The sequence below is a fragment of the Vogesella indigofera genome (genome assembly GCF_003633895.1).
Lineage (GTDB): Bacteria > Pseudomonadota > Gammaproteobacteria > Burkholderiales > Chromobacteriaceae > Vogesella > Vogesella indigofera.
Map to the genome: position 1 here is coordinate 614,188 of NZ_RBID01000011.1, position 185,568 is coordinate 799,755.

Below are 185,568 nucleotides of genomic sequence, written 5' to 3' on the forward strand. Positions count from 1 at the left end.
GGTCACCCAGCCGCAGCTGGCGGTGCTGATGCTGACCGTGTCCGAGGACGGCGAAGACCTCGCCGAGTGCATGAAGAGCGGTGCGCGCGGCTACCTGCTGAAGAACATCAATGCCGACTTCCTGCTCAGCAGCATCCGCCGCGCGGTGGACGGTGACAGCGTGCTGTCGCCGGAGATGACCGCCAAGCTGGTGGCGCGCCTGCGCGCACCGGTCGCCGAGCCGCGCAACCAGGAGCTGGACAGCCTGACGCCGCGCGAACGCGAAACGCTCAGCTACCTCGCCTCCGGCGCCAGCAACAAGGAAATCGCCCGCGCGCTGGATCTGGCGGAAAGTACCATCAAGGTGCACGTGCAGAACATCCTGCGCAAGCTGAGCCTGAGCAGCCGGGTGCAAGCGGCGGTGTACGCGGTGGAGCACGGCCTGGACAAGGCCTGAGACGGCGCGTCATGACAAGGGGCTTGCGTGGCCCCTTGTTTCGCGTTAACGTTATCCCGTTTTTGAATAGCGAAAGAATAGCGATGAGTGAATTGCTGCACCCCTTCGCCGGCAAGGGCACCGGCCAGCGCATCGCGCTGCTGCGCGCCATCCGCGAGCACGGTTCGATCAGCGCCGCCGCGCGCCAGTGCCAGCTCAGCTACAAGGCGGCGTGGCAGCACATCGACAACATCAACAACCTCAGTCCGCAACCGCTGGTGGCACGGCTGACCGGCGGCAAGGGCGGCGGCGGCACACGGCTGACCGCGCTGGGCGAACAGCTGCTGGACGCGTGGGAGAAAACCGGCGTCGCGCTGCAGGCCGGATCCATGCAGGAGCGGCAGACGCTGGCGCTGCTGGGCCGGCTGGCGGTGCGCACCTCGGCGCGCAACCAGCTGGCTGGCGAAATCAGCCACATCCAGCGCGGTGCGGTCAACGACACCATCACCCTGCGCCTGCCCGGCGGCAGCCAGCTGCAGGCACAGATCACCCGCGAAAGCTGCGACGAGCTGGCGCTGCACGAAGGCGGCCACGCCATCGCGCTGATCAAGGCGTCGTGGATCACCCTGGCGCTGCCGCAGGCGGCGGCGCAGGTCGCCATCGCCAACCGCCTGCCGGGCAAGGTTGGCCGCATCACCGCCGGCCTAGTCAACAGCGAGGTGATCGTCACCCTGCCCGGCGGCTACAGCCTGTGCGCGATGGTGGACAACGACAGCCTGGCCAGCCTCGCCATCGCGGTGGACGACGCAGTGTGCGCACTCTTCTCGTCCCAGAGCGTGATCCTGGGCATTCTCGACTGAACGGAAACCTGATGAAACCTACCCTGCTGTGCAGTCTGCTGGCGCTGTGCGTCGCCTCTTTCGCCAACGCCGCGCCGGTACAGGTGGCGGTTGCGGCCAACGTGCAGTATGCGTTTGCCGACATCGCCGCCAGCTTCAGCCGCGATACCGGCATCGCGGTGCAACCGTCGTTCGCCTCCTCCGGCAAGTTCGCCACCCAGATCATGAACGGCGCGCCGTTCGAGCTGTTCCTGTCCGCCGACAACGAGTTCCCGCAAAAGCTGGCGCAGGCCGGCTTTACGCTGCAGACGCCAAAAAGCTACGCGCTGGGCGCGCTGGTGCTGTGGTCGAAAGACCCGCAATTCAAGCCACAACAGTGGCAGCAGTGGCTGGCGGCCAGCCGCGGCAAGATCGCCATCGCCAATCCGCGCACCGCGCCCTACGGCAGCGAGGCGCTGCGGGTGCTGGACTACTACCGGCTGAGCGCTAGCGTCACGCCGCGGCTGGTCAGCGGCGACAACATCGCGCAGGCGGCGCAGTTCGTCGACAGCGGTGCGGCCCAGGCCGGCTTTGTCGCCAAGGCGTTGGTGCTGGCGCCGCAGATGAAGGACGTGGGTCGCTGGGTCGACATCCCCGCCGCCAGCCACCAGCCCATCGTGCAGGACATGGTGCTGCTGAAGCCGGCGGCGGCCAATCCGGACGCCCGCAAGCTGTTCGACTACCTGTCCGGCCCGGCCGCGCGGCAGATCCTGCAACGCTACGGCTACCGCCTGCCATGAACCGGCTGCCGGCCACCATCCACGCGCGGCACAGCGCCGACGGCCTGCACCTGCTGGAGCTGACGCTGTGCGGCCAACCTTGCACCGCGTTTGCCAGTGCCGCGCTGCCGCCGTGGCAGGCCGGGCAAACGGTGGAGGTGCTGTTCCGCGAGCTGGACGTGGCGCTGTCCACCGCGGCCTGCCCGACGCTGAGCATCCGCAACAGCCTGCCGTGCCGCATCGTGGCCATCCGCCACGGCGCGCTGTTCAGCGATGTCACGCTGCACAGTGCCGGCGCCACACTGCACGCGGTGATTACCCGCCGCTCCTGCGACTCGCTGGCGCTGCATGAGGGCATGGCGGTGTACGCGCTGATCAAGTCCAATGCGCTGCAACTGCTGGAGCCGGCACCATGAGCGGACTCGACCTCGCCCCGCTGTGGCTGACCTTCCGCCTGGCCGCAACCACCACGCTGCTCCTGCTGCTGCTCGGTCTGCCGCTGGCGGCGTGGCTGGCGCACAGCCGCTCGCGGCTGCGGCCGCTGGTGGACACGCTGGTGGCGATGCCGCTGGTGCTGCCGCCGTCGGTGCTCGGCTTCTACCTGTTGCTGGCACTGTCACCGGCCAATGCGCCCGGTGCCTGGCTGCGCGAGCTGTTCGGCGTCAACCTGGTGTTTTCCTTTGCCGGGCTGGTGATCGGCTCGGTGCTGTTCAGCCTGCCGTTCATGGTGCAGCCGGTGGCGGCGGCACTGAGCGGCTTGCCGCCCAGCCTGCGCGAGGCCGCCTGGACCATGGGCAAATCGCGGCTCTCCACCCTGCTGCGCGTCGAGCTGCCGTGCGTGCGGCCGGCGCTGGTGGCCGGCGTGGTGATGAGCTTTGCCCACACCGTTGGCGAATTCGGCCTGGTGCTGATGATAGGTGGCAACATCCCCGGCGTGACGCGGGTGGCGTCGATCGCGGTCTACAACGAGGTCGAGGCGCTGAACTACCCGGCCGCCCACGCCTACGCCGCCATCCTGTGCGCGTTCTCCTTTGCCGTGGTGTTGCTGGTCAACCTGTTGCGCCGCCGCGCGGAGCGTATCGCATGATCGAATTTTCGCTGCAAAAAACCCGCCACGGTGCCAACGGCCAGTTGCAGCTGGATGTCGCCGCCACGCTGGCCGCCGGCAGTTTTACCGTGCTCAGCGGCGCGTCCGGCGCCGGCAAGACCACGCTGCTGCGGCTGCTGGCCGGGCTGGAAGCGGCAGACAGCGGCTGGCTGCAGGTGAACGGCGCCGACTGGCTGCGCGGCGGCCACAGCCTGCCCGTGCAGCAGCGCCGCATCGGCATGGTGTTCCAGGATTACGCGCTGTTCCCGCACCTCAGCGTGGCCGACAACATCGCCTTTGGCGCCGCGCGCGGCGAGCGCGCCCTGGTGCAGGAGCTGCTGGAACTGTGCGGGCTGGCGGCGCTGGCGCGGCAGTACCCGGCGCAGTTGTCCGGCGGCCAGAAGCAGCGCGTGGCACTGGCGCGGGCGCTGGCGATGCGGCCAACCTTGCTGTTGCTGGACGAGCCGCTGTCGGCGCTGGATCACGGCCTGCGCCGCGAGCTGCAGCGGATGTTGCGTGACATGCACCAGCGCTTTGCGCTGACCACGGTGATGGTCAGCCACGATCTGGGCGAGATCTTCGCGGTGGCCGACCAGGTGCTGCAGCTGGAGCACGGCCGCATCAGCGCGCAGGGCACGCCGGCGCAGGTGTTTCTGCAGACGCCGCGTGACAGCAGCCGCATCGCGCTGCACGGCGAGGTACTGGCCTGCCAGCCGGCCGACGTGATGTGGCGGGTGACGGTGCTGGTCGCCGGCGAGCTGGTGGAAGTACTGCTCAGCGCACAGGACGCCGCCACGCTGAGCGCGGGGCAACGCATCCGGCTGTCGGCCGGCGCGCTGCAACCGGGCTAGCACGGGGCCGTTGATATCGCCAAACGCGATTAGCAATACAGATTTTCTTGGTTTGTTTGCATAAGGGCGCCCGCTACAGTGGTGCCATCACTGCACGCACACAAGGAAACCATCATGTCGTTCTCGTCCCGCCAGATCATCGCCGCCCTGCTGCTGGGCAGCGCCAGCTTCGCCTACGCCGACGTCAGCCTGCTGAATGTGTCCTACGACCCGACGCGCGAGCTGTACCAGGATTTCAACACCGCCTTTGCCAAGCACTGGAAGGCCAAGACCGGCGAAACCGTCACCATCAAGCAGTCGCACGGCGGCTCCGGCAAGCAGGCGCGCGGCGTGATCGACGGCCTGGAAGCCGACGTGGTGACACTGGCACTGGCCTATGACGTCGACGCGCTGCACACCGAGGCCAAGCTGATCCCGGCCAACTGGCAGAAACGCCTGCCGAACAACGCCGCGCCGTACACCTCCACCATCGTGTTCCTGGTGCGCAAGGGCAATCCGAAAGCGATCAAGGACTGGAACGACCTGACCCGCCCTGGCGTAGAAGTGGTGACGCCGAACCCGAAAACCTCCGGCGGCGCGCGCTGGAACTACCTGGCGGCCTGGGGCTACGCGCTGAAACAGCCGGGCGGCAACAACGCCAAGGCGCAGGACTTCGTGAAGAAGGTGTTCCAGAACGTGAAGGTGCTGGATTCCGGCGCCCGCGGCTCGCTGGTCAGCTTCACCCAGCGCGGCATCGGTGACGTGCTGCTGTCGTGGGAGAACGAAGCCTACCTCGCCACCAAGGAACTGGGCCCGGACAAGTTCGACATCGTGACCCCGTCGCTGTCCATCCTGGCCGAACCGCCGGTCAGCGTGGTGGACAAGGTGGTCGACAAGCGCGGCACGCGCAAGGTGGCCGAAGCCTATCTGCAATACCTGTACAGCCCGCAAGGCCAGGAACTGGCGGCGGCCAACTACTACCGTCCGCGTGACGCCAAGGTGGCCGCCAAGTACGCCGACAAGTTCAGCAAGGTGAAGCTGTTCACCATCGATCAGGTGTTCGGCGGCTGGACCCGCGCGCAGAAGACCCACTTCGCCGATGGAGCGATCTTTGACCAGATCATTGCCCGTTGAGCCTGCTGCCACGCTGAGCACGCTGCTGGTGCTGGCCGACGCCCACGAGGCGGATGGCCACACCCTGCTGCGGCTCGGGCACCAGCAGAACGCGCTGTTGCTGGCGCGCGCAGCCGAGCTGGACGAGTGGCTGCACAGCCACGGCAAAAGCGTACTGCTGCTGGCCGCCGGCGAGCTGTGCCTGCCGGCGCTGGCGGTGCTGGCGCGCCATCCACAGCGCGCCCTCGGCGCCCTGCTGCTGTCCCCCAGCGGCGATCTGGCCGCCGCCGTGCCGCTGCCCTTCCCCAGCCTCACCGTCTGCCACCCGCCGCAGCCTCACTGGCCGCGGCTGACCAGCACCGTCGCCTTTGCCAGCCGCTGGGGCAGCCGACTGCACACCCTGCGTGGCGAAGGCGATGCCGCGCTCGGCGAATTGCGTCTGCTGCTGCAACAGCTGCGCCAGCAGGTGGAAGGTTGGCCGCAAGGCAACCTGTAGTCCGCGCGCCGCCTGGCACCCGGCCGCTGGCGCGACCGTTTCGACTCTCCCCGATCTGCTTTTCCTGACGGCACGCGTACTGCGGCCGTTGTCCGGCTGGCCGCGGCCGCCGCTCGCCGGCTGAGGATTTACCCGCCCGCGCCCATCCCGTTCCCCCTGCCGGCTTTTTCGCTTATTGAATAAGCAACGAAGAATTCCTTATTTTCGGAATAAGGCCGCCGGCAATATCCTGTTTGCAGTTATATAAAAACAGGATGCCGCGATGCCTACTACCCATGACGGAGGTGCACCATGACCAAAGCGCCGACCCTACCCCGCGTGTTACCCGGCTTCGGCCTGTCGCTGGGCTTCACCCTGACCTATCTGTCGCTGGTGGTGCTGATTCCGCTGGCGGCGGTGTTCATCCGCGCCAGCAGCCTGAGCCTGGAAGCGTTCTGGGACGCGGTGACCGCACCGCGGGTGCTGGCTTCCTACCAGCTCAGTTTCGGCATGGCGCTGCTGGCCGCCGCCATCAATACCGTGTTCGGCCTGCTGCTGGCTTGGTCGCTGGTGCGTTACCGCTTTCCCGGCAAGAAGCTGGTCGACGCGCTGGTGGACCTGCCATTTGCGCTGCCCACCGCGGTGGCCGGCATCGCGCTGACCGCGCTGTACGCCGGCAACGGCTGGCTGGGGCAATACCTGGAGCCGCTGGGCATCAAGGTGGCGTTCGGCCCGCTGGGCGTGCTGGTGGCACTGGTATTCATCGGTCTGCCCTTCGTGGTACGCACGGTGCAGCCGGTGCTGGAAGACCTGGAAACCGAGCTGGAAGAAGCCGCCACCAGCCTTGGCGCGCATCGCTGGCAGACCTTCCGCCACGTGATCCTGCCGGTGCTGCAGCCGGCGCTGATGACCGGCTTCGCGCTGGCGTTTGCCCGTGCCGTCGGCGAGTACGGCTCGGTGATCTTCATCGCCGGCAATATCCCGATGGTGTCGGAAATCACCCCGCTGATGATCATCAGCAAGCTGGAGCAGTACGACTACGCCGGCGCCACCGCCATTGCCAGCGTGATGCTGGTGGCGTCGTTCCTGTTGCTGCTGGCGATTAACGGTTTGCAGGCGTGGCAGGCACGCCGTAACGGGAGAAGCGAATAATGGCCGCCATTACTGCCAATCTGTATGCCCAGCACGACCGCGCCGCGCTGCTGGAAAGCCGTCAGGCCACGCGCGAGGCGCGCTGGGTGAAGTACACCATCCTCGGCGTGGCGCTGACTTTCTTCGCCATCTTCCTGCTGCTACCGCTGGCGGTGGTGTTTGCCGAGGCGCTGGCCAAGGGCTGGCACACCTATCTCGATGCGCTGGTGGAGCCGGACGCATTGTCGGCGGTGAAACTGACCCTGCTGGCGGCCGTGATCTCGGTGCCGCTGAACCTGGTGTTCGGCGTGGCGGCGGCGTGGGCGATCACCCGCTTCGATTTTCGCGGCAAGCAGCTGCTGATCACGCTGATCGACCTGCCGTTTTCGGTGTCGCCGGTGGTGGCCGGCCTGATCTACGTGCTGGTCTTCAGCAGCCACGGCTGGATCGGCCCCTGGCTGCTGGAGCACGACATCAAGGTGATCTTCGCGGTGCCGGGCATCGTGCTGGCCACCGTGTTCGTCACCGTGCCCTTCGTGGCGCGCGAGCTGATTCCGCTGTTGCAGGCACAGGGCCGCGAGGAAGAAGAAGCCGCGGTGGTGCTGGGCGCACGCGGCTGGCAGGTGTTCTGGCACGTGACGCTACCCAATGTGCGCTGGGCGCTGCTGTACGGCGTGATCCTCAGCAATGCGCGAGCGATGGGCGAATTCGGCGCGGTGTCGGTGGTGTCCGGCCATATCCGCGGCGAAACCAACACCCTGCCGCTGCACGTGGAGATTCTCTACAACGAGTACCAGTTCGCCGCCGCCTTCGCCGTGGCCTCCCTGCTGGCGCTGCTGGCGCTGGTGACGCTGGCGGTGAAGAGCTGGATCGAATGGCGCGCCGCGCAGGCGCATGACTGATCGCGACAGGCTGGCCGTTGCGGCCAACCTTGCCCCAATTTGAACGGGCCGCGCATGACGCGGCCACGGAGAAAAAGATGAGCATCCAGGTACAGAACATCCACAAGGCTTTCGGCGACTTTATCGCCCTCGACAACCTGACGCTGGACTTCCCCAGCGGCGAGCTGGTGGCGCTGCTCGGCCCGTCCGGCTGCGGCAAGACCACACTGCTGCGCGTGATCGCCGGGCTGGAGCAGGCCGACAGCGGCCGCGTGCTGCTGGACGGTGACGACGCCTCCGACACCCACGTGCGCGAGCGCCAGGTCGGCTTCGTGTTCCAGCACTACGCGCTGTTCCGCCACATGACGGTGTTCGACAACGTCGCCTTCGGCCTGCGCATGAAGCCGCGCAGCATCCGCCCGTCCGAGGCCGAGATCAAGCGCAAGGTACACGAGCTGCTGCAACTGGTGCAGCTGGACTGGCTGGCCGACCGCTTCCCGGCGCAGCTGTCCGGCGGCCAGCGCCAGCGTATCGCGCTGGCGCGGGCGCTGGCGGTGGAGCCGCGCGTGCTGCTGCTGGACGAGCCATTCGGAGCGCTGGACGCCAAGGTGCGCAAGGAACTACGCCGCTGGCTGCGCCGCCTGCACGACGAGCTGCACATCACCTCCATCTTCGTCACCCACGACCAGGAAGAAGCGCTGGAAGTGGCCGACCGCGTGGTGCTGATGAACCACGGCCGCGTCGAGCAGATCGGCAGCCCGGCCGAGGTCTACCAGCAGCCGGCGACGCCGTTCGTGTACGGTTTCCTCGGTGCGGCCAACCGCTTCGAGGGCCACAGCAGCGCCGGCGGCATCGCCATCGGCAACGCCACCCTCACCGCCGAGCAGAACGGCCAGCACGGCGAGGTGATCGCCTTTGTGCGCCCGCACGAGCTGGACATCGTGCGCCACGAATTCGGCCACGGCATTCCGGCGCGCATCAGCCGCGTGCTGACGCTGGGCGCGCTGACCCGGGTGGAACTGGAGGGCCGCGACGACGTGGCCGGCCAGCATTTTGATGTCGAACTGCCCGCCAGCCACCCGCTGGCCGGCAGCCTGATCGCCGGCGAGCCGGTACGCCTGCAACCGCGCAGCGTGCGCGTGTTTGCCAACCCCGAAACGGCAGGTGCCGCATGAACTTCCAGCAACTACGCATCATCCGCGAAACCGTGCGGCAGAACTTCAACCTGACCGAGGTCGCCAACGCGCTGTTCACCTCGCAGTCCGGCGTGTCCAAGCACATCAAGGACCTGGAGGACGAGCTAGGCGTGGAGCTGTTCGTGCGCAAGGGCAAGCGCTTTCTCGGCCTGACCGACCCCGGCAAGGAGCTGCTGACCATCGTCGAGCGCATGCTGCTGGACGCCGGCAACATCAAGCGGCTGGCCGAGCAGTTCAGCCAGCGTGACGAAGGCCAGCTGACCATCGCCACCACCCACACCCAGGCGCGCTACGCGCTGCCCAAGGTGGTGACCGCGTTCAAGAAATCCTTCCCCAAGGTGCACCTGGTGCTGCATCAGGCCAGCCCGGACGAGCTGGTACGGTTGCTGCTGGCCGGCGAAGCCGACATCGGCATCGCCACCGAGGCGGTGGCCGAGGTGCCGGAACTGGTGTCCTTCCCCTACTACAGCTGGCACCACGCGGTGATCGCGCCGCCGGCGCACCCGCTGCACCAGCAGCCGCTGACGCTGGAAACGCTGGCCGATTACCCGATCGTCACCTACCACCACGGCTTTACCGGCCGCGCGCAGATCGACCGCGCCTTTGCCGATGCCGCGCTGGCGCCGGACATCGTGATGGCGGCCCTGGACGCCGACGTGATCAAGACCTACGTCGAGCTGGAACTGGGCGTCGGCATCATCGCCTCGATGGCGGTGGACCCGCAGCGCGATACGCAGGTGCGGGTGGTGGAAGGCGCACCGCTGTTCGGCCACCAGACCACCCGCGTCGCCATCCGCCGCGGCCACTACCTGCGCAGCTACGCCTACCGTTTCATCGAGCTGTGCTCGGCGGCGCTGGACGAGGACACCGTGCGCCGGGCACTGTCACCGGTGGCGCAGGACTAGGAACCTGTTCAATGTCTGCTGCGACGGATACCAACGGGGCGATACGGCGTTGAAAACGCCTTCGGCATGCTGGCTTGTATCAAGATAAACACCGCTTCCTCAGTCGTTTTCGCCTTGTCTCGCGTGAGCGCACGAGACCTTGAACAGGTTCCAAGGGCCGCCCGTTACCCCCCGCCCAAAACAATGCGGCCAACCTTTTTCAAGGTTGGCCGCATTGTCATTGCCTGGCGAGAAGTGCGACTCAGGCTTGCGAGGTGTGCTTGAAGCGGTCGACCTGCGCCACCAGTTCGGTCGCGGTCTGGTTCAGCTGCGCGGACAGCGCCGCCGCTTCGTCGACGATCAGCGCATTGTCTTCGGCCAGCGAGGCGATGCGGCTGATGTTGACGGCGACTTCGTTGCTGGCCGCGGCCTGCTGCTGCATCGCGGCGGCGGTGTCCTGGCTCTTGGCCGCGGTCTGGTTGGCCTCATCGTGAATCCCGTTGAGATCCTGCAGGGTGGCCTGCACCAGGTCGAGACCGCTTTCCATCCGCGTGCGCGCAGTGCGCATCTGGCCGGCGGCGTTGGCGGTCTCGTTGGTGATCACCTCGATCAGCTGGGTGATTTCCACGGTTTCCTTGCCGGTGCGTTCCGCCAGCTTGCGCACCTCATCGGCGACCACGGCAAAGCCGCGGCCCATTTCCCCGGCGCGGGCGGCTTCGATCGCCGCGTTCAGCGCCAGCAGGTTGGTCTGGTCGGCGATGTCGCGGATCGCGGTGATGATCTGGCGGATGCTCTGCGACTTGTCGGCCAGGCTGACGATCACCTCACCGGCGCTGTCCAGCGAGCCGGCGGTGTGCTGCATCGCCTGGGTGGTTTCCTGCATCCGCTCGCGGCCGGCGTTGACGCCCTGCTGCATCTGTTGCGCCACGGCCAGGTTGTCGTGGGTGTTGTCGCGTACCGAGGCAATGCCAACGGTCATTTCCTCGACCGCCGCCGCGATCTGGGTCGACGATTCGCTTTGCGCTTCCGCGGCGGAGGCGGCACGGGCCGAGACCGTCTGCAGCGCTTCGGCGGCGCTCATCAGGCTGTGGGCATTGCTCTTCACCACTTTCAGGGTGCCGGCAAAGGCATCGACCAGCTCGTCGAAGGCACGACCCATGCGCGCGATCTCGTCGTCGCCTTCCAGCTTCGCGCGTGGCGCCAGATCCAGGTTGTGGCTCATGCTGGTCATCAGCTGCTCCAGGCGCATCACCGGCTTGCGGATGCTGCGGTACACCGCCAGGCCGCCGATCAGCAGCAACAGCGACAGCAGCAGGGTGCCGCCGAGGGTGATCATCAGGCTCTGCCACGCTTCGTCGATATTCTGCGCCACCACGTCATCCAGTTGCTGCAGCAGTTTTTCCTGCGCGGTTTTCAGCTGGCCGATCTGCGCCGAGGTGGCGGCAAACCATTGTTCCGGCGTCACGCTCGGCGGCGTGCCCGGCTCGGCGCCGTAGATATTGCTGCGCAGCTGTTTCAGGGTGGCGGCGGCATCGGACTGCAGGAAGGGCTGCAGCGATTGCGCCAGTTCCGGCGGTGCCAGCAGCAGCAGCTGTCCGGCACAGGCATCCTGGCGTGCCTGCAGGCCGATGGCCTGGCCGAGGCTGGCCTGGGTCAGGCCGCCGCCGGCCAGTGCGCCGTTGACGAAGCCGCGCTCGCGGCCGGCGTATTCCTTGGTGCACAGCAGGTTGGACAAGGCGGTGCTGAAGCGGATGACATCACCCTCGTCAGAAGCGGTACCGAGGCTGGCGACCAGTGCGATTTGCGCCTCGATCTGCTGGCTGTAGGCGGCAAAGGCCGCCGGTGCCGCCAGGCTGCGGCCGTCAATGGCGCCACGCTGGCCCAGCAGGCCGCGCACACCGCCGGCCACGGTATTGACGCGCTGTTTGACCTCGCCCTCCGGCAGTGCCGTTGCGGTGCTTTCCAGTGCCTTCAGTGCGGCGTCGGCCTTGCTGCGTGCCTCGCTCAGGTTAGGCGGCAATGCGCCCTGCCCGTTCAGATAGCCGTTGCTCAGACCGCGCTCGGCCTGCAGCGTGTCCACCAGCGTCGAGGCCAGTGTCGAAACCGATACCAGATGCCGGGCTTGCTGCATGTCGCCTAGGAAGCTGTAGCGCTGCAGTGACAGCGTGGAGGCCAGAAAAAAGGTCATCAGACCAAACGGCAGGACAAGCAGGATCAGCTTGTGACCAATACTGAGGCGGGAAAGCATGGCATTGACTCCGGTGGGTAGAGAAATCTTGTCAGGCACGTTCTAAAACCGTTGCGGCCCGGTCATGTTTTATTTTGTATAGGCATCAAGCATAGTGTATTGCCGGCTGATTGTGCGGCCAACATATTGCACTGCAATCACGGGATCGGCTCGATTCGCCGTCAGTATTGCAGTGCGCCGCAACATTCGCGTTGATTAAGCACAAAAAAGGCCTGATTGCGAAATCAGGCCTTTTTTCAACAACCATGCATGTTAATGACGCGGCCGTACCAGCTGCCAGGTGCGACCGAGGTAGGTCACGGCACCAAAACCGCTCCACACGTGCACCAAACGGGTGAACGGGAAGATCACGAACAGGGTCATGCCCATGAACAGGTGCGCCTTGAACATCGGCGACACGCCGGCGACAAAGGTGGCGGCATCGCCACGGAAGGTGATGATGTGCTGTGCCCAGCTCATCAGCAACACCATTTCGTGACCATCCAGATGACCGGCCGATACCGCGATGGTGGACAGGCCGAGCAGCAGGGTGGCCAGGATCCACAGCAGCACCAACTTGTCACGCCAGGTGGTGTTGGCCGTCAGGCGATCGTTGGAGAAACGGCGATGCAACAGCAGCAGCACGCCGATCAGGCACAGGGTCCCCATGATGCCGCCGGCGGTCATCGCGAATACCTGCTTGAAGCTGTGCGTCACGCCCAGCGCATCCCACACCGCCACCGGCGTCAGCAGGCCGACGGCATGGCCGAAGAACAGGCCGATGATGCCGAGGTGGAACAGGATGTTGCCCAGGCGCAGGCTACCGCGATGCAATAACTGGCTGGATTCACTCTTCCAGCTGTATTGCTCGCGCTCGAAGCGCATCAGGCTGCCAAGCAGGAAAATGGCCAGCGCGATGTAGGGATAGATCCCGAAAATGAATTGATGCAAGTAGTCCATGTCTTTCTCCTTGCGGCCAACGGGTGCGCGCCAGCGCTCACCCGGACCGTCAGCGGATTAATGGCAGGCGGCCGGGCCGCTACCCTTGGGATAGAAATTGACCGGGGCGATCTGCGGCAGCGTCGGCTTCAGCAGCGGCTCGACACCATCGGCACCGGGGCCGAAGGTTTCCAGCGCCTCGTCCATGTCGCGGATCGGCGGCACCGACAGCGGCTCTGGCGCCACCGGCGACAGCGAGACCAGCGCCTGCAGCACGCCGGCGTAGTCGCTACCGCTCTCCACCAGCCGGCCGGCGACGTGGGCAAGTACGTGCACCGCATCACCCAGCAGGCGATTGGCTTCGTCGGCCTCGCACAGCGACAGGAATTCCAGGAACAGCGGCACGTAGTCGGGCAGCTCTTCGCTGACCGGCTCAAAGCCGTGCGCCTTGTACTCCTCGATCAGGTCCACCATCGCCTGGCCGCGGGCGCGGTCCTCGCCGTGGATATGCTCGAACAGGTGCAGCGAGTGCGACGGGTTGCGGTCGAAGATCTGCACGTAGTCCTGCTGCACCTCGATCAGCTCGCCTGCGGCCAACCTTTGCAGCAGCGGCTCGACCGCGGCCACCAGGGTGGCGTCGTCGGCCAGCACCGCGCGGATTTCCGGCAGCGCGGCGATCAGGTCGGGCTGCGGGTAACCCAGCAGCGCCGCCAGCGCACGATAAATCATCGGGTTGTGCATGCTCATTCTCCGGCGTTGGCCTTGCGGTCGCGACGCATGTCGTGGAACACGATGGGGGATGCCTTCTTCTTGCCGAACAGGCTAGGTTCGGACGTGCCGCTGGAGCAGCCGTTACCGAAGGTGAAGCCGCAGCTGGCCTTGTCGTCAAAGGTGTTTTCCACCATTTCCTTGTGGCTGGACGGAATTACGAAGCGGTCTTCGTAGTTGGCAATCGCCATCACCTGGTACATCTCTTCCACTTGCGCGGCCTTGAGATGGGTGCCCTTCAGCGTGCTTTCGTCGATGACCTTCTCCACGCTCTTCTTGCGCATGTAGCGGCGCATGGCGACCATGGTTTCCAGCGCTTTCACCACCGGTTCTTCCTTGCCGGCAGTCAGCAGGTTGGCCAGGTACTGGATCGGGATGCGCAGGTCTTTCACGTCCGGGATGATGCCGTTCTCGCCGATCAGGCCGTTCTCCAGTGCGGACTGGATCGGCGACAGTGGCGGGATGTACCACACCATCGGCAGCGTGCGGTATTCCGGATGCAGCGGGAACGCTACCTTCCACTCCATCGCCATCTTGTAGACCGGCGAGTTCTGTGCGGCCAGCAACCAGCTGTCGGCGATGCCCTGCTTCTTGGCCTCGGCGATCACTTCCGGTGCGTTCGGGTCGAGGAACACGCCCAGTTGCGCTTCGTACAGGCTCTTCGGATCTTCGACGCTGGCAGCGGCTTCGATCTTGTCGGCGTCGTACAGCAGCACGCCCAGATAGCGGATGCGGCCAACGCAGGTCTCGGAGCACACCGTCGGCTGACCGGCTTCGATACGCGGGTAGCAGAAGATGCACTTCTCGGCCTTGCCGGTGGTCCAGTTGTAGTAAATCTTCTTGTACGGGCAACCCGACACGCACATGCGCCAGCCGCGGCACTTGTCCTGGTCGATCAGCACGATGCCGTCGTCTTCACGCTTGTAGATGGAGCCGGACGGGCAGCTGGCGACACAGGCCGGGTTCAGGCAGTGTTCGCACAGGCGCGGCAGGTACATCATGAAGGTGTTCTCGAAGGCCGAGTACATCTCCTTCTGGATACCTTCGAACAGCGCGTCCTTGGAACGCTTGCTGAATTCGCCGCCGAGGTCGTCTTCCCAGTTCGGGCCCCACTCGATCTTGTCCATCTTCTTGCCGGTCAGTACCGAGACCGGGCGTGCGGTCGGCGGCGTGATCATTTCCGGCGCGTTCTGCAGATGTTCGTAGTCGTAGGTGAACGGCTCGTAGTACTCGTCGATTGCCGGCAGGTTCGGGTTGGCGAACACGTTGGCGAGGATCTTCAGACGGCCGCCCTGGCGTGGTTCCAGCTTGCCGTTGGGCTTGCGCACCCAGCCGCCCTGCCATTTGTCCTGGTTCTCCCAGTCCTTGGGATAGCCGATGCCGGGCTTGGTCTCGACGTTGTTGAACCACGCGTATTCGACACCGTCGCGACTGGTCCACACGTTCTTGCAGGTTACCGAACAGGTATGGCAACCGATGCACTTGTCGAGGTTGAGCACCATACCGATTTGGGCACGGATTTTCATTGTGATACTCCTGTTTTTTGCGACAAACCCCGCGCACGACACCTTACAGCGTCACTGCATGCCGGCGCGGGCTTCGCGGCCAAAAGGGTTTAGGCGTTATCAGCCAGCGGCTTGTCCAGCCAGTCCACGTTCTTCATCTTGCGTACGATCACGAATTCGTCGCGGTTGGAGCCGACGGTGCCGTAGTAGTTGAAGCCCCACGACAGCTGGGCATAGCCGCCGATCATGTGCGTCGGCTTGGTGACCGCCCGCGTTACCGAGTTGTGGATACCGCCGCGCTTGCCGCTGGTTTCCGCGCCCGGCACGTTCACGATCTTCTCCTGGGCGTGGTACATCAGGGTCATGCCTTCCGGTACCCGCTGCGACACCACCGCACGGGCAGTCAGCGTACCGTTGACGTTGAACACCTCGATCCAGTCGTTGTCGACGATGCCGGCCTTCTTGGCGTCAATCTCGGACACCCAGACGTGCGGGCCGCCACGCGACAGCGTCAGCATGCGCAGGTTGTCGGAGTAGGTACTGTGGATACCCCACTTCTGGTGCGGCGTAATGAAGTTGAGGACGATCTCGGCGTTGCCGTTCGACTTCTTGCCCAGTACCGCCGCGGTGGTCTTCAGATCGACCGCCGGTTTGTACACACACAGCCCTTCGCCAAACGAACGCATCCACAGGTGATCCTGGTAGAACTGCTGGCGGCCGGTGATGGTGCGCCATGGAATCAGCTCGTGCACGTTGGTGTAGCCGGCGTTGTAGCTGACTTCTTCGCTTTCCAGGCCCGACCAGGTCGGCGAGGAAATGATCTTGCGCGGCTGCGCCTGCACGTCGCGGAAGCGGATGGAGTCATGCTCGCGCGGCAGGGCCAGATGGGTGTGGTCGCGACCGGTAATCTTGGACAGCGCGCCCCAAGCCTTCACTGCCACGTGGCCGTTGGTTTCCGGTGCCAGCGTCAGGATCATCTCGGCGGCGTCGATGGCGGTGTTCAACTTCGGCTGGCCGGCGGCAACCCCTTCTGCCACGGTCTGGTTCAGGCCGCGCAGCACGTCGACTTCGTGGCCGGTCTTCCAGGCGATGCCCTTGCCGCCGTTGCCCACTTTCTCCAGCAGCGGGCCGATGGAGGTGAACTTGTCGTAGATCTTGGTGTAATCGCGCTCCACCACCGTCATCTTCGGCATGGTCTTGCCCGGAATCGGCTCGCACTCGCCTTTTTTCCAGTCGCGCGGGTCGAATGGCTGGCCCAGCTCTTCCGGGGTGTCGTGCATCAGCGGGGTCAGGACCAGATCCTTCTGCACGCCGAGGTAGTCGCCGCCCACTTCCGAGATCGCCTTGGCGAAGCCCTTGTAGATTTCCCAGTCACTCTTCGCCTGCCACAGCGGCTGCACCGCTTCCGACAACGGGTGGATGAACGGGTGCATGTCGGAGGTGTTGAGATCGTCCTTCTCGTACCAGGTCGCGGTCGGCAGCACGATGTCGCCGTACAGGCAGGTGGTGGACATGCGGAAGTCCAGCACCACCAGCAGGTCCAGCTTGCCTTCCACCGCCGGACGCACGGTGATTTCGCTCGGCTTGATGCAGCCTTCTTCGCTGTTCATCACCGCGTTCTGGGTGCCGAGCAGGTACTTCAGGAAGTACTCGTGGCCCTTGCCGGAGGAACCCAGGATGTTGGAACGCCACACGAACATGTTGCGCGGGAAGTTCTTCGGGTTGTCCGGGTCGTTGCAGGCCATGTCCAGCTTGCCGGACTTCAGACCTTCCACAGTGTAGGCGATCGGGTCCTTGCCTTCGGCCGCAGCAAGACGGGTGATGTCCAGCGGGTTGGTGGTCAGCTGCGGTGCCGACGGCAACCAGCCCATGCGCTCGGCCTTGGCGTTGTAATCGATCAGCGCCATGTTGGCCATGCTGCCGTTGGCAGTCGGGCACAGGATCTCGTTGACGCCCAGTTTCTCGTGGCGCCACTGGCTGGTGTGCGCGTAGAAGAAGCTGGTGCCGTTCATCTGGCGGGCCGGACGGTTCCAGTCGGCGGCGAAGGCCAATGGTGCCCAACCGGTTTGCGGACGCAGTTTTTCCTGGCCGACGTAGTGGCACCAGCCACCGCCGCTCTGGCCGATACAACCGCACATCATCAGCATGTTGATGATGCCGCGGTAGGTCATGTCCATGTGGTACCAGTGGTTCAGCGCCGCGCCGACGATCACCATCGACTTGCCGCGGGTCTGGTCGGCGTTCTGCGCGAATTCGCGCGCCACCTGGATCACCATCTCCGGCTTCACGCCGGTGTGTTTCTGCTGCCAGGCCGGGGTGTACGGTACGTCGTCGAAGTAGTCCTTCGCCACGTTGCCGCCGCCGAGGCCACGGTCGATACCGTAGTTGGCCGCCATCAGGTCGAACACGGTGGCCACCAGCGCCTGCTTGCCATCGGCGAGGGTGATGCGCTTGACCGGCACGTTGCGGGTCAGCAGTTCGTCGTGTTCGGCCGCGAAGTACGGGAAGGCCACGCCGACCACATCGTCACGCTGTTCGATCAGCGACAGGCGACCCTTGACTTCGTTGCCGTTGCCGCCGTCCTTCTCTTCCAGGTTCCACTTGCCGGCTTCGCCTTCCGGCTGTGTCCAGCGGAAACCGATGGAGCCGTTCGGCGCCACGATCTTGCCGCTGAGCTCGTCGATGATCAGCGTTTTCCATTCCGGATTGGTGTTCTCGCCCAGATTGGCTTCCAGGTGCGAGGCACGCAGGAAGTAGTCCGGCACGTAACGGCCGCCATCCTGGCGCAGCGTCACCAGCATCGGCATGTCGGTGTACTGACGGATGTAATCGGTGAAGTAGGCCGACGGATTGTCGAGGTGGAATTCCTTGAAGATCACATGGCCCATCGCCATCGCCAGCGCGGCGTCGGTACCCTGCTTCGGCGCCAGCCAGATGTCGCCGAACTTGGCCATTTCGCCGAAGTCGGACGATACCGCCACCGTCTTGGTGCCCTTGTAGCGCACTTCGGTATAGAAGTGGGCATCCGGGGTACGCGTCATCGGGACGTTGGAACCCCACACCATCAGGTAGGTGGAGTTGTACCAGTCGGCCGATTCAGCCACGTCGGTCTGCTCGCCCCATACCTGCGGCGAGGCCGGCGGCAAGTCGCAGTACCAGTCGTAGAACGACAGCGGTACGCCACCGATCAGCGACAGGTAGCGGCTACCGGCGGCGTAGGACACCATCGACATCGCCGGAATCGGCGAGAAGCCGACTACGCGGTCAGGGCCGTAGTTCTTGATGGTGTAGGCATTGGATGCCGCGATGATTTCATTCACTTCATCCCAGCTGGCGCGCACGAAACCGCCCTGGCCACGCTTGGATTTGTACTGCTTGGCTGTTTCCGGGTTCTGGCTGATCTGTTCCCAGGCGTCAATGGCGCCCATGGTCTTGCGGGCTTCGCGCCACAGCTTCATCAGGCGGCCGCGCACCATCGGGTATTTCACGCGCTGGGCGGAATACACGTACCAGCTGTACGACGCACCACGCGGGCAGCCGCGCGGTTCGTGGTTAGGCAGGTCGGGACGGGTACGCGGGTAGTCGGTCTGCTGGGTTTCCCAGGTGATCAGGCCGTTTTTGACATACACCTTCCAGCTACAGGAGCCGGTGCAGTTCACGCCGTGGGTGGAACGCACGATCTTGTCGTGCTGCCAGCGTTGACGGTAGCCGTCTTCCCACTTGCGGTCTTCTTTTACCACCGCACCGTGGCCATCGGCGAAGGTGGATTTCACCTTGCCCAGAAAATTCAGTCTGTCGAGAAAGTGGCTCATTTTGCCTCCGTATTTTTGCCGCCATCGCGGCCCGCAAAGGTTGGCCGCAAGCGAATGCGGATACCTGTGGTCACGGTTGACAGAATAGGAAAACGGGGCAATGGCGCCCATTCGCCACAGGTGGCAGCGATGCGGCGCAGAGGGAGGAAGGCGACTAGTTCGAAAGTGGTAGGCGCCCCCGGCGTTGGGAGGTATCCGCCCCGTGATGCGGCGGCGCGACGACCATGAAAAAGCCGCTCCCAAGGGAGCGGCTTCAGCGCGGCCAAACGGCCATCAGCGTGGTTTGTGGCCGGCAATACCGTAGTAGAAGATGAACAGGTAGCACAGCAGCGGCACCACGAACGACAGCAGCAGTCCGAGACTGTCCGCCAGCGACGCCTGCAGCAGCGGCATCAGCGCCCCGCCGACAATCGCCATGCACAGCACGCCGGAGCCGGCACTGGTGAAGCGCCCCAGGCCGTTCAGCGCCAGCGAGAAGATGGTCGGGAACATGATCGAGTTGCACAGCCCGACCGCCAGCAGGCTCCACATCGCCAGCTTGCCGCCACACAGCACCGCCACGGCGATCAGCAGCACGCTGAGCAGCGCGTTGCAGGCCAGCACCTTGCTGGCGGCGACGTGGCGCATCACCACGCTGCCCAGGAAGCGGCCAACCATGGCGCAGCCCCAGTACACCGCCAGCAGACGGCCGGCCGCGGCCTGGTTCAGGCCACCGATGTCCGGCTGCTCCATCAGGCTGACCAGGAAGCTGCCGATGCTGACCTCGGCACCGACGTAGACGAAGATCGCCACCGCACCCAGTAGCAGATGGCGGTACTGCCACACGCTGTGGCGCACCACCTCACCGGCGGTGGCCGCCTGCTGCGGATGCTCGTCCTTGATTGCCGGCAGGCGCAGCAGTGCGAACACCACCGCGATGGCGAACAGCAGACCGGCCAGCACCAGATACGGCAGTTGCACCGCGCTGGCCTCGGCCACCGCGCCGTCGTGGCTGTCGACCAGGATCAGCATCGCACCCAGCAGCGGCGCCACGGTGGTGCCCAGCGCATTGAATGCCTGGGTCAGGTTGAGGCGGCTGGATGCCGTCTTCGCCGGCCCCAGTCGCGTTACGTAAGGGTTGGCCGCAACCTGCAGCACGGTGATGCCCGCCGCCAGCACGAACAGCGCGCCGAGAAAGGCCGGATACGACAGGCTGGCCGCCGCCGGGTAGAACAGCAGGCAGCCGATGCCGGCGGTGCACAGCCCGGCGACAATGCCGCGCTGGTAGCCACAGGCCTGCACCAGCCGCCCAGCCGGCAGCGACACGACGAAATAGGCGGTAAAGAAGCTGAACTGCACCAGTGCCGCCTGCACATAACTCAGCGCGAACACGCCCTTGAGATGCGGCACCAGGATGTCGTTGAGCGAGGTGATCAGACCCCACATGAAAAACAGGGAAGTCAGCACCGCCAGCGGCTTCCCGTATTGTGGTGTGTGGACATGCTGTGGCATGTGACTAGGGCTCCGTGTGTTGTTATGCATGGGAGCGGTAGTCTAATGACAATGCGGCTTGTACTCGATTACTTTCACCATTCTTACAACAATTAAGCGGCAGTCATTGCAGTGACCGTATTTTTTCCTGTTGATTTTCATGGTCTTGAAAAAATACGGCGTTGCCGACACCACGGCAACGCCCATACACGCCACGCATTAAATGTAAGTTTCATGTAAGAAAATTACCATCATGCCCACGGCGGCGACCACCCTGCCCGCTGCCGGCTCTCGCCCGCAGCGGCCCGGCTCAAGTGGTGTAACAGGCCACGTCGCGACGCATGTTCTGCGCCAGCTCGTGCAGGCGCAGCGCATTGAGCGCAGTGCTTTGCGCCGCGGCGCTGCTCTCCTCGGCTATCTGGGCGATACCTTCCACCTTCTGCGAGATACGGCCGCTGGCTTCGCTCTGCTCGTGGATGGCGGCAGCGATATCCGCCACCTGCTGCCCGACCTGCCCGGCCAGGGTGCGCAGCTCGCCGATGGCGACACCGGCCTCGCGCACCCGCGCCACGCCCTGCTCGACGCGGCCAACCACGTCGCCGATCAGGTGCACGGTGGCGGTCGAGCCTTCGCGGATGCTGGACACGGTGGCGTGAATCTGCCCGGTGGACGCGGTGGTGCGCTCGGCCAGCTTGCGTACCTCGTCGGCAACCACGGCAAAGCCGCGGCCGGATTCGCCGGCACGGGCGGCCTCGATCGCCGCGTTCAGCGCCAGCAGGTTGATCTGGTCGGCAATCTCGCCGATCACGTTGACCACCGAACCGATCGACTCGCTGCGGCTTTGCAGCTCCTGCACATAGCGCGCGGTGTCGTTCACCGCACTGGCGATGCTCTCGATCTCGGTCACCGTGTCACGGATCATCCGTTCGCTGTGCACCACCTGCTGCCCGGAGGCCGTCGCCAGCCGGTCGGCATCGCGGGTGCGCTCGGCAATGTGGCCGATGCTGATGGTAACCGCCTCCACCGCCGCCGCCATCTCCGTGGCCGACACGCTGGCGTGGTGGGCGCCGCTCTTCACCTGCTCGGACGCCACGCTGAGGTCTTCCGCCGCCACCGTCACCGCGTGCGAGTGATGGCCGATCTGGTGGATGGAATCGCGCATCTTGCCCAGCAGGTGGTTGAACGCCTTCAGCAGGCCGCCGATCTCGTCATTCTTGTGCACCACCACGCGCTGCGACAGGTCCTGGCGGTCGGAAATGCCGCGCACCGCCAGCACCGCCGACTGCACCGGGCGGTTGATGCTGCGCAGGATCAGCCAGCCACAGCCGAACAGCAACACCATGGACAGCAGCAGTGACACCGCAAACGCCAGCTTGGCGGAAGCCATTTCCGCCTCGGCCTGCGCCCGGTTGTGGCGGCCCTCGTCCAGCACATCGTTGACGATGGCCGTCACCGAGCTGCCCAGCTCGGTGCCCACCTGGCGCCACGGCTCCATCGCCGCCGACAGTTGCGGCGGCGTCATTCCCGGCGTCACCCGCACCGCGTGCACCCGGTCCAGCAGCAGCAGGTATTGCTCGAACAGCGTGTCAAAGCGTTGCAGGTTGGCCAGGTCCTCGGGATGACGCAGTTGCGACTTCAGCTGCCGCAGCAGCTGGCGCAGCTTGTGCGAGGTTTCGCGGGTACGCAGCCGCGCCTGCAGCTGGAAACTGCTGTCCTGCTCGTACACCTGCAGGATGTCGTCGATACGCAGATCCTTGAACGTGCTGCGGATATTCGCCACCAGCCCCAGCCGCGGGATGATGGTCTCATTGACCACGTCCAGCTTGGCATCGGCCGCCCGCAAGGCGTTCAGGCCCACCATGCTGGGCACCAGCGCCGCCAGCAGGGCCAGAACGGTAAAACACAACAACTTCAGTTTGATGGTCATCGTCACACTCCAGAAGAGGGGTCAAGTCGGTTAACGTCGTGGGCATTACGCTTGCTGGATTTCCTGTCATTGCGTGCGGGTGGCCGCCTGCGGGCGGCTCGTATGGTGATGCGGCAAGGTGTGCGTTATCCCGCCACCGTTGCTGGCGCGCATGACGTATAGCCGGCGGCGCCCTGTGTCAGCCTTGATCCACATCTAGCAATTCACGATGGCGCGCGGTTCGGCGGGATCATCACCGCCGCCGCGGCGCAAAAAAAAAAGCGCCCCGAGGGGCGCCGAAGAAGATTGCAGAAAAAGTCCGCAAACTTGGAGAAGTCGTCAGCAAGGCACTTCCGCGTTCTTGCGGGCGTAGTACCAGCCGTTGATCAGCAGGCAGCTGACGTAGAAGGCGATGAAGGCGTACAGCGCGGCATCGACACCACCGGTCAGCGCGATCGAGGTGCCGTAGCTTTTCGGGATGAAGAAACCACCGTAGGCACCGATGGCACCGGAGAAGCCCAGTACCGCCGCGGCTTCCTTGGTGGCGTCGGCGACCGCTTTTTTCTGTGCTGCATCGCCCTTGCCAGCCATGCGCTGGTGCAGGGTCAGGAAGATGGCCGGTACCTGCATGAAGGTGGAGCCGTTACCGATACCGGTCAGCGCGAACAGGCACAGGAACATGGCGAAGAAGCCCTGGAAGTTGCCACCCTGGCCGCCGTGCGGCAGGAAGTTGAGCACGCCGAACACCGCGGCAATCATCAGTGCGAACACCACCTGCGTCACCTTGGCGCCGCCCATCTTGTCCGACAGCCAGCCACCAACCGGACGCGCCAGCGCGCCGACCAGCGGGCCGAAGAACACGTACTTGCTCGGGTCAACATCCGGGAACTGGCCTTTCATCAGCAGCGGGAAGCCGGCAGCAAAACCGATGAAGGAACCGAAGGTGCCGATGTACAGCCAGCACATCAGCCAGTTGTGCTTGCGCTTGAAGATCACGGCCTGGTCGGCAAACGAGGCCTTGGCCGAAGCGATGTCGTTCATGCCGAACCATGCGGCCAACGTCGACAGCACGATGAACGGCACCCACACGAAGCCGGCGTTCTGCAGCCACATCTGCTTGGTGGCCTCGCCCTTGACCCAGGTTTGCGGTTCGCCGCCGAAGCTGCCGAACAGGCCCATGGTGATCACGATCGGCACCACGAACTGCACCACCGACACGCCGAGGTTACCCAGGCCGGCGTTCAGCCCCAGCGCGGTCCCCTTCTCTGCCTTCGGGTAGAAGAAGCTGATGTTGGACATCGAGGAGCTGAAGTTGCCGCCGCCGAAGCCGCACAGTAGCGCCAGGATCAGCATGGTCACGTAACTGGTGTTCGGGTCCTGCACCGCGAAGCCGATGCCGATCGCCGGGATCAGCAGGCTGGCGGTGGAGATTGCCGTCCAGCGACGACCACCGAAGATCGGCACCATGAAGGAGTAGAAAATGCGCAGCGTGGCGCCGGACAGCGCCGGCAAGGCCGCCAGCCAGAACAGCTGGTTCTGCGTGTAGCTGAAGCCGATATTCGGCATGTTCAGCACTGCCACGCTCCACACCTGCCAGATGATGAAGGCCAGCGTCAGCGCCGGGATGGACAGCCACAGATTGCGGCGGGCGACGGCTTTGCCGTCTTGCTGCCAGAAGCTGGGGCTTTCCGGCTCCCAGCGGGTCAGAACATGAGACGAACTTTGTGACATTTTGTCATCCTCCCTGAAGGGTGGCCCCTGCCACCCCTTAAAATTCATTACGACACATCACACCCGGTGTCAGCCAGGCATCAACGTTCCGCCATGGTCAGCTTTGCGCTCTTGGCAAACGATGCCTCGGCCGCTTCCTCTTTCTGGCGCACGGCGCGGAAGGAGAAGTGCATCCAGATCAGCGACACGCAGACGGTGCCGTACAGCAGCATGAAGGAGCTGGAACGCACCCCGGTCAGGTCGACCAGTGCGCCGAACATGATCGGCAACAGGAAGCCACCCAGGCCGCCGGCAAGGCCGACCACGCCGGATACTGCACCGATGTTGTCGGGGAACTCGTCGGCAATGAACTTGAATACCGAGGCCTTGCCGATTGCCATCGCCACGCCGACGGCGAACAGGATCACCGTGAACATCGTGGTGCCGAGGCCGAGGTGGAAGCTTTGCGGGCCGTTGATGGTCTGGATCACGAACGCGGTCTGCGGGTAGGACAGGATGAAGAAGGCCACCCAGCACACCCACATCACCCCCCAGGTCACCTTGTAGGCGCCGTACTTGTCCGACAGCCAGCCACCGACCGCGCGCAGCACACCGCCGGGCAACGAGAAACAGGCGGCCAGGAAGGCGGCGTGCTTGATATCGAAGCCGTATTCACCGACGTAGTACTTGGTCATCCACAGCGCCAGCGCGACATAGCCGCCGAACACCACCGAGTAGTACTGGCAGTAGCGCAGCACCGCCGGGTCTTTCATCAGCGCCCACTGCTGCGCCAGCGAGGTCTTGCTGGTCACCAGATGCTTGGGATCGTGGAAGGAGAAGAACCAGAACAGGATGGCGGTAATCAGCATGATCACCGCATAGACGGTCGGTACCATCTGCCAGCCGGCAGCAGCGATGATGCCGGGCGCGATCAGCTTGGTCAGCGAAGAACCGGCGTTACCGGCGCCGAACACGCCCATCGCCATGCCCTGCTGCTCCTTGCGGAACCAGCGCGCCACGTAGGGGGTGCCCACCGAGAACGAGCCGCCGGCGAGACCGACACAGAGGCCGATGGCGAGGAAGTGCCAGTACTTGGTGGCAAACTGCATCGCGTAGATCGGGATCACGCAGGTCAGCATCAGCAGGAACAGGACGATGCGGCCGCCGAAGCGGTCGGTCCAGATGCCCAGCGGCACCCGCACCAGCGAACCGGTCAGCACCGGCGTTGCCGCCAGGATGCCGAACTGGGTTTCCGACAGGCCGAGCTGTTCCTTGATCGGAATGCCCAATACCGCAAACATCATCCAGATCATGAAGCACACGGTAAACGCCACCGTGCTGGAGGCCAGCACAGCGTATTGCTTGTAAGTATTCGAAGCCATGGTGAGCTACCCGCGCGATTAGTACAGCTCACACCTTACGCCGCCGCGCATGCGGCCAACATTCGCCACAGGGTTAAACCCTACAACGATTAAGGGTTAGCCGTACAAGGCCAATTGGCGGGGGAAACTAGTTCGAAAGGAGGAGTTGGCCGCCCGCGGACAAACGGCGGCGGGCTGCCCGCCATTGCGCGAATCGGCTATGATGCAGACATCGTGATGCTGCCTGCCGCCGCATCACGTTTTGCATTATGCGGGAGCCTCCCGCCAGACCCATTGAAGGAGCGACCATGAGCAGCCTGCCGGCGATCACCCTGTCCAGCCTGGACCACTTGCGTCTGACCAACCTGATCGAACGGGTTTCGGTCAAGGATTTCCCGGGGGTGACCGCACTGGAAGCAGAGCTCGACCGCGCCGAGGTGGTCGAACCTCGGGACATGCCGGCCGATGTGATCAGCATGAACAGCTGCGCCCGCATCCGCCTGCACAACAGCGGCGAGGCGCGCGAGATCACGTTATGCTATCCGGCCGACGCCGATGCCGACAACGGCCGCATTTCCATCCTGGCGCCGATCGGCAGCGCGCTGCTGGGGCTGGCCGTCGGCCAGCAGATCGACTGGCCGCTGCCGGACGGCAGCCACACCCGCATCGAGGTGCTGGCGGTCAGCTACCAGCCGGAAGCCGACGGCGACTACCTGCGCTGACACCAACGCAGGCGAAAAACAAAAACGTTGGCCGCAATCGCGAGATTGCGGCCAACGTTTTGTCTTGCGGCAAACCGCCAGCGCTTACCAGCAGCGCTTGATCAGCCCCGCCAGCTGCACCAGCCGGCCGTGGAAGAAGTGACCGGCCTCCGGCAGCACGATCACCGGCAGATGTTGCGGCCGCGCCCATACCATCACGTTTTCCAGCGGTACCACCTCGTCCGCCTCGCCGTGGATCACCAGCGTATCGGCCGGCACCTCCGGCGTCGGAATCTCGTACTTGCCCACCGCCGGCCCCATCAGCAACAGCTTGTCGGCGTCGATACGGGCACGGGTGCGTGCCGCGACGAAGCCGCCGAAGGAGAAGCCGGCCAGTGCCAGCGGCAGCGTGCCGTGCTGCTGCCGTGCGTAATCGACCACCGCGATCACGTCGTCGACCTCGCCGATGCCGTGATCGTGGTTGCCGCCACTGCTGCCGACGCCGCGCAGGTTGGGCAGGTAGCAGGTATAGCCCAGCTGCGACAGCGCCTTGGCCGCGGTCTGGATCACCTTGTTGGTATTGGTGCCGCCCTGCGTCGGATTGGGGTGGCACACCACGGCGATACCGGTCTGCTCGCCCGCCGCGGGGATGACGATGGTTTCGAGCACGCCGACCGGGCCGGCGATGTCGATCTTCTGCATCGCTTTCAGCATCAGATTTTCAGCCTTTCCACGATACGGCCATGGACCATGTGCTCTTCGACGATCTCGTCGATGTCGGCCTTGTCGATGAAGGTGTACCAGGTCTCCTGCGGGTACACCACCAGCACCGGGCCTTCGTCGCAGCGGCCGAGACAGCCGGCCTTGTTGACGCGGATCTGGCCGCTGCCGTTGAGGCCGCGCGCCTTGATCTGGTCTTTCATATAGCCCAGCAGCTCGCTGGAGCCGAAGTTGTTGCAGCACATTTCGCCTTCGGCGCGCTGGTTACAGCAGACAAAAACATGTTTGTCGAAAAAGCTCATCGGGATTCCCTGTCTAGACCTGCGGCCAACCCTGCAAGGTTGGCCGCAACAAATTGCTTAACCGTCGGCGTCGGCCCAGCCGGTGACGCCGTGTATCGCCGCGTTGTCGAATTTGGCGTGCATGCCCAGCCACGCCAGCCGCACCTTGCCGGTGGGGCCGTTACGGTGCTTGCCGATAATGGCTTCCGCCAGACCCTTGTCCGGCGAATCGGGGTTGTAGTACTCGTCGCGGTACATGAAGATGATGATGTCGGCGTCCTGCTCGATGGCGCCGGATTCGCGCAAGTCGGACATCATTGGCCGCTTGTCGGTACGCTGTTCCACGCTACGCGACAGCTGCGACAGCGCGATCACCGGCACCTGCAGCTCCTTGGCCAGGCCCTTCAGGCCACGCGAGATCTCGCCCAGCTCGGAGGCGCGGTTGTCGCTGCGGCCGGAGCCCGACATCAGCTGCATGTAGTCGATCACGATCAGGCCGAGCTTGCCGCCGTGCTGGCGCGCCAGTCGCCGTGCCCGGGCGCGCAGCTCCAGCGCGGTCAGCGCCGGGGTTTCGTCGATGTACATCGGCGCATCGGACAGCTTGCCGATGGCGTAGGTCAGCTTCTGCCAGTCCTCGTCGCCGAGCTTGCCGGTACGCAGGATGTGCTGGTCCAGCCGACCGACCGAACCCAGCATCCGCATCACCAGCTGGGTGCCACCCATTTCCATCGAGAACACCGCCACCGGCAGGCCGGCCTCGATCGCCACGTGTTCGGCGATGTTCATCGAGAACGCGGTCTTGCCCATCGACGGACGGCCGGCGACGATCACGAGGTCCCCCGGTTGCAGGCCGGAGGTCTTGGCGTCGAGATCGGTAAAGCCGGTCGGCACGCCGGTGACCTCGTCCGGATTGTCGCGGCTGTAGAGCATGTCGATGCGCTCGACCACCTCTTTCAGCAACGCCGGCATTTCCAGAAAGCCCTGCTTGGACTTGGCGGTGGACTCCGCGATCTGGAACACCTTGCCCTCGGCCTCGTCCAAGAGCTGCGCCGCGTCGCGGCCCAGCGGGTTGTAGGCCGATTCGGCGATCTCGGTGCCGACCAGCGCCAGCGAGCGCATCACCGATCGCTCGCGCACGATCTCGGCGTAGCGGCGGATGTTGGCCGCCGACGGCGTGTTCTGCGCCAGCATCGCGAGGTAAGCCAGGCCGCCGACGCTGCCCAGCTCGGCATTCTTGTCCAGGCTTTCGGAGACGGTCACCACGTCCGCCGGACGCGCGATGTCGACCAGTCGGGCGATGTGCTTGAAGATCACGCGGTGATCGTGGCGGTAGAAATCGGCCTCGGTCAGCAGATCGGCAATCTTTTCCCAGGCGCTGTTGTCCAGCAGCAGGCCGCCGAGTACCGATTGTTCGGCCTCGATCGAGTGTGGCGGCGTGCGGATGGCCGCCACCGAGGAGTCGTTGAAATCGTAATCGCTCATAAAGCTTGGGGTATCCGGTGATGCCATTTAGCCGTGGCGCGGCCGACCACGGGTGCGCGCGAGCGCACACCACAAGGTTGGCCGCAGCCAGGCAGGAGAGAGCGTGATTCTAACAGTTTTTGCCGGCGACAACGCCGGAAGACCACGCCCACTGGAAGTTATAACCGCCCAGCCAGCCGGTGATGTCGACCACCTCGCCGATGAAGAACAGCCCTGGCACGTCGTTCGCCATCATCGTCTTGGACGACAGTGCCTTGGTGGACACCCCGCCGCGGGTGACCTCGGCCTTCTTGTAGCCCTGGGTGCCGTTGGGCAGCACACGCCAGTTATGCAGCGTTTCCGCCAGCTGGCGGCGCTTTTTCGGCGACAGGTCGCGGCCGCGCACATTGGCGCCCTGCCCGTCCAGCCACGCCTCGGCAAAACGCTTCGGCCAGCCCAGCTCGCCCATGGCGTTGGCCAGCAGCTGTTCGCTGCCGGCGCGTTCTTCCAGCCACGCCTCGGCATCAAGATCCGGCAGCAAGTCGATGACGATCTCCTGCCCCGGCTGCCAGTAGCTGGAAATCTGCAGGATAGCCGGCCCGGACAGGCCCTTGTGGGTGAACAGCACGTTTTCGCGGAAGCGCACCTTGCCGATGCGCACCTCGGTATCCAGCGATACCCCGGCCAGCGGCGCAAAGCGGGCCGCATCCTCGACGTGGAAGGTCAGCGGCACCAGCGCCGGATCGAGCTTTGTTACCGGCAGGCCGAACTGCTCGGCGATCTGGTAGCCGAAGGCGGTGGCCCCGATCTGCGGGATCGACAGCCCGCCGGTGGCGATCACCAGCGATTCGCAACTGAAGCTGCCGGCGCTGGTTGCAAGCTGGAACGCCTCGTTGCGGCCAACCTGGTGCACGCTCACGCCCATGCGGCGGTCGACGTTGGCCGCACGGCACTCGGCATCGAGCATGTCGATCAGTTGCTGGCTACTGTCGTCGCAGAACAGCTGTCCCAGCTTTTTCTCGTGATAGGCGATACCGTAGCACTCCATCAGCGCGATGAAATGCTGCGGCGTGTACTGTGCCAGTGCCGAGCGGCAAAAATTCGGATTCTCCGACACATAGCAGTCATGACGGGCGTGCACATTGGTGAAGTTGCTGCGCCCGCCACCGGAAATGCGGATCTTCTCCGCCAGCTTGGCGGCGTGATCCAGCAGCAGCACGCGGCGGCCGCGCTGGCCGGCGGTGGCGGCACACATCATGCCGGCGGCGCCGGCGCCGATCACAATTACGTCGAAATGCACAAAGCGAACCTTTAGTGTAGTGATTTAGTCAAGAATTGGCGCATTCGCACAATTACAGTAAACTTCATTGGTCGAACAGCGCATGCTGTTTTACTTTTTAACTCTGGAGAGCACGATGGAACACAAACTGCCCGAACTGCCGTACGCGCTGGACGCCCTGGCACCGATCATTTCCAAGGAAACCCTGGAATTCCACTACGGCAAGCATCACCAGACCTACATCACCAACCTGAACAACCTGATCAAGGGTACCGAGTTCGAGAACGCCTCGCTGGAAGAAATCGTCAAGAAATCCTCCGGTGGCATCTTCAACAACGCCGCCCAGGTTTGGAACCACACTTTCTACTGGTTCGGTCTGGCACCGAACGCCGGTGGCGAGCCGACCGGCGCGCTGGCTGACGCCATCAACGCCAAGTGGGGTTCGTTCGACGAATTCAAGAAAGCCTTTGCTGCCTGTGCCGTTGGCACCTTCGGCTCCGGCTGGGCCTGGCTGGTGAAAAACACCGACGGCAGCCTGGATCTGGTGTCCACCAGCAACGCCGCTACCCCGCTGACCACCGACAAGCAGCCACTTCTGACTTGCGACGTGTGGGAACACGCTTACTACATCGACTACCGCAACAGCCGTCCGAACTACCTGGAAGGCTTCTGGAAGCTGGTGAACTGGGACTTCGTGGCGAAAAACTTCGCTGCCTGATCCCTGCCCTGAGGGCAAAACCAGAAAAGGCCCCTTGCGGGGCCTTTTTGCTTGCTGCCGGTTTACTGATCCGCCGGCTGCTGGCTGATCATCACCTTGTCGCGATTGCGCAGCTCGTCCAGGTAGGAGATCAGCACCGTATTGGCCGACATCTCGCCCAGCACACCCTTCAGCTGCGCCAGTTCCGGCGCCGAAGCGGTCGGTGCCTTGTCGACGCTGTCGATGCGATAGATCACGTAGTCGCCGTTGTCGCGGCGGGCACCGGCAAACGCCGGCAGCTTGCCAACGTTGGCCGCAAACACCGCACGCAGCTCCGGTACGGCCATGCCGTTGGCGGCACGACGCGACACCTTGCGCAACGCGCCCCAGCTCTGGCCATCCAGCCCCTTGCCGGCCTTGAAGTCGGCCACCAGTTGCAGGCCGCGTTTCTCGGCACGGTTGGCCGCCTCACGCGCGGTCAGCTCGGCGCGCACTTGCGCCTGCACCTCGGCCAGCGGTTTCTGACGCTGTGGCTGGTACTGCTTGACGCGTAGCACCACCGCATTGCTGGCCGACAGTTCCACCGGTTCGCTGTTGTGCTTCTTCTTCAGCACATCGTCGCCGTAGACCGCCTCCAGCACCTTGGCATTACCCAGCACCGCGTCACCGGCGATACCGCTGCGGCTCATCGCCGGCCCGGTTTTCACTGTCAGCTTCAGTTGCTCGGCCAGTCCCTGCAGCGAGTCCGGCTGCTGGTAGGCAAGATCACCCATCTTCTCCAGCTGTGCACGATAGCTGGCACCGGCCTTGTCACGCTTCAGCTTCTCGATCACCGCCGCCTTCTGGCCGGCGAAATCGACCGCCTTCACTTCATCCAGTTTCAGGATGTGGAAGCCGAACTCGGTTTCCACCACGGCACTGATCTGGCCCGGCTGCAGCGCAAAGGCTGCTTCCTCGAATGGCTTGACCATCGCGCCACGGCCGAAGAAGCCGAGGTCGCCGCCCTGTTCGGCGGAACCTGGGTCCTGCGAACGGGCCTTGGCCAGCGCGGCAAAGCCGGCCGGATTGGCCTTGAGCTGCTGCAGCAACGCTTCCGCCTGCGCCTTCACCGCCGCCTTGGCTTCCGGCTTCGCCGCCGCATCCACGGTCAACAGGATATGCGACACGCGGCGCTCTTCGCTGCCGAATTCCGTCTTGTGCTTGTCGAAGTACGCCTGCGCCTCGGCATCGCTGACCACCTGCGTCGCCGCCACCTCATCCAGCGACAGCGACACGTACTCGATCACCGCCGATTCCGGCTCCAGATAGCGCGTCTTGTTGCTGTCGTAGTAGGCCTTGACCGCAGCGTCATCAATCTTGACGTCGGCGGCAAAGCCGGCCGGCGTGATCAGCACTTCGCGCACTTCGCGCGATTCGCCGAACAGCGCGCCCATGCGGGCGAGCACGCTGGACGACACGAAATGGGTATTCAGGTACGGCGTGATCTGCGTCTGCAGCATCAGATCGCGGCGGACGTCAGCTTCGAAATCCTCTGCCGAGCGGTAGCGGCTCTTGATGAATTCGGCGTAACGGGCCTGACTGAACTTGCCGTTTTCCTGGAACGTCGGAATGGTGGCAATCGCCTGGCGCAGCTGCTCCACGCTCGGCGTGATGCCGTTGCGCTCAGCCGCAGCAATCAGCAGTTGCTGGCGAATCAGGTTCTCCAGCACCGCCTGGCGGGTCGCGGCGTTGGCCGGCTGGCCTTCCAGCTGGCGCTCGACATCGCGGGCAAAAATCTTGTTGTCGCCGACTTTGGCCAGGAAAGGCTCGTCAACGGCAGCGGTATAGCTACCAACGCCAAAGCCGACAAAGGTCAGCGCTACCGCGCCAAGAATGACTTTGATCGCCGTTTGATTGTTCTGGACAAAATTGAACATGGATTCGGTTTGTTACCAAAAAAACAAGGTGAACGGTTTTGCCGTTCACCTTGTTGTTTGTCTGGCGGAGTCTGCGGCCGGGGCCGCGACACTTGCTGCCTCAAGCCTTCAAGTGCACTCCCCTCACAATACGACAGGACGGGAACCAACCTGTCTCCCGGTTACCCGGGAATGTGCACTCTTACAGCGCGTCTTTCAGTGCCTTGCCGGCACGGAATTTCGGAGACTTGGCAGCAGCGATAGTGATGGTTTCGCCCGTTTTCGGGTTGCGGCCACTACGCTCTGCGCGTTCACCAACATAGAAAGTACCAAAGCCTACAACAGTAACGGTATCGCCAGCCTTCAGCGCGTCAGTTACGGCATCGATCATGCCATCCAGCGCTTTGCCAGCAGCTGCTTTAGAAATGTCTGCTTTGGCGGCAATCGCGTCAATCAGTTCAGACTTGTTCACGTTAAGTCCCCTTTCGTCGTTCTCGGTGTACGTAGTACTGAAATAAACCGCTAGCTTTATAACAAGGCCAAAAACCTTGTGTCAAGCGGCTTCCAGCTGGGGTCAAGCCTGAATCAACCCCTTCTGGAAGCCGATGCTAGCGCGCTTTTCCAGCTAAATCAAAACAAAGCGTCATCAGTGCGTTACAACAGGGGCATTTTGCACATCATCCGCCGCCGGATTTGCAACAGTCGGTGCGGCATCGGCCAGTGGCTCCGGCGCATGCTCCAGCGCCAGCGCCAGCACCTCGTCAAACCACTTCACCGGATGGATTTCCAGCTTGCTCTTGATGTTGGCCGGAATTTCGGCCAGATCCTTGACGTTGTTCTTCGGAATCAGCACGTGCTTGATGCCGCCACGCTGCGCCGCCAGCAGCTTTTCCTTGAGACCGCCGATGGGCAGCACCTCGCCACGCAGGGTGATCTCGCCGGTCATCGCCACGTCGGCACGCACCGGGATACCGGTCAGCACCGAAACCAGCGCGGTGGCCATGGCAGCGCCCGCAGAAGGGCCATCCTTGGGGGTCGCCCCTTCCGGCACGTGAATGTGCATGTCGTGCTTCTCGTAGAAGTCAGGACGGATACCCAGTTGTGCGGCACGGCTGCGCACCACGGTCAGCGCCGCGGTAATCGACTCCTGCATCACCTCGCCCAGCTGACCGGTACGGATGATGTTGCCCTTGCCCGGCAACGCCGCCGCCTCGATGGTCAGCAATTCGCCGCCGACTTCGGTCCACGCCAGACCGGTAACCTGGCCGATGCGGTTCTGCTCTTCGGCGACGCCGTATTCGAAGCGCTGCACCCCCAGATACTTGTCGAGGTTCTTCGGCGTGACCATCACCTTGCTGGTCTTGCCATCTTTCTTCAGCGACTGCTGGGTCACCACCTTGCGGCAGATCTTGGCAATCTCGCGGTCGAGACTGCGCACCCCGGCCTCTCGGGTGTAGTAACGCACGATGTCACGGATCGCGGCCTCCTGGATCACCAGTTCGCCTTCGGCAACGCCGTTGGCCTTCACCTGCTTGTCGACCAGATACTTGACGGCGATGCTGACCTTCTCGTCCTCGGTGTAGCCGGAAAGACGGATGATCTCCATGCGGTCCAGTAGCGCCGGCGGAATGTTCAGCGAGTTGGCGGTTGCCACGAACATCACGTCGGACAGGTCAAAGTCGACCTCGGCGTAATGATCGACGAAAGCGTGATTCTGTTCCGGATCCAGCACTTCCAGCAGTGCCGACGACGGATCGCCACGGAAATCGGCGCCCATCTTGTCCACTTCATCCAGCAGGAACAGCGGGTTCTTCACGCCGGCCTTGCTCATGTTCTGCAGCACCTTGCCCGGCATCGAGCCGATATAGGTACGACGGTGACCACGAATCTCGGACTCGTCACGCACGCCGCCCAGCGCCATGCGCACGAACTTGCGGTTGGTGGCGCGGGCAATCGACTGCCCCAGCGAGGTCTTGCCTACACCGGGCGGCCCGACCAGGCACAGGATCGGCGCCTTGAGCTTGTCGACACGCTTCTGCACCGCGAGGTATTCCAGGATGCGCTCCTTGACCTTTTCCAGGCCAAAGTGGTCTTCGTCGAGGATGGCTTCGGCGGCATCGATTTCCTTGCTGACCTTGGTTTTCTTTTTCCACGGCAGATCAAGCAGGGTTTCGATGTAGTTGCGCACCACGGTGGCTTCGGCGGACATCGGCGACATCATCTTGAGCTTTTTCAGCTCGGCCATCACCTTGTCCTTGGCCTCTTTCGTCATGCCGGCCAGCTTGATTTTCTTCTCAAGCTCATCGATCTCGCTGGCTTCGTCGTCTTCGCCCAGCTCTTTCTGGATTGCCTTGACCTGCTCGTTCAGGTAGTACTCGCGCTGGCTCTTTTCCATCTGGCGCTTGACGCGGCCTCGGATGCGCTTCTCCACCTGCAGGATGTCGATCTCGCTTTCCATCAGCCCCAGCAGGTGCTCGATGCGGACCTGGATGTCGAACATCTCCAGGATTTCCTGCTTCTGCTCCAGCTTCAACGGCAGGTGCGCGACGATGGTGTCGGCCAGGCGGCCGGCACGGTCGATGCCATTCAGCGAGGACAGGATCTCGCTCGGGATCTTCTTGTTCAGTTTGACGAACTGCTCGAACTGGGCCAGCAGCGCACGGCGCAGCGCTTCCACTTCGGCGGTGTCGGCGCCGTCCAGAGCAACCGGAGTGATGTCGGCGGTGAAATACTCGTCGGCATCGCCATGCACCAGATCGACCTTGGCACGCTGCCGGCCCTCGACCAGCACCTTGACCGTGCCGTCGGGCAGCTTGAGCATTTGCAGAATGGTCGCCACGGTGCCGATGGCATGCAGATCCTCGGCAGACGGTTCATCCTTGGAGGCCGAGCGCTGGGCTACCAGCAGGATTTGCTTGCCATCATCCATCGCCTTTTCCAGCGCACGGATGGACTTGGCACGCCCGACAAACAGCGGAATGACCATGTGGGGGAAGACAACGACATCGCGCAGCGGCAGCAGTGGCAGCGTGGCTTTATCAATGAGTTCGGTGGTTTGGGGCATATCACCTAACCTTAACAGGGAGGAATTCAGTTGCGATTACAGATAAGGGCATGTTGACACTTATCAAGCATGCTAATGCAGATCGCTGCACTTTTAAAATAAAAAACCGCCGGCAACGGCGGTTTTCGGGGAGCGCAGAGCAATCAGGCGGACTGTGCCGTCTGGTCGTCAGTGTCCTGATAGATGAACAGCGGCTTGTCGCCCTTCTCGATCACCTTTTCGTCAACCACCACGCGGGTCACGCCATCCAGCGACGGCAGCTCGTACATGGTGTCCAGCAGCGCACGCTCCAGAATAGAACGCAGACCACGGGCGCCGGTCTTGCGGATCAGCGCCTGCTTGGCGATCAGGCGCAGTGCGGAAGGACGCACTTCAAGATCAACCTTCTCCATCGAGAACAGGCGCTGGTACTGCTTGATCAGCGCATTCTTCGGTTGGGTCAGGATATTGACCAGTGCCTCTTCGTCCAGCTCTTCCAGCGTCGCGACCACCGGCAGACGGCCGATCAGCTCCGGAATCAGGCCGAAACGGATCAGGTCTTCCGGCTCGACATCCTGGAACAGCGCCGACAGCGATTTGCCGCCATCCTTGGAGGTCACTTCAGCACCGAAACCGATACCTCCCTTTTCCGAGCGGCGACGGATGATCTTTTCCAGACCATCGAACGCGCCACCGCAAATGAACAGGATATTGGTGGTGTCGACCTGAATGAACTCCTGATTCGGATGCTTGCGGCCACCCTGCGGCGGCACCGAGGCAACCGTGCCTTCGATCAGTTTCAGCAAGGCCTGCTGCACACCCTCGCCCGATACGTCACGGGTGATGGACGGGTTTTCGGACTTGCGCGAAATTTTGTCGATTTCATCCAGATACACAATGCCGCGCTGCGCCTTTTCCGGATCGTAGTCGCACTTCTGCAGCAGCTTCTGGATGATGTGCTCGACATCCTCGCCGACATAACCCGCTTCGGTCAGGGTGGTGGCATCGGCAATCACGAATGGTACATCCAGCAGCCGCGCCAGTGTTTGCGCCAGCAGCGTCTTGCCGGAACCGGTCGGGCCAATCAGCAGGATGTTGCTCTTCGCCAGTTCGACGTCGTCCTTGCTGCTCGCCGTGTACAAACGCTTGTAGTGGTTGTACACCGCAACCGACAGGGTTTTCTTCGCCTGTTCCTGGCCGATGATGTGCTGGTCCAGGCTGGCACGGATTTCCTGCGGCGTCGGCAACTTGGCCGCCACCTCTTCCGGCGTGGCCGCATCGCCCAGCTTGGCTTCCAGCTCTTCGTGAATGATGTCGGTACACAGGTCGACACATTCATTGCAAATGTAGACCTGTGGCCCGGCGATCAGACGCTGCACTTCGTGCTGGCTCTTGCCGCAGAAAGAGCAGTAAAGCAGTTTTTCGCTGTTTTTGTCAGCCATTCACACCATTCCCGAATTAGGCAGCCACTTCGGCACGCGAAGTCAGCACTTTGTCGATCAGACCGTAAGCCAGCGCCTGCTCCGCGGACATGAAATTGTCGCGCTCGGTATCGGCCTGGATCTGTTCCAGCGCCTGACCAGTATGCTTGGCCAGCAATTCATTCATCAGCAACTTGGTTTTCACCAGCTCGCGCGCATGAATCTCGATATCGGTCACCTGACCGCTCAGACCGCCGCCGTACAGCAACGGTTGGTGAATCATCACCCGGCTATGCGGCAGCGTGAAACGCTTGCCCTTGGCGCCGGCGGACAGCAGGAATGCACCCATGCTGGCGGCCTGGCCAATGCAGAGGGTCGAAATGTCCGGCTTGATGAAGTTCATCGTGTCGTAAATCGACATGCCGGCGGTAATCGACCCACCCGGGGAATTGATGTACAGATAGATGTCCTTGTCCGGGTTCTCCGACTCCAGGAACAGCATCTGTGCCACGACCAGATTGGCCGACTCATCGGTGACAGGCCCGACCAGGAAAATGATACGTTCCTTGAGCAGGCGGGAGAAGATGTCATAGGCACGTTCGCCACGACCGCTCTGCTCCACCACCATGGGCACCAGCCCCAAACCTTGCGGTTCAATCATCGATTTCATCGACCTCTCCGGATTACAGTTGATTATTGGCCGTTGTTGCCCATCAAGGCATCAAACGACAGTTCCTTCTCGACAACATTGGCACGGGACAGCACAAATTCAACCACGTTGTCTTCCAGAACCATCGAAGTCGGGCCTTCCAGGCGGTCCGGGCTGGCGTAGTACCAGCTCAGCACGTCTTCCGGCTGCTCGTAGCTGTCGGCGAACTCTTCGATCATAGCCTTGACTTGCTCAGGCTTGGCTTCCAGCTTGTTGGCTTCCACCACTTCCGCCAGGATCAGACCCAGAGCCACGCGGCGTTCGGCTTGCTGGGTGAACAGGTCGGCCGGCAGCGGCATGTCTTTCATTGCCATGCCGCGCTGCTCCAGGTCCTTGCGGGCCTGTTCCATCAGGCGGCCAACTTCCAGCTCAACCAGCGACTTCGGCAACTCGATGGTGGTCGCATCCAGCAGCACCTGCATTACCGCTTCCTTGTTGCGGGCAGTCAGGCGACGCTTGACTTCACGCTCGACGTTCTTGCGAATTTCGGCGCGCATTTTTTCCACGTCACCATCGGCAATACCCAGCTGCTTGGCCAGCTCTTCGTTGACTTCCGGCAGTTGTGCTTCGGCAACGCTCTTCAGGGTGATGTCGAAGACTGCAGTTTTACCGGCAACATCCTTGCCATGGTAATCCTCAGGGAAGTTCACGGTCACGCTGACAGTTTCGCCTTCCTTCAGGCCTTTCACGCCGTTTTCGAAGTCAGCCAGCATCTGGCCCTGGCCGATCATGAACGGGAAGTTTTCAGCGGAGCCGCCTTCGAAGGCCACGCCGTCGATGCTGCCCTTGAAGTCGATGATCACGCGATCGCCTTCGGCCGCAGCGCGCTCAACGTGGTTGAAGCGGGTGCGTTGCTTGCGCAGGATGTCGATGGTCTTATCGATTTCGGCGTCGGTCACTGGCGTGTTCGCCTTTTCAACGTCCTTGCCAGCCAGTTCACCCACCACAACTTCCGGATAAACCTCGAAAGTAGCGGCAAACTTGAAGCTCTCGGCGTCGCCAGCGGCATCAACCGATTCAAAACGCGGGTAGCCGGCTACGCGCAGCTTTTGCTCGACGGCAGCCTTGTAGAAACCTTGTTGCACTTGCTCGCCCAGCACTTCTTCACGAACCTGCGCGCCATAGTTCATTTCAACGATCTTGGCCGGGGCTTTGCCTGGACGGAAACCCTGAATCTTGGCCGTGCGTGCCACGCGCTTCAGGCGCTCGGCAACTTGTGCGTCGATTGCCGCCATTGGCAAAGCAATGCTCATGCGACGCTCAAGGCCGCTCAACGTTTCCAATTGTACTTGCATGTCCAATCCTTAGATTTAAAGGTGTGGGAGATTAAAGCCAGAGACAAAAAGCAAGATGGCGGAACATTTTACAAGAACCGGCTGAATCTGCTTTTTGCACCAATTCAGAGGTATTGCCGAAGGCGGAACAGTCAGGGCGCCGCCCCGCTCGCCCGCATTCTGGCGACAAAAGCAAGGGATGAGTATAGCACGCAGCCACCAAATGAACAGTGCATCGCGCTTGCGGCCAAGTGCGCACCAATCCAGGTGCGTAAAAACAAAAAACCGCCGAAACCTTTGCTGTGCTTGGGTTTGAGCGGTTTAGTGTTTTCCATGAAGCAATGTAGTGGTGCGAAAGGAGGGACTCGCGAACCCGCTTGACACAAGGCAACCGGCTGATTTTGGGACACTTATGGGACACTGGCTCACAGCCAGCCACTCCTCGGGCACCCCATCATCACTGCTCAAACTCAGGCATCAAGACAAGACCCGGCAGCCTTGTAAATATTCCTTTATATACATCCCGGGACGGGACAAATAACCTGGGACGAATTGTACCGCCTATCACCCCACGATCCAAGGCTTCGCTTCGGCTTGATGCAGGCAAGACAGGTGACTCTCACCCGGGCGCCCTGTCGATGTGAAGCACTCCCTCCTCTGCTTCCAGCATTTTCTGGAACAGCCATTCCTTCAAGGCATTAAGCGAGGTTCGCTCCCTGGTCCGCGCTGTCGACATCAAGAAGAACCCATAACCCGTTTTGACCTGCAGTGGATAAGGAATCACCAGGCGACCAGCATCCAGATCTGGTTGCACGAAGGTAGGGTCGCTATACGTGACACCGACACCTTGCAAAGTAGCAGCGATGGCCATGTAGTCGGTATCGAACACCTGCTCTCTGGCCGCAGGTTGCGGCGAATAGCCAGCCGCCTTCCACCATAGCGACCAGCCCATACGGTCACCGGTTGGGTGGATGGGCGTGACTTGCGCCAAGGCTTCCAGCTCCAACCCTCCATTCAGGCACAGCTCGGGGGCACATAATGGCACCACGACTTCCTCATGCAAAAGTTCTACACCTTCACCAGCCAGCACTAGTGGCCCGTACTGGATCACATAGTCGTACTCATCCCAATGGACTGAGGGAGAAGCCTCCCACACCGTGGTCAAACTCACCTCGATATCCGGGTGTTCCTGATAAAACTCCCGGAGCAGCGGCATCAACCACAGGTAAGCAATCGAAGGGCGTGACTTGAGCCGAACCTGGTTGCCATGTCCATCGCGCAATCGCGAGACCGAGCTACCAATCAACTGCAACGCCATCTGGGTCGTCTTGAACAGGTCTTGCCCTGCCTCTGTCGGCACCGGCATCCGGTTACGTTTTTCCAGCAACGGGAAGCCGAAATAGCTCTCCAGGTTCTTGATCTGGTGGCTAATTGCACTCTGAGTCAGACACAGCTCATTAGCTGCAGCCGTGAAGCTGCTGAGGCGCGCAACCGACTCGAATACACGCAATGCATGCAATGGGGGGAGTTGACTCATCGCTTACTGACTCCAGTCGCAAGGATGCCGATTACATCGGCAGGCACCACGACTGTCAACCAGCGATCGGCCTCGCCATGCCTTGCGCACGCAGTTTTGAATCAGATGAATAGGGGCATCGATATGTTTCACCGCCCCCTTGTAACGCCTATGCAATACTTTTTTCACCTGCTTCAGACAGAAAAACTTCGGGTAATCCACGGGTTATCGGGGCTTTATTCATACCAGCAGCCAATCGCAGATCGCATTCAATCTCAAGATGCACATAGAGGAGTCAACATGAAAAAAAGCGTGACCGGAATCACCCTCGCCTTCTGTGCCCTGGCAAGCATGGGCAGCCATGCCAGCGAGACACAGCTCATTCGCTTCGGTGTCGAGCCTAACTACCCACCGTTCGAAAGCAAGATGCCGGATGGCTCGCTCGTCGGTTTTGACATCGATCTGGGCAATGCCATGTGTGCCGAACTCAAGGCCAAATGCGTCTGGGTAGAACAGGGGTTCGACGGCATGATTCCTGGCCTGATGGCCAAAAAATTCGATGCCATTCTCTCTGGCATGTTGATCACGGAAAAGCGCAAGCAAGTGATCAACTTCACCAACCGTCTGTACCTGTCCACCGCCAGCCTGATGGTACGCAAAGGCTCCGGTCTGCTGCCTACCGCCGAATCGTTGCGCGGCAAGCGCATCGGCGTGCAAAAAGGCACCTCCCAGGAAACCTTCATTCGTACCTACTGGGCACCCAAGGGCGTGCAGGTGGTTGGCTACCAGTCTCAAGACCAGGTATACGCAGACGTGCGAGCCGAACGTCTGGATGGCGCGGTGCAATCTACCGTACAAGCCAAGCTGCTATTCCTGGGAAGGCCGGAAGGAAAAAATTTCGAACTAGCCGGCGAGCCGCTGCGTGACGACAAAATCTTTGGCCCCGGCGTGGGCATCGGCATTCGAAAAGACAGCCCTGCGCTTGAAAAAGACTTGAATATGGCTCTGGCCAAAATCAAGGCAAACGGCACTTACCACAAGCTGATGAAGAAATACTTCGACTTCGATATTTCTGGCGGCTGATCACCACCTTTGCTGACAGGCAGGCCGGTTTTCCCATCACACCGGCCTGCACCCACCACTCATAGCTGAAAATCGCCCAACAATGTCCACTCCACTGATCTACGACATCGTGCTGCGCAACGGCACCGTGATCGACGGCACCGGTGCACCGCGCTACATGGCCGACGTCGCCATCAATGGCGATCGCATCGCCGCCATCCGCAGCCCAGGCACCTTGAAAGGCAGGCAAACCATCAATATTGAAGGACTGGTGGTTAGCCCCGGCTTTATCGACGTCCACACACACGACGACCGCCTGGTGCTGATCGACCCGTCAATGCAACCCAAAGTGAGCCAAGGCATAGCCACTGTAGTCGTTGGCAACTGCGGCATCAGCTTGTCACCACTCAAGCTCACCACGTCCGACCCGGTGCCGCCACTCAACCTGCTGGGCAGCAAGCAAGACTTTGTCTTCGACTCAATGCGCGACTACATCAAGGCCGTCAACCAGGCCGTGCCGGCAGTGAACGTTGTGGCGCTAGTCGGGCATTCCACCCTGCGCGTAGCCGTCATGGACGAGCTGGATCGCCCAGCAAGCGCAGAAGAAACACAGCAAATGCGCTCGATACTGCGCAAGGCGCTGGCAGAAGGCGCCGCGGGCCTGTCCTCTGGCTTGTACTACCAGCCTGCCAACGCGGCCGAAATGGACGAACTCGTCGAACTGGCAAAGGAAGCCAGCCACGCCGGCGGGATATACACCACCCACATGCGTGACGAAGACGACTTCGTCATGGAATCGTTGCAGGAAACCTTCGAAACCGGGCGCCGTGCCGAAGTGCCGGTCGTCATCTCGCACCACAAGTGCGCGGGGCGGAAAAACTGGGGTCGGAGCGTAGACACGCTGCGCGTGATCGAACAGGCGGCGGCCAACCAAGAAATTCACGTTGACGCCTACCCTTACTCCGCGTGCTCGACCGTGCTGCGCGCCGATGCCATCGACGAAAGCATCCGCATCATTATCACCTGGTCCACCCCATGCCCGGAGGTAGCCGGCCGAGACCTGGCTGACATCGCAGCAGAATGGCAGATCAGCCAGCACGAAGCCTGCGAGCGCCTGTCGCCAGCCGGTGCCGTGTACTTCGACATGAGCGAAGACGACGTGCAGCGCATCCTGGCACACCCACTGGTAATGATCGGGTCGGATGGCATCCCGCACGATAGCCACCCTCATCCGCGACTATGGGGCACCTTCCCGCGCGTGCTGGGCCACTACTCGCGAGACATCGGGCTGTTTAGCCTGGAAGAAGCCGTGCGCAAAATGACCTCCCTGCCGGCACAGCGCTTTGGGCTGACCAACCGCGGCACGATAGCTACCGACCATTTTGCCGATCTCGTTGTATTTGACCCGACAACCATCAGCGACGCAGCCACCTTCGAACAGCCAATCGCACCAGCTGTCGGCGTGACGCTATTACTGGTCAACGGGCAAGTGGCCTACTCCACGAGACCCGACTTGGCCAGCCAGCGGAACGGCCGCTTCCTGACTCGCTCCGGCATGGCCGTACCACTCCCAGCCTGATCGACACAACGCATCAGGCGTATCCGGTTACGGTGCGAACCCCTACGCCATAAAAAAGGCGCCACCCACCGGTGGCGCCTTTTCTTTCTACCCCCGCCGCGCCAGCCTGGCCATGGCGGCGGCGCCGATGGCGTGCAGATCGTCGCGGGTCCACATCACATCCGGCGCGGCGAGCTGCTTGGCCAGCTCCGCCGCTGTCGCCACAAACGCCTCGGTCGGTACCGGCTCAGCTTGCAGCACGCCGCGATGGTTCATGCTCAGCAACACCCGCCCGCCCCTCGCCAGATCAGCCGGCGACACCGGCCAAGGCATAGACGCCCCTGGCGCCGGCATAGCCGCGGCGGCAGACACTGGCGCGATAGCCGATGGTGCGGCCTCGCCCCGCAAGTATGCCTCCACCGCGGCCAACCCTGCCTTACCCTGTGCCGGCGCAAAGCACGCCGCGTGCATCTGCGCGCCCGCCTCTGTCCACACGATCATGCTGCGGCCGAAGTTGCGCGACACCTCGCCAGTGTGCAGATTGGCCAGCCCGAAGCGGCGCAGCGCGTCACCCTCCAGCCGGAACCAGTGCACACCGTGGACAAACCGCTCCGGGAACAGCTCGCGGTTGCGCCGGATCGGATCGATGCTCATGCCGAAGCATGCGGCCAACCTTTGCATGGTCAGCACCGGCAGATCGTCCAGCATCGCCACGCCAGGCGCCGCAACGTTGGCCGCAGCCGACGGCAAGGCGTAGCTGCCGGACTTGCGCAGCGACGGCAGCACCTCGTGCGTCACCCAGCGCTTGAAGCGCTTCGCTTCCGGTTTGCGGCTTTTCAGGATCGCGGAGTACAGGCCGGATTCGTTGATGATGACCAACGCCTGTTCTCCACCAAGGGTACGCACAATGTGCGTACCCTTTTCGTCTTCATCCAGAGAGCGCGTCATATCGGGCGCATTGCGGTAATCCAGCGCAGCAGCAACGTCAGACGCAACAAACCACACCTCACCTTCACGATCGAAGGTGCGGACATCAAAGGAACCAAAAGAGAAAACAGCAGGTGCGGACGCGCCAAGGGATTGAATGTGAGCAGTCATTTCTAACTCCTGTGATAGCGGTTTTTTCCCGCCACCCCCGCGGCCAAGCAAGGGTGGCAGACCAAGGTGGGGTTGGCCGACCGGCTCACAGGACACCGGCACACCCGAAGGTGTCCCCACCCGGCCCGCCATAAACTGCGCGCACGAGTGCATTCAAACAAAAAGCCGCAATGATGGCGGCTATTCTGTTCGCCTGTGATTACACGGGCGGCCAAGCCCGTTCACGCTATTGAGCGTGATACACATAGCATAGTAGACGAGGCAAAGGCACGTCAAGCCCTATAAGAAGCCGCGCAACCCTTCTGCCAAATGAGCAATAGGAACATTATGCATCTGCATTAGATTGCTCCAAAAATCACCCCATTAAAGTTTGACCTCAGGCGTCTACCACATCAATAGACGCATCATCTTTAGCCAAGCTTGTATATTGATAATTAGTAAGTTCAGACATAAGAAAGTTGTCCATCAACAAATGAACAAACAAGTCTTTTGATTTTCTAGTATCCAACAAGATTTTTGACTCATCCGCATTAAATCTTATTTTGTCTTTTAAGCTCGGAAATGATTTGCAAAAATCTATAATTTTGTCATTTGGTATGCCAGCCTTTATTACGGGCGACGATTTCGCAATCCTTGTTAACTTGCGTGCAAATGATACATCATCAATAAGCTCCCGGAGGGTCTCTGGATTTTCAACTAGAGCTGAATTCTCAATGGTCTCCACCCCAAGGCTAGCCTCATTTTTAATTACATCATGAAAGCCAAAGAATCTCTCTATCGTGGGCAGATCCAAAACAATAAGAGAGCCATCCACCTGTAACAAATGAAAGTTCGGGCTAATCCTAAAAAACTCTTCACTAATTTTTTCAAACCGTTCTGGTGATTTTTTCATGAAAAAACTAGTGCGACCATAAATATTTACACGAGCCATTGTTTTGTACAACACGAGTTGCTTTTCGTTGTTTCCAATCTCAATCAGCAAAGCAACAACATCTTCAATACTATTATCCGATAAATTAAAAATCTCATGATTACCAATTGAGCTTATTTTATCGAGTGCACTTAGTTCAGCCGGCCTGTCAATATCATACTCATATATGGCATTGGCACGCTCATCGGAAGATGATAAATTCATCAAAGTGAGTTTTCCATTATTTACAACCCCCTCAAGCACCGAACTTAAGAACATCTCCTTAAGGTCTGGCAATGCCTTACCCTCAATATCAAGCTTCTTAGGCTTTTCTTCACCTTTCATGATTGCATAAACAACAACCCCAACATCACTCTTGTTGTTAATGAAGTAATTCAGCGCCAAATCCAAATCTTGCTTATTCATTTAGTTAACCTTTGCAACGTAGAATATACGATCATCCAGCTTTATATAAGAAACCTTCTCGTTATTGGAAAGCCTTCTAAGGGATATCAATATCAAACCTGCCTTCTCCTCTCCGCCCTTAAAACTGCCATCTGCTTTGTATATATGAAACCCAAGAAGCGCCAACGACGGGTTTGCATAAAATAAATCTGTCTTCACATAAATTACACCCATAATGACCAAAAGAACGCCGAGCACAATTAAGTATCTTGCGTCATCAAAATCAAAACTAACCAATGGGATAACATACGTAGCAAGAAAAGTTAAGTGCTCATAATTTAAACCCTCAACATTTTTTGCTTGAAAAGGAATCTCGGTGGCGCCACTCAAGTCAAATTTAAATTTTTGATATGAAAACAAAGCCAAAAGCAACAAAACAAAACAAATTATTGGTATAATATTTGCCTTTAATATGGATGTTGTACTTAAAAAAACACAGTCAAATCCGATGCACAAAGGAATATCAATCTTTAGTATTATCACAAAAACAAATAATAACGATATTGATATCAAATACAAACCTACTTTGCGAAAAACCATATACACAACCCTCCTCTAAGAGCAGGCATTTTCATGCGCACATAACTGGAATCAATTTATTAAAAATATCATCCAAAAAAACATTATTGTTAAATTGCGCATTTAAAATAAATCAACTTCACGCATATTTTACAGTGAGCTACAAGTGATTTAATTACCACCACGGCCAAGGCAAGCCTGTCGGCTCAACCCAAGGCGCCCAGGAGAAGGCATAGGCCGGCAGTAGCAGCGTGAACCAGCCGAGTGCGGAGCTGGCCAGCACGCCGGCAGCAACAAGCCGTAGTGCAATGTGACGGCCATAACGTGCAAGCAGCCCGCCAAGCAGCGCACTCCCCGTCAGCAACGCGAGCACGCCCCACCCACCCGCCCAGTCGTACAGGCTCAGCAGCACAAAGGGAATCCACATGATTTCGTTGGAGGCCATGGCAGCGCCTTGCGTGTGGTTGACGTTGTATTCTGGTCTGGCTGATTTTTTATTTCAATGACATTGCGCAGATTTGTGCTTGCCGTTTGGCTGGTGGCTGCTACATCTAGGGAATGGCAGGCCCTGGCGTTTGCCGGCGCTGCGCCTGTCGTTGTTTCCGGTAGGTGAAGGAGTGCGTAATGGCTAAAGGTGGCGGTGGTTCAGGAGCAGGTAAAGGCGGCGGGACATCCGGCGGGAGAGGCACCAGCGGCGGGCGTGGCCAGTCCAGCCACCCCGGACCGGGTGGCAACTGGCCGAGCACGACTGGCGCCCCGTCCGGTACCGGCCGCGGCAATGCGCCGCCCGGCAGCGGGACGCCGAGATGAGGTGTGAGGGTGGTTCGTGACAAGGGCAAGCCGCGTGGCTTGCCCTTTTGCTTTGCGGCCAACGTTGGGGCTGGCCAGGTGCGGCGGTTTATTTTGCAAAGACGCCCATGCGGTTGGCCGCGACCAATGCTCTTGGCGCTGGATGCTTAGACCGGCTGGCCATAATCATTGCGGTGTGGATCGCCCTTGCTGCACATCCAGATCAGGAGCGGGATAAGGCCAATGACAGTGATGGCCAGCAGCTGCCACCAGCCACTGCGGTTGCCATCGTGTAGTCGGCGTGTGGCCGCGGCCAGAGACGGCAGGAAAAAGACCAGCGACAGTACGTTTGCGAGCACTTCGGAAGGGTCAATGATGATGGCGACGACCGACACCAGGCAGGTAAACAGGACAAACCACCAGTATTCCGCCCGTGCTGCACGTCCTTTGAAGTCGGCGTACTTGGACAGGCAGGTGGAGATTGCCTTGCCAAAAGTCATCTGCTCCGGCGCTGGGCCTGCGCTGAAGCGCATATCACTTGGTGCCGCCACACTGCCAAGGCTGGTGCCACAGCGGCTGCAGAATTTGGCCAGGTCTTGATTGTTCTGGCCACATTTTTGACAAAACATGCTCACATCCCCCTTTGACCGGAAACCATTATCCAGTTGCAATGACATGGGATTATTGCGCATTTCTCGGGCGCTTTACCATGCCATCAAGATGTTTTGTCACACTTGGCATAAAATTCGGACGTACTGGTGAGCGCACCAGCCGCGGACATCGACCGGGCTGGCTTTGCCAGAATTGCTATGGTTCTGGCATGATCCGCCCATGAAACTGTTATCTATCCTCTCTTTTGTCTTTGCGGCCAACGTGATGGCTGCGGATATCTCGTGCAAGGTGGTGGGTGTGTCGGATGGCGATACGCTGACTTGCCTGGCTGCCGGCAATCAATCCATCAAGGTGCGCCTGGCGCAGATCGATGCGCCGGAGAAAAACCAGCCGTTCGGCGAAAAGTCGAAACAGGCTTTGTCGGCAATGGTGTATGGCAAGCAGGTGGTGCTGCAGCCGGAGACGCGCGACCGCTATGGCCGGACGGTGGCGAAGGTGTTTGTGGGGGATCTGGATGTGAACCGCCAGCAGCTGCGCAAGGGCATGGCGTGGGTGTACCGGCAGTATTCGCGTGACAGCGGTTATGACGGCGCGGAGGCTTTCGCGAAGAGCTACGGCACGGGGCTGTGGGCGGACCCGAATCCGGTAGCACCGTGGGTGTGGCGCCACGAGAAACGGCAGATGCCGGCGGCGTCTGCGCCTTCCCGCCCGATTGCCCTACCCGCACCAAGCGCCCCTGCTTCATCGGTACCCGATCCAATCCTGAAGCCGCGCCGTTCTGCCGCGGGTTTCAGCTGCTCGGGGAAGGAGCACTGCAGCCAGATGGTGAGCTGCGAGGAGGCAAAGTATTACCTGCGGTATTGCCCGAACGTGAAGATCGACGGGGATCACGATGGCGTGCCGTGCGAGAAGATGTGCCGGTAGCACATGACACCTAAAGGAAGATGCTTGATGAATTTCAAAACATGGTTCGCGATTGCAGCGCTTAGCACCTTCGTAACTTCTGCATTTGCACAAGCCGACCTCATTCGATCAATGCAATTCGCGCAATACAAAGGCAATCGCTGGCCAATTGAACTTGAGTTCATTTTGCTAGATGTTTGTTTAAACGGCGACGAAACACAAATGACCGAAGCGACATACAACAAAAAGCGAAGCACTTGTGCATGTGCCGTTTCAAAATTGGAAGAGAAATTTAGCTTTGCCGATTTGATCCGGTCGCAACCAAAAGACGAGCAGATTTTTGATGCTGTTTTTCAGGCGGCCATGCAGGGATCCTGCACAAAGCGTTGAACAGGATCCCTTGTTTTTACTTCTTGCCTGGTACTTTGCCCGTATTGACGTTTTTGTCGCCGGCACTGGTTGCCCGCGTGCTGAATGAATCTTTTGGTACAACGCCACCATTTACTTTGGCGACGCCACTCTGGATGCGGCGAGCCGCTTCAGGGGTCATTGGCTTGGCTGGTTTCGACATGATGTTCTCCTAGGTTTGAATGGTACGCCCCGAGGACGCAACATGACATTAACAAGCTCCTTGGGGACATTTGGGGACAATGCACAAATGCTCTGCACGATAGAAAAACAGGCTGAGATCAAGGGGCTATTGCAAGAACTAGGCTGGAGTCAGGCCAAGTTTTGCGGTGAGTATTTTGATCTGTCGGATGAGTTTGGTGATGGCTTCAGTGGCCATGAGGATGAAGAGCTAACGCGCCTGCAGCATCGTTTCAAGAAGGAACTGACTCGCCAGACAACCAAACCTGAGCGCCTGCAAACCTACATTGACTTCATCTTGGCACATGATGAGTATCGTGGAAGCCTGATCAAGCCACGCATGGTTTATAAGCCTTATGACAAACAGACTATGGCGACGATCCAGAAAATGTCCCAAGCGCTGACAAAGCTGATTGAACAAGGAGAAGATTGATGCGAGATGGCAAGGATCTGGCCGCACGCGACGCGAAGCGTGATCTGGGCGCCGAGTTGCTGGCATCGGTCAAGGCCATGAAGGCCAATGAGGCCGCGCGGGTGACGGAGGTGGCTCCAACGCTGGCCGCAGAAGCACGTACCAAGACGGAGCTGTAGCAAAAGCCTTCGCAGCCATTTTGCAGATAAGCGCCCGCATGTTGCAGGAGTGGGGGCAAGGGTGACGCGGGCCGATCTATGCTGTGCAAACGTTGCTATGAGCGGCGCTGACGCTTCCGGAGGCGTTACAGGATGTGGAAGTGGCCTGATGGCCAAGACAAAGCCCGGCGACTGCCGGGCTTTTTTAATGCGCGCGGCTTAAAAGCCTCGCAGATACCATCTTGCACTATCGTTTCGGTGGATGGTGTATCGCTCCAGTGCTGATTCACCGCTGCTGTCAGACACGTAGGTCACTGTGAACTTCAAGACGTTCTTCGCCGGTTGCTCCCAGTTTCCGACACGATCAACGCCCAAGCAGCGGGACTGGTTGTACCTCATTGATAATTTAGGGTCGGCATAAGCAATACCGTAGCCAGAACCATCATAGAAGCGAGCCAGGTAACGTGCAGCCGCACCAGCGGTCTTCGTCGGCAAACAAGCGGATGTCGTGACCAGGTCTTTTACCATTGGCGTTGCTGAAGTCACGTCTTGGGCCAAGGCTTTCGGGGGTGTCGCGAGTGCGGCGTCAACATTGACACTTGCGGCGCCACTCAAGGTGTTATTCACGGCAGTCAAGGCTGCATTGGTCTGCTGCAATGCCGTGTTCACACCGGCACAACCCACTGCAGCAAAAGCAAAAGGCACAGCGACAAGCAACGATTTCGGGAGAGCGCGCATAGGAAGGCTTCAGTATTTGATCCGGATATCAGGTTATCAATGCCGCTGTACTTTATCAATGCAATATTAACGAAACCGTTTGTACTAACTGCCCTCCTCTTTTATTAATAGCCGTTCGTAAATATCTACCCGATCCGCGCAGCGGTTCAGTTCTACTGCGACGGCGTCAGACTCGGCGGCGAGGCCGACAAGAAACTCTGCAGCCTCGTGAGAAAGTTCGGCGCGTGGCGCTGGATCGGCGCCGTCGCCGGCAGGGTTGGCCGCAGCGCTTGCAGTTGTGCCGCTGGCAGCTTTGACGGGGACTGACATGCGCTGACGGCCAGCAACATGGTCAGCAAGAATGCGGTTCTTTTCAGCTTGTACATTGAGCAATCCTTCACGGTAACGGGTTTCGGCGGCCAGCAGCTGGCCGGCTGCGGCGGACTCGGCGCGGCGCAGTTGCTGCTGCAAATCATTGATGGCGGCGTTGTCGTCACGCTCGCGAGTGACCGCGGCGAGCTGCTGGTCTTGTCGCTCGGCAGACTGGCCAGACCAGTACGCGAGGCCGTGCGACAGCCCGAGCAGCGCCACCACAACGATGATGGGAACGAGTTTGCTATTGATCATGCCAAGCGACCTCCTGCCATCTCATACACGGCCAGCAGCGTTTGGGCGTTGTGCTCGTTCTGGCCATAGCCAGCCCCCGGCAGCGATGCCCAGCGGCTGCGGCACTTGCTGATGGCGGTGGCGATGTTGCCACGCTGGATGTCGTCCAGAGCGCGGCACTCGCGGATCAGCTGCAGCGCGATGCGGTCCTGATTGATGGCGCCGAAGTTGCTGAGGCCCAGCTGCTTGCGGTAGGCGTCGTAATAGCGCGCCAGGATCTGGTAACGGCCGGCGGCGCTGGACTTGATGCCCAGCTTCGGCAAATCAATGACACGCCGCGGGTGATCGCTATAGCTGCTGAACAGCAACGGTGCCTTTACGGTGCTCCCGACGATGACGTTGTAACCGTCATCGCTGGCGGCGATCAGGCCACGCCCCAGCTCGGACACGGCGATCATGTCGAGAAAGGCAAGGACATTGCGGCCACCGGCCTCTTGCTCCGAGATGCGAGCCATGTGACTCCTTCCATAAAAAAACCCGCCTCATGGGCGGGTGTGGTCGTCGGTGGTAATGGTCAGGCAGAAATCTTGTCTGCGCGGCGCTTGAGCCAGGCTTCCAGGTACTGGGCACCAACAATGCCCAGACCGGCGCCAATCCCCACCAGCGCCGGTAGCGGTAGTGCGGGAAACTGCATCAACGCTACGCCTGCAATGGTGGAGGTACCGGCACCCAGAATGGCGCGGCCAAAGATCAGGCGCGTGGTGATGGCTTCATCGCTGGACAGCAGCTTGCCCAGCCCGATCAGCGACCCTACGCACAGCAACCACAACAGTCCTTTTTCATGTTCCTGCATTACAACCCCCTAAAAAGTGAACCCCGCGAAATCGCGGGGCTGGAGTGAAACAAGTCACGGCGCCAATGCCACCAGCGCCTTGGGTTTTTTCTGTCCTGCTTTCTTCTTCCCCTTCTTCGCCGGCTCGGCTTTCTTATTCAGGATCAGTTCCAGGCTGGTTTCCCAGCCGCCACTACTGAATTCGTGCGTCACGCTGTCGATGGTCCAGAGGTGGTCGACGCCGTCCTTGATTCCCTGCGTGCGCAGTTTGCGCTCGGCAACGATGTCGGCGCGGCCGGCCATGGTGATACTCATGGTGATTTCCGACCGTGCCGCGCGGTTGCTGGCTGCCTTGGCTGCCGCCGCCGCCGTACCTTTGCTACTCGCCGTGTGACGGATCACCCGCGGCGGCGCACTCGGGTTGTCCGGATTGGGCACCAGCACCGATTGCGTCTTGCCGGTGGCTTTGTCGTGGTGGCGAACGATGGCGCCACCAGAGGCGTTGCGATCACTGGACTTGAAATGCCAGCCCTTGATGTCCTTGCGATGGAGCACCAGCGTGGGCAGCGTCTTGCCGGTGACGCTGGCAGCCTGGCCGCCACGCGGCAGCACCAGGATCTGCCCGCCCTTCACTGTCGCGGTGGCGTCGTACTGGCCAGCCAAGCGGGTGATGAAGTGAAGATCGGATTCGTTCATCTGATCAGCCCGGGCAACAGTGGCCTTGACCTTGCACACCGCCTTGAGCTTGTTGCGGGCGGCAATGTCCTTCACGACCTGCTCCAGTGTGGCGCCCTCCCACGAGTGGCGCCGGGGCTGCTTGATCTTGCCGGACATGTCCGCCGGCCGACCACGAAACACGACAATCTGCGGCGGGCCGCTGGACTCGACTTCGTCCACCCGATATTGCCCGATGCGGGTCAGCCCGGTTTCGACATAACCCAGGCTGACATCGAGCATAGCGCCGCGCGGCGGCAGGCCGACTGCGCCGTTTCGGTCGTCCAGGGTAACGGTCAGCTCGTCGGAATCCAGCCCGGCCTTGTCGGTAATGCTGATCGAGATCAGGCGGTCTTGCAGGGTCGCGGTAATGTCCTGACCATTGGCCAGGATACGAAAGGTCGGCCGCATGGTTTACTCCCACAGCGTGACGGTTTCAGTTGTGGCGCTGGCAATGTCCGGCATGGCGATATAGATGCCCTGAGGATACGGCTGTGCCTGCCCGGCCAGATCCACGTTGGCGGCCAGCACCGCCTCAACAGTACCGTTGAGGTGGCCATAGTGCGCGTGGCAGAGACTGTCCAGGCAGTCTCCGTCAGACGTTCTGATAATCTTCGCCATAGCGAGACAGCTCCAGCGTGAAGGCCTGCTTGCGCGGTGCACCGTCGACAAACAGATACGCCTGTTCTTCGTTCAATTGCGCCAGGTACCAGCGCCCCAGGTGCTCACCGTAACCAGTGGTCAGTGTCAGCGGCTGCAGCGCATCACCCAGCTCGCGCAGGCGGTCGATGTGTCCGGCGCCATGCTGCGCCAGGAAGATCGCCCCCTTCAGCGTGATGCGGTCACCGCCCTTGCTCACCGCCTGCTCTGCCGCGCGCCGCGTCAGCCGTTCCTGGCTGGCGATGTTGAACTGGGTGGCACGGGACAGGGTGTCAAACGCGGCCTGCCCCAGGGCAAAGCGGAACGGCACGCCCAGCTCCGGCGCCAGCTCCAGCAGGTAACCCCGTGCCGGTGCGCCACTCATGTTCAGCCCTACCGCCAATGCCCCGCCGAATGACTGCACCAGCGAGGCGACACTGCCGCCGCCCATACGCATGGCGAGGGCGCGCGCATCTTTCGGCAGTCGCGCGTAGGCGGTAAGCGAGTAACCCAGCGCCTGTTTCAGCTTGCTGTTGCTGGCCGCCAGCGCCCTACCCGCCGCCTGCAGCAAGTTATTGCTGGAGCTGGTCAAGTCCTTGGCAGCCAACGTCAGCAGCCCGGCCGCACGCTGCACCGTTCTGCTGCTGGCGCCGGTCAACGGTGCACCGGCCGACAGCAGCGCGGCGGCCTTTTCTACCTGCACCGCCGCGCCGGTGGCACTCTTCACCGCCGACGTGACATCGGCCACCGCCCGCGGCAAATTGGCGACGCCGGCGGCGCGGCTGGCGCCATCAACGGCCAACCGCAATACTGTTTCAAGCTCCATGTCACCCTCCTACCGGGTCGTACAGACCGCCGCCGCTTGACTTGGCTTTGGCGGACCATTGGTCAAACAACCGCTTCAGGTGCGGCGCCAGCTGCGCGGCGATCTCTGCCGGGTTCTTGGCATCGCCCAGCACCTTGACGTCGATTTTTGGTGAGAAGGTAAAGTGCTGTACGACGGGTGGCGGTGGCGCCTTTGCCGGCGCCGGCTTGGCCGCGGGTACGGCAGCCTGTGCTTTGGCTGCCGCTTCCGGCTTCGCTGTCGCCCCAACCGCAACAGGCCGCTTGATGACTGTCGGCGCCAGCAGCTTGGCATCCTCATCACCATGCAGCTTGTCGTACAACCAGCCGCCCAAGGTCTGCTTGCGGCCACCGTTGGCCGCCGTCAGCCCTGCCGTAATGCCGGCATTGATCGCGGTACCGACTCCGTAACCGGCCACGCCCGCTGCGGCAACCATGCCGGTAGCGGCAGCCGCTGTTGCGGCACCGCCTGTTGCCACAGCACCCAGCGTCGGAGCGGCCATCACGGCACGACCTGCCGTCACCGTCCCGCCCAGCGCACTACGCACCGCGGCACCGACACGCGTCAGCTTGCCTGATGGTTTGCCTTTGTTGTCCGGTGCCCCCGGCAAGTCCGGCAGGCCGCCACGTGGCATGTTGGTGACGAACACCTGCTGCACGCCGGCGCCAGGCTTGCCACCGCCCAGCACATCAGGCAGTACACCAGGTAAACCGCCTTTACCGGCTGCCGCCGCCCCGGCCTTGCCGCCCAGCGTGGTCAGCACCTTGCCGGCGCCCCACTGCACGGCGCCACCGACAATGCGCTTGGCCGCAATACCCAACGTCACCACACCGGCAGCCAGCCCCAGCGTTGATGCCTCCGGATGATTCTGCGCAAAGCCGGTACCGAGCTGCAGCAGCGATGACGCCAGATCGGCCGCACCGTTAGTCACGGGCCGGATGGCATCCCCGACGGCGATCATGCTGGCGTTAAAGTCCGCCGCCACCGCCTCCCAGCGGCTGTTCGATGTGTCGTCGCGAGCGGCTTTGTCCCCTTCCAGTTTCTTGCCACCATCCGTGCTCTGGATCTTGGTCAGGTCGCTCTTGATCTGGCCACCGTACTTGATCTGTGCCAGCGCGCCGGAGCGCGCCTGCTGGTCGGTCAGGATGTCGGCCAGGCCGGCCATTTTCAGGTAGGCATCCAGCGCCTCGTTCTCTTGCTGCTTGTTGCCGCCGCTGTTCTTGATCCTGGCTTTCAGATCCGCCAGCTTCTTCGCCTGCGCCGGGTCCTGCTTGGCGGTGAGCTTTTCCGTCAGCGCGATGAAGGCCTCGACGGGGTTGTAACCAGCCTTCATGTACGCCTTCATCGACTCCTGCAGTGACACGCCAGCATCGGCAAACTTCTTGTCGGTGTCCGGCGCGGTGATCTTGGCCAGCAGGTTCTTGAAGTTGTTGGCAGCGCTGTCCGGGTCACCCGTCAGCTTGACCTGCGCCTGCAGGCTGGCGGCGATGTAGCGCACCGCGTCCGAACCCTGAAAACCCAACGCGCCGGTGGTGGCCAGCAGCTCCGGCATGAAGCGGGCCATCTTGTCCGACTCGAACGCGCCCAGATCGCCGGCGACGGCCACCTCGCCCATGGTCTTGCGCATGTCTTTCTGCGACACGCCGTTCTGGCCGAAGGAGTAGATCAGCTTGGAGGCGTCTTCCGGCGCCATTTTCTGGCCTTTGATCAGCTCGGCCAGCAGGCTGCCGTGGCCAATGGCTTCCTGCCACCCCATACCTTGTGTCACCAGGCCATTGATGGCCTGAGCCAGTGCGGTACGGTCCATCTTCTGGTCGGCGGCAATCTGCATGATGCCGCTAACCAGCTCCTTCTCGCCGGCCTTGTTGGCGATACCAGACTTGATCGCGATGTCGCGGGTCTCTGCCTGGAAATCACCGCTGATCTTGGTGGGCACGGCAGCGGCACCGATGGTGGTCACCCCGGCGGTTTTGCCCAGCTCAATGCCGGACTGAATCTGGCCGATGCCGTGCTGCTGCCACTGCATGCCTTTCTCGGTCTGCTGCAGCTTGCGCATGGCCTTGTCGAGGTTGCCGACCTCGACACCCATATCGCGCAGCTTGGCGGTGTTCGCCGCCAGCTTGTCGCGCAACGGCACGTTGGCCAGCTGCTGCTGCCCCTGGGCGGCCTGTTTGGCCGCCTCCCCTAGTTTGACGGTCTGGCGGGTTGTATCTCCGACTGCGGTACCGGTATTGCGCAGCTCGCTGCGGGTGGCCTGCAGCGTGGCACGCTTGCCCTCGAACGCCGCTTTGGCCGCAGCGGCAGCGCGCTGTGCCTTGCCCAGCTCGCTGGTCAGACGAGCTTCTTCCGATGTGGCCGCCTTGGCCGCATCGATCTGGGCTTTCTTGGCAACGGCCAGCGCCTTGGCCTGCTGAGAGGCACCGCGGGCGGCATCGGCCTCCTCCTTCAGCGCCAGCACCTGCTGGCGAGTCAAAGCAGTGCTGTTCTTGCCGTCCTGCCACGCCGCACGCTTGATGTCGGCATGTGCCGCGGCCAACCTTGCTGCCTCCGACAGCGCCCGGTGTTCGGCTTCCAGCGCCGGCACCGCCGCGGCTTGGCCGGCGGCGGCCTGCTTGGCGGTGTTCAGCGCCCGGGCCAGCTCGCCGACACGGGCGGTGGACGCCTGCCAATCTTTCTCCAGCCCGCCCAGCTCGCCCCGCAATTGGCGTACGCTTTCCAGCCCGATCCGGCGCCCGGCCTTGTCTGCCTCGGCCAGTTCGCGCTGCAGGCGTTGGGTCTCACCAATCAGGCTCTTGATGCCCTTGGTGTCCGCCATGCCCTTTTGCAGGCCTTCCACCGATTTCTGCGTCTTGCCGACGGCGGCGCCCAGCGTTGCGGATACGGCGCCACCGATTACAATACCAATGGCAACATCTTTAGACATACGGGCCCTTCAATGCACGCAGGCAAATGGTTTGATCTGATCGGAACGGCAGTGGTCTTGCTGATGGCCGCCGGTGGCGCGCTATACGGCATCAGCCAGCACGGGCTATCCACCGTGACCGTGCTGTACGGCGCGCTGGCCGGGGTGCTGGTGGGCTGCACCCCGATCGTGGCCATCGCCTTGCTGCTGTACTGGCTGTCCCGCCGCTAATCCGACGACTCATCCACTGCCAGCCATTGCGCCAGCTCGGACACCGGTACCGCGCGGATCTCGTCCCGGCCCCAGCCGTAGCGCTCAGCCAGCCGGCGTGACCACACCCACCACAGCGGACTGTTTCCCGTCGGCAGCTGGTTCTTCCGCAGACAGCCGAAGATAGGCTTTCTGCAACTTGCCGTAATCGCGCAGCGTCACCTGGCGCAGATCGTCCGGCGCGCAACCGGCCATATTCGCCAGCATGGTCATTTCAAACTTCGCGTCATCATTGCCCGCCAACTGGCGGGCATCGAGCTGATCGCCGACCGTCGGTTCGCGCAGCACGACTTGATTGGTTGGCAAGCCATTGATGGTGACCGGGGTAGACAGCTTGATGGTTTCGTTCATGGGGTTGTCCTGAAATGACAACGCCCCGCACAAGGCGGGGCGTCAAAGGTTGGCCGCGAGGGTTACAGGCCCAGCGCGGCACGTTCGGCAGCGAGTTCGTCCACACCATCAATGATGCGGATCAGGCCAACCGGATCGATCTCGTACACCACGGCGCCATCGACTTCCAGCTTGTAGTAGTCCGGCGTGAGGGTGTACTTGGTTTCGTTCTTTTTGCCGGCCTCCCAGTTGCCCATGTCGACTTCGGTGAGCAGGCCGCGCAGGGTGCAGACGGCACCGACGACCTTCCCCTTCCTGTCAGTAAATGCACCGCGGAAAGTACCATTGAAGGCACTGCCATCGGCCAGGCCGAACATCGCCAGCGACGCCTTGTCGATACCGGTCAGCGTAAAGCCGGCCTCCATTTTTTCCAGCCCGATGGCAAAGTCGATTTCGGCATCCATGCCGCCGCCGCGCCAGGCCTCGGTCTTGCGCTTGAGCTTGGGCAGCTGCACCTGCGAGGCCTTGCCGGCGTAGCTGGTGCCCCCCAGGGCCAGGGTAAAGTTGGTGAGTGTTTGCGGAACCATGATTTTTCCTTGTTAAGCAGCCAGCACTTCGGTGATCCACTGGTTCGTCACTTCCACACGGAAGATCGGGTTCTCAGCCGGTGGCACGTCGGTAAAGCGGATGTTCCAGTACACCTTGCCCTCTTCCAGCTGCGAGGCGGTATTCAGCACCGGGTCCGGGTAGACCTCGAAATTGATGATGGCGCCGGCATTGCGCAGGTCGCCCATGAACGCATCCAGCCCTACGGTCACATCATGCACATAGGTCTTGGTGATGCCCTTGTCGACCGCCCACTGGTGGCCGCGCAGGATGGCATCCATCACCATGTCGGTGGTACGCACGCGGGTGACGAAAGACCATTTCGGATCGGCCGACAGCGTGCGGTTACCCCACAGCCGGAATCCACCCTCACGGATGATGGTGGACACATACGCCTGGTTCAGCAGGTTGGCGCGGCAGGTCGGATCGCCGTACAGGTATTCCACCGGCCGGCCAGTACCCAGCACCTCGGCAAACTCGGTGTTGGATGGCGAGGCCCAGAAACCGACCTCGGCATCCTTGGCTGCAAACAAGCCAGCAACGGCACCCGACGACGGCAGCAGGATTTCGCTGCTGCTGGTGGTATCCCACACCTTGTTGCCGCCGGCATCGACCAGGTACAGCCGCTTGCTGCCGAAGTTGGCCGCGTAGGCAATGGCGGCATCATCGGTGGTGTTGGGGCCGTCGATGATGCCGATCGCGCGCAGCTTGCCGGCCAGGCTATCGATGGCGCTGGCTACCGCCTGCGTCGACGAGTGGCCCGGCGCCACCAACAGCCGCGGCTGCAAATTGACTGCCGACTTACCATCCAGCAGCGCCTGCAAGCCAGTACGCACCCCGCTGGCAGTCACACCGCCGATGATGGCGCTGGTCTGCAGCGCGGGATCGGCATTGGCACCAACACCGACAGCGACGATGGCCGCGCGGGTCTTGCTATAGATGGCCTTGAGCTGGCGGAACATCGGGCTATTCTCGCCAAATGCTGCCGCCGCCTCGCGATCATTGGTGATCTTCACCGGCTGGTTTGGCGTCGCCAGACCAGCCCCCGGCGTGAAGGTGTCGACGATACCGATAACCGATGACGACGGCAGCGAGATAGTGCGCGGCCCGCTGTCGACCAGTACAACTTCGGCGCCGTGGAACAACGACTCGTTAGGCATATTTCCTCCCAAATGGGCGTAAAAAAACCCGCCAGTGGCGGGTACATGTGATTGGTTGGTGTTTAGCTGGGTCAGCCTGTTTCTATTCAGCGATTCGTCGCTATCGCGTCACCTTCATCGGCTTCGATGCATTTCTGCCAGCAACGCGGCCAACGTTTCAGTCGCTGATTGCCGCCTTGATTGCATCTGCGGTGGTGGCAGTTTCGATCGAGCCTTGGATCTGAGCGTAACGATCACGTATCTCCTGCCGCTGGGTTTCTAATGCGGCCACATCCGTGCCGGGAATTTGCCTAGCGATCTGCTCATCCAGCGGTTGGAATTCCTGGGCTCGACGTGCACGGCGAACGTCGTGGGCAATCACTTTGGCCTTGTCGATGTTCACGGTGATCATGCTTGGCCTCCAAAGCCATGTGGGCTGCTGAAGTCAGCCTCCCAGGCTGCACGGAAGGTACGGTCTGCCGGGATGTCGGCCACGTCCACGATCAGGTATGGCAGACCCGCAGGCACGTCTTTCGCGGTGATCTCCTCCAGTGCAAGCTCGCACTCCAGTGCCGGTATGAGTACGGCAATACCGCCGCCTTCGTTCGGAAAAATAATGCGTTTGTCCATGTTGGTACCTCAGCAAAAAACTGCCAGCTCGACGTTGGTAAAGTCTGTCCGACCAGTTGTCGAGTTAGTTGTAGATATCCGGACGGATGTGGTGGTCTTGGCGCCAGATGACAAACAGTTGACACCAGTAATCGGGTCGGCTGAACCATTACCCCCCGGAGAAACGGCGAAGTTCGCAGCCGGCATGGCCGTGGTGAAGTTGACGGTGTAATCGCCTGTGCCGTTGTCTGTGATGCTGGACACATTGCCGCTGGCCCGGATGGCAACCGTGCCCGTGCCGTTGAAGTTCACCCAGGCACGTGCGGCGTAAAGTGGCGCACCACCTGTTGCATTCAGCTTTGCCAGGATGGCTGCTTGGACGAATTCTGTGGTGGCCAGCGAGGAGTCGTTGTCGCCGCTGGCAGGTGTCGGTGCTGTCGGGTTGCCGGTCAGTGCCGGGCTGGCCAGCGGCGCCTTGGCCGCCAGTGCGTTGGTCACGGTGGTGGCAAAGTTTGGGTCGCTCCCCAGCGCTGTGGCCAGCTCGGCCAGTGTGTCCAGCGCCGCTGGCGAAGCGGCGACCAGTGCAGCCACTGCCTCCGCGACTTTGGCATCGCCTTCTGCGCTGGTCAGATACTGGGGGTGTGGGTCGGCGGCTGCAGCATGTGCAGCAAGGTCTGCATCGGTGGCGTACTGCGGGTGCGGGTCTATCGCTGCGGTGTGTGCGGTCATCACCTGGTCGACGTAGCCGCGCGGCGCAAGCACCACGCTCGGGTCGACCTTTAGCTCTACCGAAGATGTGTTGGCGACGATCAGCACCATGCGCAGTATCTGGGTGCGTCCGCTGCCGCTGGCCAGTACCGGCTTGTAGGTGTCCGGGCAGTTGGCCACTGCACACAGGTCGCCGGCGGCGTCGTACAGGCCGATCTCACGAATCCACCAGCCGCCGATGTCCTCCGGAATGATCTGCTCCACCACGACCTGGCCACCATTGGCCGGGTCAACGAACAGCGCGTTGAGCGGGGCGCGGCGGTTTTCGTGCACCAGGGCGGTCTGGTTGCGGTCCGGAATGGGTGTGGCGCCGTTGCCATCGCCCACCGCCATTTTGGTGAGCTGCAGCGTGGTGCCGAGCGCAGTGGCGTTGGCCAGCTTGGCCTCACCGATCGCTGTGAGAATGGCGAAGTAGGTCTGTGCCATAGGTTAGTTGCTCCCCCAAATGGTGAGTGTGTCGATGGTATGGGTGCCACCGCCGAGCGCGGCGATGCCGGTGACGACAATCTCGCTCGGGGTGTATGGGTAGACGGTCAGCTCGTCGCCGAGGTAGGCGGCGGCGCCGACGTAGATCTTGCCCTTGCCAGCCAACGCGATGCGCAAGGCCGCTACGAAGCTGCGTACGTTCTTGTACTCGGCGATCAGGGCCTCGATTCGTTGCGGCGTCGATTCGTCAATCCCCCGGTCGTGCAAGTCGATGTCAATCTCGAACGCGTGCGGCGTGCCACCGGCCACGCGGCTGTCGCTAATGCGCGCATCCAGCCCGATCGACGCCAGCGCGGCGATTACCGCGCCTGGTGTGCCCTTGCGGCGGTGGGTGGGGACCGCACCGCGGATCAGCTGACGCTGCTGCTCTTCGGTGATCGCCGATTCCCAGCCCTCGACCGACAGCGACCAAGCCAGCCAAGGCAGCAAGGCGGTGTGGCAACGGTCGGCATCCCAGATCGTGGCGAGCGGCGACGGGTCGGATGCCGGCGTGATGCTGTCGGCGAGCGCCGCCTCGAGCGGCGTTCGGTTCGGAGGCAGCAGGTATCGACTCATAACGCCCTCGAAATCTCTATGCCGTCGCACAACGGAAATTGGTTGATGCCACACATCACGTCGCCCACCGGTTCATCCAGCAGCACACGGGCGACTCCCGGGCCGTGCAACGCGGCAAAAATCGCTGAGCGCGGCATGTCGGCGCCAAGCTTGTGGCGAGCGGCGATCAGTGCATCGAACCGCAGGCGCGCTGCGGCCTCTGCCACAGCCGGATCGGGGCCGGGATCGAACTCGAGTGTGCCGCGTATCCGGTAGTGCACCGCTTCCGCTTGGAGTACATGCGGGTGGTCGGTCAGTGGTCGGATGCTGTCTGCCGACAGGTTCGACTCTACGACGGGCAGCAGTTCGGCATAGTTGTCTTCGTTGTGTTGGACGGCGAGCACATTGACCGCCACATCACCTGGCATCGGCTCGACCAATCCGGCACTGTGCGTGACCTGCAGGACTATCGCGCCAGGCGGTAACATCGCGGCGACTTCGGGCGACACGACAATGCGTGCAAAGCGGGGCGCATCGACCGAGACGTCAGCCACGCCTGCCGATGCCGACAGTGCGTGAAAAACATAGGCGCCGACACTACCGGCCACCGATGTTCCCTCAAGCGCCATCTGCGCGCGAAAGCGCAGCCGCTCGTCGTCTTCGTAAACCGGATCGCGCGGCGGGTTCGCCCCCGGGTCGCCCGGATCGACCAGAAGACGCGCGACATTCAACAGCGCGGACACATGGTCGAGGTCGGCACCGGTGGCGTAGGCCAGCATGGTGGCCTTGGCGGCATCGTTGATGCGGGCTCGCAGCATCATTTCGTCGTACGCCGCAAGCTCCAGCAGTTTCACGACCGGGTCGGACTCCAGCGCCGCACTGTAGTCGGGGTATAGCGGCTGAAACCGCGCCAGCTTGTTGGCATAGATGGTTTCAAAATCGAGTTCCTCGATCACCGCAGGTGCGGGCAGTTGGGTCAGGTCAATCATGCTGTCACGTCCAGTATCTGGGTTTCACCGATGTAGTCGCCTTCGATGCGGAACACCGGGCGCCCATCGATCAGGGAGATCAGCGACACGCGCTTGAGCTTGATCCGCGGCTCCCAGCGGGCAAGCGCCCGGGCCGCCTCGCTCTGCACTGCAGCGATCCAACCGGGATTGACCGGCTGGTCGACCATGCGCGGGATGTTGCTGCCGTACTCTGGCCGCATCCGCCTGCTGCCGATCGGGGTGCTCAGGATGTCAGCCAGCGACTGCCGCAGGTGCTCGATGCCGCTCACCGGCTGGCCGGTGTCCCGGTTCATGCCGGTGAGGCTCATCGGGTTTACTCCGCAGCGCTGTCAGCCGTTGCCGGCTGACGGGCAAAGTCGGCGTGGCTATCCAGAAACGCAATCACGTCCTTGTCGGACGTGGTCACGGTGTAGTTTTCTACCGGTACCGCGCGGCCATCTTTCAGGATCAGGGTGCGCGACTTGAATGCCTTGTCGCGGAAGACTTGTGCGGCAGCGGTGACTGCCGGGGTTGGTTTACTCATGACGGCTCCAGGAATGAAAAACCCGCCAGCGGCGGGTGGGTAGTTCAATTGCAAACGGGTAAATCATGTCGGCGGGCCAACTGGTGCGCCATCGCCCTGCTCTACGTGGCTATGCCCACCCAAACTGATGTCACCAGCGGTGACGTCAGCATCGGAGTGGATATCGCCCTTGGCCTCAATCGCGCCGCCAAAGCTGGCCTTGGCGCCACCATTGGCCAAGTGGTTGATGGCAGCGCCGACGGTCAGGTTGTTGGTCACCATGACGTCCTGCGCATCCAGCGTGATGGTGGTGGTCTTCACCGTCACGCTGTCGGCCGCATTCACGTTGACGGTTTTGACGCCGTCCACCAGCAGTGCGCCGGCGGCGTGGTCATACTCGATGACTGCTCCATCCGGCATCAGCCAGCCGACCAAGTCGGGACGGCCATCACCATCAAATTCACCGGTGTAGAAGCCGATGATGGCGACCCCCTGTGCCGGATCACCGGACGGGCTCAGCAGCACGGCTTGTTCACCGATGCTGGGCGGCCGCCAGTGACGGGCGCGCCCTGCCGCCATCGCGTTCCACATCACCCAGTCCGATGTCCAGCCGTCGGACTCGATGCGCACCCGCGGCGGCTTCATCTGCACCGCCGCTACATTGCCGAGCATGATCAGGCTGGAGAGCTGCCGATCCATTTCCGACTGTTCATAGCTCATGGCGTCACTACCGACTCTGTATCGCCGTCGACGGACCACTGCACCTCGCGCGGCACGAACGACGGCAATGCGATGTCGGAGGGTTCGCCGACTTCCAGCTCGTGCACCCACTCCACCAGCCACACCAGGTAGCCATCCAGCTCTGCATGGTGAAAACCGTCCGGCCCGATCTGCCTCAGTTTGGCGGGTGTCACGGGTTGGTCGAAAGTCGTGGCCGCGTGTACCTGCGCCGCAACGCGCGTGGCCAGCTGGCGCACAGCCAGCTCGGCCTTGGCCGCGGTCGGATCGCACACCACCCGGGCCTGCATGATGGCGACCAGTGCCAGCTCTCCGGTGCCGGGGTCGGTGCCTGGCTCAAATTCGGCCAGTTCCAGCACCAGCAACGGCAGGCTGACGCGCTCGCCCAGCTCCGGATAAAACTGAACATCCACGTCTGGCAGGGCTGCAGCCAACCTTTGTTCGATGGCGTCGTGTAGTGCTTCAATCATCAGGGTGTCCTATTTCGTCAGCTTGCTGACTTCCCAACGCAGCTCCTGCGCCAGGATCTCGAACAAGCGCTCCTGCGCCTGGGCAGCGACGGCGCGGAAGGCACGCTCGCCGACCTCGTCCCACTCAAATCGCACCTGCTCGTACGGCGTGCGTGCGCGGCCAACCCGGCGGAACACACCGCCATCGTTCGGGCTGCCGCGTTTGCTGCGATACAGCCACGCGCCGTCAAAGCGGTGCCGGCCGACCGTGACGCCACGCCGGGTCTGGCGCGCCTTGCCCAGGCGGGCGGCCTCGATCGCGTTGATACCCAGCCAGACCTTGCCCTCCTTCGCCGAGCGCAAGAAGAAGTACAGCCGCTGCTTGAGCACCTTCTGCGGCACTTTGATCTCACTGGAAAGCGAACGGGCGACATGGGTTTTAATCCAGTCGCCCGTCTTGCGTAGTGCCCGCCGCCAGGCATTGCTGACCGCCACTTGAGACAGCCCGTTGACCAGCTGCAGCACGGGGCGGATGTCAATTTCGGCCTTGATCGCAACTGGCATGCTCTCTCCTGCTATTTGGCCCGCAGCACAAGCGTGCTGCGGCCGGTACCGTCCGGCTCGACGCTGACGACGACGTAGTCGCCCTGCCCTGTCACCTGCACCTCGGCGCTCTTGCCCACCCCGACGGCATCGGCATCCTGCACCACCAGGTGAGGTTCGCGGATGCTGGTATTGAGCTTGCCCAGTGCCGGCTGCAACCACGGTGCGTAGAACATGCCGGAGACCGGCTTGCCCTGCACCGTGGCGGCATCGCCCAGAACGTCGAACACCGTAGCGTCGATGTCGGCCATCAGGTCACGGAACATGTCAGGCTGCTTTCAGTTTCAGGCGGATTACGGCTGCCGGGCGGGTGTTCAGGTTCAGTACGTTGGACTGGGACAGCATGTCCACGCCCTTGCCGTGCTTCAGCAGCTCCAGCGAGGTGTAATACGGCAGGCCCATGGTGCCGACGGCATCGACATGATCAGCCGGCGCGAAACGAGTAATGAACATGTCCGGCACACCCTCCGGTACCACGTAGGCCAGATCCGGATCAATGAAGGCGATGGTGCCGACCTTGCCGGTATAACGCTCCCACACCATGCCACCGAACTCAATGGTGTCGCGTGGATCGCCGCGCAAGGCGGCTGCCTGCGGCCCGTACTTGAAGGTTTCTTCCAGGTACTTGTTGGCCACCAGCGCAGCCCAGATGTTCTTGCCGCAGAACACGCGCACACCGGTGCTGGAAGCCGAGCCCAGCGCCGCTTCGACGGCTTCCACCACGGCCAGGCACTGGCCACGCAGGTTCGGCCCCATCGCACTCAGGTTGATTTCGATCTCGGTCTGAACGATCTGGAAGTGCTGGTAGGTATCCAACAGTACACGCTGGCCATCGGCATCCATCACCAGCCCCTTGATGGCACCAATGCGGTGGTACTCGGTAGTGGCATCCAGCTGGCGCTTGTGCTTGTTCTGGCGCTTCGACACCACTGCCTGCACCGTTTCGACCTCGGTTTCACTGCCGAAGGCACGCAGGTTGGTCACTTCGTCGGCGCGGATGACGCTCTGTTGCGGCAGGTGGATGGTGCCAAAGTGCAGCAGGCTGCGCTTGTCACCACCGACCTGCTGGCCGGGACCGCCGCGTTCGCCAGCCGCCACCAGCGACAGGGTATTACCCTCTTTCTCGATCTCCACCGTGGTAGTGGTAATCCCTTCTTCTTCGAACAGCCCCAGCGCGGCCAGGCGGCCCGGGGTCTGGGGGCCTTCGTTGATCGCGGCAGTCAGCGTCGACAGCGAAAAGGCGTCATCTTCAAAAATGGCAAGGGTAGGCATGGTTCAGCTCCTGAAATGCAAAAGGCGCCGACCTTGCGGGCAGCGCCTTGAATGATGGGTGGCGGATGGTTTAGCGGACGACGATGAACAGACTGCCAAAGTCGAAACGGGCATTCGCATCCAAGCCGGTGAGCAGGTCGCCCTGCACCTCTGCCAGACGGCCGGTGACGACCACGCGGGTGGACTCAGTGCGGGCTGGCGCCGGCGCATACAGCACGGCAGCCGCGACACCGGCAGTTGCGCTGGCGTTGTCGTAGGGCACATACAGTTGCTGCACCGAGTCGTAAGCCAGCACCTGGCCGGCGGGCAACGCGGCACCGGCAGCCAGGTCGACGATGTCATTGCTGATCTGGCCAACGGTGGAAATCAGGTGTTCGCCGGTCCGGCCTGCTTGATGAAGGGTGCTCATACATTACCTCGCTGTGGGTTGGCCGCACGGGCACGGCGGCTTGCATAAATGTCGCGGGCCGATGGGCCCTTGTTTTTCGGGGTGGACGGATCGTCTGCCGGTGGCAGGTTGTCCAGCTCTTCGCCGGCTCCGGCCACCATCTTGTCAAACAGCCGCGCTCGGGCAGATTCCACATCCAGCCCACTGGCGATCAGGCTGTTGGCCAGATCCGGCAGCTTGGCGGTCTTGCACAGGTCGCGGATCTCGGTGGCCTGGGCCACTGCGCTGCGGATGGCACTGTCACTTGCCAGGGCGCTGACGGTGATCACACTGTCAACGGCAACGGCCGGCAGCGAGGCCTCGTTGCACAGTCTCGCCGCCAGCTTCGCCATCGCCACCGGGTCTGCCGCGGCGAGTGGCGCCGGATCGGGCGCCGGGGCTGGAGCCGGATCAGCGGGCGGTGTAGCGGGCTCGTCCAGCGCCTGCAACAGGGCCGGTGGCGCGTTCTTCAGCCGTCCCAGACCGGCGCGCAGGTTGGCGCTGGCTTTTAGTGGCACGAGGTCGGTGACTTCGTCCACCAGCCCCAGCGCCAGCGCTTCTTGCGCGGTCAACCAGGTGGTGTCATCCAGCATCTTGACCAGTTCGTCGGCACTCAGCGCCGGCGCCTTGGCGCGATAGCAGCCAACCAGGTTGTCGCGCACCTTGTCCATCATGTCGGCGGTGGCCCGCAGATCCTCGGCCTCGCCCATCGCAAACGTCCACGGGTTGTGGATCATCATCATGCTGTTGGCCGGCATCACCACACGGTGGGCGCCAACGGCGATGATGCTGGCGATACTGGCCGCCACGCTGTCGATACGTGCGGTAACGCGATTGCCCAGTCGGCGCAAGGTGTTGTGGATGGCAAGGCCGTCGAACACGTCGCCACCAAGGCTGCTGATGGCGATCACGATTGGGCGCTGGCCATCGTCGGCGGCCTTCAGGTCACGGATGAAGTCGGCAGCACGAATACCCCAGACGCCGATGTCGTCGTACAGCTCGACTTCCAGTGACTGATCAGCAGCAAGGTTGGCCGCATTGCTGATGCGGTACCAGTTGCCGCTGGCTGCCGGCTCGGGTGCCGGGCCGTTGAAAATGCGGGGTGTTGCAGGGTTCATGGTTATTCCTTTTTTGCGTCGTCATCACGATCATCGACGATGATTTCGCCCTGGTCGTCACGCTGGCGCGGGTCGGAGTCATAGGCCAGCCCCAGCCCGTCAGCGCGGGCGTTGTCAGCCGCGTTTTCGGTGTCGATCGTCTCCGCATCGGCCCCGCGTTTGAGCGCCACTTCGCTGCGGCTGGTGAAGCCGCTGCGCACGGCCAAGCGATCCGCCTGCACGTCCTGCACCGGATGGATATACGCCCAGCCCTGCGGAACCCAGCGCGCGCGCTGGAACGGCCGAGGGTTGGCCGCATAGCCTGGCAGGCTGATGGCACCGGACAGCACCGCCATATTCAGCACCGCACGCCATACCGGCTTGCACAGCTGATGCACAAAGATGGCGTGCTGGCGCTGCTCTACGCGGCGGCGGAATTCATTCAGAATGACGCGGATCACGCGGTCGCTGATGTTGCGCAGGTCACCGGTCAGCAGCTCGTACGGCAGACCCATACCGGCTGCGATGGCCGCCAGCTGCTGCCGCATGAAGTCCTGATAGTTGTTGCCGGCGTCGGGCGGGTCGCTGAACTCGACTTCCTCGCCCGGTGCCAGCTCCTGCATGGTTCCCGGCTCCAGCCCGACCAGCGGTGCAAAATCGGCGTCAACCTGCTGGCCCGGCTCGCCGGGGAATGCTGACTCGGCGCTTGGCTTGCGGATGAAGCCGGCAAACAGGTTGGCGACTTCTTGCCGGAACAGCACCGCGTCGTCGAACTCGTCCAGCGTCTTGAGGCGTAGCAGCACGGTGGCCAGCATCGGCACGCCGCGCAGCTGGCCGGGGCGGGTCGGCTCGTACACATGCAGCACCTGCTCAGCCGGTACCCGCACCAGGCTGTTGAAGCTGCCTTCGCCAGCACGTTCACCGGGGTGGCTCTTGTACATCCAGTAGGCGACACGCTTGCCGATGGCGTCGAACTCGATGCCCTGCCGGATGCGGTTGCCGTTCGGCGCGGTACCGGTCTTGTCGTGTGGCACGAACTCCGGCTCCAGCAGCTGGATCTGCAGCGGCACGGCCAGGCCGTCTTCCAGTCGCCGCGGACGCAGCCGGACGAAACACTCGCCGCTTTCAAACAAGCCTTGTGCAGCCAGCGCCTGCTGGCCGTAGAAATCCAGCACGCCATCTGCATCGGACTCCTCGCACCAGTCGTCCCACACCTCCTGCAACATTTGCCGGATGTCTGCATCCGGGTGCCGCGGCTTGGGTGCGACGCCGGTACCGATATGGTTGGAGACCTGCGTGTCCAGCGCCTTGAAGGCATACGGGTCATTGCGTGCAGCGTGGCGGCTACGGTTGCGCAGGGTTTGCAGGCCGCTGCCGGTGGTGCTGACCGGCCCACTACTGCCGGGTTGCCAGTTGTTGGCACGCCGCCCCTGCCCCGCACCTTCGTAACTGTTCTTCAGCCGGGTCGGCATCAGAAAGCCGCGGCCACGCAGTGTCGGGAAACCGCTCATCTGATCCCCTTTCCTGCGTGGTACAGCCGATGGCTGCGGCTACGTGACTGGCCGTTCTGCTGCGACAGATCGCGTTTGATGGTGTTACGCAGCTCGATCAGCTCCGCAACGCTGCGGTACTCGACGCGCCGGTCAGCGTATTGCACGACACGTTCGCCCCGTGCCAGGGCTTTTTCGATCGCATCCAGCTGGGTTTGAGTGAATGCCATGTCATCGCCGTTTCAGGTAGCCCGACTGCGCCCGGCGGCGCTGTGGGGCGGGTAAAGCAGAAGACCCCGCTTTGGGGGCGGGGTCTTTTGCGGTTGCAGGGTTGGTCACAGTGGGCGGCGCCTGATCAAACAGGCCGGTCTGCGCGTACTTGATCTTGAGCCGTTCCCAGTCTGCCGCCTGATAGCGATGCAGGCCCAGGTAGTGCGCCATGGCCAGGTTGTACACGTTCAGGTCCAGTACCTCGTTGCGCTCGGACTTTGGCTTGACCCAGTCGGTCACGGCACGGCCTTTGACGTAGCGGATCAGCTTGCGCTCGGCGGTGAGCTGGTCGAAGTGCTCGGCCGGCAGGTCTTTGCTGAAGTGCTGCGCTCCCGGGCCTTCCAGCAGCTTGAAGCGGTTGTAGAGCCAGTCCTTGGCGGTATCGGTGCCGATCAGCCACAGTTCGCAACCGCCCTTCTCGGTAGTGCCGCGCCATGTGACATCGACCTTGCTCGGCCGCTGAGGCAGCACCGGCTTGCCGCGCTTGGATTCCCCCTTGATCGCCAGGATGTGGCGCCAGCGACGCAGACGACAGAACTGGTAGACCTCTTGCGTATGGTTACCGCCCGAGTCCACTGCGCCGGCTGCGATGGTCATGCGGCGGCCCGACGGGTGGATGAACTCGGCCTTCAGCTCTTCATCCAGCGTGTCCCAGGTGCGCTGCTCGGCTGGGTCGCCCATGATCACGCGGTGGTCGATGGTCCAGCTTTCCAGCCCTTCGCCCCAGCCCTTTATCAGCAGCTCCAGACGGTTGGCCTGGGTATCGACCGCTGCCGTCAGCATCAGCACGCCCGCCGGGATCGTACGCAGGGCGTAATCCTCAACGCGTGCGAGCAGATCGGCACCGCGAGTGCGTTCCTGGGCGTTGTCCCACACCTTGGACAACCGGGTGTTGTAGAACACCTGCATCGGTTCCGGATCACCCTTCTGCAGGGCGATTTCGGCCTTCTCATACTGCTTCAGCAGCGCAGCCCACGATACCCAGCCCAGCGGCATGTACAGCGCCGAAATGTGGTACGACTCGGTTTCGCCATCGCCCTCGGCCGTTGCACGCCAGTCATCGCTGCCCAGCATGGTGCTCTTGTGGTGCTCCTCGATGCAGCAGCCGTTCTCGATGCAGACATAGTGTGCGGCAGTACGATCCGCATTCCATTTTAGCTGCTCGAACTCCAGCGTCTGGCTTTCGCCGCAATGCGGGCATGGCACGTAGTAACGCTGCTGGTTGCCTTCCTTGTACAGTTCGGCAATCCGGCTGGCACCGTCGACCGTCGGCGAGCTGGAGTAGTAAATCTTGGCGTTGCGGCCAAAGGTGGAGGTTCGCGCCTCGGCCAGCACAACCGGATCGCCCTCGTTATTGACGTTGCGATCCCATCGATCGATCTCGTCGCCGTACAGGTAGCGTGCGGACACCTCAGCCAGGTTGGCCGCAGCACCAGCCGTGGTGATCATCAGCGTACCGCCGGTGAATTCCTTGGTGTCAATCGTGTTGCGGCTATCACGGCTGCGCGCTGCCGCAACGCGGTCGCGTAACGCAGGGATAGCATCCAGATTTTTACCAATGCGTCCGGACAGTCGTTTGGCCAGATTAAGCGAAGGCTCCAGCGCCAGGATGTTACTCGGCGCCATATGAATCAACGCACAGATCCAGTTCAAGAATACTTGCGTCTTCAGCATCTGCGAGGCCCCCATCACCACCACGCGGCGGCAGGGGTGCTCCGGCGACAATGCCCGCATCACGCCGCGTGCATAGGGCGTGCGGTCAGTTTGGTATTTGCCTGGTTCTGCTGCACCTGCGTCGGCAGGAATGCGCTGATGCTCATCGGCCCACTGATCAATCCAAAGCGCAGGATCAGGACGCAAACCAGAAACAAAACCCTTCACATACGCGACAAAGCCGCTTGCATATTTCATTCTGTCATCGCCTTGTTCAGGTCATCTTCGCCCAGCTTGGTGACATCCTCCAGCATCTTGCGCAGGCGGTCGCTCAGCTCGCGTTCCAGCTTCCATGGATCGGAGATCGCAGCCAGGTCGGACGATATCTGCTTGGGCAAACCCATCACCGAATCACGCAACAACCTGGCGTAGCGGTATGTGGCCTCTTCGACGACCTGCCGCTCCACCGTGTTGCCGCAGACCTTGTCATATTCAGCCTGTGCCAGAAGCGCTAGGTATTTCTCGCGACTAGCCTTGTGCGTGTAGTAGTCGGAACTGCCGCCCTGCGACTCGGCTGTGTCCGGTGCATCCGCAGTCACCTGGCTGCGGACATCACGCTGCGTGCGGGTGTCGACATGCCGCTGGCGAACACCTTCTTTTGATGGGTCGGCGGTCTTGCCGAGTTTGGCCAGCGTTGCGTCAACATCGACTGACTTGCCATCCGGCGACATGATCAGCCGCCCCTGTGATCCCAGCTTGGTCACATAGCTGGGCGACCAACCCTGCGAATCCGCAAAGGCCTTTCTGCTCAAATATGTGCGCATGGTTTCACCATCATTTCACTAGATTTCACCGTGGGTGAATTTCACTAACTTCACAGCGCAGCCACTAAAAAAGAATCGCGAGTCTCCAGCCTCGTACCGGGCGCAGAATCGCTAGGGTCCCCGTCTCTCCCAGATCGGCAGTACAAAAAGACAGCGCCCCGATCAACAGACCGGGGCGCCGAAAGCACAACACAGAGGAGAAACGACCACGCAAACACCACAGAAACGCAAAAAGCCCGCTTTCGCGGGCTCTTGACGGAATTTTCAGCTGTATCTGAAAACGGATATTAGTCCGGTCAAACCGGACAGTCAACACACAGCTTCAACTTCCTGGCAATGATCGATATAACCCGACGCGATCAACCGGTCAGAAATCTTTGCCTGCGCCGCGTGCTCCACCGCCCGCAAAGCCGCGGCCACCTTGTTGTTGATTTTGCGGACCTGATCAGCCGAGCAACCATACCGGCCACCAAGCATCTCGAACGTCAAACGTTTATCGCCAAAATGCCGCATCGTCAGATCAAGCGCCAGCTTCTCATGGCATGAACTGGCTGCCCCCATCGCCACACCAGACAACAACACGCAGCACCCCAGCCACTCGGCAGCCGGCGCATCCGCCATGCAGCAAGGACACGCCGCCACCCGTTCACTGAACCGTGCCTGCAATGCTGCCGCCTGCACCTTCGGCAGATCCCCGATCAGCCGTTTGATATTGCCGGCCTCGCCCGCACCATCCAGCCCGACCAACCCCCGGCCAGACCCGATAGACACCGTCCCTGGCACAGAAGCCCCCTTCACAGACGCCTTGAACAAAAAAGCAAACCGCAGCGCCTGACCTACCGAATCAAACAAAACATCACCAGCAACAGACATAAATTTCCCGATCACCCCTGACCGGATACCACACCAAAGCGAGGCGGCCTCTGCGGGCCTGCTCAGCGCACCACAACCAACACCTACGCGAAATCCACCACCCCGCGGCGATACTCCGCCTCAGACAAACCAGCCAGCGAAAACACCTCCTGCTTCCACAGCCCAAGAGGCACCCCCGGAGGCGGCGCAAAGCCCAGCTCCATCGCCTTCAGCTCGATCCCCTTCGCTGTCAAAAACCAAGGCCGGCCATTTGACACCCCTGCAGACCGCGCCGCAGGCGCCAAACCCTTCGCCGGCGCACGGCTGCCAGAAGCCGCACGGAACTGCACCGCATTAACCAACCACTTGCGGAACCTCGCCTGCCAATCCGGCGACAACACCGGCCTGCTGCAGCCCAGGTAATACGACACAAAGCCCACCTGCTCCGTCGCCACATCCAGCCCATAGCCCTTAGCCAGCGCCACCGCCTGCTCATCGGCCACAAAATCCACCGGCACGCGAGAGGCACGCGCCGCAGGCCGCGACACAGCACCAGCCTTGCCGCCAACACACTCACGCTTTTTACGGATAACCGGAGAAGCGGAAGTGTGCCCCTCATCAGCACCACCACCGTCAACCATCACCCCGGCACCACCCTCAACCGCAACGTTGGCCGCAACCTCCAAAACCTTACCAGCACTGGCTTTCCAGCCATTCGAAACCGGCCGCTGAACACCACCGCCAGCCGTACGCTCATTGGCCCCTGATTGGCCCCTCATGTTTTGGACAAGCTTATCCGTCAACGCGCAAGGCAACTCGAAAACGAAGTTCCCGCAGTCCACCAGCAAGCCCAGCGAACACAAGCGCGCAATCGCAGCCCGCCAACGCTTGCGCGTCACCGGTGGCGGCGTATGCCGGCCACGCACCGCATCCACCGTCAGCAAGTCACGGAACACCTGCTCCTTCAGACGCGTCACCAAGCCCACCACACCGGACGCAAAATCCATCCGGCGGCGCAGCCCCACATACAGCTTAAGCAGATCCCCCGGCTCACCCGCCAGGCAATCCCACTCAGCATCCGTCAACACAATAGAAGGCATCACCCACCCCGAACAAAAGGCCGCGTCGCCACCCGGCGAACAGCCAAATCCAATCCTAACGCCTGCAAACGCAGCCCCAGCGCCGCCATATACTCATCCCCATACAGCGACCTCAACCGACGCTCCTCGCGGCGCTGCAACTCCAGCCAACCAGCAGCGGACAACGCCGCCAAAAACGCTGCATCACTTGGCAAACGGCCGCTCTCCTGCAGCCACTCCAGCACCACCAGAGTCATTGCGGCCAACCTTGCTATCCAGCAAACGGATCAACGTCTTTAACAAAGCAGCGCCGGCCGCATGCCGATCATCCGGATGCGCACAACGCACCCGATAAGCCTTGCGCTGCAACACCTGCAACACCGGATCAGGCCGGCGCATGGCAAACACCCCGGCGACGCGCCGCACGCAGCGCACCCGCCAGCACATGCAAACGCGTAACGTTGGCCGCAATCGCATCCTCGATCGCATCCATCTCCGACGCACTGATCCGGCCATCCGACAGCGCAGACGCCACCTGGACGCCCACATCACCATGCGCCTCCATCAAAGACGACAAGCCCATCAGCGGCGACACCTCCGAAATAGCCCCATCGCAAGGCATGCACACAAAACCGCACTCGCTCGCAAACGAAAACAACATCCGGAAATCACCCGACAACTGGCTGATCCGCACCGCAGACAACAACCCCAACACATGCGTCGGGATATTCGGATTCACCTGGCTGCGCAACGTCGAAGCCGCCATGCCCAGCCGGACAGCCAATGCCTCCGCACCGCCCGGATAGTCATGCACCACAGAATGAGCAACATCCAAAACAGACATGATCGACTCCCGCCAAAACGACCGTGGACGACGCAGCAACCCCGCACCTAGACTCACAGCCAGATCAAACAAATAAAAAACGCCCGGCTCAGCCGGGCAAACCCAAGCCATCAGGGGCATTGGCTTGAAAACTTGAAAGAGACAGCTGCTCGGGAAACCGGGCAGCCCTCACCCGCACCAGATCGGGCAAGGCTTCAACACCACCAGCATGGCCACACACCAGAACAGCAGCGGACTGCCAAGGGAAATCCGGCGACAACACCTCGCAGGAAATCCCCGAATGCAGCTCAATTAGCACCGCAAGCGCCGGCGACACCCGGCACTTGCCACGAAGAATCTTGCAAAGCGCAGGCTGAGAAATGCCGATCAGCCGGGCGGCAGCAGATTGGCCACCAACCGACTTCACCCATGCCGTGATAACTGAACGAGTATCCATGGCCGCGATTATACCTAAAGTTATTTAAACGGCAATGCCTAATGTTGTTTGACGATAAATAACCTCAGGAATAAGCTGCAGAAATGACACGACTTGGCGAACACATCAAACTGGCGCGCGAACTGCGCGGCATGACACAAGCAGAGCTGGCGGCCAAAGTGCCGATCAGCCAGCCCGGCCTGCAAAAAATCGAGGCCGGCGGTACCACACGCAAAATCCTCGAAATCGCCAAGGCACTCGGCCTGACCGCCGAACAGCTCAGCAACGGCGACGTCCACCTGCAAAAAGACCCCGCCAGCCAGCCACTCACCGGCAGCCAGGGCAATGCCGGCATACGGCACATCACCGTCTGGGACAACGAAGACCAGCTGCCGCACGACGAATACATCTTCCTGCCCGCCATCGACATCAAACTCTCCGCCGGCGGCGGCTCGCTGGTCTGGCACGTCGATGAAAAAGGCCAGCGCCAGGCCTATACCCGCCGCTGGGCCGATCGCATGAACATCAACCCCGACACCGCCGCCACCATGGTCGTCAGTGGCGACAGCATGGAACCGCGCCTGCTCGACGGCGACAGCATCGTTGTCGACTACAGCCAGAACGGCCACATCATCGACGGTAAGGTCTACGCCATCGCCCTGGAAGAACAACTCTTCATCAAGCGCCTGTTCAAGGAAGTCGGCGGCGGCATCCGCATCGTCAGCGACAACGACAACAAGCGCATCTACCCCGACAAGGTGGTACCGCCAGAGCACCTGCACCTGCTACGCATCATTGGCCGTGTGGTGGCCGTCAGCGGCGGCGTGTAAGCCGATGGCCAGACGCAAAAAAGCCCACTCGGTTGAGTGGGCTTTTTTACATCATATAATTCAACATCACTACTGAATCATATACTCGCCGTCATTGAAAATAGTAAGGCAACTTTCATCCAAACCTAAAACAGCCATATCAGCAACCGGAATACTAGTAGCAATAATAACCTGTCCTTTTTCTGAAAATTTTTCTTTTGATTTTTTCAGCAGCGCGATGAAACTTTCATGACTTGCTTCATGCTGTCTAGGCTCGTCAAAAACGACAAACCCCCCATGCTTAACCGCATCAAACTCCACACCAAGCTCCATCAATGCCAACGTATATGCCCAAATAATTCTAATAGAGTCACTTGCAGAAATATCAGCCACAATATCAAAACCATCCAACTCAGGACGAAAAGTTTGACTGGAGATATCTAGGGCATGAATGTTCATATTTTTATATGAAAAATCTTGCAGGTTGGCTATTAAGCGCGACTTCAATGCGTCAAAAATTTCTTTTGAGACCCCACCCAAATCAGACTTCATTGCAATTTCAAGCGATTCAGCTTTTAAAGAATGCTCTTTAAAAATCACCTCAGCACTGGCATTTAACTTGTCTCGTTGTGAAATTATTTTCTGAAACTCTCTTTCCAAGAATCTTAATTCAGCAACCTCTTTGATTTCATTTCCAAAAGCATCTAAATACTTTCTCTCTTCATCTTTAAACGAACCAATTAAAACCTCCACTCTCTCCAATTCACTTTGCATTGACCGCCCTTGAACAATGCCAGCCCTCAACTCTTCATTATTCCGACTATTGATAGCATCATAGAATTTCTTCTGGTCTTCCAAGTATGCAATATTTTGATCTATGGTCATCGGTTCATAACCATCTTCAACTGGTGTAAAGCTCTCTTGCAACTTGGTGTCACACACTGGACAGTTTTTCGTCTCAATATTAATGCCATTTTTAGCGCCAACACTAATCAATCGACGAAGCTGCTTATATCGATCAAGATCATTTTCGAGAGAAACAAGTTTCCTATTTATTTTTTTACTCGTAGCTTCGATGTTGTTGTTTTTTTTCTGAGAGTGCAAATATTTTTTCTGATATTAGCTGACGCTCTGATATGGCGGCTTCCAATTCATGCCCAAAACTCCAGCCTTGCAAATCTTGATCAATCTTCCTGATTCTTCTCTGCAAGTTTGATAAATAATCTCCGACCGTAACCCTATCTCCATTGCTAACATGATATAAAACACCTAGACGAACATAATTTTCAGAATCTATATCGCAATCAAAATTCACCAACAGGCCATTTAACTCACTCAATGTCTCAAATGATGACTTAATGCCTTCCCACTGAATTTCAAGTTGCCTTATTGCAACTTTGTATTTTTCAACATCGCCGCGACGACTAAAATCAGAAACACCAAGACAAAACTCAAGTGCAGTTTTTTTAAGATTTTTTATCTTATAGTAAAGTGGCGCATTGGCTTGTATTTCAGACCACCCCCTTTTTTGCTCGATAAAAAACAATGGAAAAATGCATTCCAAATACAAAGGTGCAAGACTGCCATCGAACCTTGGGACCATTGGCAAATTCCAACCAATAAATTTTGCCAACCAGTTATGAAAACCCAGCTCACTAATAGCAGAACCAACTGACCCTGCCGACTTCAAGAAAAAATCTTGAGCCTCACCTTTAGAAACAACCGTTATTTTATCCGGATTACCCTTCACCTCTCGTCGCAAACAAACAATATCACCGTTTTTATTGGATACTTCCAAGTCAACAAATGACCCAACAACAAAAAAACCTTGTTCATTATTGTTATTCTTGTTCTTATTCAAAAAAATCGCATTTGTAATTGCAGCAGGGAACGGCGCTCGTCTGCCAGGCCCTAATATAGACTCCAACCCTAGCGCATACGCAATCGAATTAACAAAGGTAGACTTACCAGAGGAGTTCTCAGCACGAATAACATTCAACCCATCATTAAACGGAATGCTTACAGAAAAATTCTTATCTTTCGTAATCACGTTTATTGAAAGCTTCAGCAATTTCAACCCCAGCATATCACCCCCAGATAATAAATTTAACCACTTTATCGGTTAGTTTAGATTTTATGTCTTGCAAAAACTCTCGCTCAGCCGATGCCACATCAGCTTGTTCAGCCAATTCGACCAAGGACTGCCCCATTGACATCAACTCAACACGCCCACTATTGGACATAGAAAAGTAGCCTTTTGCGATACCAATCTGAATAGCCCTATCAACATTACTATCAGGCATCACTTTAGGTGATTCGTCAGAATACCCAAAAAGAAAATCCTTATATTCATGCCATCTAGCTGGTCTTAAAACCATCCAACTGCCCGCTCTTATTTTTGCTGTTGGCAGGCCGACACCATCCGAACTTAATAACTTCATACACAAACATAACATCAACAATCGCCATAGTGGCCGATTCTCAATTGGCACCTCATAACCAGCATCACTGATTACAATTCGAACACTACCATTCATATCATTCATGACAATATAAAATCCATTTTACATTCAGCAATCCATTTTGAAACAAAGCCAATTGAGAATTTCTCGGAATTCTGCATGGATATTTTTTGTCTCAAACTACTGACATTAGCCCTATTCTTTTTTAGCAAATCCATTACAAGCTCTGCAGGGTCTTCTTTGGAAAACAACGCATTTGTTTTTAATATATTCAAATTAGCAGCAACCATATCTGAGATCTCCTTATGCAACTCTGGAAACTCTTCTCGGTATGCCACAATCAAATCCTCTAACACCAGATAGTCACCGATCAAGCTATCAACCATAGCACCAGGGGATGGTGCAATTTTCCCACACTTTCTAATTAAATTGTTATGAAAATTAGTATTTATAGACTTCCACTGATCTTTTTCTTCTTGGGTGATCTCGCGTACAGGGAAGTCAATTGCACTTTCGATAAGCATTCTAGCCTTATGCTTCTCCAAAGGATAAGCATCGTCACTTTCAATTCTAACTTTAAAATTACCTTTATTTATAAATGATGGTGCTTTTTTTAAGAATGTCTTTGTTTTTGTGTTGCAATAACTTATCAAGTCCTTACTGCGCACATTAGGAACCAACAATAACCACTGTGTAATAACCAAGCCATCAAGCAACAAGCTTATTCCACTTTCATTTTTAATTAATTTATTAAGATCTTCATTGATTTTATTTTTCACCCTCTGCTTGTGATCTTCCATGCTACACGAAGGATCTGGAAAGTAGCATTGGAATAATGTCCCATCATCCGCAAAAAACTCTAGCCCATGATCACCACTATCAGCATGAGGAACAGAAGTAAAGGATCTAACACCATAGTGTATCCTTAATATTTTCTCGCAATAATTTTCCCAAGCAGTCCCATCCATTGCGTCCTTAAAAGAAGAACTCATATCCAACCCTCGCAAACAATTCAAATATTATCAATTAATTATTTTTATCAACAGAGGTAGGCTTGACAATATTTTTTGCATCCAATTTATTAACTATTGCCATTGCTAACTCTTGCATATTAATTGGAAACGAATCTTTTGAAACCATTGAAAAATCACGTTGTGCAAATATCCTATCTGCCATTTCTATTTTAATCTTATGCTGCTGCTCTTCTGGCAATGTCGCCAAATATGGACTCAGCGCTTTTAAACTTAGTGATGTTTGCAGATGGCTATACTGCTGTTCTCGATGTTTTGCAGACTCCCTAGCCAAATATCCGGCGGGCACTGATAGTAACAATGCCAATGTCACTCGAAATAGCGAGTTCTCCCATTTGAAATCATTGCTAGTCGTTTCAAAAAAAGCAACTGCAACAATTACTACCACTGCCAGCATCAAAGCGACAGACCCATTTCTCATGGCATCTGCGGTTTTTTTCTCTTCCGCGGCACTATTCTCATAGCTGCCAGCTATCGCCCTTTGCGACAAAACATCAAGCATTTCGTTAACTTGATCTTCCTTTTCTTTGAACTTTTGGACTGCTGCTTGATAGATGCCCTCACCCCTAGCCTCGGCATTTATCACGGACAAGTTCAAGCTTTCAATTTTATCATTCAAGGATGATAAGTTTTTTTGCAACTCATTTTTTTCGCTATTCAATCTATCAGAAAACGAGTTGAGATCACTACTCACAGCAAAAATTTTTGACTTCAAACCACTTAACTCATCAATCCTTTCATTGTAAAAATCATTTAGCACAGTTTTCTTTTTTGATAAATTAATTATTTTCCCCGCTTCAGTAGCCAGCGATTCCAAATACACAAAATCAAAAACTCTTAAATGGCTTGCACTGTTATTATTATTGTGATTTTTTCTTAAAAGCTTTAAAAGCTTTATTACGGAGTAATAATTTTTTCTGGCAATATCAAATATAACGTCATCAGTTGCGTTAGCATCAAGTGAATGAAAATAGTCTTGATGGTTTTTCGCGTATAACTCAAATCCACCTTTTACATCCGCAGGATAATTATTAATAAAATCTTCAATTTCGCAAATTTTTTCATGAATGCTTTTAAATATCTCTCCAAGCTTTTCCAAATGAAAATCATAAAATTCAGACATGTCACACCGCCCCTCTAGCAGCAAACCTTGACGCAAACCGTTTCACAATTTAAGATAATTTCATCCCGTTCAATCACGGGTCACAGGTTTGGCGACCTGAAATTCCATGGCGAACAAAAGCTGCCCATGCGGCTGTTTTTGTTCCTGCGCTTGTGCGCGCCTTCTATGGCGGGCCGGCGGGGAGACCTTTGGGTCTGCCGGTGTCCGTGGAGCCGGTTCGCCAACCCCGTTCGGTCTGCCACCCCCGTTTGGCGACGAGGGTGGCGGTAAATATACCGTTATCCCGGAGGCCATCATGGCTGCTCAATCCCTTGTTTTTCAGAACATCACATTCGATATCACAGACCATTGCGGCCAACCTTGGTTAAGGGGCTTCCAAATTGGAAGTGCCTTGGGCTACAAAAATCCATCCGCTGACATTCCAAAACTTTTCGAACGAAATGCAGATGAGTTCAGTGACGACATGACCGCATTGGTTGAGCTGGATACAGCCGGCGGCAAGCAGTCGGTACGGATCTTCTCGCTGCGCGGCGCTCACCTTCTTGGCATGCTGGCCAAAACCGATCAGGCAAAGGCATTCCGTCGCTGGGTACTCGATGTGCTAACGCAAAAGCATAATTCCACCGATTATATTGTGTCGTCATCGCAACTGTCTTCGGATGTAACGAAATTTAACGGCCAAGCGGTACTGACTGTGCGAAGGTTGGCCGCATGCTTTGGCCTGACTACCAGCACCATCCAGAACTACAGTCGCCAACACGCCTCTCACCTGCTCGAAAACACCCATTACTTCCTGCTGACCGGCGAGGCACAGCGCCATTTCCGCCTAGACAACCGCAGTTCACCCGATACGCCATGCCGCAAGCTGCCCGTGCTCACCCTCTGGACCGAGGCCGGTGCGCAGCAACTGGCGCAATGCATCTCGCCCACCTTCGCCACCCAGGCCATGCCAGCCGTCCGTCGCTTTCTGTACGCCGCAGCCCCTGCCCCGGCACAGCCCGACTCCGCGCGGCCAACCTTGGCCACGCCCCCTGATGGCAGTCGCCTGCTGCTAAGCACCGATCGCCACGGCAACATCCAGTCCGAGCTGGTACCACTGGATGCCTTCGTCGTCCGCCGCGAAGAACTGGCCGCCCGCATCGCGGCACGCGACGAAATCTGGACACGAGCCGAACTGGCCGCCATCCTCACCGCCGCGGCAAATCGCCTGGCCGGCTGAAGCTCCGCGCCAGATGCAAAAAAGCCGGACAGCGAGGGCTGTTCGGCTTTTTCGATCAAACATCGGCAGAAAGATCGGCAATATTTCGTCGCCACCTTCAATACTTCGCCAGTAAACCATTGTTGATACTGGTTTATACTCGTCAAAACATCGGCAGAAAGATCGGCAAATGACCGAAGGAAAACTGGAATTTTACGACCATCCATCACAAATGGAACCCATGGTGATAGAAGACTCGCGCCCGCTATTCGGTGAGCTGGTGGGGTTGGCTCATGACCTGTGCCTGGAGTCGGCACGGCTTGATGCCAAGATCCACAAGCAGACCGCGCGCGGACTGGCGGAGTTGGTTTCAGGGATGAACTGCTATTACAGCAACTTGATCGAAGGCCACAAGACTTTGCCGATTGATATCGACAAGGCAATACAGGACACGGCGCGCTTTGGCGCAGACAAAGACCACCAGAGCCTGGCACGTGCGCATATCGTGGCGGATCGCTGGGCGAGAAGCTGGCAGCTGACACAACACAATCTGCCTTTCTTCCTGCAGGAGACTCACCGGCTATTTTGTGATCACCTGCCCACCATAATGCTCATCCTGGAAGATGGCTCGGTGATGACGCCGGGCGAATTCCGTCAGCGCGAAGTGCGAGTCGGGCGCCACGTGCCACCAAAGAGCGAACACCTCGGCGTGTTCCTGAGCCGCTACACCGAGGTGTACGGCCGGCGGCTGGCATGGGCAGACAAGGGCGGCATTTCCCGGCTGACCAGCATTGTTGCCACATTAGCCGCTCACCACCGCCTGGTGTGGATTCACCCGTTTGCGGATGGCAATGGCCGCGTTGCGCGCATCACACTGGATGCCATGCTCAGAGCCTGTGGTGTAAACGGCACTTCGCTATGGTCAATGTCTCGCGGTCTGGCCAAGCAGGCCGACACCTACAAATCACTGCTGGCTCAGGCAGATGAGCCACGTCATGGCGATCTGGATGGCCGCGGCAACCTGACCGAACGCGGGCTGGCGGAGTTCTGCCGCTTTGGCCTGCAGGTTGGCGTTGATCAGGCCAGGTTCATGGCCAGCATGTTCGATCTGGATAGCTTCGGCGCCAGAGTAGACACGTACTTCCGACAAATTCGCAGCACCATGCTGCGGCCGGAATCAGCCTACCTGTACATGCATGCCTTCACCATGGGCGAGTTTGAGCGTGGAGAAGCCGCACGGCTAACCGGCTTGAGCGAGCGCACAGCACGTACCGTACTAGGCCAGCTGGTCACCGAAGGCTTTCTGGCTTCAGACACCCCCAAGGGCAAGGTTCGGGTCGGCTTTCCAGTCCACGCCATGTCTTTCCTGCTGCCAAACCTTTACCCGCATGGCGACATCGACGTCACAGAGCAGACCTTACGGGCGCTGCATGCCAAAAAAGGCTGACAACATCCTGCTGGCCACCGGGAGGATGCAAACGGAACCTTCACTGCCGGCAGCATGACAGCGGCCAACCTGGACGGCTGGCCTGCTGCTCCAGACGCAAAAAAGCCGGACAGCGAGGGCCGTCCAGCTTTGTCTATTTCACGTCGGGCTTTGTGCCCTTGCTGGGGCTGGTACGCTCGTGCAGCAAATACCAGTCATTCTTGCGCGGCATAACCTTTGCGCCCTGTGCCGTGTACAGAACGATATTTTTATCAGTACTGCCAACCAAAACCCCCTCATACAGTACCTTGTCCTTCGCGTCCGTAATCTTGACGCAATTTCCCCAGCCATCGCTGGTTTGGCGATGACACCCTAACGCATTGAAATCCGATATTTTTTCCTGAGCATCGTCACGACCTTGCTTCGATGCAGACAGGGGGATTTGCCACCAAAACAGAGCCATGGTACCGACTGCGGTTAAAAGCAACACAGCCGCATAGGAAATCGCCACCGTCATGATTGATACAAGCGTTACATCGTTCTTACTCGGGTGAAGCCATCGCACGAATCGGTTCAGTAGATGATGGCTGGGCAAGTTTGCCAACCAGCGGATCAGTCGTAGTAGCCCGTAGAGCCCCACCCATCCCGCCGCCACATATACAAGCATCAACAGCGGTCGCTGCCAGTCAACAAAGCTCACCAATGCCTCTGCCACCTTGAGCAGAAAGATGCCAACCAGTTTGTATGCATGCACATAGAGGACAGATGTGCTGACCGGCAAGTCCTCTACCCGAACGCCAAAGGCCTCCACATAGCCTTCGTAGTAGTACGTCCCGATAAGAAAGGCACCAGGCGCGATGATGGCAGTCAGCACGGCCCACAGCTTGACCTGATAGAGAAAGCTGGATGGCTGCTGGATGCTGCTTGCACTGGAAGAACGCCTCCGCCTTCGACGGTAAGTTGGCTTGCCCACGTTATTGCCCTATCGCTTGAGTAGTTAATTGGCATGTTAATCGATAAGTCACACCTCAACCCACAAGCCTGACCCACGAATAGCAGTCCGACTACCAGCCCCCTCAACGCCGGCGTGACACTTTTGCCACATCGCACCACCACAAAAATAACAACGGTTATTTACAAAATAATCCTCATGGCTATAATGACACCAAATTAACCAAAGTTATTAACCAGCCGACTAACACCCCTTCAGCCTGGGCAAACGCTGCGCCTCACTGCGCCGCGCGGTGGTGGACTAGCCAACCCCACCCGCCCTCGCCCATGCCGTGCACGCTTCACCGCACCGCGCCGAAGGGGACACCAACAAGGAGGCCGCCATGTCCCGAATTTGTCTGCTGTTACTGCTGTGCCACCTGCCCGGCCTTAGCCATGCAGAGTGGAACAAGCGCGCCGTGCTCATCAAGGCGCCCACAGCGCAGAACCTGACGAATGAGCAGCCTGCTCGCGGTGAATATCGCCAGATCGTGGCGGCGCGCCGGCCTGCTGCCTCATGCCTGGAAATTTTGACGCCAAGTGCGGGCAGCACGCCTGTCTGGGCATGTCCTTGAAGCAAGGAAAACAGGGAGAGCAATGATGCAACCGTCTTTCAAAGAAACCCTGATCGGCCATGTGCCGGAGGCGCTGGCGGAGCAGTTCCGCGAGCGAGGTTACAGCCTTCGCTTCATCGGCTGGGGCATGCTTGGCCTGCCGGTACACGAGGTGCGCAAGCTCCAGCGGCCACAGCCGGCCGGAAAGGTGGCGTGATGCGCGCGGAACTTAAGCAGGATCTGCTGGCCATGGGAAAAGCCTTTGCACGCGACATAGGCGCCTGTGCGGCATTCATCGCCCTGTTGACCCTAGCTGACTGGATTGCGAGATGAGCACGCTACATGTCGACACCCTGATCCGGCTGGGCGAGCAGTTCGCCCACGCTGTAGCCACGCTAGCAGCCCACAGGAAGGACTTTGACCGCGCAGACCAGCTAGTAGACCACCTGTCGCTCTGTGGCGTGCCAGCCGTTGCTGTGCCGCCCAGCTGGCCACTAACAGCCTACGCACCGCTGATTGTCGTCAACAGCATCGAGCATGCCGTGCCGGCGATAGAGGCCACCGGCCACATCGTCATCAACAACCAGGGCAAATACCTGATCAACCCGCCGGAGGGTGTCGCGATCGACGCATTCACCTTCCGGTTGGAACAACGCACCTAACAACAGGAGAACACCATGAACTTTGCCACCATCGCCGACCCTCGCGAGATCCGTCACAACCTTGGCCTGAACCAGAGCGAATTCTGGAGCCGCGTCGGCGTTACCCAGTCCGGCGGCTCTCGCTACGAATCCGGCCGCAACATGCCAAAAGCCGTCCGCGAGCTGGTACGCCTGGTGCACGTCGAGCAGATCGATCTGGCCAAAGTGAACAACACCGACCTAGCCGTGATGGAGTACCTGAAGAAAAGCCACGCCGATCTGTACCAGAGCCTGAAAAAAGCCGTCCAGGCACAGCAATCAACGGCGGGCAGCGTGGCATGAGCCGCGACCCGCGCAAGCAACCACAGCCGGGAGACGTGCTGCGCCGCTTCGGTGTAACGCGACACGTCACCGGCGTACTGCAGAACCAGCGCGGCACGCTGACCCACGTGCAATTCAATCAGGATCAGCAAACCACGATCAGCGCCTGGCGCAGCTGGGCAAATCAGGATTGCGAAGTGTTGGGTTAACGGCCGGCACGCCCCGCAACCACCTTGGAAAGGAAAGCAGAATGAATTCGACGATCGACACGGCCGAGCTGGTGCAGAGCATCAAGCAGCTCATCTACACGCTGGCCACACCGCGGCCGGTGATTCCGGCAGACAAGCAGCTTTGGGATGCCGCCGCTTGCGCCGAATACCTGGGCGTCAGCTCGCAGCACTTCATGCAGCGGATCGCCGTCAGCCCCGACTTTCCGCGAGCGATCAACATCGCCACCGGCACCAGCCGCAACCGTCGCTGGAAGGTCGCCGAAATCATGCGCTGGGCGGATGCCCGCCAGGAAAAGAAGCGCGCCTAATCCAGCAGCGCCACCACGTCGGCCATGTCCGGCGCGTAGTAAGTGTTCTGCAGTATCCGCAAGTCACGATGACCACTGATTTTCGCCAGGGTCATCACATCCACTTTCTTGGCCAGCCGGGTCAGTGCCTCACGCCGGCTGTCATGAAAGTGCAGATCCTCGATCAGCGCCTGCGCCTTCGCCTTCCGGAACAGCGAATCCAGCAACGAAGGCCGCAGGCCGAACACCGGCCCATCCGGTACCGCCTCCATCACCTGCCGCAGCAAGCGCACCGCCTCGACAGATAGCGGCACATCCCTGGCATGGCCGTTCTTCGTCATCGCCAGGTGCGCCAGACGCCGATCAAAATCGATCGACTCCCGCGTCAGGCCGCAGATCTCGGAAGCCCGCATACCCGTCTCGATCGCAAACAGCCACGCAGCGCCAACCCGGGCAGTCATCAGAAACGGGGGCATCTCGTGGTGATAGCCGGTGGCCAGCAAAATTGCCTCCGACTCCAGATCAGTCGGCCGGCGAGTGCGCGCCTTCGCCGCCGCCGGCTTGGTCAGGGAATCAAGCGGGCTCGATTTGATCCAGCCCCACTCCTTCACCGCAATATTCAGCGCGTGCTGCAGCAGCGCCCACTCGCGACGAACACTGGCCGCACTGACCATCTTCAGTCGCTGATCGCGCCAATCGGAAAAGTGATGATTGCTGAGGCTGGCCAGCTTCACCGCCATCAACACCGGGAACTCGCGCTGGTAGAGCGCGATGCGCATCTGCTCCGCCCGCTCGCCCCGCTTGCGCGGTGATACCTCCTCAGCGTAGCGCGCCAGCAACTCGCCAAAGGTTTTGTCCGGGATCAGACCCGCGGCCTGTGCAGAGATTTCGGCTTCTTTCTTCACCGCCCAGGCTTTCGCCTCGCGCTTGGTGCGGAAACCTGATTCAGACAGGCTTACCCCGCCCTTGCGAATCTTGACGCGCCACGCGTCACCACGTTTCTCATACGTCGCCATGGGACAAACCTCGGGACAAATATGGGACACATGGTAGCGTTAAATTGTATTTTCTTGGGGGATTTTGCATTTTGAGTAGACAACAAAAAACCGCCGAAACCTTTGCTGTGCTTGGGTTTGAGCGGTTTAGTGTTTTCCATGAAGCAATGTAGTGGTGCGAAAGGAGAGACTCGAACTCTCACGCCTCGCGGCGCTGGAACCTAAATCCAGTGCGTCTACCAATTCCGCCACTTTCGCGACTCACTGCCTTGCTTCAGCAGAGTGCGCATAATAGTAGACAAGCCCACGCTAGGCAAGATCCAGCTCCAAATATTTTTTGATGGCGAAACTATCCTACAGGTATATTGTCCATGACCTGCATTACCCAAACAACAACAGCAAGGAGTCTCTTCGCCATGCAACCCAATTTGCACACCGCCTACCAAAGCACTGCACTGAGTGGCAGCCGTCACAAGGTGCTGCGCAATACTTACGCCCTGCTCGGCCTGTCGATGATACCGACCGTCATCGGCGCGGCCGTCGGTGCCAACATGAACTTCGCCTTCATGGCGGGTAGCCCGATCATGAGCATGATCGCCATCCTGGCACTGTTCTATGGCCTGACCTTCGCCATCGAAGCCAACCGCAACAACGCACTGGGCGTGCCGCTGATGCTGCTGTTCACGCTACTAATGGGCGTGCTGCTCGGCCCCTTGCTGCAAGCCGCGTTCAAGCTGGCCAACGGCTCGCAGCTGATCATGGTGGCCGGTGGCGCGACCACGCTGGTTTTCGCCGTGATGGCTGGCATCGCCACCACTACCAAGCGCGACCTGAACGGCATGGGCAAATTCCTGATGGTCGGTGCCATCGTGCTGATGGTGGCGGTGGTTGCCAACATCTTCCTGCAGCTGCCGCTGATGTCGCTGGTGATTTCCGCCGCCTTCGCGCTGTTCAGCTCGCTGATGATCCTGTGGCAAGTCAAAACCATCGTTGACGGTGGCGAGACCAGCTACATTTCCGCGGCGCTTGGCATCTACATCAGCATCTACAACCTGTTCACCAGCCTGCTGCACCTGCTGATGGCTTTCGCTGGCGACCGCGACTAACCCCGCCCCGCCTACAACAACGCCGGCCATGTGGCCGGCGTTTTTTATTGCGGCCAACCTTGTGTCATCGGTAGGCACCATAAAAAACACCCCGCCGTGGCGGGGTGTTTTGTCTGCTTTTCAGCGAACTGCTTAGCCGATCCAGCGACGGGCACTGGCGAACATGCGGAACCAGGCGCCGTTTTCGTCCCACTCCGCCGGATGCCAGCTGTTCTGCAGCGTGCGGAACACGCGCTCAGGGTGCGGCATCATGATGGTGAAGCGACCGTCCGGCGTGGTAACGCCGGTGATACCTGCCGGCGAGCCGTTCGGGTTCATCGGATAGGTCTCGGTCGGCTGGCCGTTGAAGTCCACGTAGCGCAGCGCGGTCAGCACCTGCTCTTGATGACCTGGCGCGAATACCGCGCGGCCTTCACCGTGCGATACCACTACCGGCAGTTTGGAGCCGATCATGTCCTGCAGGAAGATCGACGGCGATTCGGTGACTTCCACCATCGCGAAGCGGGCTTCGAACTGCTCGGAAGCGTTACGGTTCAGCTTCGGCCAGTACTGCGCGCCCGGAATGATATCCGACAGGTTGGACATCATCTGGCAACCGTTGCACACCCCCAGCGCGAAGGTATCGCCGCGACCGAAGAAGGCTTCGAACTGCTCGCGCGCCTGCGCGTTGAACAGGATGCTCTTCGCCCAGCCCTCGCCGGCGCCCAGCACGTCGCCGTAGCTGAAGCCGCCGCACGCCGCCAGACCCTTGAAATCGGCCAGCTGGATACGGCCGGCGATCACGTCGGACATGTGCACATCGACCGCCTCGAAACCGGCGCGGGTAAACGCCGCGCCCATCTCGATCTGGCCGTTGACGCCCTGCTCGCGCAGGATGGCGATGCGCGGACGCGCGCCGGTGGCGATGAACGGCGCCGCCGGATTGTCCTTGGTGTCGAAAGTCAGCTCGGCAAACAGGCCGCGCGATGCGGTGTCGGCGATCTGTGCGAACTCGCTGTCGGCGCCGGCAGGATTGTCACGCAGGCGTTGCAGACGGTAGCTGGTCTCGGACCAGGCTTGCTGCAGCGCGACGCGCGATTCAGCCAGCACCACTTCTTCGCCATGCAACAGGGTCAGGGTGTTGTCGTCGGTCGGCACACCGATGACACTGGTTTCGGCGCCGAGACCGGCGGCGGCAAAGCGCGCCAGCACTTCGTCGATCTGGTCGACGGCAACCTGCATCACCGCGCCCAGCTCTTCGTTGAACAGCACGGCATTGACGTTGGCCGCAGTGTCGTCAGTCAGTACCGACAACTCGACTTGCGCGCCGAGATGACCGGCGAAGCACATTTCCGCCAGCGTGGCAAACAGGCCGCCGTCAGAGCGGTCGTGATAAGCCAGCAGCAGCTCGTCCTGCACCAGCGACTGGATGGTGTGGAAGGCAGCAGCCAGTTTGGCCGCCTGATCCACGTCCGGTGTCTGGCCGTTCATGTCGTTCCATACCTGGCCGAAGATCGAACCGCCGAGACGGTTGCGACCGGCACCCAGATCCAGCAGCAGCAGTGCGCTGTCGGCGGCCTGCAGCTGCGGCGTCACCGTCTTGCGCACGTCGGCCACCGGGGCAAACGCGGAGATGATCAGCGACAGCGGTGCGGTCACCGATTTCTTCTCGCCCTGGTCTTCCCATACCGTCTTCATCGACAGCGAATCCTTGCCTACCGGAATGCTGACGTCGATGTCGATACAGATGTCGGACACCGCCTTCACGGTGGCGTACAGATTGGCATCCTCGCCCGGGTGACCGGCAGCGGCCATCCAGTTGGCGGACAGCTTGACGTTGCCCAGCTCGCCAACGTTGGCCGCAGCCAGGTTCAGCAGCGACTCGCCCACCGACATGCGGCCGGCGGCCGGAGCGGAGAACAACGCCGCCGGCGTACGCTCACCCATCGCCATCGCCTCGCCCTTGGTGGTATTGAAACCCATCGCGGTGACGGCAACGTCAGCCACCGGCACCTGCCACGGGCCGACCATCTGGTCGCGTGCGGTCATGCCGCCCACGGTACGGTCGCCGATGGTGATCAGGAAGGACTTGTCGGCCACGGTCGGATTGCGCAGCACACGGTACGCCGATTCCTTGGTGTCGTATTGCGCAGCGTCGAAGGCTTCGGTGATCACGGTGCGGGTAGTCACGTCGCGGGTCATGCGCGGCGGCTTGCCCAGCAACACTTCCAGCGGCATGTCGACCGGGTTGTTGTCGAAATGATCGTCACGCACCTGCAGGTGGCCGTCATCGGTGGCCACGCCCAGCACCGCGAACGGGCAACGCTCGCGCTCGCAGATGGCGGTGAACAGCTCCAGGTCGGCCGGCATCACGGCCATCACGTAGCGCTCTTGCGATTCGTTGGACCAGATCTGCATCGGGGTCATGCCTTTTTCTTCCAGATGCACCTTGCGCAGATGGAAGATGGCACCACGACCGGCGTCGTTCACCAGCTCGGGGAAGGCATTGGACAGGCCGCCGGCACCGACGTCGTGAATCGACACGATCGGGTTGGCCGCGCCGCGCTGCCAGCAGCGGTCGATCACTTCCTGGCAACGGCGTTCGATTTCCGGGTTGCCGCGCTGTACCGAATCGAAGTCCAGGTTTTCGCTGTTGGCACCGGTATCCATCGACGATGCCGCGCCGCCACCCAGACCGATCAGCAGGCTCGGGCCACCAAGCTGGATCAGCAGCGCGCCTTCCGGAATCTCGTTCTTGAAGATCTGCTGTTCCTGGATGCTGCCCAGGCCGCCGGCGATCATGATCGGCTTGTGGTAGCCGCGACGCTCGCCCTGGAAGTTGTCTTCAAAGGTACGGAAGTAGCCGGCCAGGTTCGGGCGGCCGAATTCGTTGTTGAACGCGGCGCCGCCGATCGGGCCTTCGAGCATGATGTCGAGTGCCGAGGCGATGCGGCCCGGCTTGCCGTAGCTGGCGTCTTCCCACGGCTGCGGGAAGCCCGGAATGTTCAGGTTGGAGACAGTGAAACCGGACAGGCCAGCCTTCGGGCGCGAGCCGCGACCGGTAGCGCCTTCGTCACGGATTTCGCCACCGTTACCGGTCGAGGCGCCGGGGAACGGCGAGATCGCGGTCGGGTGGTTGTGCGTTTCCACTTTCATCAGAATGTGGGTCGGCTCTTCGCTGTAGGCGTAGGTATTACTGTCCGGCTGCGGATAGAAGCGCTCGATGGTGGCGCCGTCGATTACCGAGGCGTTGTCCTTGTAGGCCACGCGGGTGCCTTCTGGATGGGCGTCGTGGGTGTCACGGATCATGCGGAACAGCGACTTGCCCTGCTCTACGCCATCGACGATGAACTGCGCATTGAAAATCTTGTGACGGCAGTGCTCGGAGTTGGCCTGCGCGAACATCATCAGTTCGACGTCGGTCGGGTTGCGCTCCAGCTTGATGAAGTTTTCGACCAGATAGTCGACTTCATCCGGCGACAGCGCCAGACCCATGTCAAGGTTGGCCGCATCCAGCGCCGCCTTGCCGCCGCCGAGGATGTCGACGGTGGACAGCGGTTGTGGCTTGATGTGCACGAACAGGCGCTCGGCATCGGCCAGCGACGGCAGCACGGTTTCGGTCATGCGATCGTGCAAGAGGCCCGCCAGACGTTGACGAGCCTCTTCGGTCAATGGGGTGGCCGTGGTGATGTGGAAGGCAATCCCGCGCTCGATGCGCAATACCTGCTCCAGACCGCAGTGGCGTGCGATATCGGTAGCCTTGGAAGCCCATGGCGACAGCGTGCCAAGACGCGGCGTAACCAGGAAAAGATCGCCGGTAGGCTGCTGCGCCAGCGGCGGTTCGCCGTAGGTCAGCAATTTTTCCAGCACGGCGACTTGCGCCTCGCTCAGTGGCGCTTCACTTTCGGTAAAGTGCCAGTACTCTGCCGCAATAGTCAGATCGGGTAGACCTGCTTCGCGAGCAGCAGCAAGAAGTTTATCGAGTCGGAACTGGGACAGGGCGACACCGCCCCGCAGCTTGAGAACGTGCGACATTGGATACCCGCAACAATGAAGACAAGGATCAGGGAAGCGCGTCATAATACACGAAACCCCCTGTCTTTATAAGGCCAGAATTCGTATTTTGTCTGACAGCAGGCGCCGTTCGAACGCGCTTACCCGCAAAAATTCAAGGAGTTACTTCAATGAAGAAAGTCGAAGCGATCATCAAGCCGTTCAAACTGGACGAAGTGCGCGAAGCGCTGTCCGAAATCGGCATCAATGGCCTGACCGTCACCGAGGTCAAGGGCTTCGGCCGCCAGAAGGGACACACCGAACTGTATCGCGGCGCCGAGTACGTGGTCGACTTCCTGCCCAAGGTCAAGATCGAGGTGGTCATCGCCGACGACCTGGTGGAACGCGCCATCGAATCCATCGTTAGCACCGCCCGCACCGGCAAGATCGGTGACGGCAAGATTTTCGTGACCGCGGTGGAACAGGTGGTCCGCATCCGCACCGGCGAAACCAACGAAGACGCTGTATAAGCCACTGACACAGCAATGAAAAAACGGCACCTGCGGGTGCCGTTTTTTCATGGCGCCAAGGTTGGCCGCAAGGGCATCAGCCCCAGAACTTCCACCACGACTGCTCGCGCACCTGCCACGGCGTCTGCAGATAGTTGCTCTGCGGGAAGTTCAGCTGCAGCACGCGACGGGCATCGGCCGCCATGTCTTTCATCCCCAGCTGCTCGTAGGCCACCACGATGATGGCCAGCGCCTCTTCATTGTGGCCGGTGTTGGCGTACTCTTTCACCACCGTCTGCGCGCGATTGATGGCCGCCAGCCAGGCGCCACGCTTCATGTAGTAGCGGGCGACGTGCACTTCGCTGGCCCCCAGCGCGTTGATCAGGCGCACCATCTTCTCGGTGGCATCTGCGCTGTACTGGCTCTGCGGGAAGCGTGCCACCAGCTCCTGGAAGGCCTGGTAGGATTCGCGCGCCGCTTTCGGATCGCGCTCGCTCATGTCCTGACCGGACAGGCGCGACATCCACGAGCTGTCCTCGTTGAAGTACACCAGGCCCTTCAGGTAGTACATGTAGTCCAGGTTCGGATGCGACGGGTACAGGCGGATGAAGCGGTTGGCCGAGGCAATCGCCAGCTCCGGCTCGGCATCCTTGTAATGGGTATAGGCTTCGTCCATCAGCGCTTGCTGCGCGTAGCGCCCGTACGGGAAGCGCGCCTGCAAGGTTTCATACAGTTTCAGCGAACGCTGATAGTTGCCACCATCCAGCTCTTCGCGCGCAGTGGCGTAGATGCGTTCTACCGTCCAGCCGCGGGTTTCATCTTTGGTGTCCACCGTGGCGCAACCTGCCATCAACACGACGGCCAGCAAGGCTACAAAACTATTTTTCATGAGGTGTCCTTGTTTGACTGCCGTCGATTATAACCAAAACAGCATTTTGCGCACCCCCGCCGTTTCGGGCGGCGCGCAAACAGCAACGGGACAATCCCGCCCGACTCCTTTAAAATCACCCGATTTACCTCACGCCAGCAAAGACATGAACGAACACGACACCCATCCCGACGAGCTACTGGACGACGAAACCCTGGATAGCGAAGCGGAAACCGGCGGCGAGGCCAAACAGTTTACCGTGCCTTACGAGCTGTCCGGCGAACGCCTGGACGCCGCACTGGCCAAGATACTGCCGGACTACTCGCGCAGCCGCATGACCCAATGGATCAAGGACGACAAGGTCAGCGTCGACGGCAAGCACGTCCCCGGCAAGACCAAGCTACTGGGCGGCGAGATCGTGCGCGTGGAAGTGGTTGCCGCGCCGGAAGCGCTGTCCTACGTGCCGGAAGACGTACCCTTCCCGGTCATCTATGAAGACGAACACCTACTGGTGGTCAACAAGCCGGCCGGCATGGTGGTCCATCCGGCAGTCGGCAACTGGAGTGGCACCCTGCTCAACGGCCTGCTGTTCCGCCATCCGGAACTCGCGCATATTCCGCGCGCCGGCATCGTGCACCGCCTCGACAAGGACACCTCCGGCCTGATGGTGGTCGCCAAGACACTGCAGGCACAGACCGACTTGGTACGCCAGCTGCAGGCGCGCACCGTGAAGCGCATCTACCGCGCGGTCGCCACCGGCGTGGTGCCCTACGACGGCAAGATCGAAACCCTGATCGGCCGTGACCCGCACAACCGCCTGCGCATGGCGGTGGTACGTTTCGGCGGCAAGCCGGCGATCACCCACCTGCGCGTACTAGAACGCTACGACGACTTCAGCTACGTGGAATGCAAGCTGGAAACCGGCCGCACCCACCAGATCCGCGTGCACATGAAGGAAGCCAAGCATCCGCTGGCCGGCGATCCGCTGTACGGCAACGCCCGCCACCACGGCAGCGAAGCCATCGACGAAGCGGTGCGCAGCCTCGGCCGCCAGGCGCTGCACGCCTACAAGCTGTCGCTGGTGCACCCGGTTACCGGTGCCACCCACAGCTGGAGCGCGCCGCTGCCGGACGACATGAAGGCGCTGCTGGCCATCCTGCGCGACGAGCGCGAGATCAAGCTGAACAAGGCCAAGGCGCAGACGCCGCTCGGCGCAGCGATGGAAGACGACGACGATGACTGGGACGAGGACGACTACGATGTGGAAACCCATTACATCCGCTGACACCCCCGCCGAGCCGGCCGACCTGTCGTGGCGCGAGGCAGGCTGGCCGCTGGCCGACAAGGTCGGCACGCTGATCACCAGCCGTGACGGCGGCGTCAGCCCGCCACCCTACGCCAGCCTGAACCTGGGCGACCACGTCGGCGACACTGCGGCCAACGTGGCCGCCAACCGCGCCCGCGTGCGCGAACGGCTGCCGGCGGAACCGGCCTGGTTACAGCAGGTGCACGGCATCGCCGTGGTCGACGCCGCCACTATCACCCCCGGTCAGCCACCGCAGGCGGACGCCAGCTTCAGCCGCACCCCCGGTGCGGTGTGCTGCATCATGACCGCCGACTGCCTGCCGGTACTGCTGGCCGATCGCGCCGGCAGCGTGGTCGGCGCCGCCCACGCCGGCTGGCGCGGCCTGCTGAACGGCGTCATCGAAGCCACCGTCAGCGCGATGAACGAACCTGCGGCCAACCTTGTCGCCTGGCTAGGCCCCGCCATCGGCCCGGACGCGTTCGAAGTGGGCGCCGAAGTGCGCGACGCCTTCCTCGCCCACGATGTGCACGCGGTGCAGGCGTTCGACCCGATCGGCGACGACAAATACCTGGCCGACATTTATCTGCTGGCACGGCAACGGCTGGCGGCCATCGGCATCAGCGAAGTCTACGGTGGCGACGAGTGCACGGTGATCGACCGCGAGCGCTACTTCTCCTACCGCCGCGACGGCGTCACCGGCCGCATGGCCAGCCTCATCTGGATCAAACCGTAAACAAAAACACCAGATGTTGTGGTCAACGGGCAGCTGCGGCTGCCCTTTTCTTTGGCAAAACGTCGCATCCATGCCACATCGCTATGATGTTGCAATGAAATGACAGCAAGCGCGGCAACGGCAAACCCTTGTCTTTGCAAGGCATCCGCCAGCGGCGCCACAAGTGCCGAAAATTCCCGAAAATATTTCTGCCGCCGCAAAGCCAATAACGGCGCGGGTTTGCGCGTTTCCGTCGCCTGTCAAGACTTGTTCGGCACCGCCTTAACCACTAGAATTTGCGCCATTCTCGCGTCACGACAGTACATCTTGTGTTTGTACACAGCTCGCACACAGCTTTTCAACAGAGTTGTCCACAGCCGTGACAAACCCGAGCAACGCGGGCCACCCACCCGGCCAACCCGGGGCCGTCCGCTGTTGCAAGGCAGGCCGCAGGGTCATCCGAACAACCCCACCCCACCACGAGGGAAACATGACAATGCAAACCACTACTTTTGACGGGCAAATGGCTGCCGAACTGGGCCGCGCCGCCGCTCCCCAGGACGACTACAGCCAGTACAAGACCATCCGCCGCAACGGCGCCGTGGTCGCGTTCGAGCCGGTCAAGATCTCCATCGCCATGACCAAGACCTTCCTCGCGGTAATGGGCGCCCAGGGTGCCAACTCCGCCAGCATCCGCGACAAGGTCGCGCAGCTAACCGAAGGCGTGGTCAGCGCGCTGATGCGTCGCAAGCCGGAAGGCGGCGCCATCCACATCGAAGACATCCAGGACCAGGTTGAACTGTCGCTGATGCGCTCCGGCGAACACGACGTCGCCCGCGCCTACGTGCTGTACCGCGAGCAGCGCACCCAAGAGCGCGCCGCTCGTGGCGAAGCACTGCACCAGATCCAGATCAACGTGATCCGCAAGGACGGCCGCAAGCAGCCGCTGGACGTGGCCCGCCTGCGCGCCAGCATCGAATCCGCCTGCCAGGGCCTGGCCGCCACCGACGTGGACGCCATCCTGTCCGAGACGCTGAAGAACATCTACGACGGCGTGCCGGAAGAAGAAGTCAACAAGTCCGCCATCCTCGCCGCCCGCGCGCTGATCGAGCAGGACCCGGCCTACGACTACGTGACCGCCCGCCTGCTGCTGGGCAACATCCGCCTCGAGATCCTCGGCGAAGCCATCGCCCAAGAAGAAATGGGCAGCCACTACCCGCTGTACTTCCCGACCTTCATCAAGAAAGGTATCGAGGCAGAACTGCTGGACGAAAAGCTGGCCGAATTCGACCTGAAAAAGCTCGGCGCCGCACTGAAGCCGGAACGTGACCTGCAGTTCGGCTACCTCGGCCTGCAAACCCTGTACGACCGCTACTTCCTGCACATCGACGGCACCCGCATCGAAATGCCGCAGGCGTTCTACATGCGCGTCGCCATGGGCCTGGCACTGAACGAAGTCGACCGCGAAAACCGCGCCATCGAGTTCTACAACGTGCTGTCCAGCTTCGACTTCATGTCGTCGACCCCGACCCTGTTCAACGCCGGCACCCGTCGCAGCCAGCTGTCCAGCTGCTACCTGACCACCATCGCCGATGACCTCGACGGCATCTACGAAGGCATCAAGGAAAACGCACTGCTGTCCAAGTTCGCGGGCGGCCTCGGTAACGACTGGACGCCGGTGCGCGCCATGGGCAGCCACATCAAGGGCACCAATGGCAAATCGCAGGGTGTGGTGCCGTTCCTGAAAGTGGTCAACGACACCGCCGTGGCGGTCAACCAGGGTGGCAAGCGCAAGGGCGCGGTATGTGCCTACCTGGAAACCTGGCACGCCGACATTGAGGAATTCCTCGAACTGCGCAAGAACACCGGTGACGACCGTCGCCGCACCCACGACATGAACACCGCCAACTGGATTCCGGACCTGTTCATGAAACGGGTGATGGAAGGTGGCGAGTGGACACTGTTCTCGCCGTCCGAAACCCCGGACCTGCACGACCTGTTCGGCCAGGCCTTTGAAAAAGCCTACGTCGCCTACGAAGCCAAAGGCCGTCGCGGCGAGCTGAAAGTGTTCAAGCAGATCCCGGCGCTCACCCTGTGGCGCAAGATGCTGACCATGCTGTTCGAGACCGGCCACCCGTGGGTGACGTTCAAGGACCCATGCAACATCCGCAGCCCGCAGCAGCACATGGGCGTGGTCCACAGCTCCAACCTGTGCACCGAGATCACCCTCAACACCAACGACGACGAAATCGCCGTCTGCAACCTGGGTTCGGTCAACCTGTCGCGCCACATGAAGGACGTGGGCGGCAAGCTGGAGCTGGACACCGAGAAGGTGGCCCGTACCGTGCGCGTGGCACTGCGCATGCTGGACAACGTGATCGACATCAACTTCTACCCGGTGAAGAAGGCGCGCAACTCCAACCTGAAGCACCGTCCGGTCGGCATGGGCATCATGGGCTTCCAGGACTGCCTGCACCAGATGCGCATCGCCTACGCCTCCGACGCGGCGGTGGAACTCGCCGACGTATCGATGGAAGCCGTCGCCTACTACGCCTACCTCGCCTCCACCGAGCTGGCCGAAGAGCGTGGCCGCTACCCGTCGTACAAGGGCAGCCTGTGGGATCGCGGCATCCTGCCGCACGACAGCATCAACCTGCTGGCGGCCGAACGCGGCGGCTACCTGGAAGTGGACCGCAGCGAGCGCATGGACTGGAGCGTGCTGCGCAAGCGCATCGCCGAACACGGCATGCGTAACAGCAACTGCCTGGCTATCGCCCCGACCGCGACCATCGCCAACATCATCGGCGTGTCCGCCTCGATCGAGCCGACCTACCAGAACCTGTTCGTGAAATCCAACCTGTCCGGCGAATTCACCGTCACCAACGAATACCTGGTGCGTGACCTGAAGAAACTGGGCCTGTGGGACGAAGTGATGGTCGCCGACCTGAAATACTTCGACGGCAGCCTGGGCCGCATCGACCGCGTACCGGCCGAGCTGAAAGCCATCTACGCCACCGCGTTCGAAGTGGACCCGAAATGGCTGGTGGATGCCGCCTCGCGTCGCCAGAAGTGGATCGACCAGGCGCAATCGCTGAACCTGTACCTGGCCGGCGCATCGGGCAAGAAGCTGGACGAGCTGTACAAGTACGCATGGATTCGTGGCCTGAAGACCACCTACTACCTGCGCACCCTGGGCGCCAGCTCGGCGGAGAAATCCACCGGTCGTGGCGGCGAGCTGAACGCCGTGGCCTCGGCCCCGGTTGCTGCGGCAGCCGAAGTGGACAACACCCCGGCCACCGACGCCAAGTTCTGCTCCATCGACAACCCTGACTGCGAGAGCTGCCAGTAAGTTGTCCCCGCGTGGGCACGGCCGCAAGGCTGTGTCCCGCCCAAGGTTGGCCGCATGCGGCCAACCTTCATCCCTCAGCCGCTTCCCGCGAGGCGGCTGAGGAATGAGCCGAACCCGGCAAGCTGTCGTCCAGTCCAAGCAGCAGGAACAAGTCGTCAAGGAGAGCACCATGCGCCACTTACCGACACTATGTGCCGTCGCCCTGCTGGCAGGCTGCACCACCATGGCCGACACCCTGCACGGGTCGCTGACGCCGCCCGCGGGCCTGGGCTACGCCGTGTTTTCCATGACCGTGCGCACCTACAACCCTGGCTACGCTACGGCCAACCTGAGCTGGCGCGGGCTGGACAACGGCCAGCACGGCATCGTGTACGCCAACTTCGGCACCGATACCGTATTTGGCGAAGAAGGCATGACGCCGGTAGACGGCAAGCTGCAAATGCTAGCGCTGCCACCGGGCCGCTACCAGCTGCAAACCGGCTACGCGCGCTGGAACGACGATCCGGGCGACGACCTTGTGTTCAATTACAAGGGCTACGCCAGCTTTCGCCTCGACAAGCCGTTTGAAGTACGCACCGGCGAAACCGTCTACCTCGGCCAGCTGCGCTTCAATCTGGACTACCGGCCGGACGTGGAATTTGTCGACGAGCAAAAACGCGACTTCGGCCACATGCGCCGCGTGTGGAAGATCAATGACCTGAGCGCCATCCGCCTGCAGCCATTCAGCGGCAAGGCCGGGCGCAGCAACTGAATCACCGGTGACAGCCGTGCGCTGCCACCTGAAAAACAGGCGGCCAACCCAAGGTTGGCCGCAAACAATACGTGAACACCTGAAATATTACTGGAGCCTACATGCTGAGCTTTGAAGACCCGATCCCGACCGCAACCCCGGCCAACACCCTGGACACCCACGGCACCAAGCGCGTCAGCGCCGCCGACAAGCGCGTGATCAACGGCACCACCGACGTCAACCAGCTGGTGCCATTCAAGCACAAATGGGCGTGGGAAAAATACCTGGCCCAGTGCGCTAACCACTGGATGCCACAAGAAGTGAACATGCAGCGTGACATCGAACAGTGGAAAACCGGCCAGCTGACCGAAGACGAAATGCGCATCGTGAAGCGCAACCTCGGCTTCTTCGTCACCGCCGATTCGCTCGCCGCCAACAACATCGTGCTCGGCACCTACCGCCAGATCACCAGCCCGGAATGCCGCCAGTTCCTGCTGCGCCAGGCCTTCGACGAAGCCATCCACACCCACGCCTACCAGTACATCGTGGAAAGCCTGGGTCTGGACGAAGGCGAAGTGTTCAACGCCTACAACGAAATCAAATCCATCCGTGACAAAGATGAATTCCTGCTGCCGTTCATCAACGTGCTGTGCCATCCGGAATTCAAGACCGGCACCCTGGAAACCGACCAGACCCTGCTCAAATCGCTGATCGTGTTCGCCTGCATCATGGAAGGCCTGTTCTTCTACGTCGGCTTCGTGCAGATCCTCGCGCTGGGCCGCCAGAACAAGATGACCGGCGCCGCCGAACAGTACCAGTACATCCTGCGCGACGAGTCCATGCACTGCAACTTCGGCATCGACCTGATCAACACCATCAAGCTGGAACAGCCGGAAGTGTGGACCGAAGAATTCAAGGCCGAGATCACCGAACTGTTCAAGCACGCGGTCGAGCTGGAATACGCCTACGCCGAAGACACCATGCCGCGCGGCGTGCTGGGCCTGAACGCCAGCATGTTCAAGGAATACCTGCGCTTCATCGCCAACCGCCGCATGCAGCAGATCGGCCTGGAACAGCTGTTCCCCGGCGTGAACAACCCGTTCCCATGGATGAGCGAGATGATCGACCTGAAGAAAGAGAAGAATTTCTTTGAGACGAGGGTGACTGAATATCAGACTGGCGGGGCGCTGAGCTGGGATTAATTTTTAAGGCATGGGAACCCCATGCCTTTTTTTGCCTACATGAATATAGAATATTATTAGTACAATGTTATATTGTTTGGCATTTTGCTAAATTGAGAAGCTTGCGTTGATTCAGTGCCAATTTTTCAAAGCAAGGGAGTGATAATGTCTACATCGACTATGTTTCAAGACTTTCTAAGTAATATCCAGATCAATAATGCTGAGGATATTAGTTATCGCTATGGCGAGATCACTTCCAGCCTAAATCAAAAATTTCGTGACACCGATTCAAAAACGGCCAACAGCCTTCAGGTTGGATCATATGGCCGGCACACCGGCATCAAGGGCATTTCTGATTTAGATATGCTTTACATTATGCCGAAAAGCGAGTGGGAAAACTACAAAGGAACTGGCGGCCAGACCAAACTACTGAACGACACAAAGAATGCAATCAAAGATCGATATCCCAAGACAGATATTCGTGTAGATCGCTTAGTTGTTACCGTTACCTATACTAACTTCCATGTTGAAGTTCAGCCTGTTTTTGAAGAGTATGATGACAAAGGTCAGAGCTACTTCAAATATCCAGACACCTATAACGGTGGCAGCTGGAAGAACACCAAGCCAAGACAAGAAATCGCAGCAATGACGGAATTTGTCAATCAAAAAAACAAAAACCTTCGTAAACTTTGCAAAATGGTGAGATCTTGGAAAAACAAGCACGGTGTTGGCATGGGAGGGCTTTTAATTGATACTTTGGCATATAATTTCTTAAAATCCACCAATGAATACGATGATAAGAGCTACGCCTACTACGACTGGATGAGTCGCGATTTCTTCAAATACTTAATGGATCAACCCAATCGAGATCACTATCAGGCGCTAGGTAGTGGTCAAGATGTAAAAGTGAAAAAGCCATTTCAAAAGAAAGCTAAGAAAGCATACGAAGCTTGCCTAGCGGCTATTGAAGCAGACGGCACTGATGCCGCTTACGAAAAATGGAAAAAAGTATATGGAAGACCATTCCCTACCAAGCCTGCAGTCACAACAGAAAGTGCAAGGGCGAGGTCATGGAACAACACTGAAGAATTTATCGAAGATCTTCACCCTATCGATGTCCGTTACGAAATAAATCTTGATTGTGACATATCTCAGAATGGTTTTCGTGAACACCCACTGAGCTATTGGCTCACGCGAAAAATAGCTTTAAAACCAAATAAAAATCTAAAATTCACTGCTGAGCCAATAAACATACCGCACCCATACACTTTAAAATGGAAGGTGCTAAATAGAGGCACAGAAGCTCAACGCCGAAATTGCATTCGCGGGCAGATTCAACTGGACTCAGGCAACCTACAGAAAATTGAAAATAGTGACTTCAAAGGCGAGCACATTGTTGAGTGCTATATTGTCAAAAACAATGTAGTTGTTGCCAGAAACAGGATCGATGTTCCAATTGAGTGACCATCATGAATAAAGACGATCTTTTAAAACACATTGCACAAACTGCATACAACGTCGGTTTCGGTGCAAAAAAGAATTTTGCCACCTATGATATTGTAGCCAAAATGCCTGGTCTAATTGGATTTATATCATTGGTATTTGGTATTTATGCATTGATATTTGAAGCATTAAATGCCAAATTCTTTTCAGCCACATTCATTATTTTGGGCGTGATAGGTATGTACATAACCGTATACGACCCAAAAAAATCGGAATATGCAAACGCAGGAAAACACCTAACTAAACTATTTAACGCACTAAAAATTCTTCATGGAAAGGTACGCGCAGAGCAAGGTCCACTTGATGCTTACGTAGCTGAACTTGATCAACTGGAAAAGGAGTACAACAATACCAGCATGCATCATCAAATTATGTTTAGCAATTGGTATGCCCACTATAAATTTTTTTGGGAACATCAGATTGACTGGATTGATGATCATTTGAAGTTCAAACTCCTAAGAGACAAAATACCTTTATCATTCCTGCTTTCTGCTGTCGCCATTTTAGGCATGTTGATATTTTTTGGATCATCTGCCATCGGAAAGCCGGCCTGCTGAACTAGCCCAGCCGTACCGCGCGCCACCCCGTAGAGTACCGTCACCCGGCCAGCCGGGCGACGCACCTTTATTTATACCACCACGGATGCCACCACCCTTAGCCGCAAGCCCTCCTGCAGCACACACTGTTCTGTATCGCGCCACTGACCGCGCCTTTAATTGTCGCCCGCCAGCCCCATCTGTCCAGCATGTGGCGGCCGTGGCCGCCTTTCCTTCCCCGCCCTTAGCGGCACACCGACAGGACTTCTGCTCATGAGCGAATCGCGCTACACCCCGCCCCGCGTCTGGACATGGGATCAGGCCAATGGCGGCCAGTTTGCCAACATCAACCGCCCGATCGCCGGGCCGACCCACGAGCAGGCGTTGCCGGTGGGCGAGCACCCGCTGCAGCTGTATTCACTGGCCACGCCCAATGGCGTGAAGGTGACCATCATGCTGGAGGAGCTGCTGGCGCTGGGCCATCGCGGCGCCGAGTACGATGCGTGGCTGATCCGCATCCACGAGGGTGAGCAGTTCGGCAGCGGCTTTGTCGGGCTGAACCCGAATTCGAAAATCCCGGTGCTGCAGGATCGCAGCGGTGCCGAGCCGCAGCGGGTGTTCGAATCCGGCGCCATCCTGCTGTATCTGGCGGAGAAGTTCGGCGCGCTGTTGCCGCAGGATCTGGCGGCCCGCACCGAATGCCTGTCGTGGCTGTTCTGGCAGATGGGCAGCGCGCCGTTCCTGGGCGGCGGTTTCGGCCATTTCTACGTCTACGCGCCGGAGAAGTTCGAATACGCGATCAACCGCTTCGCAATGGAGGCCAAGCGGCAGCTGGACGTGCTGGACCGGCACCTGGCGAAAAACCGCTGGCTGGCGGGCGACGAGTACAGCATTGCCGATATCGCGGTGTGGCCGTGGTATGGCGAGCTGGTGCGCGGCAACCTGTATGGCGCGGCGGAGTTCCTGCAGGTGCAGGACTACCCGCACGTGCTGCGCTGGGCAAACGAGATGGCGGCGCGGCCGGCGGTGCAGCGCGGGCGCATGGTGAACCGCCTGCGCGGCGAATTGAGCGAGCAGCTGCACGAGCGCCACGCCGCCAGCGATTTCGATACCCGCACCCAGGACAAGCTGCAGGCGCAAGAGGCCGCCACGCCGGCCTAAGAACCTGTTTACGATCTGCTGCGCTTCGGCGAAACGGCGTTAAAAACGCCTTCGGAATGCTCATTTACGACTTGTAAACTCCGCTTCCTCAGTCGTTTTTTCCTTGTCTCGCTCTAGCTCGCGAGATCGTAGACAGGTTCTGATCGCACGCTAGTCCGATACGCTTGCGGCCAACGTTGGCCGCAAGCGCAGCCCGCCCGCCAATCCGTAATCCCCCGCCCGTTTTGCCGCGACTTGCGCTACCCTGTGCGCCTTGTTTTCCAACGCGCGGCCAGGCTTGCGCGGCTTTACAGAACCGATCCCATGCGACTCCAGGAATTCCACCAAGCCCTCGCCGATCTCGGCGCCCGTCCCTGCCATATCGGCCGCATCAACCGTGCGTGGCTGAAAGGCCAGCCGCTGGATAGCGGCACCCGTCACCAGAAGGGCGAGCACTACTTTCCGCTGGCGGTACGTAACGGCCTGCCGCCGCTCACGGCGCAGCTGGATGGGCTGGCGCGCATCGAATCACAACACCCGGCGGCGGATGGCTCGCTGCGGCTGCTGGTGGCGCTGAATGACGGCCAGATGGTGGAAAGCGTGCTGCTACCGCGCGACGGGCTGTGCGTGTCCAGCCAGGTGGGCTGTGCGGTGGGCTGTACCTTCTGCATGACCGGCAAGAGCGGGCTGCTGCGCCAGCTGGGCAGCGCCGAGATCGTGGCGCAGGTGGCGCTGGCGCGGCGCATCCGCCCGGTAAAGAAGGTGGTGTTCATGGGCATGGGTGAGCCGGCGCACAATATCGACAACGTGCTGGACGCCATCAACCTGCTGGGCACCGACGGCAATATCGGCCACAAGAATCTGGTGTTCTCCACCGTCGGCGATCCGCGCGTGTTCGAGCGCCTGCCACAGCAGCAGGTCAAGCCGGCGCTGGCGCTGTCGCTACACACCACCAATGCCGAGCTGCGCGCGCAATTGCTGCCGCGCGCACCGCGTTACGAGCCGGCGGAGCTGGTGGCGCTGGGCGAGGACTACGCGCGCCGTGTCGGCTACCCGATCCAGTACCAGTGGACGCTGCTGGCCGGCATCAACGACACACAGGAAGAAATGGACGCCGCGGTGCAGCTGCTGCGCGGCAAGTACGGTGTGCTCAATATCATCCCGTACAACAGTGTGGACGGCGACCACTACCAGCGCCCGTCCGCCGAACGCATCCAGCAGATCAAGCGCTACCTGCACGACAACGGCGTGCTGACCAAGGTGCGCGATTCCGCCGGCCAGGATATCGACGGCGGCTGCGGCCAACTGCGTGCCCGCGCCGCCGACGTCATCGACCACAGCCGCCTGCTGCGCCGCAATCGCAGCGACCAGGCCAGGCAAGCGGACTGAGCAACCCGCCTGGCGGTATGGTTGCTGCCGCCATATGATGAAGCAGACTCTGACCGGAATGCCTCGCCATGCGCAAGCTTGCCCACCGGGTACTACTGATACTGGCCGCTTGCTGGGCCGCCACCGCACTGGCGGCGGAAATCGTTCGCTTTCCCGACTATCCGGACCCGAACAAGCGCTTCTTCCGTGCCGCGCTGCAACTGGCACTGGATAAAAGCGGCCAGGCCTATACGCTGATGCCGGTCTTGCCGCAGATGCTGCAAGGGCGGTCGATTGCGCGCGCCATGGGCGCTGGCGGCGACATCGACGTGTTGTGGACCATGACCACCCGCGAACGCGAAGCCTTGCTGCTGCCGGTGCGCTTTCCCGTGGACAAGGGCCTGCTGGGTTGGCGGATAGCCATCGTGCGGCAGGACAAGGCGGCACAGTTTGCCAATGTGCAGACGGTGCAGGACTTGCGCTACTTTACCGCCGGCCAGGAGCACGACTGGCCGGACACCCGCATTTTGCGGGAAAGCGGCCTACCGGTGATGACGGCCAGCCAGTACGACTCGCTGTTCAGGATGCTGGTGGTCAAACGCTTCGACTACTTTCCGCGCGGCGTGGCCGAGGCCTGGGCCGAGGTGGATGCGCGCCCCGAACTCGGCCTGACGGTCGACCGTTTCATCGTGCTGCGCTACCCGGCCGCCGAATACTTTTTTGTCACGCCGCGCAAGCCTTATCTGGCCGAACACATCTGGCAGGGCCTGCTCCGCGCCCAGGCCGACGGCAGCTTCGACCGGCTGTTCCATGCCCACTTCGACACGCTGCTGCAGCGGGCCAGGCTGTCGCAGCGGCGCGTCATCGAGCTGGATAACCCGATGATCGATGCGGGCAGGCTGCTGCCGGCCGATTCGCCGTGGTGGTATCGCCCGCTGCCGGCCGCCAACTAAACCAGACATGTCCGCATCTGTCCCAGAAAAAACCGCCAGCCGTTAACGGATGGCGGTTTTTGTGGCGCCCTGTGGTCTGCCGGCTGGGTGCGAGTCAGCGCCGTGGCTCGGCGGCAGCGGCCAGCAGGTTTTGCACGCCCTGCCAGCGCGCCTGCATACGCGGTAGCAAAAATGCCCGCAGCGCCTGCGCCAGCGTGCCGGACGCGCGGCGGTCGGCGCAGATCAGCCATAGCGGCGCCGCCTCGCCCTGCCAGTGGGGACACAGCGGCAACAGCCGGCCGGCAAGCAGGTCGTCGGCCACGTCCAGCATCGACTTGTAGGCGATGCCCTTGCCGGCCAGCGCCCAGCGCCGCACCACATCACCGTCGTCGGCCATGCGCTGGCCAGGCAGCGTGATGCTTTCCTGTTGCCCGTCGCGGTCAAACGACCACTGCTGATGCAGGCTATCGCCCAGCATGTAGCTGAGACAGACATGACCATTCAGGTCGGCCGGCGTACGGGGCGTACCGTGGCGTGCAAGGTAGTCAGGAGCCGCACACAGCACGCGGCGGTTGTCCGGCAGCAGGGGCAAGGCCACCAGCGAGGAATCGGCCGGCGTGCCGTAGCGGATGGCCAGATCCACCGGCTGGCGATACACGTCGGCCAGCCGGTCACCCATCTGCAGGCGCAGCGACAGTTGCGGATGCTGCACCAGGAAATCGTCCAGCCACGGCAACAGCACGTTGCGGCCAAGGTCGGAGGGCAGCGACAACTGCAGCAGGCCGCGCAGCGCCGCCTGACCTTGCGCCGCCTGCTGTGCCGACGCCCACAGCGCCAGCATCTGCTGCGCCTGCGGCAGAAACTGTTCGCCCTGCGGGGTGAGCCGCAGATGGCGGGTGGAGCGCACGAACAGGCGCGCGCCCAGCTCCGCTTCCAGCCGTTTCAATGCGGCACTGGCCGCCGCCGGCGTCAGCCCCAGCGCGTGCGCGGCGGCGGTCAGACTGCCGGTTTCGGCGGTACGCACCATGATGTCGAGAGGATGCAGTGCTTTCATGTTCAAATTTTATTTGATAGTTATGCAAATAATACGCCGTTTATCAAATAAATTTTCACAAGCATGATGGCACGCACACTGACAGCAAGGAGTCATCATGCACATCGCCGATCTGGTTCAAACCCGTTACACCACCAAATCCTTTGATCCGTCATTCCGCCTGACTGCCGCACAAGCCGCCGACATCGAGAGCCTGCTGCGCTTCAGCCCGTCGTCCACCAATGCCCAGCCGTGGCACTTCGTGCTGGCCGACAGCGCCGAGGGCAAGGCGCGTGTCGCGCAGGCGACGCAAGGTTTCTACAGCTTCAATGAAGGCAAGATCCTGAACGCGGCGCGGGTGGTGGTGTTCTGCACCCGCGCCCAGCTGGACGACGCCCATCTGGCCACTCTGCTGGAGCAGGAGGACCGCGATGGCCGCTTTGCCAATGCCGACATCCGCGCCGGCCAGCATCGCGGCCGCAGCCACTTCGTCAACCTGCACCGCTACGAGCTGCGGGACGCCGCGCACTGGATGGAAAAACAGACCTATCTCGCCGCCGGCACCCTGCTGCTGGGCGCCGCCGCCATGGGGCTGGATGCCTGCCCGATAGAGGGTTTCGATCAGCAGGCGCTGTCCGGGGCGCTGGATCTGCGGGCGCAAGGGCTGGTGCCGTCGCTGATCGTCGCGCTGGGTCGCCGTGCTACCGACGACTTCAACGCCACGCTGCCCAAGTCGCGGCTGCCGGCCGCGCAGACCATCACCCGCCTGTAAGGCTTTGCGGCCAACCCTGCCGCAAGGTTGGCCGCATTGCCCTAGCCCACCACCTGCAGGCTGGACTGCCCCAGCCCGCTGCCCTTCTTCACCACGATCTGCACCGCGATGCGCTCCTGCATGCCCGTCACGTGGCTGATGACGCCGATGGATTTGCCGCTGGCGTTGATGCTGTCCAGCGCGTCCAGCGCCACTTCCAGTGTGTCGCCGTCCAGCGTGCCGAAGCCTTCGTCGAGGAACAGCGAGTCGATGGAGGTCTTGTGGCTCACCAGGTCGGACAGCGCCAGTGCCAGTGCCAGGCTGACCAGGAAGCTCTCGCCGCCGGACAGGGTGCGGGTATCGCGGGTGGCGTCGGCCTGCCAGGTGTCGACGATCGCCAGTTCCAGCTCGCCACCGGCCTTGCGCTGCAGCAGGTAGCGGCCGTGCAGGCGTGCCAGATGGCGGTTGGCGAGGTGCATCAGGTGATCCAGCGTCAGCCCTTGGGCAAACTTGCGGTACTTGTCGCCCTCTTTCGAGCCGATCAGGCTGTTGAGCCGCTGCCAGATGTCGGCATCGGCGCTGTGCCGTTCGATCTGCAAGAACAGCGCCTGCTGCTTGTCGCGGCGCTGCGCGTCGTCGTGCAGCAGCGCCTGCAACGCACCCTGCTGGCCGGACAGCGCCTGACGCTGCGCGTCCAGCGCCGCCAGTGCGGCGTCCAGCTCGGCCAGCGACAGCGGGCTAAGCGCCTGTTGCTGCAGCGCTGTCAGCGTGGCGAGCGCGGTTTGCCGCACCGCCTGGCTGCGTTGCAGCGCCTGTTCCAGCTGTTGCTGCTGCGCCTGTAGCCGCTGGCGCTCGTCTGCCGGCAACAGCGCCTGCAGGAAGGCGGCCGGATCGGCAAACGGGCTGGCGGCCAGTGCGGCCAGCCATGCCTGTTCGGCGCGCTCATGCTGCTGCTGTTGCGTCTGCAGATCGGCCGCCAGCTGTGCCTGCTGCCCCTGCAGGCTGGCGATCTGCGCCGCCAGCTGCTCCGCTTGCGCGGCGTAGTGCGCCAGTGCCGGCTCGTCAGCGGCGGCCGCGTCGCAGTCCACCGGCGCCGAGGCGGCCAGCTTGTCCCAGCACGCTTGCCAGCCTTGCGCCACCGTGGCGGCCTGTTCGCTGCGCGCCTGCTGTTGCAGCAGCGCGCCCTGTTGCTGCTGTTGCGCCTGCTGCTGCGCCTGCCAGTGTTGCCAGTCTTGCTGGCGCGCGGCCAGCCAGTCCGCCATGTCGCCGTCGCTGGCCAACCCGGTGGTGCTAAAACCGGCGGCGGCGATGGCTGCGGCCAACGTTGCGCCAGTCTGTTCGATGTGTTGCGCGGTGGCGGCCAGCTGGCGCTGCAGCTCGGCCACGCCTTGTTCCGCATGCGCCTTTTCCTGCAGCAGCAACTGGTGCTGCTGGCCGGCTTGCTGCAGTTGCGCGGCCTGCTGTGCTTCCTGCTGGCGGGCGGTGACCAGGCTTTGCTGCGCCAGCTCCGCCTGCTGCAGCGTGCGGTTGAGGGCGGCGTCGTGCTGCTCGGCGCCGAGCAACCCTTGCTGCAATGGTTCCTGCTGCGCCCAGCCGCTGTCATCCAGCCCCAGCGGTGCGGCCTGTGCCTGCCAGGCGGCTTGCGCTTGCTGCCGGTTGTCGGCCAGGGTGTCCAGTGCGCCCTGCAGCTGGACAAGGCGTTCTTCCAGCTTGACCAGCTCACCGTTGACGGTGCGGCCCTGCTCCTCCAGCAGCTGCAGCGCGGCTTCTTTCTCCTGCAGCGCGCGGGCGGTGTCGGAGACGGTCAGCGCCTGATAGGCGTGAATGCCGGGGTGTTCCAGCGAGCCGCACAGGGGGCAGGCCTCACCCGGCTGCAGCGCGGCGCGGTGTGCTTCCAGGCTCTGGATACGCTGTTCCAGCAGCAACAGCCGGCGCTTGTCGTCCACCTGCTCTTTCAGCGTGCGGTAGTCCTGCCGCAGGCCGTCGCGCCGCGCTTGCTGCGCCGCCAGCTGCTGGCGGGCATCGGCCAGCGCGCCTTGCAGCTGCGTGTCTTGTGCGGCGTGCTGGCGCAGCTGGCTGGCCAGCTGGCCCAGCTGCCGCCACGACTGCAGCTGTTGCTGGCCAAGTTGCCAGCGCTCGCGCAGGCTGGCCAGCGTCTGGCCCTGCAACAGCTCGGCCGCCGCGTGCTCGGCGGCCAGCGTCGTCTGCCGGCTTTGCTGGTGCTGGATGGTGGCGTGCTGCAGCGCCTTGTCCAGCTCGCCCAGACGGCGCTCGGTCGCGGCCAGCCCGTCCTGCTGCGCCTGCCGCTGGGTTTGCAGCTGTAGCAGCGCTTGTTGTGCCTGCTGCAGCTGTTTGTGCTCGCTGTGCCAGCCGCTGAGGCGTTCACCCAGCACCGCAAAATTGGCGTGCTGCGCCAGCCACGCCTGTCGTGCCTGCAATTCCTCCTGCAGCGCCTGGCACTGCTGCCGGGCGCCGGTGGCCAGCGCGGTGGCGATGGCCGTGGCCTGCCAGTGGGCGGCGATCGACTGCTGCCGGCTGTCGGCAAGCTGCGCCTGCAAGCTGTTGCCGGCCTCACGGATTTGTTGCTGGCGCGCGGCGGCGTCCTGCCACGCCTGATAGAGCGGCTGCAGCGCCGCCGCCGGCTCGCTGTGCTGCAGGCGCTGCAAGGTTGGCCGCGCCTGTTCGATCGCCTGCTGCGCCGCCTGCTCGGCAAGCTGCGCCTGCTGCTCGGCCAGTTCGGCCTGCGTCAGTTCATGCCGCCACTGGCGCAGCACCTGCGTCTGCGCCTGTTGCTGCTGCAATGCGGCCAGCTGCGACGTCAATTCCGCGGTCTGCTGCTGCATCGTCTGCCGCTGTGCTTCCGGCAGCAGCTCCACACCGTCGGCGCGGGCCTGCAACTGCTCCAGCGCCTGCTTGGCGTCGCGCGCCCGTTCGAACACGCGCTGCGAAATCTGGCCGTAGATGTCGCTGCCGGTGAGTTCTTCCAGCAGCTCGGCGCGCTCGTTGGCGCTGGCATTCAGGAAGGCGGCAAAACCGCCCTGCGCCAGCAGCATCGATTTGGTAAAGCGCGCGAAATCCAGCCCGGTGATCGCCTCGATGCGCTTCAGCTTGTCGTTGATGTGGGTGGTGAGGATGGTGCCGCTGGCGTCGGCCAGCTCCACCCGCGGCGCCTGCAGCTGGCCGTCGGCCTTGTCACGCGCGCGGCGCTGGCTCCAGAACGCGCGGTACAGCTGGCCCTTCACCTCGAACTCCACCTCGGCCAGACAATCGGCGGTGTGGCGGCTCATGATCTCGTTGCTGCTGGCGGAGATGGTCTTCAGCCGCGGCGTTTCGTGGTACAGCGCCAGGCAGATGGCGTCCAGCAGCGTGGATTTGCCGGCGCCGGTGGGGCCGGTAATGGCGAACAGGCCGTTGCCCCGGAATGGCGGCCGGGTGAAGTCGATCTTCCACTCGCCTTGCAGCGAGTTCAGGTTCTTCAGGCGCAGGGTCAGGATCTTCATGCCTCGCCCTCCTGCAGGCTGGCGACAATGTCGCGGTAGCGCGCCTGCAGCTGTGCGGCCAAGGTTTCGTCCAGCGTTTCCAGTTGCAGCCGCTTGTCGAACACGTCGAACGGCGTCAGCTCGTCCAGTGTCTCGCGCGCTTCTGCCTGTAGCGTGGCGGCGGCATTGCCGCGCTCACGGCGGATGCGCAGCACCTCCACCGGCAGCTCGGCGGTGATGCTCTGGATGCGCGCCTGCAGATCGGACAGGTAATCGTCGCCCTGCACCAGCACCTCCAGCCACACCGGCTGCGCGGCGCTGCCCAGTGTGGCGGCCTCGGTGATGGCGGCGGCCAACGTGGCCAGATCCCCCTTCACCGACACCAGCTGCTGGAAGCGAGGCACCGGCAGCGGCGTCACCCCCAGCAGGCCAATGGCGTCGACATCCACCAGCAGCACCTGCTTCTGCTGGCCGGCCTCGTCGAAGCTCAGCGGGATCGGCGAGCCGCTGTAACGGATGTGATCCAGCCCACCCACCTGCTGCGGGCGGTGGATGTGGCCCAGCGCGATGTAGTCGGCCGGCGGAAAGGCGCTGCTGGGAAACGCTTCCAGCGCGCCAACGTAGATCTCGCGCACCGATTCGCTGGCGCTGGCGCCAACGGTGGTGAGGTGGCCGGTGGCGATGATGGGCAGCGGCAACTTCAGCGCGTCGCGCCGGGCGCAGGCCAGCCGGTACAGTGCCTGATAGTGCTGGTGGATGGCCTCCTGCAGCGTGAGCTGCTTTTCCTCGGCGCTCTGTCCGGCCTGGCTTTGCATCACGTCACGCGGGCGGATGAACGGGATGGCGCAGACGATGGCGCCGGGTGTGCCGTCGCGCTGCGGCAACACCAGCACCTGCTGTTCGAGATCGGCCTCCACCGCCGGAATGACGCTGGTGCCCAGGCAAGTCAGCAACGGCCGGCTTTCGCCCAGCGTGGCCACCGAGTCGTGGTTGCCACCCAGCAGCACAAGCGCGGTGCCGCTGCCGTGCAGCGCCACCACCAGCCGGTTGTACAGCTCGCGCGCGTAGCTGGGCGGCGCGCCGGTATCGAACAGGTCGCCTGCGACGATGACGGCGTCGACGGCGTGCTCGCGCACTTGCCGCAGCAGCCAGTCGATGAAGGCCTGGTGCTCTGCCTGGCGGGTCTTGCCCATGAAGTGCTGGCCGAGGTGCCAGTCAGAGGTGTGAAGGATGCGCATGAGGAATACGGGGGCGTTGGCAATGTGGCCGATTGTAGCAAGCCCGCCGTGCCGGCAGCATGGCGGCAGACGGATTGCCCGCCTGTCGCCAATTGATTCAGGATCAGGCGCCGGCCTTTGCCGCTTGCGGGGCAGCCACTGCCGGCAGCCGCTGCAACCCCCACACGTTGGCCGCAATAATCAGCAGCACGCCCAGCAGCTGCCAGCCATCCAGCAACCGGCCGTAGGCGAGGTAATCCACCAGCAGCGCCACCACCGGGTAACTGAAGCCCAGCAGCCCGATCCAGTGGGTGGGCAGCTGGCGGAAGGCGGCGTACATGATGATGTACATCAGCGTGGTATGCACCAGCCCCAGCGTGGCGAGATAGCCCCAGTGGCTGCCGGCCACCCACAGGCTGGCATTGTCCAGCAGCGGCCACAACAGCAGCACGCCGGTCAGCGTCTGCACGCAGGCGATGTGGGTGGGCGCCAGCGTCTTCGGCAGCTGTTTGCTGATCAGCGTCACCACCGCGTACAGCATGGCGGCGCCCAGCGCCAGCAGGATGCCCAGCAGCCCGCCGCCGGCGCCCTGCCCCGGCTGCACGATCAGCAGCATGCCGGCAAACGCCACCGCCACCGCGGCCAACTTGCGCACGGTCAGCGCCTCGCCCAGCAGCAGCCGGCCCAGCAACAGCAGCCAGAACGGCTGGGTGTGATACACCACGGTGGCGATGCCGATCGAGCTGTAGTGATAGGCGTTGAACAGCAGCAGCCAGTTGCCCACCAGCGCGATGCCGCCGGCAATGCACCACAGCAGGCTGGCCCGGGTAAACGGCCACGTTTGCCACAGTCCGCGCCACCAGGCGTACAAGCCCAGCCCCAGCGCACCCAGCACGCAGCGCACAAACACCACGTTCCATACCGATTGGCCGGATTGCAGCACGAACCAGCCGATGGTGCCGGACAGGGCCATGGCGGCCAGCATCTGCAGCACGCCGGTGCGTAAATTTGGTTGTGTCATGATCAGGTTCTCCTTGCAGGCTAGTGTGCAACAGCATACGCAGCGCGCACAGCCGGCTGAATGGACTTTGCAAGGCAGAATCGGCTTGCTACCTTGTAAATATCACCAAATAGACAGGATTGCCTGCAATGAAAGACTGGATCGACGTACAGCTGGTGGGGCTGCTGCAACAGGACGCGCGGCAGAGCATTGCCGAGCTGGCGCGGCAGCTGAAGATGTCCGGCCCCAGCGTGTCGGAACGGCTGAAGCGGCTGGAGGAACACGGTGCCATTCGCGGCTACACCCCGGAGCTGGACTGGCAGCAGTGGGGCTACACCCTGCAGGCCATCGTGCGGCTGCGCCCGCTGCCGGGCCAGCTCAAGGCGCTGGAGGCGCGCATCGTCGCCACGCCGCAGTTCACCGAGTGTGACAAGGTCACCGGCGAGGATTGCTACATCGCCCGCCTGCTGCTGCGCGACATCGGACAGCTGGACGAGATCCTGGACGGCTTTGCCGAGCTGGCCACCACCGCCACCAGCATCGTCAAGGCCAGCCCGGTGCTGCGCCGGCTGCCGCCGCTGCTGCCCTAGCAGAAAGTAGCCACGCAAGGTTGGCCGCAGCGCGTATCGCTCAGTCGGAGACGGGATGGATTTCGATGCCGAGCGCGCGCCCAAGGCCCGCCGGCTGGACCAGCAGATCGGCCAGGGTGTGGCGTGACAGCTCGCCATAGAAGGCCTCTTGCGCCGCATGCAGCACGCGATACAGCCGGCAGCAGGCGGCGATGCGGCAGTGCGAGTGCTCGGCATCAAAGCACTCGACCAGCACGTTGTCGGCCTCCGCCGCCCGCACCAGCTGGCCGAGGTTGACCTGCTGCGGCGCGTGCGTCAGCCGCATGCCGCCGCCCTTGCCGCGCACCGTGGTGAGATAGCCCTGCTGCCCCAGAAAATGCACCACCTTGGTCAGGTGGCTGGCGGAGATGTCGTAGGCGTGGGCGATCTCGTTGATGGTCACCAGGCGCTCGCCCGCTAGCGCGCTGTACATCATTACCCGCAGGCAGTAGTCGGTAAAGGCGGTCAATCGCACGATCGGAACCATTCCATAGTGTTGTTCAATCCGGCAGCTTATGCACCCGGACTCGGGCCGCCATTCTACCCTGCCGACCAGTGCCCGGTTGCGGCGGTTTGCATCACGCCGGCCTGCCGTTGCGCTAAAAGCCAGCCGGAAACGCGCGTTCTTGATGCGCCTCAAGCGAATGGACTTTGCTTAATAACATTCATTTTCTATGAATGTTATCGGGTATAAGATTCATCTCAGACGAATCTTATACCCCCTCAAGGAGCACCACCATGGCTTTCACCGTCAAGAACAATATCCGCTGGGTCGGCAAACAGGACTGGGAGCTGCGCGAATTTCACGGCAGCGAATACAGCACCCACCGCGGCTCCAGCTACAACAGCTACCTGATCAAGGAAGAGAAAATCGCGCTGATCGACACCGTGTGGGCGCCGTACGCCGAAGAATTCGTCGCCAACTTGGCAAAAGAAGTCGACCTCGGCGCCATCGACTACATCATCGCCAACCATGGCGAGATCGACCACAGCGGTGCCTTGCCGGCGCTGATAGCGCGCATCCCCGACACCCCGATCTACTGCACCGCCAACGGCGCCAAGTCACTGCGCGGCCACTATCACCAGGACTGGAACTTCAAGATCGTCAAGACCGGCGACAGCCTGGACCTCGGCAATGGCAAGCAGCTGGTATTCGTCGAGATGCCGATGCTGCACTGGCCGGACAGCATGGCCACCTACCTCACCGACGACGCCGTGCTGTTCAGCAACGACGCCTTCGGCCAGCACTATGCCAGCGCACAGATGTTCAACGACCAGTGCGACCCGGTCGAACTGCAGGAAGAGTGCATCAAGTACTACGCCAATATCCTGACCCCGTTCAGCGCGCTGGTGACCCAGAAAATCCACGAAGTGCTGGCCTTGAACCTGCCGATCGACATGATCGCCACCAGCCACGGCATCATCTGGCGCGACAAGCCGACCCAGATCGTCGAGCAGTACCTGAAATGGGCCGACGACTACCAGGAAAACCAGATCACCCTGGTCTACGACACCATGTGGAACGGCACCCGCATGATGGCCGAGGCAATTGCCGAGGGCATCCGCAACGCCGATCAGGAGGTCGTGATCAAGCTGTTCAATCTGTCCAACAGCGACAAGAACGACGTGCTCACCCACGTATTCAAGTCCAGGGCCATCCTGGTCGGCAGCCCGACCGTCAACAACGTGATGCTGCCGCACGTCGCCGCCCTGCTCGAGGAGATGACCGGTCTGCGCTTCAGGAACAAGGCGGCAGCGGCGTTCGGCACCCAAGGCTGGAGCGGCGGCGCGGTGGAACGCATCGCCAGACGCCTGAACGACGCCGGCTTCCGCGTACTCAACCAGGGCATCGCCGCGGAATGGCGGCCGACCGACGACGCGCTCTCGCAGGCGGTGCGCTTTGGCGAAGCCTTCATCGGGCAGCTGGGTCAGCGCGAACCGCTGGCGGCGAGCGATACCGCCAGCTGTGGCAGCGGCAAGATGCGCTGCAAGACCTGCTCGTGGGCCTACGACCCGCAACAGGGCGAATCCTCGCAAGGCGTGGCCGCCGGCACCGCCTGGCCGGATGTCGCGGAGAGCTTCCTGTGCCCGGTGTGCTTCATGGGCAAGAGCGACTTTGTTCCCGCGTAAACAACCGTCCCCGGAGATTCCTGATGAAAAAACCCCTCGTCATCATCGGTAGCGGCCACGCCGGCTACACCCTGGCCCGGGCGTTCCGCCAGCTTGATACCAGCACCCCCGTCATCATCCTGACCCAGGATGGCGGCGAGCAGTATCCCAAGCCACAGCTCAGCCACGGTTTCGGCCAGCAAATGGCGGCCGAGCAGCTGGTGCAGCAGCACGCCACCGCCATCGCCGCCGAGCTGAAAATCATGGTGCGCCCCAATACCCTCGTCACCGCGATCGACTTCGACGCCAAACTCGTCCACGCCGGCGCGGTGCAGATCCCCTACAGCGACCTGGTGCTGGCGGTGGGCGCCGAGCCCTTCGTGCCGGCCATCCGTGGCGACGCGGCGCAGGACATCCTGACCCTGAACAACCTGGAGCAATACCGTCGCTATGTCGCGCAGCTCGAGCGCAGCGAGCGCGTGCTGGTCATCGGCGGCGGCCTGATCGGCACCGAGATCGCCCACGACATCGCCCGCCACAAGCAGGTAACGCTGGTGGACATCGGCAGCCGGCTGCTGGAACGGCTGGTGCCCGAGGTGGTCAGCCAGCGCCTGCACCGTGCCATGGCGCCGGTGACGATGCGTTTCGGCACCGCGGTGGACCGCATCGACCGCGCGGCGACGGGCTACCACGTGAAGCTCAGCAATGGCGAAATCCTTAACGTGGACGCCGTGATCTGCGCGGCGGGGCTGAAGCCGCGGCTGGAGCTGGCCGGCGGGCTGGCGACCGCACGCGGCATCAGCGTCGACCGCTACATGCGCACCTCGCAGCCCAATGTCTATGCGCTGGGCGACTGCGCCGAGATCGAGGGCCAGATCCTGCCCTACCTGCAGCCGATCACGCTGTCGGCGCGGGCACTGGCCAGCACCCTGGCCGGCACGCCGCAGCCGGTGCGCTTCGGCCCGCTGCCGGTGGCGGTGAAAACGCCGCACTATCCGATCCAGCTGGCGGGCGTCACCCACGGGCCGGCGCTGGACTGGCAGATCAGCGAGGGCGACGACGGCCTTACCGCGCTGGCCCATCGCGACAGCAAGCTGGTCGGCTACGTGACCACCGGCAGCCGCAACGGCTTCAGCCTGCTACCTAGCCTGGCCGGCTGAACCGGTCGCGCCGGAGCGGCCGGGGCAGACGGCGTGCCGGCCGGCGGCTGGCGTCCCGCCCCAGGCCAATATTGCCCCCCGGCAAAAGGTTGGCCGCAATGGCGCACCAGGCCGGCAGCTACTGTCTCGCTGCGCCCACCCGGCAGCCGGCACTGGCAAAAGCAGACTCATTCACTAAGATGCAAACACACCAGCTTCTGGTGACACGCTCCGCATTCCTCTCACCACCAGCAAGAGGTACGCAATATGAAGACACTGCAAGCATCCGCCAGACCGGCAACACCGGCCTGGCTGGCCGTCGTGGTGATGGCCGCCAGCCCGCTGCTGGCCAGCGCCGGCGACCTGTCCGCCACTTACCGCGGCAAGCCGGTGCCCTTCGGCCAGGGCCAGGCGCACACCGAAGTCCGCACCGACGCCGCCGGCAAGGCGGTCGCCGTCAGCATCGTGTTCAGTGAACAGGCGCTCGCCGGGCTGCCGGGCGCCGCCATGGCACCGGCCTACCTGCTGCGCATGCCGGCCAAGGGGCCGCGCACGGTAGTCGACCACGTGGTCATCAACTGGGAAGCCGTCGGCCACCCGCCACCCAAGGTCTACGACGTGCCGCATTTCGATTTCCACTTCTATCTGGTAAAACGGGCGGAGACGATGAAGGTGCATTTCAACAGCGACGCCGAATCGGCCGATCCGAGCCAGCAACCGCCGGCCGAGCTGCTGCCCGCCGGCTACATCTTGCCGCCGGGCACGGCCGTCCCGAAAATGGGCGTGCACGCCATCAACCCCCAGGCGGCGGAATTCCAGCAACCGCCGTTCACCGCCACGCTGATCTACGGCTACCACAACAAGAAGCAGACCTTCATCGAGCCGATGGTGTCACTGGCTTTTCTGCAGTCGAAGCCGGTATTTTCCGCACCGGTGGCGCGCCCGGCCCGCTACAGCAAGAGTGGCAGCTACCCCGCCGGCTATCGCGTGAGCTACCGCCCCGACAGCCAATCGTACGAGGTGGCACTGACCGAGCTTCAATGACGGCGCCCCTGGCGGGCGGCGGACGACACCTGACGCGGCCAACCCTGGCCGCTTTTCTTCTGTCCGCCACTTGACGCCGCCCTGCCTGCTGCGGCACAAACAGCGCCTTGCTTGAGAGGCGACAGATGAACCACCTGCAAACCATTTACCACCTGCAACCGACGCCGACTGCGCGGGTGCAGCAGCGGCTGGCGGTGCGCGGCATCGTGGCGCGCAGACGCGAGCTGTTGCTGCTGTATACCGGCCGCTACGACGACTACAGCCTGCCGGGCGGCGGGGTGGAGGCAAACGAGGACCACGCGCTGGCGCTGGCGCGCGAGCTGGCGGAGGAAACCGGCGCCCGCGATGTCCGCATCCTGCGCCCGTTTGGGTTGATCGACGAGTTCCGCCCGCCGCGTGGCGACTACGACGTGCTGCACATGCTGTCCTACTGCTATGTGTGCCGCATCGCAGCCACGTTGGCCGCACCGCAAATGGAAGCCTACGAGATCAACAACCGCATGCAGCCGCGCTGGCTGGACGTGGACGCCGCCATTGCCCACAACCAGGCGGTGCTGGCGCGCGGCGCGGCCGGCATGGGGCTGTCTATCGTGCGCGAGACCGCGCTATTGCGGCGCATCGCCCAGGCGCTGGACGCCGGCGAGCTGTAAGTGCACGGCTCGCAGCTCGCGCCGCACCGGGGTGCGCCCGCGTTGCCGGATTGAAGGGCCAATGGCAAGGTGGGCACGCAGCAACACGCCGCAACGGCCACTGCCTGCCCGCCTGCCATCGCCCATCGCACACGGTCGCTTAGTCCACCGGAATCATCAGGTGCTGGTAAGGCGTACCCGGCCACATCACGTACGGCACGCTGCTATCCGGCGTGGCACTCTTGGGGTACATGTCATAGAACGCCGGCTCCGCGCCGACGATCATCACGTGCGGCCCGGTCTTGACCCAGTGGTTGCCGGCATCCGGCTTCGCCGCGTACGGGTCGGTATTGCTGGCATCGGTGCCCCCCGACAGCATGTACATGAAACCGATCTGGCCGGCGACCGGTGTCGTGTGGCCAATCCAGGCCATCGCCCACGCCATCGCCGCCTTGTCCATGCACATCGGGTCCGGGCCGGGGGTGGCCGGGTTGTCCGGCATGCAGGTGAAGCCGTTACTGCCCTGGCGCAGGGTGCGCATCTTGCCGTCGGCCTCCATGGCGACGATGGTCGCCGCGGCGCTGACCTTTTTCGGGGCGGCGCTCATCGCGCTCTTGATCATTTGGGTATCGCTGGCGGCCATCACCGCCGGCACCTGGCCGATGACGGCGAGCGCCATGGCGATGGTCAGACAACGGTGTGTCAAGGTCGATGTCGACATGATCACTCCTTCTTGCAATGCAACGGGTGTCTACCCGGCTGCCGCAAGCGCTGCGGATGACACCTGGCGGGTGTGAACAAGACGGCAAGCTGTCGCCGTCACCCGCTGACAGCCGGGAGCGGGCAAACACAAGGCGCGGCAGCACAGCCGGTGTGCCCTAAGTGTAGGAGACGGCCCGGCAAGCGCAACCGGCGGCCGGCCCGCTACGACGGACACGCTACCTGCCAGGCTTGGCGGCCAGCCCCCGCTACGCTGGCACAGCTGTTGCAGCGCGGCGCGGCGCGCGCACCGCCGTACCACATATGCAAATAGTATTATTTGATCCTGGCCAAAATGACGTTGATTAAGGCCATGCCCGCACAATGCCGATGCTATGCTAGATGGCTGTTTGCTTGCCCCAACCGCTTTGCCAGGAACCCCCGCACGTGCACAGTCCCACGCTAGTCGCCATTGCCGCAATCCTCATGGTCGTGATGACCCTGATGCTGGCCGCTGCCTGGCGCTTCAACCCGCGCATCGCCGGGCTGGGCGCCTGGACGCTGTCCTATTTCTTCGGGCTGCTGGTCTGCGTCAACCTGCTGCTGCGCGCGGTGGCGCCGGAACTGCTGCTGGTGCTGCTGGCACAGCTGTCGGCCTACCTGATGGCGTGGCTGAACTGGGTGGGCACCCGTGCCTATGTCGGCGCCGCGCCGGTGCCACGACGCTACGGCGTGCTGGGCGCCGTCTTGCTGCTGGCGACCGCGGCCTGGTTTACCGTGGTGCAGCCGGAGCAGACGACACGCTTCACGCTGATGAGCCTGGTGGTGGGCACGCTGTTCCTGCTGTGCGCGCGCACCATCGCCCAAGGCCGGCTGCAGGATCACCCGGCCCGCTACCTGTACGCGTTGGCCAGCGGCGGGCACGGGCTGTTCCTGCTGCTGCGCCCGTGGCTGTTCCGCGTCGACAACCACGGCCTGTTCGACGCGCAGCACGCCATCGCGGTATCGCACCTGGTGGTGGTGGAATCCATCGTCGCCATCGTGCTGATGGCGTTCGGCATCGTGATGCTGGCCAACGAACAGGTGACGCTGGAATTGCGCCGCATCGCCGACCGCGACCCGCTGACCGGCGTGTTCAACCGCCGCGCCTTCCTCGCCCTGCTGGACAAGGGCAGCCACTACGCCGAGCGCATGGCGTTTCCGCTGTCGGTACTGCTGGTCGATCTGGACCACTTCAAGAAGGTCAACGACAGCTGGGGCCACCAGCTCGGCGACCGCGCGCTGCGCCATTTCGTGACGGTGGCGCAAGCCTGCCTGCGCGATGGCGACGTGATCGGCCGTCTCGGCGGCGAGGAATTTGCGATTTTCCTGCCTAACGCCCGGCTGGCACAGGCCGAAGCCATCGCCAGCCGCCTGCGCGGCGCACTGGAAATGCAGCCGCTGCGCCACGGCGAGGCCGCCATCGCGCTGACCGCCAGCATCGGCGTGGCGCAACGCCAGCCGCAGGAAGCGCCGCAAGCGCTGCTGCATCGCGCGGACGAGGCGATGTACCTGGCCAAGCACAAGGGCCGCAACCGCATCGAACTGGCGGCAAGCAGCCCGCCGCCAGCCGACAGTACAGCCGCGCCGGCACTGCCGTAAGCCGTTGCCGCCGCCGGCCAACGTTGGCCGCAGCCGCCGCGGCGGAACCATAGCCGGCCGCCGCAGTCTGTGACACACCGGCGCCAAAGTGGTGGCCGGCACCATCAACAAGGAGAACAGCCATGCATTGCCCGGTTTGCAAGGATACGACGCTGGTGATGAGCGAACGCCAGGGGATCGAGATCGACTACTGTCCGCAGTGCCGCGGCGTGTGGCTGGATCGTGGCGAGCTGGACAAGATCATCCAGCATTCGCTGGGCAATATGGCCGCCGCCACTGCCGCGCCACAAGCAGCGCAGCCGGTCGCAGCGCAGGCCGCCCAGCCCGGCTACCCGCCACGCCAGCCGCAGCAGCCCTATCAGCAACAACAGCCCCACCAGCAACCGCCTTACCCGCAGCACGACAAGTACGGTGACAACCGCCACTACAAGCGCAAGAAGAGCTTCTGGGAAGAACTGTTCGATTAAGCAGCGGCAACGGATAGCACTGCGGCCAACCTTTGAAGGTTGGCCGCTTTGTTTTTGCGCTTGCCAGTCGGCCGCCGCACACAGCCGCACACAGCCGAGCCAGCCCGGACTCAGCCCGGCAACAGCCGCAACAGCTGGCCGTCGTCCTCGTCGGTGAGCAGGTAGATGAAGCCGTCCGGGCCTTCGCGCACGTCGCGCACGCGCTGGCCAAGGCCGGTGAGCAGCTTTTCTTCGCGCAGCACGCGCGTGCCGGCCAGCTCCAGCCGCAACAGGTAGCGGAATTTCAGCGAGCCGAGCAGCAGGCTGCCCTGCCACGCCCTGCCGTAGCGCGTGCCGCGCACGAAGGCCATGCCGGATGGCGCGATCGACGGCGTCCACTGCCACAGCGGCTGCTCCATGCCCGCCTTGCGGGCCATGCCGGCACCGACCGGGCCGCCGCCGTAGTTTTCACCGTAGGTGATCACAGGCCAGCCGTAGTTCTTGCCGGCCTCGGGGCGGTTCAGCTCGTCGCCGCCCTGCGGCCCGTGCTCGTGCGTCCACAGCCGGCCGTCCGGCCCCAGCGCGGCGCCCTGCACATTGCGGTGGCCAAGGCTCCAGATTTCCGGACGCGCGCCGGCACGGCCGACGAAGGGATTGTCCGGCGGAATGCTGCCGTCCTTGCGCACGCGCACCACCTTGCCGTGGTGATTGTCCAGCGTCTGCGCGTCGGCCATGCGCTGGAAGCGGTCGCCCAGCGTCAGGAACAGCGTGCCGTCGGCGGCCTCGACAATGCGGCAGCCGAAGTGGGCGCGGCTGCTGAATTTCGGCTGCTGGCTGAACAGCACCTTCACCTGCTCCAGGCGGCTGGCGTCGTCCGCCAGCCGGGCGCTGGCCAGCGCGGTGGAATTGCCGTAGCCGCTGGCGGCCGGCTCGGCGTAGCAGAAGTACAGCGTGCGGTTGCGGGCGAAGTCGCGGTCGGTAATCAGATCCAGCAGGCCGCCCTGCCCGGCGGCGTCGATGCGCGGCAGCCCGGCCAGCGGCTTGCCCAGCTGGCCGTTGGCGCTCACCAGCCGCAGGCGCCCGGGGCGCTCGGTAACCAGCATGCGCCCGCCATCAATGAAGGCCACCGCCCACGGGTGTTCCAGTCCACTGGCGACCAGCTCCGCCCGCGGTGCGGCCTGCGCCGGGCTGGCCAGCATCAGCAGCACCAGCGGCCACACTGGCCATCGTGTTTGCTTGTCCATGCTTGTCTCCTCCACGCTGGCCGCGCGCCGCGCTCTACAGCAGGCGGTAGCCGACGCCGGTTTCGGTACGCAAAAAGCGCGGCTGCGCCGGATCGGCCTCCAGCTTTTGCCGCAGGTGTGCCATATAGATGCGCAGATAGTGGCTGTGTTCCACGTAACCCGGCCCCCACACCTCCTGCAGCAGCTGGCGGTGGGTCAGCACCTTGCCGCGATGGGCCAGCAGCGTGGCCAGCAGCCGGTATTCCAGCTGCGTCAGGTGCAGCGGCTCGCCGTCACGGCTGACGCTGCGGTTGGCCAGGTCCACCGTCACCGTATCGCCGAGGCGAACCAGGCTGCCGTTGCCCTCGCCGGCGTCCCCGCTGCGCCGCCGCTGCAGTGCACGCACCCGCGCCTGCAGCTCGCCGATGCCGAACGGCTTGGTCAGGTAGTCGTCGGCGCCGGCGTCCAGCGCCGCGATCTTGTCGACCTCATCGACACGCGCCGACAGCACGATCACCGGCACCTTGCTCCAGCTGCGCAGATCCAGCAGCAGGCTGACACCGTCGCCATCGGGCAGACCGAGGTCCAGTACCAGCACGTCCGGCTTGCGGGTGCCGGCCTCGATCAGGCCGCGCGCCACGGTGTCGGCCTCGAACACGCGGTAGCCCTCGTCTTCCAGTGCGCTTCTGACGAAGCGGCGGATGGCGGCTTCGTCCTCGATGATCAGTGCCGTCAGGGCGTGCATCAGGGCAGGTTCTCCAGGTCAAAATCCAGTGCCGGCGGCGGACGCAGCGGCAGGGACAGGGTGAAACAGGCGCCGCCGTCGTGGCGGTTGGCCGCGCTCAGGCGCGCGCCGTGGACATCGGCAATGGTACGGCAAATCGCCAGCCCCAGCCCGACGCCGCTGATCGCCGACTCGCGCTCGCCCCGGCTGAAGGCGTCGAACAGCCGCGCCGGATCGCCCGGCGGCAGGCCGGGACCGCGATCGGCGACGCGCAGCAGGATGCGGCCGTCCTCGGCGGCGGCGCTGATGCGGATAGGGCTGCCGGCCGGGCTGTACTTGGCCGCGTTCTCCAGCAGGTTGACCAGCAGCCGCTCCAGCAGGATGGCGTCGCCGTACAGCATCGGGCAGGCCGGATCGATGTCCAGCTGCAGCGGGTGTGCGTCCAGCGTGTTGCCCAGCGCCGCGATGGCGGTGCCGATCACCTCGTCCGCCGGCAGCCAGTCCTGGTGCAGGGTGACGCCGCCCGCCTGCAGCCGCGCCATTTCCAGCAAATTGGTCACCAGCCGCGTGATGCGCTGCGACTGCGCCAACAGCAGCGCCGCCTGTTCCTGCTCGGCGCGCCCGCCGCGCTGCAGGGCCAGCAGCAGGGTCTCGGCGTTGCCGGACAGCGCGGTCAGCGGCGTGCGCAGGTCGTGCGACAGCGCCGCCAGCAGCGAGTGGCGCAGCCGTTCCGATTCCATCGACAGCAGCGTCTGCTGCGCCACTTCAATATAGTGCAGCCGCTCCAGCGTCTGCGCCGCCAGCGCCGCCACCGCCTCGCACAGGCGACGGTTGTCGGGGTCGGCCAGCGCCAGCACGTCTGGCACCGCCACCACCAGCACGCCGCGGGTGCGCATCGGCGCCTGCAGCGGCAGGTAGAGCTGCGCTGCATCCGGCAGCGTGTGCGTGCCCTGCCCGGCCGCCTGCTGGTGGTCGAAGCACCAGCGCACCAGCGCCGCGTCCACCGCCAGCGGCGTGTCCGGCAGCGCCTCCAGCTGTTCCTCCGCGTCCGGCAGCCACAGGCTGATCTGCGCGTTCAGGCTGGCCTGCAGGAAGCGGCCGGTGATCTCGCCAACCTGCTCCGGCATGAGCGCGCTGCCCAGCTCGCGCGCCATCTCGTACAGGTAGCGGGTGTGCGCCTCGCGCTGGCCGGCCTGCGCCGCCGACTGCCGCTGGCTGGCCACCAGCTGGCCGGCGACCAGCCCCACGGTCAGCATCACGGCGAAGGTGATCAGGTACTGGATGTCCGACACCGCGAACGACCAGTGCGGCGCGACAAAGAAGAAATCGAACAGCGCCACAGACAGCACCGCCGCCCACGCCGCCGGCGCGCGGCCGTAGCGCACCGCCGCCAGCAGCACCAGCAGCAGGTACAGCATCACCAGGTTGGCCGCATCCAGTACGCCGCGCAGCGGCAGCATGGCCGCGGTGAGCGCGAGGCTGGCCAGCGTAGTTTGCCACCAGCCGCCACCGCCACCGGCACCCGCGCGCGGCCAGCGCCAGCCGGCCGTGGCGGCGGGTCTGCGCTCGCCGGCGGCCAGGATCAGGCAGTTCAGCTCCGGCGCGCGTTGTGCCAGCTGCTGCTGCAGGCTGGCGCGCCAGAACCAGCGCGGCCGGTTGCCGCGCTGGCTCAGCGCCAGCAGCGACAGGTTGTGGCGCCGCGCGTAGTCGGCGATCAGGCTGGCCGGTGCCGGCCCGGCCAGCACCAGCGTGTGCGCGCCCTGCTCCGCCGCCTGTGCCAGCGCCGCCAGCACGCTACTGCGCGCCGCCGCGCCGGCGTGGCCGCGATCGACCCACACCGCGTGCCATGGCGCCGACAGCGCGCGCGCCAGCCGCGCCGCCTGGCGCACCGCGCTGTCTTCGTCGCCGTGGCCCAGCACCAGCAGCACGCCCAGCGAGGTCGCCCACACCGGTGCGCGGCTTTGCACCTCGCGCTGCGCGCGCATCTGGCCGTCGACGCGGTCGGCCAGCCGGCGCAGCGCCAGCTCGCGCAGTGCGATCAGGTTGCCCTTGCGGAAAAAATGGCCGGCGGCGCGTTCCGCCACTTCCGGCAGGTACACCTTGCCGGCGGCCAGGCGCAGCAGCAGGTCGTCCGGCGGCAGGTCCACCAGCCGCACTTCGCTGGCGCGGTCGAACACGTGGTCCGGCACCGTCTCCGCCACCGCCACGCCGGTCACGCCGCTGACCACGTCGTTGAGGCTGTCCAGATGCTGCACGTTCATCGCGCTGTACACGTCGATGCCGGCCGCCAGCAGCTCGTCCACGTCTTGCCAGCGCTTGGGATGGCGGCTGCCGGGTGCGTTGCTGTGCGGCAGCTCGTCGACCACCACCAGCGCCGGCCGCCGCGCCAGCACCGCGTCGATATCGAACTCCGCCACCTGCTTGCCGCGGTAGGCGATCTGCTTGCGCGGCAGCACGTCCAGCCCGGCCAGCAGCGCCTCGGTCTCGGCGCGGCCGTGGGTATCGACCCAGCCCACCACCACGTCCAGCCCGGCGGCGCGCTTTTCCTGCGCCTCGGCCAGCATGGCGTAGGTCTTACCCACCCCCGGCGCGGCACCGAAGAACAGCTTCAGCTTGCCGCGCGGCGCCGGCAGCGCCGCCAGCAGCGCGTCCGGATCGGGCCGCAAATCGTCATCCATCATTCATTGCTCCAGCGTGCCGCAAGGTTGGCCGCAATCGTTGCGGCCAACCTTGTGGCGGTCAAGAGGGTTGCGACCGCCGGGGCGGCGGCCGCGATCAAACAAGTGTTAACCGGCCCTAGCCCGCCGCCAGCCGGCGCAGCGCCAGATTCAGCTGTAGCACATTGACGCGCGCCTGCTGCGCGCTGCCGAACCAGCCCTGCTCGCGCTGCGCGGCGATCAGGGCCTCGACCTGCGCCAGCGGCCGTTTCAGCTCGCGCGCCACGCGCGGTGCCTGATAGTGGGCTGCCGCCAGGCTGATGTGCGGGTCCAGCCCGCTGCCCGAGGTGGTGACCAGGTCCAGCGGCACCGGGCCGTGCTGCCCGGGGTGGGCGGCGCGCAGCGCGGCGATGCGCGCGGCGACCGCCTGTTGCAGCGCCGGATTGCCCGGCCCCTGGTTGCTGCCGCCGGAGGCGCCGCCGTTGTAGGCGTTACCGGCGGTGGCCGACGGCCGGCTCCAGAATTCGCCGCGGCCGTGGAAGGCCTGGCCGATCAGCGCCGAGCCGATCACCTTGCCGTTTGTGTCGCGCAGCAGCGAGCCGTTGGCCTGCGCCGGCAGCAGCAGCTGCGCGAGGCCGGTGACCGCCAGCGGATAGAGCAGCCCCAGCAACAGGGTGAAAAACAAGAGCAGGGTCAGCGCCGGACGCAGCACTGCCGCGCGCGGTAGCGTGACGGCGGCTGCGGGATGATAAGTCGTGGTGGCCATAATGGCACTCCTTGGTTACGGCTGCCGGGCGTTGTTGACCGCCCGGCAGCGGGGTCAGACCAGTCCCAGCAGGGACAGCAGCATGTCGATCAGCTTGATGCCGGCAAACGGCAGCAACAGCCCGCCGACGCCGTACAGCAGCAGGTTGCGGCGCAGCAGCTCGGCCGCCCCCAGCGCGCGGTAGCGCACGCCCTTCAGCGCCAGCGGGATCAGCGCGATGATGATCAGCGCGTTGAAGATCACCGCCGACAGCAGCGCCGAGGCCGGACTGGCCAGCTGCATCACGTTCAACGCGTTCAGCTGCGGATAGGTGACGGCAAACGCGGCCGGGATGATGGCGAAGTACTTGGCCACGTCGTTGGCCAGGCTGAAGGTGGTCAGCGCGCCGCGCGTCATCAGCATCTGCTTGCCGATCTCCACCACCTCGATCAGCTTGGTGGGGCTGGAGTCGAGGTCCACCATATTGGCCGCCTCGCGCGCCGCCTGGGTGCCGCTGTTCATCGCCACCGCCACGTCGGCCTGCGCCAGCGCCGGCGCGTCGTTGGTGCCGTCGCCGGTCATCGCCACCAGCTGGCCACGCGCCTGGTAGTCGCGGATCATCGCCAGCTTGTTTTCCGGCGTCGCCTCGGCCAGGAAGTCGTCCACCCCGGCCTCGGCGGCGATGGCGGCGGCGGTCAGGCGGTTGTCGCCGGTGATCATCACCGTCTTGATGCCCATCTGCCGCAGCTGGGCAAAGCGTTCGCGGATGCCGGGCTTCACCACGTCCTTCAGCTCGACCACGCCCAGCACCTGCGCGCCCTCGGCCACCACCAGCGGCGTGCTGCCACGGCTGGCGATGGTGTCGACCTGTTGCAGCAGGCTGCGCGGCACGCTGCCGCCCAGCGCCTCGACATGGCGGCGGATCGCATCGGCGGCGCCCTTGCGGATGTGACGGCCGTCGAGGTTGATACCGGACATGCGCGTTTGCGCGGTGAACGGCACGAAGCTGGCGCCGGCCGGGGTCAGCCCGGCGTGCAGGTCGGCCAGCAGCTTGCGGCCAACCTTGGCGTCATCGAGATGCCCGCCGGCGCCGTCGGTCAGCCGCTGCGCCAGCACCACGATGCTCTTGCCTTCCGGGGTGTCGTCGGCCAGCGACGCCAGCCACGCCGCCTCGGCAAGCGTCGCCTGGCTCACGCCGGCGGCGGCGACAAAGGCGGACGCCTGGCGGTTGCCGAAGGTGATGGTGCCGGTCTTATCCAAGAGCAGCACGTCGACGTCGCCGGCGGCCTCCACCGCGCGGCCGGAGGTGGCGATCACGTTGGCCGCCATCAGCCGGCTCATGCCGGCGACGCCGATGGCCGACAGCAGGCCGCCGATGGTGGTCGGGATCAGGCACACCAAGAGCGCGATCAGCACCGGCAGCGACACCACTTCGCCGCTACCGGCCGCGTTCACGCTGTAGGCGGAAAACGGCAGCAGGGTGACCGTCACCAACAAAAAGATCAGCGTCAGCGCCAGGAGCAGGATGGTCAGCGCGACCTCGTTCGGCGTCTTGCGGCGCTTGGCGCCCTCCACCATCGCGATCATGCGGTCGATGAAGGTCTCGCCGGGGTTGACGCTGATGCGCACCACGATCCAGTCCGACAGCACGCGGGTGCCGCCGGTGACTGAGCTGAAATCGCCGCCGGATTCGCGGATCACCGGCGCCGATTCGCCGGTAATCGCCGACTCGTCCACGCTGGCGATGCCCTCGATCACCTCGCCGTCGCACGGGATCACGTCGCCGTGCTGCACCAGCACTACGTCGTCACGGCGCAGGTCAAACGACTCCACCATGGCGAATTCGGCGCCGTAACGCTGCGGTGCGGCCAGCTTTTTCGCCCACGTCGACTTCTGCAGCCCTTTCAGGCTGGCCGCCTGCGCCTTGCTGCGGCCCTCGGCCAGCGCCTCGGCAAAGTTGGCGAACAGCACGGTGAACCACAGCCACACCGCGATGCTGCCGGTCAGCCACGCCGGCGCCTGGCCGTGGCCCAGCAGCGCCTGCACCCACAGCACGCTGCACAGGATGCTGCCCAGGTAGACCACGAACATCACCGGGTTTTTCAGCTGCGCACGCAGCCCGAGCTTGTGAAAGGTGTCGCGCAGCGCCGGGCGCAGCAGTGCGCCGTCCAGCAGCGGCAAGACCATTTTTTTATGATGGGACATATTGTTCTCCTAGTGGGTCGCCCAGATCGCCAGATGCTCGACCACCGGCCCCAGCGCCAGCGCCGGCAGGTAGGTCAGCGCGCCGACCAGCAGCACGCTGCCGATCAAGAGGCCGATGAACAGCCCGTCGTGGGTCGGCATCGAGCCCAGGGTCGGCGACAGCCGTTTTTTCGCCGCCAGCGAGCCGGCCAGTGCCAGCACCGGCACGATCACCGCGAAGCGGCCCAGCCACATCGCGATGCCCAGCATGGCGTTATAGAACGGGGTATTGGCCGACAGCCCGGCGAAGGCGCTGCCATTGTTGTTGGCCGCCGACGAAAACGCGTACAGCACCTCGGAAAAACCGTGCGCGCCCGGATTGGCGAGGCCAGCCAGCCCCGGTGCCACCACCACCGCCACGGCGGTACCGGCCAGCACCAGCAACGGGGTGACCAGGATGGTCAGCGCCACCATTTTCATGTCGAACGGTTCGATCTTCTTGCCCAGGTATTCCGGGGTGCGGCCAACCATCAGCCCGGCGACGAACACCGCCAGCACCGCGAACACCAGCATGCCGTACAGGCCGGAGCCGACACCGCCGAACACCACCTCGCCCAGCTGCATCAGCAGCATCGGCACCATGCCACCCAGCGCGGTGAACGAATCGTGCATCGCGTTGACCGCGCCGCAGCTGGCGGCGGTAGTGACGGCGGCAAACAGGCTGCTGCCGGCAATGCCGAAGCGCATGTCCTTGCCTTCCAGGTTGCCGCTGCCGCCGTCGGCGCCCAGTGCGCTCAGCAGCGGGTTGCCCTGCGCCTCGAACCAGGCGATGGCGCTGGCGGCGACGACGAACAGCACGCTCATCGCGATGTAGATCGCCCAGCCCTGGCGGCGATCACCAACCACGCGGCCGAAGGCATGGCACAGCCCGGCCGGGATCAGGAAGATGGCCAGCATCTGCAGCAGGTTGGACAGTTCGCTCGGGTTCTCGAACGGATGCGCGGAGTTGGCGTTGAAGAAGCCGCCACCGTTGGTGCCCAGCAGCTTGATCGCCTCTTGCGACGCCACCGGCCCCATTGCCAGCGTCTGCCCGTGGCCGGCCAGCGCCTCGAAGCCGAGGTAGCCGGACAGGTTCTGCAGCACGCCCTGGCTGACCAGCAGCAACGCCAGCACGATGGACAGCGGCAGCAGCAGGTACAGCGTGATGCGCAGCACGTCGGCCCAGAAATTGCCGATGTCGCCGCTCTCGCGCCGCGCAAAGCCGCGCATCAGCGCAAACGCCACCGCGATGCCGGTGGCCGCGGACAGGAAGTTCTGTACCGCGAGGCCGGCCATCTGCGTCAGGTAGCTCATGGTCGTTTCGCCGGCATAGCCCTGCCAGTTGGTATTGGCGACAAAGCTCACCGCGGTGTTGAATGCCGAACCGGCCTCCACCGCACCCAGCTGCTGCGGGTTGAACGGCAGCGCACCCTGCAGCCGCTGCAGGCCGTACAGCAACACGGCGCCCAGCACATTGAACGCCAGCAGCGCCAGCGTGTAGTCGCGCCAGCCCATGCCGGCATCGTTCAGCCCCAGGCGGCGCAGCAAGGCGGCGTCAAACGCCTGCCAGCGACTCGGCAAGCTGCCGCTGGCCAGCGGCGCCAGCCAGGCACCCATCGGCCGCACGCTCAGCGTCAGCAGCAGCATGAACAGCGCCAGCAACCAGAAAAAAGCGGTCATCATCACATCTCCTCCGCATGCAGCAGCGCGTACAGCAGCCACACCGCCAACAGCAGCGCCACCAGCGCGCACAAACTTGATAGCACGCTCATCGCGCCACCCCCTGCGACGTGGTCGCATACAGCCGCAGCAGGCCGAGCACTGCCAGATACAGTGCGGCCAACCCTGCCAGCCAGATCAGGTCTTGCATCACATTCCCCTTGTTGGTCACAGACACTGCCACTGTAGGTTTTGCGGTGCAAAAAAGCGGTTAAAAGGCCGGGCGGCGGTATAAACGGGATATAAAAATATGATGCTTTTGGCGTAGCCGGCGGGATGAAGGGGGGAGTGGCGGTCGGAACAAGGCGCGATCCGGCCGCAGTGCATCTCGGCCGGATCGGTCCGCATTCTGGCGTAGCCAGCCAGTGGCAAGCACCATGACCGGGTGGACAATGGCGGCATTCGTCAGCCAGCACAGGAGAGCAACATGAACACGCAGCACATCCGCCCCGCCGGTTTCACCGCCGAGCGCGCCTGGGGGGCGCGCACCATCGCCTGCATGAACGGCATCAGTACCCGCCTGCACTGGACCGACCAGCCCTACCGCTGGCACATCAACGACGGCGAGGAAGTGTTCGTGCTGCTGGACGGTGCGGTGGACATGCATGTGCGCGACGCGGACGGCCGCGTGCGGGTGATCGCGCTGCAGTGCGGCGACATCTTCTACGCCGGCGCCGGCTGCGAGCACGTCGCCCATCCGCACGGCGAGGCGCGCATTCTGGTGATCGAACAGGAAGGCAGTATCTAGCCGCGTCGGCGTGGTGGGGTCCGGGTTTGGCACCGAACCGCCACGCTCATGCGGCCGGCACGGCGCCGGGCCGGCTTGCGGCCAACGTTGACCGCAAGACCGTTTCAGTCACCGGATTCAGTCGCCGGTTTAATCCAGTGGCGTGTTCATCAGCGCGATCGATTGCCCGATCATGCGCGCCTTGCGCAGCCACTCGTCGGCGTCGGGCGAGGCGACATGGCGGCGCACGATGGGCTCGAACAGCGCCAGCCATTCGTCGACCAGCGCCGGGGTGACGCCGATGTCGAGATGCTTGCGCGCCACGTTGTACTGGGTGTCGAGGTAGGCGTCGCCGCCGAGCAGCGTCCACCAGAAGTGGCCGATGTGCGCCTCGTGCTGCGGCCAGTCGTGCACCACCGCGAAGATCGGCGCCAGCTGCGGATGGACGCGGATCTGCGCGTAAAACTGGCGGCTGACGGTGTCGATCACCTCGCGGCCGAGGCGCTGGGCGATGCTGCTCATGGCGTCGCCTTCTGCCAGTAATTCTCGAACAGCATGTTGCCGCTCAGGCCGCGGCGGCACGGGGTAAAACCGCGCTCGTTGAGCAGCGCGCGCATGTCGGCGGTGAAATCGGGGTTGCCGCACACCATCACCCGGTCGCGCTGCGGATCGAGCGGCGTCATCGCCAGGTGCTGCTCCAGCGCGCCGCTGTGCAACAGCGTCGGGATGCGCTCGCGCAGGCCGCCGACCACCTCGCCGCGCGTCACCACCGGCACGTAGTGGCAGTGCGCGTGTTGCGCCGCCCAGGCGCGGCATTCGGCGTCGTAGGCCAGGTCTGCCGCCTCGCGCACGCTGCACACCAGGTTGACGCGGGCAAAGCGCTGCAGCACGCCCTGCTGCCGCAGCATCGACAGATAGGGGCCGATGCCGGTGCCGGTGGCCAGCAGCCACAGCACCTCGCCGTCGGCCAGACTGTCGGCCAGGAAGAAGCCCATCGCCGCCTTTGCCATCAGCACCGTGTCGCCCGGCTGCAGCGCGCCCAGATGCGGCGACAGCGCGCCGCCGGGGATGACGGTAAAAAAGTATTCCAGCCACGGCTCGTGCGGCGCCGACACGATGGAATAGGCGCGCCACACCGGCTCGGCCAGTGCCGGCACCGACAGCCGCGCGTAATGTCCGGCCTGGAAGGCAAAGCCTTCCGGCTTGCGGGTCAGCAGGGTGACGCCGCGCGCGGAGCAGTGCTGCACGCGGATCACTTCCGTTTCTACGATGTTCATCTTGTTTTCCCGTCACGGCCGGCTAATTGAAGATGTTTAAAATATACACTTTAACCATCACAATAAAAACGCTGACACGAGCAGGGACAAGCCGCCCGCCCCGCTTGTTGCCGGCAGCAAAACGCCCCGCGCAGGCGGGGCGTGACGGCAAACGCGGCATCAACCGAACGGTTCAGAGCCTGTTCACGATCTCGCACGCTCACGCGAGACAAGGCGAAAACGGCTGAAGAAGCGGCGTTGAGCTGGATATAAATCAAGCATGTCGAAGGCGTACTCACCGTGTAACGTTTCACGAAGCGCAGCAGATCGTGGACTGGCTCTCAGACCGGCGGCGTGGCCTCCTCCGGTTCTTCCGCCCGTTCGCGCGGCGGAATGAAGAACGCCTTCGGCCCGCGCAGGAAGCGCTTGAACACCGCCGGCAGCAGCGGCAAGGCGTCGCTGCCGCGCAACTTGCGCGAGCGCAGCGCCACCCACAGCGCCAGGCTGAAGCTGACCAGCAGGTTGGTCATGCCGATCAGCGCCACCCCGACCACCGACCACAGCACCGTCGCGAGCGGCAGCGCGTAGTCGTAGGTGACTGCGGCGTAGGACAGATAGGCCGAGGAGAAGGTGATGTGGCGGATGTCCAGCGGCAGGCCAAGCAGAAAGCCGATGGTGCCGGTGACGCCGAGGAACATGCCGAAGTAGAAATTGCCGGCCAAGCCGCCGAGGTTGTGCTCGACATAGTGGGCAAAGCGGCGGGTGCGTACCTCGCCCAGCAGCCGGTTCAGCCACGGCACCGCGGCCAGCCGCTGCGGGATCTGGCGGTAAATCGCCTTGTTGTCGTAGTAGCCGGCGATCAGGCCGGACAGGAACAGGTACACACCGGCAATGGCGGCGTGGAACAGCGCCAGGCTGGACAGCGGATGCAGGTCCTGCAGCAGGTGCGCCGCCTTGCCCTGGTCGATCACCGGTGTGCCGGCCAGCCACAGCCAGGACTCGGCGATCGCCCACGCCACCGGGATGGCCAGCAGCACGTTGCCGAGAATGGCCACGAACTGGGTGCGCATCACCTTCACCACCAGCTCGGCCAGTTCGGCCATGTCGGCCTTGCCGCCGGCCTCGTGGATGGCGGCGGCGATGCGTGCCGCCGTCATCGCCGGCTGCTTGGTGGCGATGGTGAAGTGCAGCACGTGCACCAGCATGAAACCCAGCGAGTAGTTGAGACCGAAGGCCAGCGCCTCCCAGATCAGCGGCAGGTGCAGCGTGGCGATCAGCAGCTTGAACAGCGCCATGAAGCCGACGATGACGCCGGCGCCCATCGCCGCCTTGCCCATCGCCAGCCACTGGCTGCGGTTTTCCGCGATGTAGTGCTCGCCGTGGCGGCCGGCGTGTTCGGTGACCTGCCGCGCCAGCAGCTCGGTATTGCTGGCGAACACGTCGCGCAGGCTGTACTTGCGGTTTTCCGCGCGCACCAACTCGGCCAAGAGGTGAAACAGCGTGGCGTCGCGCGCCGGGCTGCGCTCCGGGTCCAGCAGTGCCAGCAGCGTGCGCAGGCGCTGGATGTGCTGGCGCAGGCGGGTGACGTGGTAGGTCAGGCTCACCGACACGCCACGGTTGGCCGCCGCCTTGCGCAGGCGGGCGATCACGTCCTCGCACTGCTCCAGCAGCACCAGCATCTGGCGGTCGTCCTCGTCGGGGCAGGTCTCGTCCACCATCGCCGCGCGCGCCGATTCGACATAGCGCTGCGCCTCGGCGGACAGGTGCAGGAACGGCGACTCGAAGCGCTCGATGTCGGGATAGGTCTTCACCAGCTCCGGCTCCAGCCCGATGGCGGTAATGCGCGCCGTCAGCACCTGCACCGCCTCCAGCAGCTGCAGCCGTGTCGGGTTGGCGACTATCTGCCGCTCCTCGTCCCACGCCAGCGCCTGCCACAGCTCCTGCCACACTTCCTGCGACAGCGCGGCCACCCAGCGGTAGTCCTCGCGCTGGCAGAAGATCACGCCGAACTGGTCGGCCAGGTGGGCGCCTGAGCGTGCCGGCGGCAGCAGGCGCTCGCCGATGCGACGGCGCAGCGCCTGGGAAAAGGTCTCGTTGGACAGCGTGCCGGTATCGGTATACAGCTGCACCTGGCGGGTGGAGCCGAGCAGGTCGATCAGCGCCTGGCGCAGACCGGCGCGGTAGCTGGCGTGGCGCGACAGCAGATAGGTCAGCGCGCGTAGATTGCTGGTGGCCTGCACGAAATCGCCGGCGTCTTCGGGGCGGACCTGCGCCACCAGCCGCGCCAGATACGGTACCGGCGGGGCATCACTGTGGCGGTTGGCCAATTGGGAAAGTATTTGATCCATAAGTCATCCGTTGGACAGTTTGCGTCACGTTTGACACGTTGCGATGGGAGGGTGCCGCGGCGGGCAATGGCGGCACGAACTGCAGGGTATAACAGCGTCTGACCGCGCGTCGCGTCAAAAAATTCCAGCAGGATAGCGGCCCGCCCGCTAGGAACGCCAATCAAAATCAGGATTTTTTATTTTTAATCAATCACATAGTGCGGCACAACATTTTTTGCAATGCAGCAACAATCGCTCCCCGCCTCCATCAGGCTCAAGCCAGCGCCTCGGCCAGCGCGGCGGTGGCGTGCGTCAGCTCGGCGACCACCGCATCGGCAAAGGCACCGGTCAGCGGCGTAGCCGGGCGGAACTCCGGCAGCACCAGGCTGACGCGGAACGGCACCGACACCGCGAAGCGGCGCAGCTGCACCCCCTGCCCGGCCAGCGACAAGGCGGTCAGCGGGTTGACGATGGCCACCCCCAGCCCAGCGGCCACCATCGCGCACACCGCCACCGCGCTGTGCGTCTCCAGCAGCATCTGTCGCGCCACGCCGGCATCGGCAAACACGCGATCCAGCTGCACGCGGTAGGGATCGTCCGGCGACAGGCTGACAAAGGCCTGGCCGGCAAAATCCTGCGGCGCCAGCACCGTGCGCGCCAGCAGCGGATGGCCGTCCGGCAGCACGCACACCTCGTCGGCCAGCCATTGCGCCTGCAGCCGGGTGCCCGGCGGCGCGGCCTCGTGCTCGGTCAGCCCCAGATCGTAGCGCTGCGCCGACAGCCACTCCTCCAGCAGCGGCGACTCCTGCGGCGTGATGGCGATGCCGACGCCGTGGTGGCCAGCGGCAAAGCGGCGGCACACCGCCGGCAGCAGCGCGTGGGCGAACGCCGGCAGGCACAGCAGCGACAGCTGCCCGCGATCCTGGCGCCCAAGGTTGGCCGCCACGCCGGCGATGCGCTCCAGCCCGATATAGGAGCGCTGCACCTCGTCGAACAACGCCAGCGCCGGTGCCGTCGGCTGCAGCCGGCCACGCTGGCGCTCGAACAGCGCAAAGCCCAGCAGCTGCTCCAGCCGTGCCAGCTCGCGGCTGACCGTCGGCTGCGAGGTGTACAGCAGGCTGGCGGCGCCGGTGACGCTGCCGCTGGTCATCACCGCGCGGAACACTTCGATGTGACGGTGGCTGATGCTCACGGCACACTCCATATCAAAAATGAATTACCAGGAAAAATATTAGCATTTTACTGAATCACCCACCAAGAGCATGATGCCGCTAACGGTGGAGCACGCAGCGCGGCACAGACCGCAATCGTGTTCCCTTGCGGCCAACCCTGGCGCAAGCGCAACAGGCCGCCAAAACGCCGACGAGACAGAAGGCACCCTCAGCCTGGCGGGACGCACCCGCAGTTTGCCACCGCCAGGCCCCCGATACCGCCGCCCCGCACCGCACGGGCCGGCCACCATGACCACCAAGGACTCACCGAGATGCAGACCCCCGACACCGCCCGCCTCGCCGCCCTCGCCCAGCACTACGGCACCCCGCTGTGGGTGTACGACGCCGGCACCATCCGCCAGCGCATCGCCGCGCTGCGCCAGTTCGACACCATTCGTTTTGCGCAGAAGGCGTGCAGCAACACCCACATTCTGCGCCTGATGCGCGAACAGGGGGTGAAGGTGGACGCGGTGTCGCGCGGCGAGATCCTGCGCGCGCTGGCCGCCGGCTATGACGCCGCCGGCGAGCCGTCCGGCATCGTGTTCACCGCCGACCTGATCGACCGCGACACGCTGGCGACGGTGACCGAGCACCGCATCCCGGTCAACGCCGGCTCCATCGACATGCTGCACCAGCTCGGCGCCGCGTCCCCAGGCCACCGCGTGTGGCTGCGCATCAACCCCGGCTTCGGCCACGGCCACAGCAACAAGACCAATACCGGCGGCGAGCACAGCAAGCACGGCATCTGGCACAGCGACCTGCCGGCGGCACTGGACGCGATCCGCCAGCACGGCCTCAACCTGGTCGGCCTGCACATGCACATCGGCTCCGGCGTCGACTACAGCCACCTGCAGCAGGTGTGCGGCACCATGGTCGAGCTGGTGCAACAGGTGAAAGCCCACGGCCACGACCTGCACGCCATTTCCGCCGGCGGCGGGCTGTCCATCCCTTACCGCGACGGCGACGCCAGCATCGACACCGCGCACTACTTCACACTGTGGGATACCGCGCGCCAGCAAGCCGCCGCCGTGATCGGCCATCCGCTGGCACTGGAGATCGAACCCGGCCGCTACCTGGTGGCCGAGTCCGGCAACCTGCTGGCCGAGGTACGCGCCGCCAAGGACGCCGGCAGCAACCACTTCGTGCTGGTCGACGCCGGCTTCAACGAGCTGATGCGGCCGTCGATGTACGGCAGCTACCACCACATCACCGTAGTGCCGCAGGACGGCGTGCAGAAGCCGGAAAAGGACACCGTGGTCGGTGGCCCGCTGTGCGAATCCGGCGACGTGTTCACCCAGGGCGACGGCGGCGTGGTACTGCCGCGCAGCCTGCCGGCCGCCAACGTCGGCGACCTGCTGGTGTTCCACGACACCGGCGCCTACGGTGCGTCGATGTCCAGCAACTACAACACTCGCCCGCTGATCGCCGAGGTTCTGGTGGATGGCGAGTCCGACCGCCTGATCCGCCGCCGCCAGACGGTAGAAGAGCTGCTGGCGCTGGAACAGCTGTAAGAACCTGCTCACGCACTGCTACGCCCCGATATCAATCGGCATCCTGCGTTGGAATGGGTCAAAACAGGCGTACTGATATCAACATCAACAACGCTTTTTTGACCGATTCCGCCTTGTCTGACTTCGGCTCGCGAGAGCGTGAACACGTTCCAGGCACCGCATCAAGCAAAAAAGGTTGGCCGCATCGCTGCGGCCAACCTTTTTTCATGCCTGCGCCGATGGCTCAGCGCACGTGGATCTTCGCCTCGCCCTGCTGCAGGCTGCCGATGACGCTGGCGTAGCCGAAGCCGGCGGCATGGAACTGCGCCAGCACGCTGTCGGCCGCTTCCGGCGCGACCGCCACCAGCAGGCCGCCGCTGGTCTGCGCATCGGCCAGCACCCGCAGCTGCCACTCGGCCACGCTGGCGGCGCAGTGCACGTCCTCGCCGAAGCTGGCCAGGTTGCGCTCGATGGCGCCGGGGCCGTAGCCTTTTTCCGCCCACGCCTGCGCCTCGCGGATCACCGGCACCTGCGCCATGTCCAGATGCGCGGCCAGTTGCGAGCCGCGGCAGATTTCCAGCAGGTGGCCGAGCAGGCCGAAGCCGGTGACGTCGGTCAGCGCGTGCGCCTCGGGCATGGCCGCCAGCTGGCTGCCGACCTTGTTCAGCTGCGTGGTGGAGGCGATCAGCGCCTGATAGCCGGCGTCGTCCAGCTCGCCCTTCTTCATCGCCTGCGCCAGGATGCCGACGCCCAGGCCCTTGCCGAGGATCAGCACGTCGCCGTCTTTTGCATCGCAGTTGCGCTTGATCTGCTCGGGATGCATCAGCCCCATCACCACCAAGCCGTAGATCGGCTCCGGCGCGTCGATGGAGTGGCCGCCGGCGATGGGGATGCCGGCTTCGCGGCACACCGATTCGCCGCCCTGCAGGATGTCGCGGATGGTTTCCACCGGCAGCGTGTTCACCGGCATGCCGACGATGGCCAGCGCCATGATCGGCGTGGCGCCCATCGCGTAGATGTCGGAGATGGCATTGGTGGCGGCGATGCGGCCGAAATCGCGCGCGTCATCGACGATGGGCAGGAAGAAGTCGGTGGTCGCCACCAGCGCCTGGCTGTCGTTGAGGCGGTACACCGCCGCGTCGTCGCTGGTTTCGGCGCCGACCAGCAGCTCCGGGTACGGCAACTTGTCGCGGGCGCCGGACAGGATCGCCTGCAATACCGACGGTGCAATTTTGCAGCCACATCCGCCACCGTGCGACAATTGCGTCAATCTGATTCCTGTCATGGCCCACGCCTTCCTATCTATGTTTTTCAAGCTCGCGACCGTAGCACAGCGCCACCAATTTGACGAGATCATCGACGTGCGCACCCCGGCAGAATTTGCCGAAGACCATATCCCCGGCGCCATCAATTGCCCGGTGATGAGCGACGAGGAGCGCGTGCGCGTCGGCACCCTGTACAAGCAGGTGTCGCCGTTCGAGGCGCGCAAGGTCGGCGCCGCCATCGCCGCGCGCAATATCGCGCGCCACCTCGACGAGCAGTTCGCGCGCCATCCCAAGTCGTGGCGGCCGCTGGTGTACTGCTGGCGGGGCGGGCAGCGCTCCGGCTCGATGGCAATCATCCTGGCGCAGATCGGCTGGGCGGCGCACCAGCTGGAAGGCGGCTACAAGGCCTATCGCCACCAGGTGCTGGAAGACCTCGCCAGCCTGCCGCAGCAGTTCCGTTTCCGTGTGATCAGCGGCCCCACCGGCAGCGGCAAGAGCCGGCTGCTGGCGGCGCTGGCGGCACAGGGCGCGCAGGTGCTGGACCTGGAAGGCCTCGCCGCGCACCGCGGCTCGGTGCTGGGGCGGCTGCCGGACGTGACGCAGCCGTCGCAAAAGCGCTTCGACAGCCTGCTCGATGTCGCGCTGCAGGCTTTCGACCCGACGCGGCCGGTGTTCGTGGAGGCGGAAAGCAAGAAGATCGGCTTCGTGTCACTGCCGGACGCGCTGTACGGCCGCATGCACGACAGCGAGTGCCTGCAGCTGGAAGTGCCGCTGGCGGCGCGGGTGGAGTTCCTGAAGCGCGACTACGACTTCTACCTCAGCGAGCCGGAACGGCTGGTGACCCAGCTGGGCTTCCTGCGCAATGTGCACGGCAAGGCGCAGCTGGACGCGTGGGCGGCACTGGCGCGCGGCGGCGATTTCGACACCCTGGTCGGCGAGCTGCTGACCGGCCACTACGACCCGCTGTACCTGCGTTCGCAGGGCAAGCACTACACGCAGGCGGTGCAGCCGCTGGCGGTGCCGGCGCTGGACGACGCCACGCTGCAGCAGGTGGCCAGCCAGCTGGCCGGCTGAGGCCGCCCCCGGCCGCAAGGTTGGCCGCAACGCGTCAAGCTTGCGGCCAACCTTGGCGATCTGCCGGCCATGAACACCCGCCGACTGCCGGCAGCACCCCTTACCATCACCGCATCCCGCCTTTGCAAACGGCCGCATGAAACTCGATCTCTACACCCTGTATGTCGGACACGTCACCACCTTTGTGCTGATGACCACCATCCTGCTGCTGATCGGCCTGCGCTATCGTCAGGAGCAGGCGCTGCGCATCTGGGGCGTGGCCGGCGTGCTGGCCTGCGCCGGCATCGCGCTGATCGCGCTGCGCCCCTACCTGTCGCCGTGGCTGGGCGTCGGCCTCGCCAACTGCCTGCTGTTTTTCTCGCTGATGCTGACCTGGGTCGGCGGTGTGGCGCTGGAGCACACGCGGCTGCCGTGGCGACCGGGGCTGCTGCTGGCGGGCGCGGTCAGCGGCGTGTTCCTGCTGCTGCCGTTCGGGGCCGAGGCCTTCGCCTGGCGCATCCTGCTGTTCAGCGCTGCCTACCTGCTGTTCCACGCGCTGCTGTGGCGCAGCCTGCGCCGCAGCCCGCACCAGGCGCGGCTGGGCTACCGTCTTGGCCGGCTGATCGTGCTGCTGCTGATACTGACCTACAGCGTGCGCCTGCTGTACTCCAGCGCCGTCAGCAGCGGCTGGCTGGCCAATTCGGCGCTGTTTGCCTACCTCGACTACCAGGCGATGTGGCTGGAGTACGCCAAGCTGCTGTGCTTCATCTTCATCTGCTTCGAACGGCTGGAAATCCGCCTCTACCAGCAGGCGATGCTGGACAGCCTGACCGGGCTGGCCAACCGCCGCGCCTTTCACGAGCAGGCCGAGCAGCGGCTGGCGGCCAATCCCGATGCGCCGGTGGCACTGCTGGTGATGGACCTGGACTGGTTCAAGCGTGTCAACGACAGCCACGGTCACCTCGCCGGCGACGAGGTACTGGTGCACTTTGCCGCGCTGCTGGATCGCCACTTCGGCCATTTCGATGCGGTGTACGGCCGCAACGGCGGCGAGGAATTCTCGGTGCTGCTCAGCGGCAGCGCGGTGCCGCACGCGCCGGTGCTGGCGGAAACGCTGCGCCAGACCCTGGCCGCCGCGCCGATCACCACCAGCGACGGCAACACGCTGCAGCAGACGGTGAGCACCGGGCTGGTGGTCGCCGCGCGCGGCCGCACCCCGCTGCGCGAGCTGTTCCTGCAGGCCGACCTGCAGCTGTACGCGGCCAAGGAACAGGGCCGCAACCGGGTCTGCATCAGCGCGCTGTAACGCTCAGCGCGGCGGCGGACGATGGCGCCAGTGCCAGCGGCGCCGAGGCCAGCACCGCGGGCGGCGGCAGCCGCAACCAGCCCAGCACCCGCTCATCGGCCAGCCACAGCCGCGCGCCACGACGCCGGTACGGAAACGCCTCGCGCGACGACAGCAGCGGCCCGGCGTTCTGCTGCACCACGATCACCGCGTGGGCATTCACCTCCGCCACGATGGCGACATGGCCATAGGGATTGAACAGCGACGGGCCGAACACCAGGATGTCCTCCACCCGCGGCGGCTCGCTGCCGCCATTGGCAAACTGCAGCAGGCCGCGCTGGCGGTTGAGCGCGCCGCTGGCCAGCCCCGGCAGGAAGAACGCCCTGGCGTGGCCGTAGGCGTCCGCCATGCGGTGGCCAAAGCGGGCGTGGTAGTAGCGTTTCACGAACTCCACGCACTGGTACTTGAGGCCGAGATTGTAGCCGTCGGCCGTCAGATGGCGGCCGTGGGTTTCATTGACGCCACCGTTGTAGTACACCGCCACGCCGTTGAAGCTGTCGATCACCGCGCCGCGCGCCGCCTTGGCGTTCAGCGCCATCCGCGTCAGCGCGTACTGCGCGCCGAACAGCAACGCCGCCAGCAACAGCAGCGCCAGCCCCAGCCTGATTGCCCTCTTCACCCGCCACCCCCGTCCGTGACTGCGGCCAACGTTGGCCGCAAAGCCGGCAAGCATCGCGGGTTTACGATGCAAAATCAATATCACGTTCAAATAGCGGCTGAGCCGGCGGCAGCGCGGGCCTGCCGTGACCGCTAGGCAGCGCCGCGGCTAGCGGCATGAAAAACCCCCTGTCCGGGCTGGCAACAGGGGGCACGCCACCCGGAGGTGGCCGCGGACGATACTTACTTGACCTGCATGTCGTCCTTGACCGACTTCACGCCACTGATGCCACGGGTCAGCTGTACCGCCCGGTCGGCATCCGCATCCGAGCGCACAAAGCCGCTCAGCTGCACACGTCCCATATAGGTTTCGACGTTGATTTCGGTCACTTTCAGCACCGGATCGTTGAAGATCGCGGTTTTCACGCGGCCGGTAATCACGCTGTCGTCCATGTACTGGCCGGTGCTTTGATGTTCGCGGGTCGCGGAACAGGCCGCCACCGACATCAGCGAGGCGACCACGAAAAACGCGGACAGATACTTGTTTAATGCTTTCATGATGGATGCTCCACAATGGTTGCGCGCGCCGGCGGCGTGTTGCTGGCCAGCCGGCCACCGCTGCCGCCATCCGCGGCTCAATAGCGCGCGGCGGGCAGCGGTTTGCAGGGTTTAACGCGGCGGGGCGGCAGCGTTGCCACTCGCCGCCGCCGTCGGCATCAAGACTCGGAATCGGAGTCCTTGTTGCTTTCCTCGAAACGGCGGATCTGATCCTCGGCAGCCTGCTTGGAGATGCCGTAGGCTTCCTGCAGCTTGCCGGCGAGGATGGTGCGTTTGCCGGCAATCACGTCCAGATGATCATCGGTCAGATCACCCCACTGTTCGCGCACCTTGCCTTTGTACTGTTTCCAGTTACCTTCGATGATGTCCCAGTTCATGACTTGCTCCTTTTGACGCCGGATGCGGCTGACAAGATGGTCAAGTTGGCATCCGCTGCCCCCGGCACCGGCAGCGCGCACCACCATCGTGCTGGGCCGCATCCGTACCGGACAGTGTCACCATGTTGCGGCCACGGTGCGGTGCTGTCGGTACGTTGCGCCACATTGCGGCCACAGAGCTGAAACCGGCCACCACGGCCGCCGGCAGCGCCTCGCGACGGCGTGCCGTAACGGGCAGACTGCCCGTCAGGCCTAGCCCCCTGTGCTGGCGCAGTGACGGGGCATAAATCGGCGGCGGCTGATCTATATTGCTTTTATGAGGGTCACCACCATCAGGAGCCGGCCATGTCCGCGACCATCACGCCACAGCAAAACCACCTGCTGGGCGCTCTGCCGGCAGAGGTGCTCGAGCGCCTGCTGCCCCATTTCGAGCTGATCGAGCTGCCGCTGGGCAAGGTGATGTACGAATCCGGCGACGCCTTGCGCCACGTGTTCTTTCCCACCGATGCCATCGTGTCGCTGCTGTACGTGATGGAAAGCGGCTCCTCGGCGGAAATCTCGGTGGTCGGCAACGAGGGCATGGTCGGCATCGCGGTGTTCATGGGCGGCGAAAGCACCCCCAGCCGCGCCATCGTGCAAAGCGCCGGCTACGCCTTCCGCCTGTCCGGCAGCCACTTCAAGAACGAGGTCAACCGCCACGCCGAGCTGCTGCAGCTGATGTTGCGCTACACCCAGGCGCTGATCACGCAGATGGCGCAGACCGCGGTGTGCAATCGCCACCACTCCATCGACCAGCAGCTGTGCCGCTGGCTGCTGCTGTCGCTGGACCGGCTGCCCAGCAACCAGCTGACCATGACCCAGGAGCTGATCGCCAACATGCTGGGCGTGCGCCGCGAGGGCGTCACCGACGCCGCCGGTAAGCTGCAAAAACTGGGGGTCATCGAATACAGTCGCGGCCACATCACCGTGCTGGACCGGCCGCAGCTGGAGCAGCTGTGCTGCGAATGCTACGCGGTGGTCAAGAAGGAAACCGACCGCCTGCTACCCTACACCGTCACCCCGCACCGCTAAGGCCGCGCGTCGCCGTCACGGCGTGCCGGACAGCGTCTCGTCGACAAAGCGCAGCAGCGCCGCCATCACCGTCAGCAGCACCGGGCCGATGATGATGCCGATCATGCCAAAGGCGGACAGGCCGCCGATCACGCCGATGAACACCGCCAGCATCGACACCGGCTCCCGGCTGGAAATCAGCAGCGGCCGCAGCAGGTTGTCGGATACCGACACCCCCAGCCCCCACACCAGCATGAAAATCGCCCAGCCCCACTGCGACATCAGCGCCAGCGCCAGCACCGCCGGCGCCCACACCAGTGCCGCGCCGCCCATCGGCAGCAACGCCAGCGAGGCCGCCAGCACGCCGAACACCACCGGTGACGGCAGGCCGCTGATGGCGAAGCCGATGCCGACCAGCACGCCCTGCGCCAGCGCGGTCAGCCCGGTGCCATAGACCACGGCGCGGGTGGTGTTGCCGATCAGCTGCAGCAGGCGACCTCGCCGTTGCGGCTCCATCGGCACCAGCCGCACCGCGCGATTGAGCAGCACGCGGCCGTCGCGCAGCAGGAAGAACAGCAGGAACAGCATCATGAAGAAGTGGATCACCATGTCGAGGGTGCCGAGCACCACCTGGCCGCCAGTGCTGGCCAGCGACTGCAGCAGCAGCCGGGCGCCACTGTCCAGCCAGCCCTGCAGCTGATCGTGACTGGTGGTGAAATTGTGACGCAGCCACGCCGACAGGCTGCCGAGCAGCGGATAGCGCTCCAGCTGCATCAGCAGGTCGAGATCGAAACGCAGCGGCTGTTTTTGCAGGCGGGTGACCAGCTCGGCAAACTGGTTGGCAAAGGCCACGCCGAGGCTGACCAGCGGCCCGGCCAGCACCAGCGGCACCAGCACGGTGATGATGCCGGCGGACAGGCCGTCGCGACCGCGCAGCTTGTGCGTCAGCCAGCGCTGCAGCGGTGCCAGCAGAAAGGCCAGACAGATGCCCCACGCCAGCGCATCCCAGAACGGCGCCAGCATCCAGTACAGCGCCAGGCCGCACAGGGTGGCGACACCGATGACAAAACCCTTGAGATAGAGATCCACGCTCGCTCCTCTGTGACGCCGGTGGCTCACCGCGGGCTGCAATTGACAAGCCGGACAGCGGGCGCGCGGCTGCGGCCAACCTTTGGCGGCTGAACCGCAGCGGCGCGCACCGCGTGCCGCGGCTTAAAGACGACCGGAAACCAGCCGCACCAGGAACATCACGACGGCGATGACCAGCAAGATGTGAATGAAACCGCCGAGGGTGTATGACGACACCAGCCCCAGCAACCACAGAATCAGCAGGATCACTGCAATGGTGGTAAGCATGCTTCGTACTCCTTTTCCGGCGCCGGCCCGCCAGCCGGAGCCGGCAACTCGGTTGCCGCCCCGGCGCAGTGCTCGGCGCATTGCCCTTTACTTCAGGAACCGGCCATGCTGCTGCCGTTCAAAACGCTTGATCAGCTGCTCGGCCTCGTTCCGGCTGATGCCGTAGGCCTCCTGAAGCCTGCCCGACAACGCCACGCGTTTGCCGGCAATCATGTCAAGACAATCGTCGGGCAGATTGCGCCACTCGGCTTTCACCTTGCCCCTGAATTCCTTCCAGTTTTCTGCCACCCGGTTCCAGTCCATTATTGTTCCTTCCGCATGGTGCCCGGATGCTGGCATCGCCAGTCAGGCCGCCAATCATGCAGCCGGCCGTGCACCGCGGGTGCACTCATGCAAGGACAGGATACTGCGGCCAGGGTTGGCCATCGTTTGTGCTGCGCTGATGGATAAGCCGGTTACAGTTTCAAGGATAGTCAGCGCCGGCGGCCCTGTCGGTACGCTGGCAGACATAGTTTGATGATAGTCCGCCACGCGCTGCCTGCTGCGGCTCAAGGCTCGGCCGCCGGTGCCGGCATCACCACCACCACGTCGCCCCCCGTTTTGCCGCGCTCGCCGGTGTCACCGGTCGCACCGGTGTCTCCTGTCGCGCCGGTATTGCCCGTCGCACCGGTATTGCCGGTGGCGCCAGTATCACCCGTGGCACCGGTGTCGCCGCTATAACCGATGGCGCCGGCCGGACCAGCCGGCCCCGGCACCACCACGGTCGGCGCCGCCGGCTGGGTCACCACCACCGGCGTCGGCCGTTCGCAGGCGGTCAGGGCCAGCACCATCAGTGCCCCTGACATCTTCATCGAATTTTTCATGATCATTCCTTCGCTTGGGTTAAGGACAAGCACAGGCGTGGACCAACCGCCGGCCTGGTCAGTCCAAGCTACACTATCGCGGCGGCGGCCACCGTTCGCTGGCATACATACCGCCCCAGCGCGTGGTGTGGCGCTGACGGCCACTGCTGCTGGCGCTAACGGCGTTGGGTGCGCTGGCGAACAGACGGCGGCGGCCGTTGTCGTAGCATGGAATGGCACGCCCAAGGTTGGCCGCAGACGCCGGCCGTGCGCGGTGCACTATTGCAAAGGAGCGGAATATGCAACTCGGCCTGCTGGATCTGCCCTGGTGGGGCACGCTGCTGGTCACGCTGGGGCTGACCCACGTCACCATTGCCGCGGTGACCATCTTCTTGCACCGCCACCAGGCGCACCACGCGCTGGCGCTGCACCCGGTCGTCAGCCACCTGTTCCGTTTCTGGCTGTGGCTGACCACCGGCATGGTCACCCGCGAGTGGGTGGCGATCCACCGCAAGCACCACGCCGCCTGCGAGCGTGCGGACGATCCGCACAGCCCGCAGGTATACGGCCTGCGCACGGTGTTGCTGCAGGGCGCCGAGCTGTACCGGCGGGCGGCCACCGACCCGGCGATGCTGGAAAAATACGGCCACCACACCCCCGACGACTGGATCGAACGCCACCTGTACGCCCGCTACAGCGCGCTGGGCGTGAGCCTGATGCTGGTCATCGACCTGCTGCTGTTCGGCCCGCTCGGCCTCAGCGTGTGGGCGGTGCAGATGCTGTGGATCCCGTTGTTTGCCGCCGGCGTCATCAACGGCGTCGGCCACTACTGGGGCTACCGCAATTTCGCGCCCGACGACTGCTCACGCAATGTCGTGCCGTGGGGCATCCTGATCGGCGGCGAAGAGCTGCACAACAATCACCACGCCTATGCCGCCTCTGCCCGGCTGTCCAGCCGGCGCTGGGAGTTCGACATCGGCTGGCTGTACATCCGCCTGCTGGCCGCGCTGCGGCTGGCCACCGTGCACAAGCTGGCGCCGCCGCTGCGCTACAACCGCGCCAAGACGGCGTGCGATGCCGACACGCTGCAGGCGGTGATCGTGCACCGCCATCACGTGCTGGCGCGCTTTGCCCGCCTGCTGCACCCCGTCGCCGTCGCCGAACTGGGCAGCGGTGCGGCGCTGCCACCGCCACTGCCGCACGCGGCGGTGCGCCAGTGGCTGCAACGCGGCAGCCGCGCCCTGCCGTTGCCACAGCGCGCCGCGCTGGAACAGGCGCTGCGCCACAACCGCAAGCTGAACACCATTGAACTGATGCGACAGGATCTTACCGCCCTGTGGCGCCGTTCCGGCACCTCGAAGGAGCAGCTGCTTGCCCAGCTGGAAGACTGGTGCCGCCGCGCCGAGGGAAGCGGCATTGACGCGCTGCGGGAATTCTCCCGCGCGCTGCAAAGCTACGACTTATCGTTAGGAGAGACAAAATGAGCTTAGGAACCATACTGCTGATCGTGGTGGTGATACTGCTGATCGGCGCCATTCCCAGTTGGCCGCATAGCCGCAGCTGGGGTTACGGCCCCAGTGGCGGGCTTGGACTGGTCTTGCTGGTGCTGCTGATCCTGTGGCTGATGGGGCGCTTGTAGCCCGCCGGCCACCCCAGCCAGACAAAAGCGTCCCCGCACCGAGGTGCGGGGACGCTTTTTTGGGTGGCAACCACCATGGTTACGACATCGTGGTACCGCGCACCAGCACCACCACGCGACGGTCCGGTGCCAGACAGGCAATCAGCGCGGCACGGTTTTGCAGTGCATTGCACTGCGCGCCGCTGACCGGCATCGCCTCACCGGCGCCCTCGACCGTAACCAGATTGCGCGGCACGCCGTTGCTGACCAGGAAATCGGCCACCGTCTGCGCCCGGCGACGGGACAGGTCCAGGTTGTACTGCTCGCTGCCGAGACGGTCGGTATGGCCGACGATGGACAGGCTGGCGTCGGTCGCGGCTTCGGCACGGATCTGCCGCATCAGCGCGAACAGCGCCTGTTCGGCCCCCGGCCGCAGCAGCGCGAGGTCAAAGTCGAACAGGGTGTCGGCATTGAGCGTGAACGCGCGCGCCTGCGGCACCACGGCGGCCACCGGGGCCGGTGCTGGCGGCGGAGCCGGCTCCGTCATTGCCACCGGTGCCGGTGCCGCACGCGGCGTACCGCCGAACTTGTACAGCACGCCCAGCGCAAGCTGGCCGTTGTTGGCACGCACGCCGGCGTCGTCCTTGCTGCCCAGCCGCCCGACCCACTGGTATTCCAGCCGCGTCGCCCAGTTGCGGTTGAGCGCGTATTCCAGCCCGACGGCGGCCAGCGGTGCGGTACGGTGCATCGTGTCCCCGTTACCGCTCATGCGGCTGGCCATCACCCCGAGGCGGGTATAGACATCGAATGATTCCGACACCGGCATGCCCAGCTTGGCCGCCAGCTGCAGGCCCTGCACCTTCAGGTCGGCATGGTTGGCCGCGCCGAAATCGAACTTGAGCTTGCCCAGATAATCGTAACCGGCCTCCACGCCCAGCCAGTCGTTGAACTGGTAGCCAAGGAACAGCCCGCCGGCGACGCCGGATTTGTCGACATGGCGCGGATTCATCACGCTGTCGCCGTACTTGATGCCCTGGAATTCGCCATGGCCGGCCTTGGCGCCGAAATACCACGGTTCGTCGGTCGAGGCGGCGACCGCGCTGCCGGCAAGGCCAAGCAGCGCCAGTGCCACGGGAAGTTTTTTCGGTAGCATGTTGTTATTTCTCATTACTTTGAAACCATCAACAGCAGGCGGGCCCCGGCCGGCAATGCGACAAGCGCAACGCAATGGCAAGACCCATGGCGACGACACCGCGGCGGCGGCAGGCAGCAGGCTGCCAGGCAAAGCCACCAGCCGTGCTGGCGTCGTGAAGGAAACCACCCGCAGCGGGTGGCATCAGGGAAGGACGGCGCCGGCGCAATGACTGCGCCGGCGCCGGAATCGGCGACGCTGCCCGGCCACGACGGCCGGGGCAGGCCGTTCAGTTAACGGCGGTCATCCATTTCATGGCCGATGACACCGCCGATGGCGGCGCCACCCAGGGTACCGAGCGTACTGCCACCGGTCAGCACTGCACCGCCGATGGCGCCCACGCCAGCACCGACGGCGGTGTTCTGCCCTTGGCGAGACATGCCGGCACACCCACCCAGGCTCAGCAGCATGGCTACGCTGACTGCGCCGAGTGTCAATCTCTGCATTGTTTTCATGGGGTTACCTTTTTCCTGAACAGGGTGTTTCGGGTGAGCCGTCGCGGCATGGACGTCGCTGACGTCCTGGCCGGACTGACCGGCACCAGATGCGGGCCGCCGCTCACGTTGACTCCTTTGCGTGAATGGGCAGTGCCATGCCGGCAGGAGCCACCGCACGCACTGCTCGTCGCCAGCACCATGCGGCCGTCAGGCCGGTATGGCTCGCTGCAACAGGTGCAGTGGTATTGGCGCCAATGGATACAGCTTAAAAGCGCCACCTACAGGCCGTCTGTCTGCTAGCACACAGACAAGGGGAATCGCCACGGCATGACCGGCAAGTGGCTGGCCGCATGCGGTGCGGCGATCAGGAAAGGGAACGAGCGGGGAAAACGGAAGGCGGGCCGGCCGCGGGCGCCGGTCTGGCGCCGGGGCCCGGTTACGACATCAAGTGCGCCATCTCGCGGCCAACAGCGGACGGGCGGCTATGTATGGCAACGAACAGACTGCGGCCAACCCTGGCGCGATGATGATCCTGTCCGCGCCACAGCAACGCCGGCACAGGCCGCGTGGCCAGGCGCACCATCAGACAACCCCGGCATGCCACGCCACACCGCAATCTTTCAAGCCTTACCCCGCCCGCAGCGCCAGGCGCGACCGGACACCCCGGGCCAGCCCCGCCGTCGCCCACCTGCCCCAGGCAGACGCAGCCGCCCGCTACGGGCCACAGGAGAGTCAACATGAAACGTATTCTGCTTGCCACGGCCATTACCGCCGTTACCGTCATCGCCACCCCGGCCCTTGCTGCCGACGTTGGCGTCTCGATCAGCATCGGCCAGCCCGGCTTCTACGGCCGCCTCGACATCGGCGGCTACCCGCCGCCGCGCGTGCTCTACCGCGAGCCGATCGCCATCCGCCGCGTACCGGTCGCCCGCCCGCCGATCTATCTGCGGGTACCGCCGGGCCACGCCCGCAACTGGGCGCGCCATTGCCGTACCTACAACGCTTGTGGCGAACGGGTCTACTTCGTGCAGGATCGCTGGTACAACAACGAGTACGTGCCGCGCTACCAGCGCTATCAGCGTGATCGCCAGCACCAGCGCCGCCAGCGCCAGGACCAGTACCGCTACGACAACAACCCGGACAACCGCGACTACCGCCAGCAAGGCACCGCGCCCTGGTACAACAACAATAACGACGGCTACCAGAACGACCGCTAAGCACCCTGCCGGCGGCATTGCCGCCGCCCGGCGCCCCTGACCCTGCCGACCTCCTCGCCCGCGAGCAGGTCGGCAGCCGTTTGTGCCCGCCCCGTTGGCCAGTCCGGCTTCAGCCGCCGCGCAAGCGTGCCAGCCGTGCCAGCAGCCATTGCCGGCTGGCAACCGTGGCCTGTCCCGGGCAGCGCACCCGGTAGGCGTTGCCGCTGAAGCTGCTGCGGCTGGCCGCCTGCTCGATGAAGTCTTCGGTGCGCTTGAGCGGCCGGCGGGCCTGCAGGTACTGGAACTTGTCGCGCAAATGGCGCGCCGCCGCCGCCGCGTCGTACCAGCCGCCATTGCGGTAAAACTCGCAGCCGCTGGCCGCCACCTCGGCCAGCAACAGGCTGACCTCCTGCTGCACCGGCGGCTGCGGTTGCGCCTGGCTCATCGCCGCCAGCCACGGCAGCAGTAGCCACCACCCGCGCCGCGTCACAGCTCTTTGTCCAGCGGCAGCAGCGACAGCAGCCGCACCGCCAGCCGCTGCCAGTCGCTGCGCGCCGGCTCGCGCCGGTATTCGACAAGCTCGCCGTTTTCCCGTGTCTGCCACAGCAGTTGCGGCGCACCGCCCGCCGCTGGCGGCCGCAGCAGCAGCCGGTAGGCGTTTTCCGGCTGCGTCATCGCCTCGAAGCGCGCGGCCACCTGCTGCGCCAGCTGCGGGCTGTCGATGATCAGGCCGATCTCGGTGTTGAGGTGCATCGAGCGCTGGTCAAAATTCATCGACCCGACATAAAGACGTTGCCGGTCGAACACGAACAGCTTGGCGTGCAGCGAATAATTGCCGTGCCGCGAGATGGCGTGGCTCTGGCCGCTACCCTTGCTATTGCCCAGCAGCGCGCGGATTTCGTGCAGCGCGACGCCATCCTGCAGCAAGGGCCGCCGGTAGTGCATGTAGCCGGAGTGCGCCACCAGCACCGTGGTCGATTCCAGCGAGCTGGTCAGGATGCGGACCTGCACCTGGCGCTGGCGCAGCGCACTGAACAGTTGCATGCCCTCGTGGCCGGGGATCAGGTACGGGGTCACCATCAACAGCTCGCGCTGCACCGCCAGCGTGGCGCCGGCCACCTGGCGCTGCATCAGCCGCCCCACCATCGCGCCACTGAGCACCTTTTTCTTGTCCGGGCTGTCGTAGACCAGCTGCGCCGGCGCCCAGACCAGCGGCAAGCGACCGCTCACCATCGCCGCGAACGGCTCGCCGCTGGCCAGCCGCGCCACATAGTCGACACCAGCGGATTGCGACTGGCGGTGCTCCGCCTGCAGCTGGCCGCGGTGTTCCTGCAACTCGGTGTGCGACGATCCGCCGCCGGCCAGCGCCTCTACCGGGATAGCCAGCGCGCTGTTCCAGAACTCGTCGAAGCTGGCCGACAGCAGCCGCACGATCGGGCCGCCGGCAAACACGTCGTCGTCGGCAAACTGCGATTCGGGATCGATCTGGAAGTACTGGTCGCCGATATTGCGCCCGCCCAGCAGCGCCGCGGCGTTGTCGACCACCAGCAGCTTGTTGTGCATGCGGTAGTCGAGCCGCGCCGCGTTGAACATGAACTCCACCGCCTTCAGCGCCAGCGAGTGGCCACGGTAGGCGAACGGATTGAAGATGCGCACCTCGATCATCGGGTGCGCGGCCAGCTTGATGATCTGCTCGTCGCCGGCCTCGGTTTCGCCATCGTCGAGCAGCACCCGCACCCGTACGCCACGGTCGGCGGCGCGCAGCACGGCGCCGGTCAGCAGCCGGCCGGTGTCGTCACCACGGAAAATGAAGTACTGCAGGTCGAGCGCCCGTTCCGCGGCGTTGATCATCTGCATGCGCAGCAGAAAACCGTCGGCGCCGACCGGGATGATGCGAAAGCCGGACTGCCCGTCGTGGCCGCGTGCCAGCGCGGCAAACTGCCGGCCCAGCTGCGTCGTTTCCGGTGCCGCCAGCGCCACGGACGGCGTTTTGGCGTAGTCGGCCCCCGGCGGCAGCGACGCGCAGCCGGCCAGCAGCAACAACGCCGCCAGCAGCCAGTGCCGGCACAGCCGGCCAATTGCGGGTGAACATTCCATGCTGCTGCCTCCGGTTGCCGGGCAAACGGCCACGGCGCAGGTCCGGGCCGGCACCAGGCGTGCGGCCAAGCTGGCACGCCGGTGTCTCCATCAACATTAGCCGCTCATCGCCAAAACGCACGCTGCGGCCAACCTTGCGTCATCAGGCCCTAGGGCGCGGGCGTCCAGTTCACCTGCAGCAGGTGCGGCTGGCCGTCATCCTGCAGCAACACCTCGTCGCCGGCCTGCGGCACGCCATCCAGCGTGATGCCCGCCACCGCCGCGCGCTGCACCTCGATCCGGTACGGGGTGTCGTGATAGCGATATGCCAGGGTATAGCCCGGCCACGCCGGCGGCAGGCACGGCGTGATGCGCAGCCGGGCGCCGTGCAGCGTCAGCCCCAGCACCGATTCCAGTATCAGCCGGTACATCCAGCCGGCCGAGCCGGTATACCAGCTCCAGCCACCACGGCCGGTGTGCGGCGCCATCGCGTACACGTCCGCCGCCATCACATACGGTTCCACCTTGTAGCGCTGTACCTCCGCCGCGTTGCGGCTGTGCTGCAGCGGGTTGATCATCGACAGCAGCGCCCACGTCCGCTGCTGATCGCCCTGCGCGGCAAACGCCATCGCCGCCCAGATCGCGCCGTGGGTGTACTGGCCGCCGTTCTCGCGCACGCCCGGCACGTAGCCGCGGATATAGCCCGGATACAGGCTGGAGTGGTCGAACGGCGGATCGAGCAGCTGCACCAGCGCCGCCTCCGGCCGCACCAGCTGGCGGTAGACCTCGTCCATCGCCTGCCGGCCGCGTGCGGCGTCGGCGACGCCGGACAGCACCGCCCAGCTCTGCGAGATGGAGTCGATGCGGCACTCCTCGTTGCTGGCCGAGCCCAGCGGCGTGCCATCGTCAAAGTAGGCGCGGCGATACCAGGCGCCGTCCCAGCCGTGCGTCGCCAGGCTGGCGGCCAGTTGCGCGCGCAGCGCCTCGCACTCGTCGGCAAAGGCGGTGTCGCCCTGCCCGCGCGCCAGCGGCGCAAACTGGCGCAGCACCTCGCACAGGAAAAAGCCGAGCCACACGCTCTCGCCCCGGCCCAGCACCCCGACGCGGTCCATGCCGTCGTTCCAGTCGCCGGAGCCGATCAGCGGCAGGCCGTGCGCCCCCAGGCGCCCGCCGTGGCGGATCGCCAGCACGCAGTGGCGGTACAGGCTGGCCGCCTCCACCCCGCCGCCGGGCAGATCGTAGTAGGAATCCTCTTCCGCCGTCAGCGGCCGCCCTTCCAGGAACAGCACCGATTCGCCCAGCAGCGCCGCATCGCCGGTCACCGTGATATAGCGGCACACCGCCAGCGGCAGCCACAGGTAGTCGTCCGAGCAGCGAGTGCGCACGCCGCGCCCCAGCGGCGGATGCCACCAGTGCTGCACGTCGCCCTCGCGGAACTGGCGGCTGGCGCACAGCAGCAGGTGCGCGCGCACCCGCGCCGGCGCCGCGTACACCAGAGCCATCATGTCCTGCAGCTGGTCACGGAATCCGAAGGCGCCGCCGGACTGGTAGTAGCCGCTGCGCGCCCACACCCGGCACGCCAGCGTCTGGTACAGCAGCCAGCCATTGGCCAGCACGTTCAGCGAGGCATCCGGCGTCTGCACCTGCAGCACGCCCAGCGTCTGCAGCCAGTGGCCGCGCACCGCGTCCAGCGCCAGCCTGGCGGCGTCACTGCCGCGATAGCGCTGCACCAGTGCCGCCGCTTCCTCGCTGTTGCGGCCAACCCCCAGGCGGAAGATCACCTCGCGGCCCTCGTCCGCCTGCAGCGTCAGCTGCAGCTGCATCGCCGCGCACGGGTCCAGCCCGGCGCCGACCTTGCCGGACAGCGTGCTGCGCTGCAGCGCCGCCGGGTGGCGCAGGCAGCCGTTGCGGCCGAGGAATTCGCCACGGTCGGCGGTGAGCTTGCGCGTGCTGTCGTCGACATCGAAAAACGCCACCAGCGCGGCAAACTCGCTGTTGTAGACATTGCGCGCGTACAGCGCCCCGCTTTGCGGCGCGATCTCGGTGGCGACGTGCAGCGCCGACTTGGCGCGCAAATCGCCCAGCACCCACTCCACGTAGCCGGTCACCGACAGCCGCCGCGCACGGCCGGAGACATTGCGCAGCTTCAGCACCGAGAACTTCACCGCCGCGTCGCTGGCGACATACACCCACAGCGCCGATTCGATGCCGTCCGTCACCGTCTCGAACACGCTGTAGCCAAAGCCGTGGCGGATGACGTAGGGCAAGGGCGTGCATGCCGGCAGCGGCGTCGGCGACCAGAAGTGGCCGCTTTCCTCGTCGCGCAGGTAGATCGCCTCGCCGCTGGCGTCGCAGACCGGGTCGTTATGCCACGGCGACAGCCGGTATTCGTGGGCATTGCCGTACCAGGTGTAGCCGGCGCCGCTTTCCGACAGCACGGTGCCGAACTGCTCGTTGGCCAGCACGTTGGCCCACGGCGCCGGCGTGCTCTGCCCGGCGCGCAGCCGGATCACGTACTCGCGGCCATCGGCACTGAAACCGCCGAGGCCGTTGTCCAGCAGCAGCTCGCGCGGCGGCGGCTCCGGGCTGGCCGGCAGCACCGGACGGTAGCGCTGCGCCGGCAGCAACGGCGCCGGCAGCGGCAGCCGCGCCGGAATCTGCTCCAGCTGCTCGGCCAGCGTGCCGCGGCTGTCGCTGAGCACCACCCGCGCCACGGCCTGCAGCAGGATGCGGTCTTCCGCGGAGATATGCTCGGCCGAGCGCACGAATATGCCGCCTGGGCGGTCGATCACGCTGGCCTCGACACCGGCGGCGATCAGCCCGAGGATCTGTTCCTGCAATTGCTGGCGATAGCCGGCGTGGTCTTCGTTCCAGATCACCAGATCCACCGGCAGCCCTTTCAGCCGCCAGTAGCTGTGGGCCTGCACCAGCTGCCGCACCAGCGCAATGTTGGCCGCATCGGCAATCTGCAACAGCACGATGGGCAGATCGCCGGAAATGGCGTAGCCCCACAGCCCGGACTGGCTGCGACGGTTGCTGGCCAGGATCGCCGGGGTGGCGCGCAGCGCGCCATGGGCGTACAGGATGGCGCCGGCCAGCCGCCCGTACAGCTGCGCCTCGGTCTCGCTGGCATTGAGCTGGCGCAGCATCACCTGGTTGTGCGTCCACGCCAGGTCGAACACGCGGTCGGCCAGATGCCGGTCCTGGTATTTGTCGATCAGCGCCTCGGCCGCGCTGCGGCTGTCGGCCATGCCGGTGACCAGGTCGACGGTAACCGCCTGCTGCGGCGCCAGCGTGAGGCGACCGCGGATGGCCACGATCGGGTCCAGCACCGCGCCATCGCTGCCGGACAGCGGCGCGCTGCCGTGCAGCGCCGCCGGCGACACCGTGCTGCGGCCGCGACCGATAAAGCGCAGGCGGTCGGTTTCGTAGGACATTTCCGCCGCCACGCCATGCACCTGCATCAGGTGCAGCAGGTACGGCACCGCCTCGTCCTGCGCGCGCGGCCGGCGCGTGCACAGTATCGCGTGGCGCGCGGCGAGGATCTCGCTCTGCACGAACAGTTTGCTGAACGCCGGATGCAGCGCGTCGGCGACCGGCGGCGCGATCACCACCTCGGCGTAGCTGGTGATGTCCAGCTCGCGCGGCTGTGCCGAGCGGTTGGTGATGCGCAGGCGGCGCAGCTCGATATCGTCTTCCGGCGACACCACGATCTCGGTATAGGTTTCGAAGTGGCCCTCGTTGGCGCCCAGCGTGTCGTGGCGGCGGTATTCGGCGCGGCCTTCGGAAAAGATCGCCTCGAACTGCTCCGGCTGCTTCAGCGTCGGCTGGAAGCCGCCGGACCAGAACACGCCGCTGGCCAGATCGCGGATGTAGCAGAAGCTGCCCCAGTTGTCGCAGGTGGGGTCCTCGTTCCAGCGGCTGACCGCCAGTCCTTTCCAGCGGCTGTAACCGCCGCCGGCCTGGGTCAGCATCACGTGGTAGCGGCCGTTGGACAGCAGCTGCACCGCCGGCGCCGGGGTCTGCGGCGAGGTGAAGCGCCGCGTCGGGGTCTGCGCCGGCTCCGCCACCGCCACCGCGTCGAAACGGCGGACGTGGTGGGCAAACAGCGCCGTCGCCTTCGGCACCCGTTCCTGCAGCAGCAGCAGGCTGGACTGCAGCAGCGGATCGGCGACAAAGCGGCGCTGCATCGGCTGTGCCAGCAGCCAGTGCGCCAGCGCCAGCAGGCTCATGCCCTGGTGGTGGGCCATGAACGAGCGCACCACCGTGCGCGTCTGGCCGCGCAGCTGGCGCAGCGGGGTGTAGTCCACCGCCTCGAAAAAGCCGTCGCGGCCGAGCACGCCTTCTGCGGCCAACCTTTGCAGGTTGCTGCAGGCCGCCGCCGGCGCCACCATCAGCGCCATCACCGCGGCGTACGGTGCGATCACCAGATCGTCGGCCAGGCCGCGCTTCAGCCCCAGCCCGGGCACGCCGAAGGCGTGATACTGGTAGTTGTGCTGCGGGTCGACCGCGTTATAGCCGGATTCGGACACCCCCCATGGCACACCGCGCTGCGCACCGTACTGGATTTGCCGCGCCACGGCGCCCTTGCAGGTCTGGTCCAGCAGGGTGTGTTCGTAGCTGGGCATCACCAGCAGCGGCATCAGGTACTCGAACATCGAGCCGCTCCACGACAGCAGCACCGGCTCGCCGGTACTGCCGGTCAGCAGCCGCCCCAACGCAAACCAGCTGTCCTGTGGCAACTGCCCCTGGGCGATGGCGACGAAGCTGCTCAACCGCGCCTCGGAGGCGAGCAGGTCATAAAAGCCGGCATCGCTGCGCCCGTCGCTGACGTTGTAGCCAATGCTGAGCAGCTTGCGGGTGGGGTCGAACAGGAAGTCGTAGTCCATCTGCGCCAGTTCCCCGGCCAGCTGCGCCAACTGGTTGGCCTGCTGCAGCTGTAGCGCGGCGCGCTGCCGGCCGGTGGCCAGCGCCTGCTGCAGCTCGGCCAGCCAGTTGCGCTGGACCGGGGTGGCCGCGTCCGGCAGGCGGATGTCCTGTTGCGGTGTCGCCAGCTGCTGCAGCGTGCTGGCGGTGGATGGCAGCCCCACCTCGTCCAGCCCGGGTGGCGGTGGCGGCAGCGCCAGCCACGGTGCCAGCCACAGCAGCTGGTCAAGTGCCTGCTGGCATTGCTGCTGCAGCGCCAGCGCCCAGTCGTGCGCCTCGTTGCCGGCGTCGATATCGCTGCCGCTGCCCAGCTCGCGCGCCGCCAGCGCCACCAGCTCGTCGGCCTCCCCCTGCAGGTGTTGCAGCCGCTGCTGCAGGGCACCCAGCGGGGTATTGGCGGTCAGGGGGCTGTCGTCCAGCGTCTGGTACAGCTGGCCGGCCCGTGCCGCACTGGCGCCGCTACCGCTGCCGGCCAGCAGCAGCAAGGTGTCGCCGAGGCCGTCCAGCAGCCGCGGCGACAGCAGCGGCGCATCTGCCAGCGCCAGTAGTCCAGCGCGCAGTACCAGCAGATGCGCGGCCAGATTGCCGCTGTCGACACTGGACACGTACAAGGGCGGCAAGGGCTGCAGCGTCTGCGTGTCGTACCAGTTGTAAAAGTGGCCGCGATGGCGCGCCAGCTGCAGCATGCTGCGCAGGGTGTTGTCGCTGCGCTCCAGCAGCACGCTGCTGGGGATGTAGCCGAAGTCATGCGCCGCCAGGTTGGCCAGCAGCGCCAGGCCGATATTGGTCGGCGAGGTGCGGTGCGCGATGGCGTCGGCCCGCGACGCCTGCACATTGTCCGGCGGCAGCCAGTGATCGGCGGCGGTGACATAGCGCGCAAAAAACGCCCAGGTCCGCCGCGACAGCTGGCGCAGGAAGCGGGTCTGCTCGGCCGTCAGCTGCGGCGGCTGCGTCGACAGCGGCCGGCTCAGCCACCACGCCAGCAGCGGTGCGGCCAACCATAGCAGCAGCAAGGGCAGCGCCACCGGCAGCACCGCCGGGTTCAGCCGCAGCAACAGCGCCGCCACCAGCAGCGCGCTGCCCGGCGCCTGCCACATGCTGCGATAGCTGGCCGCCAGGCTGCTGCGGTCGCGCGTCGCCAGCAGGCGCTCGACCTCGCTGGACGGGTTCCATTCCAGCAACCGCCGCCGCGACACCAGTACCCGCCACAGCGTGCGCGTGGCGGCACCCAGACTGTAGGCGGCCTCGAACGGCAGGCAGGCCAGCTCGAACGCCACCTGCTGCATGTGGCGCAGCGCGACGCGCACCACCGCCTGCAGATGCTGGCGCAGCAGCACATCCTGCGGTTTGCGGAACAGGTCCAGGATCGCGGCGCTGAGCGAGGTCACCAGCATCACGCCGATCACCGACAGCGTCCACAGCCCGGCCGCCGGCAGCAGCAGCCAGCCGAACAGCAGCAGCAACATCAGCCCGCCCGGGGTCAGGCTGCGGCGCAGGTTGTCCAGCAGCTTCCACTGCGACAGCACCGACAGCGGGTTGGCCTGGCAGGGCCGCCCCTTGCCGCTGCAGCTCGCCTGCGTCGCGTCCGGCACCTTGCGCCGCAACCACGACACCAGCTGCCAGTCGCCGCGGATCCAGCGGTAGCGGCGGCTGACATCGGCGCTGTAGCGCGCCGGGTAGTCCTCGTACAGCTGCACATCGCTGAGCAGGCCGGCGCGCAGGTAGCAGCCTTCCAGCAGGTCGTGGCTCAGCACCCGGTTTTCCGGAAAGCGGCCGTCCAGCGCCAGCGCGAACATGTCCACGTCGTAGATGCCCTTGCCGATGAAGGAGCCTTCGCCGAACACGTCCTGGTACACATCCGACACCGCGCGGGTGTAGGGGTCGATGCCGGTATCGCCGCCGTACAGCCGCGCATAGCGCGAGCGGTTGGTGCTGGGCAGGCTCACCGCCACCCGCGGCTGCAGGATGCCGTAGCCGGCCACCACGCAGCGCTTGCGCGCGTCGTAGTGCGGCTGGTTGAGCGGGTGCGCCATCGCCGCGACAAACTGCTGCGCCGCGTCGCGCGGCAGCTGGGTATCGGTGTCCAGCGTGATCACATACTTGACGCTGTTCAGCACCTGGCGCGTGCCTTCCACCAGCGCAAAGCCGCTGTCGGCCACCGACGCCGCACTGCTGCGCAGCAGGGTGTTCAGGTCTGCCAGCTTGCCGCGCTTGCGCTCGTAGCCCATCCACACCCCGGCCTCGGCATTCCAGCGCCGCGGGCGGTGAAACAGGAAGAACAGATCGCCCGCCTCGCCCTCACCCTCGCCCTCACCCTCGGTCGCGGTGGCGGTGGCGTAGCGGTGGTTGAGGGCGACGATGCCGGCCTGCACCCGGGCGATCAGCGCGGCATCGCCAGGCAGCACTTCCGATGCGGCATCGCACAGATCGGTGAGCAGGCCAAAGTGCAGATGCGCGCTGCGGTTGGCAAGAAAGCGCACCTCCAGCCCTTCCAGCAGGCTGTCGACGCCGGCGTCGTTGCTGAGCATGGTCGGGATCACCACCAGCGTGCGCGCCGTCGGTGGCAGGCCGTGGCTGAAATCCATGCGCGGCAGCAGGTGCGGCGTCACCGTCAGCGTCGCCAGCCAGTTCATCAGCGTGACCGCCAGCTGGCTGGTGGACAGGGTCGCCAGCAGCGCCAGCAACAGCAGCGGCCACAGGCCGAGGCCGCTGGCCCGGGCCTGCCACAGCAGCAGGCCGCTGAACAGCGCGGTCAGCAGCGCGATGCCGCCCAGAAACAGCGGCAGCGCGTGGCGAAAGCCGGCGTGGCACACTGCGGCCAACAGGGAAAAGCGCACCGCGGCCGCCCGTTCCAGCTGCGGCAGCCCGTTGCCGATCAAGTAATAGCCGACATGACTGCTCGGCTCGCTCAGCCGCCGCCCCAGATCCTCGACCGCGACGCCGCGCGCCAGCGTCACCACCAGTTGCGCCACCGCCACTTCGCTCAGCGCACTGCGTTTGGCGATGGCCTCGACCGCGTGGCGATAGCGGTCGCGGGTGGCAAAATCCATCTGCCCGTACACGCCATACGGGTCCTGCTGCAGCACCTGCTCCACCGCGCTCATGCTCTCGACAAAGTCGCGCCAGTTCAGCGCCCCCAGCGCGCGCAGGCTGCCGATGCTGTTGCTGATCGTCACCTGGTCGGCCGCCTGCTGCTGGTTTTCCGACTGCACCAGCTGCTCGATGGTGAAGCCGGATTCACTCAGTCGCTGCGCGATCCAGGTCAGCGGCAGCGCCAGCGCCGGGCCGCGCCCCTGCAGCCGGCGCGCCAGTTCGGCGACAAAGGTGCTGATCATCGGCGGATTGGAACGCGCCATGTCGGCGACCACCAGGATCAGGCTTTTCGGGTCTTTCTCCGCCGCCTCGCGCATCTGGTCGGCCCAGGAATCGGCCAGATTGCGCGCCGACCAGCCGGCGGCAATGCGCACCGCGACACGGCGCAGGTTCTCGATTACCGCCAGGCGCAGCATGATCGGGATCGCCCACAGCTCGCCCAGCTGCAGCGGCGTCACGCCCTGGTAGGCGGCGACAAAGCGGCGCAGGCTGTCGCCATCGACGCGGCTGTCGCTGTGGGTGACGATTTCCAGCGCGATGTCGTAGACGCGGGGATGGCAGCTGGCGGAGGCGTTGCCGGAGGCCAGGCACGGCAGCTCGCGGCTATAGCCTTTGGGCAGATGGCGGCGCGCGGTGCGGATCTGTTCTTCGATCAGGTAGAAGTTGTCGAGCAGCCATTCCGCCGCCGGCGAGATGCGATGCCGCGCCGAGACGGTAATGGTCAGCAGCTTGCAGACTTCGAGCAGGGTTTCCTCGTTGGCGGCCAACCTTGCCAGCAGCGGATCCGGCGTGCGCACGGCGGCCAGCTGGTGCGTTGCCGCCAGCTGCCGGCCATACTGCGCCATCTGCTCGGCACTGAACAGCTCGGCGCGCAGCGGCGCCTCGTCCTCCAGCGGGAAATCCGGCATGCCATGGCGCTGCAGCGTCCAGCGCCAGCCGGCCAGCGGCGTCAGCAGCCGGCGCCAGGCAGCAAGATCAGGCAACCATTGTCGGAACGAAGTGCACATGAGAAATACCTGCCGGCCCTCGGCAAGCGGCACCGGGACAGGCGAAAGACAGCAGTAGCGGTCTGGCGGCGGGCAGCACCGTGTCGCGCCCCCACTCCAGAACCATAGCAGCGCGCGCCGGGATCGGTGCCGGCAGTCGCGGCATGACCGCGAAAAATCCGCGGCCGCCCGGCCCCATCGCGCCGCAAGCGTGCCGCCAGTATGCGCAAGCCCGCCGCCGCGCTCCGTTCCGCAGCACACATAGGCAAAATGGCTAGACTGGCGCGGGCTGATCCGCCGGGGTGACGGCAATGGCAAGGCGGCTTGCCGCAGCGGCGACGCGGGCCGCAAACGTTGGCCGCAAGCACCGACGCCACCTCGGAATCAAACATTTGTTTCAGCGCCTGTGCCACGCGCCGCCAAACTGACTATCATGAACACCCCCACCGCAAGGAGCGACCATGATCACGCTGCACCACCTGGAAAACTCGCGCTCGCAGCGCATCCTGTGGCTACTGGAAGAGCTGCAGCTGCCGTACCAGATCAAGCGCTACCAGCGCAACGCCAGCACCCTGCTGGCGCCGCCGGAGCTGAAAGCGGTGCACCCGCTGGGCAAGTCGCCGGTGATCAGCGATGGCGACATCACCGTCGCCGAATCCGGCGCCATCATCGAATACCTGCTGGCGCGTTACAGCAACGGCCAGCTGCAGCCGCCCGCCGACAGCGAGGCGGCACGGCAATATCGCTACTGGCTGCACTACGCCGAAGGCTCGGCGATGCCGCCGCTGCTGATGCACCTGGTGTTCAGCCGCCTGTCGCTGCCGCCGATGCCGTGGCTGCTGCGGCCGCTCGCCGGCGCCATAGCCAAGGGGGTGCAGAAAAGCTACCTCGGGCCGCAGATCCGCCAGCACGTGGCGTTCATGGAAGCGGCGCTGGCCGAGAGCGGCTGGTTCGCCGGCGACACCTTCAGCGCCGCCGACATCCAGATGAGCTTCCCGCTGGAGGCAGCGCAAGCGCGCGGCTTTATCGATGCGCGGCAACCCCGGCTGCTGGCCTGGCTGCAGGCGATCCACGCCCGCCCGGCCTACCAGCGCGCGCTGGCACAAGGCGGGCCGTACAGCCTGCTGCGCTAGCACGGCGGAACGGCCAGTGCCGGCCTGCGGACCAGCCAGCCCGATCATCCTACGGCCGCCGGTAGCATTGGCAGGCGCGGCGCCGAACTGCCGCCACCATGAAAAAAGGCTGCCCGATGGGCAGCCTTTTTGGTGGCAACGCGCGGCAATCAGTCGCGGAAGTTGTTGAATTGCAGCGGGAAATCGGTCACTTCCTTGCGCAGCAGTGCCATCACCGCCTGCAGGTCGTCGCGCTTGGCGCCGGTCACGCGCACCGCTTCGCCCTGGATGCTGGCCTGCACCTTGAGCTTGGCATCCTTGATCAGCTTGACGATCTTCTTCGCCAGCTCGGTCTCGATGCCTTCCTTGACGGTCACGGTCTGGGTGGCCTTGTTGCCGCCGACCTGCTTCACGTCGCCGTACTCCAGGCAGCGCACGTCGATGCCGCGCTTGGCCAGCTTGCCCAGCAGGATGTCCATGATCTGCTGGATCTGGAATTCGGCGTCACCGTGCAGGGTAATCACTTTTTCCTTCAGCTCCAGGCTGGCGCTGGTGCCCTTGAAATCGTAGCGGGTCGCCACTTCCTTGCTGGTCTGGTCGACCGCGTTGCGAACTTCAACGGTATCCACTTCGGAAACGGTATCAAATGACGGCATCACATCTTCCTTATCAAAATTGCCGCTTATTCTAGCGCCGCGCCCGGCAATTGTCAGCGCAGCAACGCCAGCAGCCGCTCGCCCTGGTACAGGCTGCAGCCCAGCAGCGCGCCATTGCCCAGCACCGTCGCCCAGAACCAGCGGCGGAAGGCCGGCTTGGTCGACTTGTGGCGGAACCAGTATTGCGCCAGCATCGCGCCCGGCCAGCCGCCGAGCAGCGCCAGCCAGTGCAGCGTGCGCTCCGGCGTGCGCCAGCGGTTGCGCAGCGCCGCCGCCTTGTCGCGGTGGTAGACCAGCACCGTCAGCACGCTGATCACCGCGTACAGCATCAGCACGTCGCGCGGCAGCAGGCCGCGCACGTACAGCGCGCACAGCACGATCACGAACAGCACCGCCAGCCACGGCCGCGGTGTGTTGTCCGGCAGCGCCCGCGCCGTCACCGCCTGCTGCGGCACACCGGCGAACGCGGCCCAGCTGGCGCGCGGCTTGCCCTTGTCGTCCCGCGCGCGCAGGAAATACACCGCGTCCCCCACCGCCGGCCGTCGCGGCGTGGCGGCAAAGGCGCTGACGTGCACAAACAGCGCCGTGCCCTGCTCCGGCTGGATGAAGCCGAAACCGCGCTCGTCCTGCCAGCGGCTGATGACGCCCTTTTCCTGTCGCGCGCCGCCGCTCATTTCATCACCAGGAATTCAACCAGGATGTTCTTGAACACGAAGCCCATCACGCCAAAGCCCAGCACCACGAACAGCGCGATCATGCCGGTCTTGCCGGCGCCGGATTTCTTGCCCAGATCCCAGATGATGAAGCCCATGAAAATGATCAGGCCGGTGAGCAGGATGCCCATCGACCAGTTGGTGAATTCTTCTTCGCTCATTGGTTAAGATTCCTTGTAAATTTACTTAATTCGTTAGTGCTTAATTTTACAAGGGAATTTCTTAGTAAACAATTTCATAGCTTTTCCGCTTCCGCGTTAGGCCCAGGGCCTGCCGTTTTGCGCCCGAAGGCACCCTGTGCGACCTTTCCCTCGGCGATGGCTTTCTGCAACGCCAGTTCTGCCCGCAAGGATTCATTCACTGATGCAAGCCGGGTGATCTCCGTCAGTTGGCTCTCCACCAATTCCCGCAGCTGGCGATTCCTCTCCCTTTCCTTGCTCAGTAGGTCGGCCTTCTCGTTGCGCTGCTGACGCACCGTCTTCCCTATGACCGCCCGCACCTGCTCGGCGAAGTCGGGATAGCGGTTGTTGAGCAGCGCCGGGGACACCTGCGCCTCTTCTGCCACTGCTCGCAACGTGACCTTCTTCCCCTCCTCCTGCAGGCGAAGAAGGGCCAACTTAAGCTCTCTTAACGTGCGCTCTCGATCCCGCCTGCGGGGTGCATTGCCGTCACTATTGGCAACAGTCTTAGCCGGTTGTGCTTTGGGCATCCTCATCTCCTTGCTCGGGATCGATACCGAGGTCTGTCAGAATCTTGGCGGCCTTAGCCAGATCCTCATTTACCCGTTTCATCGCACCTGGGCCCAATGCCTCGGCATCTGTCAGGAGCTCCTTATGGTGGCGGTAGGCTTCCTGCCAGACCGGCACGAAGCGAGAGTCGATCAGGCCATTGTGGCAGGTGCTGCACGACCCCTTGGCATAAATTCCAGACCCACCGCAGCCTTCGTCCTGCGCCAGGCACCACGAATGCCCTGTGGAATGCATATTGACTCGGCGCGAGGTCTCAGCAATCAATTCCGTGCGATTCTTAAAGTCGTGCGCACGCAATTCCATAATCTTGCGCCCGGCCCCGCCGGCGAGCGGTTCGTCCTTCTCTAGCCACTGCGCCACCACCTTGGTCTTGTACTGCATCAGCTCGGTCAGGATGTCGTCGTAGAGCGCAGGATCCTGCCGTGGGTTAGCGCCGTAGAGTTGGGACATGTCGATGCTAGAGTGCTTGAACTGCTCCTTGAGGAACAGCAGGTCACCCAGCCGGTGGCGCACAAAGGTGTAGGCGTAAAGCCGACGCATCTGGTGGGGGGTAAGCACCCAACCGGTACCAGCGGCGCGGGCGAACTGCTTCAGGTTACGCCCCCAGGCAGTAGCTGAGATTGGCACAATCCCGCTCTTCCCGCTGCCGAGGAACAGGCGGTTGCGGTTGCTGCGCGCGGTGGCGAGCCATTGCAACTCCTTGGCCGTGCGCTCGCCCGATCGCCTCTCTAACGTAGCGATCTGCTCGGCCACCCGGTTGCTTGCTGCTGCCCTGGTTGGCTACGAATACCTTGCTGCCGTCTGGAGTGGCGTACATCTGGATCGGGTTGCGGCCAACCTTGACCTTGCCAGTCAGCTTGCGGCTGGCGGTGTCGATCAGGCCGAGGGCGTTTTCGGCGCTGAGCGACACATAGGCCTGCTTGCCATTGGCGGCGAACCCCACCTGCACTGGCGCATTGCCCACGGCGATGCGCCCGGTTTCCTGCAGGCTGGTCACGTCGATCACCGATACGCTGTCACTCTTCACGTTGGCCACGTACAGGCTGCTGCCGTCCGGGCTCAGGCGCAGGCCGTGCGGATAGCTACCGGTCTTGATGGTGGCGATCTGCCGCCGGCTTGCCAGCTCGTAGACCTGCACCGCGTTGTTATCGGCATCGGTGACAAAGGCCAGTTTGCTGTCACGATCGGTGACGACATGGCCCGGATGCCCGGCCACCGGCAGCACCATGCTCGGCTTGCCGGCCAGCGGCAGCTCGAACACCTGCAGCTCGCCGCCGCCCTGGCCACTGCCATGGTGGCCAGCATGGATGTTCATGCCCACCGCCAGCAGGCGCTTGCCGTCGGTACTGACCTGTACATTGTGCGGGGAAATCTCCAGCGGGATGGTGGTGACACTACCGTCTGCCAGCGTGATCTGACTGATGGAGTTGCCACGCTCGTTTGCCGTAAACACGGTGCCGGATGGCGCCGCCAGTGCGGAGGTGGCGGCCAGCGAAAAGGCGAGCAGCAGTGATGCGGGAATAAGCTTGCGCATGAGGGGTTCCTTTAATGATGGGGTATCTGCCCCTTGGCGGGGATGAAGGCGGGGGTGTGTTGTCGGTAGGATTGATAGCGCTCGCCAAACTGCGCCAGCATGTCGGCCTCTTCGTGCCGCGCAAGGCGAGAGTAGATCCAGACCAGAATCGGGAACATCAGCAAGGTCACCAAGGTTGGCCACTGCAGCAGGAAACCGAACATGATGATGACGAAGCCGACGTATTGCGGATGGCGAATGCGGGCGTAGGGGCCCGCCGTCGCCAGCTCATGCCGGCGCTGGGCGTGATACAGCACACGCCAGGCGGCGGCCAACAGCCAGAAGCCGGCAAAAATCAGCACGGTGCTGAGCAGGTGGAATGGCCCCCAGTGCGGGTTGCCACGCCAACCGAACATCACCTCCAGCAGGTGACCATTGTCGTGCGACATGAAATCGACACCGGGATAATGGCTGCCCAGCCAGCCGGACAGCAGGTAGATGGTCAGCGGGAAGCCGTACATCTCGGTAAACAGCGCCACGATAAAGGCGGAAAACACGCCCAGCGAGCGCCAGTCCCGTGCCGACTTGGGTTTGGTGAAGCTGAAGGCAAAGATGATGAAGACCAGCGAGTTGATCAGCACCAGCCCCCATAATCCGTAGGCCTGCATGTGCTCGTTCATGGCTGTTCTCCATCCTTGTCTTGATGATGGTGACGTGGCGCCCCGCCATGGTGGTGACCGTGGCCGTGATGCATGAACAGGTGCATCAGCGGGCAGGCCAGCAGCAACAGATACGGCAGCGCGCCCAATACATGCGCCCGGTGCTCGGTGAACAGCAAGAAACCGGCCACCAGTACAAAGCCGATGAAGACCCAGTGGCTGCGCTTGCTGTGCGGATCATGGTGTTCAGGCATGTCAGACTCCTTTGCCATGCGGGCTGTCATGCTCATCCGGTTTGTTGGCGGCGACTGCCGCATCAATCTCGGATTCCGCCTGCCGTGTCAGCCGGTAGCTCAGCCAGATCACGCCCCACGGGCATGCGGCCAACAGTAGTGCCAGCAACAGCGTGGCAAGCGATAAGCCGAAACGCAGCAGCACGAACGCCATGATGGCGAGCGCCAGCAGCGCGCAGAGTTGATAGGCTCGCGCCTTCATGATGTCGCTCCTTCGCCCTGGGTACTGATCGGCACCCGCTTGAGCAACGCCGAGTTGACGATGACCGACAGCGAGCTCAACGCCATGGCGGCGCCGGCCACCATCGGGTTCATGAAACCCAGGGCCGCGATGGGGATGCCGATGCTGTTGTAGATGAAGGCCCAGAACAGGTTCTGCTTGATCTTGCGCATGGTGGCGCGGGACAGGCGGATGGCGTTTCCCACGTCGCGGACATCGTTGCGGATCAGGATGATGCCGCCGGTTTCCTTGGCCACGTCCGAGCCGGAGCCGATGGCAATGCCGATGTCGGCAGTCGCCAGCGCCGGGGCATCGTTGACGCCATCGCCCACCATCGCCACCACTTCGCCTTCCCGCTGCAGCTGCTGGATAACCTTGACCTTGTCCTCCGGCAGCACTTCGGCAATTACCCGCTCGATACCCAGCTGCCGGGCGATGGCGTCGGCTGTGCGCTGGTTGTCGCCGCTGAGCATGACCACCTTGATGTGCTGCTGCTTGAGCAGGGCAATGGCTTCGCTGGCCTCGGGCTTGAGGGTATCGGCCACGGCGATGATGCCGACCAGCTTGTCGCCATAGCCCACCAGCATCGCCGTCTTGCCGTTCTGCTCCAGATGCCGCATGGCGTCATCCGCTGCGCCGGTGGCGATGCCCTGCTGCGCCAGTAGCCGCCGGTTGCCCAGCCACACCGGCAAGCCGTTGACCTGGCCGCGAATGCCCAGCCCGGCTAGACCGCTGATGGCGCTGGCCTGCGGCAAAGTCAGCTGCCGATGGTTGGCCGCACGCACGATGGCCTCACCCAGCGGGTGCTCCGAGCCGGACTCCACCGCCGCCGCCAGACTCAGCACTTCCAGCCCGGAGTGCACGTCGAACGGCACGATGTCGGTCACCGTCGGTTCGCCGCGCGTGAGGGTGCCGGTCTTGTCGAAGACCACGCAGCTGAGTTTTTCCGCGCGCTCCAGTACCTCGCCGCCGCGAATCAGCATGCCGCCGTCCGCCCCTTTGCCAACGCCCACCATCAGCGCCGCCGGGGTAGCGATGCCCAGCGCACACGGGCAGGAGATGATCAGCACCGCGATGAAAGCCAACAATCCCTGCGGGAAGTCGCCGGCCAGCCACCAGCCGACAAAGGCCAGCACCGCCAGGCTGACCACGGCGGGTACGAAGTAGCGGGTCACCTCGTCCGCCAGGCGCTGGATGTGGGCGGTGCTGGTCTGCGCTTCTTCCACCAGGCGGATGATCTGCGCCAGCGCGGTATCCGCCCCGATGCGAGTGGCACGAAAGCTGAACACGCCAGCACGATTGAGGGTGCCGCCAATCACGGTCTTGCCGACTTGTTTCTCCACTGGCATCGACTCGCCAGTCAGCATCGACTCATCCACCGTAGATTGACCGGTCATGACTTCGCCGTCGGTAGCGATCTTCTCGCCGGGCTTCACCACCACGGTTTCCCCGACCATGATGCTGCCAGCCGGAATCTCCACCTCCTGGCCATCGCGCAGCACGTGGGCGGTGGCAGGCTTGAGATCCAGCAGTCGGCGCACGGCGGCAGAGGACTTCTTCTTGATGATTTCTTCCATGTAACGCCCAAGCAGCACGAAGGCGATGATCACGGCGGAGACTTCAAAGTACACGTCGCGCTCGGCCACCTTCACCGGCAACACGTCCGGGAAGAACATCACAATCACGCTGTAGAAGTAGGCCACCGAGGTACCCAGCGCGATCAGGAAATCCATGTTGATATTGCCGGTACGCAGCGCGTTCCAAGCGCCGCGGTAAAAGCTCCAGCCGCCGATGAACTGCACCGGGGTCACCAGCAGGAACAACCACATTCCCCAGGTGAACCATGGCAGATTGGGAATGGGCGCCCAGCTCAGCAGCGTGGCACCAGTCGCCAGCCCGAGGAAGGCGCCGGCGCGCAGCACGGCCAGCGCCAGCACCCCGGTCATGGCGATGGCGACGCGGGTCTTCATCGACTTGAGTTCGTTCTCCGGCGACTCGAAGGTGCGCAGGCAGGTCTCGCTGCAGAAGTAATAGCTGCGCCCGCCGCGTTCGCTTTTCAGCGCGGTGGCCTTGTTGACGACCATGCCGCAGATCGGGTCTTTAGCCTTGTCGCCGGGCGCAGCGGCATCTGTCATTGCCGCATGCGTGTGCTGGTGATGATGCTCATGTGGCACCGCAGCCATCTTTGCCTCATCCGCCGGCGCATAGCGCTGTGGGTCAGCAATAAATGCCTGCTGACAGTGCGTGGAGCAGAACCAGTAGTCCTGCCCGGCGTAGCGATAGTTGGCCGCAGCGGTGCCGCTCTCCACCGTCATGCCACATACCGGGTCTTTGACGTTAGCCATGAGTCACTCCTTGTCCGGTGGCGCACAGTGCGCCTGGTGCTTACAGCAGCGCGCCAGACACTGGCTCACCCAGCTGAACACCGTGCCAGTGACAAAACCCCACACCACCAGCACCGTCAGCGGGAAGAAAAAATCCCCCAGGCTGAATGGTGTCGATGTTCTGAGCCTGCCAAAGTCCAGTCCGTGAAACAGGGCGTTCAGGAAGGCAACGCCTTGCTCCGGCCACAGCCGGTACAACAGGGCGCAAACGGTGTAACTGATGGCCATGGTGATCGCGAGACTGCGACCGGTATGCCAGTGTGAGGACTTCATCGGGATACTCCTGCGAGAGGGCGGGTGGGCGGGTGAGCGCGTGGGGCGTGCGCGCTATTCGTGCCACGCCCCACCTGCTGGTGCCCGATTTACTGCATGGGCATCATGCCGCCTGATTGCCCCATCATCTGCTGCATCATGTCCATCATCTTCATGCGCTGGTTCATCATCACCTTAGCGTCTGCGGCCCCCGCGCCCATGCCCTGACACGGCATCATGCCTTTGGCCATCATGTCTTTATCCATGCTCTGCATCATGGCCATGCCCTCCTGCATTGACTGCATTTGCTCAGCCATGAGCTTTTGCCGTTCCTGTGGCGTCTTCGCCGCCATCATCTTGTCGTGCATGGTGCGCATCTTCTGCATCTGCATTTCCATGTTGGCAGGGCTTGGTGGCATCGGTGGCTGTGCGGCCCAGGTTGGCGTGGCCAGCGCCAGTAGCAGCAGTGCCGCAGACCAGGTTTTCTGGTTTTTCATGATTGGATTCCTTAAACGTGAGAACGGATGGTTTTCGCGCAACAGGCGCGAGTGAAGTCGCTACGAGGCAGGGCGTCGTAGTGGTGTGAATGCAAAGCGAGCTAATTGTTGAAGCGCAGGAACAGCAGATGTGGGCGGGGTGGTGTGCCACCGGGAGTGGCAGGGGAATTCAGACGTGTGACGATGGCAGGTGATAGAAGCAGCAATGGCGGTAGCAGAAACCAGGCAATCAGCAGTACAGACAGCAGGCAGGGCATCGCAAAGCTGACATCACCCTTGGCGATGGGGGCGGAAAGCGTCTGGCAGGCTTGTTCGCACAGGGAGGACTCGTCATGAGTTCCGGCATGGTCAGTTGCCGTCAGTTGCAGGGTCTGCATGGTGCCCGGCGTGGCAAAGCGATGGGTGGTTTCCTGCACTTGCCCCTGACAACCAAGCAGCACGCCAAACGCAAACACCAGACACCATGTCGCCACTAACAGGCGACACAGTTGCCGGGTTCTTGTTTGGGTGAGGCGCATGATGACAGGCTCTCATAAACGTTAATAGCACTATAGACCGCAGCTCACCAACCGGGCTTGATGACGGTCAATCACTTCTGGCGGCCATGGTCAGCTTTTCCGCGCCCGCTTGTTTAACTCGTCGTGCTGGGCGCGTATTTCGCCAGGCCATTGGCTTTTTATCCACGACAGTGCGGCAACAATATCGGCATCGCTCAGTGTGCCCTCATAGACGGGCATGGCCGACTGGTAGTCCGGCATATTGGCTACCTTGGCAACGCCGTACTTGGTCAGCTCAAACAGCATCTCGTCCGGGTGGTGCCAGGTGTGGCCGGTTTCGTTGTGCGGCGGCGCCGGCAACATGCCCAGCGCATTGCGTTCGCGCCAGTTCGGCTGGCCTTCCAGCTTGCCGCCGTGGCAGCTGGCGCAATTGGCCAGGTAAACCTGCTTGCCGCGCGCCACCAGGGCGGTATCGTCCGGCTGCAGCGTGAGCGATGTCGGCGCAGGCCGGCTGCCGGTATACAGGTAGGCGCCCAGGCCTGCGGCCAGCAGGGCGACGGTGATGACTGGGAGGAGGACTTGCTTGCGGGTAAGTGACGGCATGGTTGTATGGTCGGCATCAAGGGAAGAAAACATGGCCGGGTTGCCCCGGCCATGTGCATCAGCTGGCCGGCTGAATCTCGGTCACCAGCATCTTGCCGTCCTCATGGCTGACCATGAAGCGGATTTTGTCGCCCACTTTGACCTTGTCCAGCAGCGCCTTGTCCTTGGCGGTAAACACCATGGTCATGCCAGGCATGTCCAGATGCTGAATCGGGCCATGCTTGATGGTGACCTTGCCGGCGGACGGGTCGATCTTGCGGACTTCACCATCGGTCAGCATCGCCATGCTGCTGGCGGTAGCCGGCTGGGTGGCATGGGCAAGCGGGCTGAGGGTAGCCAGCCCCAGGGTGGTGGCGAGAATCAGTGTGCGGATAGTCATGTTGTCATACTCCTGAAGAATGAAAATAGTGTTGTGGCCAACCTGCAGCGGCGGGCTGCTTTATTGTTTCGCCACCTTGATCCGGCCCTTCATGCCGGCATCGTAGTGTCCGGGGTGCAGGCAGGCGAAGTTGACCGTGCCGGCCTTGCTGAAGTGCCAGATCACCTCGCCCTTGCCGCCCGGCGCCAGCGAGATCTTGCTGGGCTCGTCGTGCTCCATGTCCGGGAATTTCTTCATCACTTCGTAGTGTTCCAGCAGTTCCTGCTCGGTGCCCAGACTGAACTCGTGCTTTACCTTGCCCAGGTTTTTCACCACGAAGCGGATGGTTTCGCCTTGCTTCACCGTGATCAGCGGTGCGGAGAAACGCATGCTGTCGGACATGTCGACCTGAATGGTGCGGGTGACATTGGCGGTCTTGCCCGGCTGGCCAATGGCGCTTTCACCGTGGCTGCCCGCGTGGGTGCCGGCGGCGATGGCCGGTGCAATGCTCAGACCGGCCAATAGCGTGGTAATGAGAAGGCGGTGGGTGGTTTTCATGCAGTTCATTCCTGATGGTGATGTGGGGTTAATGCTGTTCCGGGTGTATCCCCGGCTTTTTGGCTTTGACCGTGGCCGCGGCAGGGTTGGCCGTAGCCGGCTGGCGTGACGCAGCCGGCAGTTCACCGTTGTATTCGTAGGGCACCGTGCCTGCCGGGTGCCGGAACCAGCCCGGATCCTTGTAGTTACCGGCCTGCTGGTCCTTGCGTACTTTCAGCACGCTGAACATGCCGCCCATTTCCAGCGGACCGAATGGCCCCTGCCCGGTCATCATCGGCGCGGTGTTGTCGGGGATGGGCATCTCCATCTCGCCCATGTCAGCCATGCCGCGCTCGCCCATCAGCATGTAATCCGGTGCCACCTGCTGGATCTTGCCCACCAGCTCGCGGTGATCCACGCCGATCATGGTCGGCACGTCGTGGCCCATGGCATTCATGGTGTGGTGGCTCTTGTGGCAGTGGATCGCCCAGTCGCCCTCCTCGTCGGCGACGAACTCCAGCTGCCGCATCTGGCCGACCGCCACGTCTGTGGTGACCTCGTGCCAGCGGCTGGATTTCGGCGTCGGGCCGCCATCGGTGCCGGTGACTTGGAACTCGTGCCCGTGCAGGTGGATCGGGTGATTGGTCATGGTCAGGTTACCGACCCGGATGCGCACCTTGTCGTTCAGGCGCACATTCAGCGAGTCGATGCCCGGGAAGATGCGGCTGTTCCACGCCCAGATATTGAAATCGGTCATGGTATTGACCTTGGGTGTCTTGCTGCCCGGCTCCACGTCGAAGGCGTTGAGCAGGAAGCAGAAGTCGCGGTCCACCTCGTCGATCAGCGGGTGTTTGCCCTTGGGGTGCGTCACCCAGAAGCCATGCATGCCCATCGCCATCTGCACCATTTCGTCGGCATGCGGGTGATACATGAAGGTGCCGGGGCGACGCGCCACGAACTCGTAAACGAAGGTTTTGCCAGGCTTGATGCTGCGCTGGGTCAGGCCGGATACGCCATCCATGCCATTGGGCAGGCGCTGGCCGTGCCAGTGGATACTGGTATGTTCCGGCAGCTTGTTGGTGACGAAGATGCGCACGCGGTCGCCTTCCACCACTTCGATGGTCGGGCCCGGACTCTGGCCGTTGTAACCCCACAGCTGGGCGGTGAAGCCGGGTGCCATCTCGCGCTCCACCGGCTCGGCCACCAGGTGGAATTCCTTGACGCCGTGGTTCATGCGCCAGGGCAAGGTCCAGCCGTTCAGGGTGACCACCGGGTTGTAGGGGCGACCAGTATTCGGGATCAGCGGTGGCGCGGTTTCCACCGAGGTCTGGATCACCGGCTCCGGCAAGGCGGCCAGCGCCGAGCGCGCCACGGTGGCGCCAACCACGGCAGTAGCGGCACCGGCGAAGAACTGGCGGCGGGATTGATCGATGCTCATGGATAGTCCTTTCAATGGCCCGCCGCGGCAGGGCTGTCGCCGCCACCTGCGGCCAACGTTACAAAGCTTTCCGGCACCTGCCCCAGCAGCAGCAACTGCAGGTCTGCCTCGGCCAGCCAGAAATCACGCACGGCGCCGATGGCCTCCACACGGGCCTCGGCCAGTGCCCGGGATTCGGCCAGCAGATCCCAGGTGTTCAGCAGCATGCCGTTGTAGCGCAGCACGGTTTCGTCGTAGATGAGCTGCCGCAGCTTGAGCATGTCCTGCTGGCTGCTGCTGGCGAGGGCGAAAGCCGTGCGATAGGCGCTATAGGCCAGCTCGGCATTGGCGCGCATCATGGTTTGTTCGCTGGCGGGGAGCGTGGCGGCCATGCTCTCCAGACGGCTCTGGAAGGCTTGCTCGGACAGGATGGAAGCCGGCAGCACCGGCAGACCCTGCGGCAGGCTGACGGTCTGTGATGGGCGACGCGTCCACTGCTGCAAGGCTTTCAATACCGCGGCCCGGCTTTGATCGGCCGCGTATAGACTACGCTGCCACTGCTGCATGGCGCTCACCTTCAACAGCTGTTCCCGCGCATCCTGCAGCTTGCTCCAGTTGCCGGTCCGCGCCATGCGGGCGCCCAGCTCGGCTGCGGCCTCCGCCGCCTGCAGCGCTTGCTGCTGGTAGGGCAGGGCCTGCTCGGCCGCCATCGCGGCCAACAGCGTTTTGCGGGTGCCATGCGCGACTTCGATAAGCTCCGCGGCGTCTTCGATCCTGCGCAGCTTGACGGCGGACAAGGCCTGCCACTGGCCGCTGGCCAGCAAGGCAGCCTCCTCCGCGCCCAGTTGGGCCAGGGGCTTGGCCAGCTCCGGATGGGCCTGCCAGGCCAGCTGCACACCTTCGGCAAGACTGCTCAGTGCCAGTGTCGCCGGCTTGCCGGCAGCGGGCGGCATGGCAGTCTGCTGCGCCTGCTCCCACTTCAGTACGTCGGCGTGGCCGCGCGGAAACTCGGCGACCTGCCGGTTGGCCTGCCGCCATTCGCTCTCGGGGGGCTGCTGTGCCTGTGCCACACCGACCAGCAGTGGCAAGGCGGCAAGCAGCATTCTTGGTTTGTTCATGCTCCGGTCTCCTTCCCGACCAACACGCGGTAAATCTGGCAGCATGGCGGGAATACAGGTTCTGACTTTGGTGCAAGCAGTGTGGCGGATTGAGGCCAACAGCAAACTGACAGCCAGATTACAAATCTGTCATCTGGCGCAGCGGCGCGCTGGCAGTGGCAAACTGTCGGCTGTGGACAGGAAATGGCGATGAAGATTCTGATTGTCGAAGACGAGATCAAGACTGGCGAGTACCTGCGCCAGGGCTTGCGGGAGGCGGGCTTTACCGTGGATCTGGCGCATGACGGCCAGGAAGGGCTGCATCTGGCACTGGAGGGCGGGCACGATCTGCTGATTCTGGACGTGATGCTGCCGGGCATGGACGGCTGGCAGGTGCTCACCCAACTGCGGCTGCGGCACAAGACCATGCCGGTGCTGTTCCTGACCGCCCGCGACCAGGTGGAAGACCGGGTCAAGGGGCTGGAGCTGGGCGCGGACGACTACCTGGTAAAGCCGTTTTCCTTTGCCGAGCTACTGGCGCGGGTGCGTACCATCCTGCGTCGTGGCCGTGGCACGGTAGAAGCCACTACCCTGCAGATCGCCGGTCTGGAGCTGGACCTGCTGCGCCGGCGTGTCAGCCGCGACGGCAAGCGCATCACCCTCACCGCCAAAGAGTTCGGCCTGCTGGAGCTGCTGATGCGCCGCCAGGGCGAGGTATTGCCGCGCAGCCTGATTGCCTCGCAGGTGTGGGACATGAATTTCGACAGCGATACCAATGTGATCGACGTCGCCGTGCGCCGGCTGCGGGCAAAGGTGGATGACGGCTTCGAGCCGCGGCTGATCCACACCGTGCGCGGCATGGGCTACGTGCTGGAAGTGCCGGAGCAGGACGCATGAGGCAGCGCCTTTCCCTGACGGCACGGCTGACCCTGCTCTACGCGCTGGTTTCCGTGCTGCTGCTGACCGGGCTGGGCGTGCTGGTCGGCGTGATGATGGACCGCCACTTTGCCGAGCAGGATGCCGACGACCTGCGCGACAAGCTGGGGCTGATCCGCGAGGTGATGAGCACTTCGCCCGATATCGCCACGCTGGCCGACCGGCTGGACGACGTGGTACACAACCACCGCGACCTGTACGTGCAATTGCAGCGGCTGGGCTACCCGGTGTATGCCTCCCAATCCCCGGCGGCGTTCCACTTCCCCGCCGTCGATGCGGCCGCGAACCGGCAGATGGTGAGCTGGCAGTACGGCAACGCCAACTATCATGGCATGTGCAGTAGCGGCAGACTGGCCGACGGTGGTCGCACCGAGCTGACCATCTGTGCAGCGATCGACACCGGACGGCATGAGCATTTCATGCAGATGATAGGCCGGTCACTGGCGGTCTACATCCTGCTGTCGGCACTGCTGGGCGGCGTGCTGGCCTGGTGGGTGGCGCACAACGGTCTGGCGCCGCTGCGCGCCATGAAGGCCAGGGCGCAAGCCATTACCGGACAGCAACTGGATACCCAGATGCCGGTGGCGTCGGTACCGCCGGAAATGGCCGACCTGGCCGAATCGCTGAATGCCATGCTGCGCCGGCTGCAGGAGGATTTTCGGAAGCTGTCGGAGTTTTCCTCCGACCTCGCACATGAGTTGCGCACCCCGATCAGCAACCTGCTCACCGAGACCCAGGTCGCCATTGCCCAGCCACGCAGCGCCGACGAATACCGCGACATCCTGGCTTCCAATGCCGAGGAGTTCCAGCGACTGGCGCGCACGGTGTCGGACATGCTGTTCCTGGCCAAGGCCGAGCACGGACTAGTGCTGCCCAGTCGCGAGCGGATTGCCATCGAGGACGAAGTGGCGGCGCTGCTGGAGTTCTACGATGCGCTGGCGGAAGAAAAAGCCATCCGTCTGCAGCAAAGCGGCAGCGGCCAGTTGCTGGGAGACAGGCTGATGCTGCGCCGTGCGCTGAGCAACCTGCTCTCCAATGCGCTGCGTCATGCCCCGGCCGGCAGCGTGGTGACTATCGACATCGCGCAGCAGGATGATGGCAGCACGGTACGGGTGTGCAATGCCGGCAGCGGCATACCTCCGGAGCAACTGCCACGGCTGTTCGACCGCTTCTTCCGCGCCGATCCTGCCCGCGTGGCCGGTGAATCCGATGGCGCCGGGCTGGGGCTGGCCATCACCCGCTCGATTGCAGAAGTGCACGGTGGCCGCGTCAGCGTTACCTCCGTCGACAACAGCACCTGCTTCACGCTGTGGTTTCCCGCTCAGTCGCCGGTTGCGGGGTGAGCCGTATCCGCATGGTGGGCACACTGCCCGCCATGGCCGTCGGCCAGCCCCTGCAGGATGGGGCAGTCCGGCCGGCTGTCGCCGGAGCAGGCATCGGCCAGAGTCTGCAGGGTATTGCGCATGTCGCTCAGTGCCCGGATGCGTTCGTCCAGCTCGGCGATATGGCTTGCGGCCAACCTTTTGACATCGCCACTGGCGCGGCCGGTGTCCTGCCATAGCGACAGCAGCACCCGAATCTGCTCCAGCGGAAAGCCCAGGTTGCGCGCCTGGCGGATGAAACGCAGCAGGTGCACCTCGCGCTCGCTGTATTGCCGGTAACCCGCTTGCGTGCGCTGGCCCGGCGCAATCAGGCCGATGCTTTCGTAGTGGCGGACCATCTTGGCGGAAACGCCGCTGGCAGCAGCGGCCTGGCCGATATTCATGCTTCGCTCCTCTTTTTATGACCAAGGGTATGACACAGGCGGGCCATGTGGCCCGCCTTGGTTTAATGCTGCTTGGCCGGTCGCCAGCGACGCAGCAGCAGCGCATTGGATACCACGCTGACGCTGGACAGCGCCATGGCCGCCCCGGCGACAATGGGGCTGAGCATGCCCAGCGCCGCCAGCGGGATGCCTACCAGGTTAAAGATAAATGCCCAGAACAGGTTCTGCCGGATCTTGCCGTAGGTCAGACGGGAGATGACAACCGCCTGCGCCACCAGCGTGGGGTCGCCACGCATCAGTGTTACCCCCGCCGCCTGCATGGCCACATCGGTACCGGTACCCATGGCCATGCCGACATCGGCCGCCGCCAGCGCCGGCGCATCGTTGACCCCGTCGCCCACCATGGCGACGCGACTGCCATCCTGGCGCAGGCGGGCGATATGGCCGGCCTTGTCCGCGGGCAGCACCTCGGCAATCACCTCGTCGATGCTCAATGCGTCCGCCACCTGGCGTGCCGCCGCACGGTTGTCGCCGGAGATCATCACACTGCGGATACCCAGTGCATGCAACTGGCTGATGGCGGCTGTCGCAGCCGGTTTGACACTGTCCCCGAAGGACAGCATGCCCAGCAGTTTGCCGTCGCCGGCACGCGCCAGCCAGGACACGGTGCGGCCCAGCAGCTCTTCCTCCTGCTGGAAGCTGTGCATCGACGACAGGCTGATGCCGTGCTCCTGCATCAGCCGCTGATTGCCGAGTAGATATTCCACGCCATCCACCTGCCCGCGCAGCCCGCGCCCCGGCAGTGCCTGCAATTGCGCCACCCGGCTCACGGGAGCCTTCGGCAGTGCCTGCAGCACGGCCTTGGCCAGCGGGTGCTCGCTGCCCTGCTGCAGGCTGGCGGCCAGCTGCAGCAGCTGCTGTTCGTCGCCGCTGACCGCAACGGTATGCATCAGCTTGGGCTTGCCCTCGGTCAGGGTGCCGGTCTTGTCGAAGGCGACGACCTGTACGCCATGTGCCAGCTCCAGCGCCTCGGCGTCCTTGATCAGGATGCCGTGCCGTGCCGCCACGCCAGTACCGGCCATGATGGCTGTCGGCGTGGCCAGACCCAGCGCACAGGGACAGGCAATCACCAGCACGGCAACGGCATTGAGAATCGCTTGCTCGATATCGCCGCTGAACCACCACCAGCCCACCAGCGTCAGCACGGCGATCAGCAGCACCACCGGCACGAACACCGCGCTCACCCGGTCCACCAGCCGCTGCACCGGCGCCTTGCCGGCCTGGGCATCCTCCACCATGCGGATGATGCGGGCCAGGGTGCTGTCCTCGCCCAGCGCACGGGTTTCCACCAGCAGCAGGCCGTCGTGGTTGATGGCACCACCGGTCACGCTATCGCCGGCCTGCTTGCTGACCGGCAGGCTCTCGCCGGTGAGCATGGATTCATCCAGCTGGCTGCTGCCTTCACGGATGACGCCATCGACGGCCACCCGCTCGCCCGGACGCACCACCACCAGGTCGCCCAGTCGCACCTGCTGCAATGGCAGATCGACATCGACGCCATCGCGGCGCACGCGAGCCGTGGCCGGACGCAGCGCCTGCAATGCCCGGATGGCGGCAGAGGTCTGCTGCTTGGCGCGTGCTTCCAGCCATTTGCCCAGCAGCACCAGGGTGATGACCACCGCCGACGCCTCGAAATACAGATGCCCGCCACCATGGTCGGCATGCAGCCACCACTGGTACAGCGACAGGCCGTAGGCCGCGCTGGTGCCGATGGCTACCAGCAAGTCCATATTGCCGCTGCGCGCCTGCAGCGCCTTCCAGCCGGCGCGATAGAAGCGCGCGCCCAGCCAGAACTGCACCGGGGTCGCCAGCACAAACTGCAGCCAGGCCGGCAGCATCCAGTGCTCGCCGAACAGCTCGCCGAACATCGGCAACACCAGCGGCAGCGACAGCAAGGCCGCCACCGCCACCGGCCACCACGGCACATGGTGCGTTACTGGTGCAGTTTGTGCCTGCTCGCGGATGCTGGCCTGGTAGCCAGCTTTGGCTACCGCCGCCAGCAGCAGCGCATTGTCACCACCAGCCGGCCAGCTGACGCGGGCGGTTTCCGTGGCCAGGTTGACACTGGCGGCAGTCACGCCGGGAACGGCCAGCAGGGCTTTCTCCACCCGGCTGACGCAGCTGGCACAGGTCATGCCGCGGATTTCCAGCTGCACCGTGTCGCTACCAACCTGGTAGCCGGCACGCGCGATGGCGGCATGGGCCGCCGCCAGCGCGAAATGTGGCTCGGTATGCAGGGTAACGGTCTCGGTGGCAAGGTTGACGCTGGCCGCCTGGATGCCCGGCACTTGGTGCAGGGCCTTCTCCACGCGGGAAACACAGCTGGCGCAAGTCATGCCCAGCACGGGAAAGCGCAGGGTCTGGCTGGCAGCAACAGAAGTAGAACGGGACATGATACTGACTCCTTTAACGGGGTTGTGAATTCAGCATCGGCCTTCCCATCATGGGAAGGTCAAGTCCTATTTTTGGAAAATCGAATCAATAGCGGCAGCGCTCAAAAAGCAACATGCCCCTGTGGAGGCAGGGGCATGCGGGGGCGGGAGCGCTTACGCCGGCCGGGCCGGATAGCCCATCTCGGTCAGCAACTCGCAGACGGTCTGCAGCGCTTCGTCGGTATGGATACTGGCGCGGCCACTGGTGCGGTCGATATCCACCGATGCCTGGTTATCCAGATCCTTCAGCGCCTGGTTGATCTTGGCGACACAGCTGCCGCAACCGATATTGTCTACTTGCAGGGTATACATGGCATGTCCTTCGCAATGATGCGGCCAACCTTGGCCGTACATGCAGTCTGGACCTTGCCACGATGGCAAGGTCAATAGGCCATGTCCGGATTTGTTGCGGACACAAACGGTGACTACATACGTGACTGGTTGATTGAACTGAACTGCCCGGGAGCCGGGGCCGGCTATCAGTCTTTTCGGATGTGTTGCGCTAGGTAGTCGATCAGCAGGCGCACCGCCGGCAGCTGCCCGCGTCGTGACGGGAACACGGCATGGATGATGCCGCCGCTGGGCGCCCAGCCCGGCATGATGTCCACCAGCCTGCCCTGCCGCAGATCCTCTTCCACTACCATGCAGGGCAGCTGCACCATACCGACACCGGATAGCGCTGCCTGTCGCAGGGCGGTCATGTCGTCAGTGATGTAGCGCGGCTGGTGCCTGATCCGGGCCTCCTGCCCCTCGGGCCCCTGCAAGTGCCAGACATGATCGCGCGGTGGCCCCCAATCCAGGCTGGGCAGCCCGGCAAGGTCGGCGGGATGCTTCGGTAGCTCTCGTTCCAGGAGAAAGCCAGGGCAGGCCACCAGCCGCTGCGGGCTTTCCGCCAGTACCCGCATCACCAGGTCGCTGTTATCCAGTGGCGGGAAGCGCACCCTCAGCGCGATGTCCAGTCTTTCGCCCAGCAGATCCACGCGGCGGTTACTGGCTTCCAGGTGAATCTGCACTTTGGGGTGTGCCGCCATGAAGCGGCAGACCAGCTCGCTTATGCGATATTCCAGCAGAGCGGTCGGACAGCTCATGCGCACAATGCCCTGCGGTTCAGCGTGCTGGCGCAGCATGACTTCGCGTGCCGCCTCCGCCTCTACCAGCACCGCTACACAATGCTGGTAAAACTCCTTCCCTGTTTCCGTTACCGAGAAGTGCCGAGTAGAACGCTGCAGCAGCCTTACGCCGTATTTCTCCTCCAGTGCTGAGATACGCCGGCTCAGCTTGGATTTCGGCATCTGCAAGGCACGCCCTGCAGGGGAGAAGCCGCCGTGCTCTACCACTTTCACAAAGTAATAGAGGTCGTTCAGGTCATCCATAGTCGTTCCTTTGGTAGAACACTGTCGGCATTTTACGGCTCTACCGGACTGTTTGTTGTGCCGATAAGCTGAAAAAAACAGTCAGGAGGTAGGGCATGAAACCCGTACTTGGTATCTACAGTGCGCCGCAGACCCACTGGGTGGGTGATGGCTTCCCGGTGCGTACCCTATTTTCCTATCAATCACTGGGGCAGCACCTCAGTCCGTTCTTGTTGCTCGATCTGGCCGGGCCGGCTGTATTTTCGCCATCCGAACGACGCCGGGGCGTGGGGCAGCATCCCCACCGTGGCTTTGAAACGGTGACCATCGTCTACCAGGGGGAACTGGAGCATCGCGACTCCGTCGGCGGTGGCGGCTTGATCGGGCCGGGTGATGTGCAGTGGATGACGGCAGGGGCTGGCATCCTGCATGAGGAGTTCCACTCGGCGGCCTTCACACATGGAGGTGGCACGCTGGAAATGGCGCAGCTGTGGGTGAATCTGCCCGCTCGCCACAAGATGGCGCCCCCGGCTTACCAGACTATCCTGAATCAGGACATTCCAGCTCTGCCCCTACCGCAAGAGGCTGGTAGCGTGCGACTGATCGCCGGTGGGTTCGCTGGCCATGTTGGGCCGGCACGCACTTTCAGCGCGATGGATGTATGGGATGTGCGCCTGCACAAGAACAGGCAGGCCAACTTGCCGCTGCACAACGGCAGGAGTGCCGCCATTGTCGTGTTGCGAGGCTTGGTGCGCTTGGGCGGCAGTATCGTCGGCGACGGGCAATGGGCCCTGCTCGGGCCAAATGGCGACGATGTGCAGATCGAGGCAGATGTCGACAGCATCCTGCTGCTGCTGAGTGGCGAACCGTTGAATGAACCGATTGCCGGCCACGGTCCCTTCGTGATGAACAGCGATGAAGAAATCCGGCAGGCCTTCCAGGACTTGCACCTAGGCGTGTTCGGCCAGATTGCTGGACCAAGCTGAAACTGTTGCCTAGCGTGTTTACCCCGTGTGCTGGCAGCCAGCCGGTGCATCTTGTTAACTAAAGGAGCATGTAATGACTACCCCCTATACCCGTCTTGATAAGAACAATGCTGCCGTACTGCTGGTGGATCACCAAGCAGGCCTGTTGTCGCTTGTGCGCGATATCGATCCGGACAAGTTCAAGAACAATGTGCTGGCACTGGGCGATCTGGCCAAGTACTTCAATCTACCCACCATCCTGACCACCAGTTTCGAAAGCGGGCCGAACGGCCCGTTGGTGCCGGAGCTTAAAGAGCAGTTCCCGGAGGCCCCCTACATCGCCCGCCCAGGACAGATCAATGCTTGGGACAACGAGGATTTCGTGAAGGCGGTGAAGGCCACCGGCAAGAAGCAGCTCATCATCGCCGGCGTGGTTACCGAGGTGTGCGTTGCATTTCCGGCTCTGTCGGCACTGGCCGAGGGCTTCGAGGTATTCATCGTCACCGATGCCTCCGGCACCTTCAACGAGATCACCCGCCATGCTGCCTGGGAGCGCATGGCGGGCGCCGGTGCCCAGTTGATGACCTGGTTCGGCGTGGCGTGCGAGCTGCATCGCGACTGGCGCAATGATGTGGAAGGGCTGGGCGCGCTGTTTTCCAACCACATTCCGGATTACCGCAATCTGATTACCAGCTACACCACGCTGACCGCGGCCAGATAAGGCGAGGTTGGTAGCAACCCGTGGCCGGGGCTAGAACGTGTTCTCACGCTAGCCCTAGCTTGGTTGCGCCTTACACTTACTGGAGCGCGTTGATCTGATTGTGCTGTACGAATCTGGGCAGTCCAGACGCCTTAAGTTAACGATCACAGGGAACAGACCAGACTGCCGCTTGGGAAAATTGAGCAACCGATTGCAGACGGTCACAGTTGGCTGATGGTGTCTGGGCGTGGTCGATACACTCAGCAATCGTAGTCAGGATTTTGCGAGTCGTAACACGCATAGTGCTTCCCATGGACAGAGGAAGACAGATGAACGAACTTCGGACAACGGCGTACGCGGCACGATTAGGCAAGGTACTCGACTATATCGAGGCACACCTGGGCGAAGCGCTGACCGTGGAACGACTTAGCCGGGTCGCCAACTTCTCCAAGTTCCATTTTCACCGGCAATTCGCCGACTACATCGGCACCAGCGTAGCTCGATACGTCCTGCTGCTGCGGCTGCGGCGAGCTTCACAACAGCTCGCCTTCGACCGTGGCGCCAAGATCATCGACATCGCCCTGGAAGCCGGTTTCGAGAACCCGGAATCGTTTAGCCGCGCTTTCAGGAACACCTTCGGCCAGTCGCCCTCCCAATTCAGGAAGCAACCGGACTGGGAGTCCTGGCACGAGCGCTACCGGTTCCGATTACCAGAAAGGAATCAATCCGTGCAGGTCGAGATCGTCAATTTCGAGACTACCCGTGTCGCCGCGCTAGAACATCACGGTCCCACCCAGAGGGTCAACGACTCTGTTGCCCAATTCATTGCTTGGCGCAAGGAAAGCGGCCTTTCACCCAGACAGAGCAGCCGTAGCTTCGGCATCGCCTACGACAACCCGGATACCACCGAGCCCGCACAATTCCGCTTCGACATCTGTGGCGAGGTGACAGCCGAGGTCCCGTCCAACCCCCAGGGGGTGGTGTTGAAGACCATACCCGGCGGTCGTTGCGCCCGGGTGCGGCATCACGGCTCCCACACCCGGATTGGCGAAAGCATCTACCCGCTCTATCGGAATTGGCTGCCCGAAAGCGGCGAAGAATTGCGCGACTTTCCGCTCTATTTCCATTACCTGAACTTGATGCCGGAAACGCCAGAGAATGAGCTGGTGACGGATATCTACTTGCCATTGAAATAACGGATAAAACGTCTCCCAAAGCTAGGATGGAGCCGGACAACAGGTCTACCATGGCTAAGATGTCCTGTTGAAAGGCGCTGAGCGACCCGTATAAATACTTTCAGAAAGGTCGCTCAGTACGACTCACTGGCCACGGGCCGCTAAGCGATACATTACTGACTGAAATGCCTCACTGATCGAATGGCGGCAAAGGCCGATCCGCAGCTTCCTCCTCGCCGTATTGCGTAGCCACCAATAATCAGACTCCTTTCCACTGAAAAGGAGTCTGTGATCTGCACCCCTTAGGTCTTACCAATCAAAAGTAGAGAGAAGTCCGTCACTGAAGGAGAATGACGGACATGAAGAAGAGCAGATTCACAGAAG

General features: G+C 63.0%; 184 protein-coding genes and 1 tRNA gene (1 of these 185 only partly in view). 64 read left to right on the forward strand and 121 right to left on the reverse strand.

The annotated features are described in order from the left end of the window. The 12 genes from C8E02_RS05265 to C8E02_RS05320 all read left to right on the forward strand — a co-directional run. A protein-coding gene (locus C8E02_RS05265; RefSeq protein ID WP_120809926.1) for a response regulator crosses the window boundary here: on the forward strand, positions 1-436 show its 3' portion. 218 nt of this gene lie to the left of the window's left edge; the window shows 436 of its 654 coding nt (coding positions 219-654); its start codon lies beyond the left edge, outside the window; its stop codon occupies positions 434-436. A gap of 83 nt (positions 437-519) precedes the next feature. Beyond that, entirely contained in the window at positions 520-1,275 is a 756-nt protein-coding gene (locus C8E02_RS05270; RefSeq protein ID WP_170152109.1) for a TOBE domain-containing protein, read from the forward strand. Positions 1,276-1,286: 11 nt separating this feature from the next. Then, positions 1,287-2,033, forward strand: a complete 747-nt coding sequence (gene modA / locus C8E02_RS05275) for a molybdate ABC transporter substrate-binding protein (protein ID WP_120809928.1) — start codon at positions 1,287-1,289, stop codon at positions 2,031-2,033. Continuing rightward, positions 2,030-2,428, forward strand: coding sequence for a TOBE domain-containing protein (locus tag C8E02_RS05280; protein ID WP_120809929.1), 399 nt, complete (start codon positions 2,030-2,032; stop codon positions 2,426-2,428). The genes modA and C8E02_RS05280 overlap by 4 nt, the downstream gene beginning before the upstream one ends. Beyond that, a complete protein-coding gene (modB, locus tag C8E02_RS05285) occupies positions 2,425-3,099 on the forward strand; it encodes a molybdate ABC transporter permease subunit (protein WP_120809930.1) in 675 nt (224 codons plus the stop codon). The genes C8E02_RS05280 and modB overlap by 4 nt, the downstream gene beginning before the upstream one ends. Next, a complete protein-coding gene (locus tag C8E02_RS05290) occupies positions 3,096-3,950 on the forward strand; it encodes an ABC transporter ATP-binding protein (RefSeq protein ID WP_120809931.1) in 855 nt (284 codons plus the stop codon). Before modB ends, C8E02_RS05290 begins: the two co-directional genes overlap by 4 nt. A gap of 114 nt (positions 3,951-4,064) precedes the next feature. Continuing rightward, positions 4,065-5,063: a sulfate ABC transporter substrate-binding protein gene (locus C8E02_RS05295; protein WP_120810103.1), complete on the forward strand. Its 999-nt coding sequence runs from the start codon at positions 4,065-4,067 to the stop codon at positions 5,061-5,063. Then, positions 5,041-5,538: a hypothetical protein gene (locus C8E02_RS05300; RefSeq protein ID WP_147424448.1), complete on the forward strand. Its 498-nt coding sequence runs from the start codon at positions 5,041-5,043 to the stop codon at positions 5,536-5,538. The genes C8E02_RS05295 and C8E02_RS05300 overlap by 23 nt, the downstream gene beginning before the upstream one ends. 291 nt (positions 5,539-5,829) lie before the next feature. Then, positions 5,830-6,669, forward strand: a complete 840-nt coding sequence (gene cysT / locus C8E02_RS05305) for a sulfate ABC transporter permease subunit CysT (protein WP_120809933.1) — start codon at positions 5,830-5,832, stop codon at positions 6,667-6,669. Then, positions 6,669-7,550, forward strand: a complete 882-nt coding sequence (gene cysW, locus C8E02_RS05310) for a sulfate ABC transporter permease subunit CysW (RefSeq protein ID WP_047965424.1) — start codon at positions 6,669-6,671, stop codon at positions 7,548-7,550. Before cysT ends, cysW begins: the two co-directional genes overlap by 1 nt. Positions 7,551-7,627: 77 nt before the next feature. Continuing rightward, a complete protein-coding gene (locus C8E02_RS05315; protein WP_120809934.1) occupies positions 7,628-8,704 on the forward strand; it encodes a sulfate/molybdate ABC transporter ATP-binding protein in 1,077 nt (358 codons plus the stop codon). Continuing rightward, the gene (locus tag C8E02_RS05320) at positions 8,701-9,630 is read left to right on the forward strand and encodes a CysB family HTH-type transcriptional regulator (protein ID WP_120809935.1); all 930 of its coding nucleotides are present in this window, start codon (positions 8,701-8,703) and stop codon (positions 9,628-9,630) included. The genes C8E02_RS05315 and C8E02_RS05320 overlap by 4 nt, the downstream gene beginning before the upstream one ends. Before the next feature lie 241 nt (positions 9,631-9,871). Here C8E02_RS05320 and C8E02_RS05325 read toward each other — a convergent pair whose 3' ends face one another. From C8E02_RS05325 to C8E02_RS05365, 9 genes are all read right to left on the reverse strand, one after another. Continuing rightward, entirely contained in the window at positions 9,872-11,857 is a 1,986-nt protein-coding gene (locus tag C8E02_RS05325) for a methyl-accepting chemotaxis protein (RefSeq protein WP_120809936.1), read from the reverse strand. A 252-nt stretch (positions 11,858-12,109) separates the two neighbouring features. Next, positions 12,110-12,796, reverse strand: coding sequence for a respiratory nitrate reductase subunit gamma (narI, locus tag C8E02_RS05330; RefSeq protein ID WP_120809937.1), 687 nt, complete (start codon positions 12,794-12,796; stop codon positions 12,110-12,112). Between the two features lie 57 nt (positions 12,797-12,853). Beyond that, positions 12,854-13,516 (reverse strand): nitrate reductase molybdenum cofactor assembly chaperone, encoded by a 663-nt coding sequence (gene narJ, locus C8E02_RS05335; protein WP_369793019.1) that lies wholly within the window; start codon positions 13,514-13,516, stop codon positions 12,854-12,856. Positions 13,517-13,518: 2 nt separating this feature from the next. Further along, positions 13,519-15,069 (reverse strand): nitrate reductase subunit beta, encoded by a 1,551-nt coding sequence (gene narH, locus C8E02_RS05340; RefSeq protein ID WP_120809938.1) that lies wholly within the window; start codon positions 15,067-15,069, stop codon positions 13,519-13,521. Positions 15,070-15,158: 89 nt separating this feature from the next. Then, a complete protein-coding gene (locus C8E02_RS05345; protein ID WP_047965430.1) occupies positions 15,159-18,860 on the reverse strand; it encodes a nitrate reductase subunit alpha in 3,702 nt (1,233 codons plus the stop codon). A gap of 273 nt (positions 18,861-19,133) precedes the next feature. Beyond that, positions 19,134-20,351, reverse strand: coding sequence for a sugar MFS transporter (locus C8E02_RS05350; protein ID WP_120809939.1), 1,218 nt, complete (start codon positions 20,349-20,351; stop codon positions 19,134-19,136). 289 nt (positions 20,352-20,640) lie between these two features. Next, positions 20,641-22,257 (reverse strand): methyl-accepting chemotaxis protein, encoded by a 1,617-nt coding sequence (locus C8E02_RS05355; protein ID WP_120809940.1) that lies wholly within the window; start codon positions 22,255-22,257, stop codon positions 20,641-20,643. A 318-nt stretch (positions 22,258-22,575) separates the two neighbouring features. Continuing rightward, positions 22,576-23,967, reverse strand: coding sequence for a NarK family nitrate/nitrite MFS transporter (locus C8E02_RS05360; protein WP_120809941.1), 1,392 nt, complete (start codon positions 23,965-23,967; stop codon positions 22,576-22,578). An 80-nt stretch (positions 23,968-24,047) separates the two neighbouring features. Then, on the reverse strand, positions 24,048-25,328 hold the full coding sequence (locus C8E02_RS05365; RefSeq protein WP_047965433.1) for an MFS transporter: 1,281 nt from the start codon (positions 25,326-25,328) through the stop codon (positions 24,048-24,050). Between the two features lie 287 nt (positions 25,329-25,615). Between C8E02_RS05365 and rnk the strand changes: the two genes are divergently transcribed. Beyond that, positions 25,616-26,029 (forward strand): nucleoside diphosphate kinase regulator, encoded by a 414-nt coding sequence (gene rnk, locus C8E02_RS05370; RefSeq protein WP_120809942.1) that lies wholly within the window; start codon positions 25,616-25,618, stop codon positions 26,027-26,029. Between the two features lie 84 nt (positions 26,030-26,113). Here rnk and C8E02_RS05375 read toward each other — a convergent pair whose 3' ends face one another. The 4 genes from C8E02_RS05375 to C8E02_RS05390 all read right to left on the reverse strand — a co-directional run bounded on the left by C8E02_RS05375 (position 26,114) and on the right by C8E02_RS05390 (position 29,770). Next, entirely contained in the window at positions 26,114-26,722 is a 609-nt protein-coding gene (locus C8E02_RS05375) for an alpha/beta hydrolase (RefSeq protein ID WP_120809943.1), read from the reverse strand. Next, positions 26,722-27,030, reverse strand: coding sequence for a (2Fe-2S) ferredoxin domain-containing protein (locus C8E02_RS05380; RefSeq protein WP_047965436.1), 309 nt, complete (start codon positions 27,028-27,030; stop codon positions 26,722-26,724). Before C8E02_RS05380 ends, C8E02_RS05375 begins: the two co-directional genes overlap by 1 nt. A gap of 57 nt (positions 27,031-27,087) precedes the next feature. Further along, on the reverse strand, positions 27,088-28,491 hold the full coding sequence (gene dnaB, locus C8E02_RS05385; protein ID WP_047965437.1) for a replicative DNA helicase: 1,404 nt from the start codon (positions 28,489-28,491) through the stop codon (positions 27,088-27,090). A 109-nt stretch (positions 28,492-28,600) separates the two neighbouring features. Then, entirely contained in the window at positions 28,601-29,770 is a 1,170-nt protein-coding gene (locus C8E02_RS05390; RefSeq protein WP_120809944.1) for a BaiN/RdsA family NAD(P)/FAD-dependent oxidoreductase, read from the reverse strand. Between the two features lie 115 nt (positions 29,771-29,885). Here C8E02_RS05390 and sodB point away from each other — a divergent pair, with 115 nt between their 5' ends. Then, the gene (sodB, locus tag C8E02_RS05395; protein ID WP_120809945.1) at positions 29,886-30,467 is read left to right on the forward strand and encodes a superoxide dismutase [Fe]; all 582 of its coding nucleotides are present in this window, start codon (positions 29,886-29,888) and stop codon (positions 30,465-30,467) included. Positions 30,468-30,529: 62 nt separating this feature from the next. Here sodB and C8E02_RS05400 read toward each other — a convergent pair whose 3' ends face one another. From C8E02_RS05400 to C8E02_RS05430, 7 genes are all read right to left on the reverse strand, one after another. Further along, the gene (locus C8E02_RS05400; RefSeq protein WP_120809946.1) at positions 30,530-32,362 is read right to left on the reverse strand and encodes a SurA N-terminal domain-containing protein; all 1,833 of its coding nucleotides are present in this window, start codon (positions 32,360-32,362) and stop codon (positions 30,530-30,532) included. A gap of 181 nt (positions 32,363-32,543) precedes the next feature. Beyond that, the gene (locus C8E02_RS05405; protein ID WP_017509554.1) at positions 32,544-32,813 is read right to left on the reverse strand and encodes an HU family DNA-binding protein; all 270 of its coding nucleotides are present in this window, start codon (positions 32,811-32,813) and stop codon (positions 32,544-32,546) included. Between the two features lie 174 nt (positions 32,814-32,987). Continuing rightward, entirely contained in the window at positions 32,988-35,405 is a 2,418-nt protein-coding gene (gene lon, locus C8E02_RS05410; RefSeq protein ID WP_120809947.1) for an endopeptidase La, read from the reverse strand. A gap of 143 nt (positions 35,406-35,548) precedes the next feature. Further along, positions 35,549-36,826 carry an ATP-dependent Clp protease ATP-binding subunit ClpX gene (gene clpX, locus C8E02_RS05415; protein ID WP_047965441.1) on the reverse strand — a complete coding sequence of 426 codons (1,278 nt, stop codon included), beginning with the start codon at positions 36,824-36,826 and terminating at the stop codon, positions 35,549-35,551. A 16-nt stretch (positions 36,827-36,842) separates the two neighbouring features. Next, complete coding sequence (gene clpP, locus C8E02_RS05420) at positions 36,843-37,475, reverse strand: ATP-dependent Clp endopeptidase proteolytic subunit ClpP (protein ID WP_047965442.1); 633 nt, start codon at positions 37,473-37,475, stop codon at positions 36,843-36,845. 23 nt (positions 37,476-37,498) lie between these two features. Continuing rightward, positions 37,499-38,809 carry a trigger factor gene (tig, locus tag C8E02_RS05425; RefSeq protein WP_120809948.1) on the reverse strand — a complete coding sequence of 437 codons (1,311 nt, stop codon included), beginning with the start codon at positions 38,807-38,809 and terminating at the stop codon, positions 37,499-37,501. A 598-nt stretch (positions 38,810-39,407) separates the two neighbouring features. Beyond that, positions 39,408-40,325: a LysR substrate-binding domain-containing protein gene (locus tag C8E02_RS05430; RefSeq protein ID WP_120809949.1), complete on the reverse strand. Its 918-nt coding sequence runs from the start codon at positions 40,323-40,325 to the stop codon at positions 39,408-39,410. A gap of 279 nt (positions 40,326-40,604) precedes the next feature. Between C8E02_RS05430 and C8E02_RS05435 the strand changes: the two genes are divergently transcribed. Beyond that, positions 40,605-41,387 (forward strand): ABC transporter substrate-binding protein, encoded by a 783-nt coding sequence (locus C8E02_RS05435; RefSeq protein ID WP_120809950.1) that lies wholly within the window; start codon positions 40,605-40,607, stop codon positions 41,385-41,387. Between the two features lie 82 nt (positions 41,388-41,469). Continuing rightward, positions 41,470-42,945, forward strand: a complete 1,476-nt coding sequence (locus tag C8E02_RS05440) for an N-acyl-D-amino-acid deacylase family protein (RefSeq protein ID WP_120809951.1) — start codon at positions 41,470-41,472, stop codon at positions 42,943-42,945. 87 nt (positions 42,946-43,032) lie between these two features. On the opposite strand, the gene C8E02_RS05445 is transcribed toward C8E02_RS05440, so the two are convergent. The 5 genes from C8E02_RS05445 to C8E02_RS05470 form a co-directional block, all read right to left on the reverse strand. Then, positions 43,033-44,175 carry a BRO family protein gene (locus C8E02_RS05445; protein ID WP_342766769.1) on the reverse strand — a complete coding sequence of 381 codons (1,143 nt, stop codon included), beginning with the start codon at positions 44,173-44,175 and terminating at the stop codon, positions 43,033-43,035. Between the two features lie 223 nt (positions 44,176-44,398). Further along, a complete protein-coding gene (gene kwaB, locus C8E02_RS05450) occupies positions 44,399-45,358 on the reverse strand; it encodes an anti-phage protein KwaB (protein ID WP_120809953.1) in 960 nt (319 codons plus the stop codon). Continuing rightward, positions 45,359-45,937: an anti-phage protein KwaA gene (gene kwaA, locus C8E02_RS05455; protein ID WP_120809954.1), complete on the reverse strand. Its 579-nt coding sequence runs from the start codon at positions 45,935-45,937 to the stop codon at positions 45,359-45,361. A gap of 154 nt (positions 45,938-46,091) precedes the next feature. Beyond that, positions 46,092-46,361 (reverse strand): hypothetical protein, encoded by a 270-nt coding sequence (locus tag C8E02_RS05460; protein WP_120809955.1) that lies wholly within the window; start codon positions 46,359-46,361, stop codon positions 46,092-46,094. A gap of 511 nt (positions 46,362-46,872) precedes the next feature. Continuing rightward, positions 46,873-47,382 carry a DUF805 domain-containing protein gene (locus C8E02_RS05470; RefSeq protein ID WP_211329182.1) on the reverse strand — a complete coding sequence of 170 codons (510 nt, stop codon included), beginning with the start codon at positions 47,380-47,382 and terminating at the stop codon, positions 46,873-46,875. Positions 47,383-47,536: 154 nt separating this feature from the next. Between C8E02_RS05470 and C8E02_RS17605 the strand changes: the two genes are divergently transcribed. Together C8E02_RS17605 and C8E02_RS17160 are read left to right on the forward strand one after the other, a co-directional pair. Further along, positions 47,537-48,241, forward strand: coding sequence for a thermonuclease family protein (locus C8E02_RS17605; protein WP_120809958.1), 705 nt, complete (start codon positions 47,537-47,539; stop codon positions 48,239-48,241). A gap of 27 nt (positions 48,242-48,268) precedes the next feature. Beyond that, positions 48,269-48,610 carry a hypothetical protein gene (locus tag C8E02_RS17160; protein ID WP_147424449.1) on the forward strand — a complete coding sequence of 114 codons (342 nt, stop codon included), beginning with the start codon at positions 48,269-48,271 and terminating at the stop codon, positions 48,608-48,610. A 16-nt stretch (positions 48,611-48,626) separates the two neighbouring features. On the opposite strand, the gene C8E02_RS17385 is transcribed toward C8E02_RS17160, so the two are convergent. Beyond that, positions 48,627-48,791: a hypothetical protein gene (locus C8E02_RS17385; protein WP_170152110.1), complete on the reverse strand. Its 165-nt coding sequence runs from the start codon at positions 48,789-48,791 to the stop codon at positions 48,627-48,629. Between the two features lie 42 nt (positions 48,792-48,833). On the opposite strand from C8E02_RS17385, the gene C8E02_RS05480 reads away from it, so the two are divergent. Beyond that, a complete protein-coding gene (locus C8E02_RS05480; RefSeq protein ID WP_120809959.1) occupies positions 48,834-49,241 on the forward strand; it encodes a hypothetical protein in 408 nt (135 codons plus the stop codon). Then, positions 49,241-49,399 carry a hypothetical protein gene (locus C8E02_RS17390; RefSeq protein WP_170152111.1) on the forward strand — a complete coding sequence of 53 codons (159 nt, stop codon included), beginning with the start codon at positions 49,241-49,243 and terminating at the stop codon, positions 49,397-49,399. The genes C8E02_RS05480 and C8E02_RS17390 overlap by 1 nt, the downstream gene beginning before the upstream one ends. A 198-nt stretch (positions 49,400-49,597) precedes the next feature. Here C8E02_RS17390 and C8E02_RS17165 read toward each other — a convergent pair whose 3' ends face one another. The 8 genes from C8E02_RS17165 to C8E02_RS05515 form a co-directional block, all read right to left on the reverse strand. Beyond that, entirely contained in the window at positions 49,598-50,116 is a 519-nt protein-coding gene (locus C8E02_RS17165) for a hypothetical protein (RefSeq protein WP_147424450.1), read from the reverse strand. A gap of 84 nt (positions 50,117-50,200) precedes the next feature. Beyond that, positions 50,201-50,722, reverse strand: a complete 522-nt coding sequence (locus C8E02_RS05485; protein WP_120809960.1) for a lysis system i-spanin subunit Rz — start codon at positions 50,720-50,722, stop codon at positions 50,201-50,203. Next, on the reverse strand, positions 50,719-51,216 hold the full coding sequence (locus C8E02_RS05490; protein WP_047965450.1) for a glycoside hydrolase family 24 protein: 498 nt from the start codon (positions 51,214-51,216) through the stop codon (positions 50,719-50,721). The genes C8E02_RS05485 and C8E02_RS05490 overlap by 4 nt, the downstream gene beginning before the upstream one ends. A 59-nt stretch (positions 51,217-51,275) precedes the next feature. After that, positions 51,276-51,554: a phage holin family protein gene (locus C8E02_RS05495; RefSeq protein WP_047965451.1), complete on the reverse strand. Its 279-nt coding sequence runs from the start codon at positions 51,552-51,554 to the stop codon at positions 51,276-51,278. Between the two features lie 54 nt (positions 51,555-51,608). Beyond that, a complete protein-coding gene (locus C8E02_RS05500; RefSeq protein ID WP_120809961.1) occupies positions 51,609-52,658 on the reverse strand; it encodes a phage late control D family protein in 1,050 nt (349 codons plus the stop codon). Positions 52,659-52,661: 3 nt separating this feature from the next. After that, entirely contained in the window at positions 52,662-52,868 is a 207-nt protein-coding gene (locus tag C8E02_RS05505) for a tail protein X (protein ID WP_047965453.1), read from the reverse strand. Continuing rightward, complete coding sequence (locus tag C8E02_RS05510) at positions 52,843-53,712, reverse strand: phage tail protein (RefSeq protein WP_120809962.1); 870 nt, start codon at positions 53,710-53,712, stop codon at positions 52,843-52,845. The genes C8E02_RS05505 and C8E02_RS05510 overlap by 26 nt, the downstream gene beginning before the upstream one ends. 1 nt (position 53,713) lies before the next feature. After that, positions 53,714-56,653 (reverse strand): phage tail tape measure protein, encoded by a 2,940-nt coding sequence (locus C8E02_RS05515; protein WP_120809963.1) that lies wholly within the window; start codon positions 56,651-56,653, stop codon positions 53,714-53,716. A gap of 51 nt (positions 56,654-56,704) precedes the next feature. On the opposite strand from C8E02_RS05515, the gene C8E02_RS17395 reads away from it, so the two are divergent. After that, entirely contained in the window at positions 56,705-56,863 is a 159-nt protein-coding gene (locus C8E02_RS17395; protein ID WP_162198987.1) for a hypothetical protein, read from the forward strand. A gap of 84 nt (positions 56,864-56,947) precedes the next feature. Here the strand turns inward: C8E02_RS17395 and C8E02_RS05525 are convergent, their stop codons facing one another. From C8E02_RS05525 to C8E02_RS05650, 26 genes are all read right to left on the reverse strand, one after another. Next, entirely contained in the window at positions 56,948-57,253 is a 306-nt protein-coding gene (locus C8E02_RS05525; protein ID WP_053068017.1) for a phage tail assembly protein, read from the reverse strand. A gap of 62 nt (positions 57,254-57,315) precedes the next feature. Further along, entirely contained in the window at positions 57,316-57,819 is a 504-nt protein-coding gene (locus C8E02_RS05530; RefSeq protein ID WP_047965456.1) for a phage major tail tube protein, read from the reverse strand. A gap of 12 nt (positions 57,820-57,831) precedes the next feature. Continuing rightward, positions 57,832-58,998, reverse strand: coding sequence for a phage tail sheath C-terminal domain-containing protein (locus C8E02_RS05535; protein ID WP_120809964.1), 1,167 nt, complete (start codon positions 58,996-58,998; stop codon positions 57,832-57,834). Positions 58,999-59,155: 157 nt separating this feature from the next. Continuing rightward, positions 59,156-59,389, reverse strand: a complete 234-nt coding sequence (locus C8E02_RS05540) for a hypothetical protein (protein WP_120809965.1) — start codon at positions 59,387-59,389, stop codon at positions 59,156-59,158. Further along, positions 59,386-59,607: a hypothetical protein gene (locus C8E02_RS05545; protein ID WP_120809966.1), complete on the reverse strand. Its 222-nt coding sequence runs from the start codon at positions 59,605-59,607 to the stop codon at positions 59,386-59,388. The genes C8E02_RS05540 and C8E02_RS05545 overlap by 4 nt, the downstream gene beginning before the upstream one ends. Before the next feature lie 9 nt (positions 59,608-59,616). Beyond that, positions 59,617-60,780: a phage tail protein gene (locus C8E02_RS17610; protein WP_120809967.1), complete on the reverse strand. Its 1,164-nt coding sequence runs from the start codon at positions 60,778-60,780 to the stop codon at positions 59,617-59,619. A 3-nt stretch (positions 60,781-60,783) separates the two neighbouring features. After that, positions 60,784-61,395, reverse strand: coding sequence for a phage tail protein I (locus C8E02_RS05555; RefSeq protein WP_120809968.1), 612 nt, complete (start codon positions 61,393-61,395; stop codon positions 60,784-60,786). Continuing rightward, complete coding sequence (locus tag C8E02_RS05560) at positions 61,392-62,363, reverse strand: baseplate assembly protein (RefSeq protein ID WP_120809969.1); 972 nt, start codon at positions 62,361-62,363, stop codon at positions 61,392-61,394. Before C8E02_RS05560 ends, C8E02_RS05555 begins: the two co-directional genes overlap by 4 nt. After that, a complete protein-coding gene (locus C8E02_RS05565) occupies positions 62,360-62,692 on the reverse strand; it encodes a GPW/gp25 family protein (protein ID WP_047965460.1) in 333 nt (110 codons plus the stop codon). Before C8E02_RS05565 ends, C8E02_RS05560 begins: the two co-directional genes overlap by 4 nt. Positions 62,693-62,697: 5 nt before the next feature. Further along, positions 62,698-62,907 carry a hypothetical protein gene (locus C8E02_RS05570; protein ID WP_120809970.1) on the reverse strand — a complete coding sequence of 70 codons (210 nt, stop codon included), beginning with the start codon at positions 62,905-62,907 and terminating at the stop codon, positions 62,698-62,700. A gap of 63 nt (positions 62,908-62,970) precedes the next feature. Further along, entirely contained in the window at positions 62,971-63,606 is a 636-nt protein-coding gene (locus tag C8E02_RS05575; protein ID WP_120809971.1) for a phage baseplate assembly protein V, read from the reverse strand. After that, complete coding sequence (locus C8E02_RS05580) at positions 63,603-64,094, reverse strand: hypothetical protein (RefSeq protein ID WP_147424451.1); 492 nt, start codon at positions 64,092-64,094, stop codon at positions 63,603-63,605. Before C8E02_RS05580 ends, C8E02_RS05575 begins: the two co-directional genes overlap by 4 nt. A 9-nt stretch (positions 64,095-64,103) precedes the next feature. Beyond that, positions 64,104-64,637, reverse strand: a complete 534-nt coding sequence (locus C8E02_RS05585) for a phage tail protein (RefSeq protein ID WP_120809973.1) — start codon at positions 64,635-64,637, stop codon at positions 64,104-64,106. Between the two features lie 11 nt (positions 64,638-64,648). Then, positions 64,649-64,942, reverse strand: coding sequence for a head-tail joining protein (locus tag C8E02_RS05590; protein ID WP_120809974.1), 294 nt, complete (start codon positions 64,940-64,942; stop codon positions 64,649-64,651). Between the two features lies 1 nt (position 64,943). Continuing rightward, positions 64,944-65,948 carry a major capsid protein gene (locus C8E02_RS05595; protein WP_120809975.1) on the reverse strand — a complete coding sequence of 335 codons (1,005 nt, stop codon included), beginning with the start codon at positions 65,946-65,948 and terminating at the stop codon, positions 64,944-64,946. 70 nt (positions 65,949-66,018) lie between these two features. Further along, on the reverse strand, positions 66,019-66,357 hold the full coding sequence (locus C8E02_RS05600; protein WP_047965467.1) for a head decoration protein: 339 nt from the start codon (positions 66,355-66,357) through the stop codon (positions 66,019-66,021). Beyond that, positions 66,354-67,493, reverse strand: coding sequence for a head maturation protease, ClpP-related (locus C8E02_RS05605; RefSeq protein ID WP_120809976.1), 1,140 nt, complete (start codon positions 67,491-67,493; stop codon positions 66,354-66,356). Before C8E02_RS05605 ends, C8E02_RS05600 begins: the two co-directional genes overlap by 4 nt. A gap of 2 nt (positions 67,494-67,495) precedes the next feature. Further along, positions 67,496-68,983 (reverse strand): phage portal protein, encoded by a 1,488-nt coding sequence (locus C8E02_RS05610; RefSeq protein WP_120809977.1) that lies wholly within the window; start codon positions 68,981-68,983, stop codon positions 67,496-67,498. Then, positions 68,980-69,192 (reverse strand): phage head-tail joining protein, encoded by a 213-nt coding sequence (locus C8E02_RS05615; protein ID WP_047965470.1) that lies wholly within the window; start codon positions 69,190-69,192, stop codon positions 68,980-68,982. Before C8E02_RS05615 ends, C8E02_RS05610 begins: the two co-directional genes overlap by 4 nt. A gap of 1 nt (position 69,193) precedes the next feature. Next, positions 69,194-71,143 carry a phage terminase large subunit family protein gene (locus tag C8E02_RS05620; RefSeq protein ID WP_120809978.1) on the reverse strand — a complete coding sequence of 650 codons (1,950 nt, stop codon included), beginning with the start codon at positions 71,141-71,143 and terminating at the stop codon, positions 69,194-69,196. Further along, positions 71,140-71,709 carry a hypothetical protein gene (locus C8E02_RS05625; protein ID WP_047965472.1) on the reverse strand — a complete coding sequence of 190 codons (570 nt, stop codon included), beginning with the start codon at positions 71,707-71,709 and terminating at the stop codon, positions 71,140-71,142. The genes C8E02_RS05620 and C8E02_RS05625 overlap by 4 nt, the downstream gene beginning before the upstream one ends. A gap of 309 nt (positions 71,710-72,018) precedes the next feature. Then, a complete protein-coding gene (locus C8E02_RS05630; RefSeq protein WP_147424452.1) occupies positions 72,019-72,582 on the reverse strand; it encodes a hypothetical protein in 564 nt (187 codons plus the stop codon). Positions 72,583-72,665: 83 nt separating this feature from the next. After that, positions 72,666-73,661 (reverse strand): hypothetical protein, encoded by a 996-nt coding sequence (locus C8E02_RS05635; RefSeq protein ID WP_120809980.1) that lies wholly within the window; start codon positions 73,659-73,661, stop codon positions 72,666-72,668. Next, positions 73,661-73,897: a hypothetical protein gene (locus C8E02_RS05640; RefSeq protein ID WP_120809981.1), complete on the reverse strand. Its 237-nt coding sequence runs from the start codon at positions 73,895-73,897 to the stop codon at positions 73,661-73,663. The genes C8E02_RS05635 and C8E02_RS05640 overlap by 1 nt, the downstream gene beginning before the upstream one ends. Before the next feature lie 128 nt (positions 73,898-74,025). Beyond that, positions 74,026-74,484 (reverse strand): phage regulatory CII family protein, encoded by a 459-nt coding sequence (locus C8E02_RS05645; RefSeq protein WP_170152112.1) that lies wholly within the window; start codon positions 74,482-74,484, stop codon positions 74,026-74,028. Between the two features lie 88 nt (positions 74,485-74,572). Continuing rightward, the gene (locus C8E02_RS05650; protein WP_082133600.1) at positions 74,573-74,920 is read right to left on the reverse strand and encodes a YdaS family helix-turn-helix protein; all 348 of its coding nucleotides are present in this window, start codon (positions 74,918-74,920) and stop codon (positions 74,573-74,575) included. An 83-nt stretch (positions 74,921-75,003) separates the two neighbouring features. Between C8E02_RS05650 and C8E02_RS05655 the strand changes: the two genes are divergently transcribed. Continuing rightward, positions 75,004-75,729 (forward strand): XRE family transcriptional regulator, encoded by a 726-nt coding sequence (locus tag C8E02_RS05655; RefSeq protein ID WP_120809983.1) that lies wholly within the window; start codon positions 75,004-75,006, stop codon positions 75,727-75,729. A 69-nt stretch (positions 75,730-75,798) separates the two neighbouring features. Here C8E02_RS05655 and C8E02_RS05660 read toward each other — a convergent pair whose 3' ends face one another. From C8E02_RS05660 to C8E02_RS17180, 5 genes are read right to left on the reverse strand one after another with little or no spacing between them, the layout of a single operon-like run. Next, positions 75,799-76,812, reverse strand: coding sequence for a hypothetical protein (locus tag C8E02_RS05660; RefSeq protein WP_147424453.1), 1,014 nt, complete (start codon positions 76,810-76,812; stop codon positions 75,799-75,801). Further along, complete coding sequence (locus tag C8E02_RS05665) at positions 76,769-77,758, reverse strand: AAA family ATPase (protein WP_170152113.1); 990 nt, start codon at positions 77,756-77,758, stop codon at positions 76,769-76,771. Before C8E02_RS05665 ends, C8E02_RS05660 begins: the two co-directional genes overlap by 44 nt. A 37-nt stretch (positions 77,759-77,795) precedes the next feature. After that, entirely contained in the window at positions 77,796-78,254 is a 459-nt protein-coding gene (locus C8E02_RS17170) for a hypothetical protein (protein ID WP_147424454.1), read from the reverse strand. After that, entirely contained in the window at positions 78,251-79,162 is a 912-nt protein-coding gene (locus tag C8E02_RS17175; protein ID WP_147424455.1) for a hypothetical protein, read from the reverse strand. The genes C8E02_RS17170 and C8E02_RS17175 overlap by 4 nt, the downstream gene beginning before the upstream one ends. A gap of 34 nt (positions 79,163-79,196) precedes the next feature. Continuing rightward, positions 79,197-80,324 (reverse strand): hypothetical protein, encoded by a 1,128-nt coding sequence (locus C8E02_RS17180; protein ID WP_147424456.1) that lies wholly within the window; start codon positions 80,322-80,324, stop codon positions 79,197-79,199. A gap of 295 nt (positions 80,325-80,619) precedes the next feature. Between C8E02_RS17180 and C8E02_RS17400 the strand changes: the two genes are divergently transcribed. Together C8E02_RS17400 and C8E02_RS05680 are read left to right on the forward strand one after the other, a co-directional pair. Further along, positions 80,620-81,543: a BRO-N domain-containing protein gene (locus C8E02_RS17400; protein WP_170152114.1), complete on the forward strand. Its 924-nt coding sequence runs from the start codon at positions 80,620-80,622 to the stop codon at positions 81,541-81,543. Positions 81,544-81,712: 169 nt separating this feature from the next. Next, positions 81,713-82,969: a Fic family protein gene (locus tag C8E02_RS05680; protein WP_082133603.1), complete on the forward strand. Its 1,257-nt coding sequence runs from the start codon at positions 81,713-81,715 to the stop codon at positions 82,967-82,969. 133 nt (positions 82,970-83,102) lie between these two features. Here the strand turns inward: C8E02_RS05680 and C8E02_RS05685 are convergent, their stop codons facing one another. Beyond that, a complete protein-coding gene (locus tag C8E02_RS05685; RefSeq protein WP_120809987.1) occupies positions 83,103-83,822 on the reverse strand; it encodes a hypothetical protein in 720 nt (239 codons plus the stop codon). Between the two features lie 460 nt (positions 83,823-84,282). On the opposite strand from C8E02_RS05685, the gene C8E02_RS17185 reads away from it, so the two are divergent. The 6 genes from C8E02_RS17185 (at position 84,283) to C8E02_RS05705 (ending at position 85,992) form a co-directional block, all read left to right on the forward strand. Further along, on the forward strand, positions 84,283-84,513 hold the full coding sequence (locus C8E02_RS17185) for a hypothetical protein (RefSeq protein WP_147424457.1): 231 nt from the start codon (positions 84,283-84,285) through the stop codon (positions 84,511-84,513). Between the two features lie 22 nt (positions 84,514-84,535). Further along, positions 84,536-84,709, forward strand: coding sequence for a hypothetical protein (locus tag C8E02_RS17405; RefSeq protein ID WP_156167841.1), 174 nt, complete (start codon positions 84,536-84,538; stop codon positions 84,707-84,709). Positions 84,710-84,821: 112 nt separating this feature from the next. Then, entirely contained in the window at positions 84,822-85,154 is a 333-nt protein-coding gene (locus C8E02_RS05690; RefSeq protein ID WP_120809988.1) for a hypothetical protein, read from the forward strand. A gap of 15 nt (positions 85,155-85,169) precedes the next feature. After that, positions 85,170-85,475 (forward strand): helix-turn-helix domain-containing protein, encoded by a 306-nt coding sequence (locus C8E02_RS05695; RefSeq protein ID WP_047965480.1) that lies wholly within the window; start codon positions 85,170-85,172, stop codon positions 85,473-85,475. After that, the gene (locus C8E02_RS05700; protein WP_047965481.1) at positions 85,472-85,663 is read left to right on the forward strand and encodes a hypothetical protein; all 192 of its coding nucleotides are present in this window, start codon (positions 85,472-85,474) and stop codon (positions 85,661-85,663) included. Before C8E02_RS05695 ends, C8E02_RS05700 begins: the two co-directional genes overlap by 4 nt. 41 nt (positions 85,664-85,704) lie before the next feature. Beyond that, a complete protein-coding gene (locus C8E02_RS05705; RefSeq protein WP_047965482.1) occupies positions 85,705-85,992 on the forward strand; it encodes a helix-turn-helix transcriptional regulator in 288 nt (95 codons plus the stop codon). Here C8E02_RS05705 and C8E02_RS05710 read toward each other — a convergent pair. Beyond that, positions 85,989-86,987, reverse strand: coding sequence for a tyrosine-type recombinase/integrase (locus C8E02_RS05710; RefSeq protein ID WP_120809989.1), 999 nt, complete (start codon positions 86,985-86,987; stop codon positions 85,989-85,991). The genes C8E02_RS05705 and C8E02_RS05710 overlap by 4 nt on opposite strands. Before the next feature lie 152 nt (positions 86,988-87,139). Continuing rightward, positions 87,140-87,224, reverse strand: a tRNA-Leu gene (locus C8E02_RS05715). A 158-nt stretch (positions 87,225-87,382) separates the two neighbouring features. Between C8E02_RS05715 and C8E02_RS05720 the strand changes: the two genes are divergently transcribed. Continuing rightward, complete coding sequence (locus C8E02_RS05720) at positions 87,383-88,072, forward strand: Bax inhibitor-1/YccA family protein (protein ID WP_120809990.1); 690 nt, start codon at positions 87,383-87,385, stop codon at positions 88,070-88,072. A gap of 132 nt (positions 88,073-88,204) precedes the next feature. Here the strand turns inward: C8E02_RS05720 and purL are convergent, their stop codons facing one another. Further along, positions 88,205-92,086 carry a phosphoribosylformylglycinamidine synthase gene (gene purL, locus C8E02_RS05725; protein WP_120809991.1) on the reverse strand — a complete coding sequence of 1,294 codons (3,882 nt, stop codon included), beginning with the start codon at positions 92,084-92,086 and terminating at the stop codon, positions 88,205-88,207. 149 nt (positions 92,087-92,235) lie between these two features. Here purL and C8E02_RS05730 point away from each other — a divergent pair, with 149 nt between their 5' ends. Beyond that, entirely contained in the window at positions 92,236-92,574 is a 339-nt protein-coding gene (locus C8E02_RS05730) for a P-II family nitrogen regulator (protein ID WP_047965486.1), read from the forward strand. A gap of 76 nt (positions 92,575-92,650) precedes the next feature. Here the strand turns inward: C8E02_RS05730 and C8E02_RS05735 are convergent, their stop codons facing one another. Continuing rightward, complete coding sequence (locus tag C8E02_RS05735; RefSeq protein WP_047965487.1) at positions 92,651-93,442, reverse strand: outer membrane protein assembly factor BamD; 792 nt, start codon at positions 93,440-93,442, stop codon at positions 92,651-92,653. Between the two features lie 145 nt (positions 93,443-93,587). Here C8E02_RS05735 and rluD point away from each other — a divergent pair, with 145 nt between their 5' ends. The 10 genes from rluD (at position 93,588) to C8E02_RS05785 (ending at position 106,199) form a co-directional block, all read left to right on the forward strand. Beyond that, on the forward strand, positions 93,588-94,706 hold the full coding sequence (gene rluD, locus C8E02_RS05740) for a 23S rRNA pseudouridine(1911/1915/1917) synthase RluD (RefSeq protein ID WP_120809992.1): 1,119 nt from the start codon (positions 93,588-93,590) through the stop codon (positions 94,704-94,706). Then, positions 94,681-95,460, forward strand: coding sequence for a peptidoglycan editing factor PgeF (pgeF, locus tag C8E02_RS05745; protein WP_120809993.1), 780 nt, complete (start codon positions 94,681-94,683; stop codon positions 95,458-95,460). Before rluD ends, pgeF begins: the two co-directional genes overlap by 26 nt. A gap of 469 nt (positions 95,461-95,929) precedes the next feature. Next, a complete protein-coding gene (locus C8E02_RS05750; RefSeq protein WP_245961072.1) occupies positions 95,930-98,788 on the forward strand; it encodes a ribonucleoside-diphosphate reductase subunit alpha in 2,859 nt (952 codons plus the stop codon). Between the two features lie 103 nt (positions 98,789-98,891). Continuing rightward, a complete protein-coding gene (locus tag C8E02_RS05755; protein WP_245961073.1) occupies positions 98,892-99,539 on the forward strand; it encodes a hypothetical protein in 648 nt (215 codons plus the stop codon). A gap of 101 nt (positions 99,540-99,640) precedes the next feature. Continuing rightward, complete coding sequence (locus C8E02_RS05760) at positions 99,641-100,720, forward strand: ribonucleotide-diphosphate reductase subunit beta (protein ID WP_120809995.1); 1,080 nt, start codon at positions 99,641-99,643, stop codon at positions 100,718-100,720. A gap of 144 nt (positions 100,721-100,864) precedes the next feature. After that, positions 100,865-102,163: a nucleotide-binding domain-containing protein gene (locus C8E02_RS05765; protein WP_120809996.1), complete on the forward strand. Its 1,299-nt coding sequence runs from the start codon at positions 100,865-100,867 to the stop codon at positions 102,161-102,163. A 5-nt stretch (positions 102,164-102,168) separates the two neighbouring features. Next, a complete protein-coding gene (locus C8E02_RS05770; RefSeq protein WP_120810105.1) occupies positions 102,169-102,759 on the forward strand; it encodes an SLATT domain-containing protein in 591 nt (196 codons plus the stop codon). Between the two features lie 252 nt (positions 102,760-103,011). Continuing rightward, positions 103,012-103,899, forward strand: coding sequence for a glutathione-dependent disulfide-bond oxidoreductase (gene yghU, locus C8E02_RS05775; RefSeq protein WP_120809997.1), 888 nt, complete (start codon positions 103,012-103,014; stop codon positions 103,897-103,899). 303 nt (positions 103,900-104,202) lie between these two features. After that, positions 104,203-105,267 carry an RNA methyltransferase gene (locus C8E02_RS05780; protein WP_120809998.1) on the forward strand — a complete coding sequence of 355 codons (1,065 nt, stop codon included), beginning with the start codon at positions 104,203-104,205 and terminating at the stop codon, positions 105,265-105,267. 68 nt (positions 105,268-105,335) lie between these two features. Then, positions 105,336-106,199 carry a hypothetical protein gene (locus tag C8E02_RS05785; RefSeq protein ID WP_120809999.1) on the forward strand — a complete coding sequence of 288 codons (864 nt, stop codon included), beginning with the start codon at positions 105,336-105,338 and terminating at the stop codon, positions 106,197-106,199. A gap of 94 nt (positions 106,200-106,293) precedes the next feature. Here the strand turns inward: C8E02_RS05785 and C8E02_RS05790 are convergent, their stop codons facing one another. Beyond that, positions 106,294-107,232, reverse strand: coding sequence for a LysR family transcriptional regulator (locus C8E02_RS05790; protein WP_245961074.1), 939 nt, complete (start codon positions 107,230-107,232; stop codon positions 106,294-106,296). Between the two features lie 97 nt (positions 107,233-107,329). Between C8E02_RS05790 and nfsB the strand changes: the two genes are divergently transcribed. Beyond that, positions 107,330-107,983 carry an oxygen-insensitive NAD(P)H nitroreductase gene (nfsB, locus tag C8E02_RS05795; RefSeq protein WP_120810001.1) on the forward strand — a complete coding sequence of 218 codons (654 nt, stop codon included), beginning with the start codon at positions 107,330-107,332 and terminating at the stop codon, positions 107,981-107,983. A gap of 41 nt (positions 107,984-108,024) precedes the next feature. On the opposite strand, the gene C8E02_RS05800 is transcribed toward nfsB, so the two are convergent. The 3 genes from C8E02_RS05800 to C8E02_RS05810 form a co-directional block, all read right to left on the reverse strand. Next, positions 108,025-111,462 carry an AAA family ATPase gene (locus tag C8E02_RS05800; RefSeq protein WP_120810002.1) on the reverse strand — a complete coding sequence of 1,146 codons (3,438 nt, stop codon included), beginning with the start codon at positions 111,460-111,462 and terminating at the stop codon, positions 108,025-108,027. Beyond that, positions 111,459-112,679, reverse strand: coding sequence for an exonuclease subunit SbcD (gene sbcD, locus C8E02_RS05805; RefSeq protein ID WP_120810003.1), 1,221 nt, complete (start codon positions 112,677-112,679; stop codon positions 111,459-111,461). The genes C8E02_RS05800 and sbcD overlap by 4 nt, the downstream gene beginning before the upstream one ends. A 103-nt stretch (positions 112,680-112,782) precedes the next feature. After that, positions 112,783-113,679 carry a DMT family transporter gene (locus C8E02_RS05810; RefSeq protein WP_120810004.1) on the reverse strand — a complete coding sequence of 299 codons (897 nt, stop codon included), beginning with the start codon at positions 113,677-113,679 and terminating at the stop codon, positions 112,783-112,785. Positions 113,680-113,807: 128 nt separating this feature from the next. Between C8E02_RS05810 and C8E02_RS05815 the strand changes: the two genes are divergently transcribed. Next, positions 113,808-114,248: an Lrp/AsnC family transcriptional regulator gene (locus C8E02_RS05815; protein WP_120810005.1), complete on the forward strand. Its 441-nt coding sequence runs from the start codon at positions 113,808-113,810 to the stop codon at positions 114,246-114,248. A 40-nt stretch (positions 114,249-114,288) separates the two neighbouring features. Here C8E02_RS05815 and C8E02_RS05820 read toward each other — a convergent pair whose 3' ends face one another. Further along, entirely contained in the window at positions 114,289-114,741 is a 453-nt protein-coding gene (locus tag C8E02_RS05820; protein ID WP_120810106.1) for an RrF2 family transcriptional regulator, read from the reverse strand. 263 nt (positions 114,742-115,004) lie between these two features. Between C8E02_RS05820 and norV the strand changes: the two genes are divergently transcribed. The 4 genes from norV (at position 115,005) to C8E02_RS05840 (ending at position 119,208) form a co-directional block, all read left to right on the forward strand. Next, complete coding sequence (norV, locus tag C8E02_RS05825; RefSeq protein WP_120810006.1) at positions 115,005-116,396, forward strand: anaerobic nitric oxide reductase flavorubredoxin; 1,392 nt, start codon at positions 115,005-115,007, stop codon at positions 116,394-116,396. A gap of 23 nt (positions 116,397-116,419) precedes the next feature. Then, positions 116,420-117,535, forward strand: a complete 1,116-nt coding sequence (locus tag C8E02_RS05830) for an FAD-dependent oxidoreductase (RefSeq protein WP_120810007.1) — start codon at positions 116,420-116,422, stop codon at positions 117,533-117,535. 246 nt (positions 117,536-117,781) lie between these two features. Next, positions 117,782-118,558: a DUF5602 domain-containing protein gene (locus C8E02_RS05835; protein ID WP_120810008.1), complete on the forward strand. Its 777-nt coding sequence runs from the start codon at positions 117,782-117,784 to the stop codon at positions 118,556-118,558. A gap of 125 nt (positions 118,559-118,683) precedes the next feature. Then, positions 118,684-119,208 (forward strand): NUDIX hydrolase, encoded by a 525-nt coding sequence (locus C8E02_RS05840; RefSeq protein ID WP_120810009.1) that lies wholly within the window; start codon positions 118,684-118,686, stop codon positions 119,206-119,208. A gap of 139 nt (positions 119,209-119,347) precedes the next feature. Here C8E02_RS05840 and C8E02_RS05845 read toward each other — a convergent pair whose 3' ends face one another. Further along, entirely contained in the window at positions 119,348-119,908 is a 561-nt protein-coding gene (locus C8E02_RS05845) for a hypothetical protein (protein ID WP_211329163.1), read from the reverse strand. 425 nt (positions 119,909-120,333) lie between these two features. Between C8E02_RS05845 and C8E02_RS05850 the strand changes: the two genes are divergently transcribed. Together C8E02_RS05850 and C8E02_RS05855 are read left to right on the forward strand one after the other, a co-directional pair. Continuing rightward, complete coding sequence (locus C8E02_RS05850) at positions 120,334-121,527, forward strand: GGDEF domain-containing protein (RefSeq protein WP_211329164.1); 1,194 nt, start codon at positions 120,334-120,336, stop codon at positions 121,525-121,527. 122 nt (positions 121,528-121,649) lie between these two features. After that, the gene (locus tag C8E02_RS05855) at positions 121,650-121,994 is read left to right on the forward strand and encodes a TFIIB-type zinc ribbon-containing protein (RefSeq protein ID WP_120810011.1); all 345 of its coding nucleotides are present in this window, start codon (positions 121,650-121,652) and stop codon (positions 121,992-121,994) included. A 110-nt stretch (positions 121,995-122,104) separates the two neighbouring features. Here C8E02_RS05855 and C8E02_RS05860 read toward each other — a convergent pair whose 3' ends face one another. The 6 genes from C8E02_RS05860 to kdpA form a co-directional block, all read right to left on the reverse strand. Then, on the reverse strand, positions 122,105-123,217 hold the full coding sequence (locus tag C8E02_RS05860; protein WP_120810012.1) for a PQQ-dependent sugar dehydrogenase: 1,113 nt from the start codon (positions 123,215-123,217) through the stop codon (positions 122,105-122,107). 34 nt (positions 123,218-123,251) lie between these two features. Beyond that, the gene (gene kdpE, locus C8E02_RS05865) at positions 123,252-123,941 is read right to left on the reverse strand and encodes a two-component system response regulator KdpE (protein WP_120810013.1); all 690 of its coding nucleotides are present in this window, start codon (positions 123,939-123,941) and stop codon (positions 123,252-123,254) included. After that, positions 123,941-126,601: a DUF4118 domain-containing protein gene (locus tag C8E02_RS05870; RefSeq protein ID WP_120810014.1), complete on the reverse strand. Its 2,661-nt coding sequence runs from the start codon at positions 126,599-126,601 to the stop codon at positions 123,941-123,943. Before C8E02_RS05870 ends, kdpE begins: the two co-directional genes overlap by 1 nt. Positions 126,602-126,716: 115 nt before the next feature. Continuing rightward, entirely contained in the window at positions 126,717-127,343 is a 627-nt protein-coding gene (gene kdpC, locus C8E02_RS05875; protein WP_120810015.1) for a potassium-transporting ATPase subunit KdpC, read from the reverse strand. A gap of 54 nt (positions 127,344-127,397) precedes the next feature. After that, positions 127,398-129,527, reverse strand: coding sequence for a potassium-transporting ATPase subunit KdpB (gene kdpB, locus C8E02_RS05880; protein ID WP_211329165.1), 2,130 nt, complete (start codon positions 129,525-129,527; stop codon positions 127,398-127,400). 9 nt (positions 129,528-129,536) lie between these two features. After that, positions 129,537-131,228 carry a potassium-transporting ATPase subunit KdpA gene (kdpA, locus tag C8E02_RS05885; protein ID WP_211329166.1) on the reverse strand — a complete coding sequence of 564 codons (1,692 nt, stop codon included), beginning with the start codon at positions 131,226-131,228 and terminating at the stop codon, positions 129,537-129,539. Positions 131,229-131,691: 463 nt separating this feature from the next. On the opposite strand from kdpA, the gene C8E02_RS05895 reads away from it, so the two are divergent. Then, positions 131,692-132,012 (forward strand): cupin domain-containing protein, encoded by a 321-nt coding sequence (locus C8E02_RS05895; protein ID WP_120810108.1) that lies wholly within the window; start codon positions 131,692-131,694, stop codon positions 132,010-132,012. Positions 132,013-132,141: 129 nt separating this feature from the next. Here C8E02_RS05895 and C8E02_RS05900 read toward each other — a convergent pair whose 3' ends face one another. The 4 genes from C8E02_RS05900 to C8E02_RS05915 all read right to left on the reverse strand — a co-directional run bounded on the left by C8E02_RS05900 (position 132,142) and on the right by C8E02_RS05915 (position 136,766). Beyond that, complete coding sequence (locus C8E02_RS05900; protein WP_120810018.1) at positions 132,142-132,513, reverse strand: group III truncated hemoglobin; 372 nt, start codon at positions 132,511-132,513, stop codon at positions 132,142-132,144. Further along, positions 132,510-133,268, reverse strand: a complete 759-nt coding sequence (locus C8E02_RS05905) for a ferredoxin--NADP reductase (protein ID WP_120810019.1) — start codon at positions 133,266-133,268, stop codon at positions 132,510-132,512. Before C8E02_RS05905 ends, C8E02_RS05900 begins: the two co-directional genes overlap by 4 nt. A gap of 320 nt (positions 133,269-133,588) precedes the next feature. Further along, on the reverse strand, positions 133,589-135,595 hold the full coding sequence (locus tag C8E02_RS05910) for a site-specific recombinase (RefSeq protein WP_120810020.1): 2,007 nt from the start codon (positions 135,593-135,595) through the stop codon (positions 133,589-133,591). A gap of 253 nt (positions 135,596-135,848) precedes the next feature. Beyond that, complete coding sequence (locus C8E02_RS05915; RefSeq protein WP_120810109.1) at positions 135,849-136,766, reverse strand: LysR family transcriptional regulator; 918 nt, start codon at positions 136,764-136,766, stop codon at positions 135,849-135,851. 291 nt (positions 136,767-137,057) lie between these two features. On the opposite strand from C8E02_RS05915, the gene lysA reads away from it, so the two are divergent. Further along, complete coding sequence (gene lysA, locus C8E02_RS05920; RefSeq protein WP_120810021.1) at positions 137,058-138,296, forward strand: diaminopimelate decarboxylase; 1,239 nt, start codon at positions 137,058-137,060, stop codon at positions 138,294-138,296. A gap of 223 nt (positions 138,297-138,519) precedes the next feature. On the opposite strand, the gene selD is transcribed toward lysA, so the two are convergent. Continuing rightward, positions 138,520-139,560 (reverse strand): selenide, water dikinase SelD, encoded by a 1,041-nt coding sequence (gene selD / locus C8E02_RS05925; protein ID WP_120810022.1) that lies wholly within the window; start codon positions 139,558-139,560, stop codon positions 138,520-138,522. A gap of 19 nt (positions 139,561-139,579) precedes the next feature. On the opposite strand from selD, the gene mnmH reads away from it, so the two are divergent. Both mnmH and C8E02_RS05935 read left to right on the forward strand, forming a co-directional pair. Further along, positions 139,580-140,614, forward strand: coding sequence for a tRNA 2-selenouridine(34) synthase MnmH (gene mnmH / locus C8E02_RS05930; RefSeq protein WP_120810023.1), 1,035 nt, complete (start codon positions 139,580-139,582; stop codon positions 140,612-140,614). A 136-nt stretch (positions 140,615-140,750) separates the two neighbouring features. Further along, on the forward strand, positions 140,751-141,899 hold the full coding sequence (locus tag C8E02_RS05935; RefSeq protein ID WP_120810024.1) for a GGDEF domain-containing protein: 1,149 nt from the start codon (positions 140,751-140,753) through the stop codon (positions 141,897-141,899). Here C8E02_RS05935 and C8E02_RS05940 read toward each other — a convergent pair. The 3 genes from C8E02_RS05940 to C8E02_RS05950 form a co-directional block, all read right to left on the reverse strand. Next, positions 141,886-142,557 (reverse strand): CHAP domain-containing protein, encoded by a 672-nt coding sequence (locus tag C8E02_RS05940; protein WP_211329167.1) that lies wholly within the window; start codon positions 142,555-142,557, stop codon positions 141,886-141,888. The two genes, C8E02_RS05935 and C8E02_RS05940, sit on opposite strands and share 14 nt — an antisense overlap. A 221-nt stretch (positions 142,558-142,778) precedes the next feature. Further along, positions 142,779-143,093 (reverse strand): BON domain-containing protein, encoded by a 315-nt coding sequence (locus tag C8E02_RS05945; protein WP_120810026.1) that lies wholly within the window; start codon positions 143,091-143,093, stop codon positions 142,779-142,781. 158 nt (positions 143,094-143,251) lie between these two features. Next, positions 143,252-143,470 (reverse strand): CsbD family protein, encoded by a 219-nt coding sequence (locus C8E02_RS05950; RefSeq protein WP_047967535.1) that lies wholly within the window; start codon positions 143,468-143,470, stop codon positions 143,252-143,254. Between the two features lie 345 nt (positions 143,471-143,815). Here C8E02_RS05950 and C8E02_RS05955 point away from each other — a divergent pair, with 345 nt between their 5' ends. Then, positions 143,816-144,541, forward strand: coding sequence for a Crp/Fnr family transcriptional regulator (locus C8E02_RS05955; protein ID WP_120810027.1), 726 nt, complete (start codon positions 143,816-143,818; stop codon positions 144,539-144,541). A gap of 15 nt (positions 144,542-144,556) precedes the next feature. On the opposite strand, the gene C8E02_RS05960 is transcribed toward C8E02_RS05955, so the two are convergent. The 4 genes from C8E02_RS05960 to C8E02_RS05975 all read right to left on the reverse strand — a co-directional run bounded on the left by C8E02_RS05960 (position 144,557) and on the right by C8E02_RS05975 (position 146,739). Then, entirely contained in the window at positions 144,557-145,609 is a 1,053-nt protein-coding gene (locus C8E02_RS05960) for an AI-2E family transporter (protein WP_120810028.1), read from the reverse strand. 123 nt (positions 145,610-145,732) lie between these two features. After that, positions 145,733-145,876, reverse strand: a complete 144-nt coding sequence (locus C8E02_RS05965; protein ID WP_120810029.1) for a lmo0937 family membrane protein — start codon at positions 145,874-145,876, stop codon at positions 145,733-145,735. A gap of 87 nt (positions 145,877-145,963) precedes the next feature. Then, positions 145,964-146,179 carry a CsbD family protein gene (locus C8E02_RS05970; protein WP_120810030.1) on the reverse strand — a complete coding sequence of 72 codons (216 nt, stop codon included), beginning with the start codon at positions 146,177-146,179 and terminating at the stop codon, positions 145,964-145,966. Positions 146,180-146,424: 245 nt separating this feature from the next. Then, entirely contained in the window at positions 146,425-146,739 is a 315-nt protein-coding gene (locus tag C8E02_RS05975) for a collagen-like protein (RefSeq protein ID WP_120810110.1), read from the reverse strand. Between the two features lie 278 nt (positions 146,740-147,017). Here C8E02_RS05975 and C8E02_RS05980 point away from each other — a divergent pair, with 278 nt between their 5' ends. Then, the gene (locus C8E02_RS05980) at positions 147,018-148,202 is read left to right on the forward strand and encodes a DesA family fatty acid desaturase (protein ID WP_120810031.1); all 1,185 of its coding nucleotides are present in this window, start codon (positions 147,018-147,020) and stop codon (positions 148,200-148,202) included. Beyond that, positions 148,199-148,357, forward strand: coding sequence for a DUF3309 family protein (locus C8E02_RS05985; RefSeq protein ID WP_120810032.1), 159 nt, complete (start codon positions 148,199-148,201; stop codon positions 148,355-148,357). The genes C8E02_RS05980 and C8E02_RS05985 overlap by 4 nt, the downstream gene beginning before the upstream one ends. Positions 148,358-148,436: 79 nt before the next feature. On the opposite strand, the gene ompA is transcribed toward C8E02_RS05985, so the two are convergent. After that, entirely contained in the window at positions 148,437-149,504 is a 1,068-nt protein-coding gene (gene ompA / locus C8E02_RS05990; RefSeq protein WP_120810033.1) for a porin OmpA, read from the reverse strand. Positions 149,505-149,761: 257 nt separating this feature from the next. Beyond that, complete coding sequence (locus tag C8E02_RS05995) at positions 149,762-149,983, reverse strand: glycine zipper 2TM domain-containing protein (protein ID WP_047967529.1); 222 nt, start codon at positions 149,981-149,983, stop codon at positions 149,762-149,764. Between the two features lie 719 nt (positions 149,984-150,702). Here C8E02_RS05995 and C8E02_RS06000 point away from each other — a divergent pair. Continuing rightward, on the forward strand, positions 150,703-151,182 hold the full coding sequence (locus C8E02_RS06000) for a hypothetical protein (protein WP_120810034.1): 480 nt from the start codon (positions 150,703-150,705) through the stop codon (positions 151,180-151,182). 109 nt (positions 151,183-151,291) lie between these two features. On the opposite strand, the gene C8E02_RS06005 is transcribed toward C8E02_RS06000, so the two are convergent. The 3 genes from C8E02_RS06005 to C8E02_RS06015 form a co-directional block, all read right to left on the reverse strand. Continuing rightward, on the reverse strand, positions 151,292-151,651 hold the full coding sequence (locus tag C8E02_RS06005) for a DUF5329 family protein (RefSeq protein ID WP_245961075.1): 360 nt from the start codon (positions 151,649-151,651) through the stop codon (positions 151,292-151,294). Further along, positions 151,648-153,258, reverse strand: coding sequence for a phospholipase D family protein (locus C8E02_RS06010; protein ID WP_120810036.1), 1,611 nt, complete (start codon positions 153,256-153,258; stop codon positions 151,648-151,650). The genes C8E02_RS06005 and C8E02_RS06010 overlap by 4 nt, the downstream gene beginning before the upstream one ends. 149 nt (positions 153,259-153,407) lie before the next feature. Then, entirely contained in the window at positions 153,408-162,263 is an 8,856-nt protein-coding gene (locus tag C8E02_RS06015; RefSeq protein ID WP_245961076.1) for a glycoside hydrolase family 94 protein, read from the reverse strand. A gap of 440 nt (positions 162,264-162,703) precedes the next feature. Here C8E02_RS06015 and C8E02_RS06020 point away from each other — a divergent pair, with 440 nt between their 5' ends. Then, the gene (locus tag C8E02_RS06020; RefSeq protein ID WP_120810037.1) at positions 162,704-163,375 is read left to right on the forward strand and encodes a glutathione S-transferase family protein; all 672 of its coding nucleotides are present in this window, start codon (positions 162,704-162,706) and stop codon (positions 163,373-163,375) included. A gap of 149 nt (positions 163,376-163,524) precedes the next feature. On the opposite strand, the gene C8E02_RS06025 is transcribed toward C8E02_RS06020, so the two are convergent. The 18 genes from C8E02_RS06025 to C8E02_RS06105 form a co-directional block, all read right to left on the reverse strand. Further along, positions 163,525-164,010, reverse strand: a complete 486-nt coding sequence (locus C8E02_RS06025) for a YajQ family cyclic di-GMP-binding protein (RefSeq protein WP_047967524.1) — start codon at positions 164,008-164,010, stop codon at positions 163,525-163,527. 53 nt (positions 164,011-164,063) lie between these two features. Then, positions 164,064-164,684 (reverse strand): DUF1294 domain-containing protein, encoded by a 621-nt coding sequence (locus tag C8E02_RS06030; protein ID WP_120810038.1) that lies wholly within the window; start codon positions 164,682-164,684, stop codon positions 164,064-164,066. Next, the gene (locus C8E02_RS06035; RefSeq protein WP_120810039.1) at positions 164,681-164,884 is read right to left on the reverse strand and encodes a DUF2788 domain-containing protein; all 204 of its coding nucleotides are present in this window, start codon (positions 164,882-164,884) and stop codon (positions 164,681-164,683) included. The genes C8E02_RS06030 and C8E02_RS06035 overlap by 4 nt, the downstream gene beginning before the upstream one ends. Before the next feature lie 74 nt (positions 164,885-164,958). After that, positions 164,959-165,432 carry a TetR family transcriptional regulator gene (locus tag C8E02_RS06040; protein WP_147424458.1) on the reverse strand — a complete coding sequence of 158 codons (474 nt, stop codon included), beginning with the start codon at positions 165,430-165,432 and terminating at the stop codon, positions 164,959-164,961. After that, positions 165,410-166,168, reverse strand: a complete 759-nt coding sequence (locus C8E02_RS06045) for a site-specific integrase (protein ID WP_147424459.1) — start codon at positions 166,166-166,168, stop codon at positions 165,410-165,412. Before C8E02_RS06045 ends, C8E02_RS06040 begins: the two co-directional genes overlap by 23 nt. After that, on the reverse strand, positions 166,068-167,006 hold the full coding sequence (locus tag C8E02_RS06050; protein WP_120810042.1) for a YncE family protein: 939 nt from the start codon (positions 167,004-167,006) through the stop codon (positions 166,068-166,070). Before C8E02_RS06050 ends, C8E02_RS06045 begins: the two co-directional genes overlap by 101 nt. Positions 167,007-167,017: 11 nt before the next feature. Continuing rightward, positions 167,018-167,665 (reverse strand): methyltransferase family protein, encoded by a 648-nt coding sequence (locus C8E02_RS06055; RefSeq protein ID WP_120810043.1) that lies wholly within the window; start codon positions 167,663-167,665, stop codon positions 167,018-167,020. Then, on the reverse strand, positions 167,662-167,898 hold the full coding sequence (locus tag C8E02_RS06060) for a DUF2933 domain-containing protein (RefSeq protein ID WP_120810044.1): 237 nt from the start codon (positions 167,896-167,898) through the stop codon (positions 167,662-167,664). Before C8E02_RS06060 ends, C8E02_RS06055 begins: the two co-directional genes overlap by 4 nt. 1 nt (position 167,899) lies before the next feature. Continuing rightward, on the reverse strand, positions 167,900-168,139 hold the full coding sequence (locus tag C8E02_RS06065) for a hypothetical protein (RefSeq protein WP_120810045.1): 240 nt from the start codon (positions 168,137-168,139) through the stop codon (positions 167,900-167,902). Beyond that, positions 168,136-170,502 (reverse strand): heavy metal translocating P-type ATPase, encoded by a 2,367-nt coding sequence (locus C8E02_RS06070; protein ID WP_120810046.1) that lies wholly within the window; start codon positions 170,500-170,502, stop codon positions 168,136-168,138. Before C8E02_RS06070 ends, C8E02_RS06065 begins: the two co-directional genes overlap by 4 nt. Positions 170,503-170,505: 3 nt before the next feature. Then, positions 170,506-170,814, reverse strand: coding sequence for a DUF5676 family membrane protein (locus tag C8E02_RS06075; RefSeq protein WP_047967516.1), 309 nt, complete (start codon positions 170,812-170,814; stop codon positions 170,506-170,508). Between the two features lie 89 nt (positions 170,815-170,903). Continuing rightward, a complete protein-coding gene (locus C8E02_RS06080) occupies positions 170,904-171,290 on the reverse strand; it encodes a hypothetical protein (RefSeq protein ID WP_147424460.1) in 387 nt (128 codons plus the stop codon). A gap of 101 nt (positions 171,291-171,391) precedes the next feature. Continuing rightward, complete coding sequence (locus tag C8E02_RS17190) at positions 171,392-171,808, reverse strand: hypothetical protein (protein ID WP_147424461.1); 417 nt, start codon at positions 171,806-171,808, stop codon at positions 171,392-171,394. 90 nt (positions 171,809-171,898) lie between these two features. Next, positions 171,899-172,423, reverse strand: coding sequence for a c-type cytochrome (locus C8E02_RS06085; protein WP_245961077.1), 525 nt, complete (start codon positions 172,421-172,423; stop codon positions 171,899-171,901). A 25-nt stretch (positions 172,424-172,448) separates the two neighbouring features. Next, on the reverse strand, positions 172,449-172,769 hold the full coding sequence (locus tag C8E02_RS06090) for a copper-binding protein (RefSeq protein WP_120810049.1): 321 nt from the start codon (positions 172,767-172,769) through the stop codon (positions 172,449-172,451). Positions 172,770-172,829: 60 nt separating this feature from the next. Continuing rightward, entirely contained in the window at positions 172,830-173,306 is a 477-nt protein-coding gene (locus C8E02_RS06095) for a cupredoxin domain-containing protein (protein ID WP_120810112.1), read from the reverse strand. Positions 173,307-173,334: 28 nt separating this feature from the next. Then, a complete protein-coding gene (locus C8E02_RS06100) occupies positions 173,335-174,723 on the reverse strand; it encodes a multicopper oxidase family protein (protein ID WP_120810050.1) in 1,389 nt (462 codons plus the stop codon). Positions 174,724-174,734: 11 nt separating this feature from the next. Beyond that, complete coding sequence (locus C8E02_RS06105; protein WP_147424462.1) at positions 174,735-175,820, reverse strand: hypothetical protein; 1,086 nt, start codon at positions 175,818-175,820, stop codon at positions 174,735-174,737. Positions 175,821-176,009: 189 nt separating this feature from the next. Here C8E02_RS06105 and C8E02_RS06110 point away from each other — a divergent pair, with 189 nt between their 5' ends. Beyond that, entirely contained in the window at positions 176,010-176,696 is a 687-nt protein-coding gene (locus C8E02_RS06110) for a heavy metal response regulator transcription factor (RefSeq protein ID WP_120810113.1), read from the forward strand. After that, positions 176,693-178,078 (forward strand): heavy metal sensor histidine kinase, encoded by a 1,386-nt coding sequence (locus C8E02_RS06115; protein WP_120810052.1) that lies wholly within the window; start codon positions 176,693-176,695, stop codon positions 178,076-178,078. Before C8E02_RS06110 ends, C8E02_RS06115 begins: the two co-directional genes overlap by 4 nt. Here the strand turns inward: C8E02_RS06115 and cueR are convergent. From cueR to C8E02_RS06135, 4 genes are all read right to left on the reverse strand, one after another. Then, complete coding sequence (gene cueR, locus C8E02_RS06120) at positions 178,057-178,500, reverse strand: Cu(I)-responsive transcriptional regulator (RefSeq protein WP_120810053.1); 444 nt, start codon at positions 178,498-178,500, stop codon at positions 178,057-178,059. The two genes, C8E02_RS06115 and cueR, sit on opposite strands and share 22 nt — an antisense overlap. A 62-nt stretch (positions 178,501-178,562) precedes the next feature. Beyond that, on the reverse strand, positions 178,563-180,953 hold the full coding sequence (locus C8E02_RS06125; protein ID WP_120810054.1) for a heavy metal translocating P-type ATPase: 2,391 nt from the start codon (positions 180,951-180,953) through the stop codon (positions 178,563-178,565). 153 nt (positions 180,954-181,106) lie between these two features. Continuing rightward, on the reverse strand, positions 181,107-181,304 hold the full coding sequence (locus tag C8E02_RS06130; RefSeq protein WP_170152115.1) for a heavy-metal-associated domain-containing protein: 198 nt from the start codon (positions 181,302-181,304) through the stop codon (positions 181,107-181,109). A 167-nt stretch (positions 181,305-181,471) separates the two neighbouring features. Beyond that, the gene (locus C8E02_RS06135) at positions 181,472-182,365 is read right to left on the reverse strand and encodes a LysR substrate-binding domain-containing protein (RefSeq protein ID WP_120810056.1); all 894 of its coding nucleotides are present in this window, start codon (positions 182,363-182,365) and stop codon (positions 181,472-181,474) included. Between the two features lie 95 nt (positions 182,366-182,460). Here C8E02_RS06135 and C8E02_RS06140 point away from each other — a divergent pair, with 95 nt between their 5' ends. From C8E02_RS06140 to C8E02_RS06150, 3 genes are all read left to right on the forward strand, one after another. Continuing rightward, positions 182,461-183,330 (forward strand): pirin family protein, encoded by an 870-nt coding sequence (locus C8E02_RS06140; protein ID WP_120810057.1) that lies wholly within the window; start codon positions 182,461-182,463, stop codon positions 183,328-183,330. Between the two features lie 73 nt (positions 183,331-183,403). Beyond that, entirely contained in the window at positions 183,404-184,030 is a 627-nt protein-coding gene (gene ycaC, locus C8E02_RS06145) for an isochorismate family cysteine hydrolase YcaC (RefSeq protein WP_047967504.1), read from the forward strand. A 308-nt stretch (positions 184,031-184,338) separates the two neighbouring features. Continuing rightward, a complete protein-coding gene (locus C8E02_RS06150) occupies positions 184,339-185,205 on the forward strand; it encodes an AraC family transcriptional regulator (RefSeq protein ID WP_120810114.1) in 867 nt (288 codons plus the stop codon). Positions 185,206-185,568: the final 363 nt, after the last annotated feature.

What these genes read in the sequence shown, in the direction of transcription:
- C8E02_RS05270 (WP_170152109.1), top strand. Translation starts at nt 520, where the DNA reads ATGAGTGAATTGCTGCACCCCTTCGCCGGCAAGGGCACCGGCCAGCGC.
- modA (WP_120809928.1), top strand. Translation starts at nt 1,287, where the DNA reads ATGAAACCTACCCTGCTGTGCAGTCTGCTGGCGCTGTGCGTCGCCTCT.
- C8E02_RS05280 (WP_120809929.1), top strand. Translation starts at nt 2,030, where the DNA reads ATGAACCGGCTGCCGGCCACCATCCACGCGCGGCACAGCGCCGACGGC.
- modB (WP_120809930.1), top strand. Translation starts at nt 2,425, where the DNA reads ATGAGCGGACTCGACCTCGCCCCGCTGTGGCTGACCTTCCGCCTGGCC.
- C8E02_RS05290 (WP_120809931.1), top strand. Translation starts at nt 3,096, where the DNA reads ATGATCGAATTTTCGCTGCAAAAAACCCGCCACGGTGCCAACGGCCAG.
- C8E02_RS05295 (WP_120810103.1), top strand. Translation starts at nt 4,065, where the DNA reads ATGTCGTTCTCGTCCCGCCAGATCATCGCCGCCCTGCTGCTGGGCAGC.
- cysT (WP_120809933.1), top strand. Translation starts at nt 5,830, where the DNA reads ATGACCAAAGCGCCGACCCTACCCCGCGTGTTACCCGGCTTCGGCCTG.
- cysW (WP_047965424.1), top strand. Translation starts at nt 6,669, where the DNA reads ATGGCCGCCATTACTGCCAATCTGTATGCCCAGCACGACCGCGCCGCG.
- C8E02_RS05315 (WP_120809934.1), top strand. Translation starts at nt 7,628, where the DNA reads ATGAGCATCCAGGTACAGAACATCCACAAGGCTTTCGGCGACTTTATC.
- C8E02_RS05320 (WP_120809935.1), top strand. Translation starts at nt 8,701, where the DNA reads ATGAACTTCCAGCAACTACGCATCATCCGCGAAACCGTGCGGCAGAAC.
- C8E02_RS05325 (WP_120809936.1), bottom strand. Translation starts at nt 11,857, where the DNA reads ATGCTTTCCCGCCTCAGTATTGGTCACAAGCTGATCCTGCTTGTCCTG.
- narI (WP_120809937.1), bottom strand. Translation starts at nt 12,796, where the DNA reads ATGGACTACTTGCATCAATTCATTTTCGGGATCTATCCCTACATCGCG.
- narJ (WP_369793019.1), bottom strand. Translation starts at nt 13,516, where the DNA reads ATGCACAACCCGATGATTTATCGTGCGCTGGCGGCGCTGCTGGGTTAC.
- narH (WP_120809938.1), bottom strand. Translation starts at nt 15,069, where the DNA reads ATGAAAATCCGTGCCCAAATCGGTATGGTGCTCAACCTCGACAAGTGC.
- C8E02_RS05345 (WP_047965430.1), bottom strand. Translation starts at nt 18,860, where the DNA reads ATGAGCCACTTTCTCGACAGACTGAATTTTCTGGGCAAGGTGAAATCC.
- C8E02_RS05350 (WP_120809939.1), bottom strand. Translation starts at nt 20,351, where the DNA reads ATGCCACAGCATGTCCACACACCACAATACGGGAAGCCGCTGGCGGTG.
- C8E02_RS05355 (WP_120809940.1), bottom strand. Translation starts at nt 22,257, where the DNA reads ATGACCATCAAACTGAAGTTGTTGTGTTTTACCGTTCTGGCCCTGCTG.
- C8E02_RS05360 (WP_120809941.1), bottom strand. Translation starts at nt 23,967, where the DNA reads ATGTCACAAAGTTCGTCTCATGTTCTGACCCGCTGGGAGCCGGAAAGC.
- C8E02_RS05365 (WP_047965433.1), bottom strand. Translation starts at nt 25,328, where the DNA reads ATGGCTTCGAATACTTACAAGCAATACGCTGTGCTGGCCTCCAGCACG.
- rnk (WP_120809942.1), top strand. Translation starts at nt 25,616, where the DNA reads ATGAGCAGCCTGCCGGCGATCACCCTGTCCAGCCTGGACCACTTGCGT.
- C8E02_RS05375 (WP_120809943.1), bottom strand. Translation starts at nt 26,722, where the DNA reads ATGCTGAAAGCGATGCAGAAGATCGACATCGCCGGCCCGGTCGGCGTG.
- C8E02_RS05380 (WP_047965436.1), bottom strand. Translation starts at nt 27,030, where the DNA reads ATGAGCTTTTTCGACAAACATGTTTTTGTCTGCTGTAACCAGCGCGCC.
- dnaB (WP_047965437.1), bottom strand. Translation starts at nt 28,491, where the DNA reads ATGAGCGATTACGATTTCAACGACTCCTCGGTGGCGGCCATCCGCACG.
- sodB (WP_120809945.1), top strand. Translation starts at nt 29,886, where the DNA reads ATGGAACACAAACTGCCCGAACTGCCGTACGCGCTGGACGCCCTGGCA.
- C8E02_RS05400 (WP_120809946.1), bottom strand. Translation starts at nt 32,362, where the DNA reads ATGTTCAATTTTGTCCAGAACAATCAAACGGCGATCAAAGTCATTCTT.
- lon (WP_120809947.1), bottom strand. Translation starts at nt 35,405, where the DNA reads ATGCCCCAAACCACCGAACTCATTGATAAAGCCACGCTGCCACTGCTG.
- clpX (WP_047965441.1), bottom strand. Translation starts at nt 36,826, where the DNA reads ATGGCTGACAAAAACAGCGAAAAACTGCTTTACTGCTCTTTCTGCGGC.
- clpP (WP_047965442.1), bottom strand. Translation starts at nt 37,475, where the DNA reads ATGAAATCGATGATTGAACCGCAAGGTTTGGGGCTGGTGCCCATGGTG.
- tig (WP_120809948.1), bottom strand. Translation starts at nt 38,809, where the DNA reads ATGCAAGTACAATTGGAAACGTTGAGCGGCCTTGAGCGTCGCATGAGC.
- C8E02_RS05430 (WP_120809949.1), bottom strand. Translation starts at nt 40,325, where the DNA reads ATGAGTCAACTCCCCCCATTGCATGCATTGCGTGTATTCGAGTCGGTT.
- C8E02_RS05435 (WP_120809950.1), top strand. Translation starts at nt 40,605, where the DNA reads ATGAAAAAAAGCGTGACCGGAATCACCCTCGCCTTCTGTGCCCTGGCA.
- C8E02_RS05440 (WP_120809951.1), top strand. Translation starts at nt 41,470, where the DNA reads ATGTCCACTCCACTGATCTACGACATCGTGCTGCGCAACGGCACCGTG.
- C8E02_RS05445 (WP_342766769.1), bottom strand. Translation starts at nt 44,175, where the DNA reads ATGCACTCGTGCGCGCAGTTTATGGCGGGCCGGGTGGGGACACCTTCG.
- kwaB (WP_120809953.1), bottom strand. Translation starts at nt 45,358, where the DNA reads ATGAATAAGCAAGATTTGGATTTGGCGCTGAATTACTTCATTAACAAC.
- kwaA (WP_120809954.1), bottom strand. Translation starts at nt 45,937, where the DNA reads ATGGTTTTTCGCAAAGTAGGTTTGTATTTGATATCAATATCGTTATTA.
- C8E02_RS05460 (WP_120809955.1), bottom strand. Translation starts at nt 46,361, where the DNA reads ATGGCCTCCAACGAAATCATGTGGATTCCCTTTGTGCTGCTGAGCCTG.
- C8E02_RS05470 (WP_211329182.1), bottom strand. Translation starts at nt 47,382, where the DNA reads ATGTCATTGCAACTGGATAATGGTTTCCGGTCAAAGGGGGATGTGAGC.
- C8E02_RS17605 (WP_120809958.1), top strand. Translation starts at nt 47,537, where the DNA reads ATGAAACTGTTATCTATCCTCTCTTTTGTCTTTGCGGCCAACGTGATG.
- C8E02_RS17160 (WP_147424449.1), top strand. Translation starts at nt 48,269, where the DNA reads ATGAATTTCAAAACATGGTTCGCGATTGCAGCGCTTAGCACCTTCGTA.
- C8E02_RS17385 (WP_170152110.1), bottom strand. Translation starts at nt 48,791, where the DNA reads ATGTCGAAACCAGCCAAGCCAATGACCCCTGAAGCGGCTCGCCGCATC.
- C8E02_RS05480 (WP_120809959.1), top strand. Translation starts at nt 48,834, where the DNA reads ATGACATTAACAAGCTCCTTGGGGACATTTGGGGACAATGCACAAATG.
- C8E02_RS17390 (WP_170152111.1), top strand. Translation starts at nt 49,241, where the DNA reads ATGCGAGATGGCAAGGATCTGGCCGCACGCGACGCGAAGCGTGATCTG.
- C8E02_RS17165 (WP_147424450.1), bottom strand. Translation starts at nt 50,116, where the DNA reads ATGCGCGCTCTCCCGAAATCGTTGCTTGTCGCTGTGCCTTTTGCTTTT.
- C8E02_RS05485 (WP_120809960.1), bottom strand. Translation starts at nt 50,722, where the DNA reads ATGATCAATAGCAAACTCGTTCCCATCATCGTTGTGGTGGCGCTGCTC.
- C8E02_RS05490 (WP_047965450.1), bottom strand. Translation starts at nt 51,216, where the DNA reads ATGGCTCGCATCTCGGAGCAAGAGGCCGGTGGCCGCAATGTCCTTGCC.
- C8E02_RS05495 (WP_047965451.1), bottom strand. Translation starts at nt 51,554, where the DNA reads ATGCAGGAACATGAAAAAGGACTGTTGTGGTTGCTGTGCGTAGGGTCG.
- C8E02_RS05500 (WP_120809961.1), bottom strand. Translation starts at nt 52,658, where the DNA reads ATGCGGCCGACCTTTCGTATCCTGGCCAATGGTCAGGACATTACCGCG.
- C8E02_RS05505 (WP_047965453.1), bottom strand. Translation starts at nt 52,868, where the DNA reads ATGGCGAAGATTATCAGAACGTCTGACGGAGACTGCCTGGACAGTCTC.
- C8E02_RS05510 (WP_120809962.1), bottom strand. Translation starts at nt 53,712, where the DNA reads ATGGAGCTTGAAACAGTATTGCGGTTGGCCGTTGATGGCGCCAGCCGC.
- C8E02_RS05515 (WP_120809963.1), bottom strand. Translation starts at nt 56,653, where the DNA reads ATGTCTAAAGATGTTGCCATTGGTATTGTAATCGGTGGCGCCGTATCC.
- C8E02_RS05525 (WP_053068017.1), bottom strand. Translation starts at nt 57,253, where the DNA reads ATGAACGAAACCATCAAGCTGTCTACCCCGGTCACCATCAATGGCTTG.
- C8E02_RS05530 (WP_047965456.1), bottom strand. Translation starts at nt 57,819, where the DNA reads ATGGTTCCGCAAACACTCACCAACTTTACCCTGGCCCTGGGGGGCACC.
- C8E02_RS05535 (WP_120809964.1), bottom strand. Translation starts at nt 58,998, where the DNA reads ATGCCTAACGAGTCGTTGTTCCACGGCGCCGAAGTTGTACTGGTCGAC.
- C8E02_RS05540 (WP_120809965.1), bottom strand. Translation starts at nt 59,389, where the DNA reads ATGATCACCGTGAACATCGACAAGGCCAAAGTGATTGCCCACGACGTT.
- C8E02_RS05545 (WP_120809966.1), bottom strand. Translation starts at nt 59,607, where the DNA reads ATGGACAAACGCATTATTTTTCCGAACGAAGGCGGCGGTATTGCCGTA.
- C8E02_RS17610 (WP_120809967.1), bottom strand. Translation starts at nt 60,780, where the DNA reads ATGGCACAGACCTACTTCGCCATTCTCACAGCGATCGGTGAGGCCAAG.
- C8E02_RS05555 (WP_120809968.1), bottom strand. Translation starts at nt 61,395, where the DNA reads ATGAGTCGATACCTGCTGCCTCCGAACCGAACGCCGCTCGAGGCGGCG.
- C8E02_RS05560 (WP_120809969.1), bottom strand. Translation starts at nt 62,363, where the DNA reads ATGATTGACCTGACCCAACTGCCCGCACCTGCGGTGATCGAGGAACTC.
- C8E02_RS05565 (WP_047965460.1), bottom strand. Translation starts at nt 62,692, where the DNA reads ATGAGCCTCACCGGCATGAACCGGGACACCGGCCAGCCGGTGAGCGGC.
- C8E02_RS05570 (WP_120809970.1), bottom strand. Translation starts at nt 62,907, where the DNA reads ATGAGTAAACCAACCCCGGCAGTCACCGCTGCCGCACAAGTCTTCCGC.
- C8E02_RS05575 (WP_120809971.1), bottom strand. Translation starts at nt 63,606, where the DNA reads ATGAGCTATGAACAGTCGGAAATGGATCGGCAGCTCTCCAGCCTGATC.
- C8E02_RS05580 (WP_147424451.1), bottom strand. Translation starts at nt 64,094, where the DNA reads ATGATTGAAGCACTACACGACGCCATCGAACAAAGGTTGGCTGCAGCC.
- C8E02_RS05585 (WP_120809973.1), bottom strand. Translation starts at nt 64,637, where the DNA reads ATGCCAGTTGCGATCAAGGCCGAAATTGACATCCGCCCCGTGCTGCAG.
- C8E02_RS05590 (WP_120809974.1), bottom strand. Translation starts at nt 64,942, where the DNA reads ATGTTCCGTGACCTGATGGCCGACATCGACGCTACGGTGTTCGACGTT.
- C8E02_RS05595 (WP_120809975.1), bottom strand. Translation starts at nt 65,948, where the DNA reads ATGCCTACCCTTGCCATTTTTGAAGATGACGCCTTTTCGCTGTCGACG.
- C8E02_RS05600 (WP_047965467.1), bottom strand. Translation starts at nt 66,357, where the DNA reads ATGAGCACCCTTCATCAAGCAGGCCGGACCGGCGAACACCTGATTTCC.
- C8E02_RS05605 (WP_120809976.1), bottom strand. Translation starts at nt 67,493, where the DNA reads ATGAACCCTGCAACACCCCGCATTTTCAACGGCCCGGCACCCGAGCCG.
- C8E02_RS05610 (WP_120809977.1), bottom strand. Translation starts at nt 68,983, where the DNA reads ATGAGCGGTTTCCCGACACTGCGTGGCCGCGGCTTTCTGATGCCGACC.
- C8E02_RS05615 (WP_047965470.1), bottom strand. Translation starts at nt 69,192, where the DNA reads ATGGCATTCACTCAAACCCAGCTGGATGCGATCGAAAAAGCCCTGGCA.
- C8E02_RS05620 (WP_120809978.1), bottom strand. Translation starts at nt 71,143, where the DNA reads ATGAAATATGCAAGCGGCTTTGTCGCGTATGTGAAGGGTTTTGTTTCT.
- C8E02_RS05625 (WP_047965472.1), bottom strand. Translation starts at nt 71,709, where the DNA reads ATGCGCACATATTTGAGCAGAAAGGCCTTTGCGGATTCGCAGGGTTGG.
- C8E02_RS05630 (WP_147424452.1), bottom strand. Translation starts at nt 72,582, where the DNA reads ATGTCTGTTGCTGGTGATGTTTTGTTTGATTCGGTAGGTCAGGCGCTG.
- C8E02_RS05635 (WP_120809980.1), bottom strand. Translation starts at nt 73,661, where the DNA reads ATGCCTTCTATTGTGTTGACGGATGCTGAGTGGGATTGCCTGGCGGGT.
- C8E02_RS05640 (WP_120809981.1), bottom strand. Translation starts at nt 73,897, where the DNA reads ATGACTCTGGTGGTGCTGGAGTGGCTGCAGGAGAGCGGCCGTTTGCCA.
- C8E02_RS05645 (WP_170152112.1), bottom strand. Translation starts at nt 74,484, where the DNA reads ATGTCTGTTTTGGATGTTGCTCATTCTGTGGTGCATGACTATCCGGGC.
- C8E02_RS05650 (WP_082133600.1), bottom strand. Translation starts at nt 74,920, where the DNA reads ATGGATACTCGTTCAGTTATCACGGCATGGGTGAAGTCGGTTGGTGGC.
- C8E02_RS05655 (WP_120809983.1), top strand. Translation starts at nt 75,004, where the DNA reads ATGACACGACTTGGCGAACACATCAAACTGGCGCGCGAACTGCGCGGC.
- C8E02_RS17170 (WP_147424454.1), bottom strand. Translation starts at nt 78,254, where the DNA reads ATGAATGATATGAATGGTAGTGTTCGAATTGTAATCAGTGATGCTGGT.
- C8E02_RS17175 (WP_147424455.1), bottom strand. Translation starts at nt 79,162, where the DNA reads ATGAGTTCTTCTTTTAAGGACGCAATGGATGGGACTGCTTGGGAAAAT.
- C8E02_RS17180 (WP_147424456.1), bottom strand. Translation starts at nt 80,324, where the DNA reads ATGTCTGAATTTTATGATTTTCATTTGGAAAAGCTTGGAGAGATATTT.
- C8E02_RS17400 (WP_170152114.1), top strand. Translation starts at nt 80,620, where the DNA reads ATGGCTGCTCAATCCCTTGTTTTTCAGAACATCACATTCGATATCACA.
- C8E02_RS05680 (WP_082133603.1), top strand. Translation starts at nt 81,713, where the DNA reads ATGACCGAAGGAAAACTGGAATTTTACGACCATCCATCACAAATGGAA.
- C8E02_RS17185 (WP_147424457.1), top strand. Translation starts at nt 84,283, where the DNA reads ATGTCCCGAATTTGTCTGCTGTTACTGCTGTGCCACCTGCCCGGCCTT.
- C8E02_RS17405 (WP_156167841.1), top strand. Translation starts at nt 84,536, where the DNA reads ATGATGCAACCGTCTTTCAAAGAAACCCTGATCGGCCATGTGCCGGAG.
- C8E02_RS05690 (WP_120809988.1), top strand. Translation starts at nt 84,822, where the DNA reads ATGAGCACGCTACATGTCGACACCCTGATCCGGCTGGGCGAGCAGTTC.
- C8E02_RS05695 (WP_047965480.1), top strand. Translation starts at nt 85,170, where the DNA reads ATGAACTTTGCCACCATCGCCGACCCTCGCGAGATCCGTCACAACCTT.
- C8E02_RS05700 (WP_047965481.1), top strand. Translation starts at nt 85,472, where the DNA reads ATGAGCCGCGACCCGCGCAAGCAACCACAGCCGGGAGACGTGCTGCGC.
- C8E02_RS05705 (WP_047965482.1), top strand. Translation starts at nt 85,705, where the DNA reads ATGAATTCGACGATCGACACGGCCGAGCTGGTGCAGAGCATCAAGCAG.
- C8E02_RS05710 (WP_120809989.1), bottom strand. Translation starts at nt 86,987, where the DNA reads ATGGCGACGTATGAGAAACGTGGTGACGCGTGGCGCGTCAAGATTCGC.
- C8E02_RS05720 (WP_120809990.1), top strand. Translation starts at nt 87,383, where the DNA reads ATGCAACCCAATTTGCACACCGCCTACCAAAGCACTGCACTGAGTGGC.
- purL (WP_120809991.1), bottom strand. Translation starts at nt 92,086, where the DNA reads ATGTCGCACGTTCTCAAGCTGCGGGGCGGTGTCGCCCTGTCCCAGTTC.
- C8E02_RS05730 (WP_047965486.1), top strand. Translation starts at nt 92,236, where the DNA reads ATGAAGAAAGTCGAAGCGATCATCAAGCCGTTCAAACTGGACGAAGTG.
- C8E02_RS05735 (WP_047965487.1), bottom strand. Translation starts at nt 93,442, where the DNA reads ATGAAAAATAGTTTTGTAGCCTTGCTGGCCGTCGTGTTGATGGCAGGT.
- rluD (WP_120809992.1), top strand. Translation starts at nt 93,588, where the DNA reads ATGAACGAACACGACACCCATCCCGACGAGCTACTGGACGACGAAACC.
- pgeF (WP_120809993.1), top strand. Translation starts at nt 94,681, where the DNA reads ATGTGGAAACCCATTACATCCGCTGACACCCCCGCCGAGCCGGCCGAC.
- C8E02_RS05750 (WP_245961072.1), top strand. Translation starts at nt 95,930, where the DNA reads ATGACAATGCAAACCACTACTTTTGACGGGCAAATGGCTGCCGAACTG.
- C8E02_RS05755 (WP_245961073.1), top strand. Translation starts at nt 98,892, where the DNA reads ATGAGCCGAACCCGGCAAGCTGTCGTCCAGTCCAAGCAGCAGGAACAA.
- C8E02_RS05760 (WP_120809995.1), top strand. Translation starts at nt 99,641, where the DNA reads ATGCTGAGCTTTGAAGACCCGATCCCGACCGCAACCCCGGCCAACACC.
- C8E02_RS05765 (WP_120809996.1), top strand. Translation starts at nt 100,865, where the DNA reads ATGTCTACATCGACTATGTTTCAAGACTTTCTAAGTAATATCCAGATC.
- C8E02_RS05770 (WP_120810105.1), top strand. Translation starts at nt 102,169, where the DNA reads ATGAATAAAGACGATCTTTTAAAACACATTGCACAAACTGCATACAAC.
- yghU (WP_120809997.1), top strand. Translation starts at nt 103,012, where the DNA reads ATGAGCGAATCGCGCTACACCCCGCCCCGCGTCTGGACATGGGATCAG.
- C8E02_RS05780 (WP_120809998.1), top strand. Translation starts at nt 104,203, where the DNA reads ATGCGACTCCAGGAATTCCACCAAGCCCTCGCCGATCTCGGCGCCCGT.
- C8E02_RS05785 (WP_120809999.1), top strand. Translation starts at nt 105,336, where the DNA reads ATGCGCAAGCTTGCCCACCGGGTACTACTGATACTGGCCGCTTGCTGG.
- C8E02_RS05790 (WP_245961074.1), bottom strand. Translation starts at nt 107,232, where the DNA reads ATGAAAGCACTGCATCCTCTCGACATCATGGTGCGTACCGCCGAAACC.
- nfsB (WP_120810001.1), top strand. Translation starts at nt 107,330, where the DNA reads ATGCACATCGCCGATCTGGTTCAAACCCGTTACACCACCAAATCCTTT.
- C8E02_RS05800 (WP_120810002.1), bottom strand. Translation starts at nt 111,462, where the DNA reads ATGAAGATCCTGACCCTGCGCCTGAAGAACCTGAACTCGCTGCAAGGC.
- sbcD (WP_120810003.1), bottom strand. Translation starts at nt 112,679, where the DNA reads ATGCGCATCCTTCACACCTCTGACTGGCACCTCGGCCAGCACTTCATG.
- C8E02_RS05810 (WP_120810004.1), bottom strand. Translation starts at nt 113,679, where the DNA reads ATGACACAACCAAATTTACGCACCGGCGTGCTGCAGATGCTGGCCGCC.
- C8E02_RS05815 (WP_120810005.1), top strand. Translation starts at nt 113,808, where the DNA reads ATGAAAGACTGGATCGACGTACAGCTGGTGGGGCTGCTGCAACAGGAC.
- norV (WP_120810006.1), top strand. Translation starts at nt 115,005, where the DNA reads ATGGCTTTCACCGTCAAGAACAATATCCGCTGGGTCGGCAAACAGGAC.
- C8E02_RS05830 (WP_120810007.1), top strand. Translation starts at nt 116,420, where the DNA reads ATGAAAAAACCCCTCGTCATCATCGGTAGCGGCCACGCCGGCTACACC.
- C8E02_RS05835 (WP_120810008.1), top strand. Translation starts at nt 117,782, where the DNA reads ATGAAGACACTGCAAGCATCCGCCAGACCGGCAACACCGGCCTGGCTG.
- C8E02_RS05840 (WP_120810009.1), top strand. Translation starts at nt 118,684, where the DNA reads ATGAACCACCTGCAAACCATTTACCACCTGCAACCGACGCCGACTGCG.
- C8E02_RS05845 (WP_211329163.1), bottom strand. Translation starts at nt 119,908, where the DNA reads ATGTCGACATCGACCTTGACACACCGTTGTCTGACCATCGCCATGGCG.
- C8E02_RS05855 (WP_120810011.1), top strand. Translation starts at nt 121,650, where the DNA reads ATGCATTGCCCGGTTTGCAAGGATACGACGCTGGTGATGAGCGAACGC.
- C8E02_RS05860 (WP_120810012.1), bottom strand. Translation starts at nt 123,217, where the DNA reads ATGGACAAGCAAACACGATGGCCAGTGTGGCCGCTGGTGCTGCTGATG.
- kdpE (WP_120810013.1), bottom strand. Translation starts at nt 123,941, where the DNA reads ATGCACGCCCTGACGGCACTGATCATCGAGGACGAAGCCGCCATCCGC.
- C8E02_RS05870 (WP_120810014.1), bottom strand. Translation starts at nt 126,601, where the DNA reads ATGATGGATGACGATTTGCGGCCCGATCCGGACGCGCTGCTGGCGGCG.
- kdpC (WP_120810015.1), bottom strand. Translation starts at nt 127,343, where the DNA reads ATGGCCACCACGACTTATCATCCCGCAGCCGCCGTCACGCTACCGCGC.
- kdpB (WP_211329165.1), bottom strand. Translation starts at nt 129,527, where the DNA reads ATGTCCCATCATAAAAAAATGGTCTTGCCGCTGCTGGACGGCGCACTG.
- kdpA (WP_211329166.1), bottom strand. Translation starts at nt 131,228, where the DNA reads ATGATGACCGCTTTTTTCTGGTTGCTGGCGCTGTTCATGCTGCTGCTG.
- C8E02_RS05895 (WP_120810108.1), top strand. Translation starts at nt 131,692, where the DNA reads ATGAACACGCAGCACATCCGCCCCGCCGGTTTCACCGCCGAGCGCGCC.
- C8E02_RS05900 (WP_120810018.1), bottom strand. Translation starts at nt 132,513, where the DNA reads ATGAGCAGCATCGCCCAGCGCCTCGGCCGCGAGGTGATCGACACCGTC.
- C8E02_RS05905 (WP_120810019.1), bottom strand. Translation starts at nt 133,268, where the DNA reads ATGAACATCGTAGAAACGGAAGTGATCCGCGTGCAGCACTGCTCCGCG.
- C8E02_RS05910 (WP_120810020.1), bottom strand. Translation starts at nt 135,595, where the DNA reads ATGGATCAAATACTTTCCCAATTGGCCAACCGCCACAGTGATGCCCCG.
- lysA (WP_120810021.1), top strand. Translation starts at nt 137,058, where the DNA reads ATGCAGACCCCCGACACCGCCCGCCTCGCCGCCCTCGCCCAGCACTAC.
- selD (WP_120810022.1), bottom strand. Translation starts at nt 139,560, where the DNA reads ATGACAGGAATCAGATTGACGCAATTGTCGCACGGTGGCGGATGTGGC.
- mnmH (WP_120810023.1), top strand. Translation starts at nt 139,580, where the DNA reads ATGTTTTTCAAGCTCGCGACCGTAGCACAGCGCCACCAATTTGACGAG.
- C8E02_RS05935 (WP_120810024.1), top strand. Translation starts at nt 140,751, where the DNA reads ATGAAACTCGATCTCTACACCCTGTATGTCGGACACGTCACCACCTTT.
- C8E02_RS05945 (WP_120810026.1), bottom strand. Translation starts at nt 143,093, where the DNA reads ATGAAAGCATTAAACAAGTATCTGTCCGCGTTTTTCGTGGTCGCCTCG.
- C8E02_RS05950 (WP_047967535.1), bottom strand. Translation starts at nt 143,470, where the DNA reads ATGAACTGGGACATCATCGAAGGTAACTGGAAACAGTACAAAGGCAAG.
- C8E02_RS05955 (WP_120810027.1), top strand. Translation starts at nt 143,816, where the DNA reads ATGTCCGCGACCATCACGCCACAGCAAAACCACCTGCTGGGCGCTCTG.
- C8E02_RS05965 (WP_120810029.1), bottom strand. Translation starts at nt 145,876, where the DNA reads ATGCTTACCACCATTGCAGTGATCCTGCTGATTCTGTGGTTGCTGGGG.
- C8E02_RS05970 (WP_120810030.1), bottom strand. Translation starts at nt 146,179, where the DNA reads ATGGACTGGAACCGGGTGGCAGAAAACTGGAAGGAATTCAGGGGCAAG.
- C8E02_RS05975 (WP_120810110.1), bottom strand. Translation starts at nt 146,739, where the DNA reads ATGAAAAATTCGATGAAGATGTCAGGGGCACTGATGGTGCTGGCCCTG.
- C8E02_RS05980 (WP_120810031.1), top strand. Translation starts at nt 147,018, where the DNA reads ATGCAACTCGGCCTGCTGGATCTGCCCTGGTGGGGCACGCTGCTGGTC.
- C8E02_RS05985 (WP_120810032.1), top strand. Translation starts at nt 148,199, where the DNA reads ATGAGCTTAGGAACCATACTGCTGATCGTGGTGGTGATACTGCTGATC.
- ompA (WP_120810033.1), bottom strand. Translation starts at nt 149,504, where the DNA reads ATGAGAAATAACAACATGCTACCGAAAAAACTTCCCGTGGCACTGGCG.
- C8E02_RS05995 (WP_047967529.1), bottom strand. Translation starts at nt 149,983, where the DNA reads ATGAAAACAATGCAGAGATTGACACTCGGCGCAGTCAGCGTAGCCATG.
- C8E02_RS06000 (WP_120810034.1), top strand. Translation starts at nt 150,703, where the DNA reads ATGAAACGTATTCTGCTTGCCACGGCCATTACCGCCGTTACCGTCATC.
- C8E02_RS06010 (WP_120810036.1), bottom strand. Translation starts at nt 153,258, where the DNA reads ATGGAATGTTCACCCGCAATTGGCCGGCTGTGCCGGCACTGGCTGCTG.
- C8E02_RS06015 (WP_245961076.1), bottom strand. Translation starts at nt 162,263, where the DNA reads ATGTGCACTTCGTTCCGACAATGGTTGCCTGATCTTGCTGCCTGGCGC.
- C8E02_RS06020 (WP_120810037.1), top strand. Translation starts at nt 162,704, where the DNA reads ATGATCACGCTGCACCACCTGGAAAACTCGCGCTCGCAGCGCATCCTG.
- C8E02_RS06025 (WP_047967524.1), bottom strand. Translation starts at nt 164,010, where the DNA reads ATGCCGTCATTTGATACCGTTTCCGAAGTGGATACCGTTGAAGTTCGC.
- C8E02_RS06030 (WP_120810038.1), bottom strand. Translation starts at nt 164,684, where the DNA reads ATGAGCGGCGGCGCGCGACAGGAAAAGGGCGTCATCAGCCGCTGGCAG.
- C8E02_RS06035 (WP_120810039.1), bottom strand. Translation starts at nt 164,884, where the DNA reads ATGAGCGAAGAAGAATTCACCAACTGGTCGATGGGCATCCTGCTCACC.
- C8E02_RS06040 (WP_147424458.1), bottom strand. Translation starts at nt 165,432, where the DNA reads ATGCCCAAAGCACAACCGGCTAAGACTGTTGCCAATAGTGACGGCAAT.
- C8E02_RS06050 (WP_120810042.1), bottom strand. Translation starts at nt 167,006, where the DNA reads ATGCGCAAGCTTATTCCCGCATCACTGCTGCTCGCCTTTTCGCTGGCC.
- C8E02_RS06055 (WP_120810043.1), bottom strand. Translation starts at nt 167,665, where the DNA reads ATGAACGAGCACATGCAGGCCTACGGATTATGGGGGCTGGTGCTGATC.
- C8E02_RS06060 (WP_120810044.1), bottom strand. Translation starts at nt 167,898, where the DNA reads ATGCCTGAACACCATGATCCGCACAGCAAGCGCAGCCACTGGGTCTTC.
- C8E02_RS06065 (WP_120810045.1), bottom strand. Translation starts at nt 168,139, where the DNA reads ATGAAGGCGCGAGCCTATCAACTCTGCGCGCTGCTGGCGCTCGCCATC.
- C8E02_RS06070 (WP_120810046.1), bottom strand. Translation starts at nt 170,502, where the DNA reads ATGGCTAACGTCAAAGACCCGGTATGTGGCATGACGGTGGAGAGCGGC.
- C8E02_RS06075 (WP_047967516.1), bottom strand. Translation starts at nt 170,814, where the DNA reads ATGAAGTCCTCACACTGGCATACCGGTCGCAGTCTCGCGATCACCATG.
- C8E02_RS06080 (WP_147424460.1), bottom strand. Translation starts at nt 171,290, where the DNA reads ATGAAAAACCAGAAAACCTGGTCTGCGGCACTGCTGCTACTGGCGCTG.
- C8E02_RS17190 (WP_147424461.1), bottom strand. Translation starts at nt 171,808, where the DNA reads ATGCGCCTCACCCAAACAAGAACCCGGCAACTGTGTCGCCTGTTAGTG.
- C8E02_RS06085 (WP_245961077.1), bottom strand. Translation starts at nt 172,423, where the DNA reads ATGTTTTCTTCCCTTGATGCCGACCATACAACCATGCCGTCACTTACC.
- C8E02_RS06090 (WP_120810049.1), bottom strand. Translation starts at nt 172,769, where the DNA reads ATGACTATCCGCACACTGATTCTCGCCACCACCCTGGGGCTGGCTACC.
- C8E02_RS06095 (WP_120810112.1), bottom strand. Translation starts at nt 173,306, where the DNA reads ATGAAAACCACCCACCGCCTTCTCATTACCACGCTATTGGCCGGTCTG.
- C8E02_RS06100 (WP_120810050.1), bottom strand. Translation starts at nt 174,723, where the DNA reads ATGAGCATCGATCAATCCCGCCGCCAGTTCTTCGCCGGTGCCGCTACT.
- C8E02_RS06105 (WP_147424462.1), bottom strand. Translation starts at nt 175,820, where the DNA reads ATGAACAAACCAAGAATGCTGCTTGCCGCCTTGCCACTGCTGGTCGGT.
- C8E02_RS06110 (WP_120810113.1), top strand. Translation starts at nt 176,010, where the DNA reads ATGAAGATTCTGATTGTCGAAGACGAGATCAAGACTGGCGAGTACCTG.
- C8E02_RS06115 (WP_120810052.1), top strand. Translation starts at nt 176,693, where the DNA reads ATGAGGCAGCGCCTTTCCCTGACGGCACGGCTGACCCTGCTCTACGCG.
- cueR (WP_120810053.1), bottom strand. Translation starts at nt 178,500, where the DNA reads ATGAATATCGGCCAGGCCGCTGCTGCCAGCGGCGTTTCCGCCAAGATG.
- C8E02_RS06125 (WP_120810054.1), bottom strand. Translation starts at nt 180,953, where the DNA reads ATGTCCCGTTCTACTTCTGTTGCTGCCAGCCAGACCCTGCGCTTTCCC.
- C8E02_RS06130 (WP_170152115.1), bottom strand. Translation starts at nt 181,304, where the DNA reads ATGTATACCCTGCAAGTAGACAATATCGGTTGCGGCAGCTGTGTCGCC.
- C8E02_RS06135 (WP_120810056.1), bottom strand. Translation starts at nt 182,365, where the DNA reads ATGGATGACCTGAACGACCTCTATTACTTTGTGAAAGTGGTAGAGCAC.
- C8E02_RS06140 (WP_120810057.1), top strand. Translation starts at nt 182,461, where the DNA reads ATGAAACCCGTACTTGGTATCTACAGTGCGCCGCAGACCCACTGGGTG.
- ycaC (WP_047967504.1), top strand. Translation starts at nt 183,404, where the DNA reads ATGACTACCCCCTATACCCGTCTTGATAAGAACAATGCTGCCGTACTG.
- C8E02_RS06150 (WP_120810114.1), top strand. Translation starts at nt 184,339, where the DNA reads ATGAACGAACTTCGGACAACGGCGTACGCGGCACGATTAGGCAAGGTA.